This window comes from Allobosea sp. NPDC055594, from assembly GCF_053618995.1.
The window spans coordinates 55,885-279,219 of sequence record NZ_JBSHIO010000003.1; the positions used below are offsets into that span (position 1 = coordinate 55,885).

213 protein-coding genes, 1 tRNA gene, 1 other RNA gene and 4 pseudogenes are annotated in these 223,335 nt (G+C 67.2%); 128 read left to right on the forward strand and 91 right to left on the reverse strand.

Going from position 1 to position 223,335, the window contains the following annotated elements:
* Nucleotides 1-303: 303 nt before the first annotated feature.
* The 12 genes from ACWGRX_RS07390 (at nt 304) to ACWGRX_RS07445 (ending at nt 9,718) form a co-directional block, all read left to right on the forward strand.
* Complete coding sequence (locus ACWGRX_RS07390) at nt 304-600, forward strand: DUF4164 domain-containing protein (RefSeq protein ID WP_291648258.1); 297 nt, start codon at nt 304-306, stop codon at nt 598-600.
* A 13-nt stretch (nt 601-613) separates the two neighbouring features.
* Nucleotides 614-982: a cell division protein ZapA gene (locus tag ACWGRX_RS07395; protein WP_291641403.1), complete on the forward strand. Its 369-nt coding sequence runs from the start codon at nt 614-616 to the stop codon at nt 980-982.
* Nucleotides 983-1,078: 96 nt separating this feature from the next.
* Nucleotides 1,079-2,143, forward strand: a complete 1,065-nt coding sequence (locus ACWGRX_RS07400; RefSeq protein WP_452117007.1) for a D-alanine--D-alanine ligase family protein — start codon at nt 1,079-1,081, stop codon at nt 2,141-2,143.
* Between the two features lie 149 nt (nt 2,144-2,292).
* Nucleotides 2,293-2,448, forward strand: a non-coding RNA gene (ssrS, locus tag ACWGRX_RS07405) — 6S RNA.
* Between the two features lie 6 nt (nt 2,449-2,454).
* Complete coding sequence (locus ACWGRX_RS07410; RefSeq protein ID WP_452117008.1) at nt 2,455-3,030, forward strand: 5-formyltetrahydrofolate cyclo-ligase; 576 nt, start codon at nt 2,455-2,457, stop codon at nt 3,028-3,030.
* A 73-nt stretch (nt 3,031-3,103) separates the two neighbouring features.
* Entirely contained in the window at nt 3,104-3,928 is an 825-nt protein-coding gene (locus tag ACWGRX_RS07415; RefSeq protein WP_291633070.1) for a TIGR00282 family metallophosphoesterase, read from the forward strand.
* Between the two features lie 10 nt (nt 3,929-3,938).
* Nucleotides 3,939-5,093 (forward strand): benzoate/H(+) symporter BenE family transporter, encoded by a 1,155-nt coding sequence (locus tag ACWGRX_RS07420; protein ID WP_452117009.1) that lies wholly within the window; start codon nt 3,939-3,941, stop codon nt 5,091-5,093.
* On the forward strand, nt 5,090-5,743 hold the full coding sequence (locus ACWGRX_RS07425; RefSeq protein ID WP_452117010.1) for a thiamine phosphate synthase: 654 nt from the start codon (nt 5,090-5,092) through the stop codon (nt 5,741-5,743). The genes ACWGRX_RS07420 and ACWGRX_RS07425 overlap by 4 nt, the downstream gene beginning before the upstream one ends.
* Nucleotides 5,740-6,660, forward strand: coding sequence for a tetratricopeptide repeat protein (locus ACWGRX_RS07430; RefSeq protein ID WP_291641684.1), 921 nt, complete (start codon nt 5,740-5,742; stop codon nt 6,658-6,660). The genes ACWGRX_RS07425 and ACWGRX_RS07430 overlap by 4 nt, the downstream gene beginning before the upstream one ends.
* A 94-nt stretch (nt 6,661-6,754) precedes the next feature.
* Entirely contained in the window at nt 6,755-7,543 is a 789-nt protein-coding gene (locus tag ACWGRX_RS07435; protein ID WP_452117011.1) for an inositol monophosphatase family protein, read from the forward strand.
* 86 nt (nt 7,544-7,629) lie between these two features.
* A complete protein-coding gene (locus ACWGRX_RS07440; RefSeq protein ID WP_452117012.1) occupies nt 7,630-8,649 on the forward strand; it encodes a flagellar motor protein MotA in 1,020 nt (339 codons plus the stop codon).
* Nucleotides 8,650-8,701: 52 nt separating this feature from the next.
* Nucleotides 8,702-9,718, forward strand: a complete 1,017-nt coding sequence (locus ACWGRX_RS07445; protein WP_452117013.1) for a peptidoglycan -binding protein — start codon at nt 8,702-8,704, stop codon at nt 9,716-9,718.
* 78 nt (nt 9,719-9,796) lie between these two features.
* Here ACWGRX_RS07445 and ACWGRX_RS07450 read toward each other — a convergent pair whose 3' ends face one another.
* The 5 genes from ACWGRX_RS07450 to ACWGRX_RS07470 form a co-directional block, all read right to left on the reverse strand.
* Nucleotides 9,797-10,249 carry a GNAT family N-acetyltransferase gene (locus tag ACWGRX_RS07450; RefSeq protein WP_452117014.1) on the reverse strand — a complete coding sequence of 151 codons (453 nt, stop codon included), beginning with the start codon at nt 10,247-10,249 and terminating at the stop codon, nt 9,797-9,799.
* A gap of 273 nt (nt 10,250-10,522) precedes the next feature.
* The gene (locus ACWGRX_RS07455) at nt 10,523-12,031 is read right to left on the reverse strand and encodes a tripartite tricarboxylate transporter permease (RefSeq protein ID WP_452117015.1); all 1,509 of its coding nucleotides are present in this window, start codon (nt 12,029-12,031) and stop codon (nt 10,523-10,525) included.
* 4 nt (nt 12,032-12,035) lie between these two features.
* Nucleotides 12,036-12,509, reverse strand: a complete 474-nt coding sequence (locus ACWGRX_RS07460) for a tripartite tricarboxylate transporter TctB family protein (RefSeq protein ID WP_452117016.1) — start codon at nt 12,507-12,509, stop codon at nt 12,036-12,038.
* 74 nt (nt 12,510-12,583) lie between these two features.
* The gene (locus ACWGRX_RS07465) at nt 12,584-13,552 is read right to left on the reverse strand and encodes a tripartite tricarboxylate transporter substrate binding protein (protein WP_452117017.1); all 969 of its coding nucleotides are present in this window, start codon (nt 13,550-13,552) and stop codon (nt 12,584-12,586) included.
* A 10-nt stretch (nt 13,553-13,562) separates the two neighbouring features.
* Nucleotides 13,563-14,288 (reverse strand): FadR/GntR family transcriptional regulator, encoded by a 726-nt coding sequence (locus ACWGRX_RS07470; protein WP_452117018.1) that lies wholly within the window; start codon nt 14,286-14,288, stop codon nt 13,563-13,565.
* Nucleotides 14,289-14,585: 297 nt separating this feature from the next.
* Here ACWGRX_RS07470 and ACWGRX_RS07475 point away from each other — a divergent pair, with 297 nt between their 5' ends.
* From ACWGRX_RS07475 to ACWGRX_RS07495, 5 genes are all read left to right on the forward strand, one after another.
* Nucleotides 14,586-15,545 (forward strand): hypothetical protein, encoded by a 960-nt coding sequence (locus ACWGRX_RS07475; RefSeq protein WP_452117019.1) that lies wholly within the window; start codon nt 14,586-14,588, stop codon nt 15,543-15,545.
* Between the two features lie 242 nt (nt 15,546-15,787).
* Nucleotides 15,788-16,531: a glucosamine-6-phosphate deaminase gene (locus ACWGRX_RS07480; RefSeq protein ID WP_452117020.1), complete on the forward strand. Its 744-nt coding sequence runs from the start codon at nt 15,788-15,790 to the stop codon at nt 16,529-16,531.
* 7 nt (nt 16,532-16,538) lie between these two features.
* Nucleotides 16,539-17,567: an N-acetylglucosamine-6-phosphate deacetylase gene (locus tag ACWGRX_RS07485; RefSeq protein ID WP_452117021.1), complete on the forward strand. Its 1,029-nt coding sequence runs from the start codon at nt 16,539-16,541 to the stop codon at nt 17,565-17,567.
* A 49-nt stretch (nt 17,568-17,616) separates the two neighbouring features.
* Nucleotides 17,617-18,807 carry an extracellular solute-binding protein gene (locus tag ACWGRX_RS07490; protein WP_452117022.1) on the forward strand — a complete coding sequence of 397 codons (1,191 nt, stop codon included), beginning with the start codon at nt 17,617-17,619 and terminating at the stop codon, nt 18,805-18,807.
* Nucleotides 18,808-19,091: 284 nt separating this feature from the next.
* Nucleotides 19,092-20,804 carry an ankyrin repeat domain-containing protein gene (locus ACWGRX_RS07495; protein WP_452117023.1) on the forward strand — a complete coding sequence of 571 codons (1,713 nt, stop codon included), beginning with the start codon at nt 19,092-19,094 and terminating at the stop codon, nt 20,802-20,804.
* A gap of 30 nt (nt 20,805-20,834) precedes the next feature.
* Here the strand turns inward: ACWGRX_RS07495 and ACWGRX_RS07500 are convergent, their stop codons facing one another.
* Both ACWGRX_RS07500 and ACWGRX_RS07505 read right to left on the reverse strand, forming a co-directional pair.
* Nucleotides 20,835-22,829 (reverse strand): acetyl/propionyl/methylcrotonyl-CoA carboxylase subunit alpha, encoded by a 1,995-nt coding sequence (locus ACWGRX_RS07500; protein ID WP_452117024.1) that lies wholly within the window; start codon nt 22,827-22,829, stop codon nt 20,835-20,837.
* A 5-nt stretch (nt 22,830-22,834) separates the two neighbouring features.
* Nucleotides 22,835-24,433, reverse strand: coding sequence for an acyl-CoA carboxylase subunit beta (locus ACWGRX_RS07505; protein WP_452117025.1), 1,599 nt, complete (start codon nt 24,431-24,433; stop codon nt 22,835-22,837).
* A gap of 147 nt (nt 24,434-24,580) precedes the next feature.
* Here ACWGRX_RS07505 and ACWGRX_RS07510 point away from each other — a divergent pair, with 147 nt between their 5' ends.
* Both ACWGRX_RS07510 and ACWGRX_RS07515 read left to right on the forward strand, forming a co-directional pair.
* Nucleotides 24,581-25,051 (forward strand): MaoC/PaaZ C-terminal domain-containing protein, encoded by a 471-nt coding sequence (locus ACWGRX_RS07510; protein ID WP_452117026.1) that lies wholly within the window; start codon nt 24,581-24,583, stop codon nt 25,049-25,051.
* A complete protein-coding gene (locus ACWGRX_RS07515; RefSeq protein ID WP_452117027.1) occupies nt 25,048-25,653 on the forward strand; it encodes a TetR/AcrR family transcriptional regulator in 606 nt (201 codons plus the stop codon). Before ACWGRX_RS07510 ends, ACWGRX_RS07515 begins: the two co-directional genes overlap by 4 nt.
* 12 nt (nt 25,654-25,665) lie before the next feature.
* Here the strand turns inward: ACWGRX_RS07515 and ACWGRX_RS07520 are convergent, their stop codons facing one another.
* The 3 genes and pseudogenes from ACWGRX_RS07520 to ACWGRX_RS07530 form a co-directional block, all read right to left on the reverse strand.
* A complete protein-coding gene (locus ACWGRX_RS07520) occupies nt 25,666-29,670 on the reverse strand; it encodes a Pls/PosA family non-ribosomal peptide synthetase (RefSeq protein ID WP_452117028.1) in 4,005 nt (1,334 codons plus the stop codon).
* A gap of 253 nt (nt 29,671-29,923) precedes the next feature.
* Nucleotides 29,924-30,034: pseudogene (locus tag ACWGRX_RS07525) on the reverse strand (IS5/IS1182 family transposase); the annotation flags it as partial.
* A 302-nt stretch (nt 30,035-30,336) separates the two neighbouring features.
* Complete coding sequence (locus ACWGRX_RS07530) at nt 30,337-30,702, reverse strand: winged helix-turn-helix transcriptional regulator (RefSeq protein WP_291634622.1); 366 nt, start codon at nt 30,700-30,702, stop codon at nt 30,337-30,339.
* A 128-nt stretch (nt 30,703-30,830) separates the two neighbouring features.
* On the opposite strand from ACWGRX_RS07530, the gene ACWGRX_RS07535 reads away from it, so the two are divergent.
* Genes ACWGRX_RS07535 through ACWGRX_RS07545 form a run of 3 tightly spaced genes read left to right on the forward strand, consistent with a single transcriptional unit; the run spans nt 30,831 to nt 32,054 of the window.
* The gene (locus ACWGRX_RS07535) at nt 30,831-31,457 is read left to right on the forward strand and encodes a glutathione S-transferase C-terminal domain-containing protein (RefSeq protein ID WP_452117029.1); all 627 of its coding nucleotides are present in this window, start codon (nt 30,831-30,833) and stop codon (nt 31,455-31,457) included.
* Nucleotides 31,454-31,834, forward strand: coding sequence for a nuclear transport factor 2 family protein (locus ACWGRX_RS07540; protein WP_291634618.1), 381 nt, complete (start codon nt 31,454-31,456; stop codon nt 31,832-31,834). Before ACWGRX_RS07535 ends, ACWGRX_RS07540 begins: the two co-directional genes overlap by 4 nt.
* 4 nt (nt 31,835-31,838) lie before the next feature.
* Nucleotides 31,839-32,054 carry a tautomerase family protein gene (locus ACWGRX_RS07545; protein ID WP_452117030.1) on the forward strand — a complete coding sequence of 72 codons (216 nt, stop codon included), beginning with the start codon at nt 31,839-31,841 and terminating at the stop codon, nt 32,052-32,054.
* A gap of 67 nt (nt 32,055-32,121) precedes the next feature.
* Here the strand turns inward: ACWGRX_RS07545 and ACWGRX_RS07550 are convergent, their stop codons facing one another.
* The gene (locus tag ACWGRX_RS07550; protein WP_452117031.1) at nt 32,122-32,595 is read right to left on the reverse strand and encodes a MarR family winged helix-turn-helix transcriptional regulator; all 474 of its coding nucleotides are present in this window, start codon (nt 32,593-32,595) and stop codon (nt 32,122-32,124) included.
* Between the two features lie 77 nt (nt 32,596-32,672).
* On the opposite strand from ACWGRX_RS07550, the gene ACWGRX_RS07555 reads away from it, so the two are divergent.
* The 6 genes from ACWGRX_RS07555 to ACWGRX_RS07580 all read left to right on the forward strand — a co-directional run bounded on the left by ACWGRX_RS07555 (nt 32,673) and on the right by ACWGRX_RS07580 (nt 36,179).
* Nucleotides 32,673-33,080 (forward strand): RidA family protein, encoded by a 408-nt coding sequence (locus ACWGRX_RS07555; protein ID WP_452117032.1) that lies wholly within the window; start codon nt 32,673-32,675, stop codon nt 33,078-33,080.
* Nucleotides 33,064-34,143 carry a TRAP transporter substrate-binding protein gene (locus ACWGRX_RS07560; RefSeq protein WP_452117033.1) on the forward strand — a complete coding sequence of 360 codons (1,080 nt, stop codon included), beginning with the start codon at nt 33,064-33,066 and terminating at the stop codon, nt 34,141-34,143. Before ACWGRX_RS07555 ends, ACWGRX_RS07560 begins: the two co-directional genes overlap by 17 nt.
* 49 nt (nt 34,144-34,192) lie before the next feature.
* Nucleotides 34,193-34,888, forward strand: a complete 696-nt coding sequence (locus ACWGRX_RS07565) for an aspartate/glutamate racemase family protein (RefSeq protein WP_452117034.1) — start codon at nt 34,193-34,195, stop codon at nt 34,886-34,888.
* A gap of 164 nt (nt 34,889-35,052) precedes the next feature.
* On the forward strand, nt 35,053-35,352 hold the full coding sequence (locus tag ACWGRX_RS07570; RefSeq protein WP_452117035.1) for a PepSY domain-containing protein: 300 nt from the start codon (nt 35,053-35,055) through the stop codon (nt 35,350-35,352).
* Nucleotides 35,353-35,384: 32 nt separating this feature from the next.
* Nucleotides 35,385-35,921, forward strand: a complete 537-nt coding sequence (locus ACWGRX_RS07575) for a hypothetical protein (RefSeq protein ID WP_452117036.1) — start codon at nt 35,385-35,387, stop codon at nt 35,919-35,921.
* Nucleotides 35,922-35,975: 54 nt separating this feature from the next.
* Nucleotides 35,976-36,179, forward strand: coding sequence for a CsbD family protein (locus ACWGRX_RS07580; protein WP_291648315.1), 204 nt, complete (start codon nt 35,976-35,978; stop codon nt 36,177-36,179).
* 85 nt (nt 36,180-36,264) lie between these two features.
* Here ACWGRX_RS07580 and ACWGRX_RS07585 read toward each other — a convergent pair whose 3' ends face one another.
* Entirely contained in the window at nt 36,265-36,444 is a 180-nt protein-coding gene (locus ACWGRX_RS07585; RefSeq protein ID WP_452117037.1) for a hypothetical protein, read from the reverse strand.
* Between the two features lie 171 nt (nt 36,445-36,615).
* Here ACWGRX_RS07585 and ACWGRX_RS07590 point away from each other — a divergent pair, with 171 nt between their 5' ends.
* Together ACWGRX_RS07590 and ACWGRX_RS07595 are read left to right on the forward strand one after the other, a co-directional pair.
* On the forward strand, nt 36,616-36,825 hold the full coding sequence (locus tag ACWGRX_RS07590; RefSeq protein ID WP_452117038.1) for a hypothetical protein: 210 nt from the start codon (nt 36,616-36,618) through the stop codon (nt 36,823-36,825).
* Between the two features lie 120 nt (nt 36,826-36,945).
* The gene (locus ACWGRX_RS07595) at nt 36,946-37,071 is read left to right on the forward strand and encodes a hypothetical protein (protein WP_291634600.1); all 126 of its coding nucleotides are present in this window, start codon (nt 36,946-36,948) and stop codon (nt 37,069-37,071) included.
* Nucleotides 37,072-37,284: 213 nt separating this feature from the next.
* Here ACWGRX_RS07595 and ACWGRX_RS07600 read toward each other — a convergent pair whose 3' ends face one another.
* A complete protein-coding gene (locus tag ACWGRX_RS07600) occupies nt 37,285-37,656 on the reverse strand; it encodes a hypothetical protein (protein WP_452117039.1) in 372 nt (123 codons plus the stop codon).
* A gap of 262 nt (nt 37,657-37,918) precedes the next feature.
* Between ACWGRX_RS07600 and ACWGRX_RS07605 the strand changes: the two genes are divergently transcribed.
* The 11 genes from ACWGRX_RS07605 (at nt 37,919) to ACWGRX_RS07655 (ending at nt 51,071) form a co-directional block, all read left to right on the forward strand.
* Nucleotides 37,919-38,803 (forward strand): MurR/RpiR family transcriptional regulator, encoded by an 885-nt coding sequence (locus ACWGRX_RS07605; RefSeq protein ID WP_452117040.1) that lies wholly within the window; start codon nt 37,919-37,921, stop codon nt 38,801-38,803.
* A gap of 300 nt (nt 38,804-39,103) precedes the next feature.
* Complete coding sequence (locus ACWGRX_RS07610; RefSeq protein WP_452117041.1) at nt 39,104-40,252, forward strand: mandelate racemase/muconate lactonizing enzyme family protein; 1,149 nt, start codon at nt 39,104-39,106, stop codon at nt 40,250-40,252.
* Nucleotides 40,253-40,269: 17 nt separating this feature from the next.
* The gene (locus tag ACWGRX_RS07615; RefSeq protein ID WP_452117042.1) at nt 40,270-41,028 is read left to right on the forward strand and encodes a creatininase family protein; all 759 of its coding nucleotides are present in this window, start codon (nt 40,270-40,272) and stop codon (nt 41,026-41,028) included.
* Nucleotides 41,029-41,086: 58 nt separating this feature from the next.
* Nucleotides 41,087-42,622, forward strand: coding sequence for an ABC transporter substrate-binding protein (locus ACWGRX_RS07620; protein ID WP_452117043.1), 1,536 nt, complete (start codon nt 41,087-41,089; stop codon nt 42,620-42,622).
* A gap of 313 nt (nt 42,623-42,935) precedes the next feature.
* Complete coding sequence (locus tag ACWGRX_RS07625; RefSeq protein ID WP_291634587.1) at nt 42,936-43,877, forward strand: ABC transporter permease; 942 nt, start codon at nt 42,936-42,938, stop codon at nt 43,875-43,877.
* Nucleotides 43,877-44,737: an ABC transporter permease gene (locus tag ACWGRX_RS07630; protein ID WP_291634585.1), complete on the forward strand. Its 861-nt coding sequence runs from the start codon at nt 43,877-43,879 to the stop codon at nt 44,735-44,737. Before ACWGRX_RS07625 ends, ACWGRX_RS07630 begins: the two co-directional genes overlap by 1 nt.
* A 2-nt stretch (nt 44,738-44,739) precedes the next feature.
* Nucleotides 44,740-45,786 (forward strand): ABC transporter ATP-binding protein, encoded by a 1,047-nt coding sequence (locus tag ACWGRX_RS07635; RefSeq protein WP_452117044.1) that lies wholly within the window; start codon nt 44,740-44,742, stop codon nt 45,784-45,786.
* Nucleotides 45,783-46,787: an ABC transporter ATP-binding protein gene (locus tag ACWGRX_RS07640; protein WP_452117045.1), complete on the forward strand. Its 1,005-nt coding sequence runs from the start codon at nt 45,783-45,785 to the stop codon at nt 46,785-46,787. Before ACWGRX_RS07635 ends, ACWGRX_RS07640 begins: the two co-directional genes overlap by 4 nt.
* 101 nt (nt 46,788-46,888) lie before the next feature.
* The gene (locus tag ACWGRX_RS07645) at nt 46,889-47,155 is read left to right on the forward strand and encodes a heavy-metal-associated domain-containing protein (RefSeq protein ID WP_452117046.1); all 267 of its coding nucleotides are present in this window, start codon (nt 46,889-46,891) and stop codon (nt 47,153-47,155) included.
* 70 nt (nt 47,156-47,225) lie between these two features.
* Nucleotides 47,226-49,592, forward strand: coding sequence for a heavy metal translocating P-type ATPase (locus tag ACWGRX_RS07650; protein ID WP_452117047.1), 2,367 nt, complete (start codon nt 47,226-47,228; stop codon nt 49,590-49,592).
* Nucleotides 49,593-49,973: 381 nt separating this feature from the next.
* Nucleotides 49,974-51,071, forward strand: a complete 1,098-nt coding sequence (locus ACWGRX_RS07655; protein ID WP_452117048.1) for a TRAP transporter substrate-binding protein — start codon at nt 49,974-49,976, stop codon at nt 51,069-51,071.
* A 46-nt stretch (nt 51,072-51,117) separates the two neighbouring features.
* Here ACWGRX_RS07655 and ACWGRX_RS07660 read toward each other — a convergent pair whose 3' ends face one another.
* A complete protein-coding gene (locus ACWGRX_RS07660) occupies nt 51,118-52,311 on the reverse strand; it encodes an alpha-hydroxy acid oxidase (RefSeq protein ID WP_452117049.1) in 1,194 nt (397 codons plus the stop codon).
* A 300-nt stretch (nt 52,312-52,611) separates the two neighbouring features.
* On the reverse strand, nt 52,612-53,145 hold the full coding sequence (locus ACWGRX_RS07665; RefSeq protein ID WP_452117050.1) for a hypothetical protein: 534 nt from the start codon (nt 53,143-53,145) through the stop codon (nt 52,612-52,614).
* A gap of 382 nt (nt 53,146-53,527) precedes the next feature.
* Here ACWGRX_RS07665 and ACWGRX_RS07670 point away from each other — a divergent pair, with 382 nt between their 5' ends.
* The gene (locus ACWGRX_RS07670; protein ID WP_452117051.1) at nt 53,528-55,036 is read left to right on the forward strand and encodes an acetyl-CoA hydrolase/transferase family protein; all 1,509 of its coding nucleotides are present in this window, start codon (nt 53,528-53,530) and stop codon (nt 55,034-55,036) included.
* A 51-nt stretch (nt 55,037-55,087) separates the two neighbouring features.
* Here ACWGRX_RS07670 and hydA read toward each other — a convergent pair whose 3' ends face one another.
* The 3 genes from hydA to ACWGRX_RS07685 are packed head-to-tail and all read right to left on the reverse strand — an operon-like array spanning nt 55,088 to nt 57,995.
* Nucleotides 55,088-56,491, reverse strand: a complete 1,404-nt coding sequence (hydA, locus tag ACWGRX_RS07675; RefSeq protein ID WP_452117052.1) for a dihydropyrimidinase — start codon at nt 56,489-56,491, stop codon at nt 55,088-55,090.
* A complete protein-coding gene (locus tag ACWGRX_RS07680; protein ID WP_452117053.1) occupies nt 56,488-57,183 on the reverse strand; it encodes a GntR family transcriptional regulator in 696 nt (231 codons plus the stop codon). Before ACWGRX_RS07680 ends, hydA begins: the two co-directional genes overlap by 4 nt.
* 50 nt (nt 57,184-57,233) lie before the next feature.
* Nucleotides 57,234-57,995, reverse strand: a complete 762-nt coding sequence (locus ACWGRX_RS07685) for a maleate cis-trans isomerase family protein (RefSeq protein ID WP_452117054.1) — start codon at nt 57,993-57,995, stop codon at nt 57,234-57,236.
* A gap of 311 nt (nt 57,996-58,306) precedes the next feature.
* Here ACWGRX_RS07685 and ACWGRX_RS07690 point away from each other — a divergent pair, with 311 nt between their 5' ends.
* The 5 genes from ACWGRX_RS07690 to ACWGRX_RS07710 all read left to right on the forward strand — a co-directional run bounded on the left by ACWGRX_RS07690 (nt 58,307) and on the right by ACWGRX_RS07710 (nt 64,548).
* On the forward strand, nt 58,307-59,329 hold the full coding sequence (locus tag ACWGRX_RS07690; RefSeq protein WP_452117055.1) for a TRAP transporter substrate-binding protein: 1,023 nt from the start codon (nt 58,307-58,309) through the stop codon (nt 59,327-59,329).
* Nucleotides 59,330-59,378: 49 nt separating this feature from the next.
* A complete protein-coding gene (locus ACWGRX_RS07695) occupies nt 59,379-59,975 on the forward strand; it encodes a TRAP transporter small permease subunit (protein WP_452117056.1) in 597 nt (198 codons plus the stop codon).
* The gene (locus ACWGRX_RS07700; RefSeq protein WP_291648354.1) at nt 59,972-61,273 is read left to right on the forward strand and encodes a TRAP transporter large permease; all 1,302 of its coding nucleotides are present in this window, start codon (nt 59,972-59,974) and stop codon (nt 61,271-61,273) included. Before ACWGRX_RS07695 ends, ACWGRX_RS07700 begins: the two co-directional genes overlap by 4 nt.
* A 1-nt stretch (nt 61,274) precedes the next feature.
* Nucleotides 61,275-62,735, forward strand: coding sequence for an amidohydrolase family protein (locus ACWGRX_RS07705; protein WP_452117057.1), 1,461 nt, complete (start codon nt 61,275-61,277; stop codon nt 62,733-62,735).
* Between the two features lie 109 nt (nt 62,736-62,844).
* Complete coding sequence (locus ACWGRX_RS07710; RefSeq protein WP_452117058.1) at nt 62,845-64,548, forward strand: dihydroxyacetone kinase family protein; 1,704 nt, start codon at nt 62,845-62,847, stop codon at nt 64,546-64,548.
* 29 nt (nt 64,549-64,577) lie between these two features.
* Here the strand turns inward: ACWGRX_RS07710 and ACWGRX_RS07715 are convergent, their stop codons facing one another.
* The gene (locus tag ACWGRX_RS07715) at nt 64,578-65,639 is read right to left on the reverse strand and encodes a YeiH family protein (protein ID WP_452117059.1); all 1,062 of its coding nucleotides are present in this window, start codon (nt 65,637-65,639) and stop codon (nt 64,578-64,580) included.
* 205 nt (nt 65,640-65,844) lie between these two features.
* On the opposite strand from ACWGRX_RS07715, the gene ACWGRX_RS07720 reads away from it, so the two are divergent.
* Complete coding sequence (locus ACWGRX_RS07720) at nt 65,845-66,834, forward strand: LysR family transcriptional regulator (RefSeq protein WP_452117060.1); 990 nt, start codon at nt 65,845-65,847, stop codon at nt 66,832-66,834.
* 11 nt (nt 66,835-66,845) lie between these two features.
* On the forward strand, nt 66,846-67,442 hold the full coding sequence (locus ACWGRX_RS07725; protein WP_452117061.1) for an IMPACT family protein: 597 nt from the start codon (nt 66,846-66,848) through the stop codon (nt 67,440-67,442).
* A 146-nt stretch (nt 67,443-67,588) separates the two neighbouring features.
* Here ACWGRX_RS07725 and ACWGRX_RS07730 read toward each other — a convergent pair whose 3' ends face one another.
* The 3 genes from ACWGRX_RS07730 to ACWGRX_RS07740 all read right to left on the reverse strand — a co-directional run bounded on the left by ACWGRX_RS07730 (nt 67,589) and on the right by ACWGRX_RS07740 (nt 70,965).
* Complete coding sequence (locus ACWGRX_RS07730; protein ID WP_452117062.1) at nt 67,589-68,707, reverse strand: CaiB/BaiF CoA transferase family protein; 1,119 nt, start codon at nt 68,705-68,707, stop codon at nt 67,589-67,591.
* 18 nt (nt 68,708-68,725) lie between these two features.
* Nucleotides 68,726-69,496 (reverse strand): SDR family NAD(P)-dependent oxidoreductase, encoded by a 771-nt coding sequence (locus tag ACWGRX_RS07735; protein ID WP_452117063.1) that lies wholly within the window; start codon nt 69,494-69,496, stop codon nt 68,726-68,728.
* A gap of 245 nt (nt 69,497-69,741) precedes the next feature.
* Nucleotides 69,742-70,965, reverse strand: a complete 1,224-nt coding sequence (locus ACWGRX_RS07740; protein ID WP_452117064.1) for an ABC transporter substrate-binding protein — start codon at nt 70,963-70,965, stop codon at nt 69,742-69,744.
* A gap of 148 nt (nt 70,966-71,113) precedes the next feature.
* Here ACWGRX_RS07740 and ACWGRX_RS07745 point away from each other — a divergent pair, with 148 nt between their 5' ends.
* Nucleotides 71,114-71,926 (forward strand): IclR family transcriptional regulator, encoded by an 813-nt coding sequence (locus ACWGRX_RS07745; RefSeq protein ID WP_452117065.1) that lies wholly within the window; start codon nt 71,114-71,116, stop codon nt 71,924-71,926.
* 123 nt (nt 71,927-72,049) lie between these two features.
* Here the strand turns inward: ACWGRX_RS07745 and pcaF are convergent, their stop codons facing one another.
* The 9 genes from pcaF to ACWGRX_RS07790 form a co-directional block, all read right to left on the reverse strand.
* Nucleotides 72,050-73,258, reverse strand: coding sequence for a 3-oxoadipyl-CoA thiolase (gene pcaF / locus ACWGRX_RS07750; protein WP_452117066.1), 1,209 nt, complete (start codon nt 73,256-73,258; stop codon nt 72,050-72,052).
* Nucleotides 73,259-73,357: 99 nt separating this feature from the next.
* A complete protein-coding gene (locus ACWGRX_RS07755) occupies nt 73,358-74,056 on the reverse strand; it encodes an ABC transporter ATP-binding protein (protein ID WP_452117067.1) in 699 nt (232 codons plus the stop codon).
* The gene (locus ACWGRX_RS07760; protein ID WP_452117068.1) at nt 74,040-74,828 is read right to left on the reverse strand and encodes an ABC transporter ATP-binding protein; all 789 of its coding nucleotides are present in this window, start codon (nt 74,826-74,828) and stop codon (nt 74,040-74,042) included. The genes ACWGRX_RS07755 and ACWGRX_RS07760 overlap by 17 nt, the downstream gene beginning before the upstream one ends.
* Nucleotides 74,825-75,748, reverse strand: coding sequence for a branched-chain amino acid ABC transporter permease (locus ACWGRX_RS07765; RefSeq protein ID WP_452117069.1), 924 nt, complete (start codon nt 75,746-75,748; stop codon nt 74,825-74,827). Before ACWGRX_RS07765 ends, ACWGRX_RS07760 begins: the two co-directional genes overlap by 4 nt.
* Nucleotides 75,749-75,782: 34 nt before the next feature.
* Nucleotides 75,783-76,649, reverse strand: a complete 867-nt coding sequence (locus ACWGRX_RS07770) for a branched-chain amino acid ABC transporter permease (RefSeq protein WP_291638447.1) — start codon at nt 76,647-76,649, stop codon at nt 75,783-75,785.
* A 7-nt stretch (nt 76,650-76,656) separates the two neighbouring features.
* Nucleotides 76,657-77,043, reverse strand: coding sequence for a Rid family hydrolase (locus ACWGRX_RS07775; RefSeq protein ID WP_291638448.1), 387 nt, complete (start codon nt 77,041-77,043; stop codon nt 76,657-76,659).
* Nucleotides 77,044-77,054: 11 nt separating this feature from the next.
* On the reverse strand, nt 77,055-78,680 hold the full coding sequence (locus tag ACWGRX_RS07780) for an acyl-CoA synthetase (protein ID WP_452117070.1): 1,626 nt from the start codon (nt 78,678-78,680) through the stop codon (nt 77,055-77,057).
* Entirely contained in the window at nt 78,677-79,168 is a 492-nt protein-coding gene (locus tag ACWGRX_RS07785) for a MaoC family dehydratase (protein WP_452117071.1), read from the reverse strand. Before ACWGRX_RS07785 ends, ACWGRX_RS07780 begins: the two co-directional genes overlap by 4 nt.
* Nucleotides 79,165-80,409: an ABC transporter substrate-binding protein gene (locus ACWGRX_RS07790; RefSeq protein WP_452117072.1), complete on the reverse strand. Its 1,245-nt coding sequence runs from the start codon at nt 80,407-80,409 to the stop codon at nt 79,165-79,167. Before ACWGRX_RS07790 ends, ACWGRX_RS07785 begins: the two co-directional genes overlap by 4 nt.
* Before the next feature lie 126 nt (nt 80,410-80,535).
* Here ACWGRX_RS07790 and ACWGRX_RS07795 point away from each other — a divergent pair, with 126 nt between their 5' ends.
* The 6 genes from ACWGRX_RS07795 (at nt 80,536) to ACWGRX_RS07820 (ending at nt 86,750) form a co-directional block, all read left to right on the forward strand.
* A complete protein-coding gene (locus ACWGRX_RS07795) occupies nt 80,536-81,321 on the forward strand; it encodes an IclR family transcriptional regulator (protein ID WP_452117073.1) in 786 nt (261 codons plus the stop codon).
* Nucleotides 81,322-82,123: 802 nt separating this feature from the next.
* Complete coding sequence (locus tag ACWGRX_RS07800) at nt 82,124-83,713, forward strand: L-lactate permease (protein WP_452117074.1); 1,590 nt, start codon at nt 82,124-82,126, stop codon at nt 83,711-83,713.
* Nucleotides 83,714-83,726: 13 nt separating this feature from the next.
* Nucleotides 83,727-83,921, forward strand: coding sequence for a hypothetical protein (locus ACWGRX_RS07805; RefSeq protein WP_291634536.1), 195 nt, complete (start codon nt 83,727-83,729; stop codon nt 83,919-83,921).
* Nucleotides 83,922-84,019: 98 nt separating this feature from the next.
* Nucleotides 84,020-85,624: a gamma-glutamyltransferase gene (gene ggt / locus ACWGRX_RS07810; RefSeq protein ID WP_452117075.1), complete on the forward strand. Its 1,605-nt coding sequence runs from the start codon at nt 84,020-84,022 to the stop codon at nt 85,622-85,624.
* A 347-nt stretch (nt 85,625-85,971) separates the two neighbouring features.
* Nucleotides 85,972-86,184 (forward strand): hypervirulence associated TUDOR domain-containing protein, encoded by a 213-nt coding sequence (locus tag ACWGRX_RS07815; protein ID WP_452117076.1) that lies wholly within the window; start codon nt 85,972-85,974, stop codon nt 86,182-86,184.
* Complete coding sequence (locus tag ACWGRX_RS07820) at nt 86,181-86,750, forward strand: DUF488 domain-containing protein (RefSeq protein WP_452117077.1); 570 nt, start codon at nt 86,181-86,183, stop codon at nt 86,748-86,750. Before ACWGRX_RS07815 ends, ACWGRX_RS07820 begins: the two co-directional genes overlap by 4 nt.
* Nucleotides 86,751-86,967: 217 nt before the next feature.
* Here the strand turns inward: ACWGRX_RS07820 and ACWGRX_RS07825 are convergent, their stop codons facing one another.
* From ACWGRX_RS07825 to ACWGRX_RS07870, 10 genes are all read right to left on the reverse strand, one after another.
* Complete coding sequence (locus ACWGRX_RS07825) at nt 86,968-87,708, reverse strand: ABC transporter ATP-binding protein (RefSeq protein WP_452117078.1); 741 nt, start codon at nt 87,706-87,708, stop codon at nt 86,968-86,970.
* Between the two features lie 3 nt (nt 87,709-87,711).
* Nucleotides 87,712-88,845, reverse strand: coding sequence for an ABC transporter permease (locus tag ACWGRX_RS07830; RefSeq protein ID WP_452117079.1), 1,134 nt, complete (start codon nt 88,843-88,845; stop codon nt 87,712-87,714).
* Nucleotides 88,842-89,969, reverse strand: a complete 1,128-nt coding sequence (locus tag ACWGRX_RS07835; RefSeq protein WP_452117348.1) for an efflux RND transporter periplasmic adaptor subunit — start codon at nt 89,967-89,969, stop codon at nt 88,842-88,844. Before ACWGRX_RS07835 ends, ACWGRX_RS07830 begins: the two co-directional genes overlap by 4 nt.
* 242 nt (nt 89,970-90,211) lie before the next feature.
* Entirely contained in the window at nt 90,212-90,997 is a 786-nt protein-coding gene (locus ACWGRX_RS07840; RefSeq protein WP_452117080.1) for a sulfite exporter TauE/SafE family protein, read from the reverse strand.
* Nucleotides 90,998-91,076: 79 nt separating this feature from the next.
* Nucleotides 91,077-91,223, reverse strand: a complete 147-nt coding sequence (locus tag ACWGRX_RS07845) for a hypothetical protein (protein ID WP_452117081.1) — start codon at nt 91,221-91,223, stop codon at nt 91,077-91,079.
* Between the two features lie 108 nt (nt 91,224-91,331).
* A complete protein-coding gene (locus ACWGRX_RS07850) occupies nt 91,332-92,306 on the reverse strand; it encodes an FAD:protein FMN transferase (protein WP_452117082.1) in 975 nt (324 codons plus the stop codon).
* Nucleotides 92,287-94,491 (reverse strand): PepSY domain-containing protein, encoded by a 2,205-nt coding sequence (locus ACWGRX_RS07855; protein WP_452117083.1) that lies wholly within the window; start codon nt 94,489-94,491, stop codon nt 92,287-92,289. Before ACWGRX_RS07855 ends, ACWGRX_RS07850 begins: the two co-directional genes overlap by 20 nt.
* A 12-nt stretch (nt 94,492-94,503) precedes the next feature.
* Complete coding sequence (locus tag ACWGRX_RS07860; RefSeq protein ID WP_452117084.1) at nt 94,504-94,974, reverse strand: DUF2271 domain-containing protein; 471 nt, start codon at nt 94,972-94,974, stop codon at nt 94,504-94,506.
* A 393-nt stretch (nt 94,975-95,367) separates the two neighbouring features.
* A complete protein-coding gene (locus ACWGRX_RS07865) occupies nt 95,368-95,742 on the reverse strand; it encodes a cytochrome b/b6 domain-containing protein (protein ID WP_452117085.1) in 375 nt (124 codons plus the stop codon).
* A 61-nt stretch (nt 95,743-95,803) separates the two neighbouring features.
* On the reverse strand, nt 95,804-96,199 hold the full coding sequence (locus ACWGRX_RS07870; RefSeq protein ID WP_452117086.1) for a PepSY domain-containing protein: 396 nt from the start codon (nt 96,197-96,199) through the stop codon (nt 95,804-95,806).
* 143 nt (nt 96,200-96,342) lie between these two features.
* On the opposite strand from ACWGRX_RS07870, the gene ACWGRX_RS07875 reads away from it, so the two are divergent.
* The 3 genes from ACWGRX_RS07875 (at nt 96,343) to ACWGRX_RS07885 (ending at nt 100,459) form a co-directional block, all read left to right on the forward strand.
* On the forward strand, nt 96,343-97,005 hold the full coding sequence (locus tag ACWGRX_RS07875) for a response regulator transcription factor (protein WP_452117087.1): 663 nt from the start codon (nt 96,343-96,345) through the stop codon (nt 97,003-97,005).
* The gene (locus ACWGRX_RS07880) at nt 97,002-98,339 is read left to right on the forward strand and encodes a sensor histidine kinase (protein ID WP_452117088.1); all 1,338 of its coding nucleotides are present in this window, start codon (nt 97,002-97,004) and stop codon (nt 98,337-98,339) included. The genes ACWGRX_RS07875 and ACWGRX_RS07880 overlap by 4 nt, the downstream gene beginning before the upstream one ends.
* 155 nt (nt 98,340-98,494) lie before the next feature.
* Complete coding sequence (locus ACWGRX_RS07885; protein ID WP_452117089.1) at nt 98,495-100,459, forward strand: heavy metal translocating P-type ATPase; 1,965 nt, start codon at nt 98,495-98,497, stop codon at nt 100,457-100,459.
* 314 nt (nt 100,460-100,773) lie between these two features.
* Here ACWGRX_RS07885 and speB read toward each other — a convergent pair whose 3' ends face one another.
* Nucleotides 100,774-101,835, reverse strand: coding sequence for an agmatinase (gene speB / locus ACWGRX_RS07890; protein ID WP_452117090.1), 1,062 nt, complete (start codon nt 101,833-101,835; stop codon nt 100,774-100,776).
* Nucleotides 101,836-101,953: 118 nt separating this feature from the next.
* Between speB and ACWGRX_RS07895 the strand changes: the two genes are divergently transcribed.
* The 12 genes and pseudogenes from ACWGRX_RS07895 to ACWGRX_RS07950 all read left to right on the forward strand — a co-directional run.
* Entirely contained in the window at nt 101,954-102,868 is a 915-nt protein-coding gene (locus tag ACWGRX_RS07895; protein ID WP_452117091.1) for a LysR substrate-binding domain-containing protein, read from the forward strand.
* 295 nt (nt 102,869-103,163) lie between these two features.
* A complete protein-coding gene (locus tag ACWGRX_RS07900) occupies nt 103,164-103,850 on the forward strand; it encodes a GntR family transcriptional regulator (protein ID WP_452117092.1) in 687 nt (228 codons plus the stop codon).
* Complete coding sequence (locus tag ACWGRX_RS07905) at nt 103,850-104,377, forward strand: ureidoglycolate lyase (RefSeq protein ID WP_452117093.1); 528 nt, start codon at nt 103,850-103,852, stop codon at nt 104,375-104,377. Before ACWGRX_RS07900 ends, ACWGRX_RS07905 begins: the two co-directional genes overlap by 1 nt.
* Nucleotides 104,289-105,275, forward strand: coding sequence for an allantoinase PuuE (locus tag ACWGRX_RS07910; RefSeq protein WP_452117094.1), 987 nt, complete (start codon nt 104,289-104,291; stop codon nt 105,273-105,275). The genes ACWGRX_RS07905 and ACWGRX_RS07910 overlap by 89 nt, the downstream gene beginning before the upstream one ends.
* On the forward strand, nt 105,208-106,176 hold the full coding sequence (locus ACWGRX_RS07915) for a substrate-binding periplasmic protein (protein ID WP_452117095.1): 969 nt from the start codon (nt 105,208-105,210) through the stop codon (nt 106,174-106,176). The genes ACWGRX_RS07910 and ACWGRX_RS07915 overlap by 68 nt, the downstream gene beginning before the upstream one ends.
* 77 nt (nt 106,177-106,253) lie before the next feature.
* Complete coding sequence (locus ACWGRX_RS07920; RefSeq protein ID WP_291634494.1) at nt 106,254-106,928, forward strand: amino acid ABC transporter permease; 675 nt, start codon at nt 106,254-106,256, stop codon at nt 106,926-106,928.
* Between the two features lie 12 nt (nt 106,929-106,940).
* On the forward strand, nt 106,941-107,612 hold the full coding sequence (locus ACWGRX_RS07925; RefSeq protein ID WP_291634492.1) for an amino acid ABC transporter permease: 672 nt from the start codon (nt 106,941-106,943) through the stop codon (nt 107,610-107,612).
* Between the two features lie 10 nt (nt 107,613-107,622).
* On the forward strand, nt 107,623-108,612 hold the full coding sequence (locus ACWGRX_RS07930) for an NAD-dependent epimerase/dehydratase family protein (protein WP_452117096.1): 990 nt from the start codon (nt 107,623-107,625) through the stop codon (nt 108,610-108,612).
* The gene (locus tag ACWGRX_RS07935; RefSeq protein ID WP_452117097.1) at nt 108,609-109,382 is read left to right on the forward strand and encodes an SDR family NAD(P)-dependent oxidoreductase; all 774 of its coding nucleotides are present in this window, start codon (nt 108,609-108,611) and stop codon (nt 109,380-109,382) included. The genes ACWGRX_RS07930 and ACWGRX_RS07935 overlap by 4 nt, the downstream gene beginning before the upstream one ends.
* A 19-nt stretch (nt 109,383-109,401) precedes the next feature.
* The gene (locus tag ACWGRX_RS07940) at nt 109,402-110,169 is read left to right on the forward strand and encodes an amino acid ABC transporter ATP-binding protein (protein WP_452117098.1); all 768 of its coding nucleotides are present in this window, start codon (nt 109,402-109,404) and stop codon (nt 110,167-110,169) included.
* A 20-nt stretch (nt 110,170-110,189) separates the two neighbouring features.
* Entirely contained in the window at nt 110,190-110,888 is a 699-nt protein-coding gene (locus tag ACWGRX_RS07945) for an alpha/beta hydrolase (RefSeq protein WP_452117099.1), read from the forward strand.
* 623 nt (nt 110,889-111,511) lie between these two features.
* Nucleotides 111,512-111,619, forward strand: a pseudogene (locus ACWGRX_RS07950) (flavin reductase); the annotation flags it as partial.
* Nucleotides 111,620-111,703: 84 nt separating this feature from the next.
* Here ACWGRX_RS07950 and ACWGRX_RS07955 read toward each other — a convergent pair.
* From ACWGRX_RS07955 to ACWGRX_RS07970, 4 genes and pseudogenes are all read right to left on the reverse strand, one after another.
* Nucleotides 111,704-112,291 (reverse strand): annotated as a pseudogene (locus ACWGRX_RS07955) (pyridoxal-phosphate dependent enzyme); the annotation flags it as partial.
* A gap of 125 nt (nt 112,292-112,416) precedes the next feature.
* On the reverse strand, nt 112,417-112,758 hold the full coding sequence (locus ACWGRX_RS07960; RefSeq protein WP_452117100.1) for a hypothetical protein: 342 nt from the start codon (nt 112,756-112,758) through the stop codon (nt 112,417-112,419).
* Nucleotides 112,759-113,622: 864 nt separating this feature from the next.
* Nucleotides 113,623-113,698 (reverse strand) — tRNA-Glu (locus tag ACWGRX_RS07965).
* A 449-nt stretch (nt 113,699-114,147) separates the two neighbouring features.
* Complete coding sequence (locus ACWGRX_RS07970) at nt 114,148-115,281, reverse strand: alkene reductase (protein WP_452117101.1); 1,134 nt, start codon at nt 115,279-115,281, stop codon at nt 114,148-114,150.
* Nucleotides 115,282-115,460: 179 nt separating this feature from the next.
* Here ACWGRX_RS07970 and ACWGRX_RS07975 point away from each other — a divergent pair, with 179 nt between their 5' ends.
* The 6 genes from ACWGRX_RS07975 (at nt 115,461) to ACWGRX_RS08000 (ending at nt 119,982) form a co-directional block, all read left to right on the forward strand.
* Nucleotides 115,461-116,261 carry a ComF family protein gene (locus tag ACWGRX_RS07975; RefSeq protein ID WP_452117102.1) on the forward strand — a complete coding sequence of 267 codons (801 nt, stop codon included), beginning with the start codon at nt 115,461-115,463 and terminating at the stop codon, nt 116,259-116,261.
* 46 nt (nt 116,262-116,307) lie between these two features.
* On the forward strand, nt 116,308-116,565 hold the full coding sequence (grxC, locus tag ACWGRX_RS07980) for a glutaredoxin 3 (RefSeq protein WP_291645647.1): 258 nt from the start codon (nt 116,308-116,310) through the stop codon (nt 116,563-116,565).
* Between the two features lie 12 nt (nt 116,566-116,577).
* Nucleotides 116,578-117,441, forward strand: a complete 864-nt coding sequence (locus ACWGRX_RS07985) for a carbon-nitrogen hydrolase family protein (protein WP_452117103.1) — start codon at nt 116,578-116,580, stop codon at nt 117,439-117,441.
* A 108-nt stretch (nt 117,442-117,549) separates the two neighbouring features.
* Nucleotides 117,550-118,041: a DUF1178 family protein gene (locus tag ACWGRX_RS07990; RefSeq protein WP_452117104.1), complete on the forward strand. Its 492-nt coding sequence runs from the start codon at nt 117,550-117,552 to the stop codon at nt 118,039-118,041.
* Nucleotides 118,042-118,221: 180 nt separating this feature from the next.
* Complete coding sequence (locus ACWGRX_RS07995) at nt 118,222-118,620, forward strand: MarR family winged helix-turn-helix transcriptional regulator (protein ID WP_291638216.1); 399 nt, start codon at nt 118,222-118,224, stop codon at nt 118,618-118,620.
* Between the two features lie 45 nt (nt 118,621-118,665).
* Complete coding sequence (locus ACWGRX_RS08000; protein WP_452117105.1) at nt 118,666-119,982, forward strand: MFS transporter; 1,317 nt, start codon at nt 118,666-118,668, stop codon at nt 119,980-119,982.
* A 16-nt stretch (nt 119,983-119,998) separates the two neighbouring features.
* On the opposite strand, the gene ACWGRX_RS08005 is transcribed toward ACWGRX_RS08000, so the two are convergent.
* A complete protein-coding gene (locus tag ACWGRX_RS08005) occupies nt 119,999-121,222 on the reverse strand; it encodes an aminotransferase-like domain-containing protein (RefSeq protein WP_452117106.1) in 1,224 nt (407 codons plus the stop codon).
* Nucleotides 121,223-121,407: 185 nt separating this feature from the next.
* Between ACWGRX_RS08005 and ACWGRX_RS08010 the strand changes: the two genes are divergently transcribed.
* The 3 genes from ACWGRX_RS08010 to ACWGRX_RS08020 all read left to right on the forward strand — a co-directional run bounded on the left by ACWGRX_RS08010 (nt 121,408) and on the right by ACWGRX_RS08020 (nt 125,401).
* Nucleotides 121,408-121,893, forward strand: a complete 486-nt coding sequence (locus ACWGRX_RS08010; protein WP_452117107.1) for an Lrp/AsnC family transcriptional regulator — start codon at nt 121,408-121,410, stop codon at nt 121,891-121,893.
* 59 nt (nt 121,894-121,952) lie between these two features.
* Nucleotides 121,953-123,116, forward strand: a complete 1,164-nt coding sequence (locus ACWGRX_RS08015; protein ID WP_452117108.1) for a mandelate racemase/muconate lactonizing enzyme family protein — start codon at nt 121,953-121,955, stop codon at nt 123,114-123,116.
* A gap of 281 nt (nt 123,117-123,397) precedes the next feature.
* Nucleotides 123,398-125,401: a methylmalonyl-CoA mutase family protein gene (locus ACWGRX_RS08020; protein ID WP_452117109.1), complete on the forward strand. Its 2,004-nt coding sequence runs from the start codon at nt 123,398-123,400 to the stop codon at nt 125,399-125,401.
* A 153-nt stretch (nt 125,402-125,554) separates the two neighbouring features.
* Here the strand turns inward: ACWGRX_RS08020 and ACWGRX_RS08025 are convergent, their stop codons facing one another.
* From ACWGRX_RS08025 to ACWGRX_RS08050, 6 genes are all read right to left on the reverse strand, one after another.
* Nucleotides 125,555-126,334 carry a hypothetical protein gene (locus ACWGRX_RS08025; protein ID WP_452117110.1) on the reverse strand — a complete coding sequence of 260 codons (780 nt, stop codon included), beginning with the start codon at nt 126,332-126,334 and terminating at the stop codon, nt 125,555-125,557.
* On the reverse strand, nt 126,331-126,852 hold the full coding sequence (locus ACWGRX_RS08030) for an RNA polymerase sigma factor (RefSeq protein WP_452117111.1): 522 nt from the start codon (nt 126,850-126,852) through the stop codon (nt 126,331-126,333). Before ACWGRX_RS08030 ends, ACWGRX_RS08025 begins: the two co-directional genes overlap by 4 nt.
* A 59-nt stretch (nt 126,853-126,911) precedes the next feature.
* Nucleotides 126,912-128,300, reverse strand: a complete 1,389-nt coding sequence (locus tag ACWGRX_RS08035) for a S8 family serine peptidase (protein ID WP_452117112.1) — start codon at nt 128,298-128,300, stop codon at nt 126,912-126,914.
* Complete coding sequence (locus ACWGRX_RS08040; RefSeq protein WP_452117113.1) at nt 128,297-129,472, reverse strand: glycerate kinase family protein; 1,176 nt, start codon at nt 129,470-129,472, stop codon at nt 128,297-128,299. Before ACWGRX_RS08040 ends, ACWGRX_RS08035 begins: the two co-directional genes overlap by 4 nt.
* A 101-nt stretch (nt 129,473-129,573) precedes the next feature.
* Entirely contained in the window at nt 129,574-131,043 is a 1,470-nt protein-coding gene (locus ACWGRX_RS08045; protein WP_452117114.1) for an SLC13 family permease, read from the reverse strand.
* 62 nt (nt 131,044-131,105) lie between these two features.
* Nucleotides 131,106-131,723, reverse strand: coding sequence for a J domain-containing protein (locus ACWGRX_RS08050; protein ID WP_452117115.1), 618 nt, complete (start codon nt 131,721-131,723; stop codon nt 131,106-131,108).
* Between the two features lie 82 nt (nt 131,724-131,805).
* Between ACWGRX_RS08050 and ACWGRX_RS08055 the strand changes: the two genes are divergently transcribed.
* On the forward strand, nt 131,806-132,078 hold the full coding sequence (locus ACWGRX_RS08055) for a BolA family protein (RefSeq protein WP_291645827.1): 273 nt from the start codon (nt 131,806-131,808) through the stop codon (nt 132,076-132,078).
* 9 nt (nt 132,079-132,087) lie between these two features.
* Here ACWGRX_RS08055 and ACWGRX_RS08060 read toward each other — a convergent pair whose 3' ends face one another.
* From ACWGRX_RS08060 to ACWGRX_RS08070, 3 genes are all read right to left on the reverse strand, one after another.
* On the reverse strand, nt 132,088-133,281 hold the full coding sequence (locus tag ACWGRX_RS08060) for an MFS transporter (RefSeq protein WP_452117116.1): 1,194 nt from the start codon (nt 133,279-133,281) through the stop codon (nt 132,088-132,090).
* 58 nt (nt 133,282-133,339) lie between these two features.
* Nucleotides 133,340-134,509, reverse strand: a complete 1,170-nt coding sequence (locus tag ACWGRX_RS08065; protein ID WP_452117117.1) for an acetyl-CoA acetyltransferase — start codon at nt 134,507-134,509, stop codon at nt 133,340-133,342.
* A gap of 238 nt (nt 134,510-134,747) precedes the next feature.
* The gene (locus ACWGRX_RS08070) at nt 134,748-135,653 is read right to left on the reverse strand and encodes an EamA family transporter (protein WP_452117118.1); all 906 of its coding nucleotides are present in this window, start codon (nt 135,651-135,653) and stop codon (nt 134,748-134,750) included.
* Nucleotides 135,654-135,841: 188 nt separating this feature from the next.
* Between ACWGRX_RS08070 and ACWGRX_RS08075 the strand changes: the two genes are divergently transcribed.
* From ACWGRX_RS08075 to ACWGRX_RS08090, 4 genes are all read left to right on the forward strand, one after another.
* Nucleotides 135,842-137,404, forward strand: a complete 1,563-nt coding sequence (locus tag ACWGRX_RS08075; protein WP_452117119.1) for a D-alanyl-D-alanine carboxypeptidase family protein — start codon at nt 135,842-135,844, stop codon at nt 137,402-137,404.
* Nucleotides 137,405-137,421: 17 nt separating this feature from the next.
* The gene (locus ACWGRX_RS08080; RefSeq protein ID WP_452117120.1) at nt 137,422-138,342 is read left to right on the forward strand and encodes a DMT family transporter; all 921 of its coding nucleotides are present in this window, start codon (nt 137,422-137,424) and stop codon (nt 138,340-138,342) included.
* Between the two features lie 26 nt (nt 138,343-138,368).
* Nucleotides 138,369-139,460, forward strand: a complete 1,092-nt coding sequence (locus ACWGRX_RS08085; protein WP_452117121.1) for a CobW family GTP-binding protein — start codon at nt 138,369-138,371, stop codon at nt 139,458-139,460.
* A 118-nt stretch (nt 139,461-139,578) separates the two neighbouring features.
* The gene (locus tag ACWGRX_RS08090; protein ID WP_452117122.1) at nt 139,579-140,709 is read left to right on the forward strand and encodes a GNAT family N-acetyltransferase; all 1,131 of its coding nucleotides are present in this window, start codon (nt 139,579-139,581) and stop codon (nt 140,707-140,709) included.
* Here the strand turns inward: ACWGRX_RS08090 and ACWGRX_RS08095 are convergent.
* From ACWGRX_RS08095 to ACWGRX_RS08115, 5 genes are all read right to left on the reverse strand, one after another.
* Nucleotides 140,675-142,294 carry an acyl-CoA synthetase gene (locus tag ACWGRX_RS08095; protein ID WP_452117123.1) on the reverse strand — a complete coding sequence of 540 codons (1,620 nt, stop codon included), beginning with the start codon at nt 142,292-142,294 and terminating at the stop codon, nt 140,675-140,677. The genes ACWGRX_RS08090 and ACWGRX_RS08095 overlap by 35 nt on opposite strands.
* 92 nt (nt 142,295-142,386) lie before the next feature.
* Nucleotides 142,387-143,157, reverse strand: coding sequence for an ABC transporter permease (locus tag ACWGRX_RS08100; RefSeq protein WP_452117124.1), 771 nt, complete (start codon nt 143,155-143,157; stop codon nt 142,387-142,389).
* A complete protein-coding gene (locus tag ACWGRX_RS08105; RefSeq protein WP_291638237.1) occupies nt 143,154-143,942 on the reverse strand; it encodes an ABC transporter ATP-binding protein in 789 nt (262 codons plus the stop codon). Before ACWGRX_RS08105 ends, ACWGRX_RS08100 begins: the two co-directional genes overlap by 4 nt.
* 72 nt (nt 143,943-144,014) lie before the next feature.
* Nucleotides 144,015-145,067: an ABC transporter substrate-binding protein gene (locus tag ACWGRX_RS08110; protein WP_452117125.1), complete on the reverse strand. Its 1,053-nt coding sequence runs from the start codon at nt 145,065-145,067 to the stop codon at nt 144,015-144,017.
* A gap of 219 nt (nt 145,068-145,286) precedes the next feature.
* On the reverse strand, nt 145,287-145,742 hold the full coding sequence (locus tag ACWGRX_RS08115) for an Lrp/AsnC ligand binding domain-containing protein (protein ID WP_083533547.1): 456 nt from the start codon (nt 145,740-145,742) through the stop codon (nt 145,287-145,289).
* 156 nt (nt 145,743-145,898) lie between these two features.
* On the opposite strand from ACWGRX_RS08115, the gene putA reads away from it, so the two are divergent.
* Nucleotides 145,899-148,991: a bifunctional proline dehydrogenase/L-glutamate gamma-semialdehyde dehydrogenase PutA gene (gene putA, locus ACWGRX_RS08120; RefSeq protein ID WP_452117349.1), complete on the forward strand. Its 3,093-nt coding sequence runs from the start codon at nt 145,899-145,901 to the stop codon at nt 148,989-148,991.
* 179 nt (nt 148,992-149,170) lie between these two features.
* Here the strand turns inward: putA and ACWGRX_RS08125 are convergent, their stop codons facing one another.
* The 3 genes from ACWGRX_RS08125 to ACWGRX_RS08135 form a co-directional block, all read right to left on the reverse strand.
* Nucleotides 149,171-149,434: a hypothetical protein gene (locus tag ACWGRX_RS08125; RefSeq protein WP_291638239.1), complete on the reverse strand. Its 264-nt coding sequence runs from the start codon at nt 149,432-149,434 to the stop codon at nt 149,171-149,173.
* Nucleotides 149,435-149,518: 84 nt separating this feature from the next.
* Entirely contained in the window at nt 149,519-149,869 is a 351-nt protein-coding gene (locus ACWGRX_RS08130) for a hypothetical protein (RefSeq protein WP_452117126.1), read from the reverse strand.
* A gap of 1,014 nt (nt 149,870-150,883) precedes the next feature.
* Nucleotides 150,884-152,005, reverse strand: a complete 1,122-nt coding sequence (locus ACWGRX_RS08135; RefSeq protein ID WP_452117127.1) for a hypothetical protein — start codon at nt 152,003-152,005, stop codon at nt 150,884-150,886.
* A gap of 133 nt (nt 152,006-152,138) precedes the next feature.
* On the opposite strand from ACWGRX_RS08135, the gene ACWGRX_RS08140 reads away from it, so the two are divergent.
* The 3 genes from ACWGRX_RS08140 to bla all read left to right on the forward strand — a co-directional run bounded on the left by ACWGRX_RS08140 (nt 152,139) and on the right by bla (nt 156,315).
* Nucleotides 152,139-153,317, forward strand: a complete 1,179-nt coding sequence (locus ACWGRX_RS08140) for a phosphoserine transaminase (protein WP_452117128.1) — start codon at nt 152,139-152,141, stop codon at nt 153,315-153,317.
* A 318-nt stretch (nt 153,318-153,635) separates the two neighbouring features.
* Nucleotides 153,636-155,237 (forward strand): phosphoglycerate dehydrogenase, encoded by a 1,602-nt coding sequence (gene serA / locus ACWGRX_RS08145; protein WP_452117129.1) that lies wholly within the window; start codon nt 153,636-153,638, stop codon nt 155,235-155,237.
* Nucleotides 155,238-155,310: 73 nt separating this feature from the next.
* Nucleotides 155,311-156,315, forward strand: a complete 1,005-nt coding sequence (gene bla, locus ACWGRX_RS08150) for a class A beta-lactamase (RefSeq protein WP_452117130.1) — start codon at nt 155,311-155,313, stop codon at nt 156,313-156,315.
* 3 nt (nt 156,316-156,318) lie between these two features.
* On the opposite strand, the gene ACWGRX_RS08155 is transcribed toward bla, so the two are convergent.
* The gene (locus tag ACWGRX_RS08155) at nt 156,319-157,224 is read right to left on the reverse strand and encodes a DMT family transporter (protein WP_452117131.1); all 906 of its coding nucleotides are present in this window, start codon (nt 157,222-157,224) and stop codon (nt 156,319-156,321) included.
* Nucleotides 157,225-157,337: 113 nt separating this feature from the next.
* Here ACWGRX_RS08155 and ACWGRX_RS08160 point away from each other — a divergent pair, with 113 nt between their 5' ends.
* Nucleotides 157,338-158,219, forward strand: a complete 882-nt coding sequence (locus ACWGRX_RS08160) for a type 1 glutamine amidotransferase (protein WP_452117132.1) — start codon at nt 157,338-157,340, stop codon at nt 158,217-158,219.
* 126 nt (nt 158,220-158,345) lie between these two features.
* Here ACWGRX_RS08160 and ACWGRX_RS08165 read toward each other — a convergent pair whose 3' ends face one another.
* The gene (locus ACWGRX_RS08165; RefSeq protein WP_452117133.1) at nt 158,346-158,951 is read right to left on the reverse strand and encodes an NAD(P)H-dependent oxidoreductase; all 606 of its coding nucleotides are present in this window, start codon (nt 158,949-158,951) and stop codon (nt 158,346-158,348) included.
* 76 nt (nt 158,952-159,027) lie between these two features.
* Here ACWGRX_RS08165 and ACWGRX_RS08170 point away from each other — a divergent pair, with 76 nt between their 5' ends.
* From ACWGRX_RS08170 to ACWGRX_RS08180, 3 genes are all read left to right on the forward strand, one after another.
* On the forward strand, nt 159,028-159,636 hold the full coding sequence (locus ACWGRX_RS08170) for a TetR/AcrR family transcriptional regulator (protein ID WP_452117134.1): 609 nt from the start codon (nt 159,028-159,030) through the stop codon (nt 159,634-159,636).
* A gap of 83 nt (nt 159,637-159,719) precedes the next feature.
* Nucleotides 159,720-161,342, forward strand: coding sequence for an ABC-F family ATP-binding cassette domain-containing protein (locus tag ACWGRX_RS08175; protein ID WP_452117135.1), 1,623 nt, complete (start codon nt 159,720-159,722; stop codon nt 161,340-161,342).
* Between the two features lie 417 nt (nt 161,343-161,759).
* Nucleotides 161,760-163,448 (forward strand): mucoidy inhibitor MuiA family protein, encoded by a 1,689-nt coding sequence (locus ACWGRX_RS08180; protein ID WP_452117136.1) that lies wholly within the window; start codon nt 161,760-161,762, stop codon nt 163,446-163,448.
* A gap of 163 nt (nt 163,449-163,611) precedes the next feature.
* On the opposite strand, the gene ACWGRX_RS08185 is transcribed toward ACWGRX_RS08180, so the two are convergent.
* Nucleotides 163,612-164,823 (reverse strand): amidohydrolase, encoded by a 1,212-nt coding sequence (locus ACWGRX_RS08185; RefSeq protein WP_452117137.1) that lies wholly within the window; start codon nt 164,821-164,823, stop codon nt 163,612-163,614.
* A gap of 337 nt (nt 164,824-165,160) precedes the next feature.
* Between ACWGRX_RS08185 and ACWGRX_RS08190 the strand changes: the two genes are divergently transcribed.
* The gene (locus tag ACWGRX_RS08190; RefSeq protein WP_452117138.1) at nt 165,161-165,904 is read left to right on the forward strand and encodes a peptidoglycan-binding domain-containing protein; all 744 of its coding nucleotides are present in this window, start codon (nt 165,161-165,163) and stop codon (nt 165,902-165,904) included.
* A gap of 8 nt (nt 165,905-165,912) precedes the next feature.
* On the opposite strand, the gene ACWGRX_RS08195 is transcribed toward ACWGRX_RS08190, so the two are convergent.
* Nucleotides 165,913-166,491, reverse strand: coding sequence for a tyrosine phosphatase family protein (locus ACWGRX_RS08195; protein ID WP_452117139.1), 579 nt, complete (start codon nt 166,489-166,491; stop codon nt 165,913-165,915).
* A 478-nt stretch (nt 166,492-166,969) separates the two neighbouring features.
* On the opposite strand from ACWGRX_RS08195, the gene ACWGRX_RS08200 reads away from it, so the two are divergent.
* Both ACWGRX_RS08200 and ACWGRX_RS08205 read left to right on the forward strand, forming a co-directional pair.
* The gene (locus ACWGRX_RS08200; protein ID WP_452117350.1) at nt 166,970-168,262 is read left to right on the forward strand and encodes an adenylosuccinate synthase; all 1,293 of its coding nucleotides are present in this window, start codon (nt 166,970-166,972) and stop codon (nt 168,260-168,262) included.
* Nucleotides 168,263-168,293: 31 nt separating this feature from the next.
* Nucleotides 168,294-169,526, forward strand: coding sequence for a serine/threonine-protein kinase (locus tag ACWGRX_RS08205; protein WP_452117140.1), 1,233 nt, complete (start codon nt 168,294-168,296; stop codon nt 169,524-169,526).
* A 131-nt stretch (nt 169,527-169,657) separates the two neighbouring features.
* Here ACWGRX_RS08205 and ACWGRX_RS08210 read toward each other — a convergent pair whose 3' ends face one another.
* Nucleotides 169,658-171,280 carry a peptide chain release factor 3 gene (locus tag ACWGRX_RS08210; RefSeq protein ID WP_452117141.1) on the reverse strand — a complete coding sequence of 541 codons (1,623 nt, stop codon included), beginning with the start codon at nt 171,278-171,280 and terminating at the stop codon, nt 169,658-169,660.
* A gap of 173 nt (nt 171,281-171,453) precedes the next feature.
* Here ACWGRX_RS08210 and ACWGRX_RS08215 point away from each other — a divergent pair, with 173 nt between their 5' ends.
* Nucleotides 171,454-173,130, forward strand: coding sequence for a methyl-accepting chemotaxis protein (locus tag ACWGRX_RS08215; protein WP_452117142.1), 1,677 nt, complete (start codon nt 171,454-171,456; stop codon nt 173,128-173,130).
* A gap of 68 nt (nt 173,131-173,198) precedes the next feature.
* On the opposite strand, the gene ACWGRX_RS08220 is transcribed toward ACWGRX_RS08215, so the two are convergent.
* The 4 genes from ACWGRX_RS08220 to ACWGRX_RS08235 form a co-directional block, all read right to left on the reverse strand.
* A complete protein-coding gene (locus ACWGRX_RS08220; RefSeq protein ID WP_452117351.1) occupies nt 173,199-173,960 on the reverse strand; it encodes an ABC transporter permease in 762 nt (253 codons plus the stop codon).
* Between the two features lie 11 nt (nt 173,961-173,971).
* The gene (locus ACWGRX_RS08225) at nt 173,972-174,898 is read right to left on the reverse strand and encodes an ABC transporter ATP-binding protein (RefSeq protein WP_452117143.1); all 927 of its coding nucleotides are present in this window, start codon (nt 174,896-174,898) and stop codon (nt 173,972-173,974) included.
* A gap of 303 nt (nt 174,899-175,201) precedes the next feature.
* A complete protein-coding gene (locus tag ACWGRX_RS08230; protein WP_452117144.1) occupies nt 175,202-175,828 on the reverse strand; it encodes a hypothetical protein in 627 nt (208 codons plus the stop codon).
* Nucleotides 175,829-175,973: 145 nt separating this feature from the next.
* The gene (locus tag ACWGRX_RS08235; protein ID WP_452117145.1) at nt 175,974-176,138 is read right to left on the reverse strand and encodes a hypothetical protein; all 165 of its coding nucleotides are present in this window, start codon (nt 176,136-176,138) and stop codon (nt 175,974-175,976) included.
* Between the two features lie 72 nt (nt 176,139-176,210).
* On the opposite strand from ACWGRX_RS08235, the gene ACWGRX_RS08240 reads away from it, so the two are divergent.
* Entirely contained in the window at nt 176,211-177,524 is a 1,314-nt protein-coding gene (locus tag ACWGRX_RS08240; protein WP_452117146.1) for a DUF3422 family protein, read from the forward strand.
* On the opposite strand, the gene ACWGRX_RS08245 is transcribed toward ACWGRX_RS08240, so the two are convergent.
* Nucleotides 177,521-178,078, reverse strand: a complete 558-nt coding sequence (locus tag ACWGRX_RS08245) for a L,D-transpeptidase (RefSeq protein ID WP_291645693.1) — start codon at nt 178,076-178,078, stop codon at nt 177,521-177,523. The two genes, ACWGRX_RS08240 and ACWGRX_RS08245, sit on opposite strands and share 4 nt — an antisense overlap.
* A 215-nt stretch (nt 178,079-178,293) precedes the next feature.
* Here ACWGRX_RS08245 and ACWGRX_RS08250 point away from each other — a divergent pair, with 215 nt between their 5' ends.
* The gene (locus tag ACWGRX_RS08250; RefSeq protein WP_452117147.1) at nt 178,294-178,899 is read left to right on the forward strand and encodes a glutathione S-transferase family protein; all 606 of its coding nucleotides are present in this window, start codon (nt 178,294-178,296) and stop codon (nt 178,897-178,899) included.
* Nucleotides 178,900-178,926: 27 nt separating this feature from the next.
* Here ACWGRX_RS08250 and ACWGRX_RS08255 read toward each other — a convergent pair whose 3' ends face one another.
* The gene (locus ACWGRX_RS08255) at nt 178,927-179,865 is read right to left on the reverse strand and encodes a pentapeptide repeat-containing protein (protein ID WP_452117148.1); all 939 of its coding nucleotides are present in this window, start codon (nt 179,863-179,865) and stop codon (nt 178,927-178,929) included.
* Between the two features lie 284 nt (nt 179,866-180,149).
* Here ACWGRX_RS08255 and ACWGRX_RS08260 point away from each other — a divergent pair.
* The 5 genes and pseudogenes from ACWGRX_RS08260 to rnk form a co-directional block, all read left to right on the forward strand.
* A pseudogene (locus ACWGRX_RS08260) lies at nt 180,150-180,515 on the forward strand (EamA family transporter); the annotation flags it as partial.
* A gap of 11 nt (nt 180,516-180,526) precedes the next feature.
* Nucleotides 180,527-180,652: a hypothetical protein gene (locus ACWGRX_RS08265; protein WP_452117149.1), complete on the forward strand. Its 126-nt coding sequence runs from the start codon at nt 180,527-180,529 to the stop codon at nt 180,650-180,652.
* A 37-nt stretch (nt 180,653-180,689) separates the two neighbouring features.
* A complete protein-coding gene (locus ACWGRX_RS08270; protein WP_452117150.1) occupies nt 180,690-181,694 on the forward strand; it encodes an NAD-dependent epimerase/dehydratase family protein in 1,005 nt (334 codons plus the stop codon).
* Entirely contained in the window at nt 181,691-183,145 is a 1,455-nt protein-coding gene (locus tag ACWGRX_RS08275) for an aspartate aminotransferase family protein (protein WP_452117151.1), read from the forward strand. The genes ACWGRX_RS08270 and ACWGRX_RS08275 overlap by 4 nt, the downstream gene beginning before the upstream one ends.
* Before the next feature lie 321 nt (nt 183,146-183,466).
* Nucleotides 183,467-183,889 carry a nucleoside diphosphate kinase regulator gene (gene rnk / locus ACWGRX_RS08280; protein WP_291645699.1) on the forward strand — a complete coding sequence of 141 codons (423 nt, stop codon included), beginning with the start codon at nt 183,467-183,469 and terminating at the stop codon, nt 183,887-183,889.
* Nucleotide 183,890: 1 nt separating this feature from the next.
* On the opposite strand, the gene ACWGRX_RS08285 is transcribed toward rnk, so the two are convergent.
* From ACWGRX_RS08285 to ACWGRX_RS08295, 3 genes are all read right to left on the reverse strand, one after another.
* Nucleotides 183,891-185,207: an FAD-binding oxidoreductase gene (locus tag ACWGRX_RS08285; protein WP_452117152.1), complete on the reverse strand. Its 1,317-nt coding sequence runs from the start codon at nt 185,205-185,207 to the stop codon at nt 183,891-183,893.
* Nucleotides 185,204-186,190, reverse strand: coding sequence for a UbiA family prenyltransferase (locus tag ACWGRX_RS08290; RefSeq protein ID WP_291645701.1), 987 nt, complete (start codon nt 186,188-186,190; stop codon nt 185,204-185,206). Before ACWGRX_RS08290 ends, ACWGRX_RS08285 begins: the two co-directional genes overlap by 4 nt.
* Nucleotides 186,191-186,295: 105 nt before the next feature.
* Nucleotides 186,296-187,351, reverse strand: a complete 1,056-nt coding sequence (locus ACWGRX_RS08295; protein WP_452117153.1) for an MBL fold metallo-hydrolase — start codon at nt 187,349-187,351, stop codon at nt 186,296-186,298.
* A 160-nt stretch (nt 187,352-187,511) separates the two neighbouring features.
* Here ACWGRX_RS08295 and ACWGRX_RS08300 point away from each other — a divergent pair, with 160 nt between their 5' ends.
* Together ACWGRX_RS08300 and ACWGRX_RS08305 are read left to right on the forward strand one after the other, a co-directional pair.
* Complete coding sequence (locus ACWGRX_RS08300; RefSeq protein ID WP_452117154.1) at nt 187,512-188,435, forward strand: tyrosine recombinase XerC; 924 nt, start codon at nt 187,512-187,514, stop codon at nt 188,433-188,435.
* Between the two features lie 85 nt (nt 188,436-188,520).
* The gene (locus ACWGRX_RS08305; protein WP_452117155.1) at nt 188,521-189,102 is read left to right on the forward strand and encodes a DUF4337 domain-containing protein; all 582 of its coding nucleotides are present in this window, start codon (nt 188,521-188,523) and stop codon (nt 189,100-189,102) included.
* A 60-nt stretch (nt 189,103-189,162) separates the two neighbouring features.
* On the opposite strand, the gene ACWGRX_RS08310 is transcribed toward ACWGRX_RS08305, so the two are convergent.
* Nucleotides 189,163-189,963 (reverse strand): SDR family NAD(P)-dependent oxidoreductase, encoded by an 801-nt coding sequence (locus tag ACWGRX_RS08310; RefSeq protein WP_452117156.1) that lies wholly within the window; start codon nt 189,961-189,963, stop codon nt 189,163-189,165.
* A 191-nt stretch (nt 189,964-190,154) separates the two neighbouring features.
* Between ACWGRX_RS08310 and ACWGRX_RS08315 the strand changes: the two genes are divergently transcribed.
* From ACWGRX_RS08315 to ACWGRX_RS08335, 5 genes are read left to right on the forward strand one after another with little or no spacing between them, the layout of a single operon-like run.
* Nucleotides 190,155-190,481, forward strand: a complete 327-nt coding sequence (locus tag ACWGRX_RS08315; protein WP_452117157.1) for an ArsR/SmtB family transcription factor — start codon at nt 190,155-190,157, stop codon at nt 190,479-190,481.
* A complete protein-coding gene (locus tag ACWGRX_RS08320) occupies nt 190,478-190,909 on the forward strand; it encodes an SRPBCC family protein (RefSeq protein ID WP_452117158.1) in 432 nt (143 codons plus the stop codon). The genes ACWGRX_RS08315 and ACWGRX_RS08320 overlap by 4 nt, the downstream gene beginning before the upstream one ends.
* A gap of 2 nt (nt 190,910-190,911) precedes the next feature.
* Nucleotides 190,912-191,169 (forward strand): hypothetical protein, encoded by a 258-nt coding sequence (locus tag ACWGRX_RS08325; RefSeq protein WP_452117159.1) that lies wholly within the window; start codon nt 190,912-190,914, stop codon nt 191,167-191,169.
* A gap of 10 nt (nt 191,170-191,179) precedes the next feature.
* A complete protein-coding gene (locus ACWGRX_RS08330; RefSeq protein WP_452117160.1) occupies nt 191,180-191,632 on the forward strand; it encodes a DUF1801 domain-containing protein in 453 nt (150 codons plus the stop codon).
* A gap of 22 nt (nt 191,633-191,654) precedes the next feature.
* Entirely contained in the window at nt 191,655-192,068 is a 414-nt protein-coding gene (locus ACWGRX_RS08335; protein ID WP_452117161.1) for a DUF1801 domain-containing protein, read from the forward strand.
* Here the strand turns inward: ACWGRX_RS08335 and ACWGRX_RS08340 are convergent, their stop codons facing one another.
* A complete protein-coding gene (locus ACWGRX_RS08340; protein WP_452117162.1) occupies nt 192,069-193,466 on the reverse strand; it encodes an amidase in 1,398 nt (465 codons plus the stop codon).
* A 286-nt stretch (nt 193,467-193,752) separates the two neighbouring features.
* The gene (locus tag ACWGRX_RS08345) at nt 193,753-194,616 is read right to left on the reverse strand and encodes an ABC transporter permease (RefSeq protein WP_452117163.1); all 864 of its coding nucleotides are present in this window, start codon (nt 194,614-194,616) and stop codon (nt 193,753-193,755) included.
* A 107-nt stretch (nt 194,617-194,723) separates the two neighbouring features.
* On the opposite strand from ACWGRX_RS08345, the gene ACWGRX_RS08350 reads away from it, so the two are divergent.
* Complete coding sequence (locus ACWGRX_RS08350) at nt 194,724-195,050, forward strand: type II toxin-antitoxin system HicB family antitoxin (RefSeq protein WP_452117164.1); 327 nt, start codon at nt 194,724-194,726, stop codon at nt 195,048-195,050.
* A 16-nt stretch (nt 195,051-195,066) separates the two neighbouring features.
* On the opposite strand, the gene ACWGRX_RS08355 is transcribed toward ACWGRX_RS08350, so the two are convergent.
* From ACWGRX_RS08355 to ACWGRX_RS08365, 3 genes are all read right to left on the reverse strand, one after another.
* Nucleotides 195,067-196,014: an ABC transporter permease gene (locus ACWGRX_RS08355; RefSeq protein ID WP_452117165.1), complete on the reverse strand. Its 948-nt coding sequence runs from the start codon at nt 196,012-196,014 to the stop codon at nt 195,067-195,069.
* A 228-nt stretch (nt 196,015-196,242) separates the two neighbouring features.
* Nucleotides 196,243-197,733, reverse strand: coding sequence for an ABC transporter substrate-binding protein (locus tag ACWGRX_RS08360; RefSeq protein ID WP_452117166.1), 1,491 nt, complete (start codon nt 197,731-197,733; stop codon nt 196,243-196,245).
* A gap of 298 nt (nt 197,734-198,031) precedes the next feature.
* Nucleotides 198,032-198,769, reverse strand: a complete 738-nt coding sequence (locus tag ACWGRX_RS08365) for a GntR family transcriptional regulator (RefSeq protein WP_452117352.1) — start codon at nt 198,767-198,769, stop codon at nt 198,032-198,034.
* Between the two features lie 169 nt (nt 198,770-198,938).
* On the opposite strand from ACWGRX_RS08365, the gene uxaC reads away from it, so the two are divergent.
* The 9 genes from uxaC (at nt 198,939) to ACWGRX_RS08410 (ending at nt 207,980) form a co-directional block, all read left to right on the forward strand.
* Nucleotides 198,939-200,342, forward strand: a complete 1,404-nt coding sequence (gene uxaC / locus ACWGRX_RS08370) for a glucuronate isomerase (RefSeq protein ID WP_452117167.1) — start codon at nt 198,939-198,941, stop codon at nt 200,340-200,342.
* 163 nt (nt 200,343-200,505) lie between these two features.
* The gene (gene kduI, locus ACWGRX_RS08375) at nt 200,506-201,339 is read left to right on the forward strand and encodes a 5-dehydro-4-deoxy-D-glucuronate isomerase (RefSeq protein WP_452117168.1); all 834 of its coding nucleotides are present in this window, start codon (nt 200,506-200,508) and stop codon (nt 201,337-201,339) included.
* Nucleotides 201,339-202,103: a 2-dehydro-3-deoxy-D-gluconate 5-dehydrogenase KduD gene (gene kduD, locus ACWGRX_RS08380; protein ID WP_452117169.1), complete on the forward strand. Its 765-nt coding sequence runs from the start codon at nt 201,339-201,341 to the stop codon at nt 202,101-202,103. Before kduI ends, kduD begins: the two co-directional genes overlap by 1 nt.
* Nucleotides 202,100-202,441, forward strand: a complete 342-nt coding sequence (locus tag ACWGRX_RS08385) for a cupin domain-containing protein (RefSeq protein ID WP_452117170.1) — start codon at nt 202,100-202,102, stop codon at nt 202,439-202,441. The genes kduD and ACWGRX_RS08385 overlap by 4 nt, the downstream gene beginning before the upstream one ends.
* A gap of 92 nt (nt 202,442-202,533) precedes the next feature.
* Complete coding sequence (locus ACWGRX_RS08390; protein WP_452117171.1) at nt 202,534-203,517, forward strand: TRAP transporter substrate-binding protein; 984 nt, start codon at nt 202,534-202,536, stop codon at nt 203,515-203,517.
* A gap of 131 nt (nt 203,518-203,648) precedes the next feature.
* Complete coding sequence (locus tag ACWGRX_RS08395) at nt 203,649-204,182, forward strand: TRAP transporter small permease (protein WP_291640965.1); 534 nt, start codon at nt 203,649-203,651, stop codon at nt 204,180-204,182.
* A 3-nt stretch (nt 204,183-204,185) separates the two neighbouring features.
* Nucleotides 204,186-205,466 (forward strand): TRAP transporter large permease, encoded by a 1,281-nt coding sequence (locus tag ACWGRX_RS08400; protein WP_452117172.1) that lies wholly within the window; start codon nt 204,186-204,188, stop codon nt 205,464-205,466.
* On the forward strand, nt 205,463-206,932 hold the full coding sequence (locus ACWGRX_RS08405) for a mannitol dehydrogenase family protein (protein WP_452117173.1): 1,470 nt from the start codon (nt 205,463-205,465) through the stop codon (nt 206,930-206,932). The genes ACWGRX_RS08400 and ACWGRX_RS08405 overlap by 4 nt, the downstream gene beginning before the upstream one ends.
* A 136-nt stretch (nt 206,933-207,068) precedes the next feature.
* Entirely contained in the window at nt 207,069-207,980 is a 912-nt protein-coding gene (locus tag ACWGRX_RS08410; RefSeq protein WP_452117174.1) for a transporter substrate-binding domain-containing protein, read from the forward strand.
* Here the strand turns inward: ACWGRX_RS08410 and ACWGRX_RS08415 are convergent, their stop codons facing one another.
* Nucleotides 207,981-209,150: an amidohydrolase gene (locus tag ACWGRX_RS08415; protein WP_452117175.1), complete on the reverse strand. Its 1,170-nt coding sequence runs from the start codon at nt 209,148-209,150 to the stop codon at nt 207,981-207,983.
* Nucleotides 209,151-209,314: 164 nt separating this feature from the next.
* On the opposite strand from ACWGRX_RS08415, the gene ACWGRX_RS08420 reads away from it, so the two are divergent.
* A complete protein-coding gene (locus ACWGRX_RS08420) occupies nt 209,315-211,027 on the forward strand; it encodes a lysine--tRNA ligase (protein WP_452117176.1) in 1,713 nt (570 codons plus the stop codon).
* Between the two features lie 59 nt (nt 211,028-211,086).
* Nucleotides 211,087-211,767 carry a nitroreductase gene (locus ACWGRX_RS08425; RefSeq protein ID WP_452117177.1) on the forward strand — a complete coding sequence of 227 codons (681 nt, stop codon included), beginning with the start codon at nt 211,087-211,089 and terminating at the stop codon, nt 211,765-211,767.
* A gap of 20 nt (nt 211,768-211,787) precedes the next feature.
* On the opposite strand, the gene ACWGRX_RS08430 is transcribed toward ACWGRX_RS08425, so the two are convergent.
* Nucleotides 211,788-212,309, reverse strand: a complete 522-nt coding sequence (locus ACWGRX_RS08430; protein ID WP_452117178.1) for a cysteine dioxygenase — start codon at nt 212,307-212,309, stop codon at nt 211,788-211,790.
* A 182-nt stretch (nt 212,310-212,491) separates the two neighbouring features.
* Here ACWGRX_RS08430 and ACWGRX_RS08435 point away from each other — a divergent pair, with 182 nt between their 5' ends.
* A complete protein-coding gene (locus ACWGRX_RS08435) occupies nt 212,492-212,971 on the forward strand; it encodes an Lrp/AsnC family transcriptional regulator (RefSeq protein WP_452117179.1) in 480 nt (159 codons plus the stop codon).
* 7 nt (nt 212,972-212,978) lie between these two features.
* On the opposite strand, the gene ACWGRX_RS08440 is transcribed toward ACWGRX_RS08435, so the two are convergent.
* From ACWGRX_RS08440 to ACWGRX_RS08455, 4 genes are all read right to left on the reverse strand, one after another.
* On the reverse strand, nt 212,979-214,127 hold the full coding sequence (locus ACWGRX_RS08440) for an acyl-CoA dehydrogenase family protein (RefSeq protein ID WP_452117180.1): 1,149 nt from the start codon (nt 214,125-214,127) through the stop codon (nt 212,979-212,981).
* A gap of 168 nt (nt 214,128-214,295) precedes the next feature.
* Nucleotides 214,296-215,492: an acyl-CoA dehydrogenase family protein gene (locus ACWGRX_RS08445; protein WP_452117181.1), complete on the reverse strand. Its 1,197-nt coding sequence runs from the start codon at nt 215,490-215,492 to the stop codon at nt 214,296-214,298.
* Between the two features lie 107 nt (nt 215,493-215,599).
* A complete protein-coding gene (locus tag ACWGRX_RS08450; RefSeq protein ID WP_452117182.1) occupies nt 215,600-216,784 on the reverse strand; it encodes an acetyl-CoA C-acyltransferase in 1,185 nt (394 codons plus the stop codon).
* 65 nt (nt 216,785-216,849) lie between these two features.
* On the reverse strand, nt 216,850-218,925 hold the full coding sequence (locus tag ACWGRX_RS08455; protein ID WP_452117183.1) for a 3-hydroxyacyl-CoA dehydrogenase NAD-binding domain-containing protein: 2,076 nt from the start codon (nt 218,923-218,925) through the stop codon (nt 216,850-216,852).
* 239 nt (nt 218,926-219,164) lie between these two features.
* On the opposite strand from ACWGRX_RS08455, the gene ACWGRX_RS08460 reads away from it, so the two are divergent.
* The 4 genes from ACWGRX_RS08460 to ACWGRX_RS08475 all read left to right on the forward strand — a co-directional run bounded on the left by ACWGRX_RS08460 (nt 219,165) and on the right by ACWGRX_RS08475 (nt 222,972).
* Nucleotides 219,165-220,115 carry an NAD(P)H-dependent flavin oxidoreductase gene (locus ACWGRX_RS08460; protein WP_452117184.1) on the forward strand — a complete coding sequence of 317 codons (951 nt, stop codon included), beginning with the start codon at nt 219,165-219,167 and terminating at the stop codon, nt 220,113-220,115.
* Between the two features lie 67 nt (nt 220,116-220,182).
* On the forward strand, nt 220,183-220,935 hold the full coding sequence (locus ACWGRX_RS08465) for an enoyl-CoA hydratase-related protein (protein ID WP_452117185.1): 753 nt from the start codon (nt 220,183-220,185) through the stop codon (nt 220,933-220,935).
* 4 nt (nt 220,936-220,939) lie between these two features.
* Nucleotides 220,940-221,770 (forward strand): IclR family transcriptional regulator, encoded by an 831-nt coding sequence (locus tag ACWGRX_RS08470; RefSeq protein WP_452117186.1) that lies wholly within the window; start codon nt 220,940-220,942, stop codon nt 221,768-221,770.
* On the forward strand, nt 221,767-222,972 hold the full coding sequence (locus ACWGRX_RS08475; protein WP_452117187.1) for a CaiB/BaiF CoA transferase family protein: 1,206 nt from the start codon (nt 221,767-221,769) through the stop codon (nt 222,970-222,972). Before ACWGRX_RS08470 ends, ACWGRX_RS08475 begins: the two co-directional genes overlap by 4 nt.
* A 39-nt stretch (nt 222,973-223,011) precedes the next feature.
* Here the strand turns inward: ACWGRX_RS08475 and ACWGRX_RS08480 are convergent, their stop codons facing one another.
* On the reverse strand, nt 223,012-223,266 hold the full coding sequence (locus ACWGRX_RS08480; RefSeq protein WP_452117188.1) for a hypothetical protein: 255 nt from the start codon (nt 223,264-223,266) through the stop codon (nt 223,012-223,014).
* Between the last annotated feature and the right edge of the window lie 69 nt (nt 223,267-223,335).

Here is a 223,335-nt window from a genome sequence, read left to right on the forward strand (position 1 = left end):
AGGACATCCGCTCGCGCGTGAAAATGGGCCGGCGAGCGGGAAACGGTTGCGGAAAAAGGCGCGCGTTCGATATGCCTTCGCCGCAAGCGGAGTCAATTCGAACCGCCCAGGCGATTTTTGCGCAATCCACCGCTTCCCGGACTAGCAGCGGCTCGCGCACGGCACGGAATTCCTGTGAATCGCCCGGCGCTTCAGAGCCTTAGAGGCGTTTCCGGGCCAAGGTCGGCCTTTCGGGGTGCGGCGACATGCACTAGGCTCCCGAATCGGTTGAGCCGGCTTGCGCCGGCCTGAAAAGGAAGAAACGTGGCGTCTCCGGCACTGGATCACGCCTTGTCGCGCCTCGAAGGCGCGCTCGGCCAGCTCGAAGCGGCCGCCCGCCGGCGGCTCGAGGCCGAGCGCGGCCGTGCCAATCTCGAAACCGAGCTGACGCTGATGCAGGACGACCGTGCCCGCCTCGCCGTCGAGCTCGACGGCACCATGGCGAAGCTCGGCCATGTCCAGGGCGCTGCCGAAGAGGTCGACCGTCGGCTCGACAAGGCGATGACGGCCCTGCACGAGATGATCGCGCGGGCCGAAGCGCCGGACGACGCTGAAAGCTGAAGAAAGAGCAGAGATGCCGCAGGTGAACGTCACCATTGCCGGCAAGGCCTACCGGATGGCCTGCGGCGAGGGCGAGGAGCCCCATCTGGAGAATCTCGCCCGCCTCTATGATGGCAAGATCGAGGAGATGCGTCAGGCTTTCGGCGAGATCGGCGACATGCGCCTGCATGTCATGGCCGCGCTGATGGTCGCCGACGAGGTCAGCGAGTTGCAGAAAAAGGTCGCTAGGCTGGAGGACCACCTGGCTTCGCTGCAGGGCGACGCCGGCTCGGCCGACCAGCGCGCCGGCGAGATCGAGCAGCGCGCGGCCGATGCGCTCGAGGCGGCGGCCGAGCGCATCGAGGGCGTGGCGCGCAGCCTGCTTCCAACCGCGGCGGGCTGATCAGGCCATCATCGCGGCGGTACTGCTGCCTTTGCAATTCCTCAATCATCCCGGACTGAGGCTCGGGAGCTGAACGAGTCGATGAAGGCGATGACGATGAGCGACAGGGTCCGGGTGGCAATTCTCCTCGGCGGCAAATCCGCCGAGCACGAGGTTTCGCTGATGTCCGCCGCCAATGTGGTGAAGGCGATCGACAAGGCGAAATACGACGTCGTGCCGATCCTGATCACCAAGGCCGGCCAGTGGCGCGAGCTCGCATTGGAGAATGGCGTCCTGCCCGATCCGATCCCGCAGGGCGGCCCCGAGCTCTGCCTGCTGCCCGGCGGTGGCGGGCGCCTGCTGCGCCTGCAGGATGGCGCCGCGCCGCAGGCCCTGCCCAAGATCGACGTGCTCTTCCCGGTGCTGCACGGTCTCGACGGCGAGGACGGCTCGGTCCAGGGGCTGGCTGCGGTCGCCGGCGTCCCGCTCGCCGGCTGCGGCATCGTCGGCTCGGCCAATGCGCTCGACAAGGACATCGCCAAGCGGCTGCTGCGCGAGGCCGGACTCGGCGTCGCCCGCTCGCTCACCGCCCGGCCGGGCGAGATGCCGAGCTTCGAACAGGCCACCGCAGCCCTCGGCCTGCCGCTCTTCGTCAAGCCGGCCCGACAGGGCTCCTCGGTCGGCGTCAGCAAGGCGACGAGCGCGGAGAGCTTCGCAGCCGCGCTCGCCGAGGCCTTCCGCCACGACCGCGTCGTCCTCGTCGAGGAGTTCATCGCAGGCCGCGAGATCGAGCTCAGCGTCCTCGAACAGGCCGATGGCGAGACCATCGTCTCGCTGCCGGGCGAGATCGCCGCCGCCGCGAGCCATGGCTTCTACACCTATGAGGCCAAATATATCGACGAGGACGGGGCCCGGGTCGAGGTGCCGGCCAATCTGCCGCAGGAGACGATCGCGAAGCTCCAGGCCCTGGCGAAGCGCGCCTTCCATGCGCTCGGCTGCGACGGCATGGCCCGCGTCGACTTCTTCCTGCGCCCGGACGGCAGCGCGCTGGTCAACGAGATCAACACCATCCCCGGCTTCACCGATATCAGCATGTTCCCGAAAGCGCTCGCCGCCAGCGGCATCGCCTATCCCGATCTGATCGACCGGGTGATCCGCCACGGGCTGGCGCGGGGGGCCTGAGGCACACACCCGGCGGCGCCCTCATCCTGAGGAGCGAGCACGAGGCAGCGTCTCGCAGGATGAGGGTTCGCGGTGGAGCGCCGCATAATTTCTCGGGCGATCACATGATCCCTCTGGCGCTTTGCCGGCATGCGCCTTACCTTGGCGGGGCGGGGCTGCCTGGTGCGTGAGAGTCATGTATTCCCGGGCCCATACGACTCCCTAGGGAGCTGTCCCTGACCGGGTCCCTGGACCCGGACACACGGCGCCCACCTACTTTGTAGGTGTCCCGGGATCGAAATCTCCACGGCCGAGGTGGCTCCGCACTGTCCATGACCGAAGCCGCCTCTCCCGCCCCCTCCCCCCGCAAGGCCAAGCTGCGTGCCGAGGCCCTGGCCCGGCGCGACGCGCTCGAGCTCGACGACCGGCTGATCTGGGACGAGGCCATCACCGAGCGGGTGCTGGCGCTGCCGGCTTTCCCGGAAGGCCCGGTCTCGGCCTATTGGCCGATGCGCTCGGAAGCCGATCCGCGCCCGATCCTCGAAGCGCTGCATGAGCGCGGCCTGCCGCTCTGCCTGCCGGCGATCGTCGCCGGGCGCATGCATTTCCGGCGCTGGGCCCCCTGGGAGCCGATCGTCCCCGGCGGTTTCGGCACGCTGGTGCCGCAGCCTTCGGAAGCCGAGCTCCGGCCGGCCGTGCTGATCGTGCCGCTCGCCGCCTTCGACCGGCGCGGTTTCCGCATCGGCTACGGCAAGGGCTATTACGACCGTGTCATCACCGAGCTGCGCCCCCTCGCCACGGTGGGCATCGGCTATGCCGCGCAGGAAATCCCGGCCGTCCCCGACGAACCGCATGACCGCAGCCTCGACTGGATCGTCACCGAGAACGAAACCATACGCTGCGCCTGAGCGGCGCGGCGGTTGATTTGCCGACGCAATCGCGGCAGTGAAAGCGACCGCTGCTGCCACAGAGACCCCGACAATGCGTCTACTCTTCCTCGGCGACATCGTCGGGCGCGCCGGCCGCCAGGCCGTGCTGGACCGCCTCCCCGGCCTGCGCCAGCGCTGGAATCTCGACTGCGTCGTCATCAATGGCGAGAACGCCGCCGGCGGCTTCGGCATCACCGAGGCGATCTGCGACGAGATCCTCGCCGCCGGGGCCGATGTCATCACCCTCGGCAACCATTCCTGGGACCAGCGCGAAGCGCTGGTCTTCATCGAGCGGCAGCCCCGGCTGATCCGCCCGGCCAACTACCCGCCGGGCACGCCCGGGCGCGGCGCCGCCGTGGTCGAGGCGCGCAACGGGGCCCGCGTCCTCGTCGTCAATGTCATGGGCCGCCTGTTCATGGACCCGCTCGACGATCCCTTCGCCGCGGTCGAGCGCGAGCTGTCCGCCTGCCCGCTGCGTGACGTCGCGGATGCGATCGTCGTCGACTTCCACGCCGAGGCGACCAGCGAGAAGCTGGCCATGGGCTATTTCCTCGATGGCCGTGCCAGCCTCGTCGTCGGCACCCACACCCATGTCCCGACCTCCGACACCCGCATCCTGCCCGCCGGCACGGCCTATCAGTCCGATGCCGGCATGTGCGGCGACTATGATTCGATCCTCGGCATGCAGAAGGACGAGTCGATCCGCCGCTTCCTGCAGAAGACGCCGGGCTCCAGGCTCGAGGCCGCGCTCGGCCAGGGCACGCTCTCCGGCATCGCCGTCGAGACCGACGATGTCAGCGGCCTCGCCAAATTCGTCTCGGCGGTCAGGATCGGTCCCGAGCTCGCCGAGACCTGGCCGACCGCCTGGGATTCGTAAGGGCGCGCCGATGTCGCAGCTCTTCTCGGCCCTCGTCGCGGTCTTCGTCGGCTATGCGGCCTCGGTCGCGGTCGTGCTGGCGGCGGCGCAGGCGCTCGGCGCGACGCCCGGCCAGACCGTCTCCTGGCTCGCCGGTCTCGCCATCGCCAAGGGGCTCGCCAGCCTCATCCTGTCCTGGCGGCACCGCATGCCGATCATCTGCGCCTGGTCGACGCCGGGCGCTGCGCTGATCGCGGCTGCGAGCGGCGTCGACATGGCCTCGGCGGTCGGCGCCTTCCTTGCCGCCGCCGCGCTGATGATGGCGACCGCCGCCTTCCGACCGCTCGGCGCGCTGGTCGAGCGCATTCCGATGAGCATCGCCGCCGCGATGCTGGCCGGCGTGATCTTCCGCTTCGTCGTCGCCGTCTTCGACGAGATGCGCCTGCAGCCGGCGCTGGTGCTGCCCCTGCTCGTCGTCTTCCTGCTGGCGCGGCTATGGAACCCGTTCCTCGGCGTCATCGCGGCCTTGGGCACCGGCCTCGCGCTCGCCTTCGCCACTGGCACCGCGACCTTGCCGGCCGGGCCGGTCGCGCTGACCCATATCGAGCTGATCGCCCCGCATCTCGACCTGACGGCGATCCTCGGCATCGGCATACCGCTCTATCTCGTCACCATGGCCGCGCAGAACCTGCCGGGCTTCGCCGTGCTGCGTGCCTCCGGCTATCATCCGCCGACCGCCTCCTGCCTGTTCGTCACCGGGCTGATGTCGTTCCTGACCGCGCCGACCGGCGCCCATATGGTCAACATGGCGGCGATCAGCGCCTCGATCTGTACCGGCGCCGATACTCATCCCGACCCGAAGGAGCGCTGGAAGGCCGGAATCTGGTACGCTTTCTTCTGGCTCGCCATCGCCGCCACCGCCGGCCTCTTGCTGGCGCTGATCCTCGCCATGCCGAAGGCGCTGATCATCGCCGTCGCCGGACTCGGCCTCGTCGGCTCGCTCACCGGCGCGCTCGGCCAGGCGATGGGCAGCGACAAGGAGCGCTTCGCGGCGGTCGTCACCTTCGCCGTCGCCGCCTCAAGCCTGTCGCTTTTCGGCGTCGGTTCGGCCTTCTGGAGTCTCGTCGCCGGCCTCGCGGTCTTGACATTGGACCACGTCGCGGGCCGTTTGCGCAGCCGATCATGAGCACACAACCGCCCCGCACCCGCCTGATGCTGGTCACGCCCCCGGTCCTGGACCCCGGCGCGATCTCCTTTCGCCTGATGCAGGCCTTCGCCGGAGGCGATGTCGCGGCCGTGCTGCTGCGGCTCGCGCCCGGCGACGAGCGCAGCCTGACCGAGCGCGTCAAGGCGCTGGCCCCGCCGGTACAGGCGCAGAACGTCGCGCTCGTGGTCGAGGCTTCTGCCCAGGTCGCCAGCCGCGGCGGCGCCGACGGTGTCCATGTCACCGAGGGCGTCGAAGCGATCGCCGAAGCCCGCTCCAGCCTGCGCCAGGAGCGGATCATCGGCGTCGGCGGCCTGCGCTCGCGCCATGACGCCATGGATGCCGGCGAGGCCGGGGTCGACTATGTGATGTTCGGCGAGCCGCGTCCGGACGGCTCGTTGCCGCCGCTCCCCGCAGTGATCGAGCGCGCCTCCTGGTGGGCCGAGATCTTCGAGACGCCCTGCATCGCCTATGCGCCCGACGCCGAGTCGGTGCCCGCGCTGGTCGAGACCGGCGCCGAATTCCTGGCTCTGGGCGAGTGGCTCTTCGCCGAGGGTGTCGATATCCGCGCCGAGGTCGCCGCCGCCGATGCGGCGATCGCCGCGCATGCCGCGCGCAAGGAAGCTCGATGAGGCTGCGCCTCGCTTTGCTGGCGCTGGCCATCGCCCTGCCGGCCCGGGCGGCGGAGCCCGACCTCGCTTATGGTGCCTATCAGGCCGGTCACTATCGCCGTGCCCAGACCGAAGCGCTGAAGCGGCTCGAAACCAATCCGAACGACGCTGCTGCGATGACGCTGCTCGGCGAGATCTACCGCCAGGGCCTCGGCATCCGGCTCGACCCGGCCACCTCCGCCGACTGGTACCGGCTCGCCGCCGAAAGGGGCGACATCAACGCCATCTTCGCCCTCGGCATGGCGACGCTTGAGGGCCAGGGCGTGCCGCGCGACCCCGCCAAGGCGGGCACCCTGCTGGAGAAGGCCGCCGCCGCCGGCCACCCGGCCGCGAACTACAATCTCGCTCTGGCCTTGCTCGCTACCGGCCAGCCGGCCGACGACAAGCGTGCGCTCGCCTCGCTCGGCATCGCAGCCAATGCCGGGATCGGCGACGCCATGCATGCGCTCGCCGTGCTCCACAAGATCGGCCGCGGCGTTCCCGCCGATGCGGAGAAGGCGGCGCAATGGATGGCCAAGGCGGCCGCCAGCGGCAATGTCGCCGGCGAGGTCGAATACGCGATCATGCTGTTCAATGGCGACGGCGTCGCCAAGGATGAGCGCGCCGCCTCGCGGCTGTTCATCCGCGCCGCCAACAAGGGCAACGCCATCGCCCAGAACCGGCTGGCCAAGCTCTACCAGTTCGGCCGCACCGTGCCGCCCGACCTCGCCGAGGCCGCGGCCTGGCATCTGGCGGCCCGCGGCCAGGGCCTCGCCGATGCGACGCTGGACGAGGTGCTGGAGCGGCTCTCCCCGGAGCAGCTCGCCCGCGTCGCCCGCCTCGCCGCCGACCGGATCGAGGCCACGGCCTTGACGACGCCGAGCCAACCGAGCAAGTGACGGCGGAATTCGCGCCACCCGACCGGCGCCAACTGCCCGCTCTTTGATAGCCCATCCCATTCTGCCGCCCCCGGCGCGCCCTGAGGTTCGTAAGATGATCCGTTCCCCGCTGATGACCGTGATGACCGATGCCGTGATGAAGGCTTCGCGTTCGCTGAAGCGCGATTTCGGCGAGGTCGAGAACCTGCAGGTCCTGGCCAAGGGCCCGGGCGACTTCGTCTCCAAGGCCGACCACAAGGCCGAGGAGATCCTGCGCGCGGCCCTGGAGAAGGCCCGGCCAGGCTATGGCTTCGTCATGGAGGAGAGCGGCGTCGTCGTCGGCACCGACGAGAGCAATCGCTGGCATATCGACCCGCTCGACGGCACCCACAACTTCCTGCGCGGCATTCCGCACTGGAACATCTCCGTCGCCCTGGAGCGCGACAACCAGTTCATCGCCGGCGTGGTCTACGATGCCGCCAAGGACGAGCTCTTCATCGCAGAGAAGGGCAAGGGCGCCTATGTCAACAACCGCCGCATGCGTGTCTCCGGCCGCCGCGAGTCGTCCGAGATGCTGATCGGCATGGGCGTGCCGCATATCGGCAAGGGCGGCCACCCGCTCTTCCTGCGCGAACTGGCGGCGGTGATGCCGCGCTTCGCCAATGTCCGGCGCATGGGCTCGGCCGCGCTCGACATCGCCTATGTCGCTGCCGGACGCATGGACGCCTATTGGGAGCGCGGCCTCAACACCTGGGATTTCGGCGCGGCGGCGGTGATGGTCCGTGAAGCCGGCGGCACCTTCGGAACGCTCGACGGCAAGCAGCCGACCTCGGCCCATGACGTGATCTGCGGCAATGAAGCCGGTGAGCCCGCGCTGCGCGCCGCCCTCAAAACGGTGGTCTGAGGCGGGGTAGACCGCATTCGCGCTTGATCCCGGCGTGGCGGGAGGCGACATTGCCAAGGGCGGAGAAACGGAACGGAATACCACGCATGGCCAATGACGAAGCGGCCCCAGAGGCCGTGGCGCGGGAGGATGCGGCTGCGGCGCCGATGCCCGCATTGCATTCCGAAACGCTCCGCTTCTCGCGGCCCTTGCGCTACTTCGTCCGGGCGCTGGTCTTCCTGGCGCTGATCGGCTTCCTGGTCTTCATCCTCCAGGGCGGTCTGCGTTCCGCTTTCATGACCAATCCGGGCCTGAACGGCCTGATCGTCGGCGCATTGCTGGTCGGCGTGCTGATCGCGCTGCGGGAGCTCTGGCGCATCGACAGCGAGGCGCGCGCCGCGACGCGGCTCGCCGCCAGCCCGGCGGAGGCCGCACTTCACCGCTCGCAGGTGATCAGCCCGCTCGCCGCGGTGCTGCCCGCACTGCAACGGCGCAGCCTCGCCTCCGACCAGGCGGCGAGCCTGCTCGAATCGATCGCCGTCAGGCTCGACGACGGCCGCGAGGTCCTGCGCTATCTCGCCGGCCTGCTCGTCTTCCTCGGCCTGCTCGGCACCTTCTGGGGCCTGCTCGACACGGTGTCCTCCGTCGGCAACGTCATCAAGTCGTTGCGCACCGGTGCCGAGGCCGGGGTCCTGTTCGACGAGCTCAAGGCCGGCCTCGCCGCGCCGCTGGCGGGCATGGGCCTGTCCTTCTCGTCCTCGCTGTTCGGCATAGCCGGCTCGCTGGTGCTGGGCTTCCTCGAACTCCAGGTCGCGCAGGCCCAGCGCCGCTTCCGCAACGAGATCGAGGGCTATCTCGGCGCCAGCACCGCCACGAGCACCAGTGCCGGCCTCGACGGCCTCGGCGAGCGCTTCGACAAGCTCCATGCCGCGATCCAGGACGGCGCCAACAGCCGCGCCGCGGCGCAGGCCATGACCAATCTGGCCGAGGGCATCCAGGGCCTCGTCCAACACATGCGTTCCGAGCAGCAGCTGATTCGCGACTGGGTCGAAGCGCAGGCCGCCCGCGAAAAGGATCTGAAGCGCCTGATCGAACGCCTGACCGCCGACACGGTGACCGAGCCATGAGCCCGGCCCGGTTCTCCGGTCCTGGCCGGCTCTGACCGCAAGGAGCTAGCGCATGGCCCTGTCCCGCTCCCATCGCCGCGAGGACGTCAATTTCTGGCCGGGCTTCGTCGATGCGCTCTCGACGATGCTGATCGGCATCGTCTTCCTGCTGTCGGTCTTCGTCCTCGGCCAGTTCTTCCTGTCGCAGGAAATCTCCGGCAAGGACACGGTGCTCGACCGGCTGAACCGCCAGCTCTCCGAGCTCACCGACCTGCTGGCGCTGGAGCGCGCCGCCGGCAAGGAGGCCAAGGATTCGCTCGCTCTGCTGCAGTCGACCCTGACCACCGAGCAGGCCGAGCGCAGCCGCATCCAGGGCATGCTCGACAGCGTCAACGGCAAGGCCCCGGCGCAGCTCGCCGAGAGCCAGAAGGCGCTCGAAGCCGAGAAGCAGCTTTCGGCGCGGGCCCAGGCCACCGTCGAGCTGGTCAACCAGCAGATCCTCGCCATGCGCCGCCAGCTCGCCGCCCTGGAGGAGGCGATCGGTGCCGCCGAGGCCAAGGACAAGGAATCGCAGACCCGCATCGCCGAGCTCGGCTCGCGCCTCAACATCGCCCTCGCCCAGCGCGTCCAGGAGCTGGCGCGCTACCGCTCCGACTTCTTCGGCCGGCTGCGCCAGGTGCTCGGCACCAGGCCCGACATCCGCGTTGTCGGCGACCGTTTCGTGTTCCAGTCCGAGGTCTTCTTCGATGCCGGTCAGGCGGTGCTGAAGCCGGAAGGCCGTGCCGAACTCGACAAGCTCGGCACGATCATCGCCGATCTCGGCAGCGAGATGCCGCCGGACATTCCCTGGATCCTGCGCGTCGACGGCCATACCGACAACCGCCCGATCCGCTCGGCCCAGTTCCCCTCGAACTGGCATCTCTCGACCGCGCGTGCCGTCGCCGTGGTCGAGTATCTGATCACCAAGGGCATTCCGGCCGACCGCATTGCCGCAACCGGCTTCGGCGAGTTCCAGCCGCTCGACGTCGCCAACAATGACGAGGCTTGGCGCCGCAACCGCCGCATCGAGTTCAAGATCACCGAGCGCTGAGGCGCACCGGAAACGAATGCGGCCGGAGCCGCATTCGCGAGGAACGGCAGGGCGACGCCCGGCCGGGCCATCAGGCCATCAGGCCTTCAGGCGCAGCTGCGCGTTCTCGAACGGCAGGCCCTCATCGTCCTGCGCCCTTCTCGACAGCTCCTCGAAGCCGAGGGCCTCGTAGAAGCGAAGGGCCTGGACGTTGCCGGTATAGACCTCCAGCAAGAGCTCGCCCTTCAGCTTCAACTCCTGGGCGACCAGGGTCCGGCCGATGCCATGCCCCTGCTGGCCGGGCGCGACGAACAGCCCACCGATGAAGTTGTCGAGGAGACTGACGAAGCCGACCGGCTCTCCGGCGCGGCAGGCCACGAAGGTCTCCGCCTCGGGGAGATATTTCGTCTCGATCAGGACGCGCTGCTCACGCAGGTGCTCCTCGCCGATGAAGGGGTGAGCCAGAAGCGAAGCCGCGAACCAGATGGCCGACAGCGTTTCGAGATCCGTCGACGCCTCATAGGCGCGGATCGTGATTTCCAGGTTTTTCATGATGTTTCCGCAGATGGGAACGCAAGCAGAGAAGCCCCTTGGGGGGCTGATGACACCGCTGGATGCGGTTCAGACGAGGCCTCTGCGCATAAACTTCCTTCTGCCGATGGCAGGCCTGTAGCCCCGGAGCCGGCAGATCTCAAGGGCCTTTCCGGAACCTGATCCTCCCACCCGAAAAAAGCGCCCGCAGGCTGGGCCTGCGGGCGCTGCAAATCCGGTGCCGTCCTCTTGCGCTGCGCAACGCCGGGCAACGCGAGCAGGAGCGACCTGTCCCTACAGGTCCTGCGCCGTGACCTCGCGCCGCCGCCCGCTCCGCACCGAGGCGAGGATCGTCCAGGCGACGATGCCGATCGTGACCGTCGCCAGCACCGCGGCGATCGGCCGGTCGACGAGGCCGAGCAGGCTGCCATCGGACTTGATCATCGAGTTGATGAAATACTCCTCCAGCAACGGCCCGAGCACCACGCCGAGGATCACCGGCGCGACCGGAAAGCCGTTCTCCTCCATCACGAAGGCGAGCACGCCGAAGGCCAGCATCAGCCCGACATCGAACAGCGAGTTGTTGATCGCGTAGGAGCCGAGGATGGCGAAGACCAGGATGATCGGCATCAGGACCTTGCGCGGCACCGTCAGCACCTTCGAAGCGACCTTGATGATCGCCCAGCCGAGCGGCAGCATCATCAGATTGGCGATGACGAAGACGAGGAAGAGCGCATAGACGTTCTGCGGGTTGCTGACGAAGATCGTCGGTCCCGGCGCCATGTTCTTCATCATCAGCACGCCGATGGCGATGGCCGTGATCGAATCGCCGGGAATCCCGAAGACCAGCGCCGGGATCCAGGCGCCGGCGAGTGAGGAATTGTTCGAGGCACCGGCCTCGATCAGCCCTTCCGGATGGCCCGTTCCGAACTTCTCCGGCTCCTTCGAGAAGCGCTTGCTCATCGCATAGGACATCCAGGCCGCCATGTCGGCGCCGCTTCCCGGCTGGATGCCGACCACCGTGCCGAGCGCGCTGCCGCGCAGGAGCTGCACCGGGTACTGCTTGGTCAGCCGCCACATATTGGCGAAGATCGGCCCGATCTTCTTGATCTTGATCTGCGGCGCGCTGCCATCGGCGATCATGTGGCGCATCACCTCCGAGCAGGCGAACATGCCGACCATCATCGGGATCAGCGAGACGCCGCCGAGCATCTCGGTGGAGTCTAAGGTGAAGCGCGGCTGGCCGGCCGGATTGTTCATGCCGACCATGGCGATCATCAGCCCGAGCAGCAGGGCGATGCAGGCCTTGAGCGGGGTCGACGAGCCGATGAAGACGGCGCCGCCGAGCCCGAGCATGACGATCCAGAAAAACTCGACCGAGCCGAAGCCCAGCGCAAAATCGGCGATCGCAGGCGCCGCCGCCATCATCACTGCGGTGCCGAAGAGCCCACCCAGCACCGAGAACCAGAGCCCGATGCCGAGCGCGAGCTCCGGCTCGCCGCGCTGGGTCATCTTGTAGGAATCCTCGACATAGGCGGCCGAAGCCGGCGTGCCGGGAATGCGCAGCAGGCAGCCTGGAATGTCGCCGGAGAAGATCGCCATGGTCGAGGTGGTGACGATCGCGGCGATCGCCGGCACCGGCGGCATGAAGAAGGTCAGCGGCACCAGCAGCGCCGTCGCCATCGTCGCCGACAGGCCGGGAATGCAGCCGACGACGAGGCCGTAGATCGCGGAGGCGGTGATGACGAAGAGCACATAGGGATCGAGCACCATCCCCAGCGCGGTCACATAGGCGTCGAGCATGGTCTCACCAGCGCACGGGTTCGAGCAGCCCCCAGGGCAATTGCACCCCGAGGCCGAGATAGAAGATCGAGTGCATCACCAGCGCGGCGGCGAGCGCGAGCGGCACGGCGAGCTTTGGCCGGACGCCGCCGGCGAGGAAGAGCACGGCCAGGATCACCGCCCCGGCGATCAGGAAGCCGAGCGCTTCCGAGGCAAACACGTAGAACAGCACCGCGCCGGGCACGAGCAGGAGCCTGACGAGCGCAACGGGGCTCCGCGCCCAGCCGGCCAGCGCCAGCGCCGGCCCGCGATCGGGCGCGCGCGCCCCCTGCCAGGCGAGCAGCGTGGCGCAGAGCACCAGGAAGCCGGCGAGGATCAGCGGAAAGGCGGAAGGGCCGAGCGGCTGCTGCGACGGATTGGGCAGGTTCCAGGCGCCGGCGGCGAAGAGGCCGGCGACCACCAGGAAGATCAGCCCGGCGACGAGATCATTGAACTTCATGCGCATTTGCCCGGATGAGCGAGCGGAGCGCCGGGACGGCGCTCCGCGAGGAATAAGGCGAGCGGGTCTCGCTGCTACTGGCGCAGGCGCAGGCCGAGCGCGCCCATGATCTCGCCATTGTTCTTGTGCTGCGTGGCGAGGAACTCGCCGAAGGCCGGGCCCTTGGCATAGGCATGGCCGAAGCCGCGCTCGGCGAGGAACTTCTTGTATTCCTCGGAATTCGCGACCTTGTCGGCCGCCTCGACCAGCTTGGCGGTGATCTCGGCCGGAACCCCGGCCGGGGCCGCGAGACCACGCCAGGTGCCGCCCTCATATTCCTTGCCGATCGCGTCCTTGACGGTCGGAACGGTCGGGAAGGCGCCGATCTTCTCCTTCGACATCACGGCGAGCGACTTGACCCGGCCGGCATCGAACATCGGCTTGCCTTCCGGCAGCGAGGACGGGACGATCTGCACGCCGCCCGAGGCCAGTTCCTGGAAGCCCGGGGCCGCGCCCTGGCTCGGCACCACAACGACGGCCTTGGGGTCGATGCCCTCGAGCTGGAGCAGGCCCGCGAAGGCGAGGTGATAGGCGGCGCCGGCAGCCATGCCGGAGAGCTTGTACTTGCCGACCGGCTGCTTCTTGATGTCGTCGAGCGCGGCGCGCAGATCGCCCCAAGGCGAGTTCGCCGCGACGTTGAAGGCGGCGGAATCGAAGTTCACCAGCGCGATCGGCGTCAGCTTCTCATAGGTGAAGGGGGCGGTGTTCGACCAGTAGAAGGTCGTGACCTCCGCCGTGGCGAGGCCGATCGTGTAGCCGTCCGGCTTGGCGTTGACCATTTCTGTATGGCCGACGACACCGCCGCCGCCGGTCCGGTTGACGACGTTGACCGGCTTGCCGAGCTCCTTCTCGAGTCCAGCAGCAACCATGCGGGCCACCGCGTCGGTACCACCGCCGGCGGCCCAGGGCACGACCAGCGTGATCGGGCGCTCGGGCCAGGCCGCGCTCGCCGAGAAGCTCGTGGCCGCGAGGGCGGCCGCCATCATCAGGCTCTTCAGTTTCATCTCGTTCTCCCTAGGGTTTGTCGTTCTCGGTTCGCGCCGGCTTCAGGCTGCCGGAGAGGAGGTGCTGCTGGGTGTAGCCGAGCAATTCTTCCATCGCCCGGCGCGCCTTCGCGGGGTCGCGGGCGGAAATCGCCTGCGCCACAGCCGCATGATTTGCGAGATTGCCGGCGAAGACGCCGACCGTGATGTCGAAGAGCGCGCTCAGAATGGTATCGATCACGCCGCGGAAGCTGCGCAGGATCGGATTGTGCGTGGCGTCGATGATAGCGAGGTGGAACGCCTTGTCGGCAGCGATCGCGGCGGCCGGATCGTCCTGCCCGCGCTCCATCGCGGCGAGAGCAGCCTCGATCCGGGCGCAGTCCTCCGCCGTCGCCCGCTCGGCTGCCAGCGCCGCGGCAGCCGGCTCGATGATGGCGCGCGTCTCGTCGAGGGCCAGCAGGATCTCGTCGCCGAGGCCGTCGCCGCCGCGCAGCCAGCCGAGCACGTCTCGGTCGAGCATCGACCAGTCATGGGCGGGGCGGACATGGGTGCCATGGCGCGGGCGGACGCTGACCAACCCCTTGGCGGCCAGGATCTTCACGGCTTCGCGCACCACGCCACGCCCAGCCTGGTAACGCGCCTCGAGCTCGTGCTCGGGCGGCAGCGCCGCGCCGGGAGCGACCTCGCCGCGCACGATCGCCGCGCCGAGATGGGCGACGATCGCACCGATCTTGCCGGGCTTCACGCCACGCCGCATTCCGCCTCCCTGACTTCGCCTTGTTGGTTTCGTGTCAGCTCTTTCGCACAGCGCGAGACCGCCTGCAATCATTCATCCGATGTTTAACATCCGATCTTTGACGGAGCCTGCGCGGAACGTCACGGAGCGGACCACGCTCTGGCGGGCTGGCAAGGCCTTCGTCATGCCCGCGGGAACGAACCGCCCACGCCGGCCGCCGATGCCTTCCGGCACGGCTGTGCTAGAGCTTGCCATCCATCGCCAGCGGCAGGCGCCGCGTCGAGTTCAAGATCACCGAGCGCTGAGCCAGGTTAGCCGATGTCGACGATCAGCCTCACCGACGGCATTTCACTGCCGGAGACGTTCGAGGACCTTCCGCGCATAGGAACGTCGATCGTCGATTCGAACACGCTTGCTGCGCTCTACAGCGACGCTTCACCCCAATGGTGCAAGGTGGAAGAGGAATGGAAAGTCGTTCCTGACCCCAGTGGGAATGCCCTGATCATTCTCTTCGATCGGCGCGGCGAAACGAGGATATTGCCGAAGTTTCGTATCCAGTCGGCCTGGATCGTTTTTGCCGTGAAGCCGGACGAGTGCTGGGTGGTGGCAAGAACCAGCCGGAACATAGGAAGCGGCGAACTTCGCGATACGACCGTCTACGATTCAGCGGGCGCCGTCATCAATTTGGTCGAGGCCGGTGGTGCGGTCGCATTTATCCAACTGAGCGAGAACGGATCGTTCTGGATCGGCCACGACGATGAGGATGCGTCGGACGACGCAAAACTAGGCGGCGTCTCATACTTTACGGCAGACGGATCTGAGGTCTTTCATCAGGATTGCGTCGCCCGCCCCGACACACCTGAGAACGACGGCATGCCGTTCTGGTGCTGCTACGCGCTCAATGTGATTGGACGATCCGCCTGGACGCAGCACTACACATCGATGCTGATCACGCGCTTCAATCCGGATGGTGGCGCAAGCTCTTGGGCAACGGAGAATAACGGTGCGGTAGCGCTGGCTCTTAGGGATGGCATCGTCGCGCGAGTTGGTCGCTACGATGAAGATCAATACAGGATCAGCGCCTTTCGCCTGAAGGAGCCGCCGCGCTCCGAGTTCATCGGGCGCGTCGCGTTCGACATCGAAGGCCAGACGCCGAAGTATCAGCCCTGGATCGATGGCAAGGGCGATACATTCCATCTCGTGCACGACAATAAGTGGTATCGCCTGACGTTGGATGAGGTCCTTTCACGCCTTGAAGGGGGGTCAGCGGCAGTCTGACCACTATTGTGCGCGAGCGCGCGCCCTGCCTCTCAATGCCGCTGGGCGATCTGAATAGGGTTGCCGCAGATGTCGTCGAAGACCGCGTCGGCTGGCTGCGAACCTGTGCGCGCAAGCCCCGCGAAAAGCTGCGGCGCCATGCCTTCGCGACAGGTGCATAGCCCCGCGCCCATGCTAGGCTGACAACTGGGATGGTAGTATCCCAGATGGCAACCGCCATAGTCGTGCCGGGCAGGAGCAGCATGATCGATATCCGCATCACCCCCGACAAGCAGGAGCTCGGCCGGCAGGCTGCGGCACTCGGCGCCGAGACGATCCGCGCCGCCATCGCCCGCCATGGCGAGGCGAACATCATCGTCGCCACCGGCGCCAGCCAGTTCGAGATGCTGCAGCACCTCGTCGCCGCCGAGGGCATCGACTGGTCGAAAGTCACCGCCTTCCATCTCGACGAATATGTCGGCCTGCCCGTATCGCACCCGGCGAGCTTCCGGCGCTATCTGCAGGAGCGCTTCGTCGCCCCGCTCGGCCGCAAGGTGACCTTCGTGCCGGTCAATGGCGAGGGCGACGCGCAGGCCGAAACGGGCCGCCTCAACGCCCTGATCGCCGGTCGGCGCATCGATCTCTGCTTCGCCGGCATCGGCGAGAACTGCCATCTCGCCTTCAACGATCCGCCGGCCGATTTCGAGACGAAAGACCCCTATATCGTCGTCACGCTCGACGAAGCCTGTCGCAACCAGCAATTCGGAGAAGGCTGGTTCGAGAGCCTCAAAGCCGTGCCGGAGCGTGCGATCTCGATGAGCGTGCACCAGATCCTGAAGAGCGGACTGATCATCCTGTCGGTCTCGGACACCCGCAAGGCCAAGGCGGTCCAGCACGCGCTCGAAGGCGAGATCTCGCCGCAATACCCGGCCTCGATCCTGCGCCGGCACGCCAATACCGTGATGTTCATCGATCCGGCGGCCGCCGCGCTGCTGAAGCAGGGCTGAGACGACGATGCCCGTCTCGCCCGGTCTCGTCGACCTCCAGGTCAACGGCTTCGGCGGGGTCGATTTCAACGATCCCGCGATCACCGCGGCCGATCTCGACCGGGCGCTGGAGGCGATGCTCAAGACCGGCGTCGCCTTCTGCCTGCCGACGCTGATCACCGCCCATCCGCATGAGTTGCAGGAGCGTTTCCGGGCGCTCGACGCCGCGGTCTCGCAAAGCCGGCTCGGTCCGCTGATGTGCCCGGGCTACCATCTCGAAGGCCCGTTCCTCAACCCGGCGCCGGGCTATCATGGCTGCCATCCGCCTGCGGCGATGACCGCGGCCAAGCTCGACCTCGTCGCGGGGCTGGAGCGCGACCTGACCCGCCCGATCCTGATGGTGACTCTGGCCCCCGAGCGCGAAGGCGCCCTCGCTTTGACGAAGGCGCTGGCTGAAGCCGGCAAGATCGTCGCCATCGGCCATTCCGCGGCGGATTTCGACGTGGTCGCCGCGGCCGCGAATGTCGGGCTCAGCCTCTCCACCCATCTCGGCAACGGCCTGCCGCAGAACCTGCACAAGCTCGCCAACCCGGTTTTCGCCCAACTCGCCGAGGACCGGCTGATGGCCGGCTTCATCGCCGACGGCATCCATGTCCACCCGAAGGCGTTGAAGGCGCTGATCCGGGCCAAGGGCCTCGAACGTTCGATCCTGGTCACCGATGCGGTGGTCGCCGCCGCGGCCCCCATCGGCCGCTATCACTTCGCCGGCATGGCGGTCGATCTCACCGCCGATGGCTCGGTCCGCCAAGGCGAAGGCCTGCTCGCCGGCTCGGCTCTCTGCCTCGACCAGGCGGTGCGCAATCTCGTCGCCTGGGGCATCGCCACCGCCGACGAGGCCCTCGCCATGGCCTCGCGCCATCCGCTCGCCGCAATCCGACCCGCGCTCGACGCGCATCGCATCACCCTTGCCGAAGGCGCGGTTGAATGGTCGGATGGCCTCTTCGTCGAGCGGATCCGCATCGGCGATGCCGAGCGCCTTTACGAACGCCGGCCTTGAGCCGCCGCGACGCCTTGGCAAGACGCCATAGCAATAACAGGGGAACGCGATGACCGAGGATTTCAATGCCATCAGCCGCCGCACCGTGCTCGGCGGTCTAGCTGCTGTCGCCGCGGGCGGCCCGGCCTTCGCGGCCTCGCCGCCGCTGCCGACCAGCCCGGTCGTGATCAGCATCATGGATGTCGGCGGCGCGCTCGCTTTGATGCAGAAGGCGTTCGAGGACTACCGCGCCGCCAACCCCAAGCTGGTCTCGCGCATCGCCTTCGTGAAGGCACCCGCCCCCGAGCTCGCCAGCAAGCTCAAGGCGCAGCAGGATGCCGGGCGGGTCGATCTCGACCTGATCCTGACCGGCAGCGACGGCCTCGCCGCTGGCCTCGAGCAGAAGCTCTGGCAGAAGATCCTGCCCGATTTCTCCGACAAGTTCCCGAATATCGAGGCCAATTACGAGCCGGCGGCGCTCAACCTGCACAAGGCGCAGGGCGACGGCTTCGGCGTCGTCGTCAACTACTACCCCTCCGGCCCGCTGCTCGAATACATGCCGGACAGGGTCAAGAACGTGCCGACCACCGCCGAGGAGCTGCTCGCCTGGGCCAAGGCCAACCCGAACAAGTTCATGTATGCCCGCCCGACCAATTCCGGCCCGGGCCGCACCTTCATGATGGGCCTGCCCTATATCCTCGGCGACAAGGACCCGCAGGATCCGGTCAATGGCTGGGACAAGACCTGGGCCTATCTCCAGGAGCTCGGCCAGTACATCGAGTACTACCCGGCCGGCACCGGCGCGACGATGAAGGAGTTCGGCGACGGCTCGCGCGACATCATCATCTCGACCACCGGCTGGGACATCAACCCGCGTGCTCTCGGCATCGTGCCGAAAGAAGCGAAGATCCAGACGCTGAAGGGCTTCCATTGGGTCTCGGACGCCTTCTTCATGTGCGTTCCCAAGGGCATCCCGAACGATCGCCTCGCCGTCGTGCTCGACATCATGGCCCATGTGCTGACGCCGAAGATGCAGGCCTATTCCTATGACGAGGGCTATCTCTATCCGGGTCCTGCGGTGAGGAACGTGCCGCTCTCGCTGGCGCCGGAGGCGAGCCAGAAGGTCATCGCCGAGTTCGGCCGGCCGGAATATGCCGACCTGATCGCCAACAACCCGATCGAGCTGCCGCTGAAGCCCGACAAGATGGTCGTCGCCTTCCGCAAATGGGACGAGCTCGTCGGGGCGAAGCGGGCAAAGTGAGACCCTGTCGTCATGGTCGGCCTTGTGCCGACCATCCACGCCTTCCTTGATCGAGGCAGTGTTCAAGACGTGGATGCTCGCCACAAGGGCGAGCATGACGGTGGAGCAAGCCATCGCATTGACTTCCCCGCTGCCATGCGTTTCTCATCGCCGCAGAGCGCATGGGGCGCCACCTGTCCGCGGCAAGGGAGCCTGCTCCCACCCAAATCGGCTAGAGCGCATCTCACCATCGCTTTCTTCCGGCCTGTGAAGCGGACATCAGGCTCTTTCCGGAAGGAAGAACCATGTCCTTGTCCGTCCGCGAGCTCACGCCCCGTTCGAACCTCGAAACCATCCGCCGCCAGGCCAAACGCTGGCTGAAGGAGATCGAGGCCGGCGACGGCGCAGCCCTCGCCCGCTGGCACGCCCAGAACCAGTCCCGCCTGCCGAAGCTGCGCGAGGTCCAGCATGCCCTCGCCCGCGAATACGGCCTCGCCAGCTGGGCGGCGCTGAAGCAGGAACTCGCGGCCCGTGAGCTCGGGGCGCGCGGCAAGGCGGCGGTCGTCGCGCTATTCCTGGAAAAATCGGCGTTGCGCTATGGCGTCCGGCCCGGCACGCAGCAATGGGGAGGTTATGAGGCCGACCGCCCTGCCCGCGGCGCGCTTGCCCTGCACCTGCTCGAACGCCACCCCGAAATCGCCCGAGACAACATCCACACCGCCGTCGCCGCCCATGACCTCGCCACCATCGGCGCATTCCTGGCAGAGAATCCCGCTCTCGCGACCGACCGGAGCGAGTTCGACGGCTGGACGCCGCTGCTCCGCCTCGCCTTCACCCGGCTTCCGGACCACGCGGCGGCAGCGAATGCGCCGGGGATCGCCGAACTCCTGCTTGCCCATGGCGCAGACGCCAACGGCTTCTGGAGTGATGGCAGCAACCATTTCACCGCCCTGACCGGCGCCGTCGGTGGCGGCGAGAACGGCCAGCCCGCCCATCCGCAGGCGCAGGAACTGGCCCGGCTGTTGATCGCCCACGGGGCCGATCCGCTCGACGGGCAGGCGCTCTACAACAATTCGCTCGGCGCCGACGCGACGCTCTGGCTCGAACTCTTCTGGGACGAAACGGCGAAGCGCGGTCAGCAGGGCCGCTGGCACGAGCCGATCCGCGAACTGCCGGCGCCGCCACTCGACTACCTGCTCGGCAATGCCGTGCCGCGCCAACCCCGGCGCGCCGCCTGGCTCCTTGCCCATGGCGCGCATGCCGACGCGGTCAATGCCCACACGAAGCACAGCCTGGTCAGGCAGGCGCTGCTCGACGGCCGCGACGACCTCGTCACGCTTCTGCTCGATCACGGCGCCGCCCCGGTCGAACTCGGCGAGCGCGAGGCCTTCATCGCCGCCATCGCCCGTGCCGACGACGTCGAGGCGAGCCGGCTGCTGGAGGCGCATCCCGAGTTTCGTCTCGATACCGGCCCGATGCAGGTCGCCATCCGCCAGGGCCGTCCCGAAATCGCCGCCCTGGCGCTCGGCCTCGGCCTGTCCCCCGATGCCGAAAGCCGCGACGGCGTGCGCACCTTGCACGAGGCGGCCGGCGCCGATGCTGTCGAGATCATCGCCTTGCTGCTCGCGGCCGGCGCTAAGATCGATCCGGTGGAGCGCCGTTTCGGCGCGACGCCGCTCGGCTGGGCCCATCACCAGGGCGCGAGCGCCGCACAGGCGCTTCTCGCCGCGCAGAGTCGCGACATCGGCGCGCTCTGCCGTGCCGGCGAAGGCGAAAGGCTGGAGGCGCTGCTCGCCGACGATCCCGCGCTCGCCACTGCGCCGACGCGCTCCGGCGAGCCGCCACTGTTCTGCCTGCCCGATGACGATCAGAGCGCCGCCGACCTCACCGAGCTCCTGCTGGCACTGGGGGCCGACCGGCAGGCACGCAACGCCGCCGGGCTGATGCCGGCCGAGGCGGCGCGCCGCCGTGGCCTGCTCGATACCGCCGCGCTGCTGGACGCTCAGGCAGGCGCCTGAACCGCTTTTCCGGCGGGGCCGGCGCGCTTCTCAGGAGGCAGCCGGCTCGATCAGCACCAAGCGCTTGCCGGCCGGGACCGTCTCGCCCGTCCGGCAGGCGATGTCGGCGACGGTGCCGGCGATCTCGGCGCTGAGCGAGGTGAACAGCTTCATCGATTCGAGCACGATGACGACCTGCCCCGCCTCGACCTGCTCGCCGGGCGCCACCCGGACCTCGGCGACCACGCCCGGCATCGCAGCGAGCACCGCGCCCGATCCTGACGCCGCGCCATTGGTTCCGGCCGCGATCCGCGTCGCGCTCGCGAGGCTGAAATCGAAGCTCTCGCCGTCGAGCATCAGGCTGACGCGTTCGTTCGCGACGGCATGGCTGCCGCGCAACAGCCTGCCCTCGCAGGTGACCTCGAAACTCTCGCCGCCGCTGTGCAGGATGAGCACGATCTCACCGTCCTCGTCGCGGACCGCACGCCCGCCGTCCGGCAGGGCCCGAACCTCCAGCCGCGTCGCCTTGCCTTCCTCGCTCGCGACGAGATGGCTGGTGGCGAGGCCGCCCGCCGGCGCCAGGATGCGGAAGCCGGACAGCCCGGCCCAGGCATCGCCGCCCGGCCGCGCCGATTCCTGCCGCGCGAGCCAGAGCAGGACGGCGGCGGCGCGCGCCAGACGGTGGTGCGGCCGCCGGGCCACCCAGCCCTCCGGGAAGGCCTCCTCGATGAAGCGTGTCGTCGCCCGGCCCTCGGCGAAGAGCTTGTGCTCGACGGCATCGGCCAGGAAGGGCAGCGTCGTCGCCGGGCCGAGAATGGCGAAATCGCGCAGGCCTGCCGCCAGCCGGGCGCAGGCCTCGGCCCGGTCGCTCCCGGCGGCGATCGCCTTGGCGAGCAGCGAATCGTAGAACAGCGTCACCTCGGAGCCGGTGCGTACGCCGCTGTCGATGCGGATCGCGCCGGGCTCGCGATACCCCTCGATCCGGCCGGCATCGGGACGAAAGCCCTGATCGGCCCGCTCGGCGGTGATCCGGGCCTCGATCGCATGACCGCTCTCACGGATCTCGTGCTGCAGCGCCGGCAGGCGCTCGCCGGCCGCGATCCTGATCTGCCATTCGACGAGGTCGTAGCCGGTGATCGCCTCGGTCACCGGATGCTCGACCTGTAGACGGGTGTTCATCTCCAGGAACCAGGGCTCGTCGAAGCCGTTCTCCAGAATGAATTCGACGGTGCCGAGATTGTCGTAGCCGATGGTCCGGGCGAGCGCGACGCCGCGCTCCAGCAGCTTGGCCCGGATCGCCGGGACGAGGTTCGGCGCCGGCGCCTCCTCCAGCACCTTCTGGTTGTTGCGCTGGACCGAGCAGTCGCGCTCGAACAGGTGCACGACATTGCCGTGCTTGTCGCCGGCGACCTGCACTTCGAGATGGCGCGGGCGCAGCACCAGCTTCTCGATCAGCAGCGCCGGATCGCCGAAGGCGGCCTGCGCCTCGGCGCGGGCCATGTCGAGCGCCGGCACGAGTTCCACCGCCAGGAACACCCGGCGCATGCCCTTGCCGCCGCCGCCGGCCGAGGCCTTGATCATCACGGGATAGCCGATCCGCGCCGCTGCCTCGGCGAGCGCGGCGTTCGACTGGTCCTCGCCCGCATAGCCCGGCACGCTCGGCACGCCGGCCTGTTCGGCGATCAGCTTCGAGCCGATCTTCGGCCCCATGGCGCGGATGCACTCGGCGGAAGGACCGACGAAGATGCGCCCTTCCTCCCGGCAGAGCAGCGGCAGGTCCGGCTTCTCGGAGAGGAAGCCGTAACCGGGATGGATCGCCTCGGCGCCGCTGCGCGCTGCCGCTTCCATGATCGCCTCGGCGCGCAGATAGCTGTCGCGCGCCGCAGCCGGGCCGATGCGCACCGCCTCGTCGGCGCATGCGACATGAAGCGCATCGCGATCCGCATCGGAGAAGACGGCGACGGTGCGGATGCCGAGGCGCCGGCATGTGCGCATGATCCGCACGGCGATTTCACCGCGATTGGCGACGAGAAGAGAGCCGATCATCTGGGTCACATCCGGTAGACGGGGCGATGCCCGGGCAGCTCGACCTCGCGCGCGGCGAGCGCGAGGCAGAGCCCGATCACGTCGCGGGTCTGGGCCGGCTCGATGATGCCGTCGTCCCAGAGCCGGGCGGTGGCGTAATAGGGCGTGCTCTGCTCCTCGAACTGCGCCCGCGTCGCCCGGTCGACCTTTGCGATCTCGCTTTCGTCGGCAGCGCCGCGCGTCAGGCTGGAGCGCCGTAGCTCGGTCACCACCGTCGCCGCGACATCCGGCGACATCGTCGCGATCCGCGCATTGGGCCAGGCGAACAGGAAGCGCGGCTGGAAGCCGCGCCCGCACATGCCGTAATTGCCGGCACCATAGGAGCCGCCGATGATCACGGTGTAGCGCGGCACACGGGCGTTCGAGACGGCATAGACGAGCTTGGCCGAATGCTTGGCGATGCCGCCGCGCTCGGCCTCGGTGCCGACCATGAAGCCGGTGATGTTCTGCAGGAAGAGCAGCGGAATCCGGCGCTGGTCGCAGAGCTCGATGAAATGCGCGCCCTTCAGCGCGCTTTCGGAGAACAGCACGCCGTTATTGGCGAGGATGCCGACCGGCTGGCCGTGGATATGAGCGAAGCCGGTGACCAGGGTCGCGCCATAATCCGGCTTGAAGGCCTCGAAGACGCTGCCATCGACCATGCGGGCGATCACCTCGCGCACGTCGAAGGGCTGCTTCAGATCGGTACCGACGATGCCCTCGATCTCGGCGGGATCGTAGAGCGGCGGGCTCGCCAGGCGCGCCTGCGAGCGCGGCGCCGACGGCCAGTTCAGCGCGCCGACGATGCCGCGCAGCTTGGCGATCGCCTCGAACTCGCTCTCGGCGAGATAGTCGCTGACGCCGGAGACCAGCGTATGCATCTCGGCCCCGCCCAGCGTCTCGCCATCGACGATCTCGTTGATCGCCGCCTTGACGATCGGCGGACCGCCGAGATGGATGCGGCCGGTGCCGCGCACCATCACCACCTCGTCGGAGAGCGCCGGGATATAGGCGCCGCCCGCCGTGCAGCCACCGAACACCGCCGAGATCTGCGGCAGGCCGGAAGCCGACATCCGGCATTGCTGCAGGAAACTGCCGCCGAAATGGTCGCGGTCGGGAAAGACCCGGTCCTGCTCGGGCAGGAAGGCGCCGCCGCAATCGACGAGATAGAGGCAGGGCAGACGGTTCTCGAAGGCGATCTCCTGCGCCCGCAAATGCTTCTTCACCGTCTCGTGGAAGAAGGAGCCGCCCTTCACCGTCGCGTCATTGGCGATGATCATGCAGGGCGTGCCGCAGACCATGCCGATACCGGTGACGATGCCGGCGGCCGGCACCTCGTTGCCATAGAGCTCCCAGGCCGCGAGTGGCGACAATTCCAGGAAGGGCGAGAACGGATCGACGAGCAGGTCGATGCGCTCGCGCACCGGGATCTTGCCGCGCTCGCGATGGCGCGCCTGCAGCTTCTCGCCGCCGCCGGCCAGCACCCGTCCATGCCGCTCGCGCAAGGTCTCGACCAGCCCTGCATAAGCGGCCCGCCGCTCGTCCTGCTCGGCCCCGCCGCGCAGCCTGCTCTCGATCACCGGCATTCGCCCAAGCCTCCCGCAACCTGCCGGCCAGCGCCTTGCTCGCGCGCCGCGGCATTGCTACCTAACTACCGGTAGGGAGCCGTTATAGGCAAGGCCCTTCCGCGCGGTTACGCAGCGGGCGCCTTGCCGCAGACCGGGAGGATTTCGATGGGGCGCGTCTATGACGAATTCTCGCTCGGCCAGCGTTTCGTCACGCCGGGCCGGACGATCACCGAGGCTGATATCGGCGCCTTCGCCGGCCTCACCGGCGACTACAACCCCGTCCACACCGATGCGGCTTTCGCCGCGAAGACCGAGTTCAAGACCCCGGTTTCCCATGGCCCGATGGGCATCGGCATTGCCTTCGGGCTGGCCTCACGGCTAGACCTGATCGACGGAACGGTGATCGCGCTACTCGGCGTGAACTGGGATTTTCGCGCTCCCGTCCGCGCCGGCGACACCATCCGCGCCATCATCGAGGTGACCGAGATGCGAGCAGTCAAGCACCCTGATCACGGCCTGATCGGGCTTGCCATCGCGCTGGAGAACCAGGCTGGAACGGTTGTCCAGCAGGGCTCCGCGCGGCTGCTGATGCGACGCCGGCGGATCGCCGGCACTGCCTGGGGCGAAATTCCGTGAAACAGGACCCGTCCGGCAATCCGGCGAGCAGCCAGCGCCCGGAAGGCGGCGCGCGCCGCCAGATCCTCGACGCCGCCGCGGCTTTGCTCCGCCAGGGCTATGACGCCACGACGACGCGGGAGATCGCCGCCCGCGTCGGGATCAAGGCCGGCAGCATCTATCATCACTACCCGTCGAAGGAAGCGATCGTCAGTGCCGTCGTCAACGAGGGCGTGCGCGTCGTCCATGAGGCGGTGACGGGCGCGCTCATGGCACTCGGGCCATCGGCATCGCCGCGCGAAAGGATGCAGGCGGCGATCAAGGCGCACCTGCTCTCCTCGCTCGAGCACAGCGCCTACACCTCGGCCAGCATCCGTGCCTTCGCCTTCCTGCCGGCCGCGGTCCAGGAGGACTGCCGCGTCGAGCGCCGACGCTATGAGGAGATCTGGCGCGGAGTGGTGACGGAAGCCGCGGCAGCCGGACTCCTCGCCCCGGGCGTCTCGCAGGACGCGGTGCGTCTCCTCTTGCTCGGCGCGGTCAACTGGGCCGGTGAATGGTACCGGCCCGAACGCATGAGCATCGACGAGATCGCCCGCGACTTCGCCGCCAGCATCCTGCGCTGACCCGCCACCGTCCTACGCCGCCGCTGGCTGCGCCGGCGCTCCCGCCCATTGCGTATGCGCCGGGATCGCCTCGCCCTTCATCACGATCGTGAGGTTGCCCAGCCTCGCATAGTCGCCGATTCGGGTGTCGTAGAGCACCGTGGTCAGCGCCGAGATCGCCGTGCCCTGGCCGATCTCGATCCGGCCGACCTTCATCACCCGGTCCTCGAAGAGATGGGTCTGGAGATTGGAGGTCGCGTTGATCGCCGCATGGTCGCCGATCTCGACGCAGTCGAACTCGGTGATGTCGGTGCTGTCGAGGAAGACGCCCTTGCCGACCTTGGCGCCGAACATCCGCATCACCCAGGGCAGCATCGGCGTGCCGCGTAGCGCGTTGAGCAACAGCGCCCCCGCAGTGCCCCAATAGAAGGTCGTCATCGCCTCGGTGCGCAGCGCCCACCACGACCAGAGCCCGTGATTGCCGGGGCGGTAGACGCCCATCAGCAGCCATTTCACCGCCAGCACCACGCTCGCCAGGATGATCGAGCAGGCGACACAGGTCGCAATGAAGACCGGCGCGAACTCGGCCCAGCTCTGCGACTTCTCCAGTGCCGGGAACAGCACGTATTCGGCGGCGAAGGTGCCGAGCGTGATGAACATCATCGTCGGCATCGAGACGCTGAACAGTTCGAACACCGCCCGCAGCACCCGCCGCCAGGCCGGCGGCCGGAAGGTCTTGGCGACATCGGCATCGTCGAAGCGCTGGCGGGCCGGCAGCAGGATCGGCGGGCTGCCGAAACGCGTCTCGTTCGGCTGCATCGGCTTGTCGGCAGGCGGCTTCGACTTGATGCCGATCAGCGCGCCGTCTGGGATCGAGGCGCCGGGCGGCAGCACGGAATCATTGCCGATGAAGACGCGCGAACCGGTGCTGACCTGGCCGGAGGTCATCCAGCCACGGCGCACATCCTCGTCGCCGAGCACCACCTCGTCGGCGACGAAGCATTGGTCGCCGATCGAAATCGTATCGTAGCGCCCGGCGAAATTGGTGGCGATCTCGGTGTCCTTGCCGATCTTCGCACCCATCAGCCGGTACCAGACCCGCATATAGATGGTCGAGAACAGCGAGCTCAGGCTGTCGAGCATCACGTCCGAGGCGAGCCCGACCGTCCATTTGCGCACCGCAAAGCCGGAATGGATCGACTTCGTGCCAGCCGGCGCGCTCGGCAGCACGATCCAGCGGATCGCCGTCACCAGCAGCACGGTGCCGAGCATCATCAGCATCGCCGTCGGCCAGGTCAGCACCGGCAGGTACCAGTGATAGTCGACGCCGACCATCTGCTGGAGGACCGTGTCGTAGCGGTCGAAAAGGTAGAAGGCCGGGAAGATCGGCAGCAGGCTGAGCGCCGGCATCGCCAGGACCAGCAGCGCGTAATAGAGCGTCTGCAGGGCCTGGACCGGAGCGGAGGGCGCCGGGGCGTGCTCTGGCCAGTTCGCCGGGTCGACGGACCCAATCTTGTGGCCGGGCGAGCCATCCCAGTGCTCGAAGGCGCCGACCCGCATACCGGGGGACAGCGCCGTCAGGTCGGAAAGCTCGGCCCCCTCGCCGACGACCGTGTCGTGGCCGAGTGCGCAGGAGGTGCCGATATAGGCGTCCTGGCCGATCGTCACCCTGCCGATCACCAACTCGTTGCCGATCACCTCGGCATTGGCGATGCTGAGCTTGCCGCCGAGGGTGACGTCGTCGCCGATCTCGACGAGATCGACCGCGCCGGCCTCGAAGCCGCTGAAGAAGACGCGCTTGCCGACCTTCGCGCCGAGCAGGCGCAGCACGAACGGCCCAAGCGGCGTGCCCTGCATCCGGTTGAGATGGATGAAGGAGGTGAGCTGCCGGGCGAGCCACCAGCGGAAGAAATAGACGCCCCAGAGCGGATAGCGCCCCGGCGTCGTCCGCCACAGCACCAGCCGCTTGCCGATTATGCCGGCGATCAGGATCGCCAGCGTCACCAGCATGTAGACGCCCATCAGCATCAGGACTTCGCGGAATTCGACCTTCTCGTCGACGGTGATCAGCTCATAGGTCACGAAGATGGTGAGCCAGGGCCCGGTCAGCGCCAGCAGCAGCAAGGGCATGCAGGCGAGCTGCGCCAGCCCGCAAAGCACCCGGCGCAGCGGCGGCGGCGGCGTGAAGCTGAGATCGCGCCGCTTGCGCCCGCCCGCAGCCTGCTCGCGCTCGTCGAGCCGGGCTGCGATCGCCCTTAAGGTACGCAGGCTGTAAATGTCCTCCAGCGTGATCGCCGGCAGGTCGGGATTGCCGCGCACCGCCGCCAGGAAGGTCGCGGCGAGCAGCGAATGGCCGCCGAGATCGGCAAAGAAATCGGCATCGAAGCCGACGTTCTGGCCGGGGAAGAGCGGCTTCGCCGCCGCGAGCAGCGCAGCCTCGGTCGGCGTCTGCGGTTCCTCCTGCTCCTCGGTCTCGGCCGGGGCGCTGAGCGACGCCGCCTTCAACGCCTTGCGGTCAGCCTTGCCCGAGGTCAGGCGCGGCAGCTCGGCCATCTCCTCGAAATGCGAGGGCACCATATAGGGCGGCAATGTCTGCTTCAGTGCGCTGCGGATCTGAGCGCGGTCGAGCGCGGCACCGGCGGCCGGCACGACGAAGGCGACGAGTCGGTCGATGCCGTCATCGCGGCGCAGCACCACCGTCGCCTGCGCGATACCCGGCAGGTCGGAGAGCCGCGCCTCGATCTCGCCGAGCTCGAGCCGGAAGCCGCGCAGCTTGACCTGATCGTCGATGCGGCCATGGAACAGGATCTTCCCGTTCTCGGCGACGCTGACCGCATCGCCCGAGCGGTAGAGCACCGGATCGCCGGCCATCGGGTGGAAGGGATTCGCGATGAACTTCTCGGCGGTCAGGTCCGGGCGGCCGAGATAGCCGCGCGCGACGCCCGGCCCGCCGATCAGCAGTTCGCCCTCGACGCCGGGGCCGACCAGTCGCATCTGCTCGTCGACGACATAGCAAGTGTAGTTCGGGATCGGCACGCCGATGGTCACCACCTCCTCGGGCGTGACCTCGTCCACCGTCGCGACAACCGTCGCCTCGGTCGGGCCGTAGGAATTGAAGATCTTCCGGCCGGGACGGCACCAGCGCTGCTTCACCGAGGGCGGGCAGGCCTCGCCCCCGAGGATGATGATGCGCAGGCTCGGCACGTCCTGCGGCAGCATGGCGAGCAGGGTCGGCACGGTGTCGAGCACGCTGATCCCGGCCGCATTCATCAGCTCCGGCAGGCGTTCGACTTCGCCGAGCACCTTCTGGGAGGCGACCCAGAGCGTCGCGCTGACGAGATAGGGGACGAATATCTCCTCCAGCGACAGATCGAAGGCGACCGAGGCGCCCTGGAAGGAGACATCGTCCTGCGTCATCCCGTAGATCGCGTTGGACGAGCGCAGGTAGTGGCAGATGTTGCGGTGCTCGATGACGATGCCCTTGGGCTTGCCGGTCGAGCCCGAGGTGTAGATCGCATAGGCCGGGGTTTCGGGCGTGACGCCATCGGCCCGCAGGTCGAGCGGTGCGCCCTCCCCGCCTTCGGCGACGAGTTCCAGGCAGTCGCGCGCCGTGGCCGGCAGCTCGCGGTCGAGTTTCCCGGCGGTCACGGCATCGATGACGATGACCTTCGCCGCGCAGTCGCTCAGGCATTCGCCGATGCGCTCTGCCGGCGCGTCGACGTCGAAGGGGATATAGGCGGCACCGCTCTTCAGGATACCGAGCAGGCCGACATGCAGGTCGAGCGAGCGCGACATCCACAGCCCGACGAATTCTCCCGGCTTGACCCCCTGCTGGCGCAGCGCCCGGGCGACCCGGTCGGCCTGCGCATTCAGCTCGGCATAGCTGATGCGCCGGTCCTCGAAGACGATCGCGGTGCGTTCGGGCGTGCGTACGACCGAAGCCTCGAAGATCTCGGAGAGCAGCTCATCCCGCAGCAGCGAGGGATCGACGACACCATGCAGAACACCGGCACGGTCACCGCTTACGGACATCTCCATCGAACCCTACCCCCTCTTTGCGGACGCGTCTGACCGCTCCGGCGGGGGCAAGACGGCGCTGCGATGCCCCCCGCATCGTCGCTGTTGATAGGGGTGACCTTGTGTAAATTGCGTTATCGCCGCACGGAAAAGCGAAGCGGACGGCACCATTGTACGAAAGCAACGCCGGCGCTGCGCGAGAGTAATTTCTGGTCCGGCCGAGGCCTCATTCCGGACAAGTCGCAAAGCAGTACAGCTACCGAAAGCCATCGCAGAGCGTTTTGCGCGCGTCCTGATCGGACGATGCGTCGATCCAGCCTCCGTCGAATTCCAGACCATTTATGATGCCGCTGATGACCCGGCGGTCATCGACATGCGGCTTGCCCCTCTACCCGTCGCCAGATGCGGCGCGACCCGCACGAATTACGCATTCGTCGGCCAGAAGCGATCCCGCTTGATGCCCCCTTCCTTTCGGAAACCGTGTGTCACACCGGCCCGGCGGCGCCGGCCATTTTCAGGGTCCCGACTCTGGGAGCAGCAGGAGGTATCATCGCAGGATGCGGCAGCGTTGTTTCTTAAGCCTCCAAAAACATCCGTAGTAACCAGCAAGTCAAAACTGTGCATTCCTACGCAGAAACGGAGTTTTTTAACGAATCGGCTGGCACGGTGTCGAGTGGCAGACCACGATCACGAACGTTGATCAGCGTGAAAACCAGCAAGCTTGAGCTTATGACCAACCTCGACGATGGCGTTCAACGCCGGAAGCAGTTCGCTTCCGAGGGGCGTCAGGCGATACTCGACAGTCGGTGGCGTCGTCGCCAAAACATGTCGGGAGATGACGCCGCGTTGCTCCAATTCCCGGAGCCTCTGGGAGAGGACCTTTGCGGAAATCGGCGGAATATCCATACGTAACTCGCTGAAGCGGCGAGGTCCGCCACGCAACTGCCAGATGACATTTGGGGCCCAGGCGCCCTCTATGATCGCCATGCATTCGGTGAGCGCGCACGGCGGCGGCGGCGCCTCGCTTCGATTTTTTCTGACCTTAATCGGCATGTCGAAACCAGGTTACTCCGCGGAAACGTGAAACGATGGTTTCCAATGGAAACTTCGTTGCCACTGGTAACCGAAATTCATAGCTTGAGATCGTCGACGGTCAACCAGCAGACGACATGGAGTAGCTGATGCACCTGTATTTCAAGCCCGGCGCGTGCTCACTTGCCGCGCGTATCGTTCTCACCGAACTCAATGTCCCTTTCGAAGCCACGCAGGTCGACACCAAGACCGGTTTGACGGCAGCTGGTGCTGACTATCGATCGATCAACCCACGAGGCTATGTGCCGGCGCTCGTCCTTCAGGACGGCACGGTCATCACCGAAAATCCAGCGATCCTGCAATATATTGCCGACCGCCATGGCGATGAAGCGCAGCAACCCGCGGCCGGCACGCTCGATCGTGCACGCTTGCATGAAGCCCTCAACTTCATCTCCTCGGAACTTCACAAAGCGTTTTCGCCCTATTTCGGCGAGCGCCTGCTCTCGCAAACGGAAAAGGAGGCTGCCGAAGCAGTGCTTGCCCGGCGGATCGGCGATGTCGCAAGCATGCTTGCCGACGGACGAAGATTTGTCCTCGGAGAGACCTACAGTGTTGCCGATGCATATCTGTTCGTTGTTCTGAACTGGGCGAGATTTGTCGGACTGGACCTCAGCCGCTGGCCTCAGGTCGAACGATACGTCTCCAGCATGGCGTCACGGCCGGCGGTCCGCAAGGCGATGGTCGACGAAGGGCTGATCGAGAAGGCCGCCGCATGAGCGCGCCATTTCAAGCTGTCACCGCGGTCCTCGAGGCGTATTTCGACGGGCTATATTACTGCGACGCGGCGAAGCTCGAGCAGGTCTTTCATCCGAAAGCAATATACGCAACAGCTGACGAAACCCCGCTGCTGTATCGCACGATGCCCGAATACATGCAGGTCATCGCGGCCAGAAAGTCTCCGGCCAGTCGCGGCGATGAACGCCACGACGTCATCGACGCTATCGATTTCGCTGGCGACAACACAGCCTTTGCCCGTGTGCGCTGTACCATAGGCGCGCGTGATTTCGTCGATTTCCTGACGCTGGTGCAGGTCGATGGGCAGTGGCGCATCATGGCCAAGATATTCCAGATCATCGAGCGTAAGCCGGAGTAACGCGATGCCCTACGTCAACATCAAGATCACACGCGAGGGTGCGACGGCGGAACAGAAGGCGATGCTCATCAAAGGCATCACAGATCTTCTCGTTACAATCCTCGACAAGAAGCCGGCGACCACCTTCGTCGTGATCGAAGAGGTCGCTTTTGAAGATTGGGGAGTCGGCGGCCTGCCTGTCGATGAATATCGCCGTCAACTCGCGAGCGGCGCCAGCTAGGTTCCGATCTCATCCGGTATTCCCTTCGCTCCAGCCGGAGCGAAGGTGCAAGGCGAGGGAAGCCGCGCTAAACTGTGGTGTCGAGCCAGTTGTCCTCGCGGAAGATCAGCCGGGCTAGAAGCCCGTCCAGCAATTCGCGCTCGGCCGTGGAGACCAGAGGCTCGAGCATCGGGCGCTCGCGCGCGATGAAATAGGCGACGACCTTCTCGCTCATCGCGCGCCCCTCCTCCGTCAGCGAGAGCAGCTCGATCTTGCGGTTCTGCTCGGCCGGTTCCTTCGCGATCAGGCCGAGCCGCACCAGCTTGCCGACCGCCGGGCTGATGCTGTTGCGCGGCCTCCCGGTCATCTCGGCGATCTCGATCCCGCTCAGCGGCGTCATATGCGCCAGGCAGAACAGGATCGCCGCCTCGGCCCGGTTGAAGCCGAGATCGGCCTGCACCCGGGCATAGATCACGCCCATCAGATAATTGGCCAGGAAGCTGATCCGGTAGCCGGTAGTGATCGCGTTGCCGGTGAGCATGGCCTTCGCTGAATCTCGCATGCGCGCTGAATCCGATTGACAGGGATCGGCGCCCGCCCTCTTATGTTCCGAACGGAACATAAGAGGGCGAGACGGTTGTGAGACAGCAGGTAGCCAGCGACGGCCCTTATGAAAAGCGGATTGGCTATTGTCGCGCCGTCCGCGTCGGCAACCATGCCGTCGTCGCCGGTACCACCGCCCTCGGCCCGGACGGCGTGGTCGGGGCGGGCGATGTCGAGGTCCAGACCAGGGAGAGCCTGCGCAAGATCGCCGAAGCCCTGACGGCCTGCGGCATGAACGGGCTCGAGAACACCGTCCGCACCCGCATCTTCCTGCGCCATGCCAATGACTGGGAGAAGGTCGGAAAGATCCACGGCGAGTTCTTCGGGCAGATCCAGCCCGTCACGTCCTTTCTGGCCGGGCTCACCTTCATCCACCCGGACATCCTGATCGAGATCGAAGCCGACGCAATTCTCGGAGGAGGAGAAAATGGCGTTCACGCGTAGGCGGATACTGGCCGGAGCAGCCGCGGCCACGACGATCGCAGCACCGGCGGTAGCGCAGCAATCCGGCGAGCTGCGCTGGCGCCTGGCCTCGAGCTTCCCGAAATCCCTGCCGATCCTGTTCAATGCCGCCGAGAACCTGGCGCGCCGGGTCGATCAGCTGACCAAGGGACGCTTCAAGATCCAGGTCTTCGCGGCCGGTGAGATCGTCGGCGGGCTCCAGGTGCTCGATGCGGTCGGCGCCGGGACCATCGAATGCGGCCACAGCGCGACCTTCTACTATACCGGCAAGGACAAGGCGCTCGCCTTCGATACCGGCCTGCCCTTCGGCCTCAACTCGCGCCAGCACATCGCCTGGATGATGCAGGGCGGCGGCCTCGAATTGCTGCGGCCCCTCTTCGCCCGCTTCGGCGTGGTTCAGTTCCCGCTCGGCAACACCGGTTGCCAGATGGGCGGCTGGTTCCGCAAGGAGATCAACAGCGTCGCCGATCTCTCCGGCCTGAAGATGCGCATTCCCGGCATCGGCGGCGAGATCCTGTCGCGCATGGGCGTCGTGCCGCAGACCATCGCGGCGGGCGACATCTATTCGGCCCTGGAACGCGGCACCATCGACGCGGTCGAATGGGTCGGCCCGGCCGATGACGAGCGCCTCGGCTTCCAGAAGGTGGCGCGCTACTATTACTCGCCGGGCTGGTGGGACTGCGGCCCGCAGATCAGCCTCTACATCAACGACAAGGCCTGGGCTGCCCTGCCCGACGAGTTCAAGGCGGCGATCGAGACGGCGAGCGCCGAGTCGACCATGCTGATGCTGGCGCAGTACGACACCCAGAACATGGCCGCCCTGCGCCGCCTGGTCGGTGCTGGCGTGCAGCTCCGCTCCTTCCCCCGCGACGTGATGGAAGCCGCGTTCAAGGCGGCAGACGCCTATTATCGCGAGGAAGCGGCGCGCAATGCCGAGTTCCGGCGGATTTACGAGCCGTGGACGCGCTTCCGCGACGAGATCCAGCAATGGTTCCGCATCGCCGAACTGAACTACGACGTCTTCGCGCATACGCAGAAGCGATGAGCGGGCCGCATTTCCGCGATGGCGACGCCCCGCAGGACGCCGTCGGATCGTGAAACCGCTCGGCCTGCTCGGCGGCATGAGCTGGGAGAGCACGGCGGTGTATTACCGCCTGCTCAACGAGGGCGCGCGGGCCAGGCTCGGCGGGCTCCACTCCGCCCCGCTCCTGCTGCATTCCTTCGACTTCGCCGCGATCGCCCGCCTTCAGGCGGCCGGTGCCACGGCCGAGCTGGCGGAGCTGATGATCGCCGCCGCCCGCGGCCTTGAGCGTGCAGGCGCAGCCGGCGTCATGATCTGCGCCAACACCATGCACAGCCTCGCTCCACAGATCGAGGCGGCGATCGGCATCCCGCTCATCCATGTCGTCGACGTTACCGCACGCGCCATCGAGGCCGCGGGCTGCCGGCGGCCGGCCCTGCTCGCCACCCGCTACACCATGGAACAGGGCTTTTATCGTCAGCGCCTGGCGCAAGGCGGCCTGCTGTCTCCGGCGATCCCCGACGCGCGGGGGCGCCTCGCGATCAGCGACATCATCTTCGACGAGCTTTGCTGCGGCATCATACGCCCGCAATCGCGCGCGACCTGCCTGCACGAAGTCGAGCGCATGCGGCCTCAGGCGATCGACAGCGTCATCCTCGGCTGCACTGAGCTGACGCTGCTGCTCTCGCAGGGCGACTTTGCTCTGCCGGTCTTCGACACGACGCAGCTCCACGTCGCCGCGGGCCTGGATTTCGCCTTCTCCGGCTGAGCCGCGGACGAGCCGCGCTCCCCCGACGCTACGCCCGGGAAGTCCCCGCCACCCCGGCTCAACGGACGGCGCCGGCCGCATTTTCAGTTTTCCGGGAACTTGTCCGTCCGCCGCCAGTTTTATTGGCAGCGGACGAAATACCGTTTTTCCACAAGGAGATAATGATGCGGAACGTGGTTCTCACGTCGATCTTCTGCGCCTTGGTTGCAACCGGCGCGCAGGCACAGACCTCGACCACATCGCCGATGCCGGCCCCGAAGGCGCCGGCCGATGCCAATGCGCCACTGCCGGGGGCCAACAGCTTCACCGAGGGCCAGGCCAAGAGCCGCCTCGAGGCCAATGGCTACTCCAATGTCAGCGCTCTCAAGAAGGACGACAACGGCGTCTGGAAGGGAACGGCGACGCATTCGGGCACGCAGGTCAGCGTCTCGGTCGACTACCGCGGCAACATCACCCGCAACTGAGCGACCTCATCGATTTCGGGAGACAAGCAGAGATGACCCAAACCATCACGCGATCCTACGACACCTATGAATCCGCTCGCATCGTCGTCGAGCAGCTCGAAGCCGCGGGCTTCTCCAATTCGGAGATCAGCCTCGTCGGGCGGCATGAGAAGGCCGATGACAGCAATGCCGGCGAAGGTGCCGGCATCGGCGCCGCGCTCGGGGGAGCCGCCGGCCTGCTGGCGGGCCTCGGCCTGATCGCCATTCCCGGCATCGGGCCGGTGGTAGCGGCCGGCTGGCTCGCCTCGACCGCCGCCGGCGCTGTCGCCGGCGGCGCGACGGGCGGCATCGTCGGCGCGCTGACCAGCGCGGGCGCCAGCGAGGATGACGCCAACTACTATGCCGAAACGGTGCGCCGCGGTGGATCGGTCGTCTCGGTCCGCACCAGCGACGACCGGGCGCCCGCCGCAGAGGCGATCATGGACGGCGCCACGCCGATCGACCGCGACGAGCGCCTCGCCGAATACCGCAGAACCGGCTGGAGTCGTTTCGACGACCGGGCCGAGCCGTATCGTAGCCCGTTGATCTGACCGCGCGGCCGCCTGGGCGGCCTCCTACCCCTCCCCCTTGAAAGGAGTGATCCGATGGACTGGAACCGCGTCGAAGGAAACTGGAAGCAGCTCAAGGGCAAGGTCAAGGAGCAATGGGGCAAGCTGACCGACGACGATCTCGACGTCATCGCCGGCAAGCGCGACCAGCTCGAAGGCAAGATCCAGGAGCGCTACGGCATCGAGAAGGACCGCGTGAAGGCGGATGTCGATAGCTGGTACGATCGCCAGAGCTGGTGACGGCCCGCCGACAGGGTTCGGTGCGGTCGGCGCCGAGCCCGCGCCCGCCGCCGATCGTGCGGCGGGCGGTCTACAAAGGGAGAGGCTATTTCTCGCCGGCCTGGGCCGGCTTCTTGCCGCCCTCCTTCACCTCCGACGTCTCGGCGTCATGCGGCTCGGGGTTCCGGACGGCATTTGCGGCCGCCGCCTTTCGGGCGGCCCGTTTGCGCCGGTCAAGGCGCTCGAAGACGCGGGCGAGACGCAGAGACAGGGGGCGCGACGACATGGGACGTCTCCGATTGCGCTGTTATGGAGCAAGGCGTTTCAAAATAGGACGGCATCGGCACGGTCTGACCTCTTACGCGCAAATCGCGCGCCAGCATCGGCGTTTGTGCAGCTTCAAACTCCTGCCAAATCTCTGTGATGGACTGGTCGGCTTTCGAACCGGGAGACCAAAATGCGACTGACCCTGGCCATCCTCGCCCTGGCCCTCAGCGGATGCAGCGGAGCGCAGCAGCCGCAGGGATCGACCCCCAATCTGACCATCGGAACGGCGCAGTGCTCGAAGCATTCCTGGGGCACGTCGGCCATGGCCGCATGCTTGGATCGCGCTGCGGAGAGCCAGTCGGCGACCGTTGCGGAAGGGTCCTCGGGGGGCAATGGCTGAGCTGGCCTTGCCCTTCGGGAAGATCGCCGCCCCGCCCAAAACCTTGTGCAGCGCAGCAAAAAGACCTATCTTTGGTGTGCCAGAAGCAAAACTCCCCCTAGATCATGAAAGGAGAGAACCATGCTCGAACGGCACGACTCGGAAGGCGCACTTGACGCCGAACACGAGGACGACATCGAGACGACCCAGCAGGACGACTCGGAAACGTTCTCGCCACGCGCCCATCAGGATGGGTTCTGGAGCTAGTACCGGACGCTTTCAAATGGCAGTGCCCGACGTTGCCATCTGAAAGCTGGATCTGTCGATAAGCGACGCCGGAGGCAGGGCTTGAGCACATAGGGCGACACTGTCGCCCGCCCCCGCCCCGGCGGTTTCAATGAAGAAGAAGCGGACGGCGTGACAGTGCTCCTTCCCCGGGAGCGACGCCGTCCGGGAAGCCGATAGCCGAAGGCGCCGCTGTCAGCCGATGCGCCTGGTGACGATGGTCAGTTCCCCCTCGTCGCTCATCTCGGCCATCACCACGTCGCGGGCAGAAAACCCCTGCGCCTCCACCGCCGATCTGACCGTCGGCACAGCCTCGATCGCCTGCTGCAGCTGTTGCACCTCGTTGGCCGTGCGAGTCGCCACATGCTGGTTCACTCTCGCCCTCGCCTCATCGGGCAGATCGTCGAGCTCGACCACGTGAATGGCCGTGATCTCCGACGCAGCCGGCACAATGTCGGGAGAAGTCACCGGCGACTGCACCGGCGGCGTTCCGCTCGGCTCCGTCTGAGCCTGCGCCACACCCGCCAGGGCGAGCGCTGCGACGGCCGCTATCGTGATCGTGCGCATGAGACCTCCTCCCCTGATTGTCGATCGTCTCCATAAGACCGTACGAATGGGAGCAGAGGCCGAGCTCCCGCGGGTGATTTCGTGACCATCTCGCGGCAGGCCTGTGGCGACACGCCTTGCCCTGCCCGTCCATGTCGCGATAATCGGCGTTTCGCCGGAGCCACACGCCGGGCTGTGGAACACCGCCCGCGACCGCACGGATACCCTTGGTCCCGATCACGGGATATGCGACGCCGCAACTGCGAATGCCGGAAAGGGGACGATGCGCCACGTGAGCAGCCTGATCGATCGCATGCGGCTCGAAGCCCCCGAGATGAACCGGGCTGAGCGCAATGTCGCCGAGATCATTCTGGCGGACATCGACGGTGCAGCCCGGATCAGCACCCGCGACCTGGCGACCCAGGCCCATGTCAGCGAACCGACGGTGGTGCGCTTCGCCCGCCGCATGGGCTGCGACGGCTTCACCGATTTCAAGATCCGTCTGGCCCAGGAATACGCGATCGGCCGGATGTATCTCGCCGCCGAGCGCCAGCAGCCCGCCGACACCGGCAACGAGGTCGCCGAGCACGTCTACAACGCGACCGTGCAGGCGCTGTCGATGGCCTTCGCCCAGCATGATCCGCAGGCGATCGAGGCCGCCGTCGACCTGCTCGACAAGGGCCGCCGCATCTTCTGCTTCGGCGTCGGCGGCAGCTCGGCCAATGTCGCGACCGAAGCGGAGAACCGGCTGTTCCGGCTAGATGTCGCCGCATCCTCGACGGCCGACCCCTATCAGCAACGCGTCATGGCCGCGACCTGCGGGCCCGACGACGTCCTGCTGATCTTCTCGGTCACCGGCAAGCCGCGCTCGCTGCTCGACAGCGCCGAGATCGCCCGCAGCCAGGGCGCCGGCGTCATCGCCGTCACCCACCCGCCGAGCCCGCTAGCCGAGATCGCCAGCGTGCTCGTGCCGCTCCAGGCCTTCGACGAGGAAAAGTTCTTCTACATGCCCAATCGCGGCCGCTACGGGCAGCTCTTCCTGCTCGACTGCATCGCGACCCTGCTCGGCGCCCGCCGCATGAAGAGCGTCTCGAAGAAGCTCTGGCGCGCCCGCGCGACGCTCATCGCCCTGCATGGCAGCACAGAGGGGCAGCCGATCGGCGACTGATTCCACCATTAGGTAATTCCACTACATAAATTCCCTCTGAGAGCCGGCCGAGACCTTCGGCATGGCGCCGCGGCGTATAGCCTCAGAGAAAAAACCGAAGAATCAATCAGATAACGTTCGATCAGGACACCTTGGCAGCTGCGCAGCGCCCGGCCCACAGGCATCCCACCCCTTGCCAAACGGCGCCACAGTGTCATCGCATGTGCAAATATCTTCGGCTCGATTGACAGCAAATGTAATCTAGCTACATTCCCGGCCCGTCGCGCGCCACGCGCCAATGACCAGAAGACGAGCCGAGCCATGCAGCCAGCCGACGGAACGATCCTGTCCTTCCAGTTCGACGAGGTCATCGTCCCCGCCAATCCCGGCGTGATCAATTCCGAGAGCCTCGCCAAGCCGCTGCATATGCTGCCGGTCGGTGGCAAGGCGAGCTGGAGCGTACAGTTCGACGAGCTCCCCAAGCTGATCGTCAGAATCACGCTGAAGAACGGCGTCGTCGGCATCGGCGAGTTCTATCGCGACCATGAATGGCCCCGCCTCGAGGCGATCTGCGCCAACCTGATCGGCCAGTCGATCTTCGACCTGCCGCTGCAGGATCTGCCGCTGCCGCTCTGCCGCGAATATGACGGCTTCGAATGCGCGATCTGGGACGCCTATGCCAAGACGCTGGGCGTGCCGATGCACCGGCTGCTCGGCGGCGCCATCCGCGACCGGGTCAATGTCAGCGCCTGGTCGAGCCACCGCACGCAGGACGAGGTCGGCCCCTGGGTGAAGCGCTATTTCGAGCAGGGTTACCAGGTCATCAAGTTCAAATGCGACCTCGAGGACGACGTCGCCGGCTGGTGCGCGCAGATCAAGCAGCATGCGCCCGGCATGAAGGTGATCTTTGATCCCAACCAGCGCTGGGAGAACTCGGGCAATGCGCGCCCGATCATCCGGGAGCTGGAAAAAATCGGCAACGTCCTGCTGCTCGAGGACCCGCTGCCGCGCTGGATGTTGCAGGATTTCGCGGAGCTGCGCCGCTTCTCCTCGATCCCGATCGTGCTGCACGTCTCGCTGCCCTATATCTATCAGGGCCAGCGCGCGCATGACGCGATCAACGCCATCGCTCATGGCGCGGTCGACGGATTCAACTTCAATTGCGGCCTCGCCAAGTTCCAGACGCTCGACCACATCGCCTCGACCGCCGGCGTCTATTGCTGGCACGGCTCGGAGGTCGATCTCGGCATTCTCGAAGCGATGTATGTCCACCAGGCTGCCGCGGCGAAGAGCTGCGTCTGGCCGAGCGACATTTTCGGCCGGATGATCCGCAGCCACGATCTGCTCGCCAAGCCGCTCACCTTCGAGCCGCCGCATGTGCGCATTCCCGATGACGGGCCGGGGCTCGGCATCGTCCTCGACGAGGCCGCCATCGCCCGCTTCCGCGTCGGCGGCCGCACGATTTCCTGAACAGCGAGCTCATTTCCATGCGTTGGGAAACCCTCACGACGAACGAAGTCGCCGCGCTCGATCGCGACATCCCGATCGTCCTGAACGTCGCCGCGATCGAGCAGCACGGCCCGCATCTGCCGCTCGAGACCGACGCGGTCATCGGCGACCACTTCCTGCAGGCGCTGGAAGCGAAGCTCGGCGACAAGGTCCTGATCCTGCCCCAGGTCAAGGTCTGCTGCTCCGAGCACCATATGGATTTTCCCGGCACGCTCAGCGTCCGCCACGAGACCTTCCTGGCCTATGTCGGGGATATCCTCGAAAGCGTCGCGCGCCACGGCTTCCGCAACATCGTGCTGTTCAACAGTCATGGCGGCAACCAGGCGATCGGCCAGGTGCTGCTCGAGACCTTCGGCACGAAGCATCGCGACTGTCGCATCGCCTTCCTGACCTGGTGGCGGCTCGCCGCCAAGGAACTCGGCGCGATCCGCGAGAGCAGCTTCGCCGGCATCAACCATGCCTGCGAGTTCGAGACCTCGCTGATGCTGCTCGGCGCCCCCAAGAGCGTGCGCACCGCGCTGGTCTCGGGGATGAGCTATGTCGGCACCCATGACTGGGCCAATGCCGACATGATCCTGCCGGCCCGCGGCGCGCTGTTCCGCTCCATGCACGAAATGTCCGGCGGCACCGGGGTCGTCGGCGACCCCTCGCTGGCCACGCGCGAGAAGGGTGAGCAGATCACCGCCGCCGTGGTCGAGCAGCTCGCCCATGTCGTGGAGACCATCCGCCGGCGCTGACGGGAAGCGCCGTTGATTTCAACACCGACTGACAAGAAACCACAGGGAGGAAGCTGAGATGTTGAAGAAATTGGCCCGCATCGGCGCGACCGCGCTCGCCGTCGCGGGATTGGGCGCCGCGGCGCCGGCTCTCGCCCAGCAGAAGGGCGGCGCGCTCAACGTCGCCACGATCGGCGAGCCCAACACGCTCGACCCGATGGTCGCCGCCGGCGACCTTCTGGGCATGATCACCCAGCATTTCTACGAGACGCTCTACACCTTCGACAAGAACTGGGCGCTGACCCCGCTCCTGGCCGAGGCGCTTCCGCAGATCAGCGACGGCGGCAAGCTCTACACCATCCCGTTGCGCCAGGGCGTCACGTTCCACAACGGCAAGGCGATGACCGCGCAGGACGTCGTCGCCTCGCTGAAGCGCTGGACCGAGCTCGCCTCGCGCGGCAAGCTCGTCGCCTCCAACATCGCCTCGATCGAGGCGGAGGGCGACAACTCGGTCAAGATCACGCTGAAAGCCCCGTTCGCGCCGCTCACCGCGCTGCTCGCCTTCAACAACTCCGCGGCCGTGATCATGCCGGCCGACAAGATGGAGAACCCGATCAAGGAGGTGATCGGCACCGGGCCCTACCAGCTCAAGGAGCGCAAGCCCGACCAGTACATCCAGCTTGTCCGCTTCGACGGCTACAAGCAGCGCCAGGGCGAGCCCGACGGCTTCGGCGGCGCCCGCAAGCAGTATCTCGACGAGATTCGCTTCGTACCGGTGCCCGACGCCAACACCCGCGTCGAAGGCGCGCTCGCCGGCCAGTTCGACTTCGCCGACCTGATCCCGGTCGAGGCCTTCGACCGGCTGAAGGGCCAGGCCAAGACCGAGCCGTTGCTGATGCAGGGCTTCGGCTGGCCGATGTTCATCATGAACAACAAGCAGGGCATGATGACCAACCAGGACATGCGCAAGGCTGTCCAGGCTGCGCTGAACGCCGAGGACATGCTGGCCGCCGCCTTCGGCAAGCCGGAATTCTACAAGGTCGACGGCGCCATGTATCCGGAAGGCTATGCCTGGCGCAGCGATGCCGGCATCAAGGCCTACAACCAGGGCGATGCCGACAAGGCCAAGGCCCTGGCGAAGACCGCGAAATATGACGGCGCGCCGATCCGCATCCTGACCAGCCGGCAATACGAGTTCCATTACAAGATGGCGCAGGTCGCGGCCGAATACCTCAAGGCCGCCGGCCTCAAGGTCGACCTCCAGGTCGTCGACTGGGCGACCTTGGTGCAGCGCCGCGCCGAGCCGGCCCTCTGGGACATCTTCATCACCCACAGCCCGTTCCTCGCCGAGCCGGCCCTGATCGCGCCGCTGCCCGACAGCTATCCCGGCTGGTGGGCGAGCGAAGCCAAGAACAAGCTGCTGAACGCCCTCAATGCCGAGTCGGACGTCAACAAGCGCAAGGCGATCTTCGCCGATCTGCAGAAGCTGATCTTCGAAGAGGTACCGTTCTACAAGGTCGGCGATTTCGCCGCCCTCAGCGCCAAGTCGCCGCGCCTGAACGGCTACACGGCCTCGCCCTGGCCGTATTTCTGGAACGCCTCGCTCAAGCCCTGAGCAAAGTTCCAAAGCCTCACGGTTTCACACTACGGGAGCAGCCGGTCGCTGCTCCCGACCATCACCAAGAGGCCATTCGGCAACTCACAGCCCTCATCCTGAGGCGCCATTTCGTCCGAAATGGCGTCTCGAAGGATGGTCCAGGAGGCTCCCGAGACATCTGGATCATCCTTCGAGACGCCGCTTCACGGCTCCCCAGGATGAGGTTGGTGAATTCCCGATCGATCCTGCAAGAACGTCCGCGGGCAACGCTGCCAGCACGGCGCTCGGCCCGCGATCACTCCTCACCAAGCACAACGGAAACCGGCACGCGATGACGCGATATGTGATGCAGCGCATCCTCGGCATGCTGGCGGTGATGTTCACGGTCGTGACGATCGTTTTCATCATCGTCCGCATCGCCCCCGGCGACCCCGCTGCGGTCATGCTCGGCCCCGATGCGACGGCCGCCGACATCAGCGCCCTGCGCAGCCGGCTCGGGCTCGACCAGTCGCTGCCGACGCAATACGTGCTGTTTCTCGGCCAGCTCCTGCGCGGCGATCTCGGCCAGTCGATCTTCCTCAACATGCCCGTGCTGAGCGCGCTCGCCGAGCGGGCCGAGCCGACCTTCTTCCTCACCCTGTTCTCGATCCTGATCGCTAGCGCCATCGCCCTGCCGGTCGGCATCCTCTCGGCCTATAAGCGCGGCTCGCTCTTCGACCAGCTCGCCACCACCTTCGCCATGTTCGCCGCGAGCATTCCGAGCTTCTGGCTCGGCCTGATCCTGATCCAGATCTTCGCCGTGCGTTATGGCTGGATGCCGGCCTCCGGCTATGGCGGCCCCGACGCCTCCTTCCTCGAGCGGCTGCGCCATCTCGTCCTGCCGGCGCTGGCGCTCGGCATCGTCTCCTCGGCGCTGATCACCCGCTTCACCCGCGCCTCGATGCTCGACGTGCTCAACGACGACTATGTCCGTACCGCCCGCTCCAAGGGCATGGGCGAATGGGGCGTGGTGATGAAGCACGCCCTCAAGAACGCGCTGATCCCGGTCTTGACCGTGATTGGCCTCACCGCGGCACTGCTGATCTCCGGCGCGGTGGTGACCGAGACCGTGTTCAGCCTGCCGGGCATCGGCAATCTCGTCGTCTCGGCCGTGCTGCGCCGCGACTATCCGGTCATCCAGGGCGCGCTCCTCGTCATCGCCGCCCTCTATGTGCTGATCAATTTCCTGATCGACATGCTCTATCTCGCGATCGACCCCAGGGTGCGCTACTGATGGCCGCCCCCTCCTCGCCCGCCGCCCGCCCGCGGCTCGCCAGCCTAATCCTGCAGCGCAAGACGCTGGTGATCGGCCTCGTCATCATCGCCGTCATCGCCCTGCTGGCGATCCTCGCGCCCTTGATCGCGCCCTATTCGCCGAGCCGGCTTTCGGTGGTCAACCGGCTGAAGCCGCCTAGCGAGCGCTGGTTCTTCGGCACCGACGAGTTCGGCCGCGATATCTTCAGCCGCACCATCTATGCCGGCCAGCTCTCGCTGCTGGTCGGCGCGGCGGCGACCACGCTCGCCGCGATCCTCGGCATCACCCTCGGCCTCGTCGCCGGCTTCTTCCGCCGGGCCGATGGCGTCATCGCCCGCATCATCGACGCGATGATGGCCTTCCCCGACATCCTCCTGGCGATCTCGCTGGTCGCGGCGCTCGGCCCCTCGCTCGCCACGGTCATCGTCGCGCTCGGCATCGTCTACGCGCCGCGCCTCGCCCGCATCGTGCGCGCCTCGACGCTGATCATCCGCGAACTGCCCTATGTCGAGGCGGCGCGGGCGCTCGGCGTGCCGACCTGGCGGATCATGACCCGCCATGTCCTGCGCAACCTCGTCTCGCCGATCCTGGTCCAGGCCACCTTCATCTTCGCCTATGCGATGCTGGCAGAGGCGAGTCTGTCCTTCCTCGGCGTCGGCGTCAGCCCGGAAATCCCGACCTGGGGCACGATGATTGCCGGCGGCCGGCAATATATCGGCCAGGCCGACTGGATGATGCTCTTCCCCGGCGCCGCGATCGTGCTGAGCGTCCTGTCGCTGCAGCTTGTCGGCGACGGCCTGCGCGATCTGCTCGATCCGCGCCTGCGCAAGGACCTCTGACCATGGCGACCACGGAAACGACAGCCGTCGCCGCGCGCGCGACCGAGGACGACATCCTGCTCAGGGTCGAGGACCTGCAGACCCACTTCCTGCTCGGATCGCAGGCGGTGAAGTCGGTCGACGGCGTCAGCTTCTCGCTGCGCCGCGGCGAGACGCTCGCCGTGGTCGGCGAGTCCGGCTCCGGCAAGTCGGTGACCAGCCTCTCGATCATGCGGCTACTTGCCCATCCCGGCAGCATCGTCGGCGGGCGCATCCTCTACCGCTTGCGCAGCGGCAAGGTCGTCGATCTCGCGCAGCTGCCGCTGAAGCGGATGCGGGCCATCCGCGGCAGCGAGATCGCGATGATCTTCCAGGAGCCGATGACGAGCCTCAACCCGCTCTTCACCGTCGGCGATCAGATCATGGAAATGATCCTGCTGCACGAGCCCTTGTCGCGGCGCGAGGCGCGGGCGCGGGCGAAGCGCATGCTCGAGCTGGTCGAGATCCCGGCGGCCGAGCGGCGCCTCGCACAGTATCCGCACGAAATGTCCGGCGGCATGCGCCAGCGCGTGATGATCGCGCTCGCTCTGTCCTGCAATCCGGCCCTGCTGATCGCCGACGAGCCGACGACCGCGCTCGACGTTACCATCCAGGCGCAGATCCTCGATCTACTGCGCCGGCTCCAGGCCGAGATCGGCATGAGCATCCTGTTTATCACCCATAACCTCGGCGTCGTCGCCGAGATCGCCCATGAGGTCGCGGTGATGTATGCCGGGCGCGTCGTCGAGCAGGGCCCGGTCGCCGGCGTCTTCGCAAGGCAGCGCCACCCCTATACGCGCGGCCTGCTCTCCTGCATTCCCGATGCGCGGCGCGACCGCGTTCCCGGCCAGGGCCGCCGCCTGCTCAACGCCATCCCCGGCAGCGTGCCGAGCCCCCTCGCCTTGCCGCCCGGCTGCACCTATGCGCCGCGCTGCCCGCTGGCCGAAGAAAGCTGCACGCAGGCCGTGCCGCCGCTGCTCGACGTCGCGGCCGCCCATTTCACCCGCTGCTGGAGGCATGACGCGCTGTGACCGCTGCAAGCACGCCCGCAAACCCGGTCGCTTCGGAGACGCCGCTGCTCTCCGTCCGCAATCTCCAGAAGGTCTTCTCGACCCGTGGCGGCGAGGTCCGGGCGGTCTCCGACGTCTCCTTCGAGGTTCGCCGCGGCAGCATCGTCGGCATCGTCGGCGAATCCGGCTCGGGCAAGACCACGGTCGGGCGCTGCATATTGCGTCTGGTCGAGCCCTCCGGCGGTGAGGCCGTGTTCGACGGCGTCGACCTGTTCGGCCTGCCGGAGAAGGCGCTGCGCGGCTATCGCCGGCGGCTGCAGATCATCTTCCAGGACCCCTATTCCAGCCTCAACCCGCGCATGCGGGTCGGCGAGATCATCGGCGAGGCGATCGACACGCATGGCCTCGCCAAGGGCAAGGCCCGCGAGGCCCGCATCGCCGAGCTGCTCGGCCGGGTCGGGCTGAACGCCGAGCACGCACGGCGCTATCCGCATGAGTTCTCCGGCGGCCAGCGCCAGCGCATCGGCATTGCTCGGGCACTCGCGGTCGAGCCGGAGCTGATCATCGCTGACGAGCCGGTCTCGGCGCTCGATGTCTCGGTCCAGGCCCAGGTGCTCAACCTGATCCAGGAGCTGCAGCGCGAACTCGGCCTGACCATGGTCTTCATCAGCCATGACCTCTCGGTGGTCGAGTATCTCTGCGACGACATCGTCGTGCTCTATCTCGGCCGGATCATGGAGAAGGGGCCGGCGCAGGAGGTCTACGCCAATCCGCGCCACCCCTACACCAGGGTGCTGCTCTCGGCCGCGCCGATCCCGGACCCGAGCGCCAAACGCGAGCGCGTCATCCTCAAGGGCGACATTCCGAGCCCGCTCAACCCGCCCTCGGGCTGCGTCTTCCGCACGCGCTGCCCGCATGTGATCGACGCCTGCGCCAGCGCGATCCCCGATATCGAGGAGGTCGGCCCCGGCCACAGCGTCGCCTGCATCAGGCAGAAGGAACTCGCCGACACGGCTGGCTGAGCCCGCCGCGGCGCTTCACACTCGGCACGTGCAGAAGGGCTTGACCTTACCACTGTGGGAAGGTGCAGGCTGCTGTCATCGTCAACCGAGGACAGCGAACCATGTGCTCCTGCCAGCAACATTCCCAAGCCGCCGCGACCACCGCGGCCCCGGCCGAAGGCGCCGTCAGCTTCCGGGTCGAGGACATGACCTGCGGCCATTGCGCCGGCACCATCAAGACCGCGATCGAGAGCAAGCTGCCGGGAACCTCAGTCGACGCCGACCCCGCCTCCAAGCTGGTCAGCGTCCGCGGCGGCGCCGATTTCGCAGCGCTGAGCGCGATCGTGACCGCGGCCGGCTACACCCCAAGCGCACAGCTGACGCGCTGACCCGAGAGAGAGACCGGCGGGCGGATCCCGCCGGCTTCGCATCACGGCGCGGGGAAGGAGAGAAGGCACGATGGCCGATCACCAGCATCACGGACATCACGAGCACGGCCACCATCATGGCCATGGCCACGCCGCGCCGGACAGCGTCAAGGATCCGGTCTGCGGCATGACCGTCGATCCCGCCACGGCCAAGTACAGCGCCTCCCATGCCGGCAAGCGCTATTTCTTCTGCTCCGAGGGCTGCCGCGGCAAGTTCGAGGCCAAGCCGGCCGCCTATGCCGAGGACGCAGCGCCGAAGCCCACCGCAGCGCCCGCGCCCGAAGGCTCGATCTACACCTGTCCGATGCATCCGCAGATCCGACAGCCCGCTCCGGGCAGCTGCCCGATCTGCGGCATGGCGCTCGAACCGGAGATGCCAACCGCGGATCAGGGACCGAGCCACGAGCTTGTCGGCATGACCCGGCGATTCTGGATCGGGCTCGTCCTGACCCTGCCGGTCTTCGCCCTCGAAATGGGCGGCCATCTCCTCGGCCTGCACCAGCTGATCGCGCCGCAGAATTCCAACTGGCTGCAACTCGTCCTGGCGACGCCGGTCGTGCTCTGGGCCGGCTGGCCCTTCTTCGAGCGCGCCTTCGCATCGCTCGTCAATCGCAGCCTGAACATGTTCACGCTGATCGCCATGGGTACGGGCGTCGCCTGGATCTACAGTGTGATCGCGACCATCGCCCCCGACCTCTTCCCGTCGACATTGCGCGCTGCCGACGGCTCGGTCGCCGTCTATTTCGAGGCCGCGGCCGTCATCACCGTGCTGGTGCTGCTCGGTCAGGTCCTGGAACTCCGGGCCCGCGAGCAGACCGGCGGCGCGATCCGCGCCCTGCTCGATCTCGTGCCGAAGACGGCGCGCCGCGTGCGCGAGGATGGCGAGGACGAGGATATCCCGCTCGAATCCGTCCATGTCGGCGACCGGCTGCGCGTTAGGCCGGGCGAGACCGTGCCGGTCGATGGCGAGCTCGTCGAAGGCCGCAGCTCGCTCGACGAGTCCATGGTGACCGGCGAATCCATGCCGGTCACCAAGGAGGTCGGCGCGGCGCTGATCGGCGGCACGCTCAACCGCACCGGCGGCTTCATCATGCGCGCCGGCAAGGTCGGCAGCGACACCATGCTCGCCCGGATCGTCAACATGGTGGCCGAGGCGCAGCGCTCGCGCGCGCCGATCCAGCGCCTGGCCGACCAGGTCTCCGGCTGGTTCGTCCCGCTGGTCATCGTCATCGCCATTGCGGCCTTCGCCGCCTGGATGATGTTCGGCCCGGAACCGCGCCTCGCCCACGCCCTCATCGCCGCTGTCGCGGTGCTGATCATCGCCTGCCCCTGCGCGCTCGGTCTGGCGACGCCGATGTCGATCATGGTCGGGGTCGGACGCGGTGCCGGCCTCGGCGTGCTGATCAAGAATGCCGAGGCGCTCGAGCGCTTCGAGAAGGTCGACACGCTGGTCGTCGACAAGACCGGCACGCTGACCGAAGGCCAGCCCCGGCTGATCGCCATGCGGACGGCCGGCGGCATCGACCAGAACGAGCTGCTGCGGCTCTCCGCCTCGCTCGAGCGCGCCAGCGAGCATCCGCTCGCCACCGCGATCGTCGAGGCCGCCAAGGAGCGCGGCCTCACCCTGGCCGAAGCCCGGGATTTCGACAGCCCGGTCGGCAAGGGCGTGACCGGCAACGTCGAAGGCCGCGCGCTCGTCATCGGCAGCCACCGGATCATGGGCGAGCTCGGCATCGACTTTTCCGCGTTGTCCGCCGAGGCCGAGACCCTGCGCGGCGAAGGCGGCACGGTGATCTTCGTCGCCATCGACGGCAAGCTCGCCGGCCTGCTGGCGATCGCCGACCCGATCAAGCAGACCACCCCGGCGGCGATCCGGGCGCTGCGCGACGCCGGCATCCGGGTGGTCATGCTGACCGGCGACAACCGGACGACAGCGCAGGCCGTGGCGCGCCAGCTCGGCATCGACGAGGTCGAGGCCGAAGTGCTGCCGGAGGAGAAGAGCGCCGTGGTCGACAAGCTGCGCGGCCAGGGCCGGGTCGTCGCGATGGCCGGCGACGGCGTCAACGACGCCCCTGCCCTCGCCGCCGCCGATGTCGGCGTCGCCATGGGAACCGGAACCGACGTCGCGATCGAGAGCGCCGGCGTCACCCTGGTCAAGGGCGATCTGCAGGGCATCGTGCGCGGGCTTCAGCTCAGCCGCGCGACGATGAGCAATATCCGGCAGAACCTGTTCTTCGCCTTCATCTACAACGCCGCTGGCGTTCCGGTTGCCGCAGGCCTGCTCTACCCGTTCTTCGGCATCCTGCTTTCGCCGATCATCGCGGCAGCGGCGATGGCGCTGTCCTCGGTCAGCGTGATCGGTAACGCGCTGCGCCTGCGCGTCACGGCGCTCGACTAAGGCCTGCACGCCCGGAGCGGCAAGCTCCTGGCGGCGCTTCCGGGATCGGCTGGCGCGCCGCATCGGCAGAATCAATCATCCCGGACGGATGCGCTGATGGAGCGGATGCGCCGCTCCATTGTCCCGCCGGCCTTCGCGCGCGCCAGCCGGACATCACCCGCAGCAAAAATTCGGCGCGCGCCGGCAGGCCGGAAAAGCCTGACGCCCTATGGTTTGCTCCAGAAAACCGGTCTCCCGGGACCGAAAGCTTCACCTTTCGCCTGCTTCGCCTAATTACGGGGTTGACCGTCCGGCTTGCCACCGGTGGAGGGCGCTGACATGGTCGCGTCCAAGCCGATACCGGTGGCCGACAAAACTGCTGTTCCAGAGGAAACGTTACTGATGAAACGCCGCTCATTCCTGAAGGGCGCCGGCATCGGCGCGGCCGCCGGCATCGCCAGCCCGGCGATCGCGCAGAGCCTGCCGACGATTTCCTGGCGCCTGGCTTCGAGCTATCCGAAGTCGCTGGAGACCCTGTTCGGAGCCTGCACCCATTTCTCCGAAGCGGTCGCTGCGGTCACCGACGGAAAGTTCAAGATCCAGGTCTTCGCCACCGGCGAGATCGTGCCGGCGCTGCAGGTCGCCGATGCCGTGACGACCGGCACCGTCGAGATGGGCCATTCCGGCTCCTATTTCTACATTGGCAAGGACACCGCCTTCGCCTTCGGAACCGTGATCCCCTGGGGCCCGAACAGCCGCCAGATGCAGGCTTGGCTCTACCATGCCGGCGGCCTGGAGCTGCTCAACGAGTTCTATGCCAAGTTCAACATCTACAACCTGCCGGCCGGCAATACCGGCGCGCAGATGGGCGGCTGGTTCCGCAAGGAGATCAAGTCGGCCGCCGACCTCCAGGGCCTGAAGATGCGCATCGGCGGGCTCGGCGGCAATGTGCTGCAGAAGATGGGCGTGGTGCCGCAGCAGCTCGGCGCCGGCGACATCTACCCCGCGCTGGAGCGCGGCGTGCTCGATGCCGTGGAGTTCGTCGGCCCCTATGACGACGAGAAGCTCGGCTTCGCCAAGGTCGCGCCGTATTACTATTATCCGGGCTTCTGGGACGGCTCGGCCGAGCTCAGCTTCTTCATCAACCTGGAGAAGTGGAACAGCCTGCCCCCGGCCTATCAGAAGGCGCTGAAGATCTGCGCCGAGGCAGCCGGCCATGACATGCAGGCGAAATACGACGTGCTGAACCCGGCCGCGCTCAAGCGTCTCGTCGCCGGCGGCGCCCAGCTGCGGCAGCTGCCCAACGACATCCTCAAGGCGAGCTACAAGATCACCAAGGATCTCTACGCCGAGATGTCGGCCGCCAACCCGAACTTCAAGAAGATCTACGACCATCTCTGGGCGTATCAGCAGGACAGCCTGCGCTATTGGGCGATCTCTGACTTCGCCTATGACTACATGTCCGTCACTGCCCTGCAGCAGCGCTGGGCCGAAGGCTGAGACCAATCCGGCCGGGCCCTTCGGGGCCCGGCCGACAAGCATTTCGTCAGGTGCGGGTGCGCCGCTGGGCCGGACGCAGATGATCCGGCGTCACGGCTGAGAGCCGCGCAACGCCGAGCAGGATCATCGCCACGTCGAGCTCGTGGCGCAGCAGTGTGATCGCCTTCTCCGCGCCTTCCTGGCCGCCGGCCGTCAGCCCCCAGAGGAAGGGGCGGCCGATACTGCAGGCGGTGGCACCGAGACCGACCGCCTTCAGTATGTCCGTCCCACGCCGCACGCCGCCATCGACGATGAGTTGGGCCCGGCGTCCGACCGCCCGCGCGATCTCGGGCAGCATCGTGACCGGAGCGGGCGAATGGTCGAGCTGGCGTCCGCCATGGTTCGAGACCATCAGCGCTTCGCAGCCGATCTCCACCGCCTTCGCCGCATCCTCCGGATGCATCACGCCCTTGATCACCATCGGGCCGCGCCAGAGATCGCGCAGCTTCTGCACATCGCCCCAGTGCAGGGACGCGTCGAAGGAACCGGCGATGCGCTGGGCGATATTGGTGAAGCCGGTCGTCCCGGCATCCTCGAAATTGCCGAAGCGCGGCGGCGAGCGCAGCACGCCGAACGACCAGGAGGGATGCAGGGCCAGATCGAGCACATTGGCGAGGCTCGGCCGCAGCGGCATGGTAAAGCGGTTGTGGACGTCGCGCTCGCGCCGCCCGGAGACCGGCAGGTCGAGCGTGACGCAGAGCACGCGATAGCCCGCCTCCTGCGCCCTGCGCACCAGACCATGCATCCAGTCGCGGTCGCGCAGGCCGTAGAGCTGGAACCAGAGATCGGTCTCGGGCGCCCCTTTGGCGACCTCCTCGATCGAGGCCACCGACATGGTCGACAGCGTGTAGGGGATGCCCATGCGGCCGGCTGCCCGGGCGGCGAGGATCTCGCCATTGGGGTGGTAGAATCCGGTCAGGCCGGTGGGCGAGAAGACCAGCGGCAGCGCCTGCTCGCGCCCCAGCAGCTCGACCTTCGCCGAGCGTTCCGCGACATTGACGGCGATGCGATGCACGAGATGCCAGCCGAGGAAGCCGTCCTCATTGTCGCGCAGCGCCGTCTCGTCCTCGGCCCCGCCGTCGATATAGTCGAAGACCGCCTTCGGAAGGCGGCGCTGCGACAGGGTGCGCAAATCGCGGATCGAAGCCGCGTCGGCCAGCCCCGCGCCATAGGACAGCGCGGTTGCGCCGGTTTCTCTCACGATAGCCCTCCCTGATCTCTCGGCGCGCCGCCAGCTCGGGGGACGCGATCGCCCCTCCTTGTCACGGAGCGGGGCTGTGAGGAACGCCGGAGCGGGGAAGCGGACCTGACATGACCGCATAGCGACCGAACGGTTTCGTGGCCTCGCCGCAACCGCGCTTCGCGATGCCCGCTCGTTTCGGCAGGCGGCAGACGCGGATGCGGCGGGCAGGCCGCGCCATGTTTCCGGCGCCGATCCCCGCCCGCTTCCGTCCGTCGCAATGGCGTCGCGGCGGCCGAACGATCGGCGCCCGATGCCGGCTCAATCGCTCATCAGGCTCCTGAAGACCAGGACCGAATGGGGGCTCTTCGAGGAGAGCCCGACGACCGTGCAGCCCTCCCGGACCGGCCCCGCCCCACGCAGCGTCACCGTCGCGCGGTCCTTCGAATATCCGCCCGTCACCTGGTAGGGTGCGGGCGGGCAGCCCTGCTTGAACGCATAGGCGGTGCCCGAAAGCTTGCCACCTTCCTTGAAGGGCTGTCCGCGGAACAGGACCGTCCCCTTCCGGGCGAGGCCGTTCAGGGAGGCCTTCGGCTCCTCGTAGACGATGAGGCCGTGCTCGAACGCCATCTTCATCAGGCTCCCATTATGGTCGTAGGGACCGTGGGAGGCGGCCAGATGGCCCAATGTCTCGAAGTCGAAGAGCTCGCCATCCGCGACAGATCGGGTGGCTGCAAGCACGAGGCCGGCTTTGGCCGGATCGTCGCGCACCGGCGTGGCCGTGAGAATGGCAGTTTCGGCCTCATTTGAAGCAGAGCGCGCATCGCCCGCCTCGACACCGCAGAACGCCGCCAAGGCGAGCATCATGACCGAACAGCTTTTCATGGTTTCCCCAACAGATGAACGTGCCCGCAAAATGCCCGAAGCGCGTCAAACCCGGTTCAATCCGATCGCTAGAATTGCGGCGATGTTCACGCCTGTTCACACACCAGACCCTGCCGCGGATCGGGCGCCGCCACACAGACCGGGCCGTCCCTGAAGCACCGGCCCGCGCCCGCTGCGACCAAAGCACGGCTTGACCTTGGCCCCCGTCTCGGCGTGGAAGAACCAGGAAGCGGCTGCGGGGATACTGCCCTGGCCGCGACCGGTTCAGCCCCGTGGAGCTCTCTCAACCACGAATTTGACCGGAGCAGCCTCCGGCTCGCCTGAACCGGATCGATCAGAAACGGATTTCGAGATGTCGAGAATTGCGAATGCGGCACTGCGCGCGAAGGTGATGGGCGCACAGGATGCAGCAGCGCTCGTCAAGAGCGGCATGACCGTGGGATTGAGCGGCTTCACCGGTTCGGGCTATCCGAAGGCGGTGCCGCTGGCCCTGGCGGCGCGCATCGAGGCGGCCCATGCGGCGGGCGATCCGTTCCGCGTCAGGATATGGACCGGTGCCTCGACCGGCCCGGAGCTCGACGGCGCCCTCGCCAAGGTCGACGGCATCGAATTCCGCCTGCCCTATAATTCCGACCCCATCGCCCGCGAGAAGATCAACAGCGGGCAGATGGACTATTTCGACATGCACCTCTCGCAGGTCGCGCCAATGGCCTGGCAGGGCTTTCTCGGCCCGCTCGACGTGGCGGTCGTAGAGGTCACCGGCATCCGCGAGGACGGCACGCTCATTCCGTCCTCCTCCGTCGGCAACAACAAGACCTGGCTCGACCGCGCCGACAAGGTGATCCTCGAGGTCAATCGCTGGCAGAGCGCCGCGCTCGAAGGCATGCACGACATCTATTACGGCACGGCCCTGCCGCCGCACCGCGTGCCGATCCCGCTCGTGAAGCCGCAGGACCGTATCGGCGAACCCTATCTGCGCTGCGCCCCCGCAAAGATCGCCGCGATCGTCGAGACCGAGGCGCCGGACCGCAACCTGCCCTTCTCGCCGCCGGATGCAGCGGCCAAGGCCATCGCCGGCCACCTCATCGCCTTCCTGAGCCATGAGGTGGCGAAGGGCCGCCTGCCCGCCTCGCTGCTGCCGCTGCAATCGGGCGTCGGCAACATCGCCAACGCCGTGCTCTCGGGCCTGCTGGACGCGCCGTTCCAGAACCTGACCTCCTATACGGAGGTCATCCAGGACGGGATGATCGACCTGATCGATGCGGGCAAGCTGACGCTCGCCTCGGCCACCGCCTTCTCGGTCAGCCCGCAGGCGGCCGAGAAGATCAATGCCGGAATGGCGCGCTATCGCAACCACATGATCCTGCGACCACAGGAGATCAGCAATCATCCCGAGCTGATACGCAGGCTCGGCTGCATCGCCATGAACGGGCTGATCGAGGCCGACATCTACGGCAACGTCAACTCGACCCATGTCATGGGCTCGCGCATCCAGAACGGCATAGGCGGCTCGGGCGACTTCGCGCGCAACGCCTATATCTCGATCTTCATGACGCCCTCGACCGCCAAGGGCGGCACGATCTCGGCGATCGTGCCGCAGGCCAGCCATGTCGACCACATCACGCAGGACGTGCAGGTGATCGTCACCGAGCAGGGCCTCGCCGATCTGCGCGGCCTCAGCCCGAAGCAGCGCGCTCGCACGATCATCGCCAACTGCGCGCATCCGGACTACCGGCCGGCACTGGAGGATTATTACCGCCGGGCCCAGGCCGGATCCTACGGCCTGCAATCGCCTTGCCTGCCGGCCGAAGCCCTGTCCTGGCACCAGCGCTTCATCGAGACGGGCAGCATGCGGGGGTGAGCAGCCCGCCTCGAATTCCGAAGCCCGTCGCGCCGACCAGGTTTTCCCGGCTCAGGCGAACTGGCTGATCTCTCGCTTGAGGTAGGTTCCGTGGCCCTTTCGGGCCTCGATCCTGCCGTTGCGGGCGACGATCTCGCCGCGGACCAGGGTGATGACCGGCCAGCCGGTGATCTTCATGCCTTCATAGGGCGTGTAATCGGAGCCGTCGTCCAGCATGGCATGCGTCAGCACCTGCTCGATCTGCGGATCCCAGATCGCGATGTCGGCGTCGGCACCGACCGCGATCGTACCCTTGCGCGGATAGAGCCCATAGGTCCTGGCATGGTTGGTCGCGGTCAGGGCGACGAAGCGGTTGATATCGATCCGCCCTGCGATCACGCCCTCGGAAAACAGGATCGGCAGGCGTGCGCCGACGCCGGGAATGCCGTTGGGAACCCAGCGGAAACTGGTGCGCCCTTTCGGTGCGAGCTTGCCCTGCTGATCGTCATAGCGGAAGGGGCAGTGATCGGAGGAAAACACCGAGAACACGCCCTGCTGCAGCCCTTCCCAGCAGGCTTCCTGGCTGGCCGCATCGCGGGGCGGCGGCGAGCAGACATACTTCGCCCCTTCCATGTTGAGGCCGTCTAGATCTTGCTCGGTCAGGGTCAGATATTGCGGGCAGGTCTCGCCGAATATCTTCAGGCCCTTCTGCTGGGCCCGGCGGATCTCCTCCATCGCCTCGCGATTGGAGACATGGACCACCATCAGGGGGACGTCGGACAGTTCCGCCAGCGAGATCGCGCGATAGGTCGCCTCGCGCTCGGCGATGACCGGGCGGGAGGTCGCGTGGAAGCGTGGAGTCGTCCTGCCGGCCTGTTCGAGCTGCTCGGTCAGAAAGCGGATGACGTCGTAATTCTCGGCATGGACCATGACGAGTGCGCGCGTCTCGCGCGCCACCGCCATCACCTTCAGCAGCTCCAGATCGCTCAGGGCGAGGCCCTCATAGGTCATGAAGACCTTGAACGAGGTATAGCCGTCGCCGACCAGCGCCGGCAGCTCCTGGCCCAGGACCTGCTCGGTCGGGTCCGAGATGATCAGATGGAACGAGATGTCGGTATAGCAGGCGCCTTCAGCCATGGCGTGATAGGCCTGCACGCTCTGACGCAGCGGAACTCCGCTTTCCTGCAGGCAGAAGGGCAGGACGGTGGTGTTGCCGCCAAGTGCCGCCGAGCGCGTCGCGCTCTCGAAATCATCGGCCATCCGGATGCCCTCGCCTGAGGGCTGCGAGATATGGACATGGCTGTCTATGCCGCCAGGCAGAACCCATTTCCCCTGCGCTTCGATAACGCGCTCGGCCTCGCCGAGATCCTCGCCCAGCGCGGCGATCCTGCCATGCCTGATGCCGATATCGCAGTGAAACGTGTCGGAGGCGGTCGAAATGCGCCCGCCGCGGATGATTGTGTCGAACGTCCTCATGCCGACTTCCTCCGTCTGCGGGCGCTCGGCGCCTTGCCTGGCCTGGCGACCGCCGCGAGCGCCCGGGACATGGCCTCACCGGTCAGGCGGTTATGCTCCTCAAGCCGCTCGGCGAGGTCGAGCCGGGCGCGGGCGCGCAGGGCGATCATGATCCGCTCATGTTCCTGGTAGGATTGCGTCAGCCGCTCGGAGAGCTCGTTGATGGTGAAGCGATAGCGCCAGATCTTCTGCTGCAGCGCCTCGTAGCTCTGCACCAGAACCGGGTTCTGCGTCGTCTGCGCCAGCTTCTGGTGGAAGGCGAAATTGAGATGCGTGTAGCTCGCATGCTCATCCCGCATCAGGGCGTCCTTCAGGGCAAAATGCAGGCGCTCGAGTTCGGCGATGTCGGCATCGCTCGCGCGCTCCGGGGCGAGCAGGCCGATCAGCCGCTCCAGCGCGCCCTTGAACTCGACGAGCGGGCCGATCTCGCCGGGGTCGATCGGCGCGACCACGGCCCCGCGGTTCGGCCGCAAGGTGACGAAGCCTTCCGCAGCCATGACCTTGAGCGCCTCGCGCAAGGGCGTGCGCGATACCCCGAAGCGTTCGCACAGCTTGGCCTCGGGAATCCGGCTGCCGTCGGCCAGCTCGCCATTGAGCAGCAGCGTGCGCAATTGCGCGATCAGGGCCTCGTGCAGGGTCGGGGGCATCGCCATCGGCGCAGCTTCCGGCTCAGGAAAGGCGGGTGGCACCGGCAAGGCCTGACTCACGCGACAACCGGCGCGGCCAGTGTTCGATGCCCGAACATCCGACCGAGCTTGCGCAGCGGCTGCATATCGGCGCCCGCGGCATCGAGACAGCCCCATAAGGTGAAGGCGACGGAATCCAGGACCGGGATACCGAGTTCCCGCTCGAGCTGCGGGGCGATCAGCGGGCCGCGCATATTGGTGCAGACGATGGCGAGCGCATCCGGCGCACTGGCGGCGACCTCGCGGCACATGCCGGCGATCTCGGCCTCGGCGACTTCCGCGAAGGAAAAATTGTCGGACCTGCCGCTATGCCGCTCGGCGACCGTCTCGATGCCGAGCGCCGCATAGTTGGCGATGATCTTCTGCTGCACATCGCTCGTATAGGGCGTGACCAGCCCGAGCCGCCTGACACCCATCGCCTTGAGCAGATGGTTGAGGCTGAGGATCGCGCTGGTGGCGCGCACGCCGGTCCGTTCCGCGATGGCGGCGCAGAGCCTCTCATCGCTGTCGAAGCCGAGCCAACTCGCCGATGTGCCGTTCCAGGCGATGACATCGGGGCGGGCATCGGCGAGCAGATCTGCCGCCTGAAGGATCGGCTCGAGCGAGAACTGGCTGTTGGACGCCGCGTCGAGCGCGATCTTCGTCACCCGGAAGCGGCTGAAATGCACGCTCACCGCCGGAAAAAGCGGCCAGGCCATGGCCGCCGTATAGGGCTCGAGCACCGTGTTGGAGGACGGGGTGAGCATGCCGATCACAGTCGGCTTAACGTCATATTGCATTCAGAAATCACTCACAGAGCCGGAGGGCGATAGGCTGGTCGCCAGATTTCAAACCTCTGTATGTCGCGAATCCGACATCGCTGGCAAGTGCACGCTGAGCCGATTTTTTTATTGTACGAGCCATTTTTCGCGATAGGCTGCTCAAAACCGCAAGAGCGCTCCACATCTTCGCCGGATGCGAGTGCGCCTGGGGAACCGGCCTGGCCTGAAATGTGCATTGTCTCGGCGAGAGCGTCTTTTTGACGATCAATGCTCATTCTGAATGCAAAATGCAAAAGGGGACGGCAGATATGAGGAATCTATTTCCGCGCTTGGCTTTCGCGGCGGCCATGCTGGCCGGCGTCGTTTCCGCATCGGCGCAGACACCGCTTCGGGTCGCCGGCAATTTCTCGCAGAACGTCAAGCAGGTCGAAATCGAGCGGGCGTTCTTCGATGCGCTCGGCGCCAAGGCGGGCGTGCCGATCGCCATGAACTACAATCCGATGGATGTCGTCGGGGTGAAGGCGCCGGACGCGCTGCGCATGCTGCGCGGCGGCTCCTTCGACGTCATGTCGGTGCAGATCGGCATGGCCTCGCGTGACGACCCCTTCTTCGAAGGCGTCGATCTGATCGGCGTCGCCACCGACATGGCGAGCCTGCGAAAGGTCGTCGACGCCTATCGTGCCGCCTTCGATGCGCGCCTGCAGGCGCGCTTCAACGCCAAGGTTCTGACGCTGTGGCCGTTCGGGCCGCAGGTCTTCTACTGCAACCACGACATCAAGTCCCTGCAGGATCTGAAGGGCCTGAAGGTGCGCTCGTTCACGCCGTCGATGTCGGCCATGCTCGAGCATTTCGGTGCGACGCCGGTCACCCTGCAGTTCTCCGAGGTCTATCCGGCGCTCCAGCGCGGGGTCGCTTCCTGCGGCGTCACCTCGCCGACCTCGGGCAATACCGGCAACTGGCCGGAGGTGACGACCCATCTCCTGCCGCTTTCGGTATCCGGCTCGGTCCAGGGACATTTCATCAATCTCGACACCTGGAAGAAGTTCACCCCCGAGCAGCAGGCGAAGCTCTCCGCGCAGTTCAAGGCACTCGAGGACCAGCTCTGGAACCTCGCCATCACCGCCAATGACGACGCCACGGCCTGCAGCACCGGGCAGGCCGGCTGCAAGTCGCACAAGAAGTTCTCGATGAAGCTCGTCGAGATCAGCGCCGCCGACCGCGCCGCGATCAAGGATGTCGCGGAGAAGGTCGTGCTGCCGATCTGGAAGAAGACCTGCAATGCGGTCGACGCCACCTGCTCGGCCAAATGGAGCGAGACCGCGGGCGCCGCAGTCGGCCTGACCATCCAGTAGCCAACAGGGCCACCCTCCGGGGTGGCCCTTCTTTTCAGGGAACATGGTCATGACCCAGGCAAACCCGGTCGCGCGCGCCCTGCTGCCCGCCGCCAGGGCGCTGTCGCTGATCGCCGGCTATCTACTGCTCGGCCTCGCGCTGCTCGTCACCGCCGAAATCCTGCTGCGGCGCTTCATGAACTTCTCGCTGCAGGGCGGGGACGAGTTCGGCGGCTATGTGCTGGCGATCCTCGCCGCCTTCGGCTTCTCCTACGCCTTGCTGGAGCGCTCGCATACGCGCGTCGAGATTCTCCTCGAGCGCGTCGGCACCGGTGCGCGTTCCATCCTCAACCTGATCTCGGCCTGGTGTGTCACCGTGATGGCCTGCTTCATGGCCTGGCGCGCCTATGCCGCGCTGAGCGAGAGCATCGAATACCGCGCTCTGTCCGGAACCCCGCTGATGACGCCGTTATGGCAGCCGCAGCTCCTCTGGTTCGCGGGCCTGCTGTTCTTCGCCGTCACCTCCGCCGCCGTCGCCCTGCATGCGAGCTGGCTGATGGCTCGCGATCGATCCGGGCTGAACCGCTTCTACGGCGTCAAGACACTCGACGAGATCATCGAGGAGGAAACCGTGCCGACCCTCGAAATGAAGGTGCAGGGCCGATGATCGGGGTGACCGGCGCCGCGATCGGCTTCGTGATGATGCTCGGCCTGATGATGATCGGGCTGCCCGTGGCGATCGCGCTGTTCCTGACCGCCTTCATCGGGGCCTGGGGCTTTCTCGGCTGGCCGACCCTGATGGGCTTCGGCAACCAGATGTGGAGTGGGCAGAACGACTTCATCCTGACCGCCATTCCGCTCTTCGTGTTCCTGGGCGAGATCCTCGTCCGCTCCGGCGTCGCGGACGGGCTCTATCGCTGCCTGTCCGATTGGCTGCGGCGCCTGCCTGGTGGGCTGCTCCATACCAATATCGGCGCGAGCGCAGTGTTCGCCGCGGTCTCCGGCTCGTCGGTCGCGACCGCCGCGACGATCGGGACCGTCGCCGTGCCGCTCCTGCACGAGCGCCAATATGACGACCGCCTCACCACCGGCTCCATCGCGGCCGGCGCGACGCTCGGCATCCTGATCCCGCCATCGATCAACATGATCATCTATGGCTCGATGACGAACACCTCGATCGGCCAGCTCTTCGCGGCGGGCATCGTTCCCGGCCTCATCCTGACCGCGCTGTTCATGGCCCTCATCGTGGTCATGGCCCTGCTGAAGCCGAGCCTCGCCGGGCCGGTCCTGCCGGCCCGGCCGCGCGCCGAGAAGATCAAGAGCCTGCTCGACATCTTTCCGCCCTTCGTGATCTTCGTCATCGTCATGGGGTCGATCTATCTCGGCTGGGCGACCCCGACGGAATCGGCCGCGATCGGCGTCGTCGGCGCGCTTGGCGTCGCCATCGCGAAGCGGCAATTCTCGCTCGCGCTGCTGCATGAGAGCATGATCGCGACGGTGCGCATCTCCGCGATGATCCTGCTGATCATGGTCGGGGCGCATTTCCTGAACTTTGTGATCGGCGTGCTCGGCATCCCGCAAGCGCTGACCTCGTTCGTCTCGCAGTTCGGTGCCAGCCAGCTCGAGATCATCCTGATCCTGGTGGTCTTCTACCTGATCCTCGGCTGCTTCATGGAGACGCTCTCCATGATGATCGCGACCATTCCGGTGGTCTTCCCGCTGGTCGTGCATCTCGGCATCGACCCGGTATGGTTCGGCATTTTCCTGGTGCTGATGATGGAGATCGGGCTGATCACGCCGCCGATCGGCATGAACCTCTATGTCGTGCAGGGCGTCCGGAACCAGGGCTCGATCATGGATGTGATCTATGGCGCGCTCCCCTTCGTGCTGCTGATGCTCGGCTTCACGGCGCTGCTGGTCCTGTGGCCGCAAATGGCGCTCTGGCTGCCGCAGAAGCTGTTCTGACGTGCTGCTTCTCGAAGCGGATTATCTCCTGCGGGATGCCGCCTCGCCTGTGATCGCGGGCGGGGCGGTCCTGGTTCGTGACGGGCTCATCGCCGCCTGCGGCACCGCCGGCGAATTGCGGGCCGCCCATCAGGGCGCCGAGATCGTTTCGCTCGGCCATGCCTGCCTGATGCCCGGTCTGATCAACGCACATCAGCATGGTCGCGGCCTCAGCCAGATCCAGCTCGGCTTCCCCGACGATGCGCTGGAGCCATGGATCGCCCGGCGGCGAGGACGGGCCGCGCCCGATGTCTACGCGCTGACCCGGCTCGCCGCCCTGCAGATGATCGAGAACGGCGTGACCGCGACGCTGCACGCCAACTACTCCTATGGCTCGGGGGACTATGAGGCTGAGCTGCGCGCCGCGATCCGAGCCTATGACGACAGTGGGATGCGCGCCACGATCTGCGTCGGCTATGCCGACCGCGGCGGCCTCGTCTACCCACCGGCGGACGAGAAGGCCTTCCTCGCATCGCTGCCCGCCGATGTGCAGGCGCTGATCGGTGCCGCCAGGCCCGGCTACCTGCCGCTCGACGAGACGATCGGCCTGATGGCGCGTCTCTGCGCCGAATACGCCGGCCATCCGCGGCTGGGCTTCGCCTATGGGCCGGCCGGGCCGCAATGGGTCAGCGACGCAGCCTGGCGGGCTCTCGCCGCCGACGCCGGCGTGCGCGGCGTCGGCATGCATTTCCACCTCCTCGAATCGCCGGCGCAGGCCACCTGCTGCCGCGCGCTCTATCCGGAGCGGGTGCTGGTGCGGCTCGCCGCACTTGGCCTCTTCGAGACTCGCACCAGCGCAGCGCATTTCGTCCAGGCGACGGCGGAGGACATCGCCGATGCGGCGCGCCTTGGCCTGAGGATCGTCGTCAATCCCGGCTCGAATCTGCGCCTCGGCAACGGCGCCCCGCCGATCGCGGCCCTGATGGAGGCCGGTATCGGCTTCGCGCTGGGCACCGATAACTGCGCGCTCGACGACAATGAGGATTATCTCTCGGAGCTGCGGCTCGGGCGGCTGCTCGGGCGCTCGGCCGCAGCGGCCCCGGCCGAACAGCTGCGCACTTTCCTCGCCACCGCCACGGAGCGAGGCGCCGACGCCGCCTTTCTCGACGGGACGGGACGCATCGGCGCAGGGCTCAAGGCCGATCTGGTCGCGATCGATCTGGCGGAGTCCGAGGGGGCCTATCTGGCCCCCGATGGGCAAGTCCTCGAGGCCATGCTGGCGCGGGCGACGGGCCGGGACGTCGTCATGACCATGGTCGAGGGAAAGATCCTCTGCCGAAACGGCAGAGCGACCGGAACCGATGCCGGCAGCCTGCGCGCCAAAGCGAGCCAGACCGCGCGCGAGACGCGGCTCGATCCTGAAACGAGACGCCTGGCCGAGACCCTCTCGGACGCACTGCACCGCCACTACGGCCCCGCCTGAGGGCGCCCGGCCGCTGCCTCATGGCATCCGGGCCCCCTTCCGGGTTGACCGGGCTCAACTATGCGCCAGTCTGTGCCGCGGAATGCGCCGTGCCTTCTGGAAGGATGCCATGAAGAAGCTGATCAACGATCCCCGCCAGGTCGTCCGCGAAATGCTGGAGGGGATCGTTGCCCTTCATCCCGGTCTCGCCCTGCTGGCGGAGCATGACGTCGTGCTGCGCAGTGACACGCCGGAGGCGGCGCAGCGCAAGGTCGCGGTGATCTCCGGCGGCGGTGCCGGCCATGAGCCCGCCCATGCCGGCTATGTCGGCACGGGCATGCTGCATGCGGCCGTCTCCGGCGATGTCTTCACCTCGCCCTCCGTCGACGCGGTCCTCGCCGCGATCCAGGCCGTCGCGGGGCCGGCCGGCGCGCTTCTGGTGGTCAAGAACTATACCGGAGACCGGCTGAATTTCGGGCTCGCGGCGGAACTCGCGCGCGCCAGCGGCATCCCGACCGAGATCGTCGTCGTCGCCGACGATGTCGCCCTGCGTGACACAGTTCCGGAAGAGCGCCGGCGCGGCATTGCCGGTACGGTGCTGATCCACAAGATCGTCGGCGCGCTGGCCGAAGCCGACGCGGACCTGCAAAGGATCGCGGCGGCGGGCCGGGCAGCGGCGGCGGCGACCGGCACCATGGGCGTCGCGCTCGGCGCCTGCACGATCCCGGCCGCCGGCACGCCGGGCTTCAGCCTCGGCGAGGACGAGATCGAACTCGGCCTCGGCATCCATGGCGAGCCCGGCATCGCCCGCCAGAAGATCGCATCGGCCGACACAATCACCGACCGGATGCTGGACATGATCCTCGCCGATCGCGGCTATCCCGCCGGCACGCCCGTCGCCCTGCTGGTCAACAATCTCGGCGGCACCACGACGATGGAGCTCGCGGTCGTCGCCAGGCGCGCGCTCGCCCGACTGCGCGAGCATGGCCTGGTCGTGCGACGGGCCTGGGCCGGCACCCTGCTGAGCGCGCTCGAAATGCCGGGCTTCTCGCTCTCGGTGATGGCGCTGGACGATGCCCGCCTCGCTTTGCTCGACCAGGCGACGCAGGCTCCGGCCTGGGCCGGCCCCGGCCTCGTGCCGCAGCGCGCCAGCATCGTCTCGGTCGGAGAGCCTGCCGCGGAAAGCGAGACCGTCGTCTCGGCGGACGCGCTCGGCGAAACGGTCAGGCGCGCCGCCCTTGCCGCCGCGACCGCTCTCGAAGCTGCCGAGACGCAGCTCACCGAACTCGACAGCCGCGCCGGCGACGGCGACCTCGGCATCAGCATGAAGCGGGCGGCGGATGCGATCCGCGCGAGCTGCACGGCAAGCCGCTCGGCCGACGCCGCCTCGGTCCTGGCCTTGCTGGCAGGCGCCCTGCGGCGGGCGATCGGCGGCAGCTCCGGACCGTTCTACGCCGTCGGATTGCTGCGTGCGGCGCGCCAGCTCGCCGGGGAACCGCAGAGCGATCTGAAGAGCTGGAGCGCCGCCTTCGCGGCCGGCGTCGCCGCCATTTCCGAGCTCGGCGGCGCCAGGGACGGCGACCGGACCATGCTCGACGCCCTGCTGCCTGCCGCCGATGCTCTGGCCGACGCCGTCCGGCGCGATCTCACCGCGACCGAAGCCTGGGCGCAGGCGGCCGAGGCGGCACGGAGCGGCGCCGAGGCGACAGCCGGGATGAAGCCCCGCCTCGGCCGCGCGAGCTATCTCGGCGATCGCGCCCTCGGCGTGCCCGATGGCGGCGCGGTCGCAGTCTCGCTCTGGCTCGCCGCCATCGCCGGGCGCTCGGCGGCGTGAGCCCGAACGATCCCCGTCCGGGCCAGCTCTCAAGGCACTGCGAGCAGATGGATCAGCCCGAGCGAGATCGCTCCGAGCGCGAGAAGCGACAAGATGACTGCGGCGCTGACGCGAGGCCCGGCCTTGGCGACGGAGCGAAGATCGACGCCGAGCCCGAGCGCCGCCATTGAGATGATGGTCAGCAGGTTCGCCAGACCGGCCAACGGGCTCAGCAATACCGTCGGGATCAGTCCGGCCGAGCGGAGCGCCGCCATCACCACGAAGCCGACGATGAACCAGGGCACGATGTGATGAGGGGCGAACCGGTGCCCGGCGGCAGGCGCGTCTGTCCGTCCACGCAGCCGGATCGACAGCACGAGCACGACGGGGCCGAGCATCAGCACCCGCACCAGCTTGACCAGGGTTCCGAGCTGGATCGCCGCCTGGCCGGCCGGCGCCGTGGCCGCGAGGACCTGAGGGACGGCATAGACCGTCAGGCCCGCCAGGATGCCGAACTGGTGGACGCTGAGGCCGAGCAGCGCGATCAGCAGCGGCAGGCCGAGGACGACCGCGACCCCGAGCACCGCCGTGAAGGCGATCGACGCCGCGACATCGTCGCCGTCGGCCCCGATGACCGGCGCGACAGCCGCGATCGCTGAATTTCCGCAGATCGAGTTGCCGCAGGCGACGAGGATCGCCATGCGCTGCGGCAGGCCGAGCAGGCGGCCGATGCCATAGCTCAGGCCGATCGCCACGAAGACGACCGCGGCGATCCCGAGCAGCAGCGGCGCGCCGGCTGCGGCGATCGTCACGGCGCTCAGCGAAGCGCCGAGCAAGACGACCGCGATCTCCAGCAGCGTCTTCGCCGAGAGCGCGATGCCCGGGAGCCAGCGGCGACCGGGACGCCAGAGGGACCTGACCAAGGTGCCGATCAGAATCGCCAGAACCAGGGCTTCGAGCCAGGCCCGCCCGAAAAATCCGGCCTCGACATGCTCGGCGGCGAGCGCCACGCCCGACACGACCAGGCACAGCAGCAGGCCTGGTCCGAAATGCCTTGCCTTGGCGGCGATCTGGTCGGCCAGCCCGGCCTGGCCCTGGGTCTGCAAAGTCATTGGAGCACCTGAGAATCTGACGGAGCGAGTTTTGCCTCGCCTCATTCAATCAATCAAACGGGTTGATTGAGTTATTATAATCGATATTATCGATTGATTGTCGTCGTTCCCGAAAGAAGGACGCTCCAATGGCGCCGTCCAGCATCGATCGGCAGCAACAATCGCGCGTGCTCGCCGCTCAGCTCTGTGAACCAGCTGGCAGTCGATGACCCTCGAGCAGCTTCGCATCTTCGTCGCGGTCGCCGAGCGCGAGCACGTCACCCGCGCAGCCGCAGCGCTCAACCTCACCCAATCGGCAACGAGCGCCGCCATCGCCGCGCTTGAACAGCGCCATGCGGTGAGGCTGTTCGACCGCGTTGGGCGCCGGATCATGCTGACCGATGCCGGCGCCCTGTTCCTCGTCGAAGCGCGCGCGATCCTCGCCCGCGCCACGGCCGGCGAGCAGGTCCTGTCGGATCTCGCCGGGCTGAAGCGCGGCCGGCTGGCCCTCGCCGCGAGCCAGACGATCGGCAATTACTGGCTGCCGCGCCGGCTCGCAGCGTTTCGTGCCCGGCATCCGGGCATCGAGACGCCCTTGGTGATCGGCAACACCGAGACGGTCGCCGCCGCGATCCATGACGGGCTTGCCGATATCGGCTTCGTCGAAGGCGAGGTCGACGATCCCCATCTTGCGAGCCAGGTCGTGGCGATGGACGAGATGACGATCGTCGTGGCGCCGGAGCATCCCTGGGCCAGGCAGGACCACATCGATGCATCGGCCCTCGACCAGACATCCTGGATCCTGCGGGAGCCCGGCTCGGGCACGAGGCAGCTTCTGGACACCGTGCTCGTCGACGCCGGAGGCTCGCTCGCCGCGCTCGATATCGCACTGGAACTGCCCGCCAACGAGGCCGTGCGCGCCGCGGTCGAGGCGGGCGCCGGCGCCAGCCTGATGTCGCGGCTCGTCGTCGCCAACGCCCTGCATTCGGGTGCGCTCGTCGAAGTCGCAGTGGACATCCCGGCCCGGCGTTTCATCATGCTGCGGCACAAGGAACGCTATCTCAGCCGGGCCGCGCAGGCCTTCAGCGCCCTTCTCGCGGAGGACGCTTCCGGGAGCGCCCCCCAGGACTGCCAAAGCAGCGCCTCCCATGACCGCTCCCCGCCGCGCGGACCGTGCGCCCGGCTGCTCTGGGCTTGTGATGACGGGGCGCCATGATAGATCGGCGCATGATCACGCGCCTGACCCTCGTCGAGCTCACCACCGCACGGCAGGAGATCAAGAAGAGCCGCTTCCTGGCCCTCGCCGGCCCCGTTGCCGACGAGGCGGCGGCCAAGGACTTCATCGCCGCGCAGGCCGATCCGGCCGCCAATCACAATTGCTGGGCCTGGCGCCTCGGCCAGCGCTATCGGTTCAATGACGATGGCGAGCCCGGCGGAACCGCGGGCAAGCCGATCCTCGCCGCGATCGATGGCCAAGCCCTCGATGGTGTCGCCGTCGTCGTGACGCGCTGGTTCGGCGGCGTCCTGCTGGGCGGCGGCGGATTGATCCGCGCCTATGGCGGAACCGCCGCCCTCTGCTTGCGGGAGGCGAAGAAGACGATGCTCGTCCAGAGCATCTCAGGCACGATAGCCTGCGGCTTCGGCGATCTGGCGCTCGTCCAGGCCCGTCTTGCGGTGATCCCGGGCGTTCAGCTCTGCAATCAGGCCTTCACGGATACCGGTGCAGTTCTGACGATCTCCGTTCCGAAGGCCGAGGCCGACACCGTGACCGGTCTTGTGACGGATATCACCAGCGCTCGCGCGGTGATCCGATGGCAGAGATAGGCAGGCAGCAGACTGAGGAAACGACCAGCCGCACGGTCCGGACCCGATCCATCAAACGCAGGGACTAAACAGCGGGGCAGAGAAAACGGCAGGGCGGAGCGCATCGGGGCGAGATCCGGCCCGATTTCAGCTTTCAGCGCCGTATCTCAGATATTCGCCGGATCGCGGCCAGGCGCCTGCTTGTCGATCGAGCAGGGCGTCTTGCTGAAGCGCACCGGCGGCCTGGTGCCGACCAGGCGTCCCTCGCTGGGATGCTCGACGGTCTCGAAGAAGCCGGTGGCCTTCAGATGCGGGTGGTCGAGCAGGTTCTCGAAGCTGTTGATCGTCGAGCACGGCACATCGGCCTCCTCCAGCATCGCGACCCATTCCGCCGTGCGGAGTGCGGTGAGGCAATCCGCGAGACGTTCATAGAGGGTATCGATCATCGCGGCGCGGGCTGCCGCCTCACCGAGCGCCGGCTCGTCCGCCCAGTCGTCACGCCCGGCGGCGTGAAAAAAGGCGCGCCAATGCGCGCCGGTATAGGGCATGACGGCAATGAAGCCGTCCGCGGTCCGGTAGGGGCGCCGATGCGGCGACAGCGCACGCGAATAGCCGCTGGGGCCGAGCGGCGGCGCGAAGCTGCGGCCTCCGAGATGTTCGATCGCGAGGAACGACACCATCGCCTCGAACATCGGAACCTCGATTGCCTGCCCTTCCCCCGAAACCTCCCGGTGATAAAGAGCCGCATTGATCGCGCCGACGGCGAAAAGAGCGGTGGTCTTGTCGGCGACGACGGTGGGCGCATAACGCGGCACCTCACCCGCACGTTCCGCGAGCGCGGCCCAGCCCGCGGCAGCCTGGATGACATCGTCATAGGCCGGCCGGTCACGATAAGGGCCGTCCTGCCCGAAGCCGACAATGGCGCAATAGATCAGGCGCGGGTGGCGGGCGAGCAGCGTCTCCGGGTCGAGGCCGCTTCTGCGTGCCGCGCCCATCCGCATATTGTGGACGAAGATGTCGGCCTCCGCGATGAGCTCGCGCAGCTTGGCGAGGTCCTGTTCGCACTTCACGTCGAGCGTGATGCTGCGCTTGTTGCGGTTGCAGTTGAGGAAGGCCGCGCCCATCCCCGGTGATCTGGCCGGGCCGGGCGCGCGCATGATGTCGCCGCCCGGCGGCTCGACCTTGAGAATCTCGGCTCCCATGTCGCCGAGGGTCTGCGTCGCATAAGGGCCAGCGATGACCGTGGTCAGGTCGACGACCTTGATACCGTGAAGCGGGCCCGGCATGGCGCGGCTGTTCTCCGTTCAGCGCGCAGTGAAGCCGCCATCGACGGGCAAGGCAACGCCGGTGACGAAGGACGCATCGTCCGAGGCCAGCCAGAGCGCGGCATGGGCCGCTTCTTCGGCCTTGCAGAGCCGCCCCATCGGCACCGCCGCCATCATCCGCGCCTGGTTTTCCTCCGCCTGCTTCGGATCGCCCGAGCGCCCGGTGAAGCCGAGCTTCATCGGCGTATCGGCCAGCCCCGGGCAAACGACGTTGACGCGGACATTGTCCGGCGCGAAGCGCTGCGCGAGGGATTTGGTCAGTCCGACGACGGCGAACTTCGCCGCCGAATAGATCGGACTGAACATCGACCCGACCAGGCCCGAGACCGAGGCCGTGAAGACGATCGAGCCGCCGCCGCGCTTGCGCATGTGACCGATGACCTCTCCCGATGCGAGTGCGGCGGAGGTGACGTTGAGCGCGATGGCCTGGTCATAGGCGACAAGATCGAGGTCCTCGATGCCGCCGGGGCCGGGAATGCCGGCATGAGCCCAGAGGATGTCGACGCCGCCGAGCGCTGCTGCCGCGTCGTTGATCGAACTCCTCATCTGGTCGGCCTGCAAGAGATCGGCCTGAATCGTCACGATCTCATGGCCCTTCGCGCTGGCATCGGCCTTCAGGGCGGCGAGGGCCTCGGCATTGACGTCGATCGCCGCCACCCTGGCGCCTTCGCGCAGGAAGAGTTCGACGCCGGCGCGGCCCATGCCGGAGCCCCCGGCGGTGACGATGGCGAGTTTGTCGGCGAGGCGCATCACTGTCTCTCGATCTGTCTGCAGGATTTCAGTTGGCGCAGGCGTCGGGAAAGCGCCCGATCGTGCTGACCACGGTGGTACGGGTCTCGAGATAGGCATCGAGCGCCAGGTCCCGCCGATGGCTCGAGGCTTGCGATGGAGCCGCCATCCACCAGGGCGCTCCAGGCTGCGTCGATGCAAAGAGACGCGGAGCGGGTGAACGGAACGGCTTGCGCGACAAGGATCATGGCGGCCGGCCCGGAGCCTCATTTCACCAGCGGGCAACCGCCATCCGCGAGCGGGCGGAAGGCACGTTCGGCCGGAATCGTGGCGAGGACCTTGTAGTAGTCGAAGGCCTTCTTCGATTCAGATGGCTGCTTGACCTCGACCAGCATCATGTCGTGCAGGACGCGGCCGTCCTCCCGCAGCGAGGTCTTGCCGAACAGCGGATCGTCGAAGGTCCCGGCCTCGCGCATCGCCTTGACGACGGCCGCCCCGTCCTTGGCCGAGCCGATTTTCGCGACGGCGTCGAGATAGGCGAGTGTCGCCGAATAGGCGCCGGCCTGGTTCATCGAGGGGAAGCGGCCATTACTGCGCTTGGCGAAGCGTTCGCCGAAAGCGCGCGTCTTGTCGTTGAGGTCCCAGTAGAAGGCGGTCGTAAGCTGCAGGCCCTGCGCACTTTTCAGGCCGAGCGAGTGGATGTCGGAGATGAAGAGCAGCATGCCCGCGAGCTTCTGGCCGCCCTGAACGATGCCGAACTCCGATGCCTGCTTGATCGCGTTGATCGTGTCGCCGCCGGCATTGGCGAGCGCGATGACCTGCGCCTTCGAGGCCTGGGCCTGCAGCAGATAGGAGGAGAAGTCCTTTGAATCCGTGGGATGGCGGACGCCGCCAACGACCTGCCCGCCATTCTGCTTGACCACGGCGCTGGCGTCGCGCTCGAGCGAATGGCCGAGGGCGAAATCGACGGTCAGGAAGAACCAGGATTTGCCGCCGCCCTTGGTGATGGCATCGGCCGTGCCATGCGACAGCGCCCAGGTATCGTAGGTCCAGTGCACCGAGTTCGGCGTACAGGCCTTTCCCGTCAGGTCGGATGTGCCGGAGGCGGTGAACAGCGCCACCTTGTTCTTCTCCTGGGCGATCGGCGCTATCGCCAGCGAGATCGCGCTGGTCGGCAGGTCGACGAGGGCATCGACGCCTTCGGTATCGAACCATTTGCGCGCGATGGCGCTGGAGACGTCCGGCTTGTTCTGCGCATCGGCGGAGACGATCTCGATCTTGAAGCGCTCGGAGCCGGGCCGCTTCATGAAATCCTCGACCGCCATCCTGGTCGCTTCGGTCGCGCCGGGACCGCCAATGTCGGAGAAAATCCCCGACATGTCGGCAAGGACGCCAAGCTTGACCGGGATCTCCTGTGCAACCGCTGTCGTCGCCAGGGCGGCGGTCGAAAGCGCGAAGGCACGGAACATCGAACGCTTGATTGCGGACATCGCTTCCTCCCTGGAACCACCTGGCTCGCAATGCGCACTCGCCGGCTGGTCGGGCGCATCAATTCTCATTTATGAATTAAGAAGACATGATCATGAATTTTGAGTCAAGCACACACTGCCGGGGCTTGCCTGAGGGCGCCGCTTCCGCTTGATCTGGCGCAAGCGGCCCGGCCTGCGGCAGCGACCGCTGGCGAACCGGGGACGAAAGCAGGGCAAGATGCTGGTCAAGCAGGCGGCGAACGTATTGGAGCTGATGGAGTACTTCGCCCGCCGCAGACGGCCGGCGACGATGGCCGAGATCTCCGATGATCTCGGCTGGCCGCGTTCGAGCACCTTCAATCTGGTGGGAACCGTCGCTGAGAAAGGCTGGCTCTACGAGCCGCGTCAGCGGGGTGGCTTCTATCCGAGCCCGCGCTGGCTGACGCTGGCGCGCATCGTCGCCGATTCAGAACCGTTGCCGGAAAGCGTGCATCGCCTGACGATGCGGATTGCGGAAGAGACGAAAGAAACGACGGCGATCGCCGCGCTCGCCGGCACGTCAGCGCTGTTCATCGACGTCGTCGAATCGTTCCAGCCGGTGCGCTATTTCGCGGCGATAGGCGATCGGGTTCCGATCCATGCCAGCTCCGTAGGCCGGGCCATCCTGGCGCAGTATTCCCCGGAAGAACGCCGTGCGATCTATCGCAAGATCGGGTTCGAGCGCTTTTCCGCGACCACGCCGATGTCGGCCGATCGGATCGAGGCCGACCTGTCGGAAGCCCAAGGCCGCGGCTATCATCAAAGCTCGTCCGAGTTCATCCCCGACCTGGCCGGTGTCGCCTTTCCACTGCCCGTCGGCGCACGTCGGCTGTCGATCGTGGTCGCCGGACCAACCTCGCGCTGCCTCGACCGCAGGCCGGCGACGGCGAAGGTCATGGCAAAGGCGATCCGGGAGTTCTCCGAGGAAAAGACGGCGGAATAGCCGCCCACACCGGCCTGGGAGCCGCGGCGACGACCGGCGCGCCGTCGCGCTGAATCGAGCGCTCTCTGAAGCCCCCGCGCTCCGGCCTCCCGCAGCCCGGCGGCGCAACAGAACGGCGAGAGGTCACGCCCGCTCGAGCGCGAGCGCGATGCCCTGACCGACGCCGATGCACATGGTCGCGAGCGCACGCTTCTTGCCGGTCAGCGACAATTCGAGCGCCGCCGTGCCGGTGATGCGAGCGCCCGACATGCCGAGCGGGTGGCCGAGCGCGATCGCGCCGCCATTCGGGTTCACATGTGCGCCGTCCTCGGCGATGCCGAGTGCGCGCAGCACGGCGATACCCTGGCTGGCAAAGGCCTCATTGAGCTCGACCACGTCAAAATCCGCTGGTTGCAGGTCGAGCCGGGCGCAGAGCTTGCGCGTCGCCGGGACCGGGCCGAGGCCCATCACCCGGGGCGCAACGCCACCCGTTGCGCCTCCGAGGACGCGCGCGAGCGGGGTGAGCCCATATTTCCTCACCGCCTGCTCCGAGGCGAGGATCAGAGCCGCCGCGCCATCATTGACGCCGGACGCATTGCCGGCGGTGACGCTGCCACCCTCCTTGCGGAAGGGCGTCGGCAACCTGGCGAGCTTCTCCAGCGTGGTGTCGCCGCGCGGATGCTCGTCGATCTCGACCAGGGAAGGGTCGCCCTTTCGCTGCGGGATCACGACCGGCACGATCTCCCTGGCCAGCCTGCCATTCTGCTGAGCCGCCACGGCCTTCTGCTGCGAACGGACGGCGAAGGCATCCTGATCGGCACGGCTGATGGCACAGTCGGCGGCGACGTTTTCGCCGGTCTCCGGCATGGAATCGACGCCATATTGCGCCTTCATCAGCGGATTGACGAAACGCCAGCCGATCGTCGTGTCGTGAATCTCGCCATGGCGTGAGAAGGCGCTCTCAGCCTTGGGCAGCACGAAGGGCGCGCGCGACATGCTCTCGACGCCGCCGGCGATCATCAATTCGGCCTCGCCGGCCTTGATCGCGCGGGCTGCGGCGATGACCGCGTCCATACCGGAGCCGCAGAGCCGGTTGATCGTCGTGCCCGTCACCTCCTTGGGCAGTCCGGCAAGCAGCAGCGACATGCGCGCGACGTTGCGGTTGTCCTCGCCCGCCTGGTTGGCGCAGCCGAAGATCACGTCGTCGACCGCACCGAAATCGAGGCCCGGATGCCGCTCGACCAGCGCCTTCAGCGGCACGGCGCCGAGATCGTCGGCCCGTACCGAGGACAGCGAACCGCCGAAACGGCCGATCGGCGTGCGGACATAGGCACAGATGAAAGCTTCGCGCATACGGATCGTCCCTGCATTGCAACCGAGCCGCTGCGGCCGGAATGGTACTGTTGTTTCGCCAGCGGCCCGACTTGGCCGGAAAGCGGCGCTGCCAGCCCTTCACAAATAATGGCTGGTGACCGCCTCCGATTGCCGGAGGCTGTCGCGCGGGCCCGCTAGCGTGACTTCGCCGAGCTCCAGCACCATGCCGTGCTGGGCGACGTCGAGTGCCATGGCGGCGTTCTGCTCGACGAGGAGCACGCCCGTGCCGGCCGCGGCAACCGCCGCGATGATCGCGAAGATCTCGTCGACGATCTTGGGGGCGAGGCCGAGCGACGGCTCGTCCAGAAGCAGGATGGCGGGCTTCGCCATCAGGGCGCGGGCGATCGCCAGCATCTGCTGCTCGCCGCCCGAGAGGGTCCGGGCAGGCTGCCCGGCGCGCTTGCGCAGCACCGGAAAAGTGTCGAGCAGGCGCTGCATATCGGTATCGAGATCGGGGGCTCCTCGCCTCTGATAGCCGCCGAGCCGCAGATTGTCGGCGACGCTCAGGCCGAGGAACAACTCCCTTTGCTCTGCCACCAGCGACACTCCGGCGGCGAGTGCGCGATCGGGCGTCTCGTTCGGGAGCGGCCTGCCGTCGAGCTCCACCGTGCCGGCTGAGCGGCGCAGAAGACCGATAATGGCTTTCAGCAGGGTCGACTTCCCCGCCCCGTTCGCGCCGAGCACCGTGACGATCTCGCCGCGCGGGACGTCGAGGCTGACGCCGCGGACCACGGTCTTGCCGCCATAGCCGGCATGGAGGTCACGAACCGAGAGCATGGCTGGCCCTTTCGCCCATATAGGCCTTGATGACCTGCGGCGAGCGCCGCACCTCGTCCGGCGGCCCTTCCGCGATCCTGGTGCCGAAATTCAGCACGGTGATGCGGTCCGAAATCGCCATGACCAGCGCCATGACGTGGTCGATCACGACGATGGTCAGCCCCTGCTCGGCCCGCAGATCGAGCAGGATGCGGTTCAGGGCCTCGACCTCGAGCGCCCGCAGGCCTGCCGCCGGCTCGTCGAGCAGGAGCAGCCGTGGCCGCGTCGCCAGCGCACGCGCGATTTCGAGCCGCCGCTGCTTGCCGAAAGGCAGGGCGGCCGCCGCCGCGTTCTCGGCATCGGCGAGGCCGACCAGCGCCAGCAACCGGCGCGCCTCCGCCCGCGCCGCCTCCTCGCTGCGGCGCCAGGCGGCGCTGTGGATGGCCGCCGCGAACGGGCCGCAGGCATGGTGCCGGTCGAGCCCGACCATGACGTTCTCCAGCGCACTCATCTCTCCGAAGAGCTCGGTGTTCTGGAAGGTCCGGGCGATGCCACGGCGCAAGATCGCATGCGGCGCCAGGCCGTCGATGCGTTCGCCGCACAAGGCGACCGAGCCGCCACCGACCGGGTAGATGCCGGAGATCACATTGAGCAATGTGCTCTTGCCGGCGCCGTTTGGACCGATCACGGCATGGATCGCGCCCGGAGCGACCTGCAGCGAGACATCCTGCAGCGCGGTCAGCCCGCCGAAGCGCACCGTGACCTTGTCAATCGTGAGCAGGGGGCCGGTCATGGCGTCAGCTCCGGCTTGGCGCGCCGCGGCCAGCTCCGCAGGCGCGCGATGCTCAAGCTTGCCAGGCCGTTCGGGCGCAGCACGATGAAGCCGAGCAGCAGCAATGCGAAGACCAGGCCGAGATAGGTCTGGAAGCCCTGCAGCAGGTCGGGCAGCAGCACGAAGACGGCACTGCCGACGATCGCCCCCAGCGGCGAGGCCATACCACCGACCACGGCGACCGCGAGGTAGTAGACCGATTGCGTGATGCCGAACTGAGCCGGATCGAGATAGGAGGAGAGCGGCGCCAGGAGCCCGCCGCCGAGGGCGCCGAGGAAGGCGCTCGCGCCGAAGGCGGCCGCCTTGTAGCGCAGGACGTCGAGCCCCATCGCCTCGGCCGCCGTCTCGCTCTGTCGGATCGCGGCGAAAGCGCGCCCGTAATGCGAGTTGAGCAGACGCTCGACCGCGAGGAAGAACAGGGCCGCGCTCGGCACGATGACGTAATACAGCTGGCGTCCGGTGGTCAGCTCCAGCCCGAACAATCCGAAGGGCGGCACCGCCAGGCCCGCTGCGCCGCCGGTGATCGCATCCGAGTGGATCAGGGCGAGCTGGACAATGGCGGTCACCGCCATCGTCGCCAAGGCGAGATAATGCCCAGCGACCCGCAGCGTCATCAGGCCGAGCAGGTAGCCGAGCCCGCCGGTAGCCAGGGCCGTCACGACGATCCCGGCCCAGAGCGGGATGCCGGCCGAGACTGCAAGCACGGTGGCCCCATAGGCGCCGAGCGCGGCGAAGGCCGATTGGGCGAGCGAGATCTGCCCCGCCAACCCGGTGACCACGACCAGGCCGAGCACGATCAGCGCGGTGCCGGCGATCAGGCAGAGCTGGAACAGATGGAACTCGGCGAGGAACTGCGGCAGCACGAGCAGAAGCGCCAGCACGAGGCCTATCCAAAGAGAGCGTGCGATCATGCTCCTAGACCTTCTTCACTGTCAGGACGCCGAGCAGACCCTGCGGTCTGACGAGGACGACCAGGATCAGGATCGCGTAGCTGATCATGTCCTTGAGCGCGCTCGAGACATAGGTTCCGGCCAGCGCCTCGATCATGCCGAGCGCGATGCCGCCGACCACGGCGCCGGGCAGGCTGGAAAAGCCGCCGAGCACCGCCGCCGTGAAGCCCTTGATGCCGATCAGCCCCATCTCGGGCGAAAGGGTCAGCAGCGGCGCCACCAGGATGCCGCCGACCGTCGCAAGCACCGAGGCGAGCACCCAGATCGCCAGGAAGACCCGCGAGACCCTGATGCCGACGAGGCTGGCGCCAGTGCGGTTGTCGCAGGCCGCCATCACCGCCTTGCCGCGCAAGCTCCGCTCGAAGAACAGGAAGAGCGCCGCCAGGATCGCCAGCGAGACGCCGACGATGGCGAGGTTGGCGGGCACGATCAGCAACTCCCCCCAATGGACCGGCGCCGGCGAGAGCAGGAAGGGGAAAGGCCAGGCGCTCGGGCCCATATAGGCGCGGACGAATTCGCGCAGCACCGTTCCGAGCGCGAGGCTGGCGATGATCCGCGCCAGCAGCGAGGCGCCGCGCAGCGGCCACATGAAGCCGCCATAGATCACCGCGCCGAGCAGGACAGAAGCGATGAGGGCGACGAGAACGGCCGGCCAGAACGGCAGGCCGATCACCGTCTGCGCGATCAGGACGAGATAGGCCCCGAATGTCACCTGATCGCCATAGCCGAAATGAACGACCCCGGTGCCCTTGTGGATCAGCACGAAGCCGAGCGCGATCAGCGCGTAGACGGCACCGGCGGTGATGGAGCTGACGAGGACCTGGACCAGCATGACGGCCTCAGAGCGCCGCCACGGCTTTGATCTCGATCAGCGCGCCGGGGCGTACCAGGCCGGCGACCACGACTCCGGTCGCCGCCGGCCAGGGCGGCCCCTTGAAGAGCTCGCGCCGAAGCTGTGCCGTCTTCTTGTACTCCTCGAGCGACAGCACATAGTCCGTGGTCTCGACGATGTTCTCGAGCCCGGCACCGAGCTGTGCCAGCGCGCGCTCGAACTTGGCGAAGATCTGGCGCGTCTGGGCGACGATGTCGTCCGGCCCCACCAGCTGTCCGGTCTCGTCCGTCGCCGTCGTGCCCGACAGGAAGACGAGATTGCCGACACGGACCGCCGGCGAGAAGGTGAACTTCTCCGGCCAGCTGGCCGGAACGATCGGGGTGTAGTGCGACATGGCCTGTTGCCTCAGCTCGCGGCGCGCAGCGCGAAGCGCTGGATCTTGCCGGTCTCGGTCTTCGGGAGCGCATCGACATATTGGACGATGCGGGGGAACTGGTGCTTGCCGACGGTGCGCTTCACCGTCTCGACGAGCTCGTCGGTCAGGCTGTCGCTGCCGACATGGCCGGGGCGGAGCACGACGACGGCCTTGACGACCTGGCCGCGCATCGCATCCGGCTGGCCGATCACCGCGGCCTCGGCGACGGCCGGATGCGTCAGCAGCGCGCTCTCGACCTCGAAGGGGCCGATCCGGTAGCCGCTGCTCTTGATCATGTCGTCGCTCCGGCCTTCGAACCAGAAATAGCCGTCCTCATCGCGGCGACCGAGATCACCGGTGACGATCCAGCCATTGCGGACGAGCGCCGCCGAGGCCGCTGCATCGTTCCAGTAGCGCAGCCAGTAGCGGCAATCGGCAGCCGCCCGTTTGGCGATGAAGCCCGTCGCTCCGGTCGGCAGTTCGGCGCCCCCCTCGTCGACGATCGCCATCCGATAGCCCGGACAGGGCAGACCCATCGAGCCGGCCCGCACCTCCATGGCGATGGCATTGTGATTGCCGACCGGCAGCCCGTATTCTGTGGCGCCGAAATGATCCATCGGCGTGACCTTCCAGAGCCGGCGGAAGGCCTGCACCACCTCGCCATTGAGCGGTTCGCCGCAGCTCGATATCGCGCGCAGGCGCAGATCGGGCGCCCTTAGCGCCGGCTCCTCCAGCGTCAGCAGGCTGCGCAGCACGGTCGGTGTCGTCGCCATGTTGGTGACGCGATAGCTTTCCAGGACCGAGAGGCAGAGCTCGGCGGTCGGGTTCTTCTGGATCGAGATCACGAGCGCGCCGCGCGCCAGCGCGCCGAGATAGCAGACGAAGCCATAGCCCCAGCCCGGATCGCCGGTCGCCCAGAGAACGTCGTCGGGCCGCACATCCAGGCCGTGGACGATATAGGGCCAGGTCGCTGCGAGGAAGTTGACGGCCAGAGTGCCGCCCTTGGGCTGCCCGGTCGAGCCGGAGGTGTAGATGATAGCGGCCGGGTCGTCGCGGTCGCGCAGCAAGGCTTCGAAGCTCTGGGACTCGCCCTGAAGGCCCGTCTCGAAATCGACGAAACCAGGCGGGAGCTCGCCATCCGAGCCCGCCGCCACCACCACGACGTCGTCGAGCGTTGCCGGGAGCTGATGGAAATTGCCGCGATGCGTGACCAGTACCCGCGCCTCGCTATGCGAGAGTCGGAAGGCCACCGCGTCCGGTCCGAAGCCGGTGAAGATCGGCACGTAGATCGCGCCGAGCTTCAGCGCGCCGATCATCGCGATCAGCACCTCCGGGCCGCGCGGCAAGAGCCCGGCGACCCGGTCGCCCGGCCGGACGCCGAGGCGGTTCAGCAGATTGGCGAAGCGGTTGCTGGCCTGCGACAGCTCCCGATAGCTCAGCCGGGTCTCCCGGCCATCCGCGGCCACCGCGATCAGCGCCGTCCTGTCGCTATCGGCGTGACGGTCGACGATCGCCGCTCCGAGCGAGACCTTTTCGCCCGGCCTCCAGCCGAGCTGGTCCGAGACTGCGGACCAGGAGAAGGCGCGCGTGACGTCGCTGTAGGTCTCGAGGGTCATGGGGCGTCCGAAAGAGGCGCGGCCGGCGGCCGGAAGGTCAGCAAATAGGCGTGATGTCCGGAGAAGACGGTCTCGCCGCTCTGGTTGGTGAGCGTCACCGCAAGGCGCAGGATCGCCTTCCTCCCGCCTCCGGTCTGCTCGACGGCCACGACCTCGAAATGGCTGGTCAGGAGGTCGTCGATGAAGACGGGCGCGAGGAAGCGCCCATCCTGTTCCAGGAAGGCGACCAGCGATTCCTCCAGCCGGCGCGAGGTCGGTGTCGCGCCGAGCGCCGCCATGCCGGTGACGAGAAGGCCATGGGCCAGGCGCCGGCCGAACCGCGTCCTTGCGGCATAGTCGGCGTCGTAGTGGATCGGATGGGCGTCGCCGGTGATCCCGGCAAAGGCCGTGAACTGCGCTTCTCCGACGGCGCGCGGTACGCCGGAGAAGCGCTCTCCGACGCGAAAATCCTCGGCGAAGAGCTGGGCCTCCGGCGCAAGCGCGGTCACGGCGCGTTACCCCCGTCACGGGCCTTGATCACCACCGGCTCGAGCTTGCGCGAAAGATCGCTCTGGATCTCGACGACCTTGGCCGACTGGTTGCCCTCGCGGATATCGGGTCCGAAAGTGGTCGGCAGCGTCAGCCCGGTCTCGAAACCCTTCAGCGATTCCAGGGCCTGGATGAAGCCCTCCTGCGTCGGCTGCGGCCCGGCGCGCTTCAGCCCTTCGAGGAAGACCAGGGCGCCGCCATAGCCGAGGATGTCGCCGAGATCGGGACGCCCCTGTCGCGCCAGATCCGGAAAGCGCTGTTCGAAAGCCTGCCGGAAGCGCACCGCGGTGGGCTCACTGCCTTCCGGCAGGGCATCGAGCGTCACGATGTTGCGGGTTCCGCTCGCCGCCTCCCCGACGATCTCGGGGTATTTCCTGCTGCCGGCCGAATTCGAGCCCATGATCACCGCCTTGAGCCCGAGTTGCCTCGCCTGCCGGGTGATGATCGCCGAGGGGTTCGGATAGCCGTAGACGACGAGAACGTCGGGCATGGCCTGGATGGTTCGCGCGATCTGGGCCGTGAAATCGCTGTCCGAGAGGTTGAAGACCTCGTCGCTGACCAGCTTCACCTGGCGCTTGCCGAGGCGGCCGATCAGGCCGTCGGCGCCGCGCTTGCCGTATTCGTCGGACTGGCGCAGCAGCGCGATGCGCTTGGCCTTGAGCTCATCGACGAGATAATCGGCGATCGCGCTGCCCTGCTGCCGGTCATTCATCGGCCCGGTCCGGAACACCGTGCGGATCGGCGGCTCGGTCACGGCCGGCGTCGAGAAGACCGAGATGAAGACCGGCGTCTTGCTGGCCTTGAAGGTCGGGACCAGCGCCTGGCCGACGGCGCTCGCGGCGGGGCCGAAAACCGCGAAGACCTTCTCCTGATCGACGAGGCGCTTGAAGGCGGCGATGCCCTTGGGCGGCGAGGATTCGTCGTCGAGCGAGACCCATTCGATCTGCCGGCCATTGACGCCGCCGGCGGCATTCGCCTGCTCGAAGGCCAGCGTGGCGCCGGCGAGATTGCCGCTGCCGAACACGGCGAGCGGCCCGGTCAGGCTGCCGAGCACGCCGATCCGGATCGACTTCGCAGCCACGCCCGGCGCCGCATTGGCCAACGCCGCCCCTGAGCCGAGAAGCGAGGTCGAGGCCGCGAGCAGGCCGAGCGCCTGGCGACGGTCGAACAGCTTGGATGTCCGGTCGATCTTTTTGGCCATGATTTCCTCCCAAAATTTTCCGTAAATCGGAAATAGTTTTTGATAAATGGAATTTAATGCGATAGAGTGAGTCGTTGTCAAGTGGCCGTCCGTGCAGCAGCATCGGCCTGTCGTCGGAGATCGCCCGTGAAACCCGCTACAGACACCCCGCTCGAGCGCTATATCCGGGCGCTGGAGAGCATCGCCCTGTCGCAGGATGGGCTTGGCGTTTCGGGGCTCGCGGATCGCTGCGGGCTCTCGGTCGCGACGGCGCACCGCCTCTTGCAGAACCTGCAGGCGACCGGGCTGATCGTCGCCGCGGGAGGCAAGCGCAAGGACTACAAGATCGGCCCGCGGCTGCTGCGAATTCTGCATGCCGGCTCGGATTCCGCCTGGCTCGCCATCGCCGTCCAGCCGGTTCTCAACGCCCTCGCCGACCGGCTGTCGGAGACCTGCTATCTCGCCCGGCTTCTCGGCGACGAGGTGGTTTCGGTGGCATGGGCGGCGCCGAGCTCCGGGCTGCGCGGCTATGTCGTTCCCGGCCTCGCCCTGGCGCCTCATGTCGCCGCCTCGGCCAAGGCGATCATGGCTTTCCAGGAACCCGCCGTGATCGAACGGGCTCTGTCCAGGCCTCTGACCAGATTGACCCCCCAAACCAGAACTGATCGAGCCGAGGTCGAACAGGATTATGCCGGCGTGCGTGAGCGTGGCTACGCGACCTGCTGGAATGAGATGGAGCAGGGCCTCGGGGCTGTGGCCGTGCCGATTTCCCTGCCCGATGTCGGAGTGCTCTACAGTGTCGGCACCGCCGGGCTGCTGGAACGCATGACTCAACGACCGGAGCAGGACTATGTCCTGGCACTACGCTCCGCAGTCGAACCCTTGAAGCGCGCCCTCAAAGAGCAGCCGCCCGGCGCCACCGGACAAGCTTAGAGCCCGCTTGAGAGTTCATGCAGCCCTGATCCTGAGGAGGCATTCCCCCAGGGATCGCGTCCCCTAGATCGCCGCGCGTCCGTGCGGGCGCGATCATGGCGATCTATCTTATTGTGATCACATCGTAATTTTCCGAAAAGCGGAGGCCACTTTTCGGTCCGATGCTAAAGCACGGGAACAGCCCGCTCGCCGGCGCGCCCGCTACCTCAACCATCGCGCGCGCCCTCGCTCGCTCGTAGCGCGAGAGATTGTCCATGACGACGACGTCGCCGGCCGTCAGCTCGGAAACCGGCGCCTTGGCGATATGGCCCGGCCGGCCAAAGCGCAGACAGCATCGCATGCATCGGCATCACGAATGAAACACGGCCCCGCAGGCAGCTCTCCACCTTGACCTGCCGGAAGGCCGCATGCGCTGGCTCGCCGATACCGCTATGGCGCCTGCTCATCACCTGGGTCACGATCAGGGCAAGGCATGGACCGATATTCCGCGCAGCCGGCCTCGCGCCCGGTCAGGCCGGCCGAGCCTAAACGCGTATCCGGGTCGACCCATGTGAGTCAGACATCCCGCCCGCCGCGTTGATCTGAATCAAATCAACGTGCCTATCAATGAAGTAAGCCATGGGCACTCCCCACACATTCTTTCAATCTAATTTGCATATATTGCAGTAAATTTTTTTCAGATCAGGCAATTCATTTCGCAGAGTCGTTATCTGAATAGCGGGGTAAATTCACAATCTACACCAGAGAAATGAGGTAATTCATCTTGATGAGCGTAGACTTGCTTCACTGGACATTAGCATCCGTGCCGATCGTGATTCTCATCGTCCTCATGGTCGGCCTCGGCTGGACCGCGCAGCAGGCGGGCAGCACGGGCATCTTCATCGCCGCCGGTGTCGCCGCCTTCGCGTTCGAGACCCCGGCACGGACCCTGGCGGTGGCTTCGGCAAAGGGCATCTGGGACGCGATCCCGATCCTCTACGTCATCTGGCCGGCCCTGCTGCTCTACCAGATCATGAACCAGTCCGGCGGCTATGACGCGCTGCGCCGCGGCATTGCCCGGATGTCGCGCAACGAGCTCTTCATCATCGTTGCGCTCGGCTGGGTCTTCACCTCCTTCCTGCAGGGGATCGACGGTTTCGGTACGCCCATCGCCGTGGTCGCCCCGCTGCTCGTCGCCTTCGGCATGAAGCCGATCTATGCGGTCGCGATCCCGATCATCGCGCATATCTGGGCGAAATTTTACGGCACGCTGGGCGTCGGCTGGCTGGCGACCCTGCAGGTCGTCGATATCGATGCGGCGACCGCCTTCTCGACCGGCGTGCAGGCCGCCCTGCTGATCGCCATCCAGGCCGTGCTCGGCGGCTTCACCATCGTCTGGCTCTATGGTCGCTGGCCGGCGATCCGCGCTGGCTGGCCGCTGGTGCTGATCATCTCCGCCATCCAGGGCATCGGCCAGATCATCACCGTCTGGATCGACCCGGTGCTCGCCGCCTTTCTGCCCGCGACGGTCGCGCTGCTCGCGCTCTATCCGCTGTCGCGCTGGTCGCGCTACAGCCAGCCCGCCGCGGACATCGTCGATCGGCCGGCGATGCGCGAGGACGCGCATCTGGACGAGAGCGGCGCCGAGCCCCCCATGGGCACCTTCGCCGCACTGGCGCCCTATGGCCTGCTGACCGTTCTGGCGACCGGGACCTCGCTGATCGAGCCGCTGCGCCAGATGCTGGACGGCCCGGCCGTCGGCTGGGCCTTCCCGGCGGTGGCCACCGGGCTGGGCGTCACCACGGCTGCGACGGAGCAGTACTCCGCGCTGCGCTTCCTCAGCCATCCCGGCGCCACCATCCTGCTGACCGCGCTGATCATCTGGCTGGTTTTCGCAAGCAAGGGCTACTTCGCGCAATGGGCCCGGCGCAGCGGCAAGGCGCAGCCCGGCATCGTCTGGGGCCTGGTCGCCAGCGCCGTGCCCGCCTCGGTGCCGATCCTCGCCTTCCTGACCATGGCTTCGATCATGAAGCATTCGGGGCAGAACACGATGCTGGCGCTCGGCATCGCCGAAGTCGCTCCGGCCTATGTCTTCGCCTTCCTGGCGAACGGCATCGGCATTCTCGGCGCTTTCATCACCTCCAGCAGCACCTCGTCCCAGGTGCTGTTCTCGGAGCTTCAGGTCACGCTGGCGCGCGCCAAGGGCCTGCCGGAAGCGACGATCCTGGCCGCGCAGAGCGCCGGCGGCGCCATCGGCAACGCCATTGCCCCGGCCAATGTGGTGATGGGCGCCAGCACCACCGGCATCAACGGGCAGGAAGGGGCCATCCTGCGCAAGACCATCCCCTGGACCGTCATGGCTTTTGTCGCCACCGGCATCGCCACGGTCGCCCTGGTCCTCGTGACCCAGTGAGTGGAGGAACAAGATGATCAAGCGGATTCTGCAGAATAGACTGTCCTATCTCAGCGTTTCGTTCCTTCTGTTCCTCGCGGCGCTGCCCCTGATCAGCATTGGGACGAGCCATGACTGGCGCCTCGTCTCGACGACCGGGATGGTCGCCCTGAGCATGGCCGCGATCATTCCGCCGCTGCAGCGAATGCTGTTCCCGCCGAAGAAGTGATCCCGGCCCCCTCCCATCCATTTCAAGAAAGAAAGACCATCATGATCAACGCTAACGGACCGAGAACCGGCAGGCCCGCCATCCAGGCTGCGAGGGGCATGGTGAGCTCGCCGCACTACCTGGCCTCCGCCTCCGGGCAGGACGCGCTGCGCCGCGGCGGCAGCGCGGTCGACGCCGCGATCGCCATCAATGCGACGCTCTGCGTGGTCTACCCGCACATGGCCGGGCTCGGCGGCGACGCCTTCTGGCTGATCGCGGGGGGCGCCGCCAGGGGCGTCGAGGCGATCGAGGCGAGCGGCCCTGCCGCGCGCCTCGCGACACGCGAGTTCTACAAGGCCAACGGCCATGACGAGCAGATTCCGATGCGCGGGCCGCTGGCCGCCCTGACCGCGCCGGGCGCGGTCGATGGTTGGCGCCTCGCTCATGAGCGCCATGGCAAGCTGCCCTGGAAGAGCCTTTTCGCCGACGCGATCGAATATGCCCGCAACGGCATGGCGATCACCCGCTCGCTTGCCGACTGGCTGGTGACGGACGCGCCGATCCTCGACGGCGACAAGGATATGGCGCGCATTTTCCTGCCGAAGGGCAGGCCGCAGCGCGACGGCGAGAGGCTGATCCAGGCGGACCTCGCCAAGACCCTCGCCTTCCTCGCCGAGCACGGACCGCGCGAGGGCTTCTATGAGGGTCCGATCGCGAAGGAGATGGCAAGATCGCTGGAGGCGGCCGGCTCGCCGCTGCGCCTCGAGGACCTGACGAACTACCGGGCACGCTGGAGCGAGCCCATTTCGAGCCGCTATCGGGGCTGCGAGGTCTTCCAGCTGCCGCCCTCGACGCAAGGCTTTGCGGCCCTGCAGATCCTCAACCTGCTCGAAGGCTATGATGTGAGGAGCTGGGGCAGCGACACGGTGGCCTATTACCACCACCTCGTCGAGGCGATCAAAATCGCCTTCGCGGATCGCGACGAGTGGCTGAGCGACCCGGCCCATGTCGACATCCCGCTCGCACGCTTCCTGTCGATGGACTATGCGAATGAGCGCCGCAAGCTGATCGACCCCGTCGCCGCGCGGCCCTTCGAGGCGATCGAGCCCGGCATCCGCCATGGCAGCAAAGCCGAGCGGCAGGCGCCGACGGGCGACACCGTCTATTTCTGCGCAGCCGATTCCGACGGGCTCGTGGTTTCGAACATCCAGTCGATCTACCACGACTTCGGAGCGGCGGTGATCGCCGGCGATACCGGCATCGTCATGCAGAACCGCGGCTCCTTCTTCTCGCTCGACCGCTCCCATCCGAACAGCCTCGAGCCGGGCAAGCGGACCTTCCACACCATCATCCCGGCGATGCTGATGAAGGACGGCAAACCGGTGCTCGCCTATGGCACGATGGGTGGCGAAGGGCAGCCGCAGACCCAGGCCGCCATGCTGACCCGGATCATCGACTTCGGCTTCAACGTGCAGCAGGCGATCGAGGCCCCGCGCTGGCTCATGGGCCGGACCTGGGGCACGGCTTCCCGCGATCTCGCGCTGGAAGCCCGCATCCCTGACGAGGTGCGGCGCGAGCTGCGCCTGCGCGGCCATCCGGTGAAGACCGTGGACGCCTGGGACGGCACCCTCGGCCATGCCCAGGCCATCCGCATCGACCAGGAAAGAGGAATCTATGAAGGCGGGGCGGATCCGCGCGGCGATGGCATCGCCCTCGGCTTCTAGGATACCGGGGCCGCCGGAGAGATGTCGGGCGGCGATTGCCGCCCGACGAAGCCCTTTGTGGCACGCATCGCAGCCTGACCGGCAAGCACGGTGAACACTCGGCATCTTGCGGCAGCTGTGCTTGAATTGGGGCAGCCTAGGCCATGGACGACATGTCCGGCGTCGGACCAGCCTGGGCCGGCGCCGTTGCGACGTTCGCGAACGGAGTCCGGGAGACGCTTCACGCTGGCCGGGTGTGCGTCCGACAGCAGCGCGGCTCATCGACATCGCGAGGTTGGAATTCGATACTCGACCGCCCCGGACCAACCTCACCGAGACCGGGTTTTCCCGGCAAAGGCAGGGAGCTTATGACCAGGTTCAGCGTAGGCGACCACGTCCGGTGGAACTCCGAAGCCGGGATGGTGAGCGGCCGGATCATCAAGGTCCATCACGCCGATTTCGACTACAAGGGCCATCGGCATCGCGCCACAAGGGACGAGCCGCAATACGAGATCAAGAGCGACAGAACCGACCATGTCGCCGCCCATAAGGAAGCTGCCCTGACGAAGATCGATGGATGATGGCGCAGTTCACAACCATCGGCCATTCCAACCGCTCCCTTGCCGAGTTCGTATCGATGCTGCAGGAGGCCGGTGTCGATCTGCTGATCGATGTCCGGGCATTTCCTCGATCGAGGGCCAATGCGGCCTTCAATATCGACCGGCTTCCGAGCGATCTGGCGCGCTTCCAGATCGGCTATCGCCATTTTGAGGCGCTCGGCGGGCGGCGGCCAAAGCAAAAGGAGGTGGATGGCCACCTCAATGCGCTCTGGCAGGTTCAGAGCTTCCACAACTACGCCGACTTCGCACTGAGCGACGAATTTGGCACGGCCTTCCGGGAATTGCTTCGCCTCGGCGAGGATCGCCGCCTGTCGTTGATGTGCTCGGAGGCGGTCTGGTGGCGGTGCCATCGCCGGATCATCACGGATTATCTGCTCCTGAATGGCCATGCGGTCGACCATCTGATGGGGCCAGGGCACATCGAACATGCTGCGCCGACGCAGGGGGCTCAGCGAACCGCCGACGGGAAGGTGGTCTACCCGGCGCCGGAGCCCGCCGACGAAAGTGGACAGAGCAAGGACTACTAGCCGAGCATGCGGCCTGCTTGGGCCTCGCCGTCGAAGCCGCTGCCACCGCGGCTCGTGCATCGGACCGAAAAGCGGAATCCTCGCCTCGGGTGAAGCCGGCGCTTGCACAAAAAGATGGATCGAGTTCGCAGCCTCGATGGGCACGGCCGACATCGAAGGCGCCGGACTTCTGGATCCGGATGCGGGTCAGCTTGCGCAGCAGGTCGCGGATCCGCGGCTATTCCGCCTCGTTGGTTGACGTCCCATGCGCACCCAGGACGGCGCCATCGTCTGGTTCGAGACGACCGTCGCGCAGGATGTATTTGCGGTCGAACCAGTCGAATATCTTCTCGTCATGGGTGACGACGATGATCGCGGCCTCCTGCTCGACAGCGACCTTGCGCAGCAGGTCCATGACGATCCCGGCGCGTTTCGAGTCGAGTGCTGCGGTCGGCTCGTCGGCGAGAATGACGCGCGGCCGATTGGCCAGGGCGCGCGCGATGGCAACACGCTGCGCCTCGCCGCCCGACAGCTTGGCGGGCATCGCATTCCGCCTGTGCCCGACCTCGAGATAGTCGAGCAACTCGATCGCTCGCGCCCGGGCCACGCCCGCTTCTTCCCCGGCCAATTGCAGCACGAGAGCCACATTGTCGGTCGCGTCGAGAAACGGGATCAGGTTGTGGAACTGGAAGATGAAGCCGATCTTGTGAAGCCTGAGCTGCCTGAGATTGGTTTTCAGCCATCGCCCCTCGCTCAGCACCGTCTCACCGTCGAGCGCCATCGCGCCCGAAGATGCATCGAGAATGCAGCCGATGATGTTGAGGAGCGTCGTCTTCCCGGAGCCGGAAGGGCCGAGCAAGGCGACGACCTCGCGCGGATAGACGTCCAGGCTCACATCGCGAAGCGCATCCACGCGCGTCTCGCCTTCGCCGAAATGCTTGGAGATGCGCTCACAGCGGACGAGCGGATGATCTGCCATCTCTCAACTTCCCAATGCGGTCGCGGGGTCCACCCGGAGCGCTGCGCGAACCCCGAGGCCACTCGCGATCAGGCACACGACCACCACGACGAGGCCGAGCGCGAACATGTTGTCGGCTTCGAGGATCACGCGGCGCGGAAAATGGTCGCTGATGCCGACGATCAGCGTGGCACCGATGGAAAATCCGATGAGACCAAGCGCCAGCGCCTGCTGAACGATCATCCCGATGATGGTTCTGTCCGGGGCGCCGATCAGTTTCAGCGTGGCGATCTGCTTCGTCTTCTCCATGGTCATGGTGTAGATGATCAGGGCGATGATCACGGCGGATACGACGAGCAGGAGCGAGGTGAAGAGGCCGATCTGACGCCTGGCGCGGTCGACCAGGGAGCGGATCAGGATCTGCTCCTGGGCCTCCTGCGTGATCGCAGTCTGGTGTTTCCAGCGGCGGACGACTTCTGCCACCGCTTCGGGGGAAGCATTGGGCTGCAGCCGCGCCACGACGGCGTTAACGGTGTCGCGGCTCGCTGCGATGGCACCGCGCGCCTGCTGGATGCGTATAGCGGGCGGTGCGAGGTCGAACTGCAGCTTCTGCGCATCCGCCAGGGTGATATACACGGCCGGATCGCCGCCGGAGCTGACCTGGTGGCGCGTCAATCCCACGACTGAATACGTGTTCCGGCCGACATGGAGGCGATCGCCGAGCGTCAGGCCGGTGCTTTGATCAGCCACCATCTCGTAATGGCTGCGCGTGATCCCGCGCCCGGCGACGACCTCCGGCGGCCCCCCAGGGCGCGCCGGCTCATAGCCGATGACATAGAGCCGGAGCTTGGCGCCCATATGCTCGGTTTCGACCGTCTGATAGGTGATGCCGCCTGCCGACTTCACGCCGGCTATGCGCGCGACGGCGTCACGGACGTCGCCGGGTATCCGCGAGGCCTCGGCGAAGGGACCGCGCGTATTGGCCTCGACGACCCACAGATCGACGGCGGGAGCCCGGGCGATGGTCAGTGCATCGACGACAAGCCCGCGATAGATGCCGATCATGGCGAGCACGACGCCGAGCAGGAGCCCAAGCCCGATACAGGTCAGGATGAAGCGCCCGAAGCCATGCCTGATGTCGCGATAGGCGAGGTTCACGGCCCCTTGACCTCGCTGATCCGTGCCTGGCGCCCGACCCGCAGGCCCGGCGCGAGTCGCGCGACCACCTGCGCGCGCTCAGGCACCCCATCGACGATCTCGAGGCGCGAATCTTCGGCACGGTGACGGAACCTGACGAGCCGCCGGTTCAGCCGACCATCCTCGACCGTCCAGACCGTCCCTTCATGTCCGTTGTAGCCGTACACGGCGGCCTCCGGAACCAGGAGCGCCTCGGCGAGTGTGGCCGCCGTGATCAGGAACTCCACCTGCTCTCCCAGGAAGACGCGGGCCGGCGGATTATCGCCTTTGATGAACACGCGCCGCTCCTCGGTGCTGCGGTCGCTTTCAAGTCCGATGCGGACCACCTTGCCGATGAAGACGTCCTGCGGGCGTGAACGCAAGCGGGCCTGCACCCGCTGGCCTTCGGCGATGAAGCCGGCACGCGCCTCGTCGACATGGGCAAGACCCCAGTAGCTGTCGTTTGCCATCAGGGTGAAGATCGGATCGCCGGCCCTGACGACGGTGCCCAGCTCCTTGTGCCGTTCGATGACGATCGCATCATAGGGCGCCGTCAATGTCCGGTGTCCCAGCAAGGTCTCTTCGAACTGGACTTGCGCCCGGGCGTCCACCAGCTGCGCCCTGCTGCTCGCGACCTCGCTTTCGGCAACAGTGACGTCCGCCTTGGCGACGGCCTCGTCGCGGGCCGACTCCTCGGCCGACTGCTCCGACACGATGCTGCGCCCGGCAAGCTCCTGCCGGCGCCGATTGGCAACCTGCCTTTGCGCCAGAACGGCACGCGTCTTCTCCAGATTCGCGTCCGCCCGCTCGATGCTGACTTCGGCGATCCGGAGTGCGGCACGTGCCTTTGCCATCTTGGCCTCCTGTTCGCCGAGGCTGAGCCGGGCCAGAACCTGCCCCTTGCGAACCTGGTCGCCATGATCCGCGTGAAGTTCCGCCAGCGCGGCTCCGACCTCGAAGCCGACCTTCGACGTCACCCGCGCCTCGACCGTGCCCAGCCCGAACACGCGGATCGGGACCTCGCGTTCGGGCCGGACCGTTTCGACTTCGACCGGACGGTTGCTGTAGACGACGCCGGCACCGAAAAGCGTGACGATGATCCCGATGCCCGCAAGGGCACGCCGGACGGCTCGCCGGCCGAAGACGCTTGTTTTCTTCGGCTTGCGACCGGCCAGGCTCGGCTGTTTTGATCGCGCATCCATGCTGGTTCAGACTCCATAGCGGCTATGCACGCGGCGTCGCCGCCGTTCAGGCAAGGCGCGACACTCCGGTCGCGCTGATCTCGCCGGGTTCCCGGGCGGTTCGCCTGCCGGCAGCGGTCCGGTGCAGTCAACGCCTGCCTCCGCGGCTACCCGAAGCCGATCGTCGCCGGCAGGGTCTTGAAGATCACATAGGTCGCGACGGTCAGGATGAGCGCTGCGAAGATGCGGTTCAGCGTGGCCTTGCCCGCCGAGAGACGCGTCGCCAGCAGCATGCCGAGAATCCCGCCCAGGACGCCACCGGAGATGAACTGCGCTGCGATGCCCCAGTCGACGAGGCCGTTGTGGGCATAGTTCAGCGCCGTCGCCAGCCCGAAGGTTCCCACCGCGAGCAAGGAGGAGCCGATGGCGTTGATCATCGGCATGCCGGTGGCGAGGACCAGCGCCGGCACGATGAGGAAGCCGCCGCCGATGCCGAAGAAGCCGGAAGCCATGCCTGTCGCGAGCGCCGCGGCGGCGGTGAGTGCGCATGTGCGCCGGTCGACCGGCCGCTCCTCGCCACCTCCGATGCCGCGCCGGCGCAGCATCAGCAGCCCGACGACGACCATCAGCACGCCGAAGAGCAGGAGAAGGCGCGTTCCGTCGAAGACGAGGCCGAGGCTGGAACCGAGCAGGGCGCCAAGCGTGCCCACCGCCGCGAAGACGGCCGCGCAGAGCCAGCGCACATGGCCCTTCCGGGCATGCGCAATGAGGTTCGCATAGGCATTGATCGAGACCGCCAGCGCGCTGGTGCCGATCGCGACATGCGGGCTGGCGACACCGACGACATAAAGCAGCAGCGGCGTGGCAAGGATCGAGCCGCCGCCGCCGACCAAGCCGAGGCTGAAGCCGACGAGGCCGCCGGACGCGAGCGCGGGAACGAGGGTCGAGGTCATTGCGGCAGCGTCCCTGTCGTCATCGCCGCGACGAACGGGAGAGCCGGGCCGAGCCTCATCGAGACAGGCCAATAGACACTCATGGGCGGGTTTCCGGTTCGCTGTGGATGGCGTGAGCGCTGCGAACGGCGGCGCGGCCCTTCCCTTCGCTCAGCCGGCAGAAGCCCTGCCCTGCCGTGCGATGCGCCGTGACGGTCTCGGCTTCGACGATCTTCTCGGTGATCATCCTGCGTCCTCATCAGCAATCAATATATAATTACATATAATGTATATTGATAATAAGGCAAGTGCGGCAGCATGCTGCGGTCGTGGCGATAGGGCTGCCTCGCGAACTTCAGAACGCGGCCTGGCTGCACGGGCCATCTGCGAACAAGGCCCCGACCGCCCGGGACCGGACGGTTTCGCCCTCGCGCATCAGGAACAGCACGTCGAGCCGGAGCCGCCGCGCCAGCCTTTCCCCCTCTCCAGGGCCCAGAACCATCAGCGCAGTCGCCCAGGCGTCGGCTTCGGCGCAGGTTCGCGCCACTACGGTGACCGAGGCGGGCGACGTCGCCAGCGGCGCGCCGCGGCGCGGGTCCATCGTGTGCGACAAGCGACGGCCAGCGACGTCCACCCAGTGCCGATAGTCGCCCGAAGTCGCCACCGCGGCATCCTGGAGAGCAAGCATCGAATGCGGCGCACGGGACGCGAAATCGGGCTTCTCGACGGCGATCATCCACGGCTCGCCATCCGAGCGCAGGCCAAGGGCTCGCATCTCGCCATCGATGCCCACCAGCCCGGAAACGATACCGAAGCCACGGAGCGTCTCGGCCAGCCGGTCGGCGCCATGGCCCTTGGCGATGCCGTTGAGATCGAGGACGATGGGAGCGCGTTTGCGCATTTCTCCGCCCTCGACATTCAGCTCCAGCACCTCATGGGCGGCCTGCCGCAGAGCTTCGAGCGCCTCCCGGATCAGGGCCCGGTCGGCGCCGGACGGACCGAACCCCCAGGCGCCCACGGCGTCGCCCATGCCGATATCGAACGCTCCGGCCGAGGCGCGACCGATTTCGAGCGAGAGCCCGAGCACCTTCATCAGCTGTTCCGGCACGGCCATCCATCGCCCCACCGGCCCGGCATTGAGGCGCATCAGATCGCTATCCGGCTTCCAGCTGGACATCTGTTCGTCCACCTCGTCCACCGCAGCCTGAAGCGCGCTCCGAACCGGCGCGGGGTCGAAGGCCGAGATCGTGTGGAACAGCGCCGACCAGCGCGTACCCATGGTCGGCCCGCTCAGTGCCCGGCGACCTCGGTCAGAAGACATCTTCGACATAGCGTCCCTCCGCCCGGAGCCGCGCCGGGGTCAGCCCCGTGGGCGCGAGAATGTCGGCGAGCGCCGCGGAGACGCCGGCAGCCATGTCGCGCCCGCCGCAGACCATGACCCGCGCTCCCTCGCGAACCATGCGTGCGATCTCGGCTCTCTCTTCGCGCAGAACATCCTGCACATAGCTGGGCTGCTGCGTGCGCGAGCACGCCGTGGCGAGCCGTTGCAGTTGCCCGCTCCGCCGCCAGCCCTTCAGCTCATCGCCATAGAGAAAATCGCTGTCGGGATGCCGCATCCCGAAGAACAGACGGATGGGCCGGCGCCGGACATTGGCCCTGATGAAGCCTGCCAGCGGCCCGATGCCCGTCCCCGCTCCGATGAGAATGAGGGGCGCGGTGTCACGGCCGGCATGGAAGCCGGGATTCTGCCGCATGAAGGCGTTGACCGTATCGCCGGGTTGCAGCTCGAAGAGCTGGCCGGAGCAGAGGCCGGCAGGGTGCTTTCTGACGACGATCTCGATGAAACCGTCGCGACACCCGGAGGCCAGCGAGTAGAACCGGGGAACGGCAGAGCCTTCCGGCAGGACACCGAGGAGATCTCCGGCCACGAAGCGCCCGAAACCGCGGCCGGTGAGCCGCAGCCAGAATGGCCGCGTCGGCAGCGCAAAGCGCAGGATCGCGGTCGGAGCCTGCACCTCGGCCCCATGATCGCGGCGCGAAACCAGCCTCAGCGGGAAAACCGCCGGCAGGACCGGATGATGGACGAGGTCCAGTGTCACCCCCATCGCAGCCCCCAGCGACCGGCCCCAGCGGGCGAAATCCTGCGGTGACTGGCGGTTCACCGCCATGAACGGAACCAGCATGCACCAGCCCCGCGCCTCGGCCATCTCGGCGACGGCGCGCCCGAAAGCGCAATAGCCGGGAAAGCTGCGATCGCCGAAACCGAGAACCGCGAGCGCGACCGGCGCAGCCACCGGCACGGACTTCAGCCGGTCAAGAAATCCGCGCGCGGAGGCCGGTGCATCGCCATCGCCATAGGTCGCGGTCAGGATCAGGATGCGCCGCGCCTGCCGGTAGCGGGTCGGCTCGAAGGACGACATCGGCGCGGCATGAACGGCCTGCCCGGATGCAGAGAGCGCCGCATGCAGCGTCGCGGCGAAGCCCCATGTGCTGCCGCCCTCGGAGCCGACGAGCAGGATCGTCTCGGCGCGCCCGGCTGCGACATTGCCGCGAATGCGCGGACGGGCAGGCCGGCCCGCGAACCACAGGACGAAGCCCGTCCCGGCCATCGCGGGCACGCCGAGCGCCATAAAGCCAAGGATCAGCCCCAGGGCAGCGGCGCCCCGTCCGGTGTGCAGCATGTAGAGGGTTGCCGAGACGCGCTGCCATGCGCTCGGCTCGCTCCAGGTCAGCAGCGCGCCGGTCCCCTGGTCGAGATGGCCGATGCCGCGATCCGTCTTGAGCGTGAAGACATCGGCCGCATCCGCCGGATCGGGAAAGGACAGGCTGCGCAGCTCGGAAACCGGTGTCCGTTTCAGCATGTCCATATCTGCGACAGGCATTCCCGTCCGGCCGCTTCCCTCGGCCTCGGTCACGGCCGAAGTCGCCCCGTCGGGCAGGAGGTCGAAGCTCGAGGCAGACATCCACAGGGCCGTGACAGACGACAGCAGCAGGCCGGCGACGGCGATCCGCGCGATCTCGACATGCAGGCGTGCCGCGAACGGGCCCCGCAACGGCGAGAACCAGCGCCGCCAGCCGCCAGCCCGCCGCGCGACGAGCACGGCCCCGGAAACGGCCAGCACCAGCATGGCGGCCGCACCGACCGCCGTCAGCATGCGGCCGGCATCATCGAAGAGGAGGGAACGGTGCAGCCTGGTCAACCAGCGCTCGAACGGATTCGGATCGGCGGAGGCGATCTCCCGGCCGCTCGCGGGATCCATGACCGCCGCTCGCGCCACGCCGTTCTCGGACCAGTAGGCGGTAATCCGGCCCGAAGGCCTCCGCCTGATCTGCTCGACCTCGGGATGAACCGCCTGGATGCGCTCCGCCAGTTCCGCCGTCGAAAGCGCAGCCGGCTGCAGCGAGGAGAAGCGCTCGATGGCCGGGAATAGCGAGAGAAGCGCGCCACTCAGGCTGAGCACCAGCAGAAGAAGGCCGGCGAGAAGCCCCGGCCAGCGATGGACGACACGGATCATGCCGGCCACCGCTCAGAAAGAATAAGCCAGGCTCGAGACATAACGCCGGCCACGGACCGGCGTTTTCGCGCCCGCACTCGTCAGCGGGATTGCGATCTCGTTCGGACTGTCGTGCATGTCTTCCACGGCAGCATCGACATGCAGAACGTAGCCTGCGTCGAAGAGCGCATCGGCCAGATCGAGCGAAATCTCGAGCGTGCGTCCCGCGCCGACACTGGCGCCCGTGATACCGTTGATCTCGGCGGGGTTGCCGCCGGTTGCGCGGTGCCAACCCGACAGGTGCGAATAGTATTTCGACTTGCGGCCAGCCAGCCACAGGCTGCCGGCATAGGCCCCCTGCGCATTCGTGACATAGAATGCGAGATAGGCACCGTCGCCGCCATAATTGGCCAGCGTGGTTGTGAGCTTGAGCGGTCGCGCCTCGGCAAGAGCGGGCAGCGTGAGCGCGGTGGCCAACGCGATGGCCGGCAGGATCGTCTTCATGGTAGCTGGACCTCCTTTGCCCGGCCCCGAGAACGGCATGTCCCGGCCGGCGAGCATCGAGCCGCACCGGCAAGGCCAGCGCCCCGCCATCCGGCACGATCAACCTGGGACCCTGCGCTGACGGCCTCCTGACGCCGTGACGGTTTCGGCTTCAGCCGGGCGTCAGGAAGAGCCGGGATCGTGGGAAATGCCGCGCCTCTCCGGCCCTCCCCGCCTCAACCGATGCAGGCAGGGCGGGATAGGCGGAGGGCGCGGGCCGCCGGCCTTCTCAGCGCAGGCTCATCCGCCGCAGCGTCCCATCGCGCAGAACGAACTGGTGCCAGATCGCCATCAGGGCGTGGAGGCCGGCGAGGATGAGGATGAAGGTGCCGCCATTCTCGTGGAGTTCGGCGATCAGACCGGGGCGGCGATGGCCGGCAAATGCAGGCCGAAAATGGGGACGGACACGCCCATGCGCGATACGGCGTACCAGCCGGTGAGCGGCAAGCCGATCAGCAGCAGATAGAGCAGCCCATGGCCGAGCGTGGCACCGATGGCGAGCCAGCCATGCCGCGGGCCGGCCGCGGGAGCGGGCTCGGCCAGCCTCAGGATCAGGCGGGGAACGACCAGAACCAGGACCGCAAGGCCCAGCCAGAAATGCAGCACAGGCGGGTTCCGGACCACTTCACGGCCGCCTTCCGCCGTCAGCCATGCGCCGAGCACGGCGAGAGCCGTAACCCCGTGAATGACGACCAGGCTTCTCGAATAGCGCGCGGTTGCGACGGACATGGCCATTTCTCCAGCGTTGGACGAAGGGATGCAGTGTCCCGGGGCACGGTGTCCGGCCCGCTCAGTTCACCCTGGCCTTCGGCGGTTCGCCGCGGTCGAACAGGGATTTCGGGGACACGGGGCCGGATGGCTCGGCCGTCTCTGTCGGGACGGACGGAGCCCGTTCATGCCGGTGTCCGCCGCTCCGGGACCGGTGCTTCATCTTGACGATCGCCAGAGTGGCGGGATCGATCTTGGCCTTGAAAGGCCGCCCCGTCTCGTCGGTGCCCCTGATCTGGTAGCAGCCATCATCGATCCTGAGCCGGTCTACCTGCCAGCCACGGGCCTGCGCCATCGCCTGCACGGCCTCCCGGGGCTGCCACTGCCCCAGGGGCACGTCGCAATCGTCATCGGCCCTCGCAGCGCCCGATCCAGCGACGGCAAGGAGCAGCAAGCCCGCCACGAACTGCTTCATCATGGCATTTGTCCCTGATCAGTCTCCACAAGCCGGAATGATGGCAAGCTTTCCTGACGCGCAGCTGAAGCGGGCAGAGCCCGCCCTTTCAGCAAGCTGACAGGTTCCGCAGGCAACTGGTCTGCGACAGATGGGATTGCGCCTTCATGAGAGTTCTTCTGATCGAGGACGACACGATCCTCGGGGCCGCGGTGCGCGATCAGATCGTCGGCGACAGCCATTCGGTGGACTGGGTCGGCCGCCTCGATCGCGCCGCCGAGCATCTCGACAGCGCCGCCTATGATCTGGTCCTGCTGGACCTGATGCTTCCCGACGGGCGTGGGCTCGCCTTCCTGCGCGAGCTGCGCAGGAAGGGCTGCGCCACGCCGGTCATCATCCTGACCGCGCTGGACCAGATCTCCGACCGCATCGCCGGGCTGAATGCGGGAGCGGACGACTACATGACCAAGCCGTTCGACCTCTCGGAACTCTCCGCAAGGCTGAACGCCGTGGCCCGCCGCTACAGCGGCAATCCCAACCCGCTCGTCGAGATCGGCCATCTGCAGATCGATCTCGCGGCGCGAACGGTCGTGAAAAGCGGGCGGCTCGTTGATCTCACCGCGCGCGAATGGGCGCTTTTCGAGGCCTTCGTCCAGCGCCCGGGCCTGGTGATCTCCAAGGCTCAGCTGGAAGATCGGCTCTATGCCTTCGGTACCGAGGTCGAGAGCAACACGATCGAGGTCTATGTAAGCCGCCTGCGCAAGAAGCTCGGACCCGAGATCGTCCACACCCTGCGCGGTATAGGCTACCGGCTCGGAAGCGCGCGATGACCGCGCCGAAAAGCCTGCAATGGCGGCTGTCGCTCTGGCTGGGCCTGGCCATCGCGCTCGTCTGGGCACTGGCCGCTGCGGTGACCGCCCAGAATCTGCGCCACGAAATGGAGGAGGTCTTCGACAGCGCGCTTGCCGAAACCGGGCAGCGCCTGCTGCCTCTGGCCGTGCGCGACATCATCGGGCGCGACAGCGACGACGCCGCCAGCCAGAGCGTCGCGACGATGCGCGAGCATGACGAGCACTTCACCTATGTGGTGCGAAACGCCGAAGGGCAGGTGCTGCTGCGCTCGCATAGAGCCGACCCGGCGATCTTTCCGCCATTCAGCGGCATGGGCTTCTCCGATACGCCGACCCACCGCCTCTACTCGGATGCTGCGCTACAGGGCACGATCACGATCACGGTCGCCGAGCCGCAGGTCCGCCGTCGCGCCGTGGCGTGGGAGGTGCTCGTCGGACTGGCCCGCCCGCTCGCCCTGATCGTTCCGATCAGCCTGATCGGCGTGTGGGCCGTCATACGCCTGTCGACGATGAGCCTGCGGCGCTTCCGCTCCGAGATCGAACTTCGCGGCGCCGGCGATCTGACCGCCGTCGCCGCCGACGACCTGCCCTCGGAAATCCGACCAGTCGCCCAGTCGGTGAACCAGCTGCTGGAACGGCTCAGGCGCACTCTGGAAGCCGAGCGCAGCTTTACCGCCAACTCCGCGCATGAGCTCCGCACGCCGGTGGCGGCCGCACTCGCGCAGACGCAGAGACTGATCGTGGAAACGACCGACGCGGCCGCACGCAACCGCGCTCGCGACATTGAAACCGCATTGCGGCGGCTCTCGGCTCTCTCGGAAAAACTGATGCAGTTGGCCAGGGCGGAAGGCGGCAGTCTGCATGGCGCCGAGCCGGTCGACATCGGTGCCATACTCCGGTTGATCGCGGATGAACTGACCGCCAACGCCGGCGCAGCCGGGCCGATCGAGTTGGCCCTGCCCGATGCCCCAGTGCTCTCGCGCATCGATCCCGATGCCTTCGCGATCCTGATGCGGAACCTGATCGAGAATGCGCTGAAGCACGGCTCGCAGGCCGAACCGGTCTGCGTGACGCTGTCGATGGACGGCCTGCTACGCATCACCAATGCCGGGCCGGCCGTGCCGCAGGATCTGCTCGCCCGCCTGCTCGACCCGTTCGAGCGCGGCCGCACGCAGGCGAAAGGCGCCGGGCTCGGGCTGGCCATCGCGAAGGCGATCGCCGCCGGTACCGGCAGCAGCCTCGAGCTGATCTCCCCGAGAGAGGGACACCAAGACGGCTTCGAGGTCCGGCTCCGGATCGGCCGGCTGGGATGACCCGGCCCGGACGGCCCGGCAGTTGCGCGAAGAGTGCATCAGGCATAGATTAGAATAATTCCAATCTATGCCACGTCCCAAGACCGCCTGGCACCGATCACGCATTGGAGGGGGTGTTGCCGCGTTTCCGATTGAATCTCCCGGTCGTTCTCACCATGGCCACGGTGATTGGCCTCGTGCTGGCCGTATCGGGCCACTGGATCCTCGGGGGCGAGACTGGGGCACGAGCCGCCCTGGCCGGCACGGCCCTCGTCTACCTGGCCGGCGGCGTGCCGGCCGGCTGGCGGGCCCTGACGGCGCTCTCACGCGACCATGTCCTCGATATCGATCTCCTGATGATCGTCGCGGCGATCGCCGCGGCAGTCGTCGGCGCCTCGCTCGAAGGCGCGATCCTGCTGACGCTGTTCAGCCTGTCGACGACGCTCGAGGAACGGGCCATGGGGCGCGCCAAGCGTGCCATCGAGGCCTTGATGGCGCTGCGGCCGGAAACGGCCTTCCGCAAAATGCCGCATGGCGGAATCGAGGAAGTGCCTGCGGCCGATCTGCGGATCGGCGATTTGCTGATCCTTCGCCCGGGCTCACGGGTTCCGGCGGACGGCGTGGTCGTCTCCGGCCGGGGTGCGCTGGACGAATCCACGATCACCGGCGAGTCGATGCCCGTCAGCAAGGAGCCGGGCCAGCCGCTTTTCGAGGCGACCGTCAATCTCGATGGTGTGCTCGAGCTGAGGGTCACCAAGACGCTGGCGCAGAGCACGGTCGCCCGGATGATCGCGCTGGTCACGCAGGCTCAGGCGGCGAAGGCGCCCTCCGAACGGTTCAGCGCGTGGTTCGGACAGCGCTACACGATCGCGGTGCTCGCCGGCTCCGCCGCCGCGCTCGCCGTCTTCCTCTGGCTCGGACACAGCTGGGAGATCGCCCTTTATCGCGCCGCGACCATGCTGGTCGCGGCCAGCCCCTGCGCAGTCGTCATCTCCGTGCCGGCCGCAATCCTTTCGGCGCTTGCGGCGGCAGCCCGCGGAGGCGTTCTCTTCAAGGGTGGCGCGGCACTGGAGACCCTGGCCGATGTCAAGGTCTTTGCGTTCGACAAGACCGGAACTTTGACGGCAGGACGGGCCAGCGTGACGAACGTCGTCGCTCTCGACGGGAACGAGCGCGACCTCCTGTCGACACTCGCCAGCCTCGAGGCCCATTCCGAGCATCATATTGCCGATGCCCTGCGCCGCGAAGTCGCGCAGCGCGGACTGCCCATCCGTGAAGTGCGGAACGTGCAGGCACTGCCCAGCAGGGGGATCACGGGAGAAGACGATGCCGGCCCGCTCTGGGCAGGAAACCGCCGGATGGCGGAGGCCATGGGCGCAGCACTGGATCACGAGGCGCTAAGCGCACTGCGCGACGCAGCCGAGACCGTGGTCTATCTGGGCCGTGGCGACCGTCTCCTCGGCGCCGCAAGCGTCTCCGACAAGCCACGCGAAACCTCCGCGGCCGCGCTCGCCGCGCTGCGGCGAAGCGGCGTCGAAACAATTCTCATGATGACGGGCGACAGACGTTCCGTCGCGCTGCGGATCGGTGCGGAGCTGAGCCTGAGCGACGACGAGGTCCACGCCGAGATGCTGCCCGAGGACAAGGTCAGGCTGGTAGCCGCGGCAGCGAAACGACGGAAAATCGCGTTCGTCGGCGACGGCGTGAACGATGCGGCCGCGCTGGCGCGTGCCGATGTCGGCATCGCCATGGGCGCGGCCGGCTCCGAGGTGGCCCTTCAGGCAGCCGACGTCGCCCTCCTCTCGGAAGACATGGAGCGGCTCGCGGCGGCGCACAGACTGTCGCAGCGAGCCGCACGGATCATTCGCCAGAACCTGATGTTCGCGATCGGCGCGATGCTGCTTCTCGTCACCGGCGCCGCCTTTTTCGACCTGCCTCTGCCATTCGCAGTGCTCGGGCACGAGGGCGGGACGGTTCTCGTCGTTCTCAACGGCCTGCGGCTGCTGAACGATCCGATCCGGGTTGTTTCGCGGGCCGGAGCGCAGACGACCGGAAACAGGCCGGCCCCAGCACCGCACCGCGCCCAGCTCGGTGGGCAAGTCGCCGTGGACACGAATAGCGATCAGGCGACACCGGCCTGACATGCCCTTGCGCCGCCGATCGCGAAACCCACAAGGCTGCGCCGGTCATCCTGCTCGACGAGGCCGGCGCCGCGCTCGATGCCGAGAACGAGGCCACAGTGCTGGAGGCATTGATCAGCGCGGCCCATCTGGCGGAGACATCGATCGGGCATGATCTCCCGGGAAAGCTGATGAAATCCGGGCGATTTACCCTTTCGCGGCCAGACTAATCCCCAGCGCCAGCGGCAGGCCGGGCCACCTCGCCCGGCCGATGCCGCACCCGCAGGCGGAAGGAAGCACAGGCCGGCCTCCAAGCCTTGCTCGCCGGAAACTGATCAAGCGCGATCCGCCTCGCGGAGCGAGGGGCTGAACAAGATGAGGCTCAGAATCTCGAACAGCATCTGGGCCGCGTTATGGGTCGTGTTGCTCGTCGCGTCATAGGCAGGCGCGACCTCGACGACATCGCCGCCGACCAGATTGACACCCTTCATCCCGCGCAGGATCTCGAGGGCTTCGCGGTTTGTGAGCCCGCCCACCTCCGGCGTGCCGGTGCCGGGGGCGAAGGCCGGATCGAGGCTGTCGATGTCGAAGGAGAGGTATGTCGGCCCATCCCCCACGACAGCTCTCGCCTTCTCGATGATCGCCGGCAGGCCGAGCCCGGAAATCTCCCGGGCAGGGATCACCGTCATCCCCGATATCCGGGAGAACTCCCAGATGTACTCGGCCGCCCCCCGGATCCCGATCTGAATCGTCCGGGTGGGGTCGAGCACGCCGTCGAGCACGGCGTTGCGGAACGGGCCGCCATGGTGGAAGCGCTCGCCCTCATAGACGCCACCCGTGTCGCAATGGGCGTCGATATGAATCATGCCGACAGGGCCGTGGCGGCCGAGAACCTTCAGGATGGGATGGCTGATCGAGTGGTCTCCGCCGACCGAGAGCGGGATGACGCCGGCATCGACGATCCTGCCGATATGGCGCTCGATGTCCTCATGGCTCATCGCCAGGTCGAACCTGCTGCGAAACGGCACGTCCCCGATATCGGCCACGCGCATTTCGTGGACCGGGGCACATGCGAGCGCGTCGTTGTAAGGCCCGATCCGCTCGACCGTCCGCAAGGCGCGCGGGCCGAACCGCGAGCCGGCCCGGTTGGTCACGGCGAGGTCCATCGGGATGCCCAGGAGCGCGACTTGCAACGCGCTGAGGCGATCCGGGCTTTCGGCGAGGTTCAATGCGGGCGCATCCAGCAGGGTCGGAAAACCGGCATAGGGGAATTCGCGCCGGTCTCCGTCCTTGAAGATCAGGTCGGCGATCCGCTGATAGGCCGGCGTCTCCATTGCCCCGCCTGAGGCCGTTCCGAACCGGCTCCGGAGCGCCGCAAGATCATCGGAGTTCCACATTGTCGCTGGCTCCCTGCATCCATGACGATGGCGAGTGGTCCAGACAGATTGCCTGCGAGGAAATCTATTGCAATTGAGAAGATCAACAGGTCTATGATGAGAAAAATTTGCAGATCCGATGCGCCGTCGACCTCTCCTTCTCAACGCGCTCAGAACCTTCGAGGCCGTTGCCAGGCATGGAAGCCTCACCGGCGCAGCCGGGGAGCTGCATGTCACGCCGAGCGCGGTGAGCCATCAGTTGCGGGCGCTCGAGGCCGGCCTACGGATAAGCCTGCTCGAAAAGGGAAAGCGAAAAGTCAGCCTCACGCGAGCGGGCGAACAGCTCTATGCCGACAGCGCCGCGGCCTTCGATATCCTGTCCGGCTCGATAACGAAGATCGAAAAGCCGATATCGCACGGAAAGCTTTGCGTGGGCTGCGTTCCGGCCTTCCTGTCCTACTGGCTGATGCCGAAGCTCGAGGCGATCCGAGCGCATCTGCCTGATGTCGAGGTCCGGTTCGTTTCCACGAGCTCCTCGGGCCCGGATGTCGGAAAAGGCGACGTCAACATTCTGTACGGGAACGGCGACTGGCCGGACATGTGGGTTCATCTGCTCGCGGGCCTGAACCTCTTCCCGGTGATCAGCCCGCATCTCGCCGGCCGGCTTCCGCTCCGATCGATCCGCGATCTCGACCGGCACGTGCTCCTGCACGCCGATGACGGGGCGGAATGGCAGAGATGGCTGCAATCCTCGGGCGTGCGGGGAAGACCTTACGCCCGGCAATATCTTCCGGATGCCCAGCTCTCTCTCGAAGCGGCCATCTACGGTCAGGGCGTCGCCCTGGGAGACGATCTCACGGCGCGGCACGCCCTCGATACCGGGCGGCTCGTCGCCCCGTTCGCCGCCAGCGTTCCTGCAAACCGGTCACTATATCTCGCCTGCCCGAGCGGCACCCAGGAAACGCCGATCGTTGCGGCATTTATCAGTTGGCTGCTCACGGAACTCCAGGCGAACCCCGATGATGAAAGACAGCAGGTGTCCAGGTCGAGCTAGGCCGAAGGCGCTCCCCCTGGCTCGCCGCCGCGTGCTGTTCAGGACAACGGCCGAGACGTTCGCCACAATCGCGATCGGAACCACATCATCTCGGCGCCGCATCCGCTTCACCTGAGTGTCGCACACTGGGGATCGGCGGCGTCTCATCACACCCATGTCCAAGCCCGGGAGGCGTGACGTCCGCGCCGAAGGCTTGCTGACGCCGGCGCTCACACCAGCCTGACGGCAGGGCCTCACTCAGGAACTTGACAGCAGCTCGATCTGGCGCTCTCTTGGTATCCCAAGAGAATAATCCATGAATGCCATAGAGGATCGAGTGCCTCCCATCCCAAAGCCTCCAGCCCCGCCCGCCGCCTCGAGCGTGACCGAACGCACCTATGAAACGATCCTTCGCTGGATCGAGAACCGGGAGATCGGCGCCGGATCCGTGCTCGACGAGAGGCGCATCTCGGAGGCGCTGGAGGTGTCCAGGACGCCGCTGCGCAACGTTCTGAGCCGGCTGCAAGGCGAGGGATATCTCGTGCGCCTGGCGAACGGCACGATGGTCGTCAGGGATATCGGCGCCGGAGAGGTGCTTGAGCTGCTCCTGGTGCGCCGCCTGCTCGAACCAGAGGCCGCGGCCATGGCCGCGGGTCGGATTCCTGCCGCTGCCTTGCAGGCCGCACGCGACCATGTCGACGACCCCGCGGCCGATCACAACGACACCAATACCTGGCTGAAGGGCGACGAGGTCCACGACCTCATCGCGAAGCACTGCGGCAACCGCTCGCTCGCCCTGATGATCGGCGAGGCCCGCAGGCGCATCCGCCTGTCGCATATCGAACGGGTTCCGGGCCGCACAAGCCATGCGCGCGAAGAGCATCTTGCCATCATCGACGCGCTCGGCGCCGGCGACGGCAAGGCTGCGCGGGAGGCGATGTTCCGCCATCTCGAGAATATCCGGGAAGGCTTCCTGGCTGCCTTCGGACGGGGAGCCCTATGATGGCGGCCGGTCGGATACAGATCGAGGTCGCGCCTCTCACGGCCGAAGGCTTCGCCCCCTTCGGAACCGTTGTCCTGCATTCCGGGACGGCCCGCCGCCACTATGTCCCGCGCGCTTTCGAACGCACCGACGAGGCCGGGCAGCCGACCCTCTGGGTCAGCCAGGTGGCGGCCGCCGTAACCCTACCCCTGATCGTCCGCCACCTGGAGCGCCATCCCTTCTCTGCACAAACCTTCCTGCCGCTGCGCGGCGTGGAGCATCTCGCGGTGGTTTGCCATTCCGATCCCGAGGGTCGGCCCGATCTCGGGACGCTGCGGGCGTTCCTGGTGCCTCACGACCATGGCGTGACCTATGGCCGCGACGTCTGGCACCACGGCTTCACAGCGCTCGACAAGCCCGCCGAATACGCCGTGGTCATGTCGCTGACCGGCCGGAACGATGACGACGTCTTCCTCGATCTCGATCGCCCGGTCGAGATCCGTAATCCGGCGCCTGCCGTCGTGGGAGCAAGCCATGTCCAGCCTTGATCATCTGCGTCGCGACTTTCGCGGCTATGGCGCCAAGCCGCCCCATCCGCAATGGCCCGGCAATGCCCGCCTCGCGCTGAACATCTGCGTCAACTACGAAGAAGGCGGCGAGCCCTCCGTTCCGGACGGCGACGCCACCAGCGAGAGCGGTCTGACCGAGGGCGGAACCTCCGGCTACAAGGGGCGCGACCTCGCTGCCGAGTCCATGTTCGAATACGGCAGCCGGGTGGGTTTCTGGCGCGTCGACCGGCTGCTCGCGGAACGCGGCATGACCGCGACGATCCTCGGATGCGCCCTGGCACTGGAACGCAACCCGGAAGTCTGCGCTCGCATCCGTGCTCGCGGATACGATGTCTGCTCCCATGGGCTGCGCTGGGAACATCATCAGGGGATGAGCGAAGCGGAAGAACGCGAGCGCATCCGCAACGCCACCGCGAAGCTGACGCACCTCTTTGGCGAGGCGCCGCTCGGCTGGTACTGCCGATACGGATCGAGCACCAATACACGTCGCCTCCTCGTCGAACATGGCGGATTTCTTTACGACTCGGACGCCTACAACGACGAATTGCCGTACTGGACCGAAGTAGACGGCAAATCTCACCTCGTCGTGCCCTATGGCCTGGTCAACAATGACGCGAAATTCATTCGCGGCGGCATGTCGACCGGAAGCCAGCTCTTCGAATATCTGCGCGACACCTTCGACATGCTCTACCGGGAGGGCGCGCAGGCGCCCAAGATGATGTCCGTCGGACTGCATCTTCGCCTCGTCGGCCACCCCGGCCGAGCGGCCGGGCTCGAGCGCTTTCTCGACCACGTCGCCAGCCATCCGGATGTCTGGGTCTGCCGCCGCGCCGACATCGCGCGCCACTGGCTGGCTACCCATCCGGCAAGGCCCTGATCCCGACACAGAACAACAATTGAGGAGGAACCCCATGAAACACTTCAAGAACCTGACAGTCGCGGCGGCGGCTATGCTTGGCGCGACGCTCTTCGCCGGCAGCGCCTCCCTGGCGCAGGAAGCCGATCACCCGGCAAACGCGCCACTGGTCGTCGGCACCGATTTTGGCGTGGCCCCCTGGATGGTCCGCGGCGCGAGCGGCCCCGAGGGCTTTGGCGCCGACCTGATCAACGAAGTCGGCAAGCGCCTCGGCCGCCCCAAGGTCGAGATCGTCGACATTCCCTTCTCAGGCCTGTTCGCCGCCCTGTTCGCAAAGCGGATCGAGTTCACGGTCAACCCATTGAACATCACGGCGGAACGATCCGAGCGGATGCTCTTCACCGAGCCTCTGTTTGCGACCGGCAACGGCTTTCTCGTTCGCACCAGCGATGAAATGAAAGGCTTCGAAGACCTGAAGGGCAAGGCGATCGCCGTCAATCGCGGCACGATTTCCGACACCTGGGCCACGGCAAATGCCGAGAAATACGGCTTCGAGGTCCAGCGCTACGATGCTTTCCCCGACACCGTCCAGGCGCTCATTACGCGGCGCGCCTTCGCGGCGCTCAACGAGATCCCGACGGCCGTCTACGCTGCCAAGCAGAACAAGGCGATCAAGGTCGCATTCAAAGACTATAATGGCCGCAATTTCGGATATGCGTTCCGGAATGAAAGCAACGCATATCGCAACAAGGTCGAAGACATCCTGCAATGCATGAAGCTCGACGGCACGATGCGGAAAATGCACGAGAAATGGTACGGTAAGCCGGACGACGGCTCCGCGATCGATACCGTCTATTTCGGCTACGGCGCCCCCGGCTTCAAGGGCTTCGAAGCCACGCCCAGCGCGCTCAACTGCAAGTAATCCTGGCGTGAAGCACGCAAAATCCACCGCGGCCGGGCTCCGTTCCGGCTGCGACGGACATTGGGCGGACATCTGTCATGGATAAGATCGTCGAGAACTACTTCAATCTTCAGGTCATGGCCGAGGCCTTCCCGACGGTCCTCGGCGGATTTGGCTTGACGGTGCTGGTCTCCATTCTGGTGATCATACTCGGCATCGGCGTCGGGCTGGGCTTCGCCGTTCTGCACTGCATGAATAGCAGGGCCCTGAGCGCAGCGATCGTCGTCTATGTCGATCTTTTCCGGACGCTGCCCCAGCTCGTCGTCATCATCTTCGTCTATTTCGGCCTACCCTATGCCGGCCTGGCCTTATCGCCGTTCGCCACCACGGTCGTCGCCCTCGCGTTGGTGCTCTCCGCCTTCGCCACCGAGATTTTCCATTCGGCCATCAGGGCGGTGCCGCGCGGGCAATGGGAAGCTTCCGAAGCGCTCGGATTCACCTATTTTCGGGCACTGTTCCTCATCGTGCTGCCACAGGCCATCCGCCTGGCGATTCCGCTCCTGACCAACCGTGCGATCGCGATCAGCAAGGGAACTGCGCTGGGCACGGCCGTCGCCCTGCCGGAAACCCTGGGGCAGGCGCAAAGCGTGATGGCGATCGTCGCCAACCCCTCCCCCCTGACGCTGGCCGCCGCCTTCTACCTCACCTTCTTCATCCCGCTGGTCATCGCCAGTCGCTGGGTCGAACGCAAGTTCAGCCCGCGCAGCCGCTGAGGTACAGGCACGATGGACATCTTTCTCGAGAACTTCTTCAACGTCGATTCTCTGATCCAGATATACCCGCTTCTGGTTCAGGGCCTGGAGCTGACGCTCCTGCTGGCCATCGTCACTCTGCCGCTCGCCGTGCTCTGCGGCCTGCTGATCGCGATCCTGTACAGCTTCCACATTCGCTGGCTCAATATCCTGCTGCTGATCTACGTCGATGTGCTGCGCTCGTTTCCAGTCATCGTCCTGCTGGTACTGATCTTCTACGGACTGCCGTTCCTGGGCCTCAAGCTCGGCAGCTTTGCCGCCGTGGTGATGGCCATAACCGTCAACAACTCCGGCTATTATGGCGAGATTCTGCGCGCAGGCGTCGAATCCGTACCCAAGGGCCAAAGGGAAGCCGCCCACGCCCTCGGTTTCGGCCCGATCCGCACAGTGGTCTACATCATCCTGCCGCAAGCGATCCGAAACGTCCTGGCGCCCCTGGCGAGCAACTCGCTCGAGCTCGTGAAAACCACCTCGATCGCCGCCCTCGTCGCCCTGCCCGAACTGCTGCGCTCCGCCCGTGTGGCACAGGAACAAACCTACAATCCGACTCCGCTCACGGCCGCGGCGCTGATCTTCTTCGTCCTGCTTTGGCCGTTTGCCCGCTGGGTCGCGAAGCTCGAGCGGCGCACCATGATCGTCCGCTGAGGGACCTGCCATGACCGTTCTTATCACCGGAGGCGCAGGCTTCGTCGGTCTTGCGATCGCCGAGCAGCTGCTCGCCCACGGCGAGGACATCGTCCTCTTCGATACCCGCCAGCCCCCGCCCCACGCCCTGAAGCAGTTCGGGCAGGCGGTAAGGCCCGTACTCGGAGACGTGACCTGCGCCGACGATATCCGTCGGGCGCTTGCCGGCTGCCCGATAGACCGCATCGTGCATACGGCGGCGATCACCGCCGGACCGCAAAGGGAAAGGACCGACGCGCGCAGCATCGTCGACGTCAACCTGAACGGGACTCTGAACGTTCTGGAGCAGGCGCATGAGCATGGCGGGATACGGCGCCTGACGATGCTCAGCTCCGTCGCCGTCTACGGCTTCTCCCGTCCTGGCCTGTCGGGCACCTATGAGGAGCAAAGCTCCTGCCCTTCGCCCGCTTCGCTGTACGGCATCACCAAACTCGCCTCCGAACAGGCTGCCCTGCATCTCGGCGGCCTGTATGACATCGATGTCCGGGTGGTGCGCCTGGGGCCCGTCTTTGGCCCTTGGGAACATCGCTCCGGCGCGCGCGACGCGATGAGCCCGCATCTGCAGATCCTCGATCAGGCTCTTGCCGGACAAGAGGTCGTGCTGCCGCGCCCGATGGCCGCGGACTGGATCTACTCGCGCGATGCGGCCTCCGGCATCGTCGCGGTTCTCTTCGGCCAGACCTTGCAACGGCGGATCTACAATCTCGGCGCAGGCAGCACGACCGACCTGCTCGAATGGTGCAGCCATATCGCCCGGCACACGGGCCTTCGCTACCGCCTCGCGGAGGCCGGCGAGCCGGCGAGCGTCGCCTACAATCTCAAGCAGGATCGCCCGGCCCTGAGCACCGCCGCCCTCGCGGCCGACACCGGGTTCTCCGCCCGGCGCGAGCTCGCTGCGGCGGCGAGCGAATATCTCGACTGGACGCGCCAGCTTGCGGCGCTCGGGGAGGCACGGCCATGACCAGGCTTTCGGGCAAGGTGACGATCATCACCGGGGCTTCATCCGGCATCGGGCGGGCCATCGCCCTGCGCTTCGCATCGGAAGGCGCACGTCTCGTGCTCGTCGATCGGACGGAAGAGGTCCGCGAGGGTGGCGGGCCGATCGAAACGGTGCTTCGCCGCGAAGGACACGACATTGCCTTTCTGAAGGCCGACGTCGCCACCGAAGAGGATGTCGAAAGGGTGGTCGACGAAGCGACCCGCCGTTTCGGCCGGCTCGACGTCCTCGTGAACAATGCCGCGATCGGCGTCGGCAAGCCGCTCGTCGAGACCAGCCTCGCCGAATGGAACAGGGTTCTGGCGGTCAATCTGACGGGGCCGTTCCTGATGGCGCGCGCCGCCGTCAGGCAGATGATGACCCAGGAGATCCGCAACGAGGCTCGCGGCCGGATCGTCAATATTTCCTCGCAGCACGGCATGATCGCCGCTCCGGAGGATATCGCCTACGGAACCTCGAAATCCGGGGTCGTCTACATGACCCGGCAGATCGCCGCCGACTATGCCAGACACGGCATCATCTGCAACGCCGTGGCTCCCGGCAAGATCCTGACGGGCAAGACCGGCCGTGCAGTCGAAGAGCGCTGGCTCGAATACTCCCGCAACCGGACGCCCTGGCCGCGCTTCGGCAGGCCGGACGATGTTGCGAGCGCCGCGCTGTTCCTGGCCTCGGACGAGGCGAACTTCATCACCGGGGAGAATCTCCTCGTCGACGGCGGCTGGATGGCGAGCTAGGCTTCTAAGGAACGAAACGATGACGACATCGACGCTGGCGGCAGCCGACACCGCTCCGATGATCCGCCTCCGCGGCGTGAGCAAATGGTATGGCGACTTTCAGGTTCTGAAGAAAATCGACTTCGAGGTCGCGCGCGGCGAGCGCGTGGTGATCTGCGGGCCTTCCGGATCAGGAAAATCGACCCTGATCCGTTGCATCAACCGGCTCGAGGACCATCGCGACGGTGAGATCCTCGTCAACGGCGTCACCCTGGACCACAGCATGCGCAGTGTTGCCGCTGTCCGCCAAGACGTCGGCATGGTGTTCCAGCAATTCAATCTCTTCCCGCATCTCACCGTCCTGCAAAACCTCATGATCGCGCCCGTGAAGATCAAGGGCGTCAGCAAGGATGAAGCGGAGGCGACGGCGCGCGAATACCTGCTGCGTGTCCGCATTGGAGAGCAGGCGCACAAATACCCTGGCGAACTCTCCGGCGGACAGCAGCAGCGCGTGGCGATTGCACGGGCGCTGTGCATGAAGCCGACGGCCATGTTGTTCGACGAGCCGACCTCGGCCCTCGACCCGGAAATGATCAAGGAGGTCCTCGACGTGATCGTCGAGCTCGCCGGTCAGGGCATGACCATGGTCTGCGTCACCCACGAGATGGCTTTCGCGCGCACCGTCGCCGACCGTATCCTGTTCATGGACAAGGGAGAGATCGTCGAAGAAGCGCCTCCGGAAGCGTTCTTCACCAATCCGCGAAACGAGAGAACCAAGGCGTTCCTCGGGCAAATCCTCCATCGCTAGCCAGTCTTGGGGAGGCTCGCTTGATCCGCTGCCAGGACGGCAGCTTCGAGGCCACGGGCGAGACGCTGCGCTACACTTGGGTAGCGCCCAGCGGCAGCGCCACCGGGCACATGCTGTATCTGCACGGCGGCGGCTCGGGGAACCGCAAGCGTATCGGCTATCTTGCCCGGGCCTTGGCGGAGCGGGGCATCTCGACCTTCGCCTTCGACTTCTCCGGCCATGGTAACAGTTCCGGACAACTCTCCGGATCCAGCCTCAGGCTGCGGCTCGACCAGGCGCGTGCCGCGGCCGCGTTCATGGGCGAAAGCAAGCCCAGCATCGTCATGGGCAACAGCATGGGCGGCTATGTGGCCGCCGAGTTGCTCGCGTTCCTGCAGCCGCGTTCGCTGGTGCTCTCCTGCCCCGCCCTTTACGTGGCGGAGGCATTCGATGTGCACTTCGATCATCATTTCACTGAGATTCTGCGGCAAAGCCGGGATTTCGCGAATGCCCGCCCTCTCCCACTCCTCCGCGCATTCCGTGGAAAAGTGCTCCTCGTCACCGCCGGGCAGGATCACGTAATTCCCGCTGGCGTGATCGAAGCCTATCGCCGAGCCATCCCCTCGGCCATGCTCGATCACCTCGATCTTCCCGACGCTCCCCATCAGATTCATCCATGGGCGGCCCGTGATCCCATCCGCGTTCGGCTGCTGGCCGACAAGATCGTGGCAAGCTCGTAGCGTTCAAGGCGGCGAGAAGACGGCCCGGGACTCTCGGGAGATTGTCGCTGAGCCGAGGCCCTGATTTGCCTCCGGATTTGAGCCGAGGCCGTCAATCAAGGAGGCGGACTAGACGAAGGCGGAAGGCGGTGGCTCGTGCCTGCACGGTACATGCGGCAAGCCGGCGTCGGGCGTGCCTGGCCTTGAAGACCGACCGCTCGACGGCGCGCTGCAGGAGCGCCCGTCCGGTTGAGGCCCATTGTGCGCTTGGAACGACACGCAGAGAACGACAAGCCGTTTTCTTTATAGAACCGCAACTCCTGCCAATCAGGCATATTGTCATTCAATATCAGCGCAAAACGTATATCTTCTACCGTAATCCCAGTCAGTAGAATACATTGTTTTGATGCTTCATTCTTTAAAAAGAACATTCTTGTTGACGCTAGAACTTGTCTGAGCGAGTTTTTTACCGACTTTGACGAGACGCCAGCCAGAAACGGCGTGGCCTCCGCCGGTCGATTACTCGATCAAGCGCACCGTCGGCATTCGGCATGGCGCGCTGAAACGGAGCTAGCCTTTTGACCATCATCCCGCTCCACACCAGGGCAGCTCTCCGGCAGCAACCTGCCTCGCCCGATACCGCCATGTTTCGCACGGCGCTGCGTCGGCTCGTCGGCGGCGTCAGCGTCGTCACCGTCGGGCGTGGCGAGGACCGCACCGGCCTGACCGCAACCTCGGTGTCGTCCCTTTCGGCCGAACCGCCGACGGTGATGTTCGGGCTCAACCTCGTCGCTGATCGTGTTGCGCAGATAGAACTTCGAGGGATAGCCGCGCGCGGCTGCCAGCGCAGCGAGCCCGATCCCCGTATTCCCGCTGGTGACGTCGACGATACGCTGGCCCGCCTTCAACTGGCCGCTTTCCTCGGCGTCGCGAATGAGGCCCCAGGCGGTCCGGTCCTTGATGCCGCCGGCAGGATTCAGATACTCGATCTTGGCAAGGATCCGCGCGCCGAGTTTCAGTCCCTCGGCGAAACGGTTAAGTTCGAGCAGCGGCGTGTCGCCGACCAGCGCCGCGAAGTGATCGTGTCCAGATGCCATGATACGCTCTCGAGAAGATTTGAGGCAGCCATGACTGCACTCTGACTTCGGCAGACCGTCGTTATCGATATTCGTACCTGGATCGAATGCTTGATCAATAGGATCGGAAGAATAAGTATATTTATTCAAAGTTCGGCACTGCCAGCACTTACTATGCTCGACGCAGGCCTGATCGGAGATGAAATTCTTGCAACCGGGAAACGGCGGCGAACATCGGCTGACGAGTCCGGAGGCCGTTCGGGCGAAATGCTTTACGGCGCCCCTGAGATCCGAGACGGAGGACGAGTCGCCCCCAGCCCACCGGCGGAGCCCGGGGAGCAACCGCATGCACGCCTTAGGTCTTTGGGGAATATTGGCGCAGCCGAGGTCCAGGCCGTACGGGTCGGGAGCGGAGCGCTCTCATGAACCAGCCCGCAAAGAAAAGAGCGACGGTTGCCCGTCGCTCTCCAACATCACCACCGCGGAGGCGGACGATACCCCGAACGGGGACCATAATAGCCCGGACCACGACCATAACCCGGACGCGGGCCGTAGCCGTACCCGGGGCCGTATCCATAGCGCGGCGGCGGCCCGTAACCACGATTATACCCTGGCCCACCGCGACCATAACGCTGCTGCCGATTGGCCTGGTCCATCATGTAGAGGCGGCGCCGCTTGGCCTCGGTCATGCTGTACTCGGCCGCGGTGCCGTCCAGCCGTTGCGCCAGACTCTGAGGAATGGCCTCGGAAGCATGAATGGGAGTGACAAAGGCAGCGCCGACCGTAAAGGCCGTCAGCGCGAAAAGTTTATGCATGATTTCTCCTTCTCTCCCAGCATTGGACGCCGGCACTGGTCAACGGGAGATGAACAAGACCGTCGGTCGATGTTCATCGGGATGGAGCGAGGCATCGGGAAGCTCCAGCCCCACCGGCGCGAACCGGTCGCGTAGGCTCGCGATAGTCCGGACACAGTTTCTTGAACGCGCGAGACGATCGCTATAGCCCTACACGCAGTCCTGCCACCAAACAGCTCACGAGCAGAAACCTGGGAAACATGGTCCGGACCATGTAAATCCATTCGATCAGAAGGCGATACCTTCTATCATTATCATCCCTCGGTTTGGGAAGATGATTTGACGCATGATTTTGAATTACAGACATGGCTTCTGCTGGCCCACAAATTCAGCCCATCGGCAATGAGACAGACTTCAAAATCACCGCCGGCCCAAACCAAGTAGCAGGCATACGCGATGGAGCGCACGACGCCCACGGCGACTATGCAAGAAGAAATGGCAGAAATACTGGCCCACCGGGCACTTGTAACGCAGACACCTATCGCGGAAACGAGGATAAGGGCCACACCGTCAACGGCTTCAGCAGCTACCCGCGCGACGCAGACGTCGGGCTTTCCTTGTGCTGCCAGCCCCATGCCTCAGGAAAGCCGCCGGGCACCGTCTCGCCGAAGCAGGATGTCTGCCAATGAGATCATGGCAGTGCTCGGACACAAGACACTTGCCGAGGCCGGGCGCTAAACTCGCGACGTCGATCAGCAGCGCCTCGCACGCGCCGCCGTCACCCGGCTGGAATACGCAGCGCGAACAGACACTTCCAAACCCAGCCCGAGAGGTTTGGGAAAGACACCGAACAATGATGGAGGATCAATGCGATAGCGAGCCGGATGGCGCTCCCTAGGGGACTCGAACCCCTGTTTTCGCCGTGAGAGGGCGACGTCCTAGACCGCTAGACGAAGGGAGCAGCGCGGCAGGCCGTCCGTATAGTCGGGCCTTGCCCGCACTGCAAGCCTTTCCTGCACCGCGATGACAAAAGCTTCACGCAGGCGCGGGGGCCGCCGGTTCGGCTTCATCCCACCCGTCCGCGCATCGGCGCCCTGCCCTGCCGGACCAGCATGGTCGAAATTCCCGCTTCGCCGGCATTTCGTGATGGTTCCGGCCTCGCGAAGCCTTCCTGCCCGGACCGGCGCGCTCCGCATTCCCCAGTATCCGGGCATCGTGTCGAGGCTCGTGCTGCGATCGAGTCCGGGTGTCGAAAGCCTAAGCCGGCTCCCCGAGCCACCGGCGCGAAGCCAGTCTGGGCCGACAAGGCGCCGGTTCGGAGGGCGAATCGCCTGGAGCGGCGGAATGCATCCGCGCGGGCGGGGCCGGCAAGCGCCAGCCCCGCAGAAGGGCGGCAGCAGCGAGGCCGCCTCAGACCGCGGGTGCGGCATCCGGGCCGGCCAGCGCCGGATAGTCGGTGTAGCCCCGGGCATCGCCACCATAGAAGGTCGCCGTATCCGGCGTGTTCAGCGGCGCGTCGCGGCGCAGGCGCTCCGGCAGGTCGGGATTGGCGATGAAGAGCCGGCCGAAGGCGACGAGATCGGCCTCGCCCTTCTCGACCGCCTCGATGGCGAGCGCGCGGGTGAAGCCATTATTGGCGATGTAGGCGCCGCGGAAAGCCTTGCGCAGCGCCTGATAGTCGAAGGGCAGATAGTCGCGCGCCTCGCGCGTCGCGCCCTCGACGACATGGATGAAGCCGATGCCGCGCTTGTCGAGCTCGCCGACGAGATAGCCGAACAGCTCCTGCGGATGCTGGTCGCGGGCATCGTTGGCCGGGCTGACCGGCGAGATCCTGATGCCAACGCACCCCTTCGGGAAGACCTGGGCGACGGCGTCGACCACCTCCAGCGTCAACCGAGCGCGATTTTCGATCGAGCCGCCATAGGCGTCGTCGCGCTTGTTGGAGCCGTCACGCAGGAACTGGTCGAGCAGATAGCCATGGGCGCCGTGCAGCTCGATGCCGTCGAAGCCGGCGGCCTTGGCGTTCTCAGCCGCCCGGACGAAGTCGGCGACGATGCCGGGGATCTCGTCGAGCGCGAGCGCCCGCGGTTCCGAAACATCGGTGAAGCCGCTCTCGATATAGGTCTTGGTGTTGGCCCGCAGGGCAGACGGCGCGACCGGCGCCTGGTTGCCGGGCTGCAGCACGCTGTGGCTGACCCGGCCGACATGCCAGAGCTGGGCGAAGATCACGCCGCCCTGCGCATGGACGGCGTCGGTCACCGCCTTCCAGCCGGCGATATGCGCGTCGCGATAGATGCCCGGGGTCCAGATATAGCCCTGGCCCTGCTGCGAGATCTGCGTCGCCTCGGTGATGATCAGCCCGGCACCGGCGCGCTGGCGGTAATACTCGACATTCAGCGCATTCGGCGCATCATCATGCTTGCTGGCGCGGTTGCGCGTCAGCGGCGCCATCACGACGCGGTTCTTCAGCGTGAGATCGCCGAGCTGGAAGGGCGTGAACAGCTTCGCGACGGAAGCGCTGGCGGAAGCACCGGAATGACTCATCTTGGCGGTCCTTGTCGGGAGGCGGCCGGTCGGCCGGAGGGAGGGGAGACGGCGTGCCGGCCTTGCGGGCCGGGCCGCGCCTTCGATTCTGAGATAGGGTCCGCCCGGCGAATTGACATGCCCGGAGAGGCTCGCACGGCAAAAAGCCAAAATCCATTCGCCGCGGAGGCATCGCGGGGATGAGCCTTCCGCAGAAGCTGCAGAAGACGATGGCAATCGCCTCCGGCGGGGCACTCCGCAGCGGTCGGCGCTGGCTCGGCGCCGGGCTGAAGGGACTGGTCGAGCTCATTTATCCACCATCCTGCATCGCCTGCCGGGCAGCAACGGACCAGGCCCAGGGGCTCTGCGCCGCCTGCTGGTCAGGGATCGGCTTCATCGAGCGGCCCTTTTGCGAGCGCCTCGGCACGCCCTTCGAGGTCGACCTCGGCGCCGGGCTGGTCTCGCCCGCCGCGATCGCCGATCCGCCGGTTTTCGCCAGGGCCCGCGCCGCCTGCCGCTTCGATGGCACGGCGCGCGAGCTGGTGCACCGGCTGAAATATGGCGACCGGCTCGAACTCGCTCTGATGCTCGGCAGGATGATGGCGCAGGCCGGCCATGAGCTGACCGCGGAATGCGATCTCGTCGTGCCGGTGCCGCTGCATCGCTTCCGCCTCTGGACACGCCGCTTCAACCAGGCGGCTGCGCTGGCGCAGGTGGTGGCGCGGCAGTCCGGCCTGCCCTGCGAGCACCAGGCGCTCACCCGCGTCAAGCGGACGAAGCAGCAGGTCGGGCTGACGCGGGCGCAGCGCGGCGAGAACCTGCAGGGCGCCTTCAAGGTGCCGCCGGCGATGCGCCCGCGTCTCGAAGGCAGGCGCGTCCTGCTGGTGGACGACGTGCTGACCACCGGCGCGACCGCCAATGCCGCCGCCCGCGCTTTGCTGCGCGGCGGGGCGACGGCCGTCGACATGCTGAGCTTCGCCCGGGTCGTGACGGAAAGCTGAGCCGGCCCTATATACGAAGGCTGGAGACAGCGACCGGACCCGAGCGATGCCGCAAGTCACGATCTACACCACGAGCTGGTGCCCCTATTGCCATGCCGCCAAGGCCCTGCTGACCAAGAAGGGCGTCGCCTTCGAGGAGATCGGCGTCGACGGCAAGCCGGAGCTGCGCCAGGCGATGACAGCCAAGGCCGGCGGGCGGACCTCGGTGCCGCAGATCTTCATCGGCGAAAGCCATGTCGGCGGTTCCGACGATCTTCACGCCCTCGAGGCGCAGGGCAAGCTCGACGCCCTGCTCGCCGCCTGAACGGAGAGAGCCATGTCCGGCACGCGCTTCATCGCCGCCTGCGTCCAGATGCGTTCGAGTCGCGATCCGCTGCGCAACCGCGACGATGCGGTGCGGATGATCGGCGAGGCCGTCGCCCAGGGCGCGCAGTTCGTCCAGACCCCCGAGGTCACCAATCTCTGCGAGCGCGACACCAAGCGCCTGCGCGAGACCTGTCAGGCCGAGGACAGCCATGACGTCCTCGCCGGGCTGCGCGAGACCGCGCGCGACCGCAAGATCTGGCTGCAGATCGGCTCGCTCTCGGTCAAGGCTGGCGAGAAGATCGCCAACCGCGCCTATATGATCGACCCCGAGGGCAACATCGCCGCGCGCTACGACAAGATCCATCTCTTCGATGTCGATCTGCCCAATGGCGAGACCTGGCGCGAATCGAACACCTTCAGCGGCGGCGCCGAGGCAGCCCTGGTCGAGACGCCCTGGGGGCTGGTCGGCATGTCGATCTGCTACGATGTCCGCTTCCCCTATCTCTACCGGGCGCAAGCGGAGGCCGGCGCCTTCATGCTGACCGCGCCTGCCTGCTTCACCCGCCAGACCGGCGAGGCGCATTGGCAGGTGCTGCAGCGCGCGCGGGCGATCGAGAACGGCGCCTTCATGGTCTCGGCCGCGCAGGGCGGCGTGCATGAGGATGGCCGCGAGAGCTATGGCCATTCGATCATCGTCGATCCCTGGGGCCGGGTCCTGGCGGAGGCCGGCAACGAGCCGGGCGTGATCCTCGCCGAGTTCGACCTCGCCGAGGTCGCCAATGCCCGCACCCGGATTCCGAGCCTGCGGCATACGCGGCCCTTCACGGTCGAGACCTGGCAGGCCGAGCGCCCGCAGCGCGACGCGGCCGAATGATGCGGCCCCGCGGGCTTGGCGCCGAAGGCGGCAGGCCCCATTTTAACTGATTGAGCCCTTGAGACGCTTCGGCACGCCGCGCAGTGTGGCGCCCCGACCAGAGAAGACATGATCCGCTACGCTCTCATCTGCGATAATGGCCACGGCTTCGAGAGCTGGTTCGCCAGCTCCTCCGGTTTCGACGAACAGGCCAGGCGCGGCCTCGTCGCCTGCCCGTTCTGCGACAGTATCAAGATCGAGCGCGGCGTCATGGCCCCGGCGGTCGCGCGCACGGATCGCGGCCCGCGCCCGTCCGAGCAGGCCGAGCCGGCGGAAACGCCCGCCGCCGAAGCTCCAGCGCCAGCGACACCCGCGCCCGTCGCGCTGATGGGCGAGAAGGAAGTCGCCTTCCGCGCCATGCTGACCGCCCTGCACGATCATGTCGCCAAGAACGCCGAGCATGTCGGGCCGCGGTTCGCCGAGGAGGCGTTGAAGATCCATCACGGCGAGAGCGAAGGCCGCGCCATCTATGGCGAGGCGACGGCCGAGGATGCGAAGATGCTGAACGAGGAAGGCGTCGACTTCCTGCCGCTGCCCAAGCTGCCGGGCGCGAGGAACTAACGACAGCCTTCCCCGCGTCTTGGTCGGGCTTGCCCCGACCATCCACGTCTCCGTTGGGAAGGGGGCGTTCTAGACGTGGATACTCACCGCAAGGGCAACATGACGGGCCTCGCCAACAGGGATCAGCCCGGCACGCATTGTGACTTGCAATCACCTCATCGCGGGCATATACCCGCACCCATGTCCTCGCCCTGCATCTGCACGACCCTGCGCTCGGCCTCGCGGCGGATGATCGCCTTCTATGACGAGGCGATCGCGCCGGTCGGGGTCAACATCGCGCAGTTCAGCCTGATGCGCTCGATCGCCCGCATCGAGCCGGCGACGCTGACCGAGCTCGGCCACCGGGTCGACCTCGACCGTTCGACCGTCGGCCGCAATGTCCGCGTGCTCGAGAAGATGGGCCTCGTCGCGCTCGGACGTGGCGAAGACCAACGCGAGGCGATCGTTCAGCTCTCCGATGCCGGTCGACAGGTCCTGACCGACGGAGCCCCACTCTGGGATGGCGCCCAGAAGGCCCTCGACGACCGCCTCGGGGCCGATTTCATGAAGCAGCTGCGCTCCGCCCTCGATTCACTCTGATTCCTTCACGCGAATACGGGTATCTACCCGCGACAGGAAGCCGCCATGCAACCGGACTTCGCCGCCCCACCTGCCCCTTCAGGCCTCGCCGGCGCCCTCGCCCGCCATGGCATCCATTACGGCTGGATCGTCGCCGCCGTGACCTTCCTGACCATGCTGGTGACGGCGGGCGCGGTCGGCGCGCCCGGCGTGCTGATCGGGCCGCTGCAGAAGGAATTCGGCTGGGCGACCTCCGAAATCTCCTCGGCGCTGGCGATCCGGCTCGCGCTGTTCGGCCTGATGGGCCCCTTCGCCGCCGCCTTCATGAACCGCTTCGGCCTGCGCCCGGTCGTCGCCGTCGCGCTCGCCTTGATCGCCGCGAGCATCCTCGGCTCCTTTGCCATGACCGAGCTCTGGCAGCTGATGCTGCTCTGGGGCGTCGTGCTCGGCTTCGGCACCGGCATGACCGCGATGGTGCTCGGCGCGACCGTCGCGACGCGCTGGTTCTCGCACCGGCGCGGCCTCGTCGTCGGCCTGCTGACGGCGAGCACCGCGACCGGACAGCTCGTCTTCCTGCCCGTGCTCGCCTGGCTGACCGATCAGGTCGGCTGGCGCTCGGCCATGCTGCTGGTGCTCGGCCTGATCGTCGTCGCGGCGCTCGCCGTGCTCGCCCTGATGCGCGACCGGCCCGCCGATGTCGGCCTCGCGCCCTATGGCGAGACGAAGATCGTCCCGGCCCCTTCAGCCCCCGCGAGCTTCGGCGCGATGCTCGTCTCGCCGCTCGTCGCACTGCGCGAGGCGGCACGGACCCGCACCTTCTGGGTGCTGTTCGGCACCTTCTTCGTCTGCGGCGCCAGCACCAACGGGCTGGTGCAGACCCATTTCATCGCGCTCTGCGGCGATTACGGCATGGCCGCGGTGACGGCGGCGGGCGTGCTCGCCGTGATCGGCATTTTCGATTTCCTCGGGACGGTCGGCTCGGGCTGGCTCTCCGACCGCTATGACAGCCGCTGGCTGCTGTTCTGGTATTACGGGCTGCGCGGGCTCTCGCTGCTCTATCTGCCCTTCACCGGCTTCTCGTTCTACGGCCTCGCTCTGTTCGCCGTATTTTACGGGCTCGACTGGGTCGCGACCGTGCCGCCGACCGTAAAGCTCGCCGCCGACCGCTTCGGCGAGAAAGCGAACCTCGTCTTCGGCTGGATCTTCGCCGGCCACCAGCTCGGCGCCGCCTTCGCCGCCTATGGCGCCGGCTTCAGCCGCACCGTCTATGACAGCTACCTGCCGGCCTTCTTCATCGCCGGCGCGCTCTGCCTCTTCGCCGCCGCCTTCTGCATCACCATGCGCGGCGGCAAGGCCGGCGCGCTGGTCGCGAAGCCGGCCTGAGCCAAAGCGAGGTCGTTCAGGCCGCCCGGTCTGGCCGCGCTTCGAGCTGGCGCCTTGTCGCCCGCGCCAGCCGGCGCACGCCCTCGCCCAGCACATCCGGCGCCGAGCGGGTGAAGTTCACCCGCATCGCGCTCTTCAGGACGCCATTGGGATCGAAGACGCTCGATGGCACGAAGGCGACCTTCTCCTGGAGCGCATGGGCATAGAGCACGTCGGTGTCGATCTCCGGCGTCTTCGCCCGCATCCAGACGAACATGCCACCGGGCGGCACCTCCCATTCGAACCAGTCGGAGAGATGCTCGCTTGCAGCAGCGCAGAGCGCGTCGCGCCGCTCGCGATAGGTCGCGACGATCTTCGGCACATGCTGCGCCTCGAAATCGCTCTCGATCATTTCGAGCGCCAGCGCCTGCGTCAGCAGACTGGAGGCGATGTCGGTCGACTGCTTGACCAGCGCCAGCGCCGCGATCAACGAGGCCTCGGCGACGATCCAGCCGACACGCATTCCCGGTGCCAGGCTCTTCGAGAGCGTACCGAGATAGATCACCGGCCCGTCATAGGCGCCGTTCGGCTGGCGCTGCGCATGATGGGCGAGGATGCCGGGCCCGGCCGGCCCGTCGAACTGCAGCGGCAGATAGGGGTCGTCCTCGACCAGCCAGGTCCCGGCCTCGATCACCTTGTCGAGCAGCCCGGCCCGCTGTTCCTGCGAGACGAGCACGCCGGTCGGGTTTGAGTAGTTCGGCACGGCATAGACGAATTTGGCCTGCCGCAGCGCCACGTCATGGCCCGGCGCCTGCAGGCTCCAGTCGAGCTTCTCATAGCGCGGCGACCGCGGCCGCCAGGCGTCGAGCGCCCCGAGATAGGTCGGGAATTGCGAGAGGATCAGTTCGCCGGGGTCGACCAGGAGCTTGCCGACGAGATCGAGCCCCTGCATCGCACCGGTGGTGAGCAGCACGTTTTCCGGGCCGAAGCGGCGTCCGCTCGCCGCCGAAACCCGCTCCGCCACCGCCGCCCGCAGCGCCGGAAGCCCTTCGATCGGCCCGTATTCGAGGATCGTCGAACCCCAGCGCGTCAGCGTCCGCTCCTGCGCGGCCGCCATCGCCTCGACCGGATAGAGCTCCGCCGCCGGCAGCCCGCCGGCGAGGCTGACGAAATCGGTCTGCCCGCCGATCGCCATGAACTGCTGGGTGATGCTGTTGCCGGTCGAGAGCCAGCTGGCGAGGGCAGGACGCGATTTCGGCATGGGCCCGTCAAGTTTCGGCATGGAGCTCGATCACCTTCTCGTCGACAGCGGGCATCTTCTACCCCAGGGTTGGACGCCACCATAGCACTCAGAGCTTGAGCGAATCCGTGCGATCTTTCGTAGAAATTCGCTCAGAGATCCATTTTTCAGCTATCAGATTCGACTACTGCTAGTGGAATTCACCCATGATCGAGCTGGACCGCATCGACCGGCGCATTCTCGCTGCTCTGCAGCACAACGGGCGCATCTCGATACTGGAACTGGCGGAGCTGGTGGGCCTGTCCGCAACGCCCTGCACCCGGCGGATCAAACGGCTCGAAGATGCAGGCGTGATCGAAGGCTATTCGGCGCGGATCAGTCCAATGGCGCTCGGCTTCGGCATCTGCGTCATGGTCAGTGTCAAGCTCGCCAAGCAGAGCCCGGATGCCGCCAGCCAGTTCATGAGCGCCATTCAGGGGCGTCCCGAAATCACGGAATGCCTGCTGGTGACCGGCAATGTCGATTACCTGCTGCGCGTCTGGGTCAAGGACATCGACGCACTCCGGAACTTCATCAGTGCCGGGCTGCAATCGATCCCCTGCGTCGCGGAAACCTCGACCATGGTGATCCTCGAAACCCATGTTTCGAATGAGCTGCTCCATGTAGCCGGCACCGAACAGCCCCACCGATAGCGGCCGTTGTCAGACCGTCCGCCCAGCGGCATAAGCGCCCCAAAGGGGAGCAGAAGACCATGCGCATCGTCGACGTCCGCGAGATCACGCAACCGATCGCCTCGCCGATCCGCAACGCCTATATCGACTTCTCGAAGATGACGACGAGCCTCGTCGCCGTCGTCACCGACGTCGTCCGCGACGGACGCCGCGTCGTCGGCTACGGCTTCAACTCGAACGGCCGCTACGGCCAGGGCGGGCTGATCCGCGAGCGTTTCGCGCCGCGCCTGCTGGAAGCCGAGGCTAAGAGCCTCGTCGACGACACCGGCGACAATCTCGATCCCGATCGCTGCTGGGCGGCGATGATGAAGAACGAGAAGCCGGGCGGCCATGGCGAGCGCTCGGTCGCCGTCGGCACGCTCGACATGGCGATCTGGGACGCCACCGCCAAGATCGCCGGCAAGCCGCTCTTCCGCCTGCTCGCCGAGCGCCATGGCCGGCAGGCCGATCCAAAGGTCTTCGTCTACGCCGCCGGCGGCTACTACTATCCCGGCAAGGACGACGATGCTCTGCGCGCCGAGATGCGCTCCTATCTCGACCGCGGCTATCGCGTCGTGAAGATGAAGATCGGCGGCGCCCCGCTGGCCGAGGACCGGCGCCGCATCGAGGCCGTGCTGGCCGAGATCGGCAAGGACGCTCAGCTCGCCGTCGACGCCAACGGCCGCTTCGACCTCGAGACAGCCATCGCCTATGCCAAGGCGCTGCGCGACTATCCGCTGTTCTGGTACGAGGAGGCGGGCGACCCGCTCGACTACGCCCTCCAGGCTGCCCTCGCCGAATTCTATCCCGGCCCGATGGCGACCGGCGAGAACCTGTTCAGCCATCAGGACGCGCGCAACCTCCTGCGCCATGGCGGCATGCGGCCGGATCGCGACTGGCTGCAATTCGACTGCGCCCTCTCCTACGGGCTCTGCGAATACCAGCGCACCCTCGCCGCGCTGAAGGTCGCCGGCTGGGCTTACGACCGCTGCATCCCGCATGGCGGCCACCAGATGTCGCTCAACATCGCCGCCGGCCTCGGGCTGGGCGGCAATGAGAGCTATCCCGACCTGTTCCAGCCTTATGGCGGCTTCCCTGACACGGTTCGGGTCGAAAACAGCTTCATCACCATGCCGGACCTGCCGGGCATCGGCTTCGAGGGCAAGTCCGACCTGATCAAGGTGATGCGCGAACTGGCGGCGTAGGGGCTCTTCCCTTCTCCCCTTGCGGGAGAAGGTGGCTCGGCGAAGCCGAGACGGATGAGGGGTTGCGGACCGCAGGCCGCGTCTCATTCTCCCGGCCAGATCGACGAAGGATAGCGCGACCCCTCATCCGGCGCTGCGCGCCACCTTCTCCCACAAGGGGAGAAGGAAGCCCCCTCATCCCAAGGTCTGAGGCGACCTTTCGCTCCCTCTGGCGTTATCTTCGTTGCAGTGCAACAATCAGTTTGCACGAGCTCAAGAAGACGGCACGGCAGGGAGCGGCCATGAACGCGATCGATCCTCTCGGCAAGCAGGCCCAGCGCGACAAGCCTTTGTCGCGTGATAAACCCTGGATCTTCCGGACCTATGCCGGCCACTCCGACGCCGCCGAATCCAACAGGCTCTACCGGACCAATCTCGCCAAGGGCCAGACCGGGCTTTCCGTCGCCTTCGACCTGCCGACCCAGACCGGCTACGACCCCGACCATGTCCTCTCGCGCGGCGAGGTCGGCAAGGTCGGCGTGCCCGTGACGCATCTCGGCGACATGAGGACCCTGTTCCAGGACATTCCGCTGGCGCAGATGAACACCTCGATGACGATCAACGCGACGGCGGCCTGGCTGCTCTCGCTCTATATCGCCGTCGCCGACGAGCAGGGCGCCCCGCGCCCGGCTTTGCAGGGCACGACCCAGAACGACCTCGTCAAGGAATACCTCTCCCGCGGGACCTATGTCTTCCCGCCGCGCCCCTCCATGGCGCTGACCACCGACATCGTCGTGTTCACGGCCCGCGAGCTGCCGAAATGGAACCCGACCAATGTCTGTTCCTACCATCTGCAGGAGGCCGGCGCCTCGCCGGTGCAGGAGCTTTCCTTCGCGCTCGCGACCGCGATCGCCCTGCTTGACTCGATCAAGGCCCGGCCGGAGGTCTCGCCGGAGGAATTCGGCAGCGTCGTCGGGCGCATCTCCTTCTTCGTCAATGCCGGCATGCGCTTCGTCACCGAGCTCTGCAAGATGCGCAGCTTCGTCGAACTCTGGGACGAGATCACCCTCGGCCGCTATGGCGTCACCGAGGAGCAGCATCGCCGCTTCCGCTATGGCGTGCAGGTCAATTCGCTCGGGCTGACCGAGCCGCAGGCCGAGAACAATGTCTACCGCATCCTGATCGAGATGCTGGCGGTGACGCTGTCGAAGAAGGCCCGCGCCCGCGCCGTGCAGCTGCCGGCCTGGAACGAGGCGCTGGGCCTGCCGCGCCCCTTCGACCAGCAATGGTCGCTGCGCATGCAGCAGGTGCTCGCCTACGAGACCGACCTGCTCGAATTCGGCGACATCTTCGACGGCTCGACCGTGATCGACAGCAAGGTCGCAGAGCTCAAGGCGGCAGCGCTCGAGGAACTGGCGAAGATCGACGCCATGGGCGGGGCCCTGGCCGCGATCGAGACCGGCTACATGAAGCAGGCGCTGGTCGAGAACGGCGCGCGCCGGATCGAGGCGATCGAGCGCGGCGAGCAGATCGTCGTCGGCGTCAACAAGTTCACCAACAGCGAGCCCTCGCCGCTCTCGGCCGGCGAGGGCAATGTCGTCACCGTGCCGGATTCGGTAGAGATCGAGGCGGTCGGTCGGCTGAAGGCCTGGCGCTCGGCCCGCGACGCCAGGACGGCCGAGGCCGCGCTGGCGGAATTGGCGAGCGCCGCCAAGGAGGCCCGCAACGTCATGCCGGCCTCGATCGCCTGCGCCAAGGCTGGCGTCACCACCGGCGAATGGGCCCAGACCCTGCGCGAGATCTTCGGCGAGTACCGCGCCCCGACCGGCGTCGACACGACCAAGCTCGGCGACGATGCCGGCCTCGCCACGGTCAAGGCCGCCGTCGCACGCGCGACCGAGAAGCTCGGCCGCACGCCGCGCTTCCTGGTCGGCAAGCCCGGGCTCGACGGCCATTCGAACGGGGCCGAGCAGATCGCGGTCAGGGCGCGCGATGCCGGCATGCAGGTCAGTTATGGCGGCATTCGCCAGACTCCCGAGGAGATCGTGACCCAGGCGAAGGAAACCGAGGCAGATATCATCGGCCTTTCCATTCTTTCGGGTTCGCATCTGCCGCTGGTGCGCGACGTCACCGCGCGCCTGCGCGTCGCCGGCATGGAGGTGCCGGTCGTGGTCGGCGGCATCATTCCGCCCGATGACGAGAACGCCCTGCGCAATATGGGGGTCGCGGCGGTCTACACGCCCAAGGACTTCGCCCTCGACGGCATCATCGCCGATGTCGCGGGTCTGGCGGCGAAGGAACGCTGACGCGAGCTAGGTCCTCGGAGAAACGCTCGTCATCCCGGCCGGAGCGAAGCGCAGAGCCGGGATCCATGCCTGAGCCTTCATCGGTGATGTTCCGGCATGGGTCCCGGGTCAAGCCCGGGACGACCTTGTGGTTCCGACAGAAACCAGTGCGGGCTACTTCGCCCCTTTCAGCAGCCCCTGCTCGGCCGCCGGATCGAGCGGACCTTCCGCGCCGCGATCGAGCAGGAAAGCCTCGGCCAGCGCGCCGCCGCTCGCCGGCTTGTAGCCCGCCATCTCCGGCGGCGTCGCGGCGATGAACTCGGTCCGCCAGCCCTGCCCGTCCCGGCAGTCGATCCCGTTCCAGCCGGGCGCGCCCTCACCGGCGCCGGAGACCGTGTACTCCCGGCAGAGTCGGCCATCGGCGAGCTTGTGCGAGGCGATGATGCGCAGCTTTCCCGCCGGCAGCGCAACCGTGCCGCCACTCGCCACGGTGTCGAGCGCCGCGCTGAGCCCAGCGCGCGCGAGGCCTGCGACTGCGATGCCGGGTTCGGCGCCCGGCCCGCCGCGCCCGGCGAGATAGCCGGCCACTCCGCCCGCCACGAGCAGGAAGCTCGCCGCCAGCGGCAGGCGCCAGCCGGCCCTACGGACGCTGGCGCGCGGCACGGCAGCCAGCTTATCCGCGGCGCCGCCGGCGATCATCGTCAGTTGCGGCTGAACGGGCGCGGGACGGGCATCGGCGGCCGCGATCGCGGCCAGCAGCCGCTCCGGCACCGGCTCCTGCTTCGCCTCGCCCTCGGCTTCGAGCAGAAAGCGCGTCTCGGCCAGGACGGCGAAGCGCTCGGCCAATTCGGGATCGGCCGTGACCAAAGCATACAGACGGTCTGCCTCGCCGGCAGCGAGTTCGCCATCGGCGAGAGCGATCAACATCTCATCGGAAACCACGGGCTTCGTCATTTCGCTTCCATTCCCAGTCTTGCCGCCAGACCCTGCCGCGCCCGTGACAGGCGGCTCATCACCGTCCCGATCGGGATCGCCAATTGCTGCGAGGCCTCGCGATAGCTGCAGCCCTCGACGCAGATCAGCATCAGCAGCCGGCGATGCTCCTCCGGCATCTGCGCCAGCGCCTGCTGGACGGAATCGACGGTCAGCGCGACCTCGTTCACCTGCCGCCCGTCCTCGCCGGGCAGATCGAGATGGGCTTCGATCTCCTCGGTGCGCCCCTCGCGCTGGCGCTTGCGCAGCGCATCGATCCAGAGATTGCGGGCGATGCTGAACAGCCAGGCATCGAGCCTGGTCCCCTCCTGAAACTGCGCCTGCGCCTTCAGCGCCCGCTCGCAGCTCGCCTGCGCGAGATCGTCGGCCTCGCTGGCCGAGCGCGTCAACGTCATCGCATAGCGCCGCAGCCGCGGCAGCAGAGCGACCAGTTCCGTCGCGAAGGGCGAGAGCCCGCCGCCCTGCTCGGATATCGACACGCCATTCGCATTCAGGCCCGGTCTCGTCTCGGATATCGGCATCGTCCGGTTTCCCTGGCCTATAACGGGCAGGACAGGCTGCCCCAGCCGAAGACGGGGTCGCGGCCGGGCGCGCCGAGATCCCTGGCTTCAGCCGAGAGTGCGGCGAGCAGCGCCTGCGGCGCCGCCGCCTCGTCCTGCATCCGCCGATGCGCGAAGGCGAGCGTCACCAGCGGCGCGGCATAGGAGGTGCCCGAGCGTGGTGGGCCGGGCCGCATCGCCTTGTCGGGGAACTGGATGCGCACCCCCGGTGCCGCGAAGGCGAGATGTTCGCCACGATTGGCGCGCGCATAGATCTTGCCGTCGCGGTCGATCGCGGTCACCGCCACCGCCCATGGATAGGCGGCCGGGTGGCGCGGCTCGGCGCCCGGCCCATCATTGCCGGCAGCCGCGACCAGCACTGCGCCGCGTTCGTGCATCAGGGCGCCGAGACGCTCGAGCAACAGGTTCGCCGGCCCGGCCAGGCTCAGATTGACGGTCTGCACCCGGCGCCGGGCCAGAAGATCGAGCGCCGCGACGAGATCGAAACTGTCGGCATTGGCGCTGCCGCCACGCCGGTGGAAAGCGTCGACCGCGATGATGCGTGCCCCCTCGCCGCCGGTGCCTCGCGTCAGCAGGATCGCGACATCAGTTCCGTGCGCGTCGCCGGCCGGCTTGTAGCCCGCCTCGCGCACGCTCTCGGCCTCGATCGCCCGGCCGGCAAGCGCCGGATGCGCGAGGTCCACGCCCGTATCGACCATGCCGATGGTGCCGCGCGCGACGCAGCTCCCGGCAATGCGGGCCTCGGGTGCCAGCAGCGAGAAGCAGCGATTTTCCGGGCATGGCGCCGCGACGCCGCGATAGAGATGGTTGAGATCGACCAGGGCCGCCGGAAACAGCGTGCGCACCCGCTCCAGCGCCCGCGCCATCGAGAGACGCCGCGGCACCCGCATGCGCACCGTCAGATTGCCGACGAGGCCGAGACTGCGCTGCGCGACCAGGCGAAACCCTTCCTCGCGCAGCCGGGCGATATCCGCCTCGGTCAATCCCGCCGCGACGATCTCGCGCGGCACGGCCTGCGGCACTGGACGCTGCGTACTCCGCTGCGTCCGGCGCTGCGCGCCTTGCCCGATCTCGAACAGGCCGAACAGGTTGAAGGAACGGATATGACGCCCGCTGCTGCTGCGCTCCGAGCTGCCGCCACCACTGCCGCCTCCGGGACCGCCGGCTCCGCTGCCGCCGCTGCCTCCGCCGCCCGTTCCGCCTCCGCCGCCGTCATCGCCACCGCCATCATCGTCGGCGAGAGCGGCAGCGAAACGGCCGGATGTGTCGGGCAGGCTGGCAAAGGGCATCAGCGCCAGCCCGAAGCCGAACGCCAGGGCGCGGGCGAGCCGCGTCAGACCGGCAGAGGAAGGACGGCGATGCGTCATGCCGCGGCGCTCTCGCCGCGCAGGCGGATGCCGACGCCGATCATGCGCACCGCATCCTCGGCGGCACGGCGCAGCAGCTTCTCCGATTCGGCGATCGCCTCCTCCAGCGTGCAGGGCCTCTTCAGGATGCTGGCGAAGGCGTCGATGCCATGCTCGAAATTGATCCGCACCTTGCCCCGGCCGATCGTGCCGGCGAGCGCCACCACCGGAATGCCCAGGGCCTTGGCGCGCCGCGCCACCTCGGCCGGGATTTTGCCGAAGGGCGTCTGTTCGTCGAGGCAGCCCTCGGCAGTGATCACGAGGTCGGCCTGGCCAAGCAGATCGTCGAAAGCCAGATATTGCATCACGATATTGTAACGCGGGTGCAGCCTTGCGCCCAGCAGCCCCTGCAGGCCGGCGCCGAGCCCTCCCGAGGCGCCGCCGCCGGGCGCGCAGGACAGATCCTGCCCGGTCGCCTCGCGCAGACAGGCGGCATAGGTCTCGAGCGCGGCCTCCAGGACGACGACCTGCTCCGGCGTCGCCCCCTTCTGCGGCGCGAAGACGCGCGCCACGCCTTTCGGGCCGAGCAGGATGTTGTGCCAGTTCACCGCGGCGTCGAGCCTGACGCAATCGAGACGCGGGTCGCGCCCCGAAAGGTCGATGCGGGCGAGGTCGGCGAGCGCGCCGCCGCCGCGGGCGATCTGCTGTCCCTTGGCATCGAGCAGGCGGATGCCGAGGGCTTCGGCCATACCGGCCCCGCCATCGTTGACACCGCTGTCGCCGCAGCCGATCAGAATGCGCTCCGCGCCGGCATCGAGCGCGGCGAGGATCAGTTCGCCGACGCCATAGCTCGTCGTCAGCATCGGGTTGCGCTGGTCGCGCGGGACCAAAGCGAGGCCGGCGGCGGCGGCCATCTCGATCACCGCGGTTTTCGGTCCGGGACGACCGAGGAAGCCTAAGCAGGCAGCGACCGGCTGGCCGACCGGCCCGGTCACGGTCCGTTCATGGAGCTGGCCGCCGGTGGCGGCGACCAGCGCCCGGGTGAAACCCTCGCCACCGTCGACCAGCGGCGCCAGCAGGGTCCTTGCGTCCGGCATGGCGGCATGAACGCCCGAGGCGATGGCGGCGGCGACGTCGCTGGCGTCCAGGCTCTCCTTGAAACCCGAGGGGGCGATCAGGATGTTGAGCGTCATCGGATGATCCTCACAGTGCCACGAGGCCTTGCGCCTCTGCTCCGTAAACGATGCCGATCCCGGCTTATTCCGATGCCGGCTCATTATTTTCGCGCCTCGGCTCAGCGCAGCACGAGGCCGAAAATCGGCCAGATCCAGAGCGAAAATCCCATCAGGAAGGCGAACATCACCGGCAGCAGCGCCAGCGAAAGAAGCATCAGGTCGCGCGCCGCATAGGTCGGCTTTTCGAGATCGGCATAGAGCGCGACCGGCTTGGCGCTGATCGCCAGCGTCTGGCAGAAGCCGGTGCCCATCACGATCAGCACGATCAGCGCGCTGGCATCATAGCCATGCGCGACCAGCGGCAGGGCGAGCAGCGGGATCAGGATCGTCGCCCGCGCGCTGCGCGAGGTGATCAGCAGATGCGAGAGCAGTGCGACCGCAGCGACCAGGGCGGCGACCGCCGGAAGCGAGCCCAGAGCCCCCGCCGGCAAGGCCGCGAGCAGAAGCTCCATCAGCGATTTTGCCGCGCCGGTCGCGATCAGCGCGCTGCCCATCAGCGTCGTCGCGGCGAGGAACAGGATCAGCTGCCATTCCACCGTCTTCGCCGCCTGCTTCATCGAGACCGGAGCGAACGGCTTCAGCGTCACCGCGACGGCGCCGAGCAGGGTGACGACCGCGGCATCGAGGCCATGCAGGCCCTGCGTGCTCCAGCCGAGAACGACGAAGCCAATGACGGCACCGACATAGAGCTGCTGGCGCGAGAGCGGTCCGGTCTCGGGCGCCGGCAGGGACAGAGCCCGTCGCCGCTCGGCCGGTTCGAGGAACAGCCACAGGATGATCGCCATGGCTGCGAGGCTGGCGAGCACCGCCAGCGGCAGCGCCATCGCCATCCAGCCGAGATAGCCATAGCCGACGCCGCCGCTGCGCAGGATCATCTCGACGGCGATCAGATGCGCCCCCGCGCCGATCAGTGAGCCGCCGGCCGAAAGCAGGATCACCGTTGGGAACAGCAGAGCGAGCGCCCGGTTGATCCTGGCATCGTCGATCGCCGCGGCGAGGGCAAGATAGACCGGCAGCAGCAGTGCCGCCCGGCCCGAGGTCGAGGGCACCACGAAGGCGGTGGCGATGATCACCCCGGTCACGGCGAGGAAGAGCGCCCAGACGGTGCGGACACGCCCCAGGGCCGAGAGCGCCAGCCGCTCGGCCAGTCCGCAGGCGCGCAGCGCCGCAGCGATGATGAAGGCGCCGATCAGGAGCCAGATCAGCTCGCTGCCGAGCGCGCCATGCAGTTGCTGAGCCGGGACGGTGCGCGTGGCGACCAGCGCCGCCGCCGCGGCGAGCGCGATCAGCGTGTCGTCAAGCCCCGTCAGGCACCAGGCGACCGTCGCGAGGCCAAAGACGATGAGCGCGATCCTTGCCTCGGCCGCGAAGGGCAGGCAGAACCACATCGCCGCGCCGAGCAGCACGGCGAGCCCGAGCGGCAGGATTCCGGCGCGGACCGCCGGCCGCATCGTCAGGGCAGGAAGGGCGAAGGACCGTGGCGCGCCGATGCGCTCCCCGGTCAGGGTCGGGGTCGGGACAATGCTCATGCCCCGCAAACGACGGCGCCGCCCTGCTTATTCCCCGATGCTGCGAAGAAACTATGCCGGGCTCAGACCAGCCCCTGCGCCTTCAGCGTCTGATAGGCCTTGAGGATTTCCTGCAGCGTGCCCTCGCGCGAGCGGTCGCCGGCATTCGCATCGGGGTGGAAGCGCTTCACCAGTTCCTTGTAGCGCGCCTTGATCGCCGCCTTGTCGGCACTGTCGTCCAGGCCGAGCGTATCGAGCGCCTTGCGCGCCAGGATGCCGACCCGCGATTCCGGCTTGCTCGCCTCCTGGCCGGCGCGCGCCCCGAAGATGTTGAAGCCGTCCTGCACCTCTGGCCCGGCAGCGCCGCCGGCGACCCGGCCGCGCTGCGCCATCCGCGCCGCCTTCGAATTGACACCGAGCTTCCAGGTCGGCCGGTGGCCGATCTCCTCCTGCTTGGCATAGGCGGCGAGTGCCTCGTCGTTCATCCCGGCGAAGTAGTTATAGGTCGCGTTATAGGCCTTCACATGGTCGAGGCAGAACTGGAAGAACTTGCCTTCCTTGCCGCGTCCCATCGGCGCCCGGAACTCGCCGCTCTTGGCACAGCCAGGATGATCGCAGCGGCGCGCAGGGATTTCCTCGACCGCTTCCGCCTCGGAAGCGCCGATCCTGATGCGGTCGAAAAGGCGTGAGTTGAAGTTCATGCTGGACGGGTTATGGGACCGGAAGGCGAAAGCGACAAGGGCATCGCAGCAGCGATATCTGCCGCGCGACAAGGGCATGATCATGACCGCAATGGCTGAACGGATTAAGACCAAACTGGAGCGGGCGCTAGCGCCCCTGCGGCTCGCCGTGCTCGACGAATCGCACCAGCATCACGGCCATGCCGGCTGGCGCGAAGGCGGACAAACCCATTTCAGGGTGGATATCGTCTCGCCGGCCTTCGCCGGCAAGAGCCGGCTCGAGCGCCACCGTCTGATCAACGCCGCCCTCGCCGAGGAACTGGCCGGCGGCGTGCATGCGCTGGCGATCGTCGCGCGCGCCCCCGAGGAAGGCTGAGGCGCGGCTCTACACTGCCTTCCGCTCCGGCGTCAGCAGATAGATCGCCGTCGAGGCGAGCAGCAGCGCCGCGAAGACCCAGTGCAGATTGGCGAAGGCGGTCGCCGCGTCGTGGCCGGTGCCACGCTGCATCGCGATGAACCAGCCCGAGCCGAACTGGACCATCGCCGCCCCGGCGATGAACAGGAAATTGACGAAGGTCATGCCGCGCCCGACCAGATGCTCGGGGAAGAAGATCCGTGCATGCGCCATCAGGATCGCATAGGTGAAGCCGGTCCCCCCGACGATCGCGAACAGCAGCACGGAGCCCGGCATCGAGCGCTCGCCGAGCAAGGCGAGCAAGGCGAAACCCACCCCGGTCGCGGCCGTGCCCCAGGCGACCAGCGGCTTGCTGCGGCCGGTGCGCTTCTGAAGGGCGCCATAGACGAAAGCGCCGACGACCATCGTCGTTGCCATGCCGAGTGTCGCATGGCCGGCCATGACCGCGTCGAGCCCATGAACCTGCGTCATATAGGGCGCGATCCACAGGCCCCGCGCCGTCGCGATGATGGCATAGCCGACCAGGGTGATCGGGGCCAGCAGCCAGAGCGGGCCGATGCTGACGATGCTCTTCAGCCCCTGCAGCAGCCCTTCCTGCCTGCCCGAGGCGTCGGTCGCCACCGGCGGATCGCGGACCAGCACCGCCGCCAGCACGGTCGCCAGCAGGAACATCGCGGCGAAACCCAGCATGGTCACGCGCCAGCCGAAGCTCTGCGCCGCCAGTGCCAATGGCGCCGCACCGACGAGATTGCCGAGCGAACCCAGTCCGATGAACACCGAGGACAGCACGCCGAAGCGCGCGACATCCTGCGTGCGGGCGAAGAGATAGAGCGCCGACATGAAGATCGGTGAGCAGCCTATGCCGACCAGCCCCATGGCGAAGACCGCGACCCAGGCGTTCTCGGATGTGGCGAACAGAAAGGCGCCGGCCGTGCCGATCGCCATCGCCGTGCCGACCGTGCGGCGCGGGCCGAGCCGGTCCAGCGCCCAGCCGACGGGAAACTGGGCGGCGGCGAAGGTGATGAACCAGGCCGCGCCCAGCGTGCCGAACTCGGCCGGGCCGATCTTGAGATCGGCCATGACCGGCCCGGCGATGACGCTCAGGAAAGAGCGGTAGAAGATCGAGAGGATATAGGCCGGCAGCAGCGCGAAGAAGATCGTCACCGGGAACCCTCACACCGGGCCAGGGCGGCCTCGGCCGGCTGCGGAATTCCCGGGACTCTCACTTGAGCCGCTCGAGCACGGAGACGTAGTTCGCCACAGCGGCCCCGCCCATGTTGAAGATGCCGCCGAGGCGGGCATCCTTGACCTGCATGCCTTCCGGCGCCTCGCCGACGAGCTGCATCGCCGAGAGCACATGCATCGAGACGCCGGTCGCGCCGATCGGATGCCCCTTGGCCTTGAGACCGCCCGAGACGTTGACCGGCAGCTTGCCGTCCTTCAGGGTCCAGCCTTCCTTGATCGCCCGGGCGCCGTCGCCCTCCCTGGTCAGGCCCATCGCCTCATATTCGAGCAGCTCGGCGATGGTGAAGCAGTCATGGGTCTCGACGAAGGAGAGATCGTCGAGCGCGACGCCGGCATTGGCGAGCGCCTGCTGCCAGGCGCGCGCGCCGGCCTCGAATTTCAGGATGTCGCGGCGCGACAGCGGCAGGAAGTCTTGGACATGGGCCATGCCGCGGAAGCCGACGGCGCGACGCATGGTCTTCGCCGTCTCCTCGTCCGCCAGCACCAGCGCAGCGGCGCCGTCCGAGACCAGCGAGCAGTCGGTGCGCTTCAGCGGCCCGGCGACGAAGGGGTTCTTCTCGCTTTCCTCGCGGCAGAAGGTATAGCCGAGATCCTTGCGCATCTGGGCGTAAGGGTTGTCGACGCCGTTCTTGTGATTCTTCGCCGCGATCATGGCGAGCGCGTCGGACTGGTCGCCATGGCGCTGGAAATAGGCTCCCGCGATCTTGCCGAAGACGCCGGCGAAGCCGCCCTGGGTGTCGCCTTCCTGCGGCAGATAGGAGGCCTTGAGCAGGTTCTTGCCGATTTCCGGCCCCGGCGTCGTCGTCATCTGCTCGACGCCGACGACGAGCACGATCTTGGCGGCGCCCGCCTTGATGGCGCGCACGCCCTGATGCACCGCAGCCGAGCCGGTGGCGCAGGCGTTCTCGACCCGTGTCGCCGGCTTGAAGCGCAGCGCCGGATCGGCCTGCAGCACGAGGGAGGCGGTGAAGTCCTGAGCCGAGAAGCCGGCGTTGAAATGGCCGAGCACGATCTCGTCGACCTGATCGGCGGTGATGCCGGCATCGACCAGCGCATCGGTCGCGACCCTGACGATCAGGCTCTCGATGGTCTCGGCATCCTGCTTGCCGAAGGGCGTGTGGGCCCAGCCAACGATTGCAGCGCTCATGGCGTCATCTCCCGAATGATGTGCAGTTACACCTTATCTGCCTTCGGGCGCGCGCCGCCACAAGCGGCATGGGTGCATTTCTGCCGTGCGTGGAAAGGTCACCGAAAGCGAACGCCAGTCAAGCACACCCGCGGCGCGCGCTATAGCATCGGACCGAAAAGTGGGATCGGCTTTTCGGTCCGATGCGATAACACTGAGATAGATCACCGTGACCGCGTCCGAACGGACGCGCCGCGATCTAACCGACCGAGAGTGCCAGCAGCACGCCGACACCGGCCACGATCATCGCCATCCCCAGGATCTCGCGCCGCGACGTGCCCTCCGCGAAAATCCGGCGCGAGGCGATCTGCGCCAGCGGCACCTCGACCAGGCCGAGCGTGCGGACATTGGCGGCGCTGGTCAGCGAGAAGCCGATGAACCAGAATTGCGAGGCGGCGGCGCCGAGGAAGCCGGCGGCGAGCGAAGGCTTCCAGTTCTCGAGCGAGCGCCGCAGCGCGGCCCTGTTGGCCACCGCCATGTAGCTGACGAGGATCACCGAGGAGAACGCCAGCCCCCAGGACAGGGTGGTGGTGGCGCGCAGCACGAAATTACCGTCCGGCAGGGCGAGGATACCGCCGCGGAAACCGATCGCCGACAGCGCGAAGGAGGCGCCTGCGGCGATGCCGAGTACGGCCGGGCGCAGGCCCGCGGCGCTGAGCTTCTCGCCGGGCTTCCACGACATCACGACGACCCCGGCGGTGGCGACGACGATGGCGGCGAATTTCGGCCAGCTCAACGCATCGCCGAGCAGGAGCGCCCCGAACAGCGCGACCTGCACCGGCTCGGTCTTGGTATAGGCCGTCGTCACCGAGAAGGAGCGCTCGCGCATCGCCGCCAGCATCAGCCCGGTCGCCAGGATCTGGGTGACCGAACCCCAGAGGGTGAAGCCGAGCGAGCGCAGATCCGGCATCGGCGGCAGGCGTCCGCTCGCCAGGCAGACCAGGGCGAGGAAGATCAGGGCGAAAGGCAGGCCGAACAGGAAGCGCACCTGCGTGGCGCCGACCACGCCGATCGCCTCGGTCAGCGAACGCTGGGTCAGGTTGCGCGCGGTCTGGAGGAGCGAGGCGGCGAGCGTCGCCGGTATCCACAAAAGGGCGAAGCTCACGCGGAAGTCCCGAAACAAAAGCGATTTGCCCGCTTGTGGACCGGTTGACGGCGCTAGGCAAATCGCTCCGCGAAGGGTAGGTATGCAGGATCGGCGAGGCCGAAAATCGCCCGCCGTCTCGAAAATGCCTCAAGCGTCGCGTTGAAGCCCCTCGACTACACGTCAAGACAGGTTCAAGACCTCAGCCGATGAACGCATTTCGCTTCGCCGCCGGCGCGACCCTCGCCAGCTTCCTCGCCGCAGCCATGCCCGCCCAGGCTGGCACGAGCCTGGTGATCGACGCCTCGAGCGGCGCCGTGCTCTCGAGCGAGAATGCGAGCCAGGCCTGGCACCCGGCCTCGACCACCAAGATGATGACGCTCTATGTCGCGCTCAAGGCGGTCCGCGACGGAAAGATCGGGCTCGAGACCGCGATCCCGGCCTCGAAGCGGGCTGCCAGCCAGCCGCGCGTCAAGGTCTATATCCGCGCCGGCCAGGAGGTGACGCTCGACAACGCCATCCGCATCATGATGGTGAAGTCGGCCAACGACATCGCCTACGTCATCGCCGAAGGCGTCGGCGGCGATGTCGAGAGTTTCGTCGGAATGATGAATGCCGAGGCCCGGCGCCTTGGCATGCGCGACACCAATTTCGTCAATCCCAATGGCTGGCACCACCCCGACCAGCAGAGCAGCGCCCGCGACCTCGCCGTGCTGGCCATGGCGCTGATGAGCGAATTCGGCGACTATTCCGACTACTGGAACACGGGTGCCGTCCAGCTCGGCAAGCAGGTGCTGAAGAACACGAACGGACTTGTCGGCCGCTATCATGGCATCAACGGCTTCAAGACCGGCTTCGTCTGCGCCTCCGGCTTCAATGTGGTCGCGACCGCGACCCGCGGCGGACGCACCCTGATCGCCGTGGTGATGGGCGCCCATTCCGGTGCCGAGCGCACCATCAAGGCAGCGCAGCTGCTCGATGACGGTTTCGGCAAATGGGGCGGGCTCGGCACCACGGTCGCCAGCCTTCCCTCCGGCACTGGCGGACGCGCCTACAGCGTCTGCGACGCCGTGCGCCGCGGCGGCGGCGCGCTCGGCGACGACGTCGATTCCAGCGGTCCGATCACCGTCTCCGCCGCCCCTGGTGTCGGCGGCAACAGCGACGGCACCTCCGACCGCTTCGCCGTCGGCGTGCCGCAATCCGGCGTCGGCGGCTCGGTCCTGACGCGCTCGCCCTCCGGCCGCATCACGCTCGGCCAGCGCGCCCCGCTCGCCACCGTCCCCGTCGCCTTCGGCCGCACGCCCGGCTCGGCCTCCGCTCCGCTCGCTGCCAATGTCGTCGCCAAGCCCGACACCCAGGTCGCGCGCGAAACCATCCAGCCGGGCGCACCGGTCGCGGCCGGGCTGGTCGGCTCCGGCCGCACCGCCTCCGCCAATGGCGCCATTCCGGCGCGCTCCTCCGCCTTCGCCGCCACAGCGCCGGGTGACGAGGTCCAACCGCCCTCCAACGCGTTCGGCTCCGGCCCGCTGCGCCTGCAGGGCGCCGTCCAGCCGGGCGCCGCGACCCCGGCGAGCCTGCGTCCCGGCGCCGCCGCCGGCATCAAGCCGGCAGCACGCAACGCCGCCAAGGCTACGCCGGCCAAGCCCTTGCTGACCAAGCCGGCCAGCAAACCGAAGGCTGCGCCAGCCAAGCCCAAGCCGAGCACGGCGCTGGTCAAGCCGCCCCAGCGCCCGGCCAAGCCGGCAGCCTCCGCCGCCAAGCCCGACGCCTGAAACCTGCCGGAGACGCCGTGCACACCGACGGCGACGTCTCCAATAGCCAACGCGGCATCGCGCTGGCGCTCGCCTCCGCCGCCGCCTTCGGTACCAACATCGTCAGCGCCCAGATCGCCGGGATGGCCGGGCTCAGCGGCCCGCTCCTGGTCTTCTACCGCGTCTTCGTGATGCTGGCCCTGGTCGGCGGCGTCATCCTGCTCTGGCGCTCCGGGCTTTCCGTGCCGCGCCGCCGCTGGCCGGCCCTCATCCTGTTCGGCCTCTCGACCGGGCTCGTCGGCAGCGCCTATCTCTCCTCGGTCGCCTTCCTGCCGGTCACCGTCGCCGCCGTGATGTTCTACACCTTCCCGGTGCTGGTCGTGCTGGCCGAGCCGCTGCTGACCCGGACGCGGCCGCGCCTGGAACGCATCGTCGTCATCCTCGTCGCCTTTCTCGGCGTCGCCATGGTCGTCGGGCCCGACTGGCATGGGCTCGATCCGCGCGGCCTCGCACTCGCGCTGCTCGCCAGCGTCGCCGCGGCGGTGCAGTTCTTCGCCGCCGGCGCGCTTGGCGAGACCGGGACGCTGCCAAAGCTGTTCTGGTCGCATCTGATGATCCTGCCGGTGACCTTCCTGATCCTGCTGCTCACCGGCGGCATGCAGCCGCCTGGCGCCCTCGCCTTGGCGCCGATCACAGTGCTCGTCACGATCGGCGGCTATCTCGTCGGCTTCCTCTGGCAGGTCCTGGCACTGGCGCGGGTCGCGCCCGGCCCGGCGGCGCTGGCCTTCTGCGCCGAGCCAGTCTTCGCCGTGGTCATTGCCGCCGCGGTGCTCGGCGAGCGCGTCGGCACGCTGCAATATGCCGGTGGAGGCCTTGTCGTCGCCGCGATCATGGTCAATGTAATATTAGAACAAAAGCGGGTGCGAGCCTCGAAGCTGGCGCTCGCGCCTCCGACCTGAATCATCCGCCAGAACGATCGTCCATCATGTCTGCAATGCCGCCTCCGCCCATCCCGCTGACACTGCTCACCGGCTTTCTCGGCGCCGGCAAGACGACGCTGCTCAACCACCTGCTCAAGGACGAGGCGCTGGCCGATACGCTGGTGCTGGTCAATGAGTTCGGCGAGATCGGCCTCGACCACCTCCTGATCGAAGGCGCCGAGGACAACATGGTCCTGCTCGCCTCCGGCTGCCTGTGCTGCACCATCCGCGACGATCTGATCGTGACGCTGGAGGATCTGCTGCGCCGGCGCGACAATCACCGGATCGCCCCGTTCCGGCGCATCGCGATCGAGACGACCGGGCTCGCCGACCCCGCGCCGATCCTCAACGTCCTGATCAACCACCGCTATCTCGCCATGCGCTTCCGGCTCGACGGTGTCGTCACCGTGGTCGATGCGGTCAATGGCTCGGCCACGCTCGATGCCCATGCCGAGGCGCTGCGCCAGGTGATCGCCGCCGACCGGATCGTCCTGACCAAGACAGAGATCGCGCAGGATGCCGAAGCGGTCGCCGCTCTGCGCCGCCGTCTCGGCGAACTCAATCCCGGTGCCGCGATCCTGCCCGCCGACGCACCGGCGCAGGCGCTGGTCGGTGCCGGGCTCTACGATCTCGCCGACCGTCCCGGCGAGTTGCGCCAATGGCTCGCCACCGAGACGCTCGAAGCTAGCCACGATCACCACCATGACGGTCACGGGCATCATCACCACCATGACGTCAACCGCCACGACGCCAGCATCCGCGCCTTCGTCCTGACCGCGGAGGAGCCGATCCGACGCGCGACCTTCGAACTGTTCTGGACCCTGCTGCGCTCGACCCATGGCCCCAGGCTGCTGCGCCTCAAGGGCCTGGTCGCGCTGGCCGAGGAACCGGAGGCTCCGCTTCTGGTCCACGCCGTCCAGCAGATCCTGCACCCGCCGGTCCAGCTTTCCGCCTGGCCCGATTCCGACCGGCGCTCGCGCCTCGTCCTGATCACCCGCGACCTCGACGAGGCGGTGGTCGCCCGGCTCTGGAGCGCCTTCCTCGGCCGTGCCGTGCCGGCGGAAGTGGGCAGCCACGCCCGTCATCATCACGGCTGAACCGGGCGCATCTGGCCCGCTTCTTGATCCCTGCCAACCAGCCTGCCGCTCTCGCTGTCGCGACGTGCCATTCCGGTACGGAACAGTATCGATCCGGCCTGGCTCCGGAGGCAGGACCATGCCGAACCTCTTCGCCCTGAACACACCGGCCGATGGCCGTCGGCCAGCCGCGCGGGCCGGCACCGGCCATGCCGCGAAGGCAGGCGGCACGCTTCATATCGAGCGCCGCCAGCTTTCTGCCTGCGCCGCGATCGAGGCCGACTGGGCCGCCCTGGCCGCCCGCGCCATCGAACCCAACCCCTTCTACGAGCCCAGCTTCGCGCTGCCGGCGGCACAGCATCTCGTCAGCTTCCGCAATGTCGGCGTGCTGCTGGTCCGGCAGGGCAGACCGGGCGGCACCGGTCGCCTGCTCGGCTTCATCCCGCTTCAGCCCAGCCGCCGCCTGTTCGGCAGCGATGTCCTGACCGGCTGGAACGACGCCCGGCTCGGCAGCGCCGCTCCCCTGATCGACCGCGACGAGCTCGTCCCGGTGCTCGAGGCCGTGCTCGGCATGCGCGGCAGCTGGGGCAGCACCACCTCGAGCGGCCTCCTGCTGCAAGGCATCGATCGCGATGGCGATCTCGCCCAGGCCATCCTGAGGCAGGCGCCCGCAATGGGTTGGGGAGCGAGCCTGGGCGCCGGCACCATGCCGCCATCGCCTCCGGCCGAAGGCGGTCCTGATCTTTCGGCGCTGCGGCATGGGCTCTCCCGCCACGGCGAGCTCGCTCTGGTCGACTCGGCCTCGCGGCAGGAGCTGCGCGACATCGTCGAGATGCTGCTGGCGCTGGAGGCTTCCGGCCCGCGCGCCCGGGCCGGCGCCGCGACCCTGCAGGACATTCGCGAGACCGCCTTCCTGCGCGCCATGACCCGCAATCTCGCCCGCAGCCGACAATGCCGCGCCAGCCTGCTGACGCTGGACGGCCAGCCGATCGCCGGGGCGATTCTACTCGGCAGGGGCAGGCGCCGCTGGCTCTACGCCAGCGCCCAGGACGAACGCTTCGCCAGCTTCGCGCCCTTGGCGCAGCTTCTCGCGCAATTGCGGCGGCGCAGCCATCTCCATGAGCTGTTCGGCGAGATCGCCGGCCAGCACGCGGTCACCGACCGGCTGGCGCTCGCCGAATTGCGGCTGCGGCCGGGAGCGCGCGGCAGCCTCGCGCCGGACCGCCCCGGCGCACTCAGCCGGGCTCGTCGCGCAGCAGCCGCCGGATGATCTTGCCAGTGGTGGTCATCGGCAGCTCGGTCCGGAACTCGATCTCGCGCGGATATTCATGCGCCGCCAGGCGCTGGCGCACGAAACCCTGAATCTCCGAAACCAGTGTTTCCGAGGGCTCCTGGCCGGCGGCCAGCACGACGAAGGCCTTGACGATCTCGGTGCGCAGCGCGTCCGGCTTGCCGACCACCGCCGCCAGCGACACCGCCGGATGGCGCAGCAGGCAATCCTCGATCTCGCCGGGTCCGATCCGGTAGCCCGAGGAGGTGATCACGTCATCATCGCGGCCGACGAAGCGGAAATAGCCTTCCGCATCGCAGAGCCCCTGGTCGCCGGTGGTCATCCAGTCGCCGATGAATTTCGCCGCCGTCGCCTCCGGCTTGTTCCAGTAGCGCAGGAACATCACCGGGTCCGGCCGCCTGACCGCGATCCGGCCCTCCTCCTCCGGCTCGCAGAGGCTGCCATCGGCGCGGATCACCGCGACCTCGTGGCCGGGCACCGCCTTGCCGATGCAGCCGGGCTTGACCACGCCGAGCGCCGCGCTGGAGGCGAGCACGAGATTGCACTCGGTCTGGCCGTAGAACTCGTTGATGGTCAGGCCGAGCTTCTCGCGGCCCCAGGCCAGCGTCTCGGCGCCGAGCGACTCTCCTCCCGAGGCGACGGTGCGCAGCCTGAGATCGTAGCGCCCGCGCGGATTGTCGACCGAGCGCAGCATGCGCAGCGCCGTCGGCGGGATGAAGCTGTTGCGCACGCCGAGCTCGGCCATCAGCCGGAAGGCCTCGTCCGGATCGAACTTCGCCGCCGGCCGCGCCACGATCGGCACGCCGTGATGCAGCGCCGGCATCAGGCAATTGAGCAGGCCGCCGGCCCAGGCCCAGTCGGCCGGCGTCCAGATCAGGTCGCCCGGCTGCGGCAGGAATTCATGCGGCATCTCCACCCCCGGCAGATGCGCCGGCATCACCCGGTGGCCATGCAGCGCGCCCTTGGCGTTGCCGGTGGTGCCGGAGGTGTAGATCATCAGCGCCGGGTCGTCGCGCGAGGTGTCGACCGGGGTGAAATCAGTGCTTTCGGCTTCGAGCGCCTCCGCCAGCCCTTCGGCTCGGCCATCGGCGCCGTCGCTGGAGAGGATCAGGTCGAGTTCCGGCAGCGGCTCCTCGATCTGCGCGAGCTTGGAAAGGCCCGCCGCATTGGTCACCAGCACCTTGGCGCCGCAATCGTTCAGCCGGTAGGACAGCGCATCGGCGCCGAACAAGGCCGCCAGCGGCACGGCGATGGCGCCGAGCTTGTAGGCGGCGAGATGGACGATCGGCACATGCCTTCCCTGCGGCAGCAGGATCGCGACACGGTCGCCGCTGCCGATGCCGCGCCGGCGTAGCGCATTGGCGAGGCGATTCGACTGGGCCCGCAATTCGCCATAGCTCACCGGCGTGACCGACCAGTCCGGATTGAGCTCGATGATCGCCGTCTTGTCGGGCTGGGCCGCGGCCCAGCGGTCGCAGCAATCGACGCCGATATTGTAGCGTTCCGGGATCTGCCAGCGGAAGGCGGCGCGCAGGCGCTCGTAATCGCGGATATCGGGAAGCATCGGCAGACCCTCGGCTAGAGGGCGCGCACGATAGGCAGGCGACGGAGCGCTGTCACCATGGCCAAGTGTCGACCATCGTCTTTGCGCTCCGCTCAGCCCCGTGCCGTCTGCGAGCGCTTGGCCCAGCCGGTCATCCGGTTCTCGACGAAATCGACGACCGCGACCAGCAAGATGCCGAGTACGGCCAGCACGATCAGCGCCGCGAACACCAGCGGCACGTTGAAATCGGCGGAGGCGCGGGTGATCAAATTGCCGATGCCGAGATTGGAGGCGTTCTGCTCGCCGATCACCGAGCCGACATAGGCGAGCGTGATCGAGACCTTCAGCGCCCCGAAGAAATACGGCAGCGAGCGGGGAATGCCGACCTTAGTCATGATGTCGAACCGGCTCGCGCCGAGCGCCTTCAGCACGTCCTCGGTCTCCGGCTCGATCGTCGCGAGGCCGGTCGCGACATTGACCACGATCGGGAAGAACGAGATCACGAAGGCGGTCAGCACCGGTGGCAGCCAGCCGACGCCGAACCAGAGTACCAGGATCGGCACCACCGCGACCTTGGGGATGGCGTTGAAGCCGACGAGCAGCGGGTTGAGCCCGGCCTGGAGCAGGCGCGAGGAGCCGACCAGCAGCCCGACCGCGAGCCCGAACAGGATCGAGAGCCCGAAGCCGGCCGTGGTCATCCAGAGCGTGTGGAAGGCGTTGGTGTAGAGCGGCTTCTGGTACTGCACCAGCGCCGCCCAGATCGCCGAGGGCGGCGGCAGCACGAAGGCCGAGATCGAAAGCGCCCGGCAGGCCGCTTCCCACAGCGCGAAGAAGCCGAGCGTGAACAGATAGGGCGCGAGCCTGAGCCAGATCGAGCGCTTCATGCCGCCGCCCTCGCCTCGCGGATATGGCCGCGCAGCTCGTGGACGATCTCGGCGAATTCCGGCGTGTAGGTGATTTCGAGGTCGCGCGGACGGGCGAAGTCGATCTCGCGCTCGGCGATGATCCTGCCCGGCCGCGCCGACATGCAGAATACCCGATCGGCCAGGAACACCGCCTCGCGCAGATCATGCGTGACGAGGATCACCGTCACGGCGCGCTCAGCCTGCAGATCGCGGATCACGCACCAGAGCTCCTCGCGCGTGAAAGCGTCGAGCGCGCCGAAGGGCTCGTCGAGCATCAGCAGCTTCGGCTCGTGGATCAGCGAGCGGCAGAGCGAGGCGCGCTGTTGCATGCCGCCCGAGAGCTCCCAGGGATATTTCGCGCCCATGCCCTTGAGGCCGACCTTCTCCAGCAGCCCTTCGGCCCGCGCGACATACTCGTCCTTGTTGGCGCGCAGGCGCTGTCGATGCGGCTGCACCACCTCGAGTGGCAGCAGGAGGTTGTCGAGCGTCGTACGCCAGGGCAGCAGCACAGGGTTCTGGAAGGCCATGCCAGTGATCTTGATCGGCTCGGCGACACGCTGGCCAGCCACCGTGACCATGCCGGCCTTCGGCTTCTGCAGGCCCGTCGCGAGCTTCATCAGGGTCGACTTGCCGCAACCGGACGGGCCGACGATCGCGGCGAACTCGCCCTCGCGCACCTTCAGCGACAGGCCGTCGACCGCGGGCGGCCCGTCCCCGCCACCATAGACATGCGTGACCTCGTTCAGTTCGACGAAGGCGGTCAAGGGCGCTCCATGGGCAGCAGAAAAGGAGCCGGCCTCCCCTTCACCGGGAAGGCCGGATGCAGCGCGGGAAGCTCAGAGCTTCCGCTCGGGCTCGGCCGGCAGGAAGCTGTCGACGAAGGCCTCGCCCGCCTTGGCCTTGTCCTTGAAGGTGAAGGTCAGACCGATCTGGTCGAGCGCCGTCGCCCAACGCGCCTTGTCGATGCCGCCGACGCCATTGGCCTTGACCCAGGGCGTCACCACGTTCTGCTCCAGCGTCATCTTCAGGCGCTCGAGCTCGACCTCCTGCTTGGCGACATCGTTACGCTTGATCACCAGCTGCGCGCCGAGCTCGGGATTGGCGACGGTGTCGCGGATACCCTTGGTGATCGCCCGCAGCAGGCCGCGCAGCGCCTCCGGCTTTTCCGCCATGAACTTCGGCGAGGCCATCACGACATTGCCGTAGAGCTCGACACCGTAATCCGACATCAGCATGGTGACGATGTCGTCGACCGGCACGCCGCGCGACTTCAGGTTGATGTAGGAGGAATTGGCGAAGCCGAAGACGGCGTCGACCTCGCCCGAAGCGAGCATCGGCTCGCGCACCGGGAAGCCGACATTCTCCATCCGCATCTTGCTGTCGTCGAGCTTGTTGACCGTCTTGAAGATCGGCCATTGCGCGAAGGCGGCGTCGGCTGCCGGGGCGCCGAACTTCTTGCCTTCGAGGCTCTTCACATCGCTGGTGATGCCACGGCTCTTGCGGCCGACGATGGCGAAGGGCGGACGGTCATAGACCATCATCACCGCTTTGAGATCGACGGTCGGATTCTCGTCGCGGAAGCGGATCAGCGAGTTCACGTCGCCGAAGCCGACATCATAGGTGCCCGAGGCGACACGCGGGATCGCCTCGCGCGAGCCATTGCCGGTGTCGATGGTGACGTCGAGCCCCTCGGCTTTGAAATAGCCCTTCTCCTGCGCCATCAGGAACAGAGCCGCCGGCCCCTCGAAGCGCCAGTCGAGCGTGAAGCGCACCGCGGTCTGCGCCGCGGCCGGGCCGCTTCCGAGCCCCGCCACGACCAGGCCGAGCACGCCCGCCAGCCCGGCCAGACGCCGGCGTGAAAGGGAGCTGTGGACTTTAGTCGTAGACATCTGGGACTCCGGAATGGGGCGCGAGAGGAGCGAGGGCGGGAAATTGGTTCCGGCGACGACGAGCAAGGCCCGTGCCGCAGAGCAGGCAGCTTCAAACTGGCGCAATGTCCATCTGCGTCAAGCCGATCCGATGAAAATTCATGCAGCGCGGCAAACAAGTCGCGCAAATTTCCAGCAGCCCGGCTCGGGCGCGCCCAATCGCGGTCAGGACACGGCCGGTCAGAGCGGCAGAGCGCCGTCGGTCTTGACCTCTTCCATCACGGCATAGGTCCGCGTCTCGCGCACCGCCGGCAGCGCCAGCAGCACCTCGCCGAGGAAGCGGCGATAGGCGTTCATGTCGGCCACTCTGGTCTTGACGAGGTAGTCGAAACCGCCGGCAACCATATGGCATTCCAACACCTCGGGCGCCCGCTTCACCGCATTGGCGAAGCGCTCGAAGGCGTCGGGCGTCGTCTTGTCGAGATAGACCTCGACGAAGACCAAAAGATGCAGGCCGAGCTTCACCGGATCGAGCGTCGCGCGGTAGCCGGTGATGTAGCCCTCACGCGTCAATCGCTTCAGGCGCTCGCCCGTCGCCGTCGGCGACAGACCGACCGCTTCGGCGAGTTCGACGCCGGCGGCGCGGCCATCATTCTGCAACATCGCCAGCAGGCGGCGATCGGTTCGATCCAGCACGGGATAATTTCCTGAAACTATTCCTCTATCCTGGACTTTATACAGCCGGAGCGCGAACATATCCATTGATATCCGGCGAGATAGCCATGATCCTTCAGATCATCCCGCATTCGCCTCTCCGGAGTCCCCGCCATGGCCGCCTCTGCCCCGCGACCGATCGACAGCACCGCGCCCCTCTTCCACGCGCCCTATGCCGAGGATGACGGAGCCATCGCCGGGCGCCTGCTCGCCGGCTCCAGGCGCGAACCGGCCGCCAAGGCCCGTATCGACGCCCGCGCCAGCGGGCTGATCGAGGCCATCCGGACCCGCAAGGTCGGCCTCGGCGGCATCGAGGAATTGCTGCGCGAGTACTCGCTCTCGACCAAGGAGGGCCTCGCTCTGATGGTCCTGGCCGAAGCCCTGCTGCGCGTGCCCGACGCCGCCACCGCCGACCGGCTGATCGAGGACAAGCTCGGCCAGGGCGACTTCGCCCATCATGAATCGAAATCCGACGCCTTCCTGATCTCGGCCTCGTCCTGGGCGCTCGGCCTCACCGCCCGCATCATCCAGCCCGGCGAGACCCCGACCAGCATCATCGGCAACCTCTCCAAGCGCCTCGGCCTGCCCGCCGTGCGCACCGCGACGCGCCAGGCGATGCGGGTGATGGGCAATCATTTCGTGCTTGGCCAGACCATCGAGGAGGCGCTGAAGCGCGCTCGCTCCGGCTCGGGCAAGCTTTATCGCTACTCCTTCGACATGCTGGGCGAGGGCGCCCGCACGCAAGGAGACGCCGACCGCTATTACGCCTCCTATGCCGCCGCGATCGAGGCGATCGGCCGCTCGGCCGGCAATGACAAGCTGCCGAACCGCCCGGGCATCTCGGTCAAGCTCTCGGCTCTGCATCCGCGCTATGACGCGACCAATCGCGAGCGCGTGCTCGTCGAGCTCACCCCGAAGGTGATCGAGCTCGCCCGCCAGGCCAAGAAATACGATCTCAACTTCACCGTCGACGCCGAGGAGGCCGACCGGCTCGAGCTCTCGCTCGACGTCATCGACGCCGTGCTGGCCGATGCCTCGCTCGCCGGCTGGGACGGCTTCGGCCTCGCCATCCAGGCCTATCAGAAGCGCGCCAGCGCGGTGATCGCCCATATCGCGGCGCTGGCCGAGTTCCACGACCGGCGCATGATGGTGCGCCTGGTCAAGGGCGCCTATTGGGACACCGAGCTGAAGCGCGCCCAGGAGCGCGGCCTGCCCGACTATCCGGTCTTCACCCGCAAGGCGATGACCGACCTGAACTACGAGGCCTGCGCCAGGCAGCTGCTGGCCCTGCGCCCGCGCATCATCCCGCAGTTCGCCACCCATAACGCGCTGACCGTCGCGACCGTCGCCGAGCTCGCCGGCGACACCGAGAACTTCGAGTTCCAGCGCCTGCACGGCATGGGCGAGGCGCTCTATGAGCGCCTGCTGCAGGAGAATTCCGGCTTCGCCTGCCGGACCTATGCGCCGGTCGGCGGCCATCAGGACCTGCTCGCCTATCTCGTGCGCCGCCTGCTCGAGAACGGCGCCAACTCCTCCTTCGTCTCGGTCTCCGGCGATCCCGACGTGCCGGTCTCGGAGCTGCTCGTGCCGCCGGCCGACATCATCGGCACGCCCGGCGCCGCCCGCCATCGCCGCATCCCGCTGCCGGCTGATCTCTTCGGCCCATCCCGCAAGAACTCGGCCGGCGTCGAGCTCGGCGATGCCGCGAGCCTGGAGGCGCTGCTCGCCGAGATCGGCCGCGCCACCGCCAAGCCCTTCGCGGAGGCGAGCGCCGTGATCGACGGCAAGCCCGTCGCCGGCAACCGGCGCGAGCTGAGCTCGCCGATCGACGCAAGGCCGATCGGCCATGTCGTCGAGGCGAACGAGGCCGCCGCCGCCCAGGCGGTGCTCGCCGCCAAGGCCGGCTTCCCGACCTGGAACGCGACGCCGGCCCGGATCCGCGCCGCGGCGCTGCGCCAGGCGGCCGAGCTGATGGAGGCCCGCCGCGGCCCGATCCTCGCTCTGCTCCAGGCCGAGGCCGGCAAGACGCTGGACGACGCCATCGCGGAACTCCGCGAAGCCGTCGACTTCCTGCGCTATTACGCCGCCGAGGCCGAGACGAAGTTCGCGGTGCCGACCGCCCTGCCAGGCCCGACCGGCGAGGAGAACCGCCTCGTCCTGCGCGGCCGCGGGCCCTTCATCTGCATCGCGCCCTGGAACTTCCCGCTCGCCATCTTCACCGGCCAGGTCGCGGCCGCGCTGGTCACCGGCAACAGCGTCGTCGCCAAGCCGGCGCCGCAGACCCCGCTGATCGCCAGCCTCGCCATCGCCATCCTGCACGAGGCCGGCGTGCCGAAATCGGCGCTGCACCTCACCCCCGGCGACGGCAAGCTCGGCGCCGCCCTCGTTTCCCATCCCGACGTCGCCGGCGTCGCCTTCACCGGCTCGACCGCGACGGCCCGCGCCATCAACCGGGCGCTCGCCGCCAAGGACGGGCCGATCGTCCCGCTGATCGCCGAGACCGGCGGGCTCAACGCCATGATCGTCGACGCGACCGCCCTCGCCGAGCAGGTCGCCGACGATGTGGTGATGTCGGCCTTCCGCTCGGCCGGCCAGCGCTGCTCGGCGCTGCGCCTCCTGGTCGTGCAGGAGGACGTCGCCGACAAGATGGTCGAGATGATCGAGGGCGCCGCCAGCGTGCTCAGGCTCGGCGACCCCCGCGAGATCGAGACCCATGTCGGCCCGGTGATCGACGCCACCGCCAAGCAGCGGCTCGATGCCCATATCGCGGCGATGCAGGCCGAGGGCCGCGTCGCCTATGCCGGCGCGGTACCGTCGCTCGGCGGCACCTTCGTCGCCCCGCACATCATCCGGCTCGACAAGGTCTCCGACCTCACCGCCGAGCATTTTGGCCCGGTGCTGCATGTCGTGCGCTGGAAGGCGGGCGAGCTCGACAAGGTGATCGAGGCGATCGAGGCCACCGGCTACGGCCTGACGCTCGGCGTGCATTCGCGCATCGAGACCACGGTCGAGCGCGTCACGCAAAAACTCTCGACCGGCAATATCTACGTCAACCGCAACATCATCGGCGCGGTCGTCGGCGTGCAGCCCTTCGGCGGCCACGGCCTGTCGGGCACCGGCCCCAAGGCCGGCGGGCCGAACTATCTCGCCCGCTTCGCCACCGAGCAGACGGTGACGATCAACACCGCGGCAGCCGGCGGCAACGCCTCGCTGATCGCGATGGGGGAATAGCCCTTCCCTTCTCCCCTTGCGGGAGAAGGTGGCTCGGCGAAGCCGAGACGGATGAGGGGTCGCTCGCCCCTTATCCGGCATCGCCAGCGGCGGGGCGCCGATCTCGCCGCGTTGCGCGCCCCCTCACCCCATCCCTCTCCCGCAAGGGGAGAGGGAGCTATCACCCCGCCTCCCGCGCCCTACTCCGCTCCCCTGGCCGCCGCCTGCTTCAGCCGCGCCAGCGCCTCCTCGGCGCCGGCCTTGACCTGGATGTCCTTCGAGGCGGCTTCCAGTTCGATCCGGGCGAGCAGCGCCGCGACATCGGGCACCTGGCCTTCCGCCGCGAGCTTCAGCACGGCGTTGGCGAGCACGTTCGGCCAATAGGCCGCGCCGCCCTTGGCCAGCCCCTTGGCCTTGCGGCCCTCGAATTCCTTGGTGAGCTGCTCGGGGGTCTTCCTGGCCATGGCGGCGCCTTCCGTGAATCGTCTGTCGCGGCGAGTTTAGCGCAACCGCCCCCGGAATGGGCGCGGCAAGCGCAGTCCGGCCATCTACCACGCGCCGCGCCGCGCGATCGCCTCGATCTGCGCCTTGTGCCGGGCGATACGCCGCTCGGCCTCGTACCAGGCCTCGTCCGGGGAAGCTCCTGCGAGGCGCAGAACCAGCGCTTCCTTCAAGGTCGCGCGCTCTTCGTCGCTGAAGCCGGTCCGCAGGAAGGTGAAGGCGCATTGCTCGCCATGCGGCCCGACACAGGCCTGCGCCCGCCGGCATTCCGGCATCTGGCAGAAATAGCGCCAGGCCTCCAGCTTCGTCGCGATGCTCCGCAGCATAATCGGGCGCTCGCGCTCATGGCGCTGGAACTCCTCGCGCGTCGCGCCGCGATGGTCGGGATTGCGGGGCATGGGGTGTCCTCCGATTGGCTCCCAGCAAGGAGTGGGAAGCGCGCCGCTTCCCTTCTCCCCTTGCGGGAGAAGGTGGCGCGCAGCGCCGGATGAGGGGTCACGCTACGCTTTCCGATATCGGCCGCAGGTAGAAAGCTAGTCCCGTCAGGTCGCGAGACCCCTCACCCCACCCTCTCCCGCAAGGGAAGAGGGAGCAGGTCGCGCCTCCCGCGCCCAAACGCCGTCCCCGCCCGCAGGCTCCCCTGCGGGCGTTGTCGTAAATGAGGGGCAGCGGAGCGCCGCGAGGCGCGGGTTTGGTATCCGCTTCCATTGAGCCGGAAGCGGCGCGGATGGATCCCCATCCGCACGCCCCGTGGCGCTCCGCTCAGCGGCGATTTGAAAACTCCGGGCCGCGCTTCCATCGCGCCGGCTTGTGCAGCCGGCGCAGTCTAGCGAGCTCCTCGCGCAGGGATCGTAGTGTCCCCAGGTCGGTTCCCGAAGCCTCCCGGGAGCGAGGCGCAACCCTCGCCCGCAGGCGCCGCACCCACCCCGCCAATCAGCGTGCCTCCGGTCGGCCGCCCCTCGGGGATGGGATGCGGGGGATTATGCGGGAGGTTCCGATGGCGGGGATGCTTGGAAATGCGATAGCCCCACCGGAACGAGAGAGGCCTTGCCAAACGGTGAAACGCTAGTTGTGATTGGCGGCCGGAAAACTCACGCACCGGCCACATCAATCACTATTGCCTCTGAAGGAACCCTGCAAATTGAGCATGCCGCTTAAGTGTTGTCGCGACCGACTGACAAATAGTCGACGGCATTGTATTTTCCGGCGAAAATGCCTTTAGTTCAATTATCACATTTGGAGGAGCTATTGGACTACGGTTAATTAAAATGTCAGCCCTAACTTTACTATATTTTGATGAAATTTGCTGCTCGTAATCTGCAGTTACCCCCAAAGAGCTGAGGCATTTCGCAATACGCCTACCGAGTTGAGTAGGTTGATTGGTAACCGTCGAATACCAATCCCTCGCCTCATCAGCTCGATTCGCGCTCTCGCAGAGGCGCAAAATTATCTGGATTCCATTTCCCAGAAACAATTGAAAAAAAGTGCGTATTTTCAAACCTATCTAGGTAACTCTGCCCGGGAGAAAAGTCATTATTTTCGAGATCTCGACAAAGTGGATGCAAATCCGCAGCCGCAATAGGAACCAATCTCATATCAAAATATAAGCGCGCCCTATTATACTCCCTAACCGGCAGCTGCTGCTGGTCCTCAGAATTCATTTGCCTGTACCAGGCATTCCAATCCAATTTGTAGCCCTGCCTTGCATCCGTGAACTGCTGGACACGCGATATGCGCAGACCGTCAGTCACAGGCCAAAGCATCACCACCGTATAAGTAGAAAGATCGTGCAAAGCCGAAACATAACTAGAAAGCCTTACACCGACTCTTTCTATAGCACTTCCAATAGTTGGTTCGCTATCACTAATCTCAGCCATATCCCTTTCTAGAATCTCAAAATCAGATAACGTCTTATCTTGATTATGAAACTGAAAAGTCTCCTCGATAATCGGAGGCCAGTTATTACTGCTAATTCCCTCCAATTCAAAATCAGAGGAAATAAGTATCCTTTGATTTCTCGATGTCGCCGACGAAAGATCGCTTTGAAATTCTCGACTTGTCGTCAACCAGATAAATAGAACACTGCCGAGACCACCCCTACTGCGGTCCATTATACTAATCGCCTCGACGAACGCCGACGGAATAGCAGTCCTCTGGGCAGCAACCTCTTCGTACTGATCAATAACAGCTACGATCTTTCGGCCACGAGCCTCCTTCTTCATCTTCTCAAGAGAGTCTCCTAAACTCGCAGGATCATCAATAGCAGATCGCGGAAGCTGACTTACAAAAAGATCCGGAAGATGAGTTCCAATCTCAAGAGTTGCGGATGTTTTTCCACTGCCGCTTTTTCCAAAAATGGGAAGAAATCTAATACCGCCGCTAATATCCATTGAGGTAAACGCTTGCTTAACCAATGCAAGTAGCGGCTGATTTGGCTTCAATCTACCTCTAAAAGCAGTATCCAAATCCTCATATCTGGATGGCAATCGTAGCGACAATCGAATCTCCATTAAAAAAGGCTTGACTACGAGCATTGCACAATTTTTACGCAACGCAACCCTCCACGCGCCGCCCCTCCCTTGACTCCCCCCGCCCCTCCATCCTACCCCCGTCGACGGGACACGCCTCCCCACCGAGGCGCGCCCATCTGCAAGGATGGAGACATCGATGGCGAATACCGTACCGAGCACGCGCCCGCGCGTGCCCAATTTCTCGTCCGGCCCCTGCGCCAAGCGCCCCGGCTGGAGCCTCAAAGCCCTCTCTGACGCGCCGCTCGGCCGCTCGCACCGCGCCAAGATCGGCAAGGACAAGCTTAAGCTCGCGATCGACCTGACCCGCGAAGTGCTGCAGGTCCCGGCCGATTACCGCATCGGCATCGTGCCCGCTTCCGACACCGGCGCCATGGAAATGGCGATGTGGTCAATGCTCGGCGCGCGCGGCGTCGACATGCTGGCCTGGGAGAGCTTTGGCTCCGGCTGGATCACCGATGTCGTCAAGCAGCTCAAGCTGCAGGATGTCCGCCTGTTCGAGGCGCCCTATGGCGAGCTGCCGAACCTGAAGAAGGTCGACACCAGGAATCGCGACGTCGTCTTCACCTGGAACGGCACCACCTCCGGCGTGCGCGTCGCCGACGCCAGCTGGATCGCCGACGACCGCGAAGGCCTGACGATCTGCGACGCGACCTCGGCCGCCTTCGCCCAGCGCCTCGATTGGCAAAAACTCGATGTCGTCACCTTCTCCTGGCAGAAGGTGCTCGGCGGCGAAGGCGCGCACGGCATGATCATCCTCTCGCCGCGCGCCGTCGAACGGCTCGTGACCTACAAGCCGGCCTGGCCGCTGCCGAAGGTGTTCCGCATGACCTCGGGCGGCAAGCTCTCCGAGGGCATCTTCGTCGGCGAGACGATCAACACCCCGTCCATGCTCTGCGTCGAGGACTATGTCGACGCGCTCAACTGGGCGAAGAAGGTCGGCGGGCTCGACGGGCTGGTGAAGCGCGCCGAGGGCAATGCTCGCGTCATCGCCAAGTTCGTGCGCGAGAACGACTGGATCGACTTCCTCGCGGTCAAGCCGAAGACGCGCTCGAACACCTCGGTGTGCCTGAAGTTCACCGACCCGGCCGTGACCGCGCTGCCGGCCGACCAGCAGGCGGCCTTCGCCAAGCAGGTGGTGTCGATCATCGAGAAGGCCGGCGCCGGCTACGATCTCGGCCATTACCGCGACGCCCCTCCCGGCCTGCGCATCTGGTGCGGCGCCACCGTCCAGAGCCGCGACCTCAAGGCGCTGCTGCCCTGGATCACCTATGCCTTCAACGAGGCCAAGGCCGGCCTCGGCAAGAAGGCGGCCTGAGGCGCTTCGCCCTGTCATTCCGGGGCGCGGGCTTTGGCCCGCGAACCCGGAACCCACGACCGGGCGAGCCCTCGCCACCGCTTCATCCAGAGTATTTTCGAGCGAAGTGGACACCGGTTCGCGTGAAGAAAATACGATAAAACAAAAACTTGGAGCAGTTTCACGAGAATCGCGAAACCGCTCCAGAACCGCAGCGTCGTACCCCGTCATGGGTTCCGGGTTCGGCTTCGCCGCCCCGGAATGACAGGCGGGGCGCCCTCCCCCTTCCCAGCGCCGAAACGCTCCTCGTGCAGTGCGGCGCAGCCGGAGCCATCCCCGATGACCGCTCAGAATCCCAAGCCCCGCGTCCTGATCTCCGACGCCCTCTCCCCCGCCGCCGTGCAGATCTTTCGGGATCGCGGCATCGACGTGACCTTCGATCCCGCCCTCGGCAAGGACAAGGACAAGCTCGCCGCCGTGATCGGCGACTATGACGGCCTCGCCATCCGCTCGGCGACCAAGGCCACCGCAAAGCTGCTCGCCGAGGCGAAGAACCTGAAGGTGATCGGCCGCGCCGGCATCGGCGTCGACAATGTCGAGATCCCGGCCGCCACGGCGCGCGGCATCATCGTGATGAACACGCCCTTCGGCAATTCGATCACCACCGCCGAGCACGCCATCGCCATGATGTTCGCGCTCGCCCGCCAGATCCCGGCCGCCGACCTGTCGACCCAGGCCGGGAAGTGGGAGAAGAACCGCTTCATGGGCGTCGAGATCACCGCCAAGACGCTCGGCCTGATCGGCTGCGGCAATATCGGCTCGATCGTAGCCGAGCGCGCCATCGGCCTGAAGATGCGCGTCATCGCCTTCGACCCCTATCTCTCGCCGGAACGCGCCGTGCAGCTGGGCGTCGAGAAGGTCGAGCTCGACGAGCTCCTGAAGCGCGCCGACTTCATCACCCTCCACGTCCCGATGACCGAGAAGACCAAGAACATCCTCTCGGCCGAGAACCTCGCCAAGACCAAGAAGGGCGTGCGCATCATCAACTGCGCCCGCGGCGGCCTCGTCGACGAGGCAGCGCTGGCCGAGCTGATCAAGTCCGGCCATGTCGCCGGCGCCGCCTTCGACGTGTTCTCGGCCGAGCCCGCCGAGACGAACCCGCTCTTCGGTCTGGACAATGTCGTCTGCACGCCGCATCTCGGCGCGAGCACCAACGAGGCGCAGGAGAACGTCGCCCTGCAGGTCGCCGAGCAGATGAGCGACTATCTGCTCAAGGGCGCGATCACCAATGCGGTGAACTTCCCCTCGATCTCGGCCGAGGAAGCGCCGCGGATCAAGCCCTTCGTCGACCTCGCCGAGAAGCTCGGCTCCTTCCTCGGCCAGCTCACCGAGGCGCAGGTCAAGGGCATCCGCATCGAATACGAAGGCGCGGTCGCCAAGCTGAACCTGAAGGCGATCTCGGCCGCCGCCATCACCGGCGTGCTGCGCCCCTTCCTGCCGGAGATCAACATGGTCAACGCGACCATGATCGCCAAGGAGAAGGGCATCGTCGTCGAGGAGCTGACCCGCGAGGTCGCCGGCAATCTCGAAAGCGTCATCCGCATCGTCGTCGAGGCGCAAGACATGCCGCGCCACGCCTCCGGCACCGTCTTCCATGACGGCAAGCCGCGCATCATCGAGATCCGCGACATCCAGGTCGACGCCGAATTCGCGCCGCACATGCTCTATGTCCGCAATGCCGACAAGCCGGGCTTTATCGGCCAGTTCGGCTCCGTGCTCGGCGAGGCCGGCGTCAATGTCGCGACCTTCAATCTCGGCCGCGACAAGCCGGGCGGCGACGCGATCTGCTATGTCGCCGTCGACGACGCGATCTCGGACGAGCTGCTCGCCCGGATCCACGAGATCCCGATGGTCAAGCGGGCCCGCCGCCTGAAGTTCTGACGGCTGCCAGCACTGCGCCCAAACGGCGCCGCAATCACCCTCCCCTGTGGCAGCCTGCCACAGGGGATTTTTCATGCCGACCCGCCGCGCCTTCGCCTGCTCCGCCGCCCTCATCCTTCTCGCCGCCTCGCCCGCCTTCGCCGACTGGGACAAGGCAAGGCTCGATGCCGGGATCAAATCGATCGAGCAAACGGCGAAAGGGCGCCTCGGCGTCGCGCTCCTCGACCTCAGGGATCGCAAGAGCTGGTCGCATCGCGGCACCGAGCCCTTCCCGATGCAGAGCGTGTTCAAGCTGCCGCTCGCGGTCGCGGTGCTGCAGGCGGTCGAGGCCGGAAAGCTGAAGCTCGACCAGAAGATCACCGTCACCCGCAACGATCTCTCGCTCTATCACAGCCCGCTGGCGAAGGGCTTCAAGGGCGAGCGCAACGACTACACGCTGCGCGATCTCCTCACCCGCTCGACGGCCGAGAGCGACAACACCGCCGCCGATCTCTTGCTGCGCCTGATCGGCGGGCCGCAGGTCCTGACCGCGATGCTGCGGGATGGCGGCGTTCCCGGCATCTCGGTCGACCGCTATGAGCGCGTCTTCCAGCCAGAGATTCTCGGCCTGCCCGGCTATCGCTGGGACGAGGCGATCGACACCGCCGCCTTCTACAAGGCGATCCAGGCGATCCCGGCCGCCCAGCGACGCAAGACGCTGGAAGCCTCGCTCAAGGACAGGCGCGACGCCGCCAGCCCCGATGCCTCGGCCGCCTTCCTCGAGGCGCTCGCCAAGGGCAACTGGCTGCGCGAGCCCGCGCACACCGCCCTGCTCGACAAGATCATGCTGGAAACCAAGACAGGGCAGCAGCGCATCCGGGCCGGCCTGCCGCAGGGCGCGCGCTTTGCCCACAAGACCGGGCTCGGCCCGAGCGCCGACGGGCTCAACCACGCCACCAACGACATCGGCATCGTCACCCTGCCGGACGGCCGCCGCCTCGCCATCGCGGTCTATCTCGCCGGGTCACAGGCCGATGCCAAGGCTCGCGAAGCCGCCCATGCGGCGGTCGCGCGGCTGGCGGTGGAGAGTTTGCGCTGAGGCTCAGCGCCTGCGCTCCGCGATCCAGATCCCGCCGAGCACCAGCGCCAGCGCCAGCCCGTGATAGAGCGCGAGGTGCTCGCCGAGGATGAGCACCGCAAGCACCGGCGCGAACACCGGCACGAGGTTGACGAAGACACCGGCGCGGCCGGGACCGATCAATTCGATCGCCCGCATGAAGAAGAGCTGCGACGCCAGCGAGGGGCCCACCACGACATAGATCAGGATCAGCCAGCCGGTCGGCGTCGGCCAAAAGGCCTCGCCGGTGGCGATCTCGGCCGCGAGAAGCGGCAGCGAAACCAGGCAGGCGACCATCGCCATCGCGGTGAAGAAGATCAGCCCGGGCATGGGCGGGCGCGTGCGGATGCCGACGGTGTAGCCGGCATAGAGCAGGCAGGCGATGATCATCCAGAGATCGCCGGGCACGAAGCTGAGCTGAAGCAGGGTATGCCAGTCGCCGCGGCTCGCCGTGACGAGCACGCCGAGAATGGTGACGGAGACGCCGAGCGCCTGCAGCCCGCCGATCGGGGTCCGAAAGGCGAGAAAGGCACCAAGCAACACGAAGACCGGGATCGAGCCCTGCAGAATGCCGATATTGATCGCGGTGGTCGAATAGGCCGCGATGTACATCAGCGTATTGAAGGCGGTGAAGCCGAAGGTGCCGAGCAGCGTCACCTTGAGCCAGTTCGCCTTCAGCACCGGCCAGTGCTCGCGCAGCCCCTGCCGGAACAGATAGGGCATGACGGCGCAGACCAGGACCCAGCGCAGCGAGGTCAGCGTCATCGGCGCGATATGGCCGACGGCGAGCCGGCTGGCGACGGCGTTGCCGGCCCAGAGCAGGGTGGTCAGCGTCAGCAGAAGATAGGCATTGGCCCAGATTCGCTGAGGAAGGGAGGCGGCCGGCTGCAAGATGCACGATCCTCATATCTGCGGAGCGCTTGCATAGCCTTGCAGGCAGCGCTTCTCCTATGAGAGGAGGCGCAACGCAGCCCGTCGCCACACGCAATCGTGCCGAGGAAGCCATGAATCTGTTCGCCCACAAGCCGCTCCGCGTCCTCGTCGTCGACGGCTACAAGCGCGCACAGCGCGAGGAGTACGCGCGCGACAGCGGCGCGACACCGGGCGAGGCCTATGCCGCCGAGCTCCGGCGGATCGAGCCCTCTCTGGTCACGGACATCTGCCTGCCCGCCGACGAGGGCGCCAATCTGCCCGATGGCAGCGGGCTCGCCTCCTATGACGGCATCGCCCTGACCGGCTCGTCCCTGCACATCCACAGCCCGGAACCGGCAGTGACCCGGCAGATCGAATTGATGCGGGCGATCTACCAGAGCGGCACGCCCTGTTTCGGCTCCTGCTGGGGCATCCAGATCGCGGCCGTCGCCGCCGGCGGCAGCGTCGCGCTCAATCCGAACGGGCTGGAGATCGGCTTCGCCCGCCGCATCGCCAAGACTGAGGCCGGCGCCGCGCATCCCCTGCTCGCCGGCCGCCCCGCCGCCTTCGACGCGCCGGCGATCCATTTCGACAGCATCGTCGCCCCGCCGGACGACGCCACCATCCTCGCCACGAACACGATGAGCCCGATCCAGGCGGCCGAGTTCCGCCAGGACGGTGGGACCTTCTGGGGCGTGCAGTACCATCCGGAATTCTCGCTGCGCCTGATCGCCACGATCCTGCGCCGGCATAGCAAGGCGCTGATCGAACGCGGCTTCCGCCGCGACGAGGCCGACACGGAAGGCTGGCTCGCCGATCTCGATGCGCTCGACGCCGATCCCGCCCGCCGCGATCTCGCCTGGGCGCATGGGCTGGACGAGGAGGTGCTCGACCCGGTCAGGCGCGTGACCGAGCTCAGGAACTTCCTGGAGATGCGGGTGAAGCCAGAGGCGAGCCTGCGCGGGCGCGCTTGAATTTCTCCGTCATGCTCGCCCTTGTGGCGAGCATCCACGTTTTGAACACCTCATTCGCACGAAGAAGACGTGGATGGTCGGGACAGGCCCGACCATGACGGACATCGCGACGCCTGGAACGATAGATTACGCAGCGTCGGCCACCTTGCTCACTGCCGACGCAAACACCCTGCCGCCGAGCACGCGCGCCGTATCGAGATGCTCCGACATCTCCGGCACCGGCACCAAGAGTTCCGAGGTCACCACCGGCGCGCCGCAATAGCCGAAGATGCCGTGGTCGATCTGCGTGCGCATCGCGCCGAAATAGCCGTGGCGGGCATAGGTGCGCAGGTCGGCCCCGGCGACCGCGACGAGATGGACCGGCAGGTGCTGCAGCTTCCTCACCGTCTTCCCACCTTCCAGCTCGTCATAGGCCCAGCCATTGGCGAAGACGCGCTCGATCCAGCCCTTCATCAGCGCCGGCATCGACCACCAATAAACCGGATAGACCAGTACCAGCGCATCGGCCCGGTCGATCCGCATCTGCTCGAAAGCGATATCGGCGGGCTGGGCGATCTCGCGGCGATGGGCGGCGAGGTCATTCAGCGTGAAGCGCGGATCGAAGCCCTCCCTGGCGAGATCGGCGATCTCGGCGCTGTGACCGGCGCCGGAGACGCCCTCGGCCAGCTTCTGCGCCACGGCTTGGCTGAGCGAGGCGGGATCGGGATGGGCGACGACGACGAGGGCGTGCATGCGAAATCTCCGCTGTGATTGCGATCGGCGGTCGATCGCTATATACTTTTAGTAAGTTACTTTTGGTATATAAAACATGTCAAGCACGGAACCCAGCCTGCCACGCCGTCAGCGCCTGACGCGCGAGGAGCGCCAGCGCCAGCTGATCGAGACCGCCTGGCGGATCGTCGGCGACGAAGGAACGGACGCCCTGACGCTCGGGCGCCTGGCCGAATGGGCCGGGGTGACCAAGCCAGTGGTCTACAGCCACTTCCCGACCCGCAGCGCCCTGTTGATCGCGCTCTACCGCGACTTCGACATGCGCGAATACGCGGTCATGGAAGCAGCGCTCGAAAGCAGCGAGGCCAGCCTCGCGGGCAAGGCGGGCGCGATCGCCTCCTCCTATGTCGACTGCGTGCTGGCGCAGGGGCGCGAGATCCCCGGCGTCATGGCAGCGCTTGCCGGCTCACCCGAGCTCGCCGCCGTCAAGCGCGACTGCGACCTGATCTTCCTGGAAAAATGCCGGGGCCTGCTCGCGCCCTTCGCCGCCGGCAGGACGATCCCGACCGCCGGCTTACGCGCCATGCTCGGCGCTGCCGAAGCCCTGTCGCACGCAGCGGCGACGCAAGAGATCGGCGCCGACGAGGCGAAGCGCGAGCTGTTCGAGACGATCGCCGCCATGGTCGCGCGCAGCGCAAGGGGCTGATCCGGCACGCTGCGGGGTTCCGTGCGCGTCCCGCAGCCTGTAAACGCGCGGCAATTCCAGATCTCGAAAACCTCCCGGACACCATGATTCGCCTCGAAAGCATCGGCAAGCAGAACGGCCGCCAGATCATTTTCATCGAGGCCTCGGCCGCCTTGCAGAGGGGCGAGAAGATCGGCCTGGTCGGTCCAAACGGTGCCGGCAAGACCACCCTGTTCCGGATGATCACCGGTGAGGAACTCCCGGATGAGGGCCAGGTCTCGGTCGATCGCGGCACCACCATCGGCTATTTCAGCCAGGATGTCGGCGACATGGCCGGCCGCAGCGCCGTCTCCGAGGTGATGGACGGCGCCGGCCCGGTCAGCTCTGTCGCGGCCGAGCTGAAGGAGCTCGAGGCGGCGCTCGGCGATCCCGACCGCGTCGACGAGATGGAGGCGCTGATCGCCCGCTATGGCGAGGTCCAAGGCCGCTTCGAGGAGCTTGACGGCTACGCGCTCGACGGCCGCGCCCGCGAGGTGCTCGCCGGCCTCGGCTTCAGCCAGGAGATGATGGAGGGCGATGTCGGCGCGCTCTCCGGAGGCTGGAAGATGCGCGTCGCGCTCGCCCGCATCCTGCTGATGCGCCCGGACGCCATGCTGCTCGACGAGCCGAGCAACCATCTCGACCTCGAAAGCCTTATCTGGCTGGAGAGCTTCCTCAAGGGCTATGACGGCGCCCTCTTGATGACCTCGCACGACCGCGAGTTCATGAACCGCATCGTCGGCAAGATCGTCGAGATCGACGGTGGCAGCCTCACCAGCTATTCCGGCGATTACGAATTCTACCAGCAGCAGCGGGCGCTGGCCGAGAAGCAGCAGCAGGCGCAGTTCGAGCGCCAGCAGGCGATGCTCGCCAAGGAGATCGCCTTCATCGAGCGTTTCAAGGCCCGTGCCTCGCATGCCGCGCAGGTGCAGAGCCGCGTCAAGAAGCTCGACAAGATCGACCGGGTCGAGCCGCCGCGCCGCCGCCAGACCGTGCAGTTCGAGTTCCAGCCGGCGCCGCGCTCCGGCGAGGACGTCGCCACGCTGAAGAACGTCCATGTCCGCTATGGCAGCCGCAGCATCTATGAGGGACTCGACTTCCAGGTCCGTCGCAAGGAGCGCTGGTGCGTGATGGGCGTCAACGGCGCCGGAAAGTCGACGCTGCTGAAGCTCGTCGCCGGCTCATCGAAGCCCGATGACGGATCCGTCGCCATCGGCGCGAGCGTCAAGATGGGCTATTTCGCCCAGCACGCCATGGAGCTGCTCGACGGCGACGCCACCGTCTTCGAGTCGCTGGAAGGCTCCTTCCCGCAGGCCGGCCAGGGCTCGCTGCGGGCGCTCGCCGGCTGCTTCGGCTTCTCGGGCGACGATGTCGAGAAGCGCTGCCGCTTCCTCTCGGGCGGCGAGAAGGCACGGCTCGTCATGGCGAAGATGCTCTACGACCCGCCGAACTTCCTCGTGCTCGACGAGCCGACCAACCATCTCGACATCGCCACCAAGGAAATGCTGATCACGGCGCTCGCGCAATACGAGGGCACCATGCTCTTCGTCAGCCACGACCGGCATTTCCTGGCGGCGCTCTCGAACCGGGTGCTCGAGCTGACGCCGGAAGGCGTCCATCTCTATGGCGGCGGCTACACCGAATATGTCGCCAGCACCGGCCAGGAGGCGCCGGGCCTGCGCAGCTGATTTCCTTCCCCCCTTGGGGGCGAAGGCGGCCCGCAGGGCCGGATGAGGCGTCGCACAGGCCTTTCACGTCGTGGTCGGGCTCGTCCCGACCATCCACGTCTTCCCTGGTCAGCTGTCGTGCTCCAGGACGTGGATGCTCGCCACAAGGGCGAACATGACGGAAAGATCACGCGCCCCCCGCCCCTGCCCGTCCCCGCAAGGGCGGGGGGTTTCCCGCGCCTCCTCGCGTTTCGAACTCATGCATCCCTCGCTCCCCTGACGCAGCGAAAACCGTCCTGGCGACGGCAAGAGGCTGCCATCGTCGCCGGGCGGTGGTCATGCCCTCGCGGCGCCTTTCCACCTTCCGGCCCAATTCCGCCCTCGCCGCGCCGAAATCCCTCGGGCAAATCGCGGCCGCGTGATTTGTCGGGGGACAGCATGATGATGAAGACCGGATTGGCCGCAGCCTTGTTTCTCGCCCCGGGCCTGGCCGGCGCCGCCGAGATCGAGCTCGCCTCGCAGATCGACCGCGTCACCGTCTATCCGGACGGCGCCGTGGTAACCCGCCTCGGCAAGGCCGCCCTCCTGCAGGGCGTCTCGCAGATCGTGCTGCGCGGCCTGCCGGCGACCGTCGATCCCGCCTCGATCCGGGTCGAGGCGGAAGGCGACGGCCCCTTCACGATCGGCGCGGTCGATGTCCGCCAGATTCCCGGCGAGGCCCGCCCTGCCGTCGACGCCGCCCTGGAAGGCAAGATCAGGGCCCTGCAAGGCGAGAAGGCGAAGCTCTCGGGCGAGGTCAGCGCCGTCGAGGCCAAGCGCGCGACGATCGAGAATTTCGGCAGGACCGGCCCCGACAAGCTCGGCCCCGACGGCAAGGCGCTGCCGGTCACCGACTGGCCGGCGATCTTCGATGCGATCGGCACCGCCTTGGTCAAGGTACAGGGCGAATTGCTGACCCTGCGCAACCGCATTTCCGATCTCGACGCCGAGATCGCGGCGCTGGAGAAGGCCCGCCCGCATGGCGCCCGCGCCGGCCAGCCCAGGCGCGAGGTCGCCATCGCCGTCGAGGCGAAGGCGCCGGTCGCGGCCGAGATCGCGGTCAGCTACCGCGTCTCGGGTGCGAGCTGGCTGCCGGTCTACGAGGCTAGGCTGACCACCGACAACGCCAATGGCGGCGCCGAGATCGCCTTCACCCGCCGCGCCGAATTGCGCCAGCGCACCGGCGAGGACTGGAGCGAGGTCGCTGTCGAACTCTCGACGACACGCTCGGCGCAAGGAACGCGGGCGCCGGAGTTGAGCCCCTTGCGCATCGCTTTCTACGAGCCGCCGGTGGTCTATGAGGAGCGCGCGCGTGCCCTGCGGCAGGAAGCCGAACGCGCGGGCCGGCCGCCCGCTCTGGCGATAGCCCCCGTCCCCGCCTCGCCGGAGCCCGCCGCCGACGCCCTCCAGAAGCAGCAGGCCGAGGTGCAGACCGCCGGCATCAGCGCCGGCGCCTATCAGGCGAGCTTCATGGTCCCGGGCCGGGTCTCCATCCCGCCGGACGGCTCCAGCAAGGCGGTGGTGCTGACGCAAGGCAAGCTCAAACCCGAGCTCGCCGCCCGCGCCACGCCGGAACTGGAGGAGAAGGCCTATCTCGAGGCGAGCTTCAGCCATGAGGACGAGGCGCCGCTGCTCGCCGGCGAGGTCTATCTGCACCGTGACGGCGCCTATATCGGCAAGGGGCGCCTCCGGCAGGTCGCGCCCGGCGACAAGGTCGAGCTCGGCTTCGGCGCCGATGACCGCATCAAGGTGACGCGCGCGCCGGTGCGCCGGCGCGAAAACGATTCCGGCTGGCTCGGTTCGACCCGCACCGACCAGCGTGAGTTCAAGACGGTGGTGAAGAGCCTGCACGCCCAGCCGGTGAAGCTCACCGTGATCGAGCGCGTGCCCTTCTCGGAGAACAGCGCGATCACCGTCGAGCTGTTGTCGCAGAGCACGCCGCCGACCGAGAAGCAGGTCGGCGACAAGCGCGGCGTCTCGGCCTGGAGCTTCGAGCTCGCTCCCGGCGCGCAGAAGGAGATCCGCCTCGCCTACCGGATCAAATATCCCGGCGACCGCGAGGTGATCTTCGACCAGACGCGGCGGTAGCAGCCCTTTCCCCTTGCGGGAGAAGATGACCGCGCAGCGGCCGGATGAGAGGGCGCGCTGCGTTTTCCGTCCTGCTCGCCCTTGTGGCGAGCATCCACGTCTTAGACCCCGCATGCGACCGACGAAGGCGTGGATGGTCGGGACAAGCCCGACCATGACGGCCTCACTCGGCAGCGACGGCCTGCCAGCCCTGGCCGAGTTCCTGTTCGACGAGGCCGACCCAGTAGCGCACGCCGGCCGGGATGATCGCGTCGTTGAAGTCGTAGAGCGGGGTGTGAAGCCCTTTGAACGAGCCGTCGGCCTCGACGCCGTTGCCGATGCGCATGAAGGCGCCGGGGCAGACCAGCATCATCTCGGCAAAGTCCTCGCCGCCGGTGCCACGCAGCATCTGACCGTTGACATGCGCGGGATCGACGGCGGACGAGGCCGCTGCGACCGCGACCTTGACCTGCTCGGCCGCGTTGACCAGCGGGCTGGTGCCGCGATGGTAATGGGCCTCCGCCTCGCAGCCCCAGGCCTGCGCCGTCGCAGCCGCGAGTTCGGCGATACGGCGCTCGACCAGCGCCCGCACCTCCTGCGAATAGGTCCGCGCCGTGCCGCCGATGACGAGCTCGGAGGGGATGACGTTCGAGGCGTTCTCGTCGCCGCCATGGATGAAGCCGACGCTGATCACGGCGGTGTCGAGCGGCGCGACATTGCGGCCGATGATGCCCTGCAGGCCGAGCACGAAATGCGCCTGCGCATAGGTGATGTCGGTCGAGCGGTGCGGCTGCGAGCCGCCATGACCGCCGACGCCGCGGAAGCTCACCTTCCAGGAATCGGCCGCCGCGAGGAAGGGGCCGACCGCCGTGCCGAAATGCGAGGCCGGCACGCCCGGCGTGTTGTGCAGACCGTAGATGGCGTCGCAGGGGAAGCGCTCGAACAGCCCGTCCGCGAGCATGGCATTGGCGCCGCCGCGGCCCTCCTCGGCCGGCTGGAAGATCAGGTTGACCGTGCCGCCGAAATCCCGATTCTCGGCGAGGTAGCGCCCGGCGGCGAGCAGCATGGTGGTATGCCCGTCATGGCCGCAGGCATGCATCCGGCCGGGAAACTTCGAGGCATGCGGCAGCCCGGTCAGCTCCTCGAGGGCGAGGCAGTCCATGTCGGCCCGCAGGCCGATGGCGCGCTGGCCCGGCCCCTTGCCGCGAATGACGCCGACGACACCGGTCTGGCCGATATTCTCGGTGACCTCGACGCCCCATTCGCGCAGCTTGTCGGCGACGAGCCTGGCCGTGCGATGCTCTTCCAGGCCGAGCTCGGGATGGGCGTGGATGTCGCGGCGGATCGTCGTGAACTCGGCATGGTTTTGGCCGAGCCAGTCGTCGAGCTTCGTCATGGTCGCGTTCCCCTGCTTGCGGCTGTTTTTGAAGCATGGCCCGTGCCATCGCCATCCGCCGTCCCTTGAATTCATAGGGCCGATCGCCGCCAGATCACTCTGCAAACGCGGCAAAACAGCCATGCTTCGGAAGACTGGCGCCCCTTTCGACACCGTTCGCCAACGCGATCCGGCTACCCCGCGACGAAGCGGGACACAGGCTTGTCTCGCGATCGGGAAGCCCAGCCCGGTCATGGCGCAACCTTGAATTGACTCCGCAAATGTCGCTGCCAAGCTGCTCGCCGAAGCGGCCGTGCGAGCACCGGCCGGTCTCCCCTGAGCGATGCAGGAGGCGGCGATGATCCAGAAGAAGGGCTCGACCGGGCCCCTTGTCTTCACGATCCAGGAACAGCTCAATCTGCGCATGCCGGCGAACGCCAACCGCGCCGCGCTGAAGACCAATGGTCAGTTCGACGCCACGACCGAAAAGCGCGTCAGGGAATTCCAGGCGATGATGAACCTGACGGTCACGGGCATCGTCGACGACGTCACCTCTGCGGTAATCACCCAGTCTTCATTCGAGTACGAAGCGATCCCGCGTCCGATCGTCATCCTGCAGAACACGAGCCGCTATCATTGCTGGGCAGCCGCCCTCTCCTCCTGGACCCAGGCCATCCCCCGGGTGAAGACGATCAGCCTCTGGCAGGCGCTGGAGGACTACAGGAAGGTCGCCGGAGCGCTCGACGAGGACAATGAAGGGATGACGACGCGTGGCTGGACCCAGGTCGTCAAGCGCTGGGGGCTGCAGTTCAAGGCCTATGGCGGCAGCAAGGGCGCCGATATCGACGATCTGACGATCGACAAAATCTGGCGCCAGGCGAAGGCGCGGGGCCCGATGCTGATCGCCTATAACCTCCCCGACACGGATGGCGAGGTCGCCCACACCATCGTCGCCTATGGCGTCTTCATCGGCTTCAGCGAAGACAATCCCAATTTCCGTGGCTATCGCGTCTGGTGCATGAACCCATGGCGGATCGGCCGGCAGATGATGCCGTTGGCCGATATCCGCACGGGCGGGGCAGCGCTGGTGATGTGGAAATAGCCGGCCGCTCAGCCCGCCATCTCGACCTCGGCGCCGCGGCCGAGATCGGCCATCCACTGGCGGTAGCGCGGCTGCGCCTCGAGCTGGAGCGCATAATGCCGGCGCAGCGCGTCCGTGAGCCGGCCGCGACGCTTCAGCGCCTGATCCGCGAAGCCGATCATCACCGAATTCGGCCAGGCCTGCGGCCGGATCGCGCGGAGGCGCGCGAACAGCGCATCCTCGCTCTCGTCGGCGTGGACCTGCGCGATCAGCGACAGCATCGCCGCGGTCGAGCGCGAAATGCCCATGTGGCAGTGGACCAGCAGATGTCCCTCGTGGCGCTGCTCCGCCGATTCGCGCAGCTTCGCGCCAAAACCGAGGATCTCGTCGACATGCGCCTGCGTCGGGTGCACGCGGCCTTCCTGCGGCGTGATGATGTCGTGGAAGCGCAGGGTCGTGCGTTCATGCGCCTCATAGGCCAGAAAGGATTCGAGCTCCGGCAGGTCCGGATCGAGCAGCGAGAGCACATGGCTGACCTTGCGCTGGCTCTGCGCCGGCAGCTCTTCGATGCCGCAAATGGTCAGCGTCGAAATGGCGATCGGTTGCATCGGTAGCGGGCCCCTGCATGACGGATGAGCCCGGGTTAGTCCTCCTCGCCCGCCCGGGCAACAGCGATAGCCGCAGGGCTGCCCCTCACCAGCCGGCACGAGTGCCCGCACCGGGAGGAAGCACAGCGCGGGATGTTGCCGCGAAGGGGCGACCAAACGCCGCCCTTGTCGACCGGTCAACGCCTAGCGACGGGCGGAATCGACCGGTGCGCAGCCAATTCTTCCCCGGTTTTCCCGGTCTCAGCCTTGACCTCGCCATGCTCTTGGAGGAAGAGGGGTTGCAAGGACCTCCCCGAAACCCCGGCCTTGCGCCGGGGTTTTCGTTTGTGCGGGCGCCTTGCGTCGGTGTGCTTTCGCTTCGGCCCGAATCGGCTGTCCGAAGCGAGTTTCGCGCCGGCCCGTTCTGGAGCATGGCCCGGTCGCGGAAGTGATGCCACTTCCGCTGTCGGGCTTCGGCAGCGAGAGAAAGGTCACCGCCATGGCGAACGTGGTCGTGGTCGGCGCCCAGTGGGGCGACGAGGGCAAGGGCAAGATCGTCGACTGGCTGTCGAGCCAGGCCGATGTGGTCGTCAGGTTCCAGGGTGGCCACAATGCCGGCCACACGCTCGTCATCGACGGCGTCGTCTACAAGCTCTCCTTGCTGCCCTCGGGCATCGTGCGCCCCGGCAAGCTCTCGGTCATCGGCAACGGCGTCGTCGTCGATCCCTGGCATCTCGTCGAGGAAATCGCCCGGCTGCGTGCCCAGGGCGTCGAGATCAGCCCTGCCAATCTGCGGATCGCCGACAATGCGACGCTGATCCTGCCGCTGCACCGCGAACTCGACCATTTCCGCGAGACCTCGAACACCACGCTGAAGATCGGCACGACCAAGCGCGGCATCGGCCCCGCCTATGAGGACAAGGTCGGCCGCCGCGCCATCCGTGTCGTCGACCTCAAGGACCGCACGATCCTCGAAGCCAAGATCGAGCGGCTGCTGGCCCATCACAACGCGCTGCGCCGCGGCCTCGGCATCGCCGAGATCGACGGCAAGGAATTGCTCGCGCAGCTGCTCGGCATCGCCGACGAGATCCTGCCCTTCGCCGACACGGTCTGGGCCCTGCTCGACACCGAGCGCCGCGCCGGCAAGCGCATCCTGTTCGAGGGCGCCCAGGGTGCCCTGCTCGATGTCGACCATGGCACCTATCCCTTCGTCACCTCCTCCAACATCGTCGCCGGCCAGGCTGCGACCGGCTCGGGCCTCGGCCCCTCCGCCGTCGGCTATGTGCTGGGCATCGCCAAGGCCTATACGACCCGCGTCGGCGAAGGACCGTTCCCGACCGAGCTCCACGACGAGATCGGCGAGCTGATCGGCCAGAAGGGCAAGGAATTCGGCGTCGTCACCGGCCGCAAGCGCCGCTGCGGCTGGTTCGACGCTTGCCTCGTCCGCCAGACCGTCAAGACCTCCGGCATCGACGGCATCGCGCTGACCAAGCTCGACATTCTCGACGGCTTCGCCGAGATCAAGGTCTGCACCGGCTATCGCCTCGACGGGCAGGTCCTCGAGCATCTGCCCGCCGGGCAGCGCGATCAGGCCCGTGTCGAGCCGATCTACGAGACCATTTCCGGCTGGGAAGGCTCGACCGCCGGCGCCCGCTCTTGGGCCGACCTTCCCGCCCAGGCGATCAAATATGTGCGCCGCATCGAGGAACTGATCGGAGCATCCGTCTCGGTGCTTTCGACCAGCCCGGAACGCGACGACACGATCCTGGTCCAGAATCCGTTCGAGGGTTGACGGACCGGAACAACACGGACATTTGAGGCCAATGGCCGATTTCCACCCCATTCTGGCGCGGGCGATTGCCGGGCTGACCGACAAGTCGCCCGAGGCGCGTCGGGCGGTCTATGACCGGGCCCGCGCCGCTCTGCTCTCACAGCTGCGCAGCCTCGATCCTCCGCTCTCGGAGGCCGACATCACCCGTGAGCGGCTTTCGCTCGACGAGGCGGTCTCGCGCATCGAGGCCGAGATCGCGCTCGCCGAGGCGATCGAACCGAGCTTTCCGCCGCTGCCCGCGGACGAGCGGCGCGACCCCGCTCCCGCACCGCTCCCGGTGCCGGAGCGAGACCCGCCAGAGCCACGCCCCTCCCCTGCTCCCGCTCCGGTGGCCGAACAGATCTTCGACGAGCGTCCGGCGATACGCGAGGAGACGGTCCCGACCCGGCCGCGCGTCGCCCCGCCACGTGCGCGCGGCGTCAACCCCGGCCATGTCCGCACCGCCGTCGTCGGTGCCGGTGTCGCGCTCGCCGTCGCGGTGATCGCCGGCGCGGCCTATTACGTCAACAAGATCAACCCGCCGCCGGAGCCGACCGTCAGGCCCCGCGCCGAAGCGTCGGCCCAGCCGCCGGCCGAGCAGTCCGGCAAGATCAGCGAACGGGCCGGGGCCGAGGCACCCGCTTCCTCGCAAGGGGCCCCGCAGCGAGGCCCGGCCGTTCCCGGCGCCGCCAGCGACGTCGCCGTCGCCCAGCGCGCCGTGCTCTATATCGAGGTTCCGGACGCGCCGCAGCAGCCGCGCACCGTCCCCGGCCGCGTCTTCTGGCGGCTCGACAGCGACACCGTCGGCCAGGGCCAGCCGGTCGAGACGATCGTGCGCGCCACCGTCGAGATTCCCGACGCCGGCCTCGCGCTCGACTTCACCATCCGGCGCAACACCGACCAGGCCTTCCCGGCCTCGCATATCATCGGCATGCGCTTCACCACCACCGGCGAAGCGGCGAGCGACACGGTCCGGGAAGTCGGCGTGCCACAGTTCAAGACCGATGAGGGCGAGCGTGGCGCGCCGCTCTCGGCGATTTCTTCGGCGCTCGGCGAGAACCTCTTCGTCGCGGCCTTGTCGAATGTCCAGGTCGAGGCCGATCGCAATCTCGACCTGCTCCAGACGAGGCCCTGGATCGACCTGCCGATTCGCTTCGCCTCCGGCCGACGCGGCATCATCACCTTCGAGAAGGGCGTCTCCGGCAGCCAGACCATCGCCGACGCGCTCGCGCGCTGGCGCGGCTGAGCCGCAGGACGTCACTTTCTGGCGCGGCGAAGCTCAGGTCCGAGAACATCCGACAGAATGCCGTTCGCCGGAGTTCCATTGCTTTCTGACATGGTCGGCTCGAGGCCGACCATGTCGAGCCCCCGGCAGCCTCAGCCGCCAGCGACCTTCTGGTAATCCTTCACATCCGAGAAGCTGATATCCGGAGAGCGCTCGGCATCGTATTTCAGCGTGAACTGCGACGAGGCCATGAACACCGGGTCGCCGTCGAGGTCATCGGCCATCGAGGACGGCTTCAGAGCGATGAACTTCTGCAGCGCGAGCTTGTCATCGCTCGAGACCCAGCGCGCGATCGCGAACTGACAGGGCTCGAAGTCGACGGGCAGCGAATACTCCACCTCCATCCGCTCCTTCAGCACGTCGAGCTGCAGCGCGCCGACGACGCCGACGATGGCTGGCGCCCCATCATGCGGCAGGAAGAGCTGGACGACGCCCTCCTCGGCCATCTGCTGTAGCGCCTCGCGCAGCTTCTTGGCCTTCATCGCGTCCTTGAGCTTGACGCGGCGCAGGATTTCCGGAGCGAAGGACGGCACGCCCTTGAAGATGATCTCCTCTCCCTCGGTCAGCGTATCGCCGATGCGCAGCGTGCCATGGTTCGGCAGGCCGACAATGTCGCCGGCATAGGCCTCCTCGGCAATCGAGCGGTCGCGGGCGAAGAAGAACTGCGGCGCGTTCAGCGGCATCGGCTTGCCGGTGCGCACCAGCTTCGCCTTCATGCCGCGCGAGAGCTTGCCCGAGCAGACGCGCATGAAGGCGATCCGGTCGCGATGGTTCGGGTCCATGTTCGCCTGGATCTTGAAGACGAAGCCGGTCATCTTCGGCTCGCCCGCCTCGACCGCACGCTTGTCGGCGATCTGGGCTCGCGGGCTCGGCGCGTGGCGGCCGAGCGCGTCGATCAGATCACGCACGCCGTAATCGCGCAGCGCCGCGCCGAAATAAAGCGGCGTCAGATGCCCCTCGCGGAAGGCCGTGAGATCGAACGGCTTCAGCCCTTCGCGCGCCAGGAAGACCTCTTCACGCCAGCTGTCGACCGCACCGTTCGGCAGCAGTTCGTCGAAGAGCGGATCGTCCTCGCCGGCGACGGCCGTGCCGGCATCGGTCTCGTCGCCCTTCTGGTTGCGGCGGAAGGTGTTCGAGGCGAAATCCAGCGTGCCGACGAATTCGCGCCCGCGCCCGACCGGCCAGGTCATCGGCGCGACGTCGAGCGCCAGCGTCGTCTCGATCTCGTTGATCAGGTCGAACGGGTCGCGCGTCTCGCGATCGACCTTGTTGATGAAGGTGACGATCGGGATGTCTCTGAGACGGCAGACCTCGAACAGCTTCTTGGTGCGTGCCTCGATGCCCTTGGCGGCGTCGATCACCATCACCGCGCTGTCGACCGCCGTCAGCGTCCGGTAGGTATCCTCCGAGAAGTCCTCGTGGCCCGGCGTGTCGAGCAGGTTGAAGACATGCCCGCCATATTCGAACGTCATCACCGAAGTGACCACCGAAATGCCACGCTGGCGCTCGATCTTCATCCAGTCGGAGGAGGTCTGGCGCCGGCCGGCCTTGGCCCTGACCTCGCCGGCGAGCTGGATCGCGCCGCCGAAATACAGCAGTTTCTCGGTCAGCGTGGTCTTGCCGGCGTCCGGGTGCGAGATGATCGCGAAGGTCCGGCGGCGCGCATGCGGCGCGGCGACGGCCACGGCGCCGTCGAGTGTCTGAAGATCGGTCATGGCGTGGTTGAGACAGGATGCCGGCTCCTGAGTCAATCGCCCTGCCCCGGCCTGAGCCGGCGTTTTTGACGGGCCCAACGCAAAATTAACCGAGCCGCGCCTAGCCTGACGGCGGTTTCACGCCGCGCGCCAGGGGGAAAGTCGCGGCTCGCGCGCTCAAGATCGCCCTGCCAATGCTGCGCACCATATCGCGTCAGATCCTCGCAGCCGTGCTGCTGCTCGCCATAGCGGCAGCGCTGGCGATCGCGTTCGGCGTCAAGACGCTCGAACGTTATGCGACGACGACGAAGGAGATGCAGTCCGCTTCGCACCGCGCCGCCATTGCCGAGCGTATCAACGGGCTGGTCAACGGCGTCGTCATGGAATCGCGCGGCATCTATATGAGCGATGACCTCGCGGGCGCCGAGCGCTTCATCCCGCTGCTGCTGCAGGGCCTGCGCGAGATCGAAGTGCTGATGCAGGACTGGCGGCCGCTGATCGGCCCGGGCGATCAGGAGAGCTTCGCCAACGTCGCACGACGCGTCGAGGAGTTCGTCGCCTTCCGTCGCGAAATGGTCCGCCTGGCGCGCGAGCGCTCGATCGCCGCCGCCCGGGCGATGGGCAATGAAGAAGGCAACCGCAGCAACCGCAAGGCGCTGAACGAAGCCCTGAAGCGGATCGCCGGCACCAACGATGCCCGCAGTGCCTCGCTCGATACCGAGCTTGTCCATATGCAGCAGAGCAGCGCCGATCTGCTCATCGGAACCGGCGCCCTGGCCCTGGCTGGTGGCCTCGCCTTGGCCTTGCTGCTCGTCCAGCGCCGTATCGCCGGTCCCTTGCTGCGGCTCTCGGCGACGATGCGCCGCCTCGCCGCCGCCGAGCCGGTCGAGGAGATCCCGCTGGTCGAGCGCGGCGACGAGATCGGCGACATGGCACGCTCCGTCGCCGTCTTCCGCGACAATGCCAGAGCGCGCGCCGCGCTCGAGAGCGCCGCCGCCGGCGACGAGGCCGGACGCCTCGCCCGGCAGCGGCGGATCGACGAGATCGTGACTGCCTTCGATGCAAGGCTCGCCGACGCGCTGCAGACGGTCGGCGGCGGCGTCCAGACGCTGGAGACAGCCGCGCGCATGCTGAACGGGCTTGCCGTCGCCGCCACCTCCGAGATCGGCCGCGCCGAGACGGCCTCGCAGGAGGCGTCCGGCAATGTCCAGCAGGTCGCGAACGCCGCCGACAACCTGACCGATTCGATCACCGAGATTTCCGCTCGCCTCGCCCGCGCCAATGCGATGGTCGGCGGCGCCAGCGACGAAGCGCTCGGCGCCAGCCGCCATGTCGGCAATCTCGCCCGCGCCTCCGAGCAGATCGTCACCGTCATCGACCTGATCCGCGACATCGCCGAGCAGACCAATCTGCTCGCCCTCAACGCCACCATCGAGGCCGCCCGCGCCGGCGAGGCCGGGCGCGGCTTCGCGGTCGTCGCCGCCGAGGTCAAGACATTGGCGAACCGCACCGCCGAGGCGACCAACGGCATCGCCAGCCAGATCGAGGCTTTCCATGGCGAGGCGGAGGGCGCGGTCAATGCCATCGGCATCATCACGCGCACGATGAGCGACGTCTCGCACCAGACCGCCGCCATCGCCGACGCGACCGAGGAGCAGCGCGCGACCACCTCCGAGATCGCCCGCAACGCCCAGGCGACGGCGCATGGCGCGGCGACGGTGGCGCAGCGTCTCGCCGGCGTCACGGCGGCCTCCGACGAGGCGATGCGTTCGGCCGCCGAGGTCCTGCGCACCGCCGAGCATCTCGCCCGCGAGGCGGCGACGCTACGGGGCGAGCTCGACACCTTCTTCAAGCAGATCAAGGCGGCCTGAGGCCGAAGCGGCTCGCATTCCTGGGAGCTGCGCCGGAATGACGGCGCAGCTTCAAAGCGAACGCGACCTCAGTTCTTCAGCCGGTAGCCGGTCTTGAAGATCCAGGCGATCACCGCGATGCAGGCAACGAGGAAGACCAGCGTCATGCCGAGGCTGACGGCGATGCCGACATCGGCGAAGCCGAAGAAGCTCCAGCGGAAGCCGCTGATCAGGTAGACGACCGGGTTGAACAGGGTGACCGTCCGCCAAAAGGGCGGCAGCATGTCGATCGAGTAGAACGATCCCCCGAGAAAGGCGAGCGGCGTCACGATCAGCAGCGGCACCACCTGCAGCTTCTCGAACCCGTCGGCCCAGACCCCGATGATGAAGCCGAACAGGCTGAAGGTCGTCGCCGTCAGCACCAGGAAGAGCAGCATCCACAGCGGGTGTTCGATTTTCAGCGGCACGAACAGGAAGGCGGTGACGAGGATGATCAGCCCGAGCATCACCGATTTCGTCGCCGCCGCCGCGACATAGGCGAAGACCGCCTCCCACCAGGCGACCGGCGCGGAGAGCAGCTCGAAGATCGTGCCGGTGAATTTCGGGAAATAGATCGCGAAAGAAGCGTTGGCGATGCTCTGCGTCAGCAGCGAGAGCATGATCAGGCCCGGCACGATGAAGGCGCCATAGGGCACCCCGTCGATCGCCTGCATGCGCGAGCCGATCGCCGCGCCGAAGACGACGAAATAGAGCGAGGTCGAGATCACCGGCGAGAGGATGCTCTGCAGCGGCGTGCGCCAGGTCCGCGCCATCTCGAACAGGTAGATCGCCTTGATCGCGTGCAGGTTCATGGTCACGGCGCTCATGCGTTCGCCCTCAGCAGGCCGACAAAAATGTCCTCGAGCGAGGACTGGCTGGTCTGCAGGTCGTTGAAACGGATGCCGGCCGCGGCGAGATCGCTGAGCAGTGCCGTGATGCCGGTGCGCTCGGCCTTGGTGTCGTAGCTGTAGACCAGCTCCTCGCCATCGGCGCGCAGGGTCAGCCCATAGCCCGCCAGCGCCTCCGGCACCGCCGCAAGCGGCGATTGGAGGTGCAGGGTGAGCTGCTTCTGGCCGAGCTTGCGCATCAGCTCGGCCTTGTCCTCGACCAGGATGATCTCGCCCTTGCTGATCACGCCGACCCGATCGGCCATCTCCTCGGCCTCCTCGATATAGTGCGTGGTCAGGATGATGGTGACGCCGCTGTCGCGCAGGCGCCGCACCAGCTTCCACATGTCCTGGCGCAGTTCGACATCGACGCCCGCCGTCGGCTCGTCGAGAAACAGGATCTGCGGCTCGTGCGCCAGCGCCTTGGCGATCAGCACGCGCCGCTTCATCCCGCCCGACAGCGTCATGATCTTGTTGTCGCGCTTGTCCCAGAGCGAGAGATCGCGCAGCACCTGCTCGACGATCTCAGGGTTCTTCGGCTTGCCGAACAGGCCGCGGCTGAAGGAGACCGTCGCCCAGACGGTCTCGAAGGCGTCGGTGGTCAGCTCCTGCGGCACGAGGCCGATGCGGCTGCGCGCGGCGCGGTAATCGGCGATGATGTCGTGACCGTCGGCGAGCACCGTCCCGGTGCTCGGATTGACGATGCCGCAGACGATGCTGATCAGCGTCGTTTTGCCGGCGCCGTTGGGCCCGAGCAGGGCGAAGATCTCGCCGCGCCTGATGTCGAGCGTGACGCTTTTCAGCGCCTGGAAGCCCGAGGCATAGGTCTTCGAGAGACCGGAAATCTGGATGATCGGCTGCATGGCGGAACGCTGCTGGAGGGACGAGGCGATCTGATCAAGGCGGCGCCGCGCAGCTCCGCCCAGCCTGCGCGATTCCCCACCGCAAAAGAATATGGCCGGGACGCGCCCGGCCATAGCAATTTATTCTGTCAGTTCCTGTCAGCGGACCAAGATCAGCGGACGAAGAGCCAGATCAGGATGATGATCGGGATCGGAATTCCAAGCAGCCACAATGCGATCGAGCGCATGACATTGCCCCCTTGATTGCCACGATTGTTGATGGCGGGACAACGTCGCAGGCGCCGAGAAGGTTCCCCGTCCGGTTCAGACCAGCGCCGTCACGCTCGCATGCCAGCGCGGCTGGAAGCCATGGGCCAGCGCGGCCAGGCTCGCGGGCGGCGTGCAGACAAGCACCGGCCCGGTCGGCCGCGACCGCCGCGCCACATAGCCGGCCGGCGACCAGAGCACCGCCGCATCGCCACGCAGGGCCAGGAATGTCGCATCGTCGCCGATGATCATCGCACCGTCAGGCAGTCCCGTGGCGTCGAGCCGGTGCAGGCGCTTCTCACGCCCGCGGCGGCGCTCCCCGTCGAGCCTTTCGTCGATCTCCGGGAAGCTCGGCTCGCGCCCGAGGCCGAGCCCGGCGACCAGCGCGGCACGGTAGGCCAGCGCATCGCCGCGCCGGCATTCCATGCAGGGGCGATGGCCAGCCGCCAGGGCCGTGACCTCGTCGCAGAAGAACAGCTCGGTATAGTACCGCCCCCAGACATCGCGCTGCCGACCCTTGAAGGACAGGACACAGCAGATCCATTGCTGCGTCGCATAGAGCCGTCGCGGCAGGGCCCTGGTCGCCGGATCATGGAACCTGCCGCCGCGATTGCCGAACAGCGTGCCGCGCGCCGGGTCGGCGAACAGCGTGCCATCGGGACGGATGCGGTTTGGCAGGGGCATGGCTGGCAGCGAAGCTTTCCGGCGATCAGCGCAATCTAGGCCGGCCGCCGCCGGATCGCGTCAGCAGCGCTGAACCTGTCGGCCCCGGAGCATCCGCGCCCCTTTGCAGCGCGGATGCTCCGATTCCTTGTTTCATCGCTTCTTCTCACGCGAGCCGGTGTCCGCGTCGCTCGAAGAATGCTCCGGCGCGCGGCCGCGCGGCGCCCGAACTCGCGATCATCAGGTATTCCTCCGGCGCCAGGCAGCTGTGCGCTTCACGGGGCCGATCTTCGAAGCCATGACGAACCCCTCCCAGACGATGCGACGCCATGCCGATCTTTCCGTCGCCGGGGCTTTGCTGCAAGTTCGGCGATGGGCGCGGAACCGAGCCGCAGAGCCGGTCATGGCAGGGCAGGACAGCATGGATCGCAGCGAGGCAAGGCCGGCCCCGACGCTCAGCCCGCATCCTGCGCGCGGCGCGATCCTCGCCGAGATCCATGCCCGGCCCTTCGCCCCGCTGGAGACGCCGCAGCGCCTGCTGCATTTCGCCTTCATGACCGACCAGGCGCAGGCCAGTGCCGACCGCGAGGCGCTCGCCGGCTTCTGCGCCGGGCGAGGCGTCGCAGGCCCCGCCGAGGGCGCCAAACATCATCGCGCCCGGCTCGGCGAGATCGGACTGCGCTGGGAGCAGCACAGCGAGTTCACCACCTATAGCTGGGAGCTGCCGGGTAATGGCAATGCGCCGTTCACTCCCGCCGGCAGGGAGTTGCCGCATTTCATGCTGGAGCTACCGCAGCCGGGACCGCATCTGGTCGCGGTCGACCTGCATCTGCTACCCGAGCGAGCAGCGCCGCCGCTCGAGGAGATCTTCGATCCGGCGAGCCTCGCAGCCTCGCTGGTCGACAGCGAGGGCGCGATCGCAGCGGCGGATTTCCAGCCCGATCCCGACGGCTTCGTGCGCATCCTCCTCCTCGACCGGTCGCTGACGCCCTCGCGGGCCGGGGCGCTGGCGCAGCGCCTGCTCGAGATCGAGACCTATCGGGTCCTCGCTTTGCTCGGCCTGCCGGAGGCGCAACGCCTCGCCCCTTCCGTGCGGGCGACCGAGGAGGCGCTGGTCCGTATCGCCGGCACGATGACGCAGACCGACGGGCTCGCCGCCGACAATGCCCTGCTCGACGAGATGACGGCGCTCGCCGCGCCGATGGAATCGGAAGCCGCTTCGTCGAACTACCGGTTCGGCGCCAGCCGCGCCTATAACAACATCGTCGGTCAGCGCCTCACCGCGATCGGTGAAGCGCCGTACCGGGGCTGGCCGACCATCGCCGCCTTCCTTTCCCGGCGGATGGCGCCGGCGATGCGCACCTGTCAGATGCTGCAGGAGCGCCAGGCCGATCTCTCGCGCAAGCTCGCCCGTGCCGCCAACCTGCTGCGCACCCGCGTCGACGTCGCGCTCGAGCAGCAGAACCGCGACCTGCTGGCGGCGATGAACGAGCGCACCCGGCTGCAGCTGCGCCTGCAGCAGACAGTCGAAGGACTCTCGGTCGCCGCCATCGGCTATTACGTCGTCAGCCTGTTCGGTTATCTCGCCAAGGGCGCCAAGGATGCCGGCTACCTGCCTGTCGATGTCGGCATCGCGACCGCACTCTTCGTTCCCATCGCCCTGCTGCTGGTCTGGAGCATGGTCCGCCGGATCAGGCGCGGCCACAGCGACGGCTAGCGCTGCACGATGACCTTGGTCCCGGGCCTGACGCGATCATAGAGGTCCATCACGTCGCGATTGGTCATCCGGATGCAGCCCGAGGAGACCGCCGCTCCGATCGTGTCGGGCTCGTTCGAACCGTGGATTCGATAGAGGCTCGATCCCAGATAGATCGCCCGCGCACCGAGCGGGTTCTCCATTCCGCCCGCCATATAGCGCGGCAGGTCGGGTCGGCGCTTCAGCATCGCCGCGGGCGGACGCCAGTCCGGCCATTCGCGCTTGCGCGAGACAATCTTCGTGCCCGACCAGCTGAAACCCTGCCGGCCGACACCGACGCCGTAGCGGATCGCCCGCCCCTGGCCGAGCACGTAATAGAGCCGCCTCTGGCTGGTCGAGACCACGACCGTGCCGGGCGCCTGCTTGCCGTTCCAGGCAACGAGCTGGCGCGGCACCGGCTGTTCGCTGAAGATGTTGAGGAAGTCCGCGAGCCCGCGGCTGATCGGGTTGGAATAGGCCGACGCAGGCGTAGCGAAAGCCAGAGCGGCGGCAGTCAAGACAATGGCGCGCAGCATGATGATCCCTGCAACGCCCCCCGCCGGGATTTAACCGGAATTGGGAAAGCCGGGTCAACCCTGGCTCCCCGGCGGCGGCGGAGCAGCGACAGCAAGGCCCGGTCGGAATCCATGAGCCTGCGGCAGCACCAGCGCATCGATCCTGACAACGACCGACCCAGGGCGCCCCTATCAGCCCGCCCATCGCTTGAGGAAACGCCGAAAGGGACATCGCCATGCTGACCTTCTATCACGCTCCGCAATCGCGCTCTTTCTCCGTGCTCTGGCTGCTGGAGGAACTCGGCCAGCCCTACACCATGGAGCTCGTCGACATCCGCGCGAAGGATGGTCCGCCCGAGAGCTACCGCGCCATCCAGCCGCACAAGAAGGTACCGGCGATCGTCCATGACGGCACCGTCGTCACCGAGCGCGCCGCAATCTGCCTCTATCTCACCGAAAGGTTTCCGGAGGCCGGGCTCGCCCCCGCCATCGGCGATGCCGACCGGGCCGCCTTCCTGACCGCGCTGGTCTATGCCGACGCAGTGCTCGACCCGATCATCGCCACCAAGGTCCACGACTTCGCCTATGAACCGCGCAGCTTCTCCTTCGGCTCGCATGCCGATACCGTCGCCAATCTCGAGAAACGGCTTTCCGCCCATCCCTATGCCGCCGGCGAGCGCTTCACCGCCGCCGATACCCAACTCGGCAGCAGCATCCATTTCGGCATGAACATCATCGGCGCCCTGCCGCACCTGCCAGCCTTCGAAGCCTATATGGAGCGAATGCTGGCGAGGCCCGCCTTGCAGCAGACCATCGCCAAGGACGACGCGCTCCCGATCTGATCGAGATAAGGCGAGTCCTCGCGCGGCTCAGCCCGAGAAGGCGGCGCGCAACCGTTCGAGGACGGCGGCCTGCGTCGCCACCGGGGTCTGCGGCACCGAGACCGCGATGCCGTCGAAATGCCGGCGGCCGAGAAAACGGGTGCGGTCGAACACCGCCTCGCCGCGGAACTGGGCTCCGCTGAACCAGGCCGCCTGGCAGAAGCGCGCCTGCGCGAAGGTCGCGCTCTGCTCGAAGATCGCATTCTCGAAGCCGGCATTATCGGCGAAATCGACCTCGACGAAATCAGCCGGTCCGCGATAGCGGCAATCGCCTAGCCCCGCCTCCCATCCGAACCTGGCGCCGCGGAAGCGCACCGGCCCTTCGAAGAACGAACTGCGAAACCAGACGCTGCCGGAGAACTCGGCCTCGACGAAGCCGAGCGTGCCGGCACAGGAAATTTCGCGAAACTCCGCGCCGCGCTGGAAATGCGCCGCCCCGAAATCGGCCCCGGCCGCGAAACGCGTGCGTTCGAAGAAGGCGTCGCCCGCGAACGTCGCGTCGCGGAAATCGGCCGGCCCGGAGAACCTGGCATCGGTGAACCACACATCGCTGCCGAAGGCCGAGCCGGCGAAGCGCGCGGCACCCGGAAAGTGGAAGCCGGCGACGTCGAATTCCCCGTCGAAGCTCTCGTCGACCAGCTCGACACCGGCGAGCAATTGCCAGAGCGAGGTCAGGGCCGGATCGTCGCCCGCCTTGCGACGCAGGCTCGTCATGGTCGCCGCCCAGGAGTTCCAGGCCGCCGCTCCGGATCCAAGGCGACGCAAGGTCGCCTCGCGCCGCGCCGCGTGGATCGCTCGAAGCTCCTCCGAGCCGTGCTGCGGCAGCACCTCGGCCGCATTGAGCACGAGCTCGTACGGCCACGCCCAGGGGCTGGCCTGCAGGAGCTCGGAGCGAGTACGGGACGCGAGCCGGAGCAGGTCGGCCATGGCGGGTTGGAAATCCAGGTTAAGGAATGATTAACCTTAGAGCAGCGCAGCCTCAGGATCAATCCGGGGCACATTCCCGCCATGATTTCGCGCCTGCGCCCCGCATCTCAGCCTGCCGGCGGCCGCGCCAGCGAAGGCATGGCCGAAGGGAAGCCCGCGTCTTTCCGTGGTCGATGCAGTACACTTTTAAGGTTACGGGCCGATAAGGTCCCGTAGCGTAAGGCATTCGAAGTATTTTCCGCGCCATTCAGGGCGGCATCAGCCACGCGGAAAATCCCGTTTCGATGAATGCCTACCTGCCTTTGATCCTGTTCACGGTGCTGACCAATGCCGCGGCGCAACTGATGCTGAAACGCGGGATGACCGGGGTCGGCCATCTCGATGTCGGCGGCGATGGACTGATCGCGACCATCTTCCGCGTCGTCTTCAACCCCTTCGTCTTCGCCGGCCTGTGCACTTTCGTGGTCAGCATGGCCTCGCATCTGATCGTGCTGTCGAAGGTACAGATCAGCTACGCCTACCCGTTCCTGAGCCTCGCCTACGTCGTGGTCGCGGTCTACGCCTATTTCGTCTTCCAGGAGGATCTGAGCCCGGCCCGCATCGCCGGCATCGGCCTCATCGTCCTGGGCACGGTCTTCATCGCACAAAGCTGAGGGAAACCATGGACCTGATCGCCCGTTTCATTCTGCGCCTCGGCACCTTCCTCGTCCCGCCGGCGGAGCCCATGCTGAAGCCGATCCCGGTGCCGACGCGCACCCGCCCTCGCCTGCCCGACGCGCCGCGTTGATGCAGTCCTTGATCTTCGAACCAGCGGCTCCCCGGACATGAAACACATCATCATCGGCGGCGACGGCTTCGTCGGCTCGCATCTTGCCGCCGACCTCGCCGCCATGGGCGAGGAGGTCCTCGTCTGCGACATCCACAAGAGCAGCCACGCCCATTACGACAAGGTGCCGTTCCAGAAGATCGACGTCACCGACGCCGCCAGCGTCGAGAGCATCGCGCTGACGCCGGACGACCTCGTCTACAACCTCTCGGCCAAGATGCTGTCGCCGATCGTGACCCGCAAGGAACGCCACGATTTCTTCTGGCCGGTGAACTATCACGGCACCGAGAACATCCTGAAATGGATGGAGAAGAACGGCGCCCGCAAGCTCGTCCACTTCACCACCGACATGATCTACGGCCATGCCGTGACCGTACCGCAGGACGAGACCCATCCGGCGAACCCGCTCGGCGAATATGGCGAGAGCAAGCTCGCCACCGAGAAGCTCGCCCAGGGCTATCGCGACCGGGGCTTCCAGATCCCGATCTTCCGGCCGCGCCTGATCATCGGGCCGGGCCGGCTCGGCATCCTGGTCAAGCTCTTCCGGCTGATCGACCTCAACCTGCCGGTGCCGATGATCGGCGCAGGCACCAACCCCTATCAGTTCATCTCGGTCTTCGACTGCGCCAGCGCCTGCATCGCGGCCTGGAAGGCGGACTTCCCCAACAGCGCCTATAATCTCGGCTCGGACGATCCGCCGCCGGTGAAGAAGCTGCTCGGCGACCTGATCAGGCATGCCGGCTCGAAATCGATCCTGCTGCCGACCCCGGCGCCTCTGGTCAAGTTCGCGCTCGACACGCTGGACGCGGTCAACCTGCCGATCATGGACCCCGAGCAGTACAAGATCGCCAACGAGGTCTGCATCCTCGACACCAGCAAGGCCAAGCGCGAGCTCGGCTGGACGCCCAGACACCGCGACGAGGACATGCTGCTCGCCGCCTACACCGAATACCGCAAGGCAAAGACCGCAGGGACCAAGGCCGAAAGGAGCCTCGCAGCATGAGCATGCCCGCTTACCGGAACGAGGACGACATGGCCCCCGCCGCTCCCGCCCGCCCGAAGCTGATCAGCGTCGAGGCCGCCAAGCAGCTCGACGCCACCCAGGTGAAGGACCTCTTCACCAGCCACATCAATCCCGGCCAGCTGCATTTCCTGAAGCTGCTCGGTTTCGACAAGATCATCGTCGATCGCGCCGAGGGCATGCACTACATCACCAGGGACGGCCGCAAGATCCTCGATTTCTTCGGCGGCTTCTGCTCGGTCGCCTTCGGCCACAACCATCCGCGCATCATCGCGGCCCGGCAGAAGTTCCAGGCCGAGAACCGCCATGAGATCTGCATGGCGTTCATGTCGCAATATGCGTCGGCCCTCGCCCACAACCTCGCCCAGATCGCGCCCGGCGATCTCGACATGGTCTTCCTCGGCTCGACCGGCTCGGAGGCGATGGAAGCGGCGTTGAAGGTCGCCGAGCAGGCGCAGGGGCCCGGCAGATCGAAGATCCTGCACGCGGCAAACTCCTTCCACGGCAAGACCAAGGGCGTGCTCTCGGTCACCGACTCCAACCTCTACCAGTCGCAGTTCAAGCTCGTCGACAACCGGGTCAAGGTGCCCTTCGGCGATATCGAGGCGGTGCGGCTGGCGCTGGAGAGCGATCCGGCGATCGGCATCGTCGTGATGGAGACGATCCAGGGCGGCGGCGGCATCGTCGAGGCGCCTCTCGGCTTCTGGCGCGAGCTGCGCGCGCTCTGCGACAAGCATGGCGTGCTCTGGGTCGCCGACGAGGTCCAGTGCGGGCTCGGCCGCACTGGCCAGTTCTTCGCCTTCGAGCGTGACGGCGTCGTGCCGGACGTGACCGCGCTCGCCAAGGCGCTCGGCGGCTCCAAGGCCGCGGTCGGCGCGATGATCGCCCGCCGCGAGATCTACATGAAGGCCTATGGCAAGCCGAAGGCGGCGCTGATCCACGCCCAGGCCACCTTCGGCGGCATGGGCGAGGCCTGCATCAGCGCGATCGAGGGGCTCAACGTGCTCTATGAGGAAGACCTCATGGGCAATGCGCAGCGCCAGGGCGATTATCTGATCGCAAGGCTGAACGAGCTGCGCGCCAAGCATCCCAGCCTGCTCAAGGAGATCCGCGGCCGCGGGCTGATGATCGGCGTCGAGTTCCAGGACATCAGCGAGACCATGCCCTTCGGGCTGAAGCACATGGTCGCGCTGCTCGACGACAAGCTGAAGGGCTCGCTCTGCGGCTTCATCGGCGCGCTGCTGCTGAAGGATTACGACGTGCTCGTCGCCTTCACCGAGTACAACCGCAACGTGATCCGGCTCGAACCGCCGCTGATCGTCACCCGCGAGCAGTGCGACCAGTTCATCACGGCACTCGACGACCTGCTCTCGCGCGGCATCACCCGGATCGTCACCGACTATCTGCGCAAGGTCGCCGTCAGCAAGGGCTGAGACGCTGCGACGACATCTCCCGGATGCCTCAGGGCCGGCGAAAGCCGGCCCTTTTTGCCGTGCGCCGTCTCATCCCCAAGCGAGGCTTGACAGAACCTCGGAACAAACCAACTTTATAGGCATGACCACGCTGCGCAGCACCGTTCTCCGGATCCTCCCGATCGCGGACGTTTAGCCCCGGACTCGGCCTTACGCGCCCCGAGTTCAGGGGTGCTGTCTACGCTGTCCGCAGCACGATCTTACAGGCGCAACCTCCACATTCACGTTTTTCGAAGCAGCGCCGCGCGTCGGCATGCGCCACCACAGGACATTCGCGTCATCATGACCCAGAAGCCGCCCCGCAAGCCCAAGATCGTCGTCACGGAAAGCGATCTCGAGCGCCTGACCGGTCTCGCCACCGCCGCCCTCGAGCGCATTCCCGAGGTCGCCGAGGAACTGCTGAACGAAATGGACCGCGCCAAGGTCGTCAGCCCCAAGCAGATGCCGGCCGATGTCGTGCGCATGGGCTCGATCGTCGAGTTCAGCTCCGACACGGCCCAGCAGCGCCGCGTCCAGCTCGTCTTCCCCGGAGAAGCCGATATCGAGCAGGGCCGGATCTCGATCCTGACCCCGATCGGCACCGCCCTGATCGGGCTCGCGGCCGGCCAGTCCATCGCCTGGACGGCGCGCGACGGGCGCCAGCACACCCTGACCGTGCTGACGGTCGAGCAGCCGGCCGCCACGCCGGAGAAGGCCCCGGCCTGACTCAGACGCCCTCGGTCACCCGCCGCCAGAACCCGGAGGAAAAGCCGGGATCGATATGGCGGGCGAAATCCCGCCAGTGCGGGAAGGACGCTGCAAAAGTGGCCGGCGACATGCGCGCATCCTTGTAAGGGTTGACACGCCCGCCGGCCGAGATCGCGATGCGGTCGAGTTCGTCGAGCAATCGCAAGGTACGCTCGCCGCGATGCGGAAAGTCGAGCGTCAGCGTCGCCCCGGCGATCGGAAACGACATCATCCCCGGCGACGGCACGTCGCCGAACAGCTTCAGCACCGTCAGGAATGAGCTCTCGCCGGCGTCGAGCGTCCGGCGCAGCATCGCCTCGACGGCGGCGCGGGCATCGGCCATCGGCACGGCGCACTGGAACTGGCGCAGGCCCTTCGGCCCATAGGCCCGGTTCCAGTTGCTCACCCGGTCGAGCGGGTAGAAGAACGGCCGGTAGGGAATGCGCCGGGGCTCTGCCGTCTTCGGCTGGGCGGCGAGGTACAGCGCATTGAAGGCGCTGAGCGTCAGCCGGTTGATCAGCGAGACCGGCGGCGTGATCGGGAAAGGCAGTGTCCGCGCAGCCTTGGGCGGCGGCGCCGAAGAGGCCGGAGCATGATTGGCCCGGAAGAACACCCCGCGCCCGAAGTTTCGGCCGCCGGCAGCTGAATCGATCCAGGCGACGGTGTAGTCATGCGTCGCATCCGATTCCGCCGCGATCTCGAAGAAGCGCTCCAGCCCCTCGAAGCGGATCGCCTCCTGCAGCATCTCGCCGGATTCGACCCTCATCAATTGCAGCGTCACCTGCGTGACGAGGCCGGTCAGCCCCATGCCGCCGATGGTCGCGGCGAAAAGGTCGGCATGCTCGGCCGGCGAGCAGGTCAGGCGCGCCCCGTCCGAGCGGGCAAGTTCGAAGGACAGCACATGCCGGCCGAAGGTTCCGGCGCGGTGGTGGTTCTTGCCGTGGACGTCGTTGGCGAGCGCCCCGCCGATGGTGACGAAACAGGTGCCCGGCGTCACCTGCGGGAACCAGCCGAGTGGCACCACGAGCTCCAACACCTCGTCGAGCAGGACGCCGGCCTCGCAGACCATCACCCCGCTCGTCTCATCGAAGGAGAGGATGCGTCCGAGCCGGCGCGTCGCGATCAGCCCGCCGCCATCGTTCAGGCAGGAATCGCCATAGGAGCGGCCATTGCCATAAGCCAGCACCCGCGCCTCTTGTGCAACCGGAGCGGCGAGCCAGTCGGCCGGTTCGAGCAGCTCCGAGCCATGCGTGCGCAGCCCGCCCCAGGAGCGAAGATCGGCCGGCCGGCCTTTCACGGCAGGACCGAGGCGGCGACCATGATGACGACGACGACCGCCCCCATCAGCTGGCTGCGCCAGTCACGGATCATGAACACCAGCGGATCGTCCGGCATCTGGCCGCGCCGGGCCATGAACCAGATCCGCGCCATCTGGTAGAGCACGATCGGGCAGATCAGCCAGATCAGCTGCGGATAGCGGTAGAGCTCCTTGACCGCGGCACTGTCGACATAGAGCGCCATGATCAGCGCACAGGTGCAGCCCGAGGCCATGCCGAGCTGGGAGAGCGCCTCGATATCCTCGGCATGATAGCCACGCCCGGCCTTCTTCAACCCGGACTGGTCCTGGGTGATGCGCAATTCGGCATAGCGCTTCACCAGCGCCAGGCTGAGGAACAGGAACATCGAGAAGGCGAGCAGCCAGGACGAGAGCGGGATAGCAGCCGCCGCGTTGCCGGCAAGGATGCGCAGCGTGTGCAGCGCCGCGAGGCCGAGCACATCGACGAGCAGCTTGCGTTTGAGGAAGAACAGATAGGCCAGCGCCAGCACGAGATAGGCGCCGAGCGCCAAAAGATAAAGATCCGGGCGCGGCAGGAACCAGGCGAGCCCGAAGGCCACGATCATCAGGCCTGGCACCATCGCATAGGCCTGCGCCTTGGTGATCTCGCCGGCTGCGAGCGGGCGCTTGCACTTGGTCGGGTGGCGCCGGTCGGCCTCGACGTCGACGATGTCGTTCAGGAGGTAGATCGAGGAGGCCAGCAGCGAGAACGAGATGAAGGCGATTGCGCCATAGGCGACGGCGTGGACGTCGAAGACGTCGTGATTGAGCAGGATCGGGACGAAGACGAGGCCGTTCTTGAGCCAGTGATGCGGTCGCATCGCCCGGATGATCGCCGGAATCGCCATGGCTCTGTTTTTTCCCGTCGTTTTCGCGGCATTCCGCGCCTCCGACGGTCCAACAGCGTCAGTACCCACCGAAATCACGCCTCCATTGGCGTGCATCAATGGCGAGAAAATCCTAATTCCGCGTAGTGACCAACCGTCAGCGGTCAAGCTTCGGCCATCATACTTAATGTTTTTGCCCGAACGGCCGCAGCCGGAGATGGCTCAGCGACCGGACTCGACCCGCATGATGCCGTCCTTCGGCGCCGCCCAGCGCAGCTCGCCCAGCCGCAGCATCGCATTCACATGGGCGAAGACCTCGCTGAAGGCGAAGCTGAGCTGGTGCGGATCGAGCGGGCGGGTGAACATCACCGGCACGAGCGCGGCGACCGAATGCGGTCCGTGCGCCACGGCTTCCGCGATCAGCCGGCAGCGTTCGCCATGATGCTCTGCGAGCTCGGCGCAGCGTGCCTGCAGGCCACGGAACGGCAATTGATGCCCGGGCAGGACCAGCGTCTCCGGCGGGATTGCCGCCGCGATGGCGCGCAGCGAGCGCAGATAGAGCCCGAGCGGATCGCCCTCGGGGTCGACCGCCCAGACGCTGATATTCGGCGTGATCTTGGCCAGGACCTGGTCGGCGGCGAGGAAGATGCCGGCCTCGGCGCAATGAAACATCAACTGCTCCGGCGCATGCCCGTCGCCCGCCAGCACGGAGAAGTCGCGCCCGCCGATCCTCAGCACATCGCCGGCGACGACGCGGGTGAAGGTCGGCGGCAGCGGCGTCACCATGCGCAGATAGCCATGGCCGAGCGTCGAGACCACTTCGGTGACCTGCGCGTCGAGACCATGGCGCAGGTAGAAATCCTTGTAGACCGGTGCCTCGGAGGCGCCCGGGCTCAGCGAGATGTTGAGACAGCCGAGATAGCTCGTCTGGCTGGTCAGGAGCGGAGTATCGAACTGCTCGTGAAGCCAGCCGGCGAGGCCGATATGGTCCGGATGGTAATGCGTCACGAACAGCCGCGTCAGGCGCCTTCCAGCGAGCGGGCCGGAGGTCAAGGCGAGCCAGGCGGCCTTGGTCGCGGCATCGCCGATGCCGGTATCGATCACCGCCCAGCCATCGCCGTCCTCGATCAGGTAGATGTTGACGTGGTCGAGCCGGAAAGGCAGCGCGATGCGGGCCCAGAGCACGCCGGGCACGATCTCGATCACCTGTCCCGGCGCCGGCGGTTCGGGAAAGGGAAAGCTCAGGCCCTGGCTGTCGATCGCGCTCAAAATGGTCACCCCTGAACAATCTCTACCTTGGCTCATAGCAGCCGCTGCAGGCCGCGGGAATGCCGCCAAAGACGATGGCGGTCATCGCTCCTGGTTATGAGGACGACCGCAAGGTCCGAGCGGCACTGACGCACAGCGCTTGTTAAGGCGCGCGCGCCATGATCGGAACATGAGCGATTTCGACACCCTGCAGCGCGACTGGCTCGCCCATCTCGGGCATGAGCGCCGGCTTTCGCCGAAGACGCTCGAGGCCTATGGCCGCGATCTCAACCAGTTCCGCGCCTTCCTCAGCGAACATCTCGGTGCTTCGCCCGACCTCAAGGCCGTCGCGGCGCTGAAGCCCGCCGATCTGCGCGCCTTTCTCGGCCAGCGCCGCCGCGACGGTGCCGGCAACCGCACCTTGATGCGCCAGCTCGCTGCCCTGCGTTCGCTCGCCCGCTTCGGCGAGCGCGACGGCCGGCTCAGCGCCGCCGCCTTCGCCGCGACGCGCGGCCCGCGCCTCGGCAAGGGTCTGCCGCGCCCGCTCGATGCCAGGGCGGCCGCCGCCGTCACCAAGGCGGATTCCCGCGTCGGCGAGGACCGGCCCGACTGGGTGCTGGCGCGCGACGCCGCCGTGCTCTCGCTGCTCTATGGCAGCGGCCTGCGCATTTCCGAGGCCCTCGGCCTGAAGCGCGCCCAAGCCCCGGCGAGCACCGGCGACGCCCTGACCGTGCTCGGCAAGGGCGGCAAGACCAGAATGGTGCCGGTGCTGCCGGTCGTCGTCGACGCCGTTGCGGAGTATCTCGCGCAATGCCCCTGGCGACTCGAGCCGGACGGGCCGCTCTTCGTCGGGGTCAAGGGCGGGCCGCTCTCGCCGCGCATCATCCAGCTCGCGGTCGAAGGCCTGCGCGGCTCGCTCGGCCTGCCCGGCAGCGCGACCCCGCATGCGCTGCGCCACTCTTTCGCCACGCATCTGCTCGGCCGCGGCGGCGATCTGCGCGCCATCCAGGAACTGCTCGGCCACGCCTCGCTCTCGACGACGCAGGTCTACACCCGCATCGATTCCAGCCGGCTGCTCGCCGCCTATGACGCCGCCCACCCCCGCGCCCGTTGATAATGCCTGACCCTACGGAAATCCCGCTTGATTCCGCGCCGCGACCAGCTGATCTGCGCTGCGCGATCCCCGGGGAATCAGGTTCATGGCTGCAACTACCCAAGACGTCACCGAGGAGAGCACGACCGGGAGCAGGGTCAACAAGCACATCGCCCTGCTGATCGCGATCCTCGCGCTGATGCTGGCCTTCGCCGAGATCGGTGGCAAGAACGCCGAGCAGGACGCGCTCGCCAGGAACATCGAGGCATCGAACCTCTGGTCCTTCTTCCAGGCCAAGACCATTCGCGGCACCACCCTGCGCACCGCCGCCGAAGCGATGGAGGTCGAGCTCGCCGGCACGACCGAGCCGGCCACCCGCGAGCGGTTGCAGAAACGCATCGATGGCTGGAAGGCGACGATCGCCCGCTACGACACCGAACCCGAAACCCAGGAAGGCCGCAAGGAGCTGATCGCCCGCGCCAAGGCGGCGGAAGCCCGGCGCGACATCTCCAGCGCCCGCGACGACAAATACGACATCGTCTCCGGCCTGCTCCAGATCGCCATCGTGATCTCCTCGGCGGCGATCATCACCGGCGTCGCCATGCTGGCCTGGACCGGCGGCGCCCTCGGCCTGCTCGGCCTTGGTCTGATGGTGCTGGCCGAGCTCGCGCCGACCGCGCTGTTCTGAAGGCCGCTCGCCTCCCCTCACCGCTCATCCTGAGGAGCTGACGGGCCGGGACGCGGCCGCTCAGTAGTGGATCGCCCCCCGCGTGCCGCCGCCGGCGGCGATGGCGTCGCCATTCACCGCGACGCTGCGCGGCGAGGCCAGGAAGGCGACGAGGTCGGCGACCTCCGCCGCGTCGACCAGGCGGCCGATCGAGACATTGGCGGCCGCGCGGCGCTCCATCTCGGCCGGGTCGACGCCGGCATCCGCCGCCCGCGCCGCGAACATGCCCGCCGTCTTCTCGGTGCGCGTCACGCCGGGATGCACCACGGTGACATTGATCCCCTTCGGGCCGAGCTCGTCGGCGAGGTTCTTGGTCAGCGCCGCCACGGCGACATTGCGGATCGAGCCGATGGCCGAACCGGTCATCCGCGCATTGAGGCCGCTGATATTGATGATCCTGCCCCAGCCATTGGCGGCCATGATCGGCGCCGCCTCGCGGGCCGTGCGCAGATAGCCCATCACCTTGACGTTGACGTCGTCCCAGAACAGCGCGTCGGTGATCTCGGCGAGCTTGGGCGGCGCCGCCTGGCTCGCCGGCCGCGCCGCGGCGTTGACCAGGATGTCGAGCCCGCCCAGCGCCGCGACCGTGCCGGCGACGAGCGCCTTCACCGAGGCATCGAGCTGCGTGTCGACGACGAGCCCGACGACCTTGCACCCGCTCTCCTGCGCCAGTTCGGCCGCGGCAGCGTCGAGCTCCGCCTGATTGCGGGCGGCGATGACGACATCGACGCCTTCCAGCGCCAATTGCCGCGCGATCGCGCGGCCGATCCCCTTGCTGCCCCCGGTGACGAGGGCACGCTTGCCGCTGAGCTTCAGATCCATGGTGAGGTTCTCCAGAAGGCCGACTGCAGCGCAGCGCCGCTGCACCTGGGTTTTCCGGCGCATCGTGCTGGACCGCCGCAATGCGGTCCAGCGCCTGCGACGCGCCTCCGCCCTGCATGCCGGACGCGGGCGCTTGACCAATCCATATCTCGATGGTTATGAATTAATCCATAGCCAATGAGTTATATATCATGACGCCAGTTGCCCACGACATGCTGTTCAGAACGCTCGCCGACCCGACCCGGCGGGCGATCTTCGAACGCCTCTGCCGCGAGGGCGAACAGACCGTCGGCGCCCTGACGGCGCAGGCCGGGGTCTCGCAGCCGGCCGTGTCCAAGCATCTCGGCGTGCTGAAGCAGGCCGGGCTGGTGCGCGACCGCCAGGAAGGTCGCCAGACCCATTACAGCCCCCAGATCGGGGCGCTCAGCCCCATGATCGACTGGACCAGCCAGATGATCGGCTTCTGGGAAGCACGCTTCGACGACCTCGAAAATTTGCTCGACAGGATGGACCAGTGAGCACCTCCGCCCCGCAGACGCGCTCGGTAATCGTCGAGCGCGAGATCGCCCATCCGCCGGAGAAACTCTGGCGCGCCCTGACCCAGCCGCATCTGATCGCTGAGTGGCTGATGCGGAACGATTTCGTGCCCAGCCTCGGCCACCGCTTCAAGCTGCACGGCGACTGGGGCGGGGTGCTCGATTGCGAGGTCCTCGCCATCGAGCTCAATCGCACGTTGTCCTACAGCTGGGACCTCGCCCATGAGGAGGCGGCCTTCAGCCTGAAGAGCGTGGTCACCTTCACGCTCTCTCCGCCCCCTAAGGGCACGCTGCTGCGCATGGAACAGGTCGGCTTCCGGCCGGATCAGAAGCTGGCCTATGGCGGCGCGAGGAGCGGCTGGCCGCGCTTCTTCGACAAGCTCGAAGAGCTGCTCGCAAAAGCCGAATAGCCATGTCACCCCACTCCGGTTTCAGGAAGGAGGCTTCGTTGACCTTGAACGGCTCCATTCGGCTAGCCCATCGCTGGCTGTCGATCATCTTCACCGCGACCGTCATCGCCAACTTCGTCGCCATGGCGCTGGGCGAGCCGCCGGCCTGGATCGTCTACTCCCCGCTGCTGCCGCTTTTCCTGATGATGGTCTCCGGGCTCTACATGTTCGTGCTGCCCTATGCTGCCGGTCGGCGGCAAGGGCGTCGGGCGGAAGGCTAGGAGCGGAGCTATGGCCGGCAAGAGCTCGAAGGCGGCTGCGAAGCCGAAAGCCGAAGACGCGCAGCCCGTGCTCCTTTCGGGCGGCAATCCGCAGATCGCCAAGGGCTATGGCGAGGCGCCGATCCAGGCCTATATCGCTGCCATGCCGGGCTGGAAGAGCGGTCTCGGCACCCGGCTCGATGCACTGATCAGTGCCGCTATCCCCGGCGTCAGGAAGGCGGTCAAATGGAACTCGCCGCTCTACGGCGCCGACGAACAGAGCTTTTTCCTCGGCCTGCACTGTTTCGCGAAATACGTGAAAATCTCCTTCTTCCGCGGCGCCGCGCTCGACCCGCTGCCGCCCGGCCCCTCCAAGCAGAAGGAGGTGCGCTATCTCGATATCTACGAGCATGACGACCTCGACGAGGCCCAGTTCACCGCCTGGGTGAAGCAGGCAGCCGCCTTGCCGGGCGAGAAGATGTGAAGCGCGACAAGGAGATCGGTCGATGCAGCAGGAGAACGACAAGCCCGGCGGTGTCGCCTCCGCCTCCGCATTGATCGACGCCCGGATCGCGGAACTGACCGACTGGCGCGGTGCGGCGCTCGCAAAAGTCCGCGCCATCATCCGGCAGGCCGATCCGCAGGTGATCGAGAGCTGGAAATGGCGCGGCGTCCCGGTCTGGGAGCATGCCGGCATCCTCTGCACCGGCGAGACCTACAAAAGCGCGGTGAAGCTGACCTTCGCCAAGGGCGCCTCGCTCCCCGATCCCGCCGGCCTGTTCAATGCGAGCCTCGACGGCAACACAAGGCGCGCCATCGACATTCATGAAGGCGATGCGATCGACGAGGCAGCGCTTACTGCGCTGATCCGCGCCGCCATGGCGCTGAATGCGGCGGGGAAGCAAACGAAGAAGGCCTGATCAAACCGCGTGCTGGGGAGCGCGCGGCCATTCCGGCCCCTGCCCGCGCAGCTGCTCCCAGGCCCGCGCCATCTGCAGCACGCCGAGATCGTCGAAGCGTTTACCGGTGATTTGGAGGCCGATCGGCAGTCCTGATGCCGTCATGCCGGCATGGACCGAGACCGAAGGCTGGTCCGACATGTTGGCGGCGACGGTGAAGACGATATGCTCGAAGGGCCGCTCGGGATCGTGGAGCGGCGAAGCGAGTTCGGCGGCAAAGCTCGGCACCGGCGAGACCGGTGAGAGCACGTAATCGAAGGGCTGGGCCGCCTTCAGCGCCGCATGGCGGATTGCCAGCATCTGGCTCATGCCGCGATGCACCTGCGCGCCGCTGAGGACACGGCCGCGCTCTGCCCAAGCGTAGATATAGGGCAGCACCTTGTCCTGCCTCTCCTTCGGCAAGCCGCCGATCTCGGCCCAGGCGCGCTGGCGCCAGAAATCGTCGAGTCCGTCGAGCATATCCTGCGTCAGGAAAGGCGGCATTGTCTCCACGATCGCGCCCGCTTGGCGAAAGGCCTCGGCCGCCCGAATAATCACAGCCCTTACCTCCGGCTCGACCGGCAGGCCGATGCCGGCTTCCAGCTGCAGCCCGACCTTTAGCCCGCGCGGCTCACGCTCGAGCTCGAGCCAGGCGATCTCCTGCGGCGGCAGGCTCATCGGGTCGCGCTCGTCCGGTTTCGAAAGCTCGCGCATCATCAGGGCCGCATCGGCGACGGTGCGGGTCATCGGCCCGGCGACACGGCCGTAATAGGTCGGGTCGATCGGCACGCGGCCGAAGCTCGGCTTCAGCCCGACGAGCCCGCACCAGCCGGCCGGCAGGCGGATCGAGCCGCCTATGTCGGTGCCGACATGGAAAGGCCCATAGCCGGCCGCGCCAGCCGCCGCCGCACCGGCCGAGGAGCCGCCGGGATTCTTCGCGAGGTCGAACGGGTTGCGGGCGAGTTCGTGGAAGCTCGACAGGCCCGAGGAGAGCATGCCGTAATCGGGCATGGTGGTCTTGCCCAGGATGACACAGCCGGCCTCGCGCAGGCGCTGCGCCGGCGGCGCGTCGGCTGCAGCAGGTGCCAGTTCCATCGCCGCCGTGCCGAGCGGCACGGGTACACCCTGCGTCGCGATGTTCTCCTTGATCGTGCAGGGCACGCCGTCGAGCGCCAGCGCCTCGCCCCGGCGCCAGCGCGCCTCGCTCGCCTTGGCAGCGGCGCGCGCGCCGTCGGGGTCATAAGCATAGAGCGCGTTGAGCGCCGGCTCCCATTGCGCGATCCGCGCGATCACCGCCTCGGCGACCTCGACCGGCGAGAGTTCCCGAGAGCGAAAGGCTTTCAGCATGTCGACGGCGCTGAGATCGGCAAACTCGATCATCGGGAGATTCCCATAGTCAGTGTTGAAGCAAACGAACCGCGACAGTCATTGCGGGGCTTCGCGCCAGCGAAGAGCCCGAAACCCAGGAACACAACAGATTGCCATTTCGTCATGCTCGCCCTTGTGGCGAGCATCCACGTTTTGAACACGGCACTCGGCCAGCGAAGGCGTGGATGGCCGGGACAAGCCCGACCATGACGGAGGGAAATCGTGTTCGGGTGTTTCATGCTCAGGCCTCTTGGCCTGCCCCGGAAAGACAAAGAGGTTCCACGCCGGATCATCGTCCTCAATCTTGCGAACGCCGCGTGCGTGGATCGACCGCATCGCGCAGGCCGTCGCCCAGCAGGTTAAAGGCCAGCACCGAAAACGCGATCGCCATGCCCGGGAAGATGGCGAGCCAGGGCTGGGCCGCCATGAAGGTCTGCGCCTCGTTGAGCATGCGGCCCCAGGACGGGTTCGGCGGCTGCGTGCCGAGGCCGAGATAGGACAGGCCAGCCTCGGCGAGTATGGCGAGCGCGAACTGGATCGTCGCCTGCACCACCAGCACGCCGGCAATATTGGGCAGGATGTGCAGCCGGGTGATGGTGATCTCCCTCAGTCCGGCGGCGCGCGCCGCCAGCACATAATCGAGCGCCCAGCATTGCAGCGCCGCCCCGCGTGCCAGTCGCGCAAAATAGGGCAGACTGTAGATCGCGATGGCAATCACCGCATTCATCATGCCCGGCCCCCAGACCGCGCTGATCATGATCGCCGAGAGCACCGCCGGGAAGGCGTGGCTGAAATCGGCCATGCGCATGATCAGATTGTCGAGCAGCCCGTCGCGCCGCATCGCCGCGAGCAGGCCGAGCGCGCTGCCGACGGTGAGGCCGAGGCCGACCGCGCCAAGGCCGACCGCCAGCGAATTGCGGGCGCCGACCATGATCATCGAGAAGACGTCGCGGCCGAACTGGTCGGTGCCGAACCAGTGCTCGGCCGAGGGCGGCCTCAGCCGCTTGAGGATCGCCATCTGCTTGGGATCATAGGGCGTCCAGACATAGGAAATCAGCGCCGCGGCGACGACGAGCCCGGCGAGGACGAGACCGGCAAGGAAAGATGGGCTGGCCCACCAGTGTCGCGGGCGCCCCCGCACGACAGGCTGCGGCGGCCTCATGTCGCACGGCTCCCGCCGGATGAGAGCCACCCCGGCGCGGTGAACTCGGCTATGCTCGGGCAAGCCAATGGGCTGGGCATTCGTCCGTTCGCGAGGAGGTTCAGGCTATGCCGCGCGTGATCGCGCTCATTCACCAGTCGGCCGGCGTCTTCGGCATCAGCTTCCCGGATTTCCCGGGCTGCCTCTGCTCCGCCGACAGCCTCGACGAAGCCCTGCGCCGCGGCGCGCGCGCGCTGACCCGGCATGTCGCGGCGATGGTCGCGGACGGGCTTGCCATCCCCGCGCCGCGCCCGCTGGCAGCGCTGCGCACCGATCCTGATTTCACCGACGACATCGCCGAGGCTGTCCGCATCGTGGCGGTCGAGCTGCCGGTCCCCGAGCCGCGCCCCTTCGTCCCGGCCGGCGCCGCCCGCATCGGTCTCGGCTGGCATTGAAAGTCGCGCCATCGCGTCAATCCGCCTGACGCAGGCGCGGGTCGATCACGCCATAGAGCAATTCGACCAGGAAATTGACCAGCACGACCAGCGTGCAGAACAGCATGACGAGGTCCTTGACCACGATCAGGTCGTGCTGGGCGATCGACTGGAAGACCAGCCGCCCGAGCCCCGGCAGGGAAAAGACATTCTCGATGATGATCGCCCCAGCGATCAGCACCGAGAACTGCAGCCCGAGAATGGTGACGACCGGGATCAGCGCATTGCGCAGCACATGGCGCAGCATGGTCCGGCGCCGGCTCACCCCTTTGGCACGGGCGGTACGGACATAATCCTCCTGCATGGTCTCCAGCATCGCCGCCCGGGTGACGCGCGCCAGGATCGCCGCCTGCGGCAATGCCAGCGCGATCGCCGGCAGCAGCAGCGCCTTGAAGGCCGGCACGAGCCCGGCGCTCCAGCCGGGGAAGCCGCCGGCCGGCAGCCAGCCGGCGCCGACCGCGAAGACCAGTACCAGCAGGAGGCCGAACCAGAAGTTCGGGATGGCGAGACCCACCTGCGCGAAGACCATCACCGCGGCATCGCCCGGCCGGTTGTGATGGGCGGCGGCGACCGCGCCGAGCGGAATGCCGATCGCCATTGCCAGCAGGATCGCCATCGCGGCGAGCGGCAGCGTCACCGCCATGCGTTCGCCGATCAGTTGCGTCACCGGCACGCGATAGGTGTAGCTGAGGCCGAGATCGCCGGTGAGGAGCCCGCCGACCCAGGTGAGGAAACGCGCCGGCGCCGGCCGATCGAGCCCCATCTCGGTGCGCAGTGCCGCCAGCGCTTCGGGTGCGGCGTTGAGGCCCAGCGTCACCGCGGCCGGATCGCCCGGCAGGATTTCGAGCACCAGGAAGATCACCAGCGCGGCGCCGAGCAGCGTCGCTGCCAAAGCGAGCAGCCGGCGCAGGAGATACGCGGTCATTCGCCGCTCCGCTGGCTCTGCCCGGACGAGGCGACGCGAAACGGGCCTGAGAGCCGCGGGGAACCCTTCTCCCGTGTGGGAGAAGGGCAGGGATGAGGGCCTGCCCTAACCACAGAGGGCGCAACGGCGACGCTCCACTTATCGATCAGCGGCGGTCCCTCACCCCTGCCCCTCTCCCATCCGGGAGAGGGGTTCCCCGCGGATGTCCCGATCGCCATCGCAAAACACCTACCGCCAGCGCACCTCCGCCAGCGGCGTCAGCGGCAGCGGCCAGTCGGTCCACATGCCTTCGAGATCGGCCTTCGTCACCGTCAGCTTCGGCAGGATGAAGAGGAAGCCGTTGACCGCGTCGCGCGCCAGCATGCGCTGCGCCTCGCCATAGAGCTTGTTGCGCTCGGCCTCGTCGAGCGTGCCGTCGATCCTGGCCATCAGCGCCTTGAACTCGGGGTTCTTGTACTGGAAGTAGTAGTCGTCGCGGGCATAGTTGCCGATGTCGAGCGGCTCGGTATGGGCGATCACCGTGAGGTCGAAATCCTTGCCCCGGAACACCCGCTCCAGCCATTGCGGGAATTCCAGCGGCTCGATCGAAGCGTTGATGCCGATCTGCGCCAGCAAGGCCGCGATGATCTCGCCGCCGCGGCGCGCATAAGCCGGCGGCGGCAGGCGCAGCGTGCAGGAAAAACCGTTCGGGAAGCCCGCCGCCGCGAGCAGGCTCTTGGCCTTGGCGATGTCGACCGGATAGGTGCCGGTCAGATCGACATAGGCCGGGTGCAGCGGCGAGAAATGGCTGCCGATATAGTCGAGATCGAAGCCGTAGACGCCGAGCGCGATGGTCTTGCGGTCGAGCACATGCGAGATCGCCTGGCGCACCCGGATATCGCTGAACGGCGCCTTGCCGTTGTTGATAGCGAGGATGGTCTCGCCCTCGGTCTTGCCGAGCGTAACCTTGAGCTTGGGGTCGGCCTTGAGCTGCGGGATCGCCTCCGGCGCCGAGAGATTGGTGAAGGCGTCGATGTCGCCGGCCCGAAGCGCCGCGACCTGCGCCTGCGGATCGCCGATGAAGCGGAACACAGCCTTGGCGAGCGCGGGCTTCGGCCCCCAATACTCGGCATTGCGCTCGAATTCGAGCCGGTCGCCGCGGTTCCAGCGCGCGAATTTGAACGGCCCGGTGCCGACCGGCCTGGTCTTGTTGTCCGCCGCCGTCGCCGGCGAGACGATGATCGCGTCGCCCCAGGCGAGGCCGTAGACGAAATTCGCCGTCGGCTGCTTCAGCGTGATCGTAACCGTCACCGGGTCCGGCGCCTCGATCCCGGCGATCGGCGTGAAGATCCAGCGCTGCGCATTGGTCGAATCGGGCGCCACCGCGCGCTCGAACGAGAACTTCACGTCGCGTGCCGAGAACGGCGTGCCGTCATGGAAACGGGCATTGGGCCGCAGCTTGAAGGTATAGGTCAGCCCGTCCGCCGAGACCGTCCAGCTTTCGGCCAGCGCCGGCACGATCTTGCCGGTGCGGTCCATGGCGACGAGGCCCTCGAAAATGTTCTGCAGCACGACCTCGCGGATCGCCTGCGCCGCGCCCGAGGTCGGATCGAGCGTCGGCGGCTCGAGCGTCATGCCGATCACGACGCTGTCCTTCACCTGCGCGGAGGCCTGCAGCGGAAACTGGGTGGCGAGCGCGGCGGCACCCGCCCCCGCCAGAAGATCGCGCCGCGTCGTCATCGTTCCGCCTCCCTGATTTGGCGGCGCAAGATGGCGCGGGAACGAAGCGGGAGGCAAGAGCGCTGAAGGGCGCGGGATCCCTTCTCCCGGTTGGGAGAGGGGTAGGGGTGAGGGCCCGCCCTCTCAGAATGAGGCTGCGACTGAGCCGCTATGGGCTCCGGCTTATGTGGAAGGGACTGCCTCTTCCAGAGATGGGGCGGCAGCGTTGCGATCCCGCGATCGGCGGCAGTCCCTCATCCCTGCCCTTCTCCCACACGGGAGAAGGGTTCCCCGAGCCTCACGCTGCCAGCAGTGCAGATCACACGAAATAATCCGGATTGCTCGCCTGCAGGTGGACGAGATCGGGCAGGAGCGTTCCGAGATGCTGGCGCATCGCCGCAATCGCGGCCGGCGCGTCATGGCGCCGGACCTCGTCGACGATGGCGAGGTGCTCGCGGATCACCATCTCCATGCGCCCGGGCACCGGCAGGGTCATGCGACGGCAGCGGTCGATCTGGCTCTTGGCCGCCTGGGCGAGCTTCCAGACGCCGGGATAGCCGGCGCCCTGCGCCAGCGCCTCGTGAAAGGCCTCGTCGGCGCGGTGGAAGCTCTCCTGGTCACCGCTGTCGAAGGCCTCGTGCTGGCGCGCGATCGTCGCGTCGAGCCGGGCGATGTCCTCGGCGCTCGCATGCTCCGCCAGCAGTTCGACCGTGGCGCATTCCAGCGCCTGGCGAATGAACACCGCCTCCGGGATCGCACCGACCGGGATGCGCGCGACGAAAGTGCCGGCCTGCGGGAAGATCTCGACCAGCCCCTCCTCCTTCAGCCGGATCAGCGCCTCGCGCACCGGCGTGCGGCTCATCCCGAAACGAGCGGTCAACTCCTTCTCCGAGAGCGGCGCACCCGGCCGCAGCTCCATGTCGAGGATCTCGCGCCGGAGCTCGTCCTGCACCATCGCCGCCGCCGTCGCGCGCCCGGCCGGCACGACGGCCATGCGCTGCGGCCGGCGCTCGCGCCGGCCCGCCCCGGCCTCGCGGCCACTCACGGCGTTGGACATTGCCTCGCCCCGGCCATGATTATCGCCTCCCGAATAGAACATGACGCGAGTCGTCATTTGTCGTCGCCAACCGACTAACACGACTCTGTTTGACGAACTAGTATATTAGTATATTGACCACGCCACAGCGCCGTGCCTATGGTCACGGCCATAAGAGGAAACGCCAGCGATGCTGCTGCACGACGATCGCCTTCTGCCTGCCGAACCGGTGACGCGCGGCATTGCGCGCCGCCTCTATGCCGGCATTCGCGACCTGCCGATCATCTCACCGCATGGCCATACCGACCCGCGCTGGTTCGCCGAGGACAAGCCGTTTCCCGATCCGGCGACGCTGTTCGTCAAGCCCGACCACTACATCTTCCGCATGCTCTATTCCCAGGGCATCAAGCTCGAAGAGCTCGGCATTGCCCGCAAGGATGGCGGCGAGGTCGAGAGTGATCCGCGCAAGATCTGGAAGCTCTTCGCCAGCAACTGGCACCTGTTCAGGGGCACGCCGACCCGGCTCTGGTTCGAGCATGCCGCCAACACGATCTTCGGCATTCGCGAGCGGCTCAGCGCCGACAATGCCGACAAGATCTATGACCGCATCGCCGAGCAGCTGGAGCAGGACGCATTCCGGCCGCGCGCTTTGTTCGAGCGCTTCAACATCGAGGCGATCGCGACCACCGAAGGCGCGCTCGACCCGCTGAAATGGCACGACATGATCAAGGCGTCCGGCTGGGGCGGCAAGGTCGTCACCGCCTATCGGCCCGACAGCGTCGTCGATCCCGAATTCGAGGGCTTCAAGGGCAATCTCGAGCAGTTCGGCGAATTGACCGGCGAGGATACCGCGAGCTGGAACGGCTATCTCGAAGCTCATCGCAAGCGCCGCGCCTATTTCATCGCGCGCGGGGCAACCTCTTCCGACCATGGCCATGCCACGGCGCGCACCGCCAACCTGGCCCAAGCCGAATGCGAGAAGCTCTTCGCCAAGATCCTGAAGGGCAAGTTCTCGGCCGAGGATGCCGACCTGTTCCGCGGCCAGATGCTGACCGAAATGGCCAAGATGAGCCTCGATGACGGGCTCGTCCTGCAGATCCATCCCGGCTCCTACCGCAACCACAACCCGCATCTGTTCGAACAGTTCGGCCGCGACATGGGCTGCGACATCCCGCGCGGGCTGGACTATGTCTCGGCGCTGAAGCCGCTGCTCGACGCGGTCGGCAACGAGCCCGGCTTCACCGTCATCGCCTTCACCCTCGACGAGACCGTGTATTCGCGCGAGCTCGCCCCGCTCGCCGGCCATTACCCGGCGCTGAAGCTCGGGCCCGGCTGGTGGTTCCTCGATGCGCCCGAGGCGATGCTGCGCTTCCGCGAGCTCACCACCGAGACGGCAGGTTTCTACAACACCGTCGGCTTCAACGACGACACCCGCGCCTATCTCTCGATCCCGGCGCGCCACGACGTCGCCCGCCGGATGGACTGCCACTACCTCGCCAAGCTCGTCGCCGAGCACCGGCTCGACGAGGACGAGGCGGCGGAACTCGCCCATGACCTCGCCTATCGCCTGGCCAAGGAGGCCTACAAGCTGTGACCGGCGCCTCCCCTCCGCGCCCTCGTCCTGAGGAGGCCGCGCCAGCGGCCGTCTCGAAGGGCGCTTCAGGAGGCTCCGGCACCATCTGGAACATCCTTCGAGACACGCCTGCGGCGCTCCTCAGGATGAGGTCCAAGTGGGCCGAAGACGAAAGAGACGGACGATGATCGACGAACGCCAGACCGCCCATCCGCGCGATGTGCGCGGCTACGATACCGAAGCGCTGCGTCAGGATTTCCTGATCGAGCGCATCTTCGTCCCCGGCGAGGTCGCGCTGACCTACAGCCATTACGACCGGATGATCGTCGGCGGCGCGATGCCGGCATCCAAGCCCCTGACGCTCGACCCGTTCCCGCCCACCGGGACGCCCTTCTTCCTGGCGCGGCGTGAGCTCGGCGTGATCAATCTCGGCGGCGCCGGCTCGGTCAGCGTCGACGGCGAACGCTTCGACCTGCCGAGCCTCGACGCGCTCTATGTCGGCCTCGGCGCCAGGGACGTCTCCTTCGCCAGCGCCGATCCGACGAACCCGGCCAAATTCTATCTCACCAGCGCCCCGGCGCATCGCGAGGCTAAGCACCAGCTCATCCGCAAGGACGAGGCCAACACCCTGCATCTCGGCTCGGCCGAGACCTCGAACAAGCGCACCATCCGGCAATACATCATGCCGAACTCGACCGGCACGAACCAGCTGGTGATGGGCATGACGGCGCTGGAACCGGGCTCGGTCTGGAACTCCATGCCCTGCCACACCCATACGCGGCGCATGGAGGCCTATCTCTACTTCAATCTCGATCCCGCCCATCGCGTCTTCCACTTCATGGGCGAGCCGCAGCAGACCCGCCACATCCTCGTCGCCAACGAGCAGGCGGTGATCTCGCCGAACTGGTCGATCCATTGCGGTTGCGGCACCTCGAACTACGCCTTCGTCTGGGCGATGGCCGGCGACAATGTCGAGTTCACCGACATGGACGCCGCTCCGGTGGAGACCCTGCGCTGATGCCGACGCGCTCGCCCTTCTCGCTGGAAGGCCGGCGGGCGCTGGTCACCGGCGCCAATACCGGCATCGGGCAGGGCATCGCTCTGGCGCTGGCGCAGGCCGGCGCGACGGTGGTCGCAGCCGGCCGATCGAGCATGACCGAAACGCAGACGCTGATCGCCGAGGCCGGCGGCGCCTGCCTGCCGCTTCAGGCCGATCTCCAGCAGAACGGCATCGCCGCGCGCGTCATCGACGAGGCCGGGGCGCTCGCCGGCCCGCTCGACATCCTCGTCAACAATGCCGGCATCATCCGCCGGGCGGACGCGCTCGACTTCAGCGAGAGCGACTGGGACGAGGTGATGAACCTCAATCTCAAGGCCAATTTCTTCCTGGCCCAGGCCTTCGCCAAGGCGGCGCTCGCGGCCGGTCGCAGCGGGCGCATCGTCAACATCGCCTCGCTGCTCTCCTTCCAGGGCGGCATCCGCGTCGCCTCCTATACGGCGAGCAAGAGCGGGCTCGCCGGACTGACGCGGCTCCTCGCCTGCGAATGGGCGCAGCATGGCATCAACGTCAACGCGATCGCGCCCGGCTATGTCGAGAGCAACAACACCGAAGCGCTGCGTGCCGATCCCGAGCGCAACGCCGCGATCCTCGGCCGGATACCGGCCGGGCGCTGGGGCAAGCCCTCGGATATCGGCGGCGCGGCGGTGTTCCTGGCGAGCGACGCTGCGGCTTATGTCCATGGCGCGATCCTTCCCGTCGACGGAGGCTGGCTGGCCCGATGACCGACCGTCTCAACACCTTCTTCCAGCATGATGCCGACATCGCCTGGCAGGCGACCGATCCCGGCATCAGGCGCAAGATCATGGGCTACGGGCCCGATCTGATGGTGGTGCGCGTCGCCTTCGAGAAGGGCGCGGTCGGCAAGCCGCACCAGCATCCGCACCGCCAGGCCTGCTTCGTCGAGAGCGGCGTCTTCGACGTCACCATCGACGGCAAGACCGCAAGGCTTTCAGCCGGTGACAGCTTCTTCGTGCCGGCGAACCTCGTCCATGGCGTCGTCGCCATCGAGGCCGGGCAGCTCGTCGATTCCTTCACGCCGATGCGGGAGGAATTTCTCTAGACATCGCCGCGCCGGCCCTTTGCGGCCAGGGCGCTCGCCACGGGCAAGAACGACCGGAAAATCCGGCAGGTTTCAACGGGAGGGACTTCAACATGATCACGAGACGGTATTTTGCCGCGCTTGCGGGCGCGGCCTTCATCACCAGCTTCAGCCTGTCGGCTCAGGCACAGAACGTCACACTGCGCTCCACCGACATCCATCCGACAGATTACCCGACGGTCGAGGCCGTCCGCCACATGGGCAAGCTGCTCGACGAGCGCACCCAGGGCCGCATCAAGATCAACGTCTTCCACTCGGCCCAGCTCGGCCAGGAGAAGGACACGATCGACCAGACGCGTTTCGGCGTCATCGACATGAACCGCATCAACATGGCGCCGTTCAACAATCTGATCCCGGCGACCAATGTGCCTTCGCTGCCCTTCATCTTCCGTTCTGTCGAGCATATGCGGAAGGTGATGGACGGGCCGATCGGCGACAATCTTCTGAAGGATTTCGAAAAGCACGACCTGATCGGCCTCGCCTTCTACGATTCCGGCTCGCGCTCCTTCTATAATTCCAAGAAGGCGATCAACACGCCCGCCGACATGAAGGGCATGAAGATCCGCGTCCAGCAGTCGGACATGTTCGTCGCCCTCGTCTCGGCGCTCGGCGCCAATGCGACACCGATGCCGTTCGGCGAGGTCTATTCGGCGCTCCAGACCGGCGTCATCGACGGCGCCGAGAACAACTGGCCGTCCTATGAATCGACCCGGCATTTCGAGGTCTCGAAATTCTATTCGCAGACCGAGCACTCGCTCTCGCCGGAGGTGCTCGTGATGTCGAAGCGCTCCTTCGACAAGTTCAACGCCGCCGACCAGGCGCTGATCAAGACGGCCGCCAAGGAATCCGTCGCCAAGATGCGCGAGCTCTGGGACGCCCGCGAAAAGGCCTCCGAAGCCAAGGTCAAGGCCGGCGGCGCCCAGGTGAACAGCGTCGAGAAGCAGCCCTTCATCGACGCGATGAAGCCGGTTTACGACAAGTTCGTCACCGATCCCAAGCTCAAGGACATGGTCGCCGCGATCCAGGCGGTGAAGTGAGCCGAATGGCGGGGCGGCCTCCGGGCTGCCCCGTTTTTTTTATCGCGGAGGCCCCCTCCTGAGACGTCGCTTCGCGGCTCCTGAGGATGCGGGCTGAGCATAAGCAATCGGCAGACATTTTCGGACATCCCATGCACGCCTTCACCGCGCTTCTGACGCGCCTCGGCGCCAAGCTCAGCCTGTACTCGCTCGTCGCCGCCGGCACCGGCCTCGTCCTGATGACGGCCATGGTCGCCTGGGGGGTGTTCGGCCGCTATGTCCTCAACGACACGCCGATCTGGGTCGAGGCCGGCTCGCTCTTCCTGATGTCCTGGTTCATCCTGCTCGGCGCCGCCGTCGGCGTGCGCGAGAGCGACCATCTCGGCTTCGAGGTCGGGCTGATCATGTCGCCGCCGCCCATGCGGGCCGCGTTGGTCCTGATCGGCGAGGGGCTGGTCTGCGCCTTCGGCCTCGCCATGCTGGTCTACGGCACCCAGCTCGCCATGGGCACCTGGAGCGACCGCATGCCGATCATCGGCATCTCGCGCGGCTGGGACTATGTCCCGATCGCCGCGGGCGGCGCCCTGATCGCCCTGTTCGCACTCGAGAAGATGCTGCTCTTCGTCACAGGCCTGAAGCAGGCCCCGCTCGGCTTCGGCCATTTCGGCTCCGAGCAGGAGGTCTGAGCCATGGAACTCTGGGTTCTCTTCGGCTCCTTCTCGCTGCTGCTGCTGATCGGCGTGCCCGTCGCCTTCTGCCTCGGCATCGCCTCGGTCGCGACCGTCGTCTATATGGGCCTGCCGCCGGTCGTGGTCTTCCAGCAGATGAATTCCGGCATGAACGCCTTCGCCATGATGGCGATCCCGTTCTTCATCTATGCCGGCGATCTGATGATCCGCGGCGGCATCGCCGAGCGCCTGATCCAGATGGCGGCGAGCCTGGTCGGCCACCTGCGCGGCGGCCTCGGCCAGGTCAATGTCGTGACCTGCACGCTCTTCGGCGGCATTTCCGGCTCGGCCGTCGCCGACGCCTCAGCCGTCGGCGGGCTGATGATCCCGCAAATGAAGAAGCGCGGCTACGATGCCGACTACGCCGTCAACGTCACCGCCAACGCGGCGATCATTGCGCTCCTGATCCCGCCCTCGCACAACATGATCATCTATTCGCTGGCGGCGGGCGGCAATCTCTCGATCGCCGACCTCTTCACCGCCGGCATCGTGCCCGGCCTGATGCTCTGCAGCGCGCTGATGGTCGCGGCCTGGGCTGTGGCGGTCAGGCGCGGCTACCCGCGCGAGGCCTTTCCGGGCTTCGCCGCCGTCGGCCGCTATGTCGTCGTCGCCACACCCGGCATCCTCCTGATCGGCATCATCTTCGGCGGCGTCCGCTCCGGCGTCTTCACCGCGACGGAATCCTCCTGCGTCGCCGTGGTCTACGCCATCCTCGTCACCATCCTGGTTTATCGGCAACTGACCTGGACCGCCTTCGTCGAGGCGACCTTGGGCGCCGTCCGTACCACCGCCATGGTGCTTCTGGTGATCGGCACGGCCGGCGCCTTCGGCTGGCTGATGGCCTTCCTCCAAGTGCCGCAGGCGACGATCGCGGCGATGAAGGCGGTCTCGGACAACCCGCTCACCATCCTCCTGATGATCAACCTGATCCTGCTGGTGCTCGGCACCTTCATGGACATGGCGCCGATGATCATCATCTGCACGCCGATCTTCCTGCCGGTGGTCAAGGCCTTCGGCGTCGACCCGATCCATTTCGGCGTGATCCTGATTCTCAACGCCGGCATCGGCTTGAACACCCCGCCAGTCGGCTCGGTACAATTCGTCGCCTGCGCCATCGGGCGCATCTCGATCGGCGAATCCATGCGCACGATCTGGCCCTTCTACGGCGCCTCGGTTGCCGTACTCCTGCTCGTGACCTATGTGCCGGGCTTCTCCCTCTGGCTGCCGAGGCTGTTCCATTGACCCGCCTGTCTTCCGCCACGCTCGCCGCCCTGCCTGCCACCGTCCGGCGGCCCGGCTATGATCGCGCTGCGCTCACGCCCGGCATCGTCCATCTCGGGCTCGGCGCCTTCGCCCGTGCCCATCTCTGCGAATTCACCGACGATGCGCTGGAGAGCGAATTCGGCGCCTGGGGCATCACCGGCGCCAGCCTGCAAAGGCCCGACCAGCGCGACCGGCTAAAACCCCAGGACGGCCTCTACGCCTTCCTGAAGCGGGCCCCTGCCGGGCCTGAGCTGCGCGTGATCGGCTCGGTCCTCGAGGTCCTCGTCGCGCCCGAAAACCCGCAGGCACTGGTGGCGAAGCTCGCCGCGCCGGAGACCAGAATCGTCTCGCTCACCGTCACCGAAAAGGGCTATTGCCACGATCCGGCCACCGGCAGGCTCAGGGCCGACCATCCCGATATCGTCCACGACCTCGCCAATCCCGGCGCGCCGCGCTCGGCCATCGGCCTGATCGTCGCCGGCCTCGCCGCCCGCAAGGAAGCGGGTCTCGGCCCCTTCACCGCCCTCTGCTGCGACAATCTCCCCTCCAACGGCCATGTCCTGGCCGGCCTCGTCCGCGATTTCGCCGCGCTGCGCGACGACAAGCTCGCGGCCTGGATCGAGGCCAATGGCGCCTTTCCCTCGACCATGGTCGATCGCATCGTGCCGGCGACCACCGAGGCCGATATCGCCGAAGTCGCGAGCCTGCTCGGCCTCGACGATGCCGCGCCAGTGATCGGCGAGCCCTTCCGACAATGGGCGATCGAGGACGTCTTCGCAGCGGGCCGGCCGCGCTGGGACGCGGTCGGCGCCCAGATGGTCTCGGAGGTCGCGCCCTTCGAATTCATGAAGCTGCGTATGCTCAATGGCGCCCATTCGAGCCTCGCCTATCTCGGCTATCTCGCCGGCCATGAGACGGTCGCCGATGCCAGCCGCGATCCGGTCTTCGCGCGCTTCCTGCAAGGCCTCTGGGACGAGATCATCCCGAGCGTTCCGGCCCCGCAGGGCGTCGACCTCAAGACATACGCCGGCGACCTGCTCGCCCGCTTCCAGAATCCGGCGATCCGTCACCGCACCTGGCAGATCGCCATGGACGGCTCGCAGAAGCTGCCGCAGCGCCTGCTCGGCACCATCCGCGAGCGCTTGAAGGCCGGTGCGCCGATCGACCACCTCGCGCTCGGCGTCGCTGCCTGGATGTCCTATGTCACCGGCACCGACGAGAAGGGCGCCGCGATCGACGTGCGCGACCCGCTCGCCGCCGAGTTCGCGACACGCGCCAAGGCGGCCGGCCGCAATGCCGCGGCACTGAGCGAAGCCCTGTTCGGCCTCGGCGCGATCTTCGGCGACGACCTGCCGCGCGAGGATCGCTTCACGCAGGCCGTGGCGGGGCATCTCGGCAACCTGTTCCAGAAGGGCGCGAAGGCGACGGCGGCGACGCTGGGCTAGGAGCTTTCCCTCTCCTCCGTGTCGTCCGGGACAAACGGCGAAGCCGCGCAGATCCGGGACCCATGCCCGAGCCTCGGCGAAGAAGGTTCAGGCATGGATCCCGGATCTCCCTCCGGTCGCCCGGGACGACGCGCGCGTGAGGCATCCCCCCTTGATCCCCGCCCCGGCCTGGCGCCAGATGCGGGCGATGATCGCCCGCATCACCAAAACCTTCGCCGGTAGCGCCCTCGCCGCTCTGCTGCTCCTGCCCGCGGGCGGGGCGATCGCCCAGGCGCAGCCGACTCCCGGCTATGTCGTGCCGAATTTCTGGGATCCGAATGTCCGGCTCGAGCGGCCCGATCCCGGCCCGCCGCGGGTCATCCGCTTCCTGACGGACGACGACTTCCCGCCAATGCATTTCGCGACGCCGGAGGGCGGCGTCACCGGCTTCTCGGTCGAGCTCGCCCGCGCCGTCTGCGAGAAGCTCGCCATGAGCTGTACGATCCAGGCGCGGCGCTTCGACACCCTGCTCGACTCGCTCGCCGAGGGCCGCGGCGACGTGCTCGCCGCGGCGATCCCGATCACCCGCGAGCTGCGCGAGCGCTTTGCGGCGAGCCATCTCTATCATCGCTCGCCGGCCCGTTTCGTCACGACGCGCGGCAATGCGCGCGCGGATCTCGATCTCGCCGCTCTGCAGGGCAAGCGCGTCGCCGTGATCGCAGGCACAGCCCACCAGGCCTTCCTCGAGCGCGTCGCTCCCTTCGTCCAACGCCGCGAGGTTTCCGACATGCTGGCGGCATTGACCCTGCTGCGCAGCGGCGACGCGGAATATGTCTTCGGCGACGGCTTCGCCCTGGCCCTCGCCCTCGCCGGTCGCGGCGGCAACGAGCTCGCCTTCGCCGGCGGCCCCTATCTGGAGTCGCGCTATTTCGGCGAAGGCGTCAGCTTCCTCCTGCGCAAGGACGAGCTGCCGTTGAAGCGCGCCATCGACTATGCGCTGCAATCGCTCTGGGACGACGGCACCTATGCCCGCCTGTTCATCCGCTTCTTCCCGGTGAGCCCCTACTGATCAGCCCGGCGAGGCGTTGCTCAGCGCGCCCTCAAGTGCCTGGCGGGCCACCGCCGCCATCCAGCCCGCCGTCGCCGGCAGGATCGCGTCGTTGAAATCATAGCGCTCATTGTGCAGTTCGCCGCCATCCCGCGCCGGACCGTTGCCGATCCAGACATAGGCGCCCGGCCGATCCCGCGTCAGCATCGGAAAATCCTCCGAGGCCGTGCTCGGCGGCAGGTCGCGCCTGACCGCGAGGCCGAGGCTCCTGGCGGCCGAAACCGCAAGCTCCTCCTCGATCTCGCTGTTGACGGTCGGCGCCCCCATCGCGGTGAGCAGCACCTCGGCCCGCATCTCAAAGGTCTCGGCGATGCCCTCGCTGATCTGCCTGATCCGGTCCATCACGCGCTCACGCACCGACAGCCGATAGGTGCGGAACGTCCCCGAGAGCGTGACGCTGTCCGGAATCTGGTTATGTGCCGTGCCGCCATGGATCGCCCCGACCGAGACGACGGCACTGTCGATCGGCTCGACATTGCGGGAGACGATGGTCTGCAGCGCGACGATCAGATGGCCGGCGGCGACGATCGGGTCGCGGGTCAGGTCGGGCTTGGCGCCATGCCCGGCCGTGCCGTACAAGGTGATCTCGAACCGCCCGGGATCGGCCATCACCGGCCCGCGATGAACCTGCACCGTGCCGGCTTCCAGCCCCGGCCAGTTGTGGAAGCCGAAGACACGCTCCATCGGGAAGCGCTCCAACAGCCCGTCGGCGATCATCGCCCGGGCGCCGGCGCCGTTCTCCTCTGAGGGTTGGAAGATCAGCTGGACCGTGCCGCTCCAGCTCTCGTCGCGCAGCAGGAGCGCCGCCGCACCGAGCAGCGACACGGTGTGGCCGTCATGGCCGCAGGCATGCATCACCCCGCTGCGCTGCGACGCATAGGGGACTGCGTTCGCCTCCTTGATCGGCAAGGCGTCGATATCAGCGCGCAGGCCGACGCTACGATCCGAATTGCCGCGCCTCAGCGTCGCGACCACGCCATGGCCGCCGATATTGGCGGTGAAGGGCACGCCGAGTTCCCGGAGCTTCTCCTGGATGAAGGCGCTGGTCTTCTCCTCCTGCATCGACAATTCCGGATTGGCGTGCAGATGCTGGCGCCAGGCGGTGAGTTCGTCGAGCAGATCGCGGTCCAACGCAGCATCCTTTCAGGCATGGGCGGCCACAGCCTATACCCCTGCCAAGCTCCGGCAAGGCGTCCTTGCGCGAGCTGGCGAGGCGCGACAGCGCATTGACGTCGGCCACGCATATCTGCGAAACCGCCCGCTCCCCTGCCGCATTTGCGAGGATCCCAGGCCAAATGTCCGTTTTCGAACCCGCGCTGATCGAAGCCGCCCGCGTCTCGGCCGCCTGGCCGTTCGAGGAAGCGAAGAAGCTCGTCGCGCGGCTGCAGAAATCGGGCAAGAAAGAGGTTCTGTTCGAGACCGGCTATGGCCCGTCGGGCCTGCCCCATATCGGCACCTTCGGCGAGGTCGCGCGCACCTCCATGGTTCGCCACGCCTTTCGTGTGATGACCGACGACGCCATCCCGACAAGGCTGATCGCCTTCTCGGACGATATGGACGGCCTGCGCAAGGTTCCCGACAACGTCCCGAACAAGGAGCTGTTGGCGCAACATCTCGGCAAGCCGCTGACCGAGGTGCCGGATCCCTTCGGCACGCATGACTCCTTCGGCCGGCACAACAATGCCCGGCTCTGCGCCTTCCTCGACCAGTTCGGCTTCGACTACGAGTTCAAGTCCTCGACCGACGCCTATCGCGCCGGCGAGTTCGACGCGACCCTGCTCAAGATGCTCGCCCGCTTCGACAAGATCATGGCGATCATGCTGGCGACGCTGCGCGAGGAGCGCGCCGCGACCTATTCGCCCTTCCTGCCGATCCACCCGAAGACCCGGATCGTTATGCAGGTGCCGATCGAGGCGCGCGATGTCGAGGCCGGCACCATCACCTGGAGCGACCCCGCGACCGGCGAGCGTTTCACCACCCCGGTCACCGGCGGCCATGCCAAGCTGCAGTGGAAGCCGGACTGGGCGATGCGCTGGGTCGCGCTCGGCGTCGACTACGAGATGGCCGGCAAGGACCTGATCGACTCCGTCAAGGTCTCCTCGCAGATCGCTCGCGCCCTCGACGGCACGCCGCCGGAAGGCTTCAACTACGAGCTCTTCCTGGACGAGCAGGGCCAGAAGATCTCGAAGTCGAAGGGCAACGGCCTGACCATCGAGGAATGGCTCGCTTACGGCTCGCCGGAAAGCCTGGCGCTGTTCATGTATGCGCGGCCGCGCGAGGCCAAGAAGCTACATTTCGACGTGATCCCACGGGCGGTCGACGAGTATATGCAGTTCCTCGGCGGCTATGAGCGCCAGGACTGGAAGAACCGGCTCGGCAACCCGGCCTGGCACATCCATGCCGGCAATCCGCCCGCGCCCGAGCTGGTGGCGCAGGCCGGAACGGGCGAGAACGCGACCCGCACGCAGATCAGCTTCGGCCTGCTGCTCAACCTCGTCGCCGTCGCCAACTCCGAGGACAAGGCGGTGCTCTGGGCCTTCCTGCAGCGCTATGCGCCGGATGTCTCGGCGCAGACCCATCCGCGCCTCGATGCGCTGGTCGGCTACGCCATCGCCTATTTCCGCGACTTCGTGAAGCCGGCCAAGCACTACCGGCCGGCGGACGAGGTCGAGCGCCAGGCCTTTTCGGCATTGGCCGACGCGCTCGCGGCCCTGCCGGACGGGGCTTCCGCCGAGACAGTGCAGGACACCGCCCTGGACATCGCCCGCGCCATCCCGCGCTACCAGAACTTCCAGGCCAAGAGCGCGACGCCCGAGCGCCCCGCCGTCACCGGCGAATGGTGGAAGGCGATCTATCAGGTGCTGTTCGGCGAGGAGCAGGGCCCGCGCTTCGGCTCCTTTGCGGCGATCTACGGGCTGGAGAACACCCGCAAACTGATCGCCAAGGCGCTGGCCGGCGATCTCCTGCGCGAGCACGAAGACTTCGTCGCAGCCCGCAAAGCGGGCTGAGGTTGCCGGAAGGTTGCTCCTCGCAACGCCTCAAAGATACGCTGTGGACGGAGCCACTGATGACCGACGCTGCGACCGTCGAGCACGCCATCGAGAGCCGCCGCGCCATCCGCGCCTTCCTGCCCGACCCGGTCGATCCGACGCTGGTCCGCCGCCTGCTCGAGCTGGCGGCCTGCTCGCCGAGCGGCACCAACATGCAGCCCTGGCGGGTGCGGGTCCTCGGCCCGCAGGCGCGCGCCCGGCTGGAACAGGGACTGATCGCCGGGCTGGATTCCCCCGATCTGCCGATCGAGGAAGAATACCGCTACTACCCACAGACCTTCCGCGAGCCCTATCTGTCGCGCCGGCGCAAGGTCGGCTGGGACCTCTACTCGCTGCTCGGCGTGGTGCGCGGCGACCATGAGGGCATGAAGCGCCAGACGATAGCCAATCTGCGCTTCTTCGGCGCGCCGGTGGCGCTGATGGTGACGATCGACCGCGACCTCGAGATCGGCTCCTGGCTCGATCTCGGCATGTTCGTGCAAACCTTCCTGATCGCGGCCCAGGCCCATGGCCTTGATTCTTGCCCGCAGGCGATCTTCGCGCGCTTCTACCCGGTGGTGAGGCGCGAGCTCGCGATCCCCGGGAGCGAGGTCGTGGTCTGCGGCATCGCCCTGGGCAAGGCCGACCCCGAGGCCCCGGCCAACCGGCTGGTGCCGGAGCGCGAACCGGTCGAAGGCTTTACGAGCTGGCTGGACTGAACCGCCGCGCCGGCGCCTCTTCAGCCCGCGACGGCGGTGTACTCGGTTTCGATCGAAGAGGCATGGGCCTCGTGATCGAAGCCATAGATGTGGATCGAGATCGCCTCGCCCGGCCCGCGATTCTGCATGCGGTGGATGTTCGGGCCGGTCGGCAACATGCAGGCGACGTATCCGGCCTGCCGGTCATGCTCCTCGGTCGGCACCGCACGGGCAGCATCGACGGCGCGATACCAGGTCTCCGACACCGTGCCGGAGACGACGCCGAAGCAGCAGGAACAGTGATGATCATGGATCGAGGTCGTCGCGCCCTCGGCCCAGACCATAGCCCAGACACTGACGGCATCATTGCCGGCGAGGAGATTGCGGGCATAGCCACCTTGCTTGCGTAGCAACGGGAGGCGCTGGACCAGATCGGGAATGGCGACGAGCTCGCGCAGGACATTGCGCGCCGCCGCGAGATAGTCGCGCGAACAGGTGCCCTCATGGGTCCGCAGATCGCGTAGCACCGCCCCGCGCCGCTCCTCGCTGAGGTAACCCTGCATGCCCCGATCTCCCCGTCTCGAACATCGGGGCATGATAGGTCGGGCCAGTGGGGAAGGATTTGCTACATCGCGCCAAAATTCGGAAAAATTGAAAACTGGTACCAATAATCAAATTGCAATGAGCAATTTATTCTCACATAGACAATTTAAGCCACTTTTCATTCCAGCCTCGGAGCTCCCCTTTGGCCAAGCTCGACAGCTTTGATCTGCGCATCCTCGCCCTGCTGCAGGAGGATGCGAGCCTGCCGCTGGCCGACATCGCCGAAACGGTGGGACTGTCCTCGACACCGTGCTGGCGGCGCATCCAGAAGCTCGAAGCCGCCGGCTATATCCGGCGCCGCGTCGCGCTGCTCGACCGCGACAAGCTCAGCGCCGGTGTCACCGTCTTCATCGCGGTCAAGACCTCCAGGCATTCGATGGAATGGCTGGAGCGCTTCCACACGGCGGTGCACGATCTGCCGGAGATCGTCGACTTCTACCGGATGAGCGGCGAGATCGACTATCTGCTCAAGGCCTATGTCTCCGACATCGCCGCCTATGACGCGCTCTACAAGAAGCTGATCTCGCGCATCGACCTCAGCGACGTCACCTCGATGTTCGCCATGGAGGAACTGAAATCGACGACGGCGATCCCGCTTGGTTTCGCCGCCGAGGGACGCTGAACCCGGCTCAGGCCACCAGCCCGTCGGCCGCCGCGACGCGGCGCAGATGGTGCGGCGTATCGCCGAACAGGCTCTCGATCATGGTCAGGCGCTTGAAATAGTGGGCGCCGATATACTCCATGGTCATGCCGATACCGCCATGAAGCTGCATCGCCTCCTGCCCGACTAGGCGGCAGGAACGGTTGATCTGGACCTTGGCCGCCGACAGCGCCGCGGCGCGCTCCTGCGCCTCGTCATGCTCGACCATCATCGCCGCATAGAAGGCCATGGAACGGGCCTGTTCGAGCGCGATCAGCATGTCGACCGCCCGATGCTGCAGCACCTGGAAATTGCCGATCGGCATGCCGAACTGCGTGCGCGTCTTGAGATAGTCGACGGTCAGGGCGTGCAGCGCCGCCATCGCGCCGACCGCCTCCGCGGCAAGCGCCGCGATCGCATGTTCGGAGAGGCGCTGCAGCACGGGCAACCCCTTGCCGTCCTCCCCCAGCAAATCTGCCTCGTCGACCCGCACCCCGGAAAAGGCGATCTCGGCCGCTCGCCCGCCATCCTGCGTCGGATAGCCCGTGATCCGCAGGCCCGACGCATCGGCCGGCACCAGGAACAGGCTGATCCCTTCGGCATCACGGCGCGCGCCGGAGGTGCGGGCGCTGACCACCAGGAGCCCGGCACTGTCGCCACTGAGCACGACGCTCTTGGCGCCGTCCAGCACATAGCCGCCCTCGACCTTGCGTGCCGTCATGGCGATGTCGTTGAGATCGTAGCGCGCCTGTTTCTCGATCTGCGCCAGAGCGAGCCGCAGCGAGCCGTCGACCACGGCCGGGATCAGCCGCTGCTTCTGCTCGGCCGAGCCGGCGAGCCGCAGGGCGCCGCCGCCGAGCACCACGCTCGCAAGGTAAGGCTCCAGCGCCAGCCCCTTGCCGAGCGCCTCCATCACCACCAGCGTCTCGACCGGCCCGCCACCGAAACCGCCCTCGGCCTCGCTGAACGGAATCCCCAGAAGGCCCATCTCGGCGAATTGTGCCCAGCCCCGCTCGGAGAAGCCGAGCGGGGCGCGGGCGAGCTTCTGGCGCGTCTCCAGCGAAGGATAATTCGCCGCGATCAGCCGCTCGACGCCGTCCTTGAGCTGCGCCTGTTCAGGGGAGAGGTCGAAATCCATGGTGCGTCTCTTCGGTTCGCAGCGCAGTCGTCCCATCCGCACCGTCATCCCGGACAAGCGGCAAAGCCGCGCCGCTCCGGGATCCATCGCAGGGCGTCGGCACCCTAGGATAAATCCCGGGTCAGGCCCGGGATGACGGCGGCGGATAGCAAGAGGTCGAGCCCATCGTCACAATCCCAGGACCGCCTTGGCGATGATGTTCTTCTGGATCTCGTTCGAGCCGCCATAGATCGAGACCTTGCGGTTGTTGAAATAGCTCGCGGCCGCCGCATCGGCCCAGTCATGGTCGAAGGGCCAGTCATTGGTCGGCTCGGCGCCCCGCTCGGGCGCCGCCAGCGCGAAGGGGCCGGCGACTTCAAGCAGGAGCTCCGTCGTCGCCTGCTGCAATTGCGAGCCCTTGATCTTGAGGATCGAGGAGGCCGGGTCCGGCCTGCCTGGGTCGCGCGCCTGGGCCGCGACGACCCGCATTTGGGTGATCTCCAGCGCCTTCAGTTCGATCTCGACGCCGGCGAAGCGCTCGCGGAAGTCGCGGTCATCCCACATCGTGCCCTCGCCCGCCGGCATCTCCTGCGCAAGGCGCCTGATACGCGCCATGCGCTCCTTGGAGAGGCCGATGCGGGCAATGCCGGTGCGTTCGTTGGCGAGCAGGAACTTGGCATAGTCCCAGCCCTTGTTCTCCTCGCCGACGAGGTTCTCGGCGGGCACCCTGACCTTGTCGAAGAAGACCTCGTTGACCTCGTGCCGGCCTTCCAGCGTGATGATCGGCCGCAAGCTGATGCCCGGCGTCTTCATGTCGATCAGCAGGAAGGAGATGCCAGCCTGCTTCTTCGCCGCCGGGTCGGTCCGCACCAGGCAGAAGATCCAGTCGGCATGCTGGCCGAGCGTCGTCCAGGTCTTCTGCCCGTCGACGATGTAGTGGTCGCCCTCGCGCACCGCCTTGGTCTTGAGCGAGGCAAGGTCGGAGCCGGCGCCGGGCTCGGAAAAGCCCTGGCACCACCAGTCGTCGAGATTGGCGATGCGGGCGAGGTACCGCTCCTTCTGCGCCTGCGAGCCGAAGGCGGCGATCACCGGCCCGACCATGTAGCAGTTGAACTGCTGCGGCAGCGGCACGGCGGCGAGCAGCATCTCCTCGGTGAAGATGTAGCGCTGGATCGCCGTCCAGCCCTGCCCGCCCCATTCCCTCGGCCAGTGCGGCACCGCCCAGCCCCTGGCGTTCATGATCCGCTGCGAGGTGACATGGTCCTCCCGCGCCAGCCCCCGCCCTTCCGAGACCTTGCGCCGGATCTCGGCCGGAATCTCATGGCGGAAGAACCGGCGGACCTCGTCGCGGAAGGCCAGTTCCTCGGGCGTGAACCGCAGGTCCATGGGTACCTCCTGTCATTCTCGGGCGAAGCGAAGCGCAGACCCGAGAATCTTCCGTCGCGAATGCTGGCTTTCGAGATGGTCGGGTCAGGCCCGGCCATGGCGCTCGCTTACGAATTGATCTCGAACAGCCCGGCGCAGCCCATGCCGCCGGCGACGCACATGGTGACGACCGCATAGCGCGCCTTGCGCCGGCGGCCTTCCAGCAGCACATGGCCGACAAGGCGCGCCCCGCTCATACCGAAGGGGTGGCCGATCGCGATCGCCCCGCCATTGACGTTGACCTTCTCAGGATCGATGCCGAGCTGGTCGCGGCAATAGAGCGACTGCGAGGCGAAGGCCTCGTTCAGCTCCCAGAGATCGATGTCGGAGACCTTGAGACCGTTGCGCTCGAGCAGGCGCGGCACCGCGAAGACCGGGCCGATGCCCATCTCGTCAGGCTCGCAGCCGGCAGCGGCGAAGCCCCGGAAGATGCCGAGCGGTTCCAGCCCGCGACGCTTCGCTTCCTGCGCCGACATCACCACGCTGGCCGAGGCGCCGTCCGAAAGCTGGCTTGCATTGCCGGCGGTGATGAACTGGTCCTCGCCGCGCACCGGCTTCAGCTTGGCCAGCGCCTCCAGCGTCGTGTCGGGCCGGTTGCCCTCGTCCTTCGCCAGCGTCACCTCCTCCTGACGAACCTCGCCGGTCGCCTTGTCGGTCACCGCCATCACCGCGTTCATCGGCACGATCTCGTCATCGAAGAGCCTGCGCTGCTGGGCGGCGGCGGTGCGGCGCTGGCTTTCCAAAGAAAAGGCATCCTGCGCCTCGCGCGAAATGCCATAGCGCTGCGCGACATTGTCGGCCGTCTCGATCATCGTCGTGTAGATCGAGGGCTTGTTGGCGGTCAGCCAGTCGTTCAGCGCCAGCTCGCGCCTCGTCACCGGCTGCACGAGGCTGATCGACTCGACGCCGCCGCCGACCGCGACCGGCACGCCGTCCATCACGACCCGCCGCGCCGCATGGGCAATAGCCTCCAGCCCGGAGGCGCAGAAGCGGCTGACCGTGACGCCGGCCGACTGCACCGGAATCCCGGCGACCAGCGCGGCATGGCGCGCGACGTTGAGGCCCGTCGCGGCCTCCGGATAGCCGCAGCCCATCACGACCTCCTCGACCGCCTCCGGCTCGAGTTTTGCCCGCGCCATGGCGTGACGGATCGCATGGGCAGCCATGTCGGCGCCCCGCACCTGGTTGAAGGCGCCGCGATGGGCCTTGCCGATCGGCGTGCGGGCGGTCGAGACGATGACGGCTTCGGTCATGGAGCTGGGGTGTCCTCTATCGGTGATCTGATCTGACTCTGCCGAACGGCCGGCTGCTCTGCCTCCTAGGCCGCCTTCAGCACCGCAAAGCCCTTGCCCTCGGCGGCGAGCCGACGCAGCAGCGGCGCCGGCTGGAGCGAGGCATCGCCGCTTTCAGCCGCCTGCTCCTCCAGCCGTTTGACGATCACGTCGAGGCCGACGGCCTCGGCCCAGTGCATCGGCCCGCCCCGCCAGGCCGGCCAGTTGTAGCCGGTGAGCCAGACGATATCGATGTCCCCGGAACGCGTCGCAATGCCTTCTTCCAGGATGCGCGCGCCCTCGTTGACCATCGGGTCGAGCAGCCGCGCCAGGATGTCCTCGCTGGTGAAGCGGCGGCGGGCAACGCCCTGCTTCGCCGAGACATCGGCGATCAGCGCCTCGACCTCCGGATCGCGCTGCCCGGCACGCGCGCCTTCCGGATAGAGGTAATAGCCGCGCCCGGTCTTCTGGCCGAACCAGCCGCGCTCGCAGATCGCATCCGCCACGGCCGCGGTCTTGCCGCGCGATTTGCGGCTGCGCCAGCCGATATCGTTGCCGGCGAGGTCGGACATCGCGAACGGCCCCATCTTGAAGCCGAAGCCGGTCAGCGCCGCATCGACCTCGTGCGGCAGGGCGCCGGCAACGAGCAGCCGCTCGGCGGCGCGGGTGCGCTGCTCCAGCATGCGGTTGCCGACGAAGCCGAAGCAGTTGCCGACCACGACCGGCACCTTGCCGAGCCGGCGCCCGAGCGCGATCGCGGTCGCCAGCACATCGGCGGCGACGCCATCCGGCCGCACGATCTCGAGCAGCTTCATCACATTGGCCGGGCTGAAGAAATGCATGCCGAGCACATCGGCCGGGCGCGTCGTCGCCGCGGCGATCTCGGTCAGGTCGAGATAGGAGGTGTTGCTGGCGAGGACCGCGCCGGGCTTCGCGACGTTGTCGAGCGCGCCGAAGATCTCGCGCTTGACGCCCATCTCCTCGAAAGCCGCCTCGATCACGATATCCGCCTCTGCGGCGGCGGCGATGCCGACCGCGGGCGTGATCAGCGCCATGCGCTGCTCGCGCGTGGCCTCGGTCATCGAGCCGCGCTTCACCGAGAAGCCATAGGTGTCGCGGATGCGGGCATGGCCCTTCTCCACCTGCTCCTGCGAGGTCTCGATCAGCGTCACCGGGATGCCGGCATTGGCGAAGCACATAGCGATACCGCCGCCCATGGTGCCGGCGCCGATCACCGCCGCGCGCGCGATCGGCCGCGGCTTGACGCTCTCGTCGATGCCCGGAACCTTCGCGGCCTCGCGCTCGGCGAAGAAGGCATGGCGCAGCGCCTTGGAGCGCTCGTCGACCACCAGCCTGGCGAACAGGGCCCGTTCATTGGCGAGACCCTCGGCCAGCGGCAGCGTGAAGGCGCCGCGCACCGCCTCGATCAGCGCCATCGCATTCGGCATGTCGCCCGACTTCGCGGTCGCGTCCCTGGCCAGCGCCTCGAAGGCCTCGCGATCGGCCGGCGTCAGCTTGTCGGCAAGCTCGCCGGTCTTGCGCGGCCTGCCCTTCGCGGCGAGCTCCTGCGCCAAACCGACAGCCGCCGCGACGAGATCACCTTCGACCACCCGGTCGACCAAGCCGAGGTCCAGCGCCTTCTGCGCCGCGACCGGCTCGCCCGACAGCATCATCGGAAAGGCCTTGGCGGCACCGATCAGGCGTGGCAGGCGCTGCGTGCCGCCAGCGCCGGGAATGATGCCGAGCTTGATCTCGGGCAGGCCGAGCTTCGCCGCCGGCAGAGCGACCCGGCCATGGCAGGCGAGCGCGACTTCGAGCCCGCCGCCGAGCGCGACGCCCTGGATCGCCGCGACCACCGGCTTCGCTGCATTCTCGATGAGATCGAGCACCTCCGGCAGGATCGGCTGGGCCAGAGGCTTGCCGAACTCGCTGATATCGGCGCCGGCAATGAAGGCCTTGCCCGCAGCGGCGATGACCAGCGCCTCGACCTCTGGATCGGCCATGACCTCGGTCACCGCGGCGGCGAGATCGCGGCGCAGCGCCACTCCCAGCGCATTGACCGGCGGATTGTCGATGGTCGCCACCGCGACGGCACCCTGATGGGCGATCTTGACGGTCAGCATCTGCGGGCTCCCCCGAATCTCGCGCACGTTGCGCCAGGCGGAATGTTCTTCTGTAGGTTTCCCTGCTAGGGACCCGGCCATACCCGCTCTTGTCAAGCTCGCATCGGCGTCTCAATTTCGAAAGGCGCGTTTCATTCTGCAATGCAGAATAATGACTGGCAGTGCTTGACCGCCCGCGACCGCTCGAACATCGTCGGCCTCAGTCGACCCACTGCAACGCCTGCCCAAGAGCCGCCCGCATGTCCCTCCCGCCTGGCCTCGCGCAATCGCTTTCGCTTCCGGTGATCGGCTCGCCGATGTTCATCGTCTCCGGCCCGGAACTGGTGATCGCACAATGCCTCAACGGCGTTGTCGGCTCATTTCCGGCGCTCAATGCCCGTCCGGCCGACCAGCTCGACATCTGGCTGACGCGCATCAAGGCCGAGCTCGCTGCCGCCAAGGCCGCCGATCCTGCCCGCAGGATCGCCCCCTTCGCCGTCAACCAGATCGTCCATGCCTCGAACGATCGGCTCCAGCACGACATGGAAGCCTGCGTGCGCCATCAGGTGCCGATCGTCATCACCTCGCTGCGTGCGCCCGATGCGGTGGTCAAGGCGGTCCACTCCTATGGCGGCCTCGTCTTCCATGACGTGACCACGATCCGCCATGCGGAAAAGGCGCTGGAGGCCGGTGTCGATGGGCTGATCCTGGTCTGCGCCGGCGCCGGCGGTCATGCCGGCACGCTGTCGCCTTTCGCTCTCGTCGGCGAGGTCCGGCGCTTCTATGACGGGCCGATCATCCTGTCGGGCGCGATCGCCAGCGGCGGCGCCATCCTGGCGGCGCAGGCGATGGGGGCGGACCTCGCCTATATCGGCACCCGCTTCATCGCGACCCGGGAGGCGAACGCCGCCGAGGGCTACAAGGAGATGATCGTCGGCGCCTCGGCCGCCGACATCGTCTACACCCCCTATTTCACCGGCGTGCCCGGCAATTACCTCAAGCCGAGCATCGCGGCTCAGGGGCTGGACCCCGACGACCTGCCCCATGCCGACAAGAGCAAGATGAGCTTCGGCTCCGGCTCGGCCAAGGCCTGGCGCGATATCTGGGGCTCCGGCCAGGGCGTCGGCCTGATCGACGACGCCCCGCCCGTGGCCGAGGTGATCGCCCGCCTGAAGAACGAATACGAGCAGGCGAGAGCCCGCCTGCTCTGACCGATACCGCAACGCGACCGCCGGACTTGCGCGGCCCTGCCCGCCCCTTGAAAAAGAGAACAGGACAATGACCGAGACGGTGCTGAGCGAAGACGTTGCCGAGGGCGTGCGGCAGATCACCATGAACCGGCCGGACCGGCGCAATGCGCTCGACCGGGCGACCTATCAGGGCCTGATCAACGCGCTCGCCGCCGCCGATGCCGATGCGGGCGTCCGCGCCATCGTCCTGACCGGCGCCGGCGGCTGCTTCACCAGCGGCAACGACATCAAGGATTTCGCCGCCGCGGCCGCCACCGGCGTCGGGGCGCGCATCGCCATCGACTTCCTCAACGCGATCTCGACCGCCAAGAAGCCGATCGTCGCCGCGGTCGAAGGCTTCGCCGTCGGCATCGGCACCACCATGCTGCTGCATTGCGACCTCGCCTTCGCCGGCAAGGGCGCGAGCTTCCGCCTGCCCTTCGTCGCGCTCGGCCTCTGCCCGGAGGGCGGCTCGAGCTATTTGCTGCCGCTGATCGCCGGCTCCAAGCGCGCCGCCGAACTCCTGATGCTCGGCGAGATCTTCAGCCCGGAAGTGGCGCAGGAGGCCGGCCTCCTCAACGCTGTCACCGAAGTCGGCGAGGCCCTCCCGCTGGCGATCGAGAAGGCGAAGGCGCTCGCCGCCCTGCCGCCGCAATCGGTCGCACTGACCAAGCTGCTGTTGAAGCGCGGCAGCGCCGCCGCGACCGCCGAAACCATCGCCACCGAAGCCCGCCATTTCGGCGAACGCCTGATGTCGGCCGAAGCACAGGCCGCCTTCGCCGCCTTCCTGATGAAGCGCTGAGGCGATGCCCGCGGCCGCTCCTCAGCAGCGCGCAAGGCCCGGGCGGCCGGCCCGCGCGCCCGCCGCGGAGGCGGGCGAGGACCGGCATTTCATCACGGCGCTGGCGCGTGGGCTCGAACTGCTCTCCTGCTTCCGGCGCGGCGAGGAGGCGCTCGTCAATTCCGAGATCGCCCGGCGCTGCGGCCTCGCGCGCTCGACGGTCTCGCGCCTGACCCATACGCTGACGCGGCTCGGCTATCTCCAGGCCATGCCGGAGAGCGGCAGCTACCGGCTCGGCACCGCGACGATCGCACTCGGCGCCACCGCCCTCGCCGGGCTCGACGTGCGCCGCATCGCCCGGCCCGGCATGCGCGAGCTCGCCGCCTTCTCCAACGCCTCGGTCGGCCTCGGCGTCCGCGACCGGCTCGGCATGCGCTATGTCGAATGCTGCCGCGGCGAGGCGGCGATCGCGCTCAACATCGATGTCGGCTCGCGGCTCTCGCTCTGCCGCAGCGCCATGGGCCGGGCCTATCTCGCCATCTGCGACGAGGCCGAGCGCGAGGCCATCCTCGAAGATGTGCGCTCGGTCGACGAGACCGCCTGGCCGCGCCTGCGCGAAGGCGTCGAGCGGGCGTTGGCCGAATACCGCGAGACCGGCTGCGTGCGCTCCTTCGGCGAATGGCAGCCGACGGTGAGCTCGATCGCGGTCGGCTTCCGCCCCGGGGGCGGCTTGCCGCCGATGTCGATCAATTGCGGCGCGCCGACCGTCATCCTTGACGAAGGCTTCCTGCTCGATGAGGTGCGCCCGCGCCTGATCGCCTTCGCCGCCAGCCTGGAAGGCGTGATGGGCTCATGAGCGAACTCGACCTGCCGCTCGCCGGCATCCGCGTGCTCGATCTCTCGCGCATCCTGGCCGGGCCCTGGTGCGGCCAGGTGCTCGGCGATCTCGGCGCCGAGGTGATCAAGATCGAGCATCCGCTGCGCGGCGACGACACCCGCGACTGGGGCATCCGCGTCGGCGGCCGCAACACCTGCTATTTCAACAGCGTCAACCGCAATAAGCGCTCGGTCGGCGTCGATCTCGCCCAGCCCGAGGGCCTCGCCATCGTGCGTGCGCTGGCGGCGAAGGCGGACGTGGTGATCCAGAACTTCAAGACCGGCGGCGCCGACAGGCTCGGCCTCGGCTATGCCGCGCTCAGCACCGAGAATCCCGGGCTGATCTACTGCTCGATCGCCGGCTATGGCTCGGACGGGCCGGAGGCGACGCGGCCGGGCTATGACCTCGTGATCCAGGGCGAGGCCGGGCTGATGGCGCTGAACGGCGAGCCGACCCAGCCGCCGCTGAAATTCGGCGTCGCCGCCGTCGATCTCTTCACCGGGCAATATGCGGCGCAGGCCGTGCTCGCCGCGCTCGTCCAGCGCGGCCGCACCGGCAAGGGCCGCCATGTCGAGCTCGCTCTGTTCGATTCCGGCATGACCATCGGCGCCTATTATGCGCTGGAGGCGCTGGCGCTCGGCGAGGACCCGCCGCGCTATGGCAACGCCCATCCCTCGATCGTGCCCTACGGCGTCTTCGAGGCGGCCGATGGCGCGCTCGTCGTCACCGTCGGCAACAATGCCCAGTTCGAGCGCTTCTGCCGGCAGGTGATCGAGCGTCCCGATCTGCTCGAGGATGAGCGCTTCCGCACCAATCTGCAGCGCACCGTGCACCGCGCCGCCCTGATCACGGTGATCGAAGCCGAATTGCGAGCCCGGCCCCGCGCCGAACTGCTGGCGCGGATGAGTGCGCATGCGATCCCCTGCGGCGAAGTGCTCGGCCTGCACGAGGCCTTGCGTTCGGCCCGCGCGCAGCAGGCCGGGATGGTGGTCGAGAGCCCGCGGCCGGACGGCAGCACCGGCACCGTGCTCGCGCCGCCCTACCGGCTCGACGGCGCGCGCGCCCCGGTGGGACGTCTGCCGCCCGATCTCGGCCAGGACACGCGGGAGGTGCTCACCGCCGAGCTCGGACTCGACGCGGAACGCCTCGCGCTCTTGCAGGAAGCGGGCGTGATCGCCTGATCGCACGGCCGGCCAGCGGGGCCGGGCGCGCGACGGTGCTCAATCGTCGTCGTCGTAATCGCGGCGACGGCGATAATAGCGCTCGCGTTCACGCTGCCGCCAATACTGGCGCTCACGTTCACGCTCCCGCCAGTAGCGGCGCCGACGGCGACGGCGGTCATCATCATCGTCGTCGTCATCATCGTCCGCCCGCGCCGGGGCGCTGCCGATCACCGTCGCGAAGACGGCGAGCAAGGGTAGCCCGAACAGGCTGCCGCGCAGCAGGCGGCGGCGATCGAGATCGGTTTCGGCCATGATGCACGCGCTCCTCGAAGGCCGACAGGGAAATGCCGACCGATGCCAAACGCCCCAGCCGAGCCATTA

Coding starts and splice junctions, on each gene's coding strand:
- ACWGRX_RS07805 (WP_291634536.1), top strand. CDS start 83,727: ATGATCAAGCGGATTCTGCAGAATAGACTGTCCTATCTCAGCGTTTCG.
- ACWGRX_RS08310 (WP_452117156.1), bottom strand. CDS start 189,963: ATGGATCTGAAGCTCAGCGGCAAGCGTGCCCTCGTCACCGGGGGCAGC.
- ACWGRX_RS08385 (WP_452117170.1), top strand. CDS start 202,100: ATGACCGACCGTCTCAACACCTTCTTCCAGCATGATGCCGACATCGCC.
- ACWGRX_RS07760 (WP_452117068.1), bottom strand. CDS start 74,828: ATGACCGGCCCCCTGCTCACGATTGACAAGGTCACGGTGCGCTTCGGC.
- ACWGRX_RS08455 (WP_452117183.1), bottom strand. CDS start 218,925: ATGCTGACCGTCAAGATCGCCCATCAGGGTGCCGTCGCGGTGGCGACC.
- ACWGRX_RS08190 (WP_452117138.1), top strand. CDS start 165,161: ATGATCCAGAAGAAGGGCTCGACCGGGCCCCTTGTCTTCACGATCCAG.
- ACWGRX_RS08460 (WP_452117184.1), top strand. CDS start 219,165: ATGTCCCTCCCGCCTGGCCTCGCGCAATCGCTTTCGCTTCCGGTGATC.
- ACWGRX_RS07670 (WP_452117051.1), top strand. CDS start 53,528: ATGTCGAGAATTGCGAATGCGGCACTGCGCGCGAAGGTGATGGGCGCA.
- ACWGRX_RS07440 (WP_452117012.1), top strand. CDS start 7,630: ATGGCCAATGACGAAGCGGCCCCAGAGGCCGTGGCGCGGGAGGATGCG.
- ACWGRX_RS07590 (WP_452117038.1), top strand. CDS start 36,616: ATGCGACTGACCCTGGCCATCCTCGCCCTGGCCCTCAGCGGATGCAGC.
- ACWGRX_RS07610 (WP_452117041.1), top strand. CDS start 39,104: ATGCAGCCAGCCGACGGAACGATCCTGTCCTTCCAGTTCGACGAGGTC.
- ACWGRX_RS08270 (WP_452117150.1), top strand. CDS start 180,690: ATGAAACACATCATCATCGGCGGCGACGGCTTCGTCGGCTCGCATCTT.
- ACWGRX_RS08095 (WP_452117123.1), bottom strand. CDS start 142,294: ATGCTTCCCGATATCCGCGATTACGAGCGCCTGCGCGCCGCCTTCCGC.
- ACWGRX_RS08205 (WP_452117140.1), top strand. CDS start 168,294: ATGGCCGATTTCCACCCCATTCTGGCGCGGGCGATTGCCGGGCTGACC.
- ACWGRX_RS07575 (WP_452117036.1), top strand. CDS start 35,385: ATGACCCAAACCATCACGCGATCCTACGACACCTATGAATCCGCTCGC.
- ACWGRX_RS07900 (WP_452117092.1), top strand. CDS start 103,164: ATGAATGCCATAGAGGATCGAGTGCCTCCCATCCCAAAGCCTCCAGCC.
- ACWGRX_RS07825 (WP_452117078.1), bottom strand. CDS start 87,708: ATGGCAGATCATCCGCTCGTCCGCTGTGAGCGCATCTCCAAGCATTTC.
- ACWGRX_RS08040 (WP_452117113.1), bottom strand. CDS start 129,472: ATGACGCTCAACATCCTGATCGCCCCCTCGGGTTTCAAGGAGAGCCTG.
- ACWGRX_RS07865 (WP_452117085.1), bottom strand. CDS start 95,742: ATGTCCGTCGCAACCGCGCGCTATTCGAGAAGCCTGGTCGTCATTCAC.
- ACWGRX_RS08160 (WP_452117132.1), top strand. CDS start 157,338: ATGAATCTGTTCGCCCACAAGCCGCTCCGCGTCCTCGTCGTCGACGGC.
- ACWGRX_RS08480 (WP_452117188.1), bottom strand. CDS start 223,266: ATGGCCGAAACCGATCTCGATCGCCGCCGCCTGCTGCGCGGCAGCCTG.
- ACWGRX_RS08200 (WP_452117350.1), top strand. CDS start 166,970: ATGGCGAACGTGGTCGTGGTCGGCGCCCAGTGGGGCGACGAGGGCAAG.
- hydA (WP_452117052.1), bottom strand. CDS start 56,491: ATGAGGACGTTCGACACAATCATCCGCGGCGGGCGCATTTCGACCGCC.
- ACWGRX_RS08210 (WP_452117141.1), bottom strand. CDS start 171,280: ATGACCGATCTTCAGACACTCGACGGCGCCGTGGCCGTCGCCGCGCCG.
- ACWGRX_RS07395 (WP_291641403.1), top strand. CDS start 614: ATGCCGCAGGTGAACGTCACCATTGCCGGCAAGGCCTACCGGATGGCC.
- ACWGRX_RS08420 (WP_452117176.1), top strand. CDS start 209,315: ATGTCCGTTTTCGAACCCGCGCTGATCGAAGCCGCCCGCGTCTCGGCC.
- ACWGRX_RS07495 (WP_452117023.1), top strand. CDS start 19,092: ATGTCCTTGTCCGTCCGCGAGCTCACGCCCCGTTCGAACCTCGAAACC.
- ACWGRX_RS07935 (WP_452117097.1), top strand. CDS start 108,609: ATGACCAGGCTTTCGGGCAAGGTGACGATCATCACCGGGGCTTCATCC.
- ACWGRX_RS08185 (WP_452117137.1), bottom strand. CDS start 164,823: ATGACGAAGCTCGACGACTGGCTCGGCCAAAACCATGCCGAGTTCACG.
- ACWGRX_RS07485 (WP_452117021.1), top strand. CDS start 16,539: ATGCCCGTCTCGCCCGGTCTCGTCGACCTCCAGGTCAACGGCTTCGGC.
- ACWGRX_RS07715 (WP_452117059.1), bottom strand. CDS start 65,639: ATGACTTTGCAGACCCAGGGCCAGGCCGGGCTGGCCGACCAGATCGCC.
- ACWGRX_RS07500 (WP_452117024.1), bottom strand. CDS start 22,829: ATGATCGGCTCTCTTCTCGTCGCCAATCGCGGTGAAATCGCCGTGCGG.
- ACWGRX_RS08290 (WP_291645701.1), bottom strand. CDS start 186,190: ATGCACGCCAATGGAGGCGTGATTTCGGTGGGTACTGACGCTGTTGGA.
- ACWGRX_RS08250 (WP_452117147.1), top strand. CDS start 178,294: ATGCTGACCTTCTATCACGCTCCGCAATCGCGCTCTTTCTCCGTGCTC.
- ACWGRX_RS08300 (WP_452117154.1), top strand. CDS start 187,512: ATGAGCGATTTCGACACCCTGCAGCGCGACTGGCTCGCCCATCTCGGG.
- ACWGRX_RS08400 (WP_452117172.1), top strand. CDS start 204,186: ATGGAACTCTGGGTTCTCTTCGGCTCCTTCTCGCTGCTGCTGCTGATC.
- ACWGRX_RS08240 (WP_452117146.1), top strand. CDS start 176,211: ATGGCAGGGCAGGACAGCATGGATCGCAGCGAGGCAAGGCCGGCCCCG.
- ACWGRX_RS07970 (WP_452117101.1), bottom strand. CDS start 115,281: ATGAGTCATTCCGGTGCTTCCGCCAGCGCTTCCGTCGCGAAGCTGTTC.
- ACWGRX_RS08000 (WP_452117105.1), top strand. CDS start 118,666: ATGCAACCGGACTTCGCCGCCCCACCTGCCCCTTCAGGCCTCGCCGGC.
- ACWGRX_RS08010 (WP_452117107.1), top strand. CDS start 121,408: ATGATCGAGCTGGACCGCATCGACCGGCGCATTCTCGCTGCTCTGCAG.
- ACWGRX_RS08220 (WP_452117351.1), bottom strand. CDS start 173,960: ATGAACCTGCACGCGATCAAGGCGATCTACCTGTTCGAGATGGCGCGG.
- ACWGRX_RS08005 (WP_452117106.1), bottom strand. CDS start 121,222: ATGCCGAAATCGCGTCCTGCCCTCGCCAGCTGGCTCTCGACCGGCAAC.
- ACWGRX_RS08180 (WP_452117136.1), top strand. CDS start 161,760: ATGATGATGAAGACCGGATTGGCCGCAGCCTTGTTTCTCGCCCCGGGC.
- ACWGRX_RS08165 (WP_452117133.1), bottom strand. CDS start 158,951: ATGCACGCCCTCGTCGTCGTCGCCCATCCCGATCCCGCCTCGCTCAGC.
- ACWGRX_RS07535 (WP_452117029.1), top strand. CDS start 30,831: ATGCACCTGTATTTCAAGCCCGGCGCGTGCTCACTTGCCGCGCGTATC.
- ACWGRX_RS07595 (WP_291634600.1), top strand. CDS start 36,946: ATGCTCGAACGGCACGACTCGGAAGGCGCACTTGACGCCGAACACGAG.
- ACWGRX_RS07775 (WP_291638448.1), bottom strand. CDS start 77,043: ATGTCGCACTACACCCCGATCGTTCCGGCCAGCTGGCCGGAGAAGTTC.
- ACWGRX_RS08340 (WP_452117162.1), bottom strand. CDS start 193,466: ATGATCGAGTTTGCCGATCTCAGCGCCGTCGACATGCTGAAAGCCTTT.
- kduD (WP_452117169.1), top strand. CDS start 201,339: ATGCCGACGCGCTCGCCCTTCTCGCTGGAAGGCCGGCGGGCGCTGGTC.
- ACWGRX_RS08440 (WP_452117180.1), bottom strand. CDS start 214,127: ATGGATTTCGACCTCTCCCCTGAACAGGCGCAGCTCAAGGACGGCGTC.
- ACWGRX_RS07720 (WP_452117060.1), top strand. CDS start 65,845: ATGACCCTCGAGCAGCTTCGCATCTTCGTCGCGGTCGCCGAGCGCGAG.
- ACWGRX_RS08315 (WP_452117157.1), top strand. CDS start 190,155: ATGACGCCAGTTGCCCACGACATGCTGTTCAGAACGCTCGCCGACCCG.
- ACWGRX_RS07940 (WP_452117098.1), top strand. CDS start 109,402: ATGACGACATCGACGCTGGCGGCAGCCGACACCGCTCCGATGATCCGC.
- ACWGRX_RS08245 (WP_291645693.1), bottom strand. CDS start 178,078: ATGCTGCGCGCCATTGTCTTGACTGCCGCCGCTCTGGCTTTCGCTACG.
- ACWGRX_RS08350 (WP_452117164.1), top strand. CDS start 194,724: ATGCCGCGCGTGATCGCGCTCATTCACCAGTCGGCCGGCGTCTTCGGC.
- ACWGRX_RS07410 (WP_452117008.1), top strand. CDS start 2,455: ATGACCGAAGCCGCCTCTCCCGCCCCCTCCCCCCGCAAGGCCAAGCTG.
- ACWGRX_RS07620 (WP_452117043.1), top strand. CDS start 41,087: ATGTTGAAGAAATTGGCCCGCATCGGCGCGACCGCGCTCGCCGTCGCG.
- ACWGRX_RS07450 (WP_452117014.1), bottom strand. CDS start 10,249: ATGAAAAACCTGGAAATCACGATCCGCGCCTATGAGGCGTCGACGGAT.
- ACWGRX_RS07870 (WP_452117086.1), bottom strand. CDS start 96,199: ATGATGAAGCAGTTCGTGGCGGGCTTGCTGCTCCTTGCCGTCGCTGGA.
- ACWGRX_RS08125 (WP_291638239.1), bottom strand. CDS start 149,434: ATGGCCAGGAAGACCCCCGAGCAGCTCACCAAGGAATTCGAGGGCCGC.
- ACWGRX_RS08035 (WP_452117112.1), bottom strand. CDS start 128,300: ATGACGCATCGCCGTCCTTCCTCTGCCGGTCTGACGCGGCTCGCCCGC.
- ACWGRX_RS07710 (WP_452117058.1), top strand. CDS start 62,845: ATGAAGAAGCTGATCAACGATCCCCGCCAGGTCGTCCGCGAAATGCTG.
- ACWGRX_RS07520 (WP_452117028.1), bottom strand. CDS start 29,670: ATGGAGATGTCCGTAAGCGGTGACCGTGCCGGTGTTCTGCATGGTGTC.
- ACWGRX_RS08470 (WP_452117186.1), top strand. CDS start 220,940: ATGCCCGCGGCCGCTCCTCAGCAGCGCGCAAGGCCCGGGCGGCCGGCC.
- ACWGRX_RS07435 (WP_452117011.1), top strand. CDS start 6,755: ATGATCCGTTCCCCGCTGATGACCGTGATGACCGATGCCGTGATGAAG.
- ACWGRX_RS07570 (WP_452117035.1), top strand. CDS start 35,053: ATGCGGAACGTGGTTCTCACGTCGATCTTCTGCGCCTTGGTTGCAACC.
- ACWGRX_RS08195 (WP_452117139.1), bottom strand. CDS start 166,491: ATGCAACCGATCGCCATTTCGACGCTGACCATTTGCGGCATCGAAGAG.
- ACWGRX_RS07655 (WP_452117048.1), top strand. CDS start 49,974: ATGAAACGCCGCTCATTCCTGAAGGGCGCCGGCATCGGCGCGGCCGCC.
- ACWGRX_RS08445 (WP_452117181.1), bottom strand. CDS start 215,492: ATGGACCTGCGGTTCACGCCCGAGGAACTGGCCTTCCGCGACGAGGTC.
- ACWGRX_RS08100 (WP_452117124.1), bottom strand. CDS start 143,157: ATGAAGCGCTCGATCTGGCTCAGGCTCGCGCCCTATCTGTTCACGCTC.
- pcaF (WP_452117066.1), bottom strand. CDS start 73,258: ATGCGCGAAGCTTTCATCTGTGCCTATGTCCGCACGCCGATCGGCCGT.
- ACWGRX_RS07790 (WP_452117072.1), bottom strand. CDS start 80,409: ATGGCCAAAAAGATCGACCGGACATCCAAGCTGTTCGACCGTCGCCAG.
- ACWGRX_RS08430 (WP_452117178.1), bottom strand. CDS start 212,309: ATGCAGGGTTACCTCAGCGAGGAGCGGCGCGGGGCGGTGCTACGCGAT.
- ACWGRX_RS07560 (WP_452117033.1), top strand. CDS start 33,064: ATGGCGTTCACGCGTAGGCGGATACTGGCCGGAGCAGCCGCGGCCACG.
- ACWGRX_RS08365 (WP_452117352.1), bottom strand. CDS start 198,769: ATGTCCAACGCCGTGAGTGGCCGCGAGGCCGGGGCGGGCCGGCGCGAG.
- ACWGRX_RS07910 (WP_452117094.1), top strand. CDS start 104,289: ATGACGACGTCTTCCTCGATCTCGATCGCCCGGTCGAGATCCGTAATC.
- ACWGRX_RS07455 (WP_452117015.1), bottom strand. CDS start 12,031: ATGCTCGACGCCTATGTGACCGCGCTGGGGATGGTGCTCGATCCCTAT.
- ACWGRX_RS08305 (WP_452117155.1), top strand. CDS start 188,521: ATGGCTGCAACTACCCAAGACGTCACCGAGGAGAGCACGACCGGGAGC.
- ACWGRX_RS07470 (WP_452117018.1), bottom strand. CDS start 14,288: ATGCGGCGTGGCGTGAAGCCCGGCAAGATCGGTGCGATCGTCGCCCAT.
- ACWGRX_RS07600 (WP_452117039.1), bottom strand. CDS start 37,656: ATGCGCACGATCACGATAGCGGCCGTCGCAGCGCTCGCCCTGGCGGGT.
- serA (WP_452117129.1), top strand. CDS start 153,636: ATGACCGCTCAGAATCCCAAGCCCCGCGTCCTGATCTCCGACGCCCTC.
- speB (WP_452117090.1), bottom strand. CDS start 101,835: ATGTGGAACTCCGATGATCTTGCGGCGCTCCGGAGCCGGTTCGGAACG.
- ACWGRX_RS07860 (WP_452117084.1), bottom strand. CDS start 94,974: ATGAAGACGATCCTGCCGGCCATCGCGTTGGCCACCGCGCTCACGCTG.
- ACWGRX_RS08015 (WP_452117108.1), top strand. CDS start 121,953: ATGCGCATCGTCGACGTCCGCGAGATCACGCAACCGATCGCCTCGCCG.
- ACWGRX_RS07550 (WP_452117031.1), bottom strand. CDS start 32,595: ATGCGAGATTCAGCGAAGGCCATGCTCACCGGCAACGCGATCACTACC.
- ACWGRX_RS07625 (WP_291634587.1), top strand. CDS start 42,936: ATGACGCGATATGTGATGCAGCGCATCCTCGGCATGCTGGCGGTGATG.
- ACWGRX_RS07845 (WP_452117081.1), bottom strand. CDS start 91,223: ATGATCACCGAGAAGATCGTCGAAGCCGAGACCGTCACGGCGCATCGC.
- ACWGRX_RS08450 (WP_452117182.1), bottom strand. CDS start 216,784: ATGACCGAAGCCGTCATCGTCTCGACCGCCCGCACGCCGATCGGCAAG.
- ACWGRX_RS07730 (WP_452117062.1), bottom strand. CDS start 68,707: ATGCCGGGCCCGCTTCACGGTATCAAGGTCGTCGACCTGACCACGGTC.
- ACWGRX_RS07855 (WP_452117083.1), bottom strand. CDS start 94,491: ATGATCCGTGTCGTCCATCGCTGGCCGGGGCTTCTCGCCGGCCTTCTT.
- ACWGRX_RS07615 (WP_452117042.1), top strand. CDS start 40,270: ATGCGTTGGGAAACCCTCACGACGAACGAAGTCGCCGCGCTCGATCGC.
- ACWGRX_RS07895 (WP_452117091.1), top strand. CDS start 101,954: ATGCGCCGTCGACCTCTCCTTCTCAACGCGCTCAGAACCTTCGAGGCC.
- ACWGRX_RS07680 (WP_452117053.1), bottom strand. CDS start 57,183: ATGGCGATGCCCCCGACCCTGCACGAGGCCCTGATCGCGCAATTGCGC.
- ACWGRX_RS07780 (WP_452117070.1), bottom strand. CDS start 78,680: ATGACCCTCGAGACCTACAGCGACGTCACGCGCGCCTTCTCCTGGTCC.
- ACWGRX_RS07840 (WP_452117080.1), bottom strand. CDS start 90,997: ATGACCTCGACCCTCGTTCCCGCGCTCGCGTCCGGCGGCCTCGTCGGC.
- ACWGRX_RS07990 (WP_452117104.1), top strand. CDS start 117,550: ATGATCCGCTACGCTCTCATCTGCGATAATGGCCACGGCTTCGAGAGC.
- ACWGRX_RS07645 (WP_452117046.1), top strand. CDS start 46,889: ATGTGCTCCTGCCAGCAACATTCCCAAGCCGCCGCGACCACCGCGGCC.
- ACWGRX_RS08275 (WP_452117151.1), top strand. CDS start 181,691: ATGAGCATGCCCGCTTACCGGAACGAGGACGACATGGCCCCCGCCGCT.
- ACWGRX_RS07580 (WP_291648315.1), top strand. CDS start 35,976: ATGGACTGGAACCGCGTCGAAGGAAACTGGAAGCAGCTCAAGGGCAAG.
- ACWGRX_RS07735 (WP_452117063.1), bottom strand. CDS start 69,496: ATGCGCCTCGCCGACAAACTCGCCATCGTCACCGCCGGGGGCTCCGGC.
- ACWGRX_RS07995 (WP_291638216.1), top strand. CDS start 118,222: ATGTCCTCGCCCTGCATCTGCACGACCCTGCGCTCGGCCTCGCGGCGG.
- ACWGRX_RS08090 (WP_452117122.1), top strand. CDS start 139,579: ATGCCGAACCTCTTCGCCCTGAACACACCGGCCGATGGCCGTCGGCCA.
- ACWGRX_RS07880 (WP_452117088.1), top strand. CDS start 97,002: ATGACCGCGCCGAAAAGCCTGCAATGGCGGCTGTCGCTCTGGCTGGGC.
- ACWGRX_RS08255 (WP_452117148.1), bottom strand. CDS start 179,865: ATGGCCGACCTGCTCCGGCTCGCGTCCCGTACTCGCTCCGAGCTCCTG.
- ACWGRX_RS08330 (WP_452117160.1), top strand. CDS start 191,180: ATGGCCGGCAAGAGCTCGAAGGCGGCTGCGAAGCCGAAAGCCGAAGAC.
- ACWGRX_RS08055 (WP_291645827.1), top strand. CDS start 131,806: ATGACCGCAATGGCTGAACGGATTAAGACCAAACTGGAGCGGGCGCTA.
- ACWGRX_RS08235 (WP_452117145.1), bottom strand. CDS start 176,138: ATGGCGTCGCATCGTCTGGGAGGGGTTCGTCATGGCTTCGAAGATCGG.
- ggt (WP_452117075.1), top strand. CDS start 84,020: ATGGTGAGCTCGCCGCACTACCTGGCCTCCGCCTCCGGGCAGGACGCG.
- ACWGRX_RS07905 (WP_452117093.1), top strand. CDS start 103,850: ATGGCGGCCGGTCGGATACAGATCGAGGTCGCGCCTCTCACGGCCGAA.
- ACWGRX_RS07420 (WP_452117009.1), top strand. CDS start 3,939: ATGTCGCAGCTCTTCTCGGCCCTCGTCGCGGTCTTCGTCGGCTATGCG.
- uxaC (WP_452117167.1), top strand. CDS start 198,939: ATGCTGCTGCACGACGATCGCCTTCTGCCTGCCGAACCGGTGACGCGC.
- ACWGRX_RS07960 (WP_452117100.1), bottom strand. CDS start 112,758: ATGCATAAACTTTTCGCGCTGACGGCCTTTACGGTCGGCGCTGCCTTT.
- ACWGRX_RS07430 (WP_291641684.1), top strand. CDS start 5,740: ATGAGGCTGCGCCTCGCTTTGCTGGCGCTGGCCATCGCCCTGCCGGCC.
- ACWGRX_RS08050 (WP_452117115.1), bottom strand. CDS start 131,723: ATGAACTTCAACTCACGCCTTTTCGACCGCATCAGGATCGGCGCTTCC.
- ACWGRX_RS08225 (WP_452117143.1), bottom strand. CDS start 174,898: ATGCAGCCGATCATCCAGATTTCCGGTCTCTCGAAGACCTATGCCTCG.
- ACWGRX_RS07985 (WP_452117103.1), top strand. CDS start 116,578: ATGTCCGGCACGCGCTTCATCGCCGCCTGCGTCCAGATGCGTTCGAGT.
- ACWGRX_RS07700 (WP_291648354.1), top strand. CDS start 59,972: ATGATCGGGGTGACCGGCGCCGCGATCGGCTTCGTGATGATGCTCGGC.
- ACWGRX_RS07650 (WP_452117047.1), top strand. CDS start 47,226: ATGGCCGATCACCAGCATCACGGACATCACGAGCACGGCCACCATCAT.
- ACWGRX_RS07605 (WP_452117040.1), top strand. CDS start 37,919: ATGCGCCACGTGAGCAGCCTGATCGATCGCATGCGGCTCGAAGCCCCC.
- grxC (WP_291645647.1), top strand. CDS start 116,308: ATGCCGCAAGTCACGATCTACACCACGAGCTGGTGCCCCTATTGCCAT.
- ACWGRX_RS07490 (WP_452117022.1), top strand. CDS start 17,617: ATGACCGAGGATTTCAATGCCATCAGCCGCCGCACCGTGCTCGGCGGT.
- ACWGRX_RS08170 (WP_452117134.1), top strand. CDS start 159,028: ATGTCAAGCACGGAACCCAGCCTGCCACGCCGTCAGCGCCTGACGCGC.
- ACWGRX_RS07415 (WP_291633070.1), top strand. CDS start 3,104: ATGCGTCTACTCTTCCTCGGCGACATCGTCGGGCGCGCCGGCCGCCAG.
- ACWGRX_RS07740 (WP_452117064.1), bottom strand. CDS start 70,965: ATGTCCGCAATCAAGCGTTCGATGTTCCGTGCCTTCGCGCTTTCGACC.
- ACWGRX_RS08325 (WP_452117159.1), top strand. CDS start 190,912: ATGTCACCCCACTCCGGTTTCAGGAAGGAGGCTTCGTTGACCTTGAAC.
- ACWGRX_RS07915 (WP_452117095.1), top strand. CDS start 105,208: ATGTCTGGGTCTGCCGCCGCGCCGACATCGCGCGCCACTGGCTGGCTA.
- ACWGRX_RS08140 (WP_452117128.1), top strand. CDS start 152,139: ATGGCGAATACCGTACCGAGCACGCGCCCGCGCGTGCCCAATTTCTCG.
- ACWGRX_RS08335 (WP_452117161.1), top strand. CDS start 191,655: ATGCAGCAGGAGAACGACAAGCCCGGCGGTGTCGCCTCCGCCTCCGCA.
- ACWGRX_RS07545 (WP_452117030.1), top strand. CDS start 31,839: ATGCCCTACGTCAACATCAAGATCACACGCGAGGGTGCGACGGCGGAA.
- ACWGRX_RS07885 (WP_452117089.1), top strand. CDS start 98,495: ATGGCCACGGTGATTGGCCTCGTGCTGGCCGTATCGGGCCACTGGATC.
- ACWGRX_RS07635 (WP_452117044.1), top strand. CDS start 44,740: ATGGCGACCACGGAAACGACAGCCGTCGCCGCGCGCGCGACCGAGGAC.
- ACWGRX_RS08215 (WP_452117142.1), top strand. CDS start 171,454: ATGCTGCGCACCATATCGCGTCAGATCCTCGCAGCCGTGCTGCTGCTC.
- kduI (WP_452117168.1), top strand. CDS start 200,506: ATGATCGACGAACGCCAGACCGCCCATCCGCGCGATGTGCGCGGCTAC.
- ACWGRX_RS08025 (WP_452117110.1), bottom strand. CDS start 126,334: ATGACGAAGCCCGTGGTTTCCGATGAGATGTTGATCGCTCTCGCCGAT.
- ACWGRX_RS08130 (WP_452117126.1), bottom strand. CDS start 149,869: ATGCCCCGCAATCCCGACCATCGCGGCGCGACGCGCGAGGAGTTCCAG.
- ACWGRX_RS07540 (WP_291634618.1), top strand. CDS start 31,454: ATGAGCGCGCCATTTCAAGCTGTCACCGCGGTCCTCGAGGCGTATTTC.
- ACWGRX_RS07975 (WP_452117102.1), top strand. CDS start 115,461: ATGAGCCTTCCGCAGAAGCTGCAGAAGACGATGGCAATCGCCTCCGGC.
- rnk (WP_291645699.1), top strand. CDS start 183,467: ATGACCCAGAAGCCGCCCCGCAAGCCCAAGATCGTCGTCACGGAAAGC.
- ACWGRX_RS08390 (WP_452117171.1), top strand. CDS start 202,534: ATGATCACGAGACGGTATTTTGCCGCGCTTGCGGGCGCGGCCTTCATC.
- ACWGRX_RS08465 (WP_452117185.1), top strand. CDS start 220,183: ATGACCGAGACGGTGCTGAGCGAAGACGTTGCCGAGGGCGTGCGGCAG.
- ACWGRX_RS08020 (WP_452117109.1), top strand. CDS start 123,398: ATGAACGCGATCGATCCTCTCGGCAAGCAGGCCCAGCGCGACAAGCCT.
- ACWGRX_RS07465 (WP_452117017.1), bottom strand. CDS start 13,552: ATGAAACTGAAGAGCCTGATGATGGCGGCCGCCCTCGCGGCCACGAGC.
- ACWGRX_RS07445 (WP_452117013.1), top strand. CDS start 8,702: ATGGCCCTGTCCCGCTCCCATCGCCGCGAGGACGTCAATTTCTGGCCG.
- ACWGRX_RS07685 (WP_452117054.1), bottom strand. CDS start 57,995: ATGCAATATGACGTTAAGCCGACTGTGATCGGCATGCTCACCCCGTCC.
- ACWGRX_RS08360 (WP_452117166.1), bottom strand. CDS start 197,733: ATGACGACGCGGCGCGATCTTCTGGCGGGGGCGGGTGCCGCCGCGCTC.
- ACWGRX_RS08265 (WP_452117149.1), top strand. CDS start 180,527: ATGGACCTGATCGCCCGTTTCATTCTGCGCCTCGGCACCTTCCTCGTC.
- ACWGRX_RS07630 (WP_291634585.1), top strand. CDS start 43,877: ATGGCCGCCCCCTCCTCGCCCGCCGCCCGCCCGCGGCTCGCCAGCCTA.
- ACWGRX_RS08135 (WP_452117127.1), bottom strand. CDS start 152,005: ATGCTCGTAGTCAAGCCTTTTTTAATGGAGATTCGATTGTCGCTACGA.
- ACWGRX_RS07425 (WP_452117010.1), top strand. CDS start 5,090: ATGAGCACACAACCGCCCCGCACCCGCCTGATGCTGGTCACGCCCCCG.
- ACWGRX_RS07770 (WP_291638447.1), bottom strand. CDS start 76,649: ATGCTGGTCCAGGTCCTCGTCAGCTCCATCACCGCCGGTGCCGTCTAC.
- ACWGRX_RS07695 (WP_452117056.1), top strand. CDS start 59,379: ATGACCCAGGCAAACCCGGTCGCGCGCGCCCTGCTGCCCGCCGCCAGG.
- ACWGRX_RS08110 (WP_452117125.1), bottom strand. CDS start 145,067: ATGTCTACGACTAAAGTCCACAGCTCCCTTTCACGCCGGCGTCTGGCC.
- ACWGRX_RS07875 (WP_452117087.1), top strand. CDS start 96,343: ATGAGAGTTCTTCTGATCGAGGACGACACGATCCTCGGGGCCGCGGTG.
- ACWGRX_RS07930 (WP_452117096.1), top strand. CDS start 107,623: ATGACCGTTCTTATCACCGGAGGCGCAGGCTTCGTCGGTCTTGCGATC.
- ACWGRX_RS08175 (WP_452117135.1), top strand. CDS start 159,720: ATGATTCGCCTCGAAAGCATCGGCAAGCAGAACGGCCGCCAGATCATT.
- ACWGRX_RS07530 (WP_291634622.1), bottom strand. CDS start 30,702: ATGCCGATTAAGGTCAGAAAAAATCGAAGCGAGGCGCCGCCGCCGCCG.
- ACWGRX_RS07460 (WP_452117016.1), bottom strand. CDS start 12,509: ATGAAGTTCAATGATCTCGTCGCCGGGCTGATCTTCCTGGTGGTCGCC.
- ACWGRX_RS08045 (WP_452117114.1), bottom strand. CDS start 131,043: ATGAGCATTGTCCCGACCCCGACCCTGACCGGGGAGCGCATCGGCGCG.
- ACWGRX_RS07925 (WP_291634492.1), top strand. CDS start 106,941: ATGGACATCTTTCTCGAGAACTTCTTCAACGTCGATTCTCTGATCCAG.
- ACWGRX_RS08395 (WP_291640965.1), top strand. CDS start 203,649: ATGCACGCCTTCACCGCGCTTCTGACGCGCCTCGGCGCCAAGCTCAGC.
- ACWGRX_RS07585 (WP_452117037.1), bottom strand. CDS start 36,444: ATGTCGTCGCGCCCCCTGTCTCTGCGTCTCGCCCGCGTCTTCGAGCGC.
- ACWGRX_RS07475 (WP_452117019.1), top strand. CDS start 14,586: ATGTCGACGATCAGCCTCACCGACGGCATTTCACTGCCGGAGACGTTC.
- ACWGRX_RS08230 (WP_452117144.1), bottom strand. CDS start 175,828: ATGCCCCTGCCAAACCGCATCCGTCCCGATGGCACGCTGTTCGCCGAC.
- bla (WP_452117130.1), top strand. CDS start 155,311: ATGCCGACCCGCCGCGCCTTCGCCTGCTCCGCCGCCCTCATCCTTCTC.
- ACWGRX_RS07820 (WP_452117077.1), top strand. CDS start 86,181: ATGATGGCGCAGTTCACAACCATCGGCCATTCCAACCGCTCCCTTGCC.
- ACWGRX_RS07725 (WP_452117061.1), top strand. CDS start 66,846: ATGATCACGCGCCTGACCCTCGTCGAGCTCACCACCGCACGGCAGGAG.
- ACWGRX_RS07510 (WP_452117026.1), top strand. CDS start 24,581: ATGGGGCGCGTCTATGACGAATTCTCGCTCGGCCAGCGTTTCGTCACG.
- ACWGRX_RS07505 (WP_452117025.1), bottom strand. CDS start 24,433: ATGCCGGTGATCGAGAGCAGGCTGCGCGGCGGGGCCGAGCAGGACGAG.
- ACWGRX_RS07480 (WP_452117020.1), top strand. CDS start 15,788: ATGATCGATATCCGCATCACCCCCGACAAGCAGGAGCTCGGCCGGCAG.
- ACWGRX_RS08475 (WP_452117187.1), top strand. CDS start 221,767: ATGAGCGAACTCGACCTGCCGCTCGCCGGCATCCGCGTGCTCGATCTC.
- ACWGRX_RS07400 (WP_452117007.1), top strand. CDS start 1,079: ATGAGCGACAGGGTCCGGGTGGCAATTCTCCTCGGCGGCAAATCCGCC.
- ACWGRX_RS07755 (WP_452117067.1), bottom strand. CDS start 74,056: ATGCTCTCGGTTCGTGACCTCCATGCCGGCTATGGCGGCAAGACCGTG.
- ACWGRX_RS08425 (WP_452117177.1), top strand. CDS start 211,087: ATGACCGACGCTGCGACCGTCGAGCACGCCATCGAGAGCCGCCGCGCC.
- ACWGRX_RS08345 (WP_452117163.1), bottom strand. CDS start 194,616: ATGAGGCCGCCGCAGCCTGTCGTGCGGGGGCGCCCGCGACACTGGTGG.
- ACWGRX_RS08085 (WP_452117121.1), top strand. CDS start 138,369: ATGTCTGCAATGCCGCCTCCGCCCATCCCGCTGACACTGCTCACCGGC.
- ACWGRX_RS07815 (WP_452117076.1), top strand. CDS start 85,972: ATGACCAGGTTCAGCGTAGGCGACCACGTCCGGTGGAACTCCGAAGCC.
- ACWGRX_RS08355 (WP_452117165.1), bottom strand. CDS start 196,014: ATGACCGCGTATCTCCTGCGCCGGCTGCTCGCTTTGGCAGCGACGCTG.
- ACWGRX_RS07850 (WP_452117082.1), bottom strand. CDS start 92,306: ATGTCGAAGATGTCTTCTGACCGAGGTCGCCGGGCACTGAGCGGGCCG.
- ACWGRX_RS08065 (WP_452117117.1), bottom strand. CDS start 134,509: ATGAGCGCTGCAATCGTTGGCTGGGCCCACACGCCCTTCGGCAAGCAG.
- ACWGRX_RS08075 (WP_452117119.1), top strand. CDS start 135,842: ATGAACGCATTTCGCTTCGCCGCCGGCGCGACCCTCGCCAGCTTCCTC.
- ACWGRX_RS07920 (WP_291634494.1), top strand. CDS start 106,254: ATGGATAAGATCGTCGAGAACTACTTCAATCTTCAGGTCATGGCCGAG.